At 72.9% G+C, this 228698-nt stretch carries 202 protein-coding genes, 5 tRNA genes and 1 pseudogene (1 of these 208 only partly in view); 116 read left to right on the top strand and 92 right to left on the bottom strand.

Going from position 1 to position 228698, the window contains the following annotated elements:
• Window positions 1–33 precede the first annotated feature (33 nt).
• Entirely contained in the window at window positions 34–1092 is a 1059-nt protein-coding gene (locus R2E43_RS24895; protein ID WP_093456161.1) for a glutamate ABC transporter substrate-binding protein, read from the top strand.
• Between the two features lie 70 nt (window positions 1093–1162).
• A complete protein-coding gene (locus R2E43_RS24890; RefSeq protein ID WP_011028496.1) occupies window positions 1163–2497 on the top strand; it encodes a hypothetical protein in 1335 nt (444 codons plus the stop codon).
• A gap of 122 nt (window positions 2498–2619) precedes the next feature.
• Here the strand turns inward: R2E43_RS24890 and R2E43_RS39125 are convergent, their stop codons facing one another.
• Entirely contained in the window at window positions 2620–2937 is a 318-nt protein-coding gene (locus tag R2E43_RS39125) for a hypothetical protein (protein WP_425304280.1), read from the bottom strand.
• 43 nt (window positions 2938–2980) lie between these two features.
• Between R2E43_RS39125 and R2E43_RS24885 the strand changes: the two genes are divergently transcribed.
• The 4 genes from R2E43_RS24885 (at window position 2981) to R2E43_RS24870 (ending at window position 10040) form a co-directional block, all read left to right on the top strand.
• Entirely contained in the window at window positions 2981–5284 is a 2304-nt protein-coding gene (locus R2E43_RS24885; protein ID WP_425582844.1) for a serine/threonine-protein kinase, read from the top strand.
• A gap of 3 nt (window positions 5285–5287) precedes the next feature.
• Entirely contained in the window at window positions 5288–6700 is a 1413-nt protein-coding gene (locus R2E43_RS24880; RefSeq protein WP_332056584.1) for a PP2C family serine/threonine-protein phosphatase, read from the top strand.
• 114 nt (window positions 6701–6814) lie between these two features.
• Window positions 6815–8197, top strand: coding sequence for a vWA domain-containing protein (locus tag R2E43_RS24875; protein WP_332056583.1), 1383 nt, complete (start codon window positions 6815–6817; stop codon window positions 8195–8197).
• Window positions 8198–8243: 46 nt separating this feature from the next.
• Window positions 8244–10040 carry an FHA domain-containing protein gene (locus R2E43_RS24870; protein WP_332056582.1) on the top strand — a complete coding sequence of 599 codons (1797 nt, stop codon included), beginning with the start codon at window positions 8244–8246 and terminating at the stop codon, window positions 10038–10040.
• A gap of 18 nt (window positions 10041–10058) precedes the next feature.
• Here R2E43_RS24870 and R2E43_RS24865 read toward each other — a convergent pair whose 3' ends face one another.
• Entirely contained in the window at window positions 10059–11033 is a 975-nt protein-coding gene (locus R2E43_RS24865; protein WP_016326242.1) for a methyltransferase domain-containing protein, read from the bottom strand.
• 86 nt (window positions 11034–11119) lie between these two features.
• Here R2E43_RS24865 and R2E43_RS24860 point away from each other — a divergent pair, with 86 nt between their 5' ends.
• The 4 genes from R2E43_RS24860 to R2E43_RS24845 all read left to right on the top strand — a co-directional run bounded on the left by R2E43_RS24860 (window position 11120) and on the right by R2E43_RS24845 (window position 18993).
• On the top strand, window positions 11120–11533 hold the full coding sequence (locus tag R2E43_RS24860; protein ID WP_332056581.1) for a globin: 414 nt from the start codon (window positions 11120–11122) through the stop codon (window positions 11531–11533).
• A gap of 234 nt (window positions 11534–11767) precedes the next feature.
• Entirely contained in the window at window positions 11768–15067 is a 3300-nt protein-coding gene (locus R2E43_RS24855; protein ID WP_332056580.1) for an ABC transporter permease, read from the top strand.
• A gap of 193 nt (window positions 15068–15260) precedes the next feature.
• Entirely contained in the window at window positions 15261–17981 is a 2721-nt protein-coding gene (locus R2E43_RS24850; protein ID WP_332056579.1) for an FtsX-like permease family protein, read from the top strand.
• A 52-nt stretch (window positions 17982–18033) separates the two neighbouring features.
• Window positions 18034–18993 carry an ABC transporter ATP-binding protein gene (locus R2E43_RS24845; RefSeq protein ID WP_003976125.1) on the top strand — a complete coding sequence of 320 codons (960 nt, stop codon included), beginning with the start codon at window positions 18034–18036 and terminating at the stop codon, window positions 18991–18993.
• Between the two features lie 24 nt (window positions 18994–19017).
• Here the strand turns inward: R2E43_RS24845 and R2E43_RS24840 are convergent, their stop codons facing one another.
• From R2E43_RS24840 to ettA, 3 genes are read right to left on the bottom strand one after another with little or no spacing between them, the layout of a single operon-like run.
• Window positions 19018–19740, bottom strand: a complete 723-nt coding sequence (locus R2E43_RS24840) for a hypothetical protein (RefSeq protein ID WP_016326248.1) — start codon at window positions 19738–19740, stop codon at window positions 19018–19020.
• A complete protein-coding gene (locus R2E43_RS24835) occupies window positions 19737–20147 on the bottom strand; it encodes an acyl-CoA thioesterase (RefSeq protein WP_016326249.1) in 411 nt (136 codons plus the stop codon). Before R2E43_RS24835 ends, R2E43_RS24840 begins: the two co-directional genes overlap by 4 nt.
• Window positions 20148–20149: 2 nt before the next feature.
• Window positions 20150–21814 (bottom strand): energy-dependent translational throttle protein EttA, encoded by a 1665-nt coding sequence (gene ettA / locus R2E43_RS24830; protein ID WP_003976122.1) that lies wholly within the window; start codon window positions 21812–21814, stop codon window positions 20150–20152.
• Between the two features lie 240 nt (window positions 21815–22054).
• Between ettA and R2E43_RS24825 the strand changes: the two genes are divergently transcribed.
• The gene (locus R2E43_RS24825; RefSeq protein WP_332056578.1) at window positions 22055–22570 is read left to right on the top strand and encodes an HAD domain-containing protein; all 516 of its coding nucleotides are present in this window, start codon (window positions 22055–22057) and stop codon (window positions 22568–22570) included.
• A 138-nt stretch (window positions 22571–22708) separates the two neighbouring features.
• Here the strand turns inward: R2E43_RS24825 and R2E43_RS24820 are convergent, their stop codons facing one another.
• Entirely contained in the window at window positions 22709–23074 is a 366-nt protein-coding gene (locus R2E43_RS24820) for a hypothetical protein (RefSeq protein WP_319217214.1), read from the bottom strand.
• A 76-nt stretch (window positions 23075–23150) separates the two neighbouring features.
• On the opposite strand from R2E43_RS24820, the gene R2E43_RS24815 reads away from it, so the two are divergent.
• Together R2E43_RS24815 and fxsT are read left to right on the top strand one after the other, a co-directional pair.
• Complete coding sequence (locus R2E43_RS24815) at window positions 23151–23318, top strand: hypothetical protein (RefSeq protein ID WP_016326252.1); 168 nt, start codon at window positions 23151–23153, stop codon at window positions 23316–23318.
• Between the two features lie 124 nt (window positions 23319–23442).
• Window positions 23443–26721, top strand: a complete 3279-nt coding sequence (fxsT, locus tag R2E43_RS24810) for an FxSxx-COOH system tetratricopeptide repeat protein (protein WP_332056577.1) — start codon at window positions 23443–23445, stop codon at window positions 26719–26721.
• Window positions 26722–26785: 64 nt separating this feature from the next.
• On the opposite strand, the gene R2E43_RS24805 is transcribed toward fxsT, so the two are convergent.
• From R2E43_RS24805 to R2E43_RS24790, 4 genes are all read right to left on the bottom strand, one after another.
• Window positions 26786–28198 carry a Cys-Gln thioester bond-forming surface protein gene (locus R2E43_RS24805; protein WP_332056576.1) on the bottom strand — a complete coding sequence of 471 codons (1413 nt, stop codon included), beginning with the start codon at window positions 28196–28198 and terminating at the stop codon, window positions 26786–26788.
• 222 nt (window positions 28199–28420) lie between these two features.
• Window positions 28421–28891: a single-stranded DNA-binding protein gene (locus R2E43_RS24800; RefSeq protein ID WP_003976116.1), complete on the bottom strand. Its 471-nt coding sequence runs from the start codon at window positions 28889–28891 to the stop codon at window positions 28421–28423.
• Between the two features lie 226 nt (window positions 28892–29117).
• Window positions 29118–31676: a GTPase gene (locus R2E43_RS24795; RefSeq protein WP_332056575.1), complete on the bottom strand. Its 2559-nt coding sequence runs from the start codon at window positions 31674–31676 to the stop codon at window positions 29118–29120.
• A gap of 3 nt (window positions 31677–31679) precedes the next feature.
• Window positions 31680–33287, bottom strand: a complete 1608-nt coding sequence (locus tag R2E43_RS24790; RefSeq protein ID WP_003976114.1) for a dynamin family protein — start codon at window positions 33285–33287, stop codon at window positions 31680–31682.
• A gap of 331 nt (window positions 33288–33618) precedes the next feature.
• Between R2E43_RS24790 and R2E43_RS24785 the strand changes: the two genes are divergently transcribed.
• Window positions 33619–33691, top strand: a tRNA-Arg gene (locus R2E43_RS24785).
• Between the two features lie 69 nt (window positions 33692–33760).
• On the opposite strand, the gene R2E43_RS24780 is transcribed toward R2E43_RS24785, so the two are convergent.
• Complete coding sequence (locus R2E43_RS24780; RefSeq protein WP_332056574.1) at window positions 33761–34657, bottom strand: helix-turn-helix domain-containing protein; 897 nt, start codon at window positions 34655–34657, stop codon at window positions 33761–33763.
• 264 nt (window positions 34658–34921) lie between these two features.
• Here R2E43_RS24780 and R2E43_RS24775 point away from each other — a divergent pair, with 264 nt between their 5' ends.
• The 11 genes from R2E43_RS24775 (at window position 34922) to R2E43_RS24725 (ending at window position 46145) form a co-directional block, all read left to right on the top strand.
• Window positions 34922–35083, top strand: coding sequence for a hypothetical protein (locus R2E43_RS24775; RefSeq protein WP_157961262.1), 162 nt, complete (start codon window positions 34922–34924; stop codon window positions 35081–35083).
• Between the two features lie 2 nt (window positions 35084–35085).
• Entirely contained in the window at window positions 35086–35730 is a 645-nt protein-coding gene (locus tag R2E43_RS24770) for a GTP cyclohydrolase II (protein ID WP_011028515.1), read from the top strand.
• A 55-nt stretch (window positions 35731–35785) separates the two neighbouring features.
• The gene (gene ribD, locus R2E43_RS24765; RefSeq protein ID WP_332057132.1) at window positions 35786–36937 is read left to right on the top strand and encodes a bifunctional diaminohydroxyphosphoribosylaminopyrimidine deaminase/5-amino-6-(5-phosphoribosylamino)uracil reductase RibD; all 1152 of its coding nucleotides are present in this window, start codon (window positions 35786–35788) and stop codon (window positions 36935–36937) included.
• Entirely contained in the window at window positions 36934–38061 is a 1128-nt protein-coding gene (locus R2E43_RS24760; RefSeq protein WP_332056573.1) for a glycosyltransferase, read from the top strand. The genes ribD and R2E43_RS24760 overlap by 4 nt, the downstream gene beginning before the upstream one ends.
• Window positions 38058–39422 carry an MDR family MFS transporter gene (locus R2E43_RS24755; RefSeq protein WP_332056572.1) on the top strand — a complete coding sequence of 455 codons (1365 nt, stop codon included), beginning with the start codon at window positions 38058–38060 and terminating at the stop codon, window positions 39420–39422. Before R2E43_RS24760 ends, R2E43_RS24755 begins: the two co-directional genes overlap by 4 nt.
• Window positions 39419–40576: a hypothetical protein gene (locus R2E43_RS24750; protein ID WP_332056571.1), complete on the top strand. Its 1158-nt coding sequence runs from the start codon at window positions 39419–39421 to the stop codon at window positions 40574–40576. The genes R2E43_RS24755 and R2E43_RS24750 overlap by 4 nt, the downstream gene beginning before the upstream one ends.
• Before the next feature lie 179 nt (window positions 40577–40755).
• On the top strand, window positions 40756–42636 hold the full coding sequence (locus R2E43_RS24745; protein ID WP_332056570.1) for a WD40 repeat domain-containing protein: 1881 nt from the start codon (window positions 40756–40758) through the stop codon (window positions 42634–42636).
• A complete protein-coding gene (locus tag R2E43_RS24740) occupies window positions 42633–43634 on the top strand; it encodes a clavaminate synthase family protein (RefSeq protein ID WP_319130127.1) in 1002 nt (333 codons plus the stop codon). Before R2E43_RS24745 ends, R2E43_RS24740 begins: the two co-directional genes overlap by 4 nt.
• A gap of 28 nt (window positions 43635–43662) precedes the next feature.
• A complete protein-coding gene (locus tag R2E43_RS24735; protein WP_003976105.1) occupies window positions 43663–44205 on the top strand; it encodes a hypothetical protein in 543 nt (180 codons plus the stop codon).
• Between the two features lie 120 nt (window positions 44206–44325).
• On the top strand, window positions 44326–45096 hold the full coding sequence (locus R2E43_RS24730) for a formylglycine-generating enzyme family protein (protein ID WP_332056569.1): 771 nt from the start codon (window positions 44326–44328) through the stop codon (window positions 45094–45096).
• Window positions 45097–45152: 56 nt separating this feature from the next.
• Window positions 45153–46145 carry a D-2-hydroxyacid dehydrogenase family protein gene (locus R2E43_RS24725; RefSeq protein ID WP_326652612.1) on the top strand — a complete coding sequence of 331 codons (993 nt, stop codon included), beginning with the start codon at window positions 45153–45155 and terminating at the stop codon, window positions 46143–46145.
• Window positions 46146–46151: 6 nt separating this feature from the next.
• On the opposite strand, the gene R2E43_RS24720 is transcribed toward R2E43_RS24725, so the two are convergent.
• Window positions 46152–46730, bottom strand: a complete 579-nt coding sequence (locus tag R2E43_RS24720) for a DUF2087 domain-containing protein (RefSeq protein ID WP_210983699.1) — start codon at window positions 46728–46730, stop codon at window positions 46152–46154.
• A 305-nt stretch (window positions 46731–47035) separates the two neighbouring features.
• Here R2E43_RS24720 and chpF point away from each other — a divergent pair, with 305 nt between their 5' ends.
• Entirely contained in the window at window positions 47036–47308 is a 273-nt protein-coding gene (gene chpF, locus R2E43_RS24715) for a chaplin ChpF (protein WP_011028524.1), read from the top strand.
• 91 nt (window positions 47309–47399) lie between these two features.
• Here the strand turns inward: chpF and R2E43_RS24710 are convergent, their stop codons facing one another.
• The 6 genes from R2E43_RS24710 to chpG all read right to left on the bottom strand — a co-directional run bounded on the left by R2E43_RS24710 (window position 47400) and on the right by chpG (window position 51289).
• Window positions 47400–48266, bottom strand: coding sequence for a tyrosinase family protein (locus R2E43_RS24710; protein WP_003976100.1), 867 nt, complete (start codon window positions 48264–48266; stop codon window positions 47400–47402).
• Window positions 48250–48819, bottom strand: coding sequence for a tyrosinase family oxidase copper chaperone (locus R2E43_RS24705; RefSeq protein ID WP_136208935.1), 570 nt, complete (start codon window positions 48817–48819; stop codon window positions 48250–48252). The genes R2E43_RS24710 and R2E43_RS24705 overlap by 17 nt, the downstream gene beginning before the upstream one ends.
• Window positions 48820–48938: 119 nt before the next feature.
• A complete protein-coding gene (locus R2E43_RS24700) occupies window positions 48939–49454 on the bottom strand; it encodes a hypothetical protein (RefSeq protein ID WP_003976098.1) in 516 nt (171 codons plus the stop codon).
• 105 nt (window positions 49455–49559) lie between these two features.
• Window positions 49560–49862, bottom strand: a complete 303-nt coding sequence (locus R2E43_RS24695; protein WP_003976097.1) for a hypothetical protein — start codon at window positions 49860–49862, stop codon at window positions 49560–49562.
• Window positions 49863–50039: 177 nt separating this feature from the next.
• Window positions 50040–50774, bottom strand: coding sequence for a hypothetical protein (locus tag R2E43_RS24690; RefSeq protein WP_332056568.1), 735 nt, complete (start codon window positions 50772–50774; stop codon window positions 50040–50042).
• Between the two features lie 275 nt (window positions 50775–51049).
• Window positions 51050–51289: a chaplin ChpG gene (gene chpG / locus R2E43_RS24685; protein WP_007449696.1), complete on the bottom strand. Its 240-nt coding sequence runs from the start codon at window positions 51287–51289 to the stop codon at window positions 51050–51052.
• Window positions 51290–51542: 253 nt separating this feature from the next.
• Here chpG and R2E43_RS24680 point away from each other — a divergent pair, with 253 nt between their 5' ends.
• From R2E43_RS24680 to R2E43_RS24645, 8 genes are all read left to right on the top strand, one after another.
• Window positions 51543–52850, top strand: coding sequence for a glycosyltransferase (locus R2E43_RS24680; protein WP_332056567.1), 1308 nt, complete (start codon window positions 51543–51545; stop codon window positions 52848–52850).
• Entirely contained in the window at window positions 52847–54301 is a 1455-nt protein-coding gene (locus R2E43_RS24675) for an exopolysaccharide biosynthesis polyprenyl glycosylphosphotransferase (RefSeq protein WP_319706851.1), read from the top strand. Before R2E43_RS24680 ends, R2E43_RS24675 begins: the two co-directional genes overlap by 4 nt.
• Window positions 54302–54306: 5 nt before the next feature.
• Window positions 54307–55623, top strand: coding sequence for an O-antigen ligase family protein (locus R2E43_RS24670; protein ID WP_011028529.1), 1317 nt, complete (start codon window positions 54307–54309; stop codon window positions 55621–55623).
• Between the two features lie 143 nt (window positions 55624–55766).
• Window positions 55767–57560 (top strand): murein biosynthesis integral membrane protein MurJ, encoded by a 1794-nt coding sequence (gene murJ / locus R2E43_RS24665; RefSeq protein ID WP_405192658.1) that lies wholly within the window; start codon window positions 55767–55769, stop codon window positions 57558–57560.
• Between the two features lie 43 nt (window positions 57561–57603).
• Complete coding sequence (locus tag R2E43_RS24660; RefSeq protein ID WP_003976090.1) at window positions 57604–58293, top strand: polysaccharide deacetylase family protein; 690 nt, start codon at window positions 57604–57606, stop codon at window positions 58291–58293.
• A 10-nt stretch (window positions 58294–58303) separates the two neighbouring features.
• Window positions 58304–59512 carry a glycosyltransferase gene (locus tag R2E43_RS24655; RefSeq protein WP_332057131.1) on the top strand — a complete coding sequence of 403 codons (1209 nt, stop codon included), beginning with the start codon at window positions 58304–58306 and terminating at the stop codon, window positions 59510–59512.
• Window positions 59509–60228 carry a YveK family protein gene (locus R2E43_RS24650; protein WP_011028532.1) on the top strand — a complete coding sequence of 240 codons (720 nt, stop codon included), beginning with the start codon at window positions 59509–59511 and terminating at the stop codon, window positions 60226–60228. Before R2E43_RS24655 ends, R2E43_RS24650 begins: the two co-directional genes overlap by 4 nt.
• Entirely contained in the window at window positions 60225–61373 is a 1149-nt protein-coding gene (locus tag R2E43_RS24645; RefSeq protein WP_030866251.1) for a GNAT family N-acetyltransferase, read from the top strand. The genes R2E43_RS24650 and R2E43_RS24645 overlap by 4 nt, the downstream gene beginning before the upstream one ends.
• Before the next feature lie 37 nt (window positions 61374–61410).
• Here R2E43_RS24645 and R2E43_RS24640 read toward each other — a convergent pair whose 3' ends face one another.
• Window positions 61411–62598, bottom strand: coding sequence for a glycoside hydrolase family 26 protein (locus R2E43_RS24640; protein WP_319121446.1), 1188 nt, complete (start codon window positions 62596–62598; stop codon window positions 61411–61413).
• Window positions 62599–62742: 144 nt separating this feature from the next.
• Between R2E43_RS24640 and R2E43_RS24635 the strand changes: the two genes are divergently transcribed.
• On the top strand, window positions 62743–64041 hold the full coding sequence (locus tag R2E43_RS24635; protein ID WP_093456177.1) for a carboxylate--amine ligase: 1299 nt from the start codon (window positions 62743–62745) through the stop codon (window positions 64039–64041).
• 89 nt (window positions 64042–64130) lie between these two features.
• Here R2E43_RS24635 and chpA read toward each other — a convergent pair whose 3' ends face one another.
• From chpA to rdlA, 3 genes are all read right to left on the bottom strand, one after another.
• Window positions 64131–64907 (bottom strand): LAXTG-anchored chaplin ChpA, encoded by a 777-nt coding sequence (gene chpA, locus R2E43_RS24630; RefSeq protein ID WP_258876699.1) that lies wholly within the window; start codon window positions 64905–64907, stop codon window positions 64131–64133.
• Window positions 64908–65058: 151 nt separating this feature from the next.
• Window positions 65059–65286 carry a chaplin ChpD gene (gene chpD / locus R2E43_RS24625; protein WP_011028536.1) on the bottom strand — a complete coding sequence of 76 codons (228 nt, stop codon included), beginning with the start codon at window positions 65284–65286 and terminating at the stop codon, window positions 65059–65061.
• 287 nt (window positions 65287–65573) lie between these two features.
• Complete coding sequence (gene rdlA, locus R2E43_RS24620) at window positions 65574–65969, bottom strand: rodlin RdlA (RefSeq protein WP_003976082.1); 396 nt, start codon at window positions 65967–65969, stop codon at window positions 65574–65576.
• 262 nt (window positions 65970–66231) lie between these two features.
• Between rdlA and rdlB the strand changes: the two genes are divergently transcribed.
• A complete protein-coding gene (rdlB, locus tag R2E43_RS24615; protein WP_003976081.1) occupies window positions 66232–66633 on the top strand; it encodes a rodlin RdlB in 402 nt (133 codons plus the stop codon).
• 96 nt (window positions 66634–66729) lie between these two features.
• Here rdlB and R2E43_RS24610 read toward each other — a convergent pair whose 3' ends face one another.
• The 5 genes from R2E43_RS24610 to R2E43_RS24590 form a co-directional block, all read right to left on the bottom strand.
• Window positions 66730–68658 carry an AMP-dependent synthetase/ligase gene (locus R2E43_RS24610; protein WP_093456179.1) on the bottom strand — a complete coding sequence of 643 codons (1929 nt, stop codon included), beginning with the start codon at window positions 68656–68658 and terminating at the stop codon, window positions 66730–66732.
• Between the two features lie 169 nt (window positions 68659–68827).
• Entirely contained in the window at window positions 68828–70426 is a 1599-nt protein-coding gene (locus tag R2E43_RS24605) for a vWA domain-containing protein (protein ID WP_030866238.1), read from the bottom strand.
• A 231-nt stretch (window positions 70427–70657) separates the two neighbouring features.
• Complete coding sequence (locus R2E43_RS24600) at window positions 70658–71557, bottom strand: ABC transporter permease (RefSeq protein ID WP_011028540.1); 900 nt, start codon at window positions 71555–71557, stop codon at window positions 70658–70660.
• Window positions 71554–74205, bottom strand: a complete 2652-nt coding sequence (locus tag R2E43_RS24595; protein ID WP_162495162.1) for a CocE/NonD family hydrolase — start codon at window positions 74203–74205, stop codon at window positions 71554–71556. The genes R2E43_RS24600 and R2E43_RS24595 overlap by 4 nt, the downstream gene beginning before the upstream one ends.
• Window positions 74206–74455: 250 nt before the next feature.
• Window positions 74456–75886 (bottom strand): APC family permease, encoded by a 1431-nt coding sequence (locus R2E43_RS24590; protein WP_332056566.1) that lies wholly within the window; start codon window positions 75884–75886, stop codon window positions 74456–74458.
• A 344-nt stretch (window positions 75887–76230) separates the two neighbouring features.
• Between R2E43_RS24590 and R2E43_RS24585 the strand changes: the two genes are divergently transcribed.
• A complete protein-coding gene (locus R2E43_RS24585) occupies window positions 76231–77088 on the top strand; it encodes a lipoprotein (protein ID WP_011028543.1) in 858 nt (285 codons plus the stop codon).
• A 57-nt stretch (window positions 77089–77145) separates the two neighbouring features.
• Here the strand turns inward: R2E43_RS24585 and mmsA are convergent, their stop codons facing one another.
• Both mmsA and R2E43_RS24575 read right to left on the bottom strand, forming a co-directional pair.
• Window positions 77146–78648: a CoA-acylating methylmalonate-semialdehyde dehydrogenase gene (mmsA, locus tag R2E43_RS24580; RefSeq protein ID WP_011028544.1), complete on the bottom strand. Its 1503-nt coding sequence runs from the start codon at window positions 78646–78648 to the stop codon at window positions 77146–77148.
• A gap of 14 nt (window positions 78649–78662) precedes the next feature.
• Window positions 78663–78785 carry a hypothetical protein gene (locus R2E43_RS24575; protein WP_016326276.1) on the bottom strand — a complete coding sequence of 41 codons (123 nt, stop codon included), beginning with the start codon at window positions 78783–78785 and terminating at the stop codon, window positions 78663–78665.
• 642 nt (window positions 78786–79427) lie between these two features.
• Between R2E43_RS24575 and R2E43_RS24570 the strand changes: the two genes are divergently transcribed.
• The 4 genes from R2E43_RS24570 (at window position 79428) to R2E43_RS24555 (ending at window position 82950) form a co-directional block, all read left to right on the top strand.
• The gene (locus R2E43_RS24570; RefSeq protein WP_016326277.1) at window positions 79428–79619 is read left to right on the top strand and encodes a helix-turn-helix transcriptional regulator; all 192 of its coding nucleotides are present in this window, start codon (window positions 79428–79430) and stop codon (window positions 79617–79619) included.
• 95 nt (window positions 79620–79714) lie between these two features.
• Window positions 79715–80314, top strand: a complete 600-nt coding sequence (locus R2E43_RS24565) for a GNAT family N-acetyltransferase (RefSeq protein WP_173668728.1) — start codon at window positions 79715–79717, stop codon at window positions 80312–80314.
• A gap of 75 nt (window positions 80315–80389) precedes the next feature.
• Window positions 80390–80632, top strand: a complete 243-nt coding sequence (locus R2E43_RS24560; protein ID WP_016326279.1) for a heavy-metal-associated domain-containing protein — start codon at window positions 80390–80392, stop codon at window positions 80630–80632.
• Window positions 80633–80667: 35 nt separating this feature from the next.
• A complete protein-coding gene (locus tag R2E43_RS24555; protein WP_332056565.1) occupies window positions 80668–82950 on the top strand; it encodes a heavy metal translocating P-type ATPase in 2283 nt (760 codons plus the stop codon).
• Window positions 82951–82988: 38 nt separating this feature from the next.
• On the opposite strand, the gene R2E43_RS24550 is transcribed toward R2E43_RS24555, so the two are convergent.
• Window positions 82989–83588 carry an anthrone oxygenase family protein gene (locus R2E43_RS24550; protein WP_265697765.1) on the bottom strand — a complete coding sequence of 200 codons (600 nt, stop codon included), beginning with the start codon at window positions 83586–83588 and terminating at the stop codon, window positions 82989–82991.
• Window positions 83585–84424 (bottom strand): SDR family oxidoreductase, encoded by an 840-nt coding sequence (locus R2E43_RS24545; RefSeq protein ID WP_332056564.1) that lies wholly within the window; start codon window positions 84422–84424, stop codon window positions 83585–83587. The genes R2E43_RS24550 and R2E43_RS24545 overlap by 4 nt, the downstream gene beginning before the upstream one ends.
• A 132-nt stretch (window positions 84425–84556) precedes the next feature.
• Between R2E43_RS24545 and R2E43_RS24540 the strand changes: the two genes are divergently transcribed.
• Both R2E43_RS24540 and R2E43_RS24535 read left to right on the top strand, forming a co-directional pair.
• The gene (locus R2E43_RS24540) at window positions 84557–85594 is read left to right on the top strand and encodes a LysR family transcriptional regulator (protein ID WP_332056563.1); all 1038 of its coding nucleotides are present in this window, start codon (window positions 84557–84559) and stop codon (window positions 85592–85594) included.
• A gap of 51 nt (window positions 85595–85645) precedes the next feature.
• The gene (locus R2E43_RS24535; RefSeq protein WP_003976065.1) at window positions 85646–86128 is read left to right on the top strand and encodes a hypothetical protein; all 483 of its coding nucleotides are present in this window, start codon (window positions 85646–85648) and stop codon (window positions 86126–86128) included.
• Window positions 86129–86770: 642 nt separating this feature from the next.
• On the opposite strand, the gene R2E43_RS24530 is transcribed toward R2E43_RS24535, so the two are convergent.
• Window positions 86771–88060 carry a citrate synthase gene (locus tag R2E43_RS24530; protein ID WP_003976064.1) on the bottom strand — a complete coding sequence of 430 codons (1290 nt, stop codon included), beginning with the start codon at window positions 88058–88060 and terminating at the stop codon, window positions 86771–86773.
• A gap of 237 nt (window positions 88061–88297) precedes the next feature.
• Window positions 88298–90559 carry an SF1B family DNA helicase RecD2 gene (gene recD2, locus R2E43_RS24525; RefSeq protein ID WP_319121426.1) on the bottom strand — a complete coding sequence of 754 codons (2262 nt, stop codon included), beginning with the start codon at window positions 90557–90559 and terminating at the stop codon, window positions 88298–88300.
• Between the two features lie 66 nt (window positions 90560–90625).
• Here recD2 and R2E43_RS24520 point away from each other — a divergent pair, with 66 nt between their 5' ends.
• The gene (locus tag R2E43_RS24520; protein ID WP_136207780.1) at window positions 90626–91198 is read left to right on the top strand and encodes a Uma2 family endonuclease; all 573 of its coding nucleotides are present in this window, start codon (window positions 90626–90628) and stop codon (window positions 91196–91198) included.
• A 31-nt stretch (window positions 91199–91229) separates the two neighbouring features.
• The gene (locus R2E43_RS24515; RefSeq protein ID WP_319216140.1) at window positions 91230–91793 is read left to right on the top strand and encodes a hypothetical protein; all 564 of its coding nucleotides are present in this window, start codon (window positions 91230–91232) and stop codon (window positions 91791–91793) included.
• Here R2E43_RS24515 and R2E43_RS24510 read toward each other — a convergent pair.
• Window positions 91738–91944, bottom strand: a complete 207-nt coding sequence (locus tag R2E43_RS24510; RefSeq protein WP_164271911.1) for a DUF397 domain-containing protein — start codon at window positions 91942–91944, stop codon at window positions 91738–91740. The two genes, R2E43_RS24515 and R2E43_RS24510, sit on opposite strands and share 56 nt — an antisense overlap.
• A gap of 6 nt (window positions 91945–91950) precedes the next feature.
• Window positions 91951–92796, bottom strand: a complete 846-nt coding sequence (locus R2E43_RS24505) for a helix-turn-helix domain-containing protein (protein ID WP_109032828.1) — start codon at window positions 92794–92796, stop codon at window positions 91951–91953.
• A 209-nt stretch (window positions 92797–93005) separates the two neighbouring features.
• Between R2E43_RS24505 and R2E43_RS24500 the strand changes: the two genes are divergently transcribed.
• Together R2E43_RS24500 and R2E43_RS24495 are read left to right on the top strand one after the other, a co-directional pair.
• Window positions 93006–93416, top strand: a complete 411-nt coding sequence (locus R2E43_RS24500) for an ATP-binding protein (RefSeq protein WP_136207783.1) — start codon at window positions 93006–93008, stop codon at window positions 93414–93416.
• A gap of 98 nt (window positions 93417–93514) precedes the next feature.
• Window positions 93515–94024 carry a hypothetical protein gene (locus R2E43_RS24495; protein WP_109032826.1) on the top strand — a complete coding sequence of 170 codons (510 nt, stop codon included), beginning with the start codon at window positions 93515–93517 and terminating at the stop codon, window positions 94022–94024.
• A 63-nt stretch (window positions 94025–94087) separates the two neighbouring features.
• Here the strand turns inward: R2E43_RS24495 and R2E43_RS24490 are convergent, their stop codons facing one another.
• Window positions 94088–95035 (bottom strand): RNA polymerase sigma-70 factor, encoded by a 948-nt coding sequence (locus R2E43_RS24490; protein ID WP_109032825.1) that lies wholly within the window; start codon window positions 95033–95035, stop codon window positions 94088–94090.
• A 130-nt stretch (window positions 95036–95165) separates the two neighbouring features.
• Here R2E43_RS24490 and R2E43_RS24485 point away from each other — a divergent pair, with 130 nt between their 5' ends.
• The 6 genes from R2E43_RS24485 to rbsD all read left to right on the top strand — a co-directional run bounded on the left by R2E43_RS24485 (window position 95166) and on the right by rbsD (window position 101706).
• Window positions 95166–95651, top strand: a complete 486-nt coding sequence (locus tag R2E43_RS24485; RefSeq protein ID WP_109032824.1) for a carboxymuconolactone decarboxylase family protein — start codon at window positions 95166–95168, stop codon at window positions 95649–95651.
• A gap of 162 nt (window positions 95652–95813) precedes the next feature.
• Complete coding sequence (locus R2E43_RS24480; RefSeq protein ID WP_030866188.1) at window positions 95814–96857, top strand: LacI family DNA-binding transcriptional regulator; 1044 nt, start codon at window positions 95814–95816, stop codon at window positions 96855–96857.
• The gene (locus tag R2E43_RS24475) at window positions 96854–98407 is read left to right on the top strand and encodes a sugar ABC transporter ATP-binding protein (RefSeq protein ID WP_332056562.1); all 1554 of its coding nucleotides are present in this window, start codon (window positions 96854–96856) and stop codon (window positions 98405–98407) included. The genes R2E43_RS24480 and R2E43_RS24475 overlap by 4 nt, the downstream gene beginning before the upstream one ends.
• Window positions 98397–100352, top strand: coding sequence for an ABC transporter permease/substrate-binding protein (locus tag R2E43_RS24470; protein ID WP_003976053.1), 1956 nt, complete (start codon window positions 98397–98399; stop codon window positions 100350–100352). The genes R2E43_RS24475 and R2E43_RS24470 overlap by 11 nt, the downstream gene beginning before the upstream one ends.
• 47 nt (window positions 100353–100399) lie before the next feature.
• Entirely contained in the window at window positions 100400–101320 is a 921-nt protein-coding gene (locus tag R2E43_RS24465; RefSeq protein WP_011028558.1) for a ribokinase, read from the top strand.
• Window positions 101317–101706: a D-ribose pyranase gene (gene rbsD / locus R2E43_RS24460; protein WP_011028559.1), complete on the top strand. Its 390-nt coding sequence runs from the start codon at window positions 101317–101319 to the stop codon at window positions 101704–101706. Before R2E43_RS24465 ends, rbsD begins: the two co-directional genes overlap by 4 nt.
• 188 nt (window positions 101707–101894) lie before the next feature.
• Here the strand turns inward: rbsD and R2E43_RS24455 are convergent, their stop codons facing one another.
• The 3 genes from R2E43_RS24455 to R2E43_RS24445 are packed head-to-tail and all read right to left on the bottom strand — an operon-like array spanning window position 101895 to window position 105078.
• The gene (locus tag R2E43_RS24455; protein ID WP_332056561.1) at window positions 101895–102758 is read right to left on the bottom strand and encodes a sugar phosphate isomerase/epimerase family protein; all 864 of its coding nucleotides are present in this window, start codon (window positions 102756–102758) and stop codon (window positions 101895–101897) included.
• Complete coding sequence (locus tag R2E43_RS24450) at window positions 102755–103930, bottom strand: dihydrodipicolinate synthase family protein (protein WP_189283031.1); 1176 nt, start codon at window positions 103928–103930, stop codon at window positions 102755–102757. Before R2E43_RS24450 ends, R2E43_RS24455 begins: the two co-directional genes overlap by 4 nt.
• A complete protein-coding gene (locus R2E43_RS24445; protein WP_332056560.1) occupies window positions 103927–105078 on the bottom strand; it encodes a Gfo/Idh/MocA family protein in 1152 nt (383 codons plus the stop codon). Before R2E43_RS24445 ends, R2E43_RS24450 begins: the two co-directional genes overlap by 4 nt.
• A gap of 215 nt (window positions 105079–105293) precedes the next feature.
• Here R2E43_RS24445 and R2E43_RS24440 point away from each other — a divergent pair, with 215 nt between their 5' ends.
• Together R2E43_RS24440 and R2E43_RS24435 are read left to right on the top strand one after the other, a co-directional pair.
• Window positions 105294–106340 (top strand): LacI family DNA-binding transcriptional regulator, encoded by a 1047-nt coding sequence (locus R2E43_RS24440; protein ID WP_003976047.1) that lies wholly within the window; start codon window positions 105294–105296, stop codon window positions 106338–106340.
• A 205-nt stretch (window positions 106341–106545) separates the two neighbouring features.
• Window positions 106546–107346, top strand: a complete 801-nt coding sequence (locus R2E43_RS24435) for a sugar phosphate isomerase/epimerase family protein (RefSeq protein WP_003976046.1) — start codon at window positions 106546–106548, stop codon at window positions 107344–107346.
• Here the strand turns inward: R2E43_RS24435 and R2E43_RS24430 are convergent.
• A complete protein-coding gene (locus tag R2E43_RS24430) occupies window positions 107330–107992 on the bottom strand; it encodes a GNAT family N-acetyltransferase (protein WP_319121410.1) in 663 nt (220 codons plus the stop codon). The genes R2E43_RS24435 and R2E43_RS24430 overlap by 17 nt on opposite strands.
• A complete protein-coding gene (locus tag R2E43_RS24425; RefSeq protein ID WP_003976044.1) occupies window positions 107989–108924 on the bottom strand; it encodes an EamA family transporter in 936 nt (311 codons plus the stop codon). Before R2E43_RS24425 ends, R2E43_RS24430 begins: the two co-directional genes overlap by 4 nt.
• A 148-nt stretch (window positions 108925–109072) precedes the next feature.
• Here R2E43_RS24425 and R2E43_RS24420 point away from each other — a divergent pair, with 148 nt between their 5' ends.
• From R2E43_RS24420 to R2E43_RS24410, 3 genes are all read left to right on the top strand, one after another.
• Window positions 109073–110014, top strand: a complete 942-nt coding sequence (locus R2E43_RS24420) for a LysR family transcriptional regulator (protein ID WP_011028565.1) — start codon at window positions 109073–109075, stop codon at window positions 110012–110014.
• A gap of 194 nt (window positions 110015–110208) precedes the next feature.
• Window positions 110209–112056 (top strand): glycoside hydrolase family 3 protein, encoded by a 1848-nt coding sequence (locus tag R2E43_RS24415; protein WP_093456197.1) that lies wholly within the window; start codon window positions 110209–110211, stop codon window positions 112054–112056.
• 116 nt (window positions 112057–112172) lie between these two features.
• Window positions 112173–112811, top strand: a complete 639-nt coding sequence (locus R2E43_RS24410; RefSeq protein ID WP_332056559.1) for a hypothetical protein — start codon at window positions 112173–112175, stop codon at window positions 112809–112811.
• A gap of 37 nt (window positions 112812–112848) precedes the next feature.
• On the opposite strand, the gene R2E43_RS24405 is transcribed toward R2E43_RS24410, so the two are convergent.
• From R2E43_RS24405 to R2E43_RS24390, 4 genes are all read right to left on the bottom strand, one after another.
• Window positions 112849–114273, bottom strand: coding sequence for a S28 family serine protease (locus R2E43_RS24405; RefSeq protein WP_011028568.1), 1425 nt, complete (start codon window positions 114271–114273; stop codon window positions 112849–112851).
• Window positions 114274–114336: 63 nt separating this feature from the next.
• Window positions 114337–114729 (bottom strand): hypothetical protein, encoded by a 393-nt coding sequence (locus tag R2E43_RS24400; RefSeq protein WP_003976038.1) that lies wholly within the window; start codon window positions 114727–114729, stop codon window positions 114337–114339.
• Window positions 114730–114838: 109 nt separating this feature from the next.
• Window positions 114839–118570, bottom strand: coding sequence for an ABC transporter ATP-binding protein (locus R2E43_RS24395; RefSeq protein ID WP_189283095.1), 3732 nt, complete (start codon window positions 118568–118570; stop codon window positions 114839–114841).
• A 99-nt stretch (window positions 118571–118669) separates the two neighbouring features.
• On the bottom strand, window positions 118670–119668 hold the full coding sequence (locus R2E43_RS24390) for an esterase-like activity of phytase family protein (RefSeq protein ID WP_332056558.1): 999 nt from the start codon (window positions 119666–119668) through the stop codon (window positions 118670–118672).
• A 90-nt stretch (window positions 119669–119758) separates the two neighbouring features.
• Between R2E43_RS24390 and R2E43_RS24385 the strand changes: the two genes are divergently transcribed.
• Window positions 119759–120130, top strand: coding sequence for a hypothetical protein (locus R2E43_RS24385; RefSeq protein ID WP_011028571.1), 372 nt, complete (start codon window positions 119759–119761; stop codon window positions 120128–120130).
• A 126-nt stretch (window positions 120131–120256) separates the two neighbouring features.
• Window positions 120257–121090, top strand: a complete 834-nt coding sequence (locus R2E43_RS24380) for an endonuclease I family protein (protein ID WP_003976034.1) — start codon at window positions 120257–120259, stop codon at window positions 121088–121090.
• Window positions 121091–121094: 4 nt separating this feature from the next.
• On the opposite strand, the gene R2E43_RS24375 is transcribed toward R2E43_RS24380, so the two are convergent.
• Genes R2E43_RS24375 through speB form a run of 4 tightly spaced genes read right to left on the bottom strand, consistent with a single transcriptional unit; the run spans window position 121095 to window position 126461 of the window.
• Window positions 121095–123326 carry a tetratricopeptide repeat protein gene (locus tag R2E43_RS24375; RefSeq protein WP_332056557.1) on the bottom strand — a complete coding sequence of 744 codons (2232 nt, stop codon included), beginning with the start codon at window positions 123324–123326 and terminating at the stop codon, window positions 121095–121097.
• Window positions 123323–123742, bottom strand: coding sequence for a hypothetical protein (locus R2E43_RS24370; RefSeq protein WP_003976032.1), 420 nt, complete (start codon window positions 123740–123742; stop codon window positions 123323–123325). The genes R2E43_RS24375 and R2E43_RS24370 overlap by 4 nt, the downstream gene beginning before the upstream one ends.
• 59 nt (window positions 123743–123801) lie before the next feature.
• The gene (locus R2E43_RS24365) at window positions 123802–125496 is read right to left on the bottom strand and encodes a thiamine pyrophosphate-binding protein (RefSeq protein ID WP_030866521.1); all 1695 of its coding nucleotides are present in this window, start codon (window positions 125494–125496) and stop codon (window positions 123802–123804) included.
• A complete protein-coding gene (speB, locus tag R2E43_RS24360) occupies window positions 125493–126461 on the bottom strand; it encodes an agmatinase (protein ID WP_003976030.1) in 969 nt (322 codons plus the stop codon). Before speB ends, R2E43_RS24365 begins: the two co-directional genes overlap by 4 nt.
• A 209-nt stretch (window positions 126462–126670) precedes the next feature.
• Here speB and R2E43_RS24355 point away from each other — a divergent pair, with 209 nt between their 5' ends.
• Window positions 126671–127459 carry a phosphatase gene (locus R2E43_RS24355; protein ID WP_003976029.1) on the top strand — a complete coding sequence of 263 codons (789 nt, stop codon included), beginning with the start codon at window positions 126671–126673 and terminating at the stop codon, window positions 127457–127459.
• 9 nt (window positions 127460–127468) lie between these two features.
• On the opposite strand, the gene R2E43_RS24350 is transcribed toward R2E43_RS24355, so the two are convergent.
• The 4 genes from R2E43_RS24350 to R2E43_RS24335 form a co-directional block, all read right to left on the bottom strand.
• Window positions 127469–128449, bottom strand: coding sequence for a cation diffusion facilitator family transporter (locus tag R2E43_RS24350; protein WP_106517215.1), 981 nt, complete (start codon window positions 128447–128449; stop codon window positions 127469–127471).
• Between the two features lie 5 nt (window positions 128450–128454).
• Entirely contained in the window at window positions 128455–129327 is an 873-nt protein-coding gene (locus R2E43_RS24345; RefSeq protein WP_011028576.1) for an acyl-CoA thioesterase, read from the bottom strand.
• A 10-nt stretch (window positions 129328–129337) separates the two neighbouring features.
• Window positions 129338–130495: an acyl-CoA dehydrogenase family protein gene (locus tag R2E43_RS24340; RefSeq protein WP_011028577.1), complete on the bottom strand. Its 1158-nt coding sequence runs from the start codon at window positions 130493–130495 to the stop codon at window positions 129338–129340.
• 129 nt (window positions 130496–130624) lie between these two features.
• Window positions 130625–131251, bottom strand: coding sequence for an SACE_7040 family transcriptional regulator (locus tag R2E43_RS24335; RefSeq protein ID WP_121709926.1), 627 nt, complete (start codon window positions 131249–131251; stop codon window positions 130625–130627).
• A 97-nt stretch (window positions 131252–131348) separates the two neighbouring features.
• On the opposite strand from R2E43_RS24335, the gene R2E43_RS24330 reads away from it, so the two are divergent.
• The 10 genes from R2E43_RS24330 to desD all read left to right on the top strand — a co-directional run bounded on the left by R2E43_RS24330 (window position 131349) and on the right by desD (window position 144516).
• Window positions 131349–132965 carry a carboxyl transferase domain-containing protein gene (locus R2E43_RS24330; RefSeq protein WP_003976024.1) on the top strand — a complete coding sequence of 539 codons (1617 nt, stop codon included), beginning with the start codon at window positions 131349–131351 and terminating at the stop codon, window positions 132963–132965.
• Between the two features lie 38 nt (window positions 132966–133003).
• Window positions 133004–134944: an acetyl/propionyl/methylcrotonyl-CoA carboxylase subunit alpha gene (locus R2E43_RS24325; RefSeq protein ID WP_011028580.1), complete on the top strand. Its 1941-nt coding sequence runs from the start codon at window positions 133004–133006 to the stop codon at window positions 134942–134944.
• A complete protein-coding gene (locus R2E43_RS24320) occupies window positions 134941–135894 on the top strand; it encodes a hydroxymethylglutaryl-CoA lyase (protein ID WP_011028581.1) in 954 nt (317 codons plus the stop codon). The genes R2E43_RS24325 and R2E43_RS24320 overlap by 4 nt, the downstream gene beginning before the upstream one ends.
• Window positions 135895–135899: 5 nt before the next feature.
• Window positions 135900–137060 (top strand): acyl-CoA dehydrogenase family protein, encoded by a 1161-nt coding sequence (locus R2E43_RS24315; protein WP_003976021.1) that lies wholly within the window; start codon window positions 135900–135902, stop codon window positions 137058–137060.
• A gap of 129 nt (window positions 137061–137189) precedes the next feature.
• Window positions 137190–138239 carry a siderophore-binding protein DesE gene (gene desE, locus R2E43_RS24310; RefSeq protein ID WP_003976020.1) on the top strand — a complete coding sequence of 350 codons (1050 nt, stop codon included), beginning with the start codon at window positions 137190–137192 and terminating at the stop codon, window positions 138237–138239.
• Window positions 138240–138265: 26 nt separating this feature from the next.
• Entirely contained in the window at window positions 138266–139312 is a 1047-nt protein-coding gene (locus tag R2E43_RS24305; protein WP_332056556.1) for a siderophore-interacting protein, read from the top strand.
• 165 nt (window positions 139313–139477) lie between these two features.
• Window positions 139478–140920, top strand: coding sequence for a lysine decarboxylase DesA (gene desA / locus R2E43_RS24300; RefSeq protein WP_003976018.1), 1443 nt, complete (start codon window positions 139478–139480; stop codon window positions 140918–140920).
• On the top strand, window positions 140904–142184 hold the full coding sequence (locus tag R2E43_RS24295) for a lysine N(6)-hydroxylase/L-ornithine N(5)-oxygenase family protein (protein ID WP_030866499.1): 1281 nt from the start codon (window positions 140904–140906) through the stop codon (window positions 142182–142184). Before desA ends, R2E43_RS24295 begins: the two co-directional genes overlap by 17 nt.
• Complete coding sequence (locus tag R2E43_RS24290; RefSeq protein ID WP_003976016.1) at window positions 142181–142735, top strand: GNAT family N-acetyltransferase; 555 nt, start codon at window positions 142181–142183, stop codon at window positions 142733–142735. The genes R2E43_RS24295 and R2E43_RS24290 overlap by 4 nt, the downstream gene beginning before the upstream one ends.
• Window positions 142732–144516: a desferrioxamine E synthetase DesD gene (desD, locus tag R2E43_RS24285; protein WP_332056555.1), complete on the top strand. Its 1785-nt coding sequence runs from the start codon at window positions 142732–142734 to the stop codon at window positions 144514–144516. The genes R2E43_RS24290 and desD overlap by 4 nt, the downstream gene beginning before the upstream one ends.
• A gap of 68 nt (window positions 144517–144584) precedes the next feature.
• Here the strand turns inward: desD and R2E43_RS24280 are convergent, their stop codons facing one another.
• Complete coding sequence (locus R2E43_RS24280) at window positions 144585–146192, bottom strand: beta-N-acetylhexosaminidase (protein WP_332056554.1); 1608 nt, start codon at window positions 146190–146192, stop codon at window positions 144585–144587.
• Window positions 146193–146306: 114 nt separating this feature from the next.
• Here R2E43_RS24280 and R2E43_RS24275 point away from each other — a divergent pair, with 114 nt between their 5' ends.
• The 3 genes from R2E43_RS24275 to glmS all read left to right on the top strand — a co-directional run bounded on the left by R2E43_RS24275 (window position 146307) and on the right by glmS (window position 149436).
• Window positions 146307–147203 carry a DUF4429 domain-containing protein gene (locus R2E43_RS24275; RefSeq protein ID WP_189283042.1) on the top strand — a complete coding sequence of 299 codons (897 nt, stop codon included), beginning with the start codon at window positions 146307–146309 and terminating at the stop codon, window positions 147201–147203.
• A gap of 88 nt (window positions 147204–147291) precedes the next feature.
• Window positions 147292–147549 carry a hypothetical protein gene (locus R2E43_RS24270; protein ID WP_003976012.1) on the top strand — a complete coding sequence of 86 codons (258 nt, stop codon included), beginning with the start codon at window positions 147292–147294 and terminating at the stop codon, window positions 147547–147549.
• Window positions 147550–147618: 69 nt separating this feature from the next.
• Complete coding sequence (glmS, locus tag R2E43_RS24265; protein WP_003976011.1) at window positions 147619–149436, top strand: glutamine--fructose-6-phosphate transaminase (isomerizing); 1818 nt, start codon at window positions 147619–147621, stop codon at window positions 149434–149436.
• Window positions 149437–149451: 15 nt separating this feature from the next.
• On the opposite strand, the gene R2E43_RS24260 is transcribed toward glmS, so the two are convergent.
• The gene (locus R2E43_RS24260) at window positions 149452–149979 is read right to left on the bottom strand and encodes a universal stress protein (RefSeq protein ID WP_003976010.1); all 528 of its coding nucleotides are present in this window, start codon (window positions 149977–149979) and stop codon (window positions 149452–149454) included.
• A 302-nt stretch (window positions 149980–150281) separates the two neighbouring features.
• On the opposite strand from R2E43_RS24260, the gene R2E43_RS24255 reads away from it, so the two are divergent.
• The 4 genes from R2E43_RS24255 to R2E43_RS24240 all read left to right on the top strand — a co-directional run bounded on the left by R2E43_RS24255 (window position 150282) and on the right by R2E43_RS24240 (window position 153344).
• Entirely contained in the window at window positions 150282–150581 is a 300-nt protein-coding gene (locus R2E43_RS24255) for a hypothetical protein (protein WP_191849570.1), read from the top strand.
• Between the two features lie 386 nt (window positions 150582–150967).
• Window positions 150968–152164, top strand: coding sequence for a helix-turn-helix domain-containing protein (locus tag R2E43_RS24250; RefSeq protein ID WP_038534819.1), 1197 nt, complete (start codon window positions 150968–150970; stop codon window positions 152162–152164).
• A 383-nt stretch (window positions 152165–152547) separates the two neighbouring features.
• Window positions 152548–153150: an oligoribonuclease gene (gene orn, locus R2E43_RS24245; RefSeq protein ID WP_093456209.1), complete on the top strand. Its 603-nt coding sequence runs from the start codon at window positions 152548–152550 to the stop codon at window positions 153148–153150.
• Window positions 153151–153271: 121 nt separating this feature from the next.
• Window positions 153272–153344, top strand: a tRNA-His gene (locus tag R2E43_RS24240).
• A 370-nt stretch (window positions 153345–153714) separates the two neighbouring features.
• Here R2E43_RS24240 and R2E43_RS24235 read toward each other — a convergent pair.
• A complete protein-coding gene (locus tag R2E43_RS24235) occupies window positions 153715–154770 on the bottom strand; it encodes a LacI family DNA-binding transcriptional regulator (protein ID WP_003976006.1) in 1056 nt (351 codons plus the stop codon).
• A 365-nt stretch (window positions 154771–155135) separates the two neighbouring features.
• Here R2E43_RS24235 and R2E43_RS24230 point away from each other — a divergent pair, with 365 nt between their 5' ends.
• The 4 genes from R2E43_RS24230 (at window position 155136) to R2E43_RS24215 (ending at window position 159988) form a co-directional block, all read left to right on the top strand.
• Complete coding sequence (locus R2E43_RS24230) at window positions 155136–156461, top strand: ABC transporter substrate-binding protein (protein ID WP_011028589.1); 1326 nt, start codon at window positions 155136–155138, stop codon at window positions 156459–156461.
• Between the two features lie 5 nt (window positions 156462–156466).
• The gene (locus R2E43_RS24225) at window positions 156467–157480 is read left to right on the top strand and encodes a carbohydrate ABC transporter permease (protein WP_011028590.1); all 1014 of its coding nucleotides are present in this window, start codon (window positions 156467–156469) and stop codon (window positions 157478–157480) included.
• Between the two features lie 12 nt (window positions 157481–157492).
• The gene (locus R2E43_RS24220) at window positions 157493–158404 is read left to right on the top strand and encodes a carbohydrate ABC transporter permease (protein ID WP_011028591.1); all 912 of its coding nucleotides are present in this window, start codon (window positions 157493–157495) and stop codon (window positions 158402–158404) included.
• A 144-nt stretch (window positions 158405–158548) separates the two neighbouring features.
• Window positions 158549–159988, top strand: a complete 1440-nt coding sequence (locus R2E43_RS24215; protein ID WP_003976002.1) for a GH1 family beta-glucosidase — start codon at window positions 158549–158551, stop codon at window positions 159986–159988.
• Between the two features lie 114 nt (window positions 159989–160102).
• On the opposite strand, the gene R2E43_RS24210 is transcribed toward R2E43_RS24215, so the two are convergent.
• The 3 genes from R2E43_RS24210 to R2E43_RS24200 all read right to left on the bottom strand — a co-directional run bounded on the left by R2E43_RS24210 (window position 160103) and on the right by R2E43_RS24200 (window position 163846).
• Window positions 160103–161572 carry a glycoside hydrolase family 18 protein gene (locus tag R2E43_RS24210; RefSeq protein WP_189283043.1) on the bottom strand — a complete coding sequence of 490 codons (1470 nt, stop codon included), beginning with the start codon at window positions 161570–161572 and terminating at the stop codon, window positions 160103–160105.
• 160 nt (window positions 161573–161732) lie between these two features.
• Window positions 161733–163145, bottom strand: coding sequence for a sensor histidine kinase (locus R2E43_RS24205; protein ID WP_030866476.1), 1413 nt, complete (start codon window positions 163143–163145; stop codon window positions 161733–161735).
• On the bottom strand, window positions 163142–163846 hold the full coding sequence (locus tag R2E43_RS24200) for a response regulator transcription factor (RefSeq protein WP_016326297.1): 705 nt from the start codon (window positions 163844–163846) through the stop codon (window positions 163142–163144). Before R2E43_RS24200 ends, R2E43_RS24205 begins: the two co-directional genes overlap by 4 nt.
• Window positions 163847–163965: 119 nt before the next feature.
• Between R2E43_RS24200 and R2E43_RS24195 the strand changes: the two genes are divergently transcribed.
• Window positions 163966–164538, top strand: a complete 573-nt coding sequence (locus tag R2E43_RS24195) for a hypothetical protein (protein WP_161270050.1) — start codon at window positions 163966–163968, stop codon at window positions 164536–164538.
• 28 nt (window positions 164539–164566) lie between these two features.
• On the opposite strand, the gene R2E43_RS24190 is transcribed toward R2E43_RS24195, so the two are convergent.
• Window positions 164567–165436, bottom strand: a complete 870-nt coding sequence (locus tag R2E43_RS24190; protein ID WP_011028594.1) for a spermidine synthase — start codon at window positions 165434–165436, stop codon at window positions 164567–164569.
• Between the two features lie 48 nt (window positions 165437–165484).
• The gene (locus tag R2E43_RS24185; protein ID WP_046247739.1) at window positions 165485–165865 is read right to left on the bottom strand and encodes a hypothetical protein; all 381 of its coding nucleotides are present in this window, start codon (window positions 165863–165865) and stop codon (window positions 165485–165487) included.
• A 283-nt stretch (window positions 165866–166148) separates the two neighbouring features.
• Here R2E43_RS24185 and R2E43_RS24180 point away from each other — a divergent pair, with 283 nt between their 5' ends.
• Window positions 166149–167588 (top strand): hypothetical protein, encoded by a 1440-nt coding sequence (locus tag R2E43_RS24180; protein ID WP_011028595.1) that lies wholly within the window; start codon window positions 166149–166151, stop codon window positions 167586–167588.
• A 274-nt stretch (window positions 167589–167862) separates the two neighbouring features.
• Here R2E43_RS24180 and R2E43_RS24175 read toward each other — a convergent pair whose 3' ends face one another.
• Window positions 167863–168459 carry a histidine phosphatase family protein gene (locus R2E43_RS24175; protein WP_003975994.1) on the bottom strand — a complete coding sequence of 199 codons (597 nt, stop codon included), beginning with the start codon at window positions 168457–168459 and terminating at the stop codon, window positions 167863–167865.
• 215 nt (window positions 168460–168674) lie between these two features.
• Here R2E43_RS24175 and R2E43_RS24170 point away from each other — a divergent pair, with 215 nt between their 5' ends.
• Genes R2E43_RS24170 through R2E43_RS24155 form a run of 4 tightly spaced genes read left to right on the top strand, consistent with a single transcriptional unit; the run spans window position 168675 to window position 173881 of the window.
• Entirely contained in the window at window positions 168675–169664 is a 990-nt protein-coding gene (locus R2E43_RS24170) for a phosphatase PAP2 family protein (protein WP_011028597.1), read from the top strand.
• Entirely contained in the window at window positions 169561–170799 is a 1239-nt protein-coding gene (locus R2E43_RS24165; protein WP_381789060.1) for a hypothetical protein, read from the top strand. Before R2E43_RS24170 ends, R2E43_RS24165 begins: the two co-directional genes overlap by 104 nt.
• Window positions 170790–172523 carry a hypothetical protein gene (locus R2E43_RS24160; RefSeq protein WP_332056553.1) on the top strand — a complete coding sequence of 578 codons (1734 nt, stop codon included), beginning with the start codon at window positions 170790–170792 and terminating at the stop codon, window positions 172521–172523. Before R2E43_RS24165 ends, R2E43_RS24160 begins: the two co-directional genes overlap by 10 nt.
• Window positions 172520–173881 carry an AAA family ATPase gene (locus tag R2E43_RS24155; RefSeq protein WP_265697690.1) on the top strand — a complete coding sequence of 454 codons (1362 nt, stop codon included), beginning with the start codon at window positions 172520–172522 and terminating at the stop codon, window positions 173879–173881. Before R2E43_RS24160 ends, R2E43_RS24155 begins: the two co-directional genes overlap by 4 nt.
• Window positions 173882–174186: 305 nt before the next feature.
• Here the strand turns inward: R2E43_RS24155 and R2E43_RS24150 are convergent, their stop codons facing one another.
• Window positions 174187–174513 (bottom strand): ArsR/SmtB family transcription factor, encoded by a 327-nt coding sequence (locus R2E43_RS24150; RefSeq protein WP_003975989.1) that lies wholly within the window; start codon window positions 174511–174513, stop codon window positions 174187–174189.
• Window positions 174514–174604: 91 nt separating this feature from the next.
• Here R2E43_RS24150 and R2E43_RS24145 point away from each other — a divergent pair, with 91 nt between their 5' ends.
• Complete coding sequence (locus R2E43_RS24145) at window positions 174605–175855, top strand: MFS transporter (protein WP_003975988.1); 1251 nt, start codon at window positions 174605–174607, stop codon at window positions 175853–175855.
• A 61-nt stretch (window positions 175856–175916) separates the two neighbouring features.
• Window positions 175917–176483, top strand: coding sequence for a dihydrofolate reductase family protein (locus tag R2E43_RS24140; RefSeq protein ID WP_003975987.1), 567 nt, complete (start codon window positions 175917–175919; stop codon window positions 176481–176483).
• Window positions 176484–176645: 162 nt separating this feature from the next.
• Here the strand turns inward: R2E43_RS24140 and R2E43_RS24135 are convergent, their stop codons facing one another.
• Window positions 176646–177503: a class I SAM-dependent methyltransferase gene (locus R2E43_RS24135; RefSeq protein WP_332056552.1), complete on the bottom strand. Its 858-nt coding sequence runs from the start codon at window positions 177501–177503 to the stop codon at window positions 176646–176648.
• A 138-nt stretch (window positions 177504–177641) separates the two neighbouring features.
• On the opposite strand from R2E43_RS24135, the gene R2E43_RS24130 reads away from it, so the two are divergent.
• Window positions 177642–178235, top strand: a complete 594-nt coding sequence (locus R2E43_RS24130; protein WP_016326304.1) for a TetR/AcrR family transcriptional regulator — start codon at window positions 177642–177644, stop codon at window positions 178233–178235.
• Between the two features lie 98 nt (window positions 178236–178333).
• A complete protein-coding gene (locus tag R2E43_RS24125; RefSeq protein WP_011028601.1) occupies window positions 178334–179434 on the top strand; it encodes an LLM class flavin-dependent oxidoreductase in 1101 nt (366 codons plus the stop codon).
• Here the strand turns inward: R2E43_RS24125 and R2E43_RS24120 are convergent.
• On the bottom strand, window positions 179410–181314 hold the full coding sequence (locus R2E43_RS24120; protein ID WP_003975983.1) for a putative bifunctional diguanylate cyclase/phosphodiesterase: 1905 nt from the start codon (window positions 181312–181314) through the stop codon (window positions 179410–179412). The two genes, R2E43_RS24125 and R2E43_RS24120, sit on opposite strands and share 25 nt — an antisense overlap.
• Window positions 181315–181598: 284 nt before the next feature.
• Here R2E43_RS24120 and R2E43_RS24115 point away from each other — a divergent pair, with 284 nt between their 5' ends.
• On the top strand, window positions 181599–182909 hold the full coding sequence (locus tag R2E43_RS24115; RefSeq protein ID WP_011028602.1) for a M6 family metalloprotease domain-containing protein: 1311 nt from the start codon (window positions 181599–181601) through the stop codon (window positions 182907–182909).
• Window positions 182910–183081: 172 nt separating this feature from the next.
• On the opposite strand, the gene R2E43_RS24110 is transcribed toward R2E43_RS24115, so the two are convergent.
• The 6 genes from R2E43_RS24110 to R2E43_RS24085 form a co-directional block, all read right to left on the bottom strand.
• Window positions 183082–183155: transfer RNA gene (locus R2E43_RS24110), tRNA-Lys, on the bottom strand.
• Window positions 183146–183760 carry a bifunctional DNA primase/polymerase gene (locus R2E43_RS24105; protein ID WP_011028603.1) on the bottom strand — a complete coding sequence of 205 codons (615 nt, stop codon included), beginning with the start codon at window positions 183758–183760 and terminating at the stop codon, window positions 183146–183148. Before R2E43_RS24105 ends, R2E43_RS24110 begins: the two co-directional genes overlap by 10 nt.
• Before the next feature lie 141 nt (window positions 183761–183901).
• A complete protein-coding gene (locus tag R2E43_RS24100; RefSeq protein ID WP_003975980.1) occupies window positions 183902–184249 on the bottom strand; it encodes a hypothetical protein in 348 nt (115 codons plus the stop codon).
• A gap of 151 nt (window positions 184250–184400) precedes the next feature.
• Window positions 184401–185966 carry a pectate lyase family protein gene (locus R2E43_RS24095; RefSeq protein WP_003975979.1) on the bottom strand — a complete coding sequence of 522 codons (1566 nt, stop codon included), beginning with the start codon at window positions 185964–185966 and terminating at the stop codon, window positions 184401–184403.
• 420 nt (window positions 185967–186386) lie between these two features.
• The gene (locus R2E43_RS24090) at window positions 186387–187118 is read right to left on the bottom strand and encodes a maleate cis-trans isomerase family protein (protein WP_003975978.1); all 732 of its coding nucleotides are present in this window, start codon (window positions 187116–187118) and stop codon (window positions 186387–186389) included.
• The gene (locus R2E43_RS24085; protein ID WP_003975977.1) at window positions 187115–188017 is read right to left on the bottom strand and encodes a maleate cis-trans isomerase family protein; all 903 of its coding nucleotides are present in this window, start codon (window positions 188015–188017) and stop codon (window positions 187115–187117) included. Before R2E43_RS24085 ends, R2E43_RS24090 begins: the two co-directional genes overlap by 4 nt.
• 187 nt (window positions 188018–188204) lie before the next feature.
• Here R2E43_RS24085 and R2E43_RS24080 point away from each other — a divergent pair, with 187 nt between their 5' ends.
• The 3 genes from R2E43_RS24080 to R2E43_RS24070 are packed head-to-tail and all read left to right on the top strand — an operon-like array spanning window position 188205 to window position 191122.
• Window positions 188205–189188 (top strand): D-2-hydroxyacid dehydrogenase, encoded by a 984-nt coding sequence (locus R2E43_RS24080; protein ID WP_003975976.1) that lies wholly within the window; start codon window positions 188205–188207, stop codon window positions 189186–189188.
• A 36-nt stretch (window positions 189189–189224) separates the two neighbouring features.
• Entirely contained in the window at window positions 189225–190628 is a 1404-nt protein-coding gene (locus R2E43_RS24075; protein ID WP_265697671.1) for an amidase, read from the top strand.
• Entirely contained in the window at window positions 190625–191122 is a 498-nt protein-coding gene (locus tag R2E43_RS24070) for a hypothetical protein (RefSeq protein ID WP_332056551.1), read from the top strand. The genes R2E43_RS24075 and R2E43_RS24070 overlap by 4 nt, the downstream gene beginning before the upstream one ends.
• On the opposite strand, the gene R2E43_RS24065 is transcribed toward R2E43_RS24070, so the two are convergent.
• Complete coding sequence (locus tag R2E43_RS24065) at window positions 191103–191597, bottom strand: DUF3830 family protein (RefSeq protein ID WP_003975973.1); 495 nt, start codon at window positions 191595–191597, stop codon at window positions 191103–191105. The two genes, R2E43_RS24070 and R2E43_RS24065, sit on opposite strands and share 20 nt — an antisense overlap.
• A 107-nt stretch (window positions 191598–191704) precedes the next feature.
• Between R2E43_RS24065 and ehuB the strand changes: the two genes are divergently transcribed.
• The 6 genes from ehuB to R2E43_RS24035 all read left to right on the top strand — a co-directional run bounded on the left by ehuB (window position 191705) and on the right by R2E43_RS24035 (window position 195857).
• A complete protein-coding gene (gene ehuB, locus R2E43_RS24060) occupies window positions 191705–192634 on the top strand; it encodes an ectoine/hydroxyectoine ABC transporter substrate-binding protein EhuB (protein WP_003975972.1) in 930 nt (309 codons plus the stop codon).
• A complete protein-coding gene (ehuC, locus tag R2E43_RS24055; RefSeq protein WP_003975971.1) occupies window positions 192631–193332 on the top strand; it encodes an ectoine/hydroxyectoine ABC transporter permease subunit EhuC in 702 nt (233 codons plus the stop codon). Before ehuB ends, ehuC begins: the two co-directional genes overlap by 4 nt.
• Window positions 193329–193979 (top strand): ectoine/hydroxyectoine ABC transporter permease subunit EhuD, encoded by a 651-nt coding sequence (ehuD, locus tag R2E43_RS24050; RefSeq protein ID WP_003975970.1) that lies wholly within the window; start codon window positions 193329–193331, stop codon window positions 193977–193979. Before ehuC ends, ehuD begins: the two co-directional genes overlap by 4 nt.
• A complete protein-coding gene (gene ehuA, locus R2E43_RS24045) occupies window positions 193969–194754 on the top strand; it encodes an ectoine/hydroxyectoine ABC transporter ATP-binding protein EhuA (protein ID WP_003975969.1) in 786 nt (261 codons plus the stop codon). Before ehuD ends, ehuA begins: the two co-directional genes overlap by 11 nt.
• Window positions 194755–194935: 181 nt before the next feature.
• Window positions 194936–195694, top strand: a complete 759-nt coding sequence (locus R2E43_RS24040; protein ID WP_030866451.1) for an IclR family transcriptional regulator — start codon at window positions 194936–194938, stop codon at window positions 195692–195694.
• An 89-nt stretch (window positions 195695–195783) separates the two neighbouring features.
• A tRNA-Lys gene (locus tag R2E43_RS24035) sits at window positions 195784–195857 on the top strand.
• Between the two features lie 45 nt (window positions 195858–195902).
• On the opposite strand, the gene R2E43_RS24030 is transcribed toward R2E43_RS24035, so the two are convergent.
• The 3 genes from R2E43_RS24030 to R2E43_RS24020 all read right to left on the bottom strand — a co-directional run bounded on the left by R2E43_RS24030 (window position 195903) and on the right by R2E43_RS24020 (window position 198887).
• Window positions 195903–196508: a lytic polysaccharide monooxygenase auxiliary activity family 9 protein gene (locus R2E43_RS24030; RefSeq protein ID WP_189283049.1), complete on the bottom strand. Its 606-nt coding sequence runs from the start codon at window positions 196506–196508 to the stop codon at window positions 195903–195905.
• A gap of 109 nt (window positions 196509–196617) precedes the next feature.
• Entirely contained in the window at window positions 196618–197769 is a 1152-nt protein-coding gene (locus R2E43_RS24025; RefSeq protein ID WP_003975966.1) for an SPFH domain-containing protein, read from the bottom strand.
• A 56-nt stretch (window positions 197770–197825) separates the two neighbouring features.
• Window positions 197826–198887: a peptidoglycan-binding protein gene (locus R2E43_RS24020; RefSeq protein WP_332056550.1), complete on the bottom strand. Its 1062-nt coding sequence runs from the start codon at window positions 198885–198887 to the stop codon at window positions 197826–197828.
• A 197-nt stretch (window positions 198888–199084) separates the two neighbouring features.
• On the opposite strand from R2E43_RS24020, the gene R2E43_RS24015 reads away from it, so the two are divergent.
• The 3 genes from R2E43_RS24015 (at window position 199085) to glxA (ending at window position 203348) form a co-directional block, all read left to right on the top strand.
• Window positions 199085–199158 (top strand) — tRNA-Lys (locus R2E43_RS24015).
• A 294-nt stretch (window positions 199159–199452) separates the two neighbouring features.
• Window positions 199453–201414 carry a glycosyltransferase family 2 protein gene (locus R2E43_RS24010; RefSeq protein ID WP_136209369.1) on the top strand — a complete coding sequence of 654 codons (1962 nt, stop codon included), beginning with the start codon at window positions 199453–199455 and terminating at the stop codon, window positions 201412–201414.
• A complete protein-coding gene (gene glxA, locus R2E43_RS24005; protein WP_011028609.1) occupies window positions 201411–203348 on the top strand; it encodes a radical copper oxidase GlxA in 1938 nt (645 codons plus the stop codon). Before R2E43_RS24010 ends, glxA begins: the two co-directional genes overlap by 4 nt.
• Window positions 203349–203448: 100 nt before the next feature.
• On the opposite strand, the gene R2E43_RS24000 is transcribed toward glxA, so the two are convergent.
• The gene (locus tag R2E43_RS24000; protein ID WP_168715516.1) at window positions 203449–204474 is read right to left on the bottom strand and encodes a glycoside hydrolase family 6 protein; all 1026 of its coding nucleotides are present in this window, start codon (window positions 204472–204474) and stop codon (window positions 203449–203451) included.
• 81 nt (window positions 204475–204555) lie between these two features.
• Entirely contained in the window at window positions 204556–205143 is a 588-nt protein-coding gene (locus tag R2E43_RS23995; RefSeq protein ID WP_332056549.1) for a hypothetical protein, read from the bottom strand.
• A 116-nt stretch (window positions 205144–205259) separates the two neighbouring features.
• On the opposite strand from R2E43_RS23995, the gene R2E43_RS23990 reads away from it, so the two are divergent.
• Entirely contained in the window at window positions 205260–206153 is an 894-nt protein-coding gene (locus R2E43_RS23990) for a LysR family transcriptional regulator (RefSeq protein ID WP_011028612.1), read from the top strand.
• On the opposite strand, the gene R2E43_RS23985 is transcribed toward R2E43_RS23990, so the two are convergent.
• The 5 genes and pseudogenes from R2E43_RS23985 to R2E43_RS23965 form a co-directional block, all read right to left on the bottom strand.
• Window positions 206143–206883 (bottom strand): class F sortase, encoded by a 741-nt coding sequence (locus R2E43_RS23985; protein WP_332056548.1) that lies wholly within the window; start codon window positions 206881–206883, stop codon window positions 206143–206145. The genes R2E43_RS23990 and R2E43_RS23985 overlap by 11 nt on opposite strands.
• 2 nt (window positions 206884–206885) lie before the next feature.
• Window positions 206886–207440: a hypothetical protein gene (locus R2E43_RS23980; RefSeq protein WP_332056547.1), complete on the bottom strand. Its 555-nt coding sequence runs from the start codon at window positions 207438–207440 to the stop codon at window positions 206886–206888.
• A gap of 103 nt (window positions 207441–207543) precedes the next feature.
• Window positions 207544–208323 carry an HAD-IIA family hydrolase gene (locus R2E43_RS23975; RefSeq protein ID WP_061444532.1) on the bottom strand — a complete coding sequence of 260 codons (780 nt, stop codon included), beginning with the start codon at window positions 208321–208323 and terminating at the stop codon, window positions 207544–207546.
• A 215-nt stretch (window positions 208324–208538) separates the two neighbouring features.
• A pseudogene (locus R2E43_RS23970) lies at window positions 208539–208911 on the bottom strand (GntR family transcriptional regulator); the annotation flags it as partial.
• A 56-nt stretch (window positions 208912–208967) separates the two neighbouring features.
• The gene (locus R2E43_RS23965) at window positions 208968–210188 is read right to left on the bottom strand and encodes an ROK family transcriptional regulator (protein ID WP_003975954.1); all 1221 of its coding nucleotides are present in this window, start codon (window positions 210186–210188) and stop codon (window positions 208968–208970) included.
• 56 nt (window positions 210189–210244) lie between these two features.
• Here R2E43_RS23965 and R2E43_RS23960 point away from each other — a divergent pair, with 56 nt between their 5' ends.
• The 3 genes from R2E43_RS23960 to R2E43_RS23950 all read left to right on the top strand — a co-directional run bounded on the left by R2E43_RS23960 (window position 210245) and on the right by R2E43_RS23950 (window position 212780).
• On the top strand, window positions 210245–211327 hold the full coding sequence (locus R2E43_RS23960; protein WP_136209376.1) for a Gfo/Idh/MocA family oxidoreductase: 1083 nt from the start codon (window positions 210245–210247) through the stop codon (window positions 211325–211327).
• Window positions 211324–211800: a heme-degrading domain-containing protein gene (locus tag R2E43_RS23955; RefSeq protein WP_030866426.1), complete on the top strand. Its 477-nt coding sequence runs from the start codon at window positions 211324–211326 to the stop codon at window positions 211798–211800. Before R2E43_RS23960 ends, R2E43_RS23955 begins: the two co-directional genes overlap by 4 nt.
• Before the next feature lie 107 nt (window positions 211801–211907).
• A complete protein-coding gene (locus R2E43_RS23950; protein WP_003975951.1) occupies window positions 211908–212780 on the top strand; it encodes an LLM class F420-dependent oxidoreductase in 873 nt (290 codons plus the stop codon).
• Between the two features lie 256 nt (window positions 212781–213036).
• Here the strand turns inward: R2E43_RS23950 and R2E43_RS23945 are convergent, their stop codons facing one another.
• The 4 genes from R2E43_RS23945 to R2E43_RS23930 form a co-directional block, all read right to left on the bottom strand.
• The gene (locus R2E43_RS23945) at window positions 213037–213894 is read right to left on the bottom strand and encodes a fumarylacetoacetate hydrolase family protein (protein ID WP_003975950.1); all 858 of its coding nucleotides are present in this window, start codon (window positions 213892–213894) and stop codon (window positions 213037–213039) included.
• 167 nt (window positions 213895–214061) lie between these two features.
• Window positions 214062–214775: a YidC/Oxa1 family membrane protein insertase gene (locus R2E43_RS23940; protein ID WP_003975949.1), complete on the bottom strand. Its 714-nt coding sequence runs from the start codon at window positions 214773–214775 to the stop codon at window positions 214062–214064.
• Between the two features lie 113 nt (window positions 214776–214888).
• Window positions 214889–215200, bottom strand: coding sequence for a DUF6412 domain-containing protein (locus tag R2E43_RS23935; protein ID WP_030866423.1), 312 nt, complete (start codon window positions 215198–215200; stop codon window positions 214889–214891).
• Window positions 215201–215281: 81 nt separating this feature from the next.
• On the bottom strand, window positions 215282–215827 hold the full coding sequence (locus R2E43_RS23930; protein WP_161270489.1) for a winged helix-turn-helix transcriptional regulator: 546 nt from the start codon (window positions 215825–215827) through the stop codon (window positions 215282–215284).
• A gap of 112 nt (window positions 215828–215939) precedes the next feature.
• Here R2E43_RS23930 and R2E43_RS23925 point away from each other — a divergent pair, with 112 nt between their 5' ends.
• From R2E43_RS23925 to R2E43_RS23915, 3 genes are all read left to right on the top strand, one after another.
• A complete protein-coding gene (locus R2E43_RS23925) occupies window positions 215940–217373 on the top strand; it encodes an MFS transporter (protein WP_011028622.1) in 1434 nt (477 codons plus the stop codon).
• Window positions 217374–217563: 190 nt separating this feature from the next.
• Window positions 217564–218580, top strand: a complete 1017-nt coding sequence (locus R2E43_RS23920; RefSeq protein WP_016326323.1) for an SEC-C domain-containing protein — start codon at window positions 217564–217566, stop codon at window positions 218578–218580.
• Between the two features lie 105 nt (window positions 218581–218685).
• Window positions 218686–219144: an SRPBCC family protein gene (locus tag R2E43_RS23915; protein ID WP_003975944.1), complete on the top strand. Its 459-nt coding sequence runs from the start codon at window positions 218686–218688 to the stop codon at window positions 219142–219144.
• Between the two features lie 120 nt (window positions 219145–219264).
• Here the strand turns inward: R2E43_RS23915 and R2E43_RS23910 are convergent, their stop codons facing one another.
• The 3 genes from R2E43_RS23910 to arr form a co-directional block, all read right to left on the bottom strand.
• Window positions 219265–219882, bottom strand: coding sequence for an HAAS signaling domain-containing protein (locus R2E43_RS23910; RefSeq protein WP_193484909.1), 618 nt, complete (start codon window positions 219880–219882; stop codon window positions 219265–219267).
• Window positions 219879–220256 (bottom strand): PadR family transcriptional regulator, encoded by a 378-nt coding sequence (locus R2E43_RS23905; protein ID WP_003975942.1) that lies wholly within the window; start codon window positions 220254–220256, stop codon window positions 219879–219881. The genes R2E43_RS23910 and R2E43_RS23905 overlap by 4 nt, the downstream gene beginning before the upstream one ends.
• Before the next feature lie 187 nt (window positions 220257–220443).
• Window positions 220444–220854 carry an NAD(+)--rifampin ADP-ribosyltransferase gene (arr, locus tag R2E43_RS23900; RefSeq protein ID WP_003975941.1) on the bottom strand — a complete coding sequence of 137 codons (411 nt, stop codon included), beginning with the start codon at window positions 220852–220854 and terminating at the stop codon, window positions 220444–220446.
• Window positions 220855–221135: 281 nt separating this feature from the next.
• Between arr and R2E43_RS23895 the strand changes: the two genes are divergently transcribed.
• The 4 genes from R2E43_RS23895 (at window position 221136) to R2E43_RS23880 (ending at window position 224842) form a co-directional block, all read left to right on the top strand.
• Window positions 221136–221804 (top strand): hypothetical protein, encoded by a 669-nt coding sequence (locus R2E43_RS23895; RefSeq protein ID WP_234308241.1) that lies wholly within the window; start codon window positions 221136–221138, stop codon window positions 221802–221804.
• A 280-nt stretch (window positions 221805–222084) separates the two neighbouring features.
• The gene (locus tag R2E43_RS23890; RefSeq protein WP_258876709.1) at window positions 222085–222519 is read left to right on the top strand and encodes a very short patch repair endonuclease; all 435 of its coding nucleotides are present in this window, start codon (window positions 222085–222087) and stop codon (window positions 222517–222519) included.
• A 5-nt stretch (window positions 222520–222524) separates the two neighbouring features.
• Entirely contained in the window at window positions 222525–223520 is a 996-nt protein-coding gene (locus R2E43_RS23885) for a DNA cytosine methyltransferase (RefSeq protein WP_093456228.1), read from the top strand.
• 11 nt (window positions 223521–223531) lie between these two features.
• On the top strand, window positions 223532–224842 hold the full coding sequence (locus tag R2E43_RS23880; RefSeq protein ID WP_093456229.1) for a DNA cytosine methyltransferase: 1311 nt from the start codon (window positions 223532–223534) through the stop codon (window positions 224840–224842).
• Window positions 224843–224856: 14 nt separating this feature from the next.
• Here the strand turns inward: R2E43_RS23880 and R2E43_RS23875 are convergent, their stop codons facing one another.
• The 3 genes in view from R2E43_RS23875 to R2E43_RS23865 are tightly spaced (at most 3 nt apart) and all read right to left on the bottom strand, a layout consistent with a single transcriptional unit that may run on beyond the window.
• Entirely contained in the window at window positions 224857–225720 is an 864-nt protein-coding gene (locus tag R2E43_RS23875; RefSeq protein ID WP_093456230.1) for a DUF6339 family protein, read from the bottom strand.
• Entirely contained in the window at window positions 225717–226712 is a 996-nt protein-coding gene (locus R2E43_RS23870; RefSeq protein ID WP_093456231.1) for a hypothetical protein, read from the bottom strand. Before R2E43_RS23870 ends, R2E43_RS23875 begins: the two co-directional genes overlap by 4 nt.
• 3 nt (window positions 226713–226715) lie before the next feature.
• Window positions 226716–228698, bottom strand: partial view of a helix-turn-helix transcriptional regulator gene (locus tag R2E43_RS23865; RefSeq protein ID WP_093456232.1) — the 3' portion only. The gene runs 165 nt beyond the window's last position; only the last 1983 of its 2148 coding nucleotides appear in the window; its start codon lies off the right edge, out of view; it ends in the stop codon at window positions 226716–226718.

Here is a 228698-nt window from a genome sequence, read left to right as displayed (position 1 = left end):
GAGGAGGCAGGACCCGTGAAAGGGGGCGTGAGGATGCGAGCGGGACGGTTGCGGACCGGCCTGAAGGGCTGGGGCGGAGTGGGGGCGATGGCCTTCGCCTGCGTTCTCGCCGTGCTGGCGGCCCTGCTCCTGCCGGCGGTCCCCTGGCACGGCGGAGGCGGAGGAAGCGGCCGCGACGGTGCGGCGGACGACGGCCACGGCGCCACCCACGGCAGCCAGGCGCGGGCCGCGCAGGAGTGCACCGACCCGGAGAAGCAGACCCTTGCCCCGTCCGGGGACGACGGGCCCACCATCGACCGGATCCGCGCCCGCGAGGGCGAGAAGCGCAAGCTGATCGTCGGCGTCGACCAGAACAGCTTCCGCTGGGGCTACCGCGACCCGAACAGCGGCGGCGACGCCGAACTGGAGGGCTTCGACATCGACCTGGCGCACCGGATAGCGAAGGACGTCCTCGGCGACGAGGACGCCGTGCAGTTCAAGGCGATACCCACCGACCAGCGCGTCCCCGCGATCCAGGACGGCCGGGTCGACATGGTGGTCCGCACGATGACCATCAACTGCGACCGGCTGGAGGACGTCGCGTTCTCCGCCCCCTACTTCAGGACCGGCCAGCAGGTGCTGGCACCCAAGTCCTCGAAGATCACGGGATACGACGGCACGCTGGCCGGCAAGGAGATCTGCACGGCGGCCGGTTCGACGGCGCTGAGCACACTGGAGCAGGACCAGAAGGACGGCAGGCTCGCCGAGGGCGTCGACCTGCGCACCACCGTCCCCAACCAACTCGACTGCCTGGTCCGGCTCCAGCTCGGCGAGGTCGACGCGGTGGTCACCGACGGCGCCCTCGCCGCGAGCCAGGCCGCGCAGGACCCGACGGTGGAGCTGAAGGGCGACGCCTTCACGACCGAGTACTACGGCGTGGCGATGAAGAAGGACGCCGACGATCTGGTACGCCGGGTCAACCGGGTCCTCGAACAGTGGCGCGCGGACCGGGCCGACGGGTGGCAGCACTCGTACGAGGAGTGGCTGTCGGAGACCATGGACGACCCGGCGAAGTCGCTGCCGCCGACCCCGCAGTACCTGCGCGGGAGCTGACCGGCGGCCGCGCAGGCGAAGACGAAGAGACGCAGGGCACACGCAAGTCCGCGACGGCGAGAGGTGATCGATGGGCGACACGGGACCCACCGGGCCGGTGATGGACCGGGACGAGGTGGACCGTGCGCTGGCGCGGCTCGGCGCGGAGCACGAGGCGATCGAGACCTCGCTGCTCGCCCTCCAGGACCACGCGGGCCGCAGACTCCTCGAGGGCGCCGAGCTGACCGGCGTCACCGCCGAGCGCTGGGGGACCGCGGAGGCGTCGATCACGCTGCTGTGGACCTACTTCGACGCGTACACGGCCGCGCTGCGCTCCGCCCGGGAGATCCGTTCCCGGCGCCGCTGGTCCAGCCGCGAGGACCTGGTGGAGCTGACGGAGCTGCTGCGCGGCGAGGCGGTCACGGTGGCCTCGGGCGCCGCCGCCATCGCCAACGCGCCCACCCCGCACGGCGGTCCCGGCCGGCTCAGCGAGCGGTACTCGCTGGTGACGCTGGTGGACCGGATGAACCAGCTCTACGCGACCTCCCTGGACATGGTGGTCGCCGCCGACGCGGTGTGGTCGGCGCTGCCCGCCCGGATCGATCTACTCGCCGCCGAGTTGCAGCGCACCCGCAAGCTGGCGCACTCCGTGGGCGTGCGCCCCGGCGAGCACCCGGCGGGCGACGACCTGGAGCGGATCACCCGCACCCTGACGCGGCTGCGGGAACAGGTGATCTCCGACCCGCTGGCCTTCTGGACGCCCGCCCGGGGCAGTTCGGCACCGGGCGGCGGCCGTCCGGACACCACGGTGTACGACCGGGAGGCGCGCGCCCTGGAGGAGGTGCGCCGTGAGATCGACGCGGTGCTGGCCGTGCGCCAGGACGCCGAGCAGCGGATCGTCCGGCTGCGGGACGTGCTCTCGCGCGCGGACCGCACGCTGGCCGAGGCCCGCACCGCGCGCGGCGAGGTGCTGGCGAAGATCGCCGCGACGGAGGTGCCGGTCGTCGGCGGGCCGCCGATCGTGCTCCAGGAGCAGCTGGCGGCGGCCGCCGAGTACCGCAGGCACGCCCAGTGGCACCGGCTGTCGCCGCTCCTGGAGTCCCTGGAGGAGAAGGCGGAGGACGAACTGCTGCGGGCCCGGGAGTCGTTGACGGCGGTCACCGCGCCGCTCGCGGTCCGTGCCGAGCTGCGCGGCCGACTGGACGCGTACAAGGCGAAGATGGCCCGGCTGGGCCACGCCGAGGACCCCGAGCTGGCGGAGAAGTACGAGAAGGCGCGCCGCATGCTGTGGAGCGCGCCCTGCGACCTGCGCGTCGCCGAGCAGGCCGTGCTGCGCTACCAGCACGCGGCGGCCGAACTGCTCGGCACCGCAAGGCGCGTGCCCGGCCAGGGCGGGCCGGTGGACCGGACGGGGCCCGGCTCATGAGCGAGGACCGGCGCAAGAGCGAGGGCCGGCGCACGGGCGGCAGCCGGCGCACGAGCGGCAAGGGGAGGCAGCGTCATGAGTGAGGCAGGACGGACGTGTCAGCGTCCCGGCTGCGGCGGGACCTACGAGGACATGGGCGGCGGCGAGCTGTACTGCGACACGTGCGGTCTGGCGCCGGTCGTCGCGGCCGGCGGCGCGCTCGGCGCCACGCCGACCGGCGTCACCGGAGGCGGCGGGAGCGGGGGCTCGCGCGGGTCACGCGGTGCGTCGGGCAGCGGCGGTTCCCGCTCCAGCGCCCGCAGTTCGCGCACGTCGTCCCAGTCGTCGCGCTCGTCGAAGTCCCGGCGTTCGGTGTCCGGCCGGCTCTCCCGGGCGGTCTCGGGCCGCTCCACGGGGCGTTCGGTGTCGGTGCGCAGCTCCGGTTCGAGCGCGGGCTCCACCGGGCGCGGGCGCCTCGGCGTCGGTCTCGTCGAGGTACCGGCGGTGCCACGGCCCGACCCGCGCGTGATGGTGATGGACCACCCTGAGGTGCCCGAACGCAAGCGGTTCTGCTCGCGCTCGGACTGCGGGGCGCCGGTCGGGCGCTCGCGCGGCGAGCGGCCGGGCCGCACGGAGGGCTTCTGCACCAAGTGCGGCCACCCGTACTCGTTCGTGCCCAAGCTGAAGGCCGGGGACGTGGTGCACGGCCAGTACGAGGTGGTGGGCTGCCTCGCGCACGGCGGCCTCGGCTGGATCTACCTGGCCGTGGACAAGGCGGTCTCCGACCGCTGGGTGGTCCTCAAGGGCCTGCTGGACACCGGCGACCAGGACGCGATGGCGGCGGCGATCTCCGAGCGCCGCTTCCTCGCCGAGATCGAGCACGCCAACATCGTGCGGATCTACAACTTCGTCGAGCACCTCGACCAGCGCACCGGTTCCCTCGACGGCTACATCGTCATGGAGTACGTCGGCGGCAAGTCGCTCAAGGAGATCGCCAACGCCCGGCGCTCCCCGCAGGGGCGGCGCGATCCGCTGCCGGTCGAGCAGGCCTGCGCGTACGGCATCGAGGCGCTGGAGGCGCTCGGCCACCTGCACAGCCGCAAGCTGCTGTACTGCGACTTCAAGGTCGACAACGCCATCCAGACCGAGGACCAGCTCAAGCTCATAGACATGGGCGCGGTGCGCCGCATGGACGACGACGAGTCGGCGATCTACGGCACGGTGGGCTACCAGGCCCCGGAGGTCGCCGACGTCGGCCCGTCGGTGGCGTCCGACCTGTACACGGTCGGGCGGACCCTCGCCGTGCTGTCGTTCGACTTCCAGGGCTACACCACCGTCTACGCGGACTCCCTGCCGGACCCCGACAGCATCGAGGTCTTCCGGCAGTACGAGTCGTTCTACCGGCTGCTGGTGCGGGCCACCGACCCGGATCCGGCCCGCAGGTTCGCCTCCGCGCAGGAGATGGCGGAGCAGTTGACGGGTGTGCTGCGCGAGGTGGTCTCGCTCCAGACGGGCCGGGCCAGGCCCGCCGTCTCCACGCTGTTCGGGCCCGAGGTACGGGTGACGGACACGGAACTGTTCCCGCGCCTGGACGGCGAGGTGTCGCGGCTGGGCGCCCGGGTGCCCCCGGCGAGAGGACGGCGGGGCGGCTCCGGTGCGGCCCTGCCGGGCGGAGCGGGCGCCGCGCCCGCGCTGCCGGGCGGCTCCGGTCCGGCCGTGGGCGCTCCGGGCGGGACCGTCGCACACGCCCCGCCGGTGGGCGCGGGTACGCCGGTGGCCGCGTCCGGGGGCGCGAGCGCCTCGCTGCCGGGTGCGGTCAGCTCGGCCGGCTCGGCCGGCTGGCTCGGCACCGGGGCCTCCGGCCTGGTCAAGGAGGCCGACGCGCCCACCGCCTCGCTCGCGCTGCCGGTCCCCCGGGTCGACGCCGGCGACCCCAACGCGGGCTTCCTGGCGGGCCTGATGGCGTCCGCGCCGGCGGAGCTGCTGACCGCGCTGGCGGCCGCTCCGGCGCCGTCGACCGAGACGCGGCTGCGGCAGATCCGGGCCCGGCTGGAGAACGGCGACGCGTCCGGCGCCCTGGAGGCGCTGGGGGCCCTGGAGGGTGAGCGCCCCGACGACTGGCGGGTGGTCTGGTACCGCGGGCTGGCCGCGCTGGTGACCGGCGCCCACGAGGACGCGGCGCTGGCCTTCGACGCGATCTACGACGCCTTCCCCGGCGAGATCGCGCCCAAGCTGGCGCTCGGCCTGTGCGCGGAGGTGCTGGGGCAGCTCGACAACGCCGCCGAGTACTACCGGCTGGTGTGGTCCTCCGACCCGAGCCACGTCAGCGCGGCGTTCGGGCTGGCCCGGGTGCAGCTGGCCGCGGGTGACCGGGCGGCCGCCGTACGGACGTTGGAGTCGGTGCCGGAGTCGTCCGTCCACTGCACCGCGGCGCGCGTGGCGGCCGTCCGGGCGCGGCTGCGGCAGCGCACCGCGGCCGCGGGCGACCTGCGGTTCCTGGACGACCTGATCGCCGCCGCGCGGCAGGTCGAGGCGCTGGACGTGTACGGTCTGGATCCGGCGCGGCGCGAGCAGCTGTCGGCCGAGGTCCTCGGTTGTGCGCTGGACTGGGTACTCTCCGGAGGTCGGGGTTCCGTCCCTCCCGCCGCCGGGGGACGGACGCTGCTCGGCAGCGGCCTGGACGAACGCGGCCTGCGTTTCGGCCTGGAGCGTTCGTACCGCACGCTGGCCCGGCTGGCGCGGGGCGGCGAGGAGAGGATCGACCTGGTGGAACGTGCCAATCGTTACCGCCCCCGGACGTGGGTGTAGTTGATGTCGCAGATGCCCCAGCAGGCCGCCGTGCCGAAGTGCCCGAGCTGCGAGGAACCCCTCGAGTCGGGCGACCGGTTCTGCGGTGCGTGCGGATACGACCTGTCCGTCGTGCCCGCGCGGCCCGAGGACAGCCCGACCCTGGCCATCAACGGCGCGGTGCCCGCGCCGGACGGCGTGGACTGGCCCGTGGCCCGGGACTCGGACGGCCACGGCCACCCCGCCCCGGTGCACGCGGCGGCCGAACTGCCGGGCACCGACTCGGGCGGCTCCCCGCTGCCGCCGCCCCCGCCGCCGCCCGCCGCGCCGCCGTCGACACCCGCGGCTGCGGCGGCACCCGCGGCTCCGGCGGGGTCGCCCGCGTCCGGGGTGCGGTTCGACCGGCCGGGGGAGCCCGACGAGTACCCCTTGCAGGCGCCCGACCCGCGGCTGACCGCGGAACAGGCCCCGGCTCCCGAACCGGCCGCGGTTCCCCGCCAGCCCGCCGCTCCGGCCGCGGCCGAGAAGGTGTGCGTGGCCTGCCGCGCGGGCCGGGTCGACGACGACGGCTACTGCGAGAACTGCGGGCACGCCCAGCCCCGCGAACGCGACCACATGGAGCAGGAGTCGGGCCCGATCGCCGCCGTCAGCGACCGCGGCCTGCGCCACCACCGCAACGAGGACGCGTTCTCGGTGGGCTGCACCGCGCTGCCCGACGGCGCCCGCGCCCAGGTGGCGATCGTCTGCGACGGCGTGTCCTCGGCGACCCGACCCGACGACGCCTCGCTCGCCGCGTCCCGGGCGGCCGGTGAGTCGCTGCTCGGCGCCCTGCCGCGCGGCACGCACCCGCAGCAGGCCATGCACGAAGCCATCCTCGCCGCCTCGCACGCCGTCAACGCGCTGGCCGACGAGCCCGCCACCGCCCGCGAACAGGCCCCGCACCAGAACGCGCCGGCCTGCACCCTGGTCGGCGCCGTGGTCACCGCCGGGCTGCTGGTCGTCGGCTGGGTCGGCGACAGCCGCGTCTACTGGGTCCCCGCCGACCGCGCCACGCCGCCCGCCCGGCTCACCGAGGACGACTCGTGGGCCGCGCAGATGGTCGCCGCCGGCCTGATGAACGAGGCCGAGGCCTACGCCGACGAACGCGCCCACGCGATCACCGGCTGGCTGGGCGCCGACGCCTACGAACTGGAGCCGCACACCGCGTCCTTCAAGCCGGACCGCGCCGGTGTGGTCGTGGTCTGCACGGACGGCCTGTGGAACTACGCGGAGTCCGCCGAGGAGATGGCCGAGGCCATGCCCCCGGACGCCGCCGACCGCCCGCTGCACGCCGCCCGCGTTCTGGTCGGTCACGCCCTGGACGGCGGGGGCCACGACAACGTAACAGTGGCCCTCCTGCCGTTCCCGGCCCCGCCGCAGGGGGCAGGATCGGCCTGAGGCCCCCGCACGGCCACGGGTGGAGGGGCGGCCTCGCGGACCGCAGGGGGCGGTCCGCGCCAGCAAGCCAAGACCCCCACCGCTGTGGGGACGTAGAGGGGGATGCGATCCGGCATGGCCAATTTCTCGAAGTCGAACGTGCCGCAGTTCGCGGTGGACGTCTACCAGAACGAGTACCTGCCCGAGGGCGGCCGTGAGGTCAACGCCATCGTCACGGTCACCGCGACCGGCGGCGGCACGGTCGGGAGCGCGGTCGCCGCGCCCCACCTGTACTCGCCCGGCCAAGGGCCCTCCGCAGCCGTGGCGTTGATGGTCGACTGCTCGGGCTCGATGGACTACCCGCCGACCAAGATGCGCAACGCCCGCGACGCCACGTCCGCCGCGATCGACACCCTGCGCGACGGGGTGCACTTCGCCGTGGTCGGCGGCACCCACGTGGCCAAGGAGGTCTACCCGGGCGGCGGCCGGCTCGCGGTCGCGGACGCCACCACCCGGGCGCAGGCCAAGCAGGCGCTGCGCAGCCTCGGCGCGGGCGGCGGCACCGCCATCGGCACCTGGCTGCGGCTGGCCGACCGGCTGCTGGCCACCGCGGACGTCGCCATCCGGCACGGCATCCTGCTCACCGACGGCCGCAACGAGCACGAGTCGCCCGAGGACCTCAGGGCCGCGCTCGACGCCTGCGCCGGACGTTTCACCTGCGATGCCCGGGGCGTGGGCACCGACTGGGAGGTGAAAGAAGTCACAGGGATCGCCTCCGCCCTGCTCGGCACCGCCGACATCGTCGCCGATCCGGCGGGCCTGGCCGCCGACTTCACGCGCATGATGGAGACGGCCATGGGCAAGGAGGTCGCGGACGTCGCGCTGCGGCTGTGGACCCCGCTCGGCACCACGGTGAAGTTCGTCAAGCAGGTCGCCCCGACCGTCGAGGAGCTGACCGCCCGCCGGACCGAGGCGGGACCGCGGGCCGGTGACTACCCCACCGGTTCCTGGGGCGACGAGTCCCGTGACTACCACGTCTGCGTCGAGGTACTGGCCGCGGGCCTCGGCCAGGAGATGCTGGCCGCCCGGGTCTCCCTGGTCATCCCGGAGCGTGGGGGCACCTCCCGCTCGAGCGAAGCCGAGAGTGGGGGAGGCAGCGTCCAGAACCTCGGCGCGCAGGGTCTCGTACGGGCCGTGTGGACCGACGACATGACCGCCTCCACGTCGATCAACCCCCAAGTCGCCCACTACACCGGGCAGGCCGAACTGGCACAAGCCATCCAGCAAGGGCTCGATCTACGCAAAGCGGGAGACATCGACGGAGCAACGGCCAAACTGGGCCGCGCGGTTCAGCTCGCGGGAGTCTCCGGAAACGCGGATACGGCGAAACTGCTTGCGAAGGTGGTGGACGTGGTGGACGCGGCGGCAGGTACTGTGCGACTGAAAGCGAAGGTGGAGGAGGCCGACGAGATGACTCTCGAGACCCGGTCGACCAAGACCGTTCGTGTGAAGAAGTGACGCTCAACAACCGCGCGACACGCCCGCAAGAGAGGGAAGCTCCGACATGCCGACCTGCCCGAACGGACACCAGTCGGGTTCCGACGACTGGTGCGAGGTCTGCGGTCACCGCATGGCCGGTGCCGTGCCGCCCCCTCCGCCGCCACCGCCTCCGGGCGGCGGCTACGGCTTCCCGCCGCCCGCCGGTCCGGGTGGACCCGGCGGGCCGGGCGGTGGTCCCGGCGGCGGCCCGGGCGGTCCCGGCGGCGAGCCGCAGTTGTGTCCGCAGTGCCGCACGCCGCGTGAGGGCGGTGCGCCGTTCTGCGAGGAGTGCCGGTGGAACTTCCTGACCAACACCGCCACCTCGTACACCCCGGCCGCCCCGCGCCCGCCGGCGTCCGGTGGCCCGGCGCCGCACTTCGGGCAGCCGCCCGCTGGTCCGTCGTACGGCGGCGGTGACTCGTACGACTACCAGGGCTCCCGCCCGTCCCAGATGAACCGCCCCGCAGAACCGATCCCCCCGGGCCCGCCGCCCTTCGGCTCCGACCCGTCGGGCCGCGGCGGTCCCGGTGGTCCGGGCGGCCCCGCGGGTGGCCCCGGCGGCCCCTTCGGTCCTGGGGGTTCCGACAGGCCCGGCGGCTCCGGTGGGCCTGGCGCGCCCGGTGGACCCGGTGGGCCTGGTGGACCCGGTGGTTTCGGCAGCCCGGACGGACCCAACCGTCCCGGCGGTTTCGGCGGCCCGGGAAGCCCTGACGGGCCCGGCGGTTCCGGCGGCCCCAACGGTGCCGGCGGTTTCGGCGGTCCGGGCGGACCCGGCGGTCCCAACGGTCCGGGCGGACCCGGTGGCCCCAACGGTGCCGGCGGTTTCGGCGGTCCTGGTGGTCCGGGCGGCTCCGGCGGTTTCGGCGGGCCTGGCGGCCCCGGCGGCCCCAGTGGGCCCAACAGCCCCGGTGGTCCCGGTGGCTACAACGGCCCCGGCGGCCCCGGCGGCCCCAATGGGCCCAACAACCCCGGTGGTCCCGGTGGCTACAACGGCCCCGGCGGCCCCGGCGGTCCCAGTGGGCCCAACGGCCCCTCCGGCCCTCCGGCCCCGCCCGGTTTCGGCAGCGATCCCTCGCGTCCGGTCCCGCCTCCGCCCGGCCCCGTCCCGCCCCCGCCCGGTGGCGCCGGCGGGCCTGGTGGGCCCGGCGGTCCCGGTGGCGCTCCGCAGGGGTACCAGGCCGGTCCGCCGGCCCCGCCCGCCTTCCCGCAGGAGGCCAACCGCCCGCAGCAGGGCGGCCCGTCCGTCGGCGGGGACGACTGGGTGCTCTCCCCGCCGACGTCCGGCGCTCCCGGGGGTCCCGGCCAGGGACCGGGCCAGGCCCAGGGCGGCGGCTACGGCTACCCGCAGCCCGGCGCCACCCAGGCGCCCCCGCCCGGCCAGGGCTTCCCGCAGCAGCCGCAGCGGCCCCAGCAGCCGGCCACCTGGTCGGCGACGATCGGTCCGGACCGCGAGTACTTCATGGCGATGATGCAGCGCTCCGGCCCCGAGGCCGCGGGCCTGAACCTGCCCGCGTACTCGCCCGAGCAGCAGCGCACGCTCACCGGCAACCAGATCACCATCGGCCGCCGCAGGCACTCCACCGGCGACACCCCGGACATCGATCTGGCCGTGCCGCCGGAGGACCCGGGCGTCTCGCACCAGCACGCGGTGCTGGTGCAGCAGCCGGACGGCAGCTGGGCGGTCGTCGACCAGAACTCGACGAACGGCACGACGGTCAACGGCGGCGAGGAGCCGATCCAGCCCTTCGTGCCGGTGCCGCTCCAGGACGGCGACCGGGTGCACGTCGGCGCCTGGACGACGATCACGGTCCGCCGGGGGTAGCGCGGGAGGCGGTCTCCGTCAGGCGAACGGCCAGGCGTACGGCCCCTCGGGGTCGTCCAGCCACGCCCAGGCCCGTTCGCCGCTGACGGTGATGCCGTAGCGCTCGCGGCGCGGGGCGTCCTCGCGGTCCCACAGCGCGTACGCCTCCTGCGGATCGAGCCCGCCCCGGCTCAGCGCCAGCAGGAAGCGGAACAGGTCGTCCTCCCGGGCCCGGCGCGGTACGCCGCCCAGGCCCGGTGTCTCGGGCGCGGCACGGTCCGCGCCGCGCAGCGGCACGAAGTACGCGGGCGTGTGCAGGAAGCGCCCCTCGGCGTGCTCGGCGTCGCGGACGGTGAGCACGACGAGGCCGGTGGCCAGCGGGGTCAGGATCCGGCCGCCGGGGCGGCACTGGGCCGGCCATGCGCGCGGCACCGAGGGCAGCGCGCAGGTGGCGAGGATCCGGTCGTAGGGGGCGCGTTCCGGGACGCCGCGGGCGCCGTCGCCCGTGACGACGGCCGGGTGGTACCCGGCGGCGTCCAGGTGCCGGCGGGCCGACTCGGTGATCTCCGGGTCCAGGTCGACGGTGGTGACCAGGTCGTCCGCGCCGAGCCGGTGGGCGAGCAGGGCCGCGTTGTAGCCGGTGCCGGCGCCGATCTCCAGGACCCGGTCGCCGTCCCGCACGTCCAGCTCGACCAGCATCATCGCCATCAGCGAGGGCTGGCTGCTGGAGGAGAGCAGTTCGCCGTCGCGCATCCGCGTCGCCAGCGGGGCGTCGGCGTACGCGCCGCGCACCCAGCGCTCGCGGGCGCGCGGGTCGGGGTCCTCGCCCCACCGGCGTTCGTAGCCGCCCCGGACGCCGACGTAGTAGTACGGCACGAAGAGGTGGCGCGGGACCTTCCGGAACGCCTCCCGCCACACCGGGTCGGCCGTCCAGGCGCCGCTCAGCTCGATCTCCCGCACCAGCTCCGCACGCGCGGAGGCGGCGAGGCTGTCCAGGTCCTCGTACCCGCCCATGCCTCCACAGTACGGGCCGGGCGGGCCGCGGGCAGGGCCCTGACGGGGTCCTAGGTCTTGAGTCCTATGCCCCCGGGTCTGAGACCATGGACGGCGTGAACGAGATTCGGCGCGGCACGCTTCAGGAGCAGACCTTCTACGAGCAGGTCGGCGGGGAGGAGACCTTCCGCCGGCTCGTCCACCGCTTCTACGAGGGGGTTGCCGAGGACCCGATCCTGCGGCCGATGTATCCCGAGGAGGACCTGGGTCCGGCCGAGGACCGCTTCGCGCTGTTCCTCATGCAGTACTGGGGCGGCCCCACGACGTACAGCGACAACCGCGGCCACCCGCGGCTGCGGATGCGGCACGCCCCCTTCGCCGTCGACCGGGCCGCGCACGACGCCTGGCTGAAGCACATGCGGGTCGCGCTCGACGAGCTGGGCCTGTCCGAGGAGCACGAGCAGACGCTGTGGAAGTACCTGACGTACGCGGCGGCCTCGATGATCAACGCCCCGGGCTGACCCGTCCCGCCGTCCGGACGCGTCGTCCGGTCCCGTCGTCCGATTCCCTCATCCGTTTCCGTCGTCGACTCCCTGATTGACGGGCGCATTCCGGTCAGTCGGCACCGGATTCCGGTCACAATCCGGTCAAGTCCAAGTCCCAAGCGGTTACTTCCGTACCTCCTCCTCTGACAACATCCCGGAGAGGTCTGGACAACAGCGGCGGGGGGCCGGGTGGCGGGGTACGGGGGGCTCATGGGGTTCGTGCTGCTGCGGGCGCGTGCACACCGCCTGCTGCTGGCCGCGGCCCTGCTCACCGTCCTGCTGACCACCACGGTGCTGGCCACCCTGACCGCCTACTCGGGCGCCATCGGCGACGCGGCCCTGCGGCACTCCCTCGCGGAAGCGCGCACCGGGGCCGACGCCGCGCTGATCGTGAAGGCGGACGTACCGGCGGCCCAGCGGTCGGCGGCCGACGCCACCGTGCGCGAGGGCGCCGCGAAGACCTTCGACGGGCTGCCGCGGACGGTGCGGACCCTGGTGCGCTCGGGCCCGTACGCACTGCCCGGCTCCCTGCGGCCCCCGACCGGGAGGTCCGGCGACCCCGATCTGACCTTCTTCGCGGCACTCGACCCGACGCAGGTCCGTGTCGACGAGGGACGGCTGCCCGAGGACGGGGGCAAGGGCGGCGCGGTCGAGGTGGCGGTGCCGGTGGCCGCCGCCGAGCGCATCGGCGTCCGTACCGGCGACCGGCTCACCCTCACCGACCGGCTCGACGGCCCGGCCGTCGACATCGTGGTGAGCGGTCTGTACCGGCCGGTCGACGCCGGGTCGCCGTACTGGCGCCTCGACGACCTGGCCGGGCGCGGCCTCCAGCAGGGCGGTTTCACGACGTACGGGCCGCTGCTCGCCCCGCCCGGCGCGCTGAGCGGCGGCCGGGTCAGCGCGGGGTCGTCCGGCTGGCTGGTGACGGCGGACTACTCGTCCCTGACGACCGGGCGGACGCAGGCCCTCGGGGACGCGGCCCGGGGCGGCCTGGCGTGGCTGCGCGAGCAGCAGGTGCTCAGCGGCACCACCGCGGCGACCACCGAACTGCCCGCGATCCTGGAGCGTCTGGACCGTTCGCTGGAGGTGTCCCGTTCCACCCTCCTGGTCATCGCCTCGCAACTGGTGCTGCTCGCGGGCGGCGCGCTGCTGCTGGTGGCGCGGCTGCTGAGCGTCGAGCGGGCGGGCGAGCTGCGGCTGCTGCGGGCCCGCGGCGCCTCCCGGGGCCGGCTGGCGGCCGGATCGGCGCTGGAGGCGCTGATGCTGGCGGTGCCCGCGCTGGTCTGCGCGCCGCTGCTGGCGGGACCGCTGGTCCGGCTGCTGGTCGGGCAGGGGGCGCCGGCCCGGATCGGGCTCGGCTGGGAGCCGACGGCCGGCGGCAGCGGCACCGTGTGGCTGGTGGCGGCGGTCGCGGCGCTCGGGTGCACGCTGGCCGTGACGCTGCCCGCGCTGACCCTCGCGCCGGAGGCCGGCGGCGGACGGCCCCGGGCACTGCCGGGCTGGCTGCGGGCCGGCGCGGACGTGGGACTGCTGGTGATCGCCGGTATCGCCTACTGGCAGCTGGACCAGCAGACCTCCGCCGCCGGGTCGGGCGACACCGACGCCCCGGGCACCCTGGGGGTCGATCCGCTGTTCGTGGCGACGCCGACGCTGGCGCTGCTGGCCGGGACGGTGCTGGCACTGCGGCTGCTGCCGCTGGTGGCGCGGCTCGCGGAGCGCCGGGCGGCGAGCGGGCGCGGCCTCGCGGCGGCGCTGGCGGGCTGGCAGCTGAGCCGCCGTCCGATGCGCGGGGCGGGTCCGGTGCTGCTGCTGGTGCTCGCCGTGGCGCTGGGCACGGTGGCGATCGGGCAGGGCGCCTCGTGGTCCCGGTCGCAGGACGACCAGGCCGACTTCCGCACCGGGGCACCGGTCCGGGTGCAGGCCGCGGGCACGCCGGGCCCGGGCCGCACCGACCTGGTCGCGGGCGTCCCGGGGGTGGCGGAGGTCGCCCCCGCGGCCCGGTCCGAGGTCTCCCTGTCCGGCGACCGGACGGCGACGGTGCTCGCGCTGGACACCTCGCGCGCGGCGGGCCTGCTGCTGATGCGCCCCGACCTGGCCGACGAGTCGCCGCGCGGGCTGCTGTCCGGCATGGCGCCGAAACAGCCGACGAAGGGCGCGACGATCCCGGCGGGCACGGCCCGGCTCACGCTGGCGGCGACCCTGGCCGTCGCGGGCACCGGCCCGGACGCCGGACCGGACGCCGACCCGGCCCACGTCGGCTCCCGGTCCGCGGACGTGACGGTCACCGTCGAGGACCGCTGGGGCAGCCCGTACCGGCTGGCGGCCGGTTCCCTGCCCGCCGACGGCCGGGAGCACACCCTCGGCATGGACGTCTCCGCGGGACCGCTCACCCTGACCGGCGTCGAGTTCACGGTGGCCCAGCCCGGCGGTGAGAGCGAGGAACACCGCCTGACGGTACGGCGGGTGACGGCCACGTCCGCCGACGGGACCGCCCGGCCGGTGCCGCTGCCGGACGCCTGGACGGCCGGATCGGAGCTGTCGCCCCCGTCGTCCGCGCCGGACGCACCGGGCGCCCCGTCCACCCCGCGCCTGCTGAAGTCGGGTCCGCTCGCCGTCGAGTACTCCACGGGCCGCTCGGAGACCGGCAGCTGGAAGATCACCACGCTGACCGTGCGGCTGCGGGTCGCGCAGCCGAAACCGGCCGAGGTGACCGCCGTGGCCACCGACCGCTTCCTCGACTCCTCGGGCGCGAGCACCGGGCAGCGGGTCACGGTGCTGATCGGCGGCCACGACGTCCCGGTGCGGATCGTGCGCTCCGTGCGCGAGCTGCCGGGCACCGGCCCCGAGACCCCCTCGGCGCAGTTCGGCGGTGCCCTGCTGGTCGACCTGCCCGCGGTCAACCGGCATCTGCAGGGCAAGTACGGCGCCGCCGTCGCGCCCACCGAGTGGTGGCTGCGGACCGGGCCGGGCAGGACCGACGAGGCGGCGGCGGGCCTGCGGGCCTTCCCGGACACCGCACCGGCCCAGGTACTGGTGCGCGACGAGGTCGCCGAGCGGCTGCGCGACGACCCGTTCGGCGCCGGTCCCGGAGCCGCGTTCGCCGCGGCGACCCTGGTGGCGGCGGCGCTCGCGGCGGTCGGCTTCGCGGTGAGCGCGGCCGGGTCGCTGCGCGAGCGGGGCACCGAGTTCTCCGTACTGCGTGCCCTGGGCGCCTCGCGCCGCCGGCTGGCCCGCACGGTCGCCGCCGAGCAGGGCGTGCTGACCGGCCTCGCGCTGCTGACCGGCGCCGCCCTGGGCGCGGTCCTGACCCGGGCGGTGATCCCGCTGACCGTACTGACCCCGCAGGCCACCCGGCCCGTGCCGGACGTGTACGTGGCCCTGCCGGGTGACCGCGTCGCCCTGCTGCTGGCCGGCATGGCCGTCGTCCCGCTCCTGGTCACCGCGGCACTGGCCCTGCGCCGCACGGACACGACGGTGACCCTCAAGGACCACGGAGGTACCGGACGGTGAACCGCGTGACCGCCCCGCCACCGGCCGAGAGGGCCGCCACCGTGCCAGTGACCGCCACCGTGCCGGTCACCGCCACCGTGCCAGTGACCGCCACCGTGCCGGTCACCGCCGCCGTGCCGGTCACCGCCGCAGCACGGGCACCGCGCCGCACCCGCACGACGGCCACCCCCGAAGGTCAGGGAGGTACCGGACGGTGAACCGCGTGACCGCCCCCTGGGTGCGCACCCGGCTGCGGGCCGCCCCCGGCGCCGCCGTCGCGCTGGCGGTGCTGGTGGCGCTGACCGCGTGCCTGGCCGCCGCGTTCCCCCGGGCGCTGGACCGGTACACGGACGCCGGGCTGCGCCAGGCCGTGGAGCGCACCCCGGTCGACGAGAGCAGCATCCTGGTGACCGCGGGTCCCGACCTCGACGGAGGGTTGGCCCACACGGAGGAGAGCGTCCGGCCCGAACGCCTCACCGAGCTGTACAGGTCCACCCTCGACGCGGTCGAACGGCCGCTCGTCATCGACGGGAAGCGGTCCTCCTACGGCGTCCGCAGCACCGACACCCTGCCCTCGCCGGACGAGTGGCTGCCCCGGCCCGACGGCCTCCCCGCGGAGCTGCTCCTCGCCGCCCCGCACGGTCTCGCCGACCACACCCGGCTGCGCTCCGGCCGGCTGCCCGAGGTCCCCGGCGGGGAGGCGGGTATCGAGACCACCGAGGTGCAGGCCGCGGTGACCGAGGAGACGGCCCGCACGCTGCACGTCGAGGTGGGCTCGGTCATCCACCTGTCGGCCCACCGCGACCTCACCGTCCGCGTCACCGGCATCGTCACGCCCGAGGACGCCGACAGCCCCTACTGGTCCGTCGACTCCCTGCTGCGCGCCCCGTCCCTGCGGCGCGTGCCGGGACCGATGGGAGCCTCCAACCCCTCCTACTGGGTCGGCGGTCTGCTGGTCGCCCCCGAGGCGGCGCCCGCGGTGCTGGGCGCGACCCCCACGGTCCGCTACTGGCACCTGACCCCCTCCCCGGACGCCCTGCACAGCCGCGACCTCGACGGGCTCGCCTCCGCCGTGGCCTCCCTGGAGTCCGGACCCGGCCTGGAGCGGCTGCACGCGACGATCAACCCGCTCACCGACGTCACCACGGGACTCGACGCCGCCTTCACCGCGTACGGGGAACTCCGCGGCGACATCGGCCCGCTGGTCGTGGTCGCCGCGTCGGGCGCGGGCACGGTCGCCGCCGTGGTCCTGCTGATGGCGGGCGGCCTGGCCGGCGAGCGGCGCCGCGCCGAGCTGGCCCTGCTGCGGGCCCGCGGCGCCTCCGTACGGGGCATGGTGGGGCGGCTGCTCGCCGAGACGGCCGTCGTGGCCGTGCCCGCGGGTGCCCTCGGGTTCGGCGCGGCCCTGCTGGCGCTGCCCGGCGCCCGGCTGCTCCCCGCGCTCTGGGCCGCCGCCGCGGTCACCGCCGTGGCCGCTCTCGCGCTGCCGCTGCGGGCCGCCGCCGCCCACCACGCCGTACGGATCCACGACGTGGCGTCCGCGCGGGCGTCCCGGCGCCGTACCGTCGCCGAACTGACCGTCGTGGTCCTCGCGCTCGGCGCGGTCGAGATGCTGCGCCGGCGCGGGGCGACGGACGGCGCCGGTGACCTGGTGGCGGTGGCCCCGGTCCTGGTCGGGGTGATCGCCGCGCTGGTGCTGGTGCGCCTGTACCCGCTGCCGCTGCGCGGGCTGGCCCGCCCGGCCAGGCGGCTGCGGGGTGCCGTCGGACCGCTCGCGCTGGCCCGGGCGGGCCGTACCTCCGCCTCCGCCGTGCTGCCCCTCCTCGCGCTGCTGACCGCGTTCACGGTGGCGGCGTTCGGCGGGTCGGTGCTCAACGGCGTGGCCGACGCCCGCGACCGGGCGGCACTGCTCTCGGTCGGCGCCGACGCCCGGGTGGAGGCGGAGGCCGCGCTGCCCGCCGGGCTGGCCGGCCGTCTCGGGCAGGCGCCCGGGGTGCGGGAGGTCACCGAGGTCGGCATCGACTACCAGGCCAAGATCCAGAACGGCCGCCAGTCGCTGCCGCTCGCGACGGTGGACCCGGCCGGCTACGCGGCGCTGGCCGGGCGGACGGGCCTCGGCGCCTTCCCCGCGGGCGAGCTGGGGCGGCCCGACGGCGCCGAGGGCGGCTCCGAGGACGCCGTCCGGCCGGCGCTGGCCTCCCCCGCGGTCGCCGAACGGCTGGGCACCGACACGTTCCACGTGCGGCTGGCCGACGGCACCCTCGCCACCCTGCGGATCGTGCTGGTCCGCGACCGCACTCCGGCCGTGAACGGCGACGACTTCCTCGTCGTGGACCGGGCCCAACTGCCGGCCGCGGCCACCCGGCCGAACGTGGCGCTGCTGACCGGCGGCGACCTGGACGCGGGCGCGGTGCACCGGGCGGCGGACGACGCCGGCACCGTCCACCTGCGGTCCGAGGAGCGCGGCACCTACGTGGACTCCCCGCTGCAGTCCGGCGGGGAGCGCATCTACACGGCCGCCGTGGCCGCCGCCGCCGGCTACGCCGCCCTGGCCCTGCTGCTGTCCCTCGCGAGCGCCGCCCCCGAACGCGCCGCGCTCCTCGCCCGGCTGCGCACCATGGGCCTCACCCGCGCCCAGGGCCGCCGCCTGCTGGTCCTGGAGTCCCTCCCGCAGGCGCTGCCGGCGGCTCTGGGCGGCATCCTGACCGGCTGGGCCGCCGTGCGCCTCCTGTCCCCCGGCATCGACCTGACGACCCTCGCGGTGCCGGCGACGACGTCCCCGGCGGGGCGCGCGGAGCTGAGCGCCGACCCGTGGTCGCTGGCCGTCCCGGCGGTGGCGGTGCTGGTCCTGGCGGTGGGGGTGGCGGCCGTCCAGGCGTGGTGGTCGGGCCGGCGCGGAGCGGTGGCGGAACTCAGGGCGGGTGACGCGCGGTGAGGGCGCGAGCGCAGACACGGCGGACCGCGGACGCGGACACGGAGGAGACCCGATGACGACCGACCCCACCCTCGCGGAGCTGGCCGATCGCGCCACGGCGTCCCGGGACCGGCCCGCCTACGGGCACGACGCCCTGATCACCTGCGACCGCCTGGTCCGGATCTTCAGCGCGGACGGGGTGGAGGTGCAGGCGCTCCAGGGACTCGACCTCCTGGTCCGGGAGGGCGAACTGATGGCCCTGGTGGGCGCCTCGGGCAGCGGCAAGTCCACGCTGATGAACATCCTGGCCGGTCTGGACACGCCCACCGCCGGGGCGGCCCGGGTCGCCGGGCGCGACCTGCTCGCGATGACGGCGAAGGACCGCCTCGCCTACCGCCGTACGGTGGTCGGCTTCGTGTGGCAGCAGACGTCCCGGAACCTGATGCCCTACCTGACGGCCGCGCAGAACGTGACCCTGCCCATGCAGTTGTCCGGCACCGGTGGACGCCGGGCGGCGCGCGCCGAACGCGCGCTGGAGCTCCTGGACCTGATGGGCGTCGCGGACTGCCGCGACCGGCGCCCGCAGCAGATGTCCGGCGGGCAGCAGCAGCGGGTCGCCATCGCCGTGGCCCTCGCCGGCAACCCGTCCGTCCTGCTGGCGGACGAGCCGACGGGCGAGCTGGACTCCCACACCGCGGAACAGATCTTCGCCGCGTTCCGCACGGCCAACGAACACCTGGGCACCACGGTCGTCATCGTCACCCACGACCAGGCGGTGGCCGGCGAGGTCCGCCGCACCGTCGCCATCCGCGACGGCCGCACCTCCACGGAGGTCCTGCGCCGCAGCGAGGTGGACGCCGAGACCGGCCACGAGACGGTGGTGGCCCGCGAGTACGCCATGCTCGACCGCGCCGGACGGCTCCAGCTGCCCGCCGACTACACCGCGGCCCTCGGCATGCGCGACCGCGTCGCCCTGGAACTGGAGAGCGACCACATCGCCGTACGCCCGGACGACAGCGAACCCCCGGACTGAGCGCCGGGGACGGCCCGAGCTGCCTCAGCGCACGCTGATGCCCAGGGCCCCGGTCCCCGCCCGCCGCAGCGCGACGGACCCGAAGGGCGTACGCAGCCGCAGCCACGCGCCGGAGGACAGCAGCTTCGGCGCGTCCTCGCCGAGGCCGGCGCCGGACCCGGCCCCGGCCTCCGAGCCCGGCGGCGTTCGGCGCGTCCGCAGGAACCCGAGCGACTGGGCCGCGTGTACGGCCCGCACCGGCAGCCCGGTCTCCCCGACGGTCCGGGACCAGATCTCCCGCCCGACCCGGTCCAGCTCGGCCCGCGTCCGGTCCTCGGGGGTCAGCTCCTCCATGCGCGTACGGAACTCCGCCACCGCGGCGGCGACCAGCGCGCGCAGGGCGTCCGGGCCGGGCAGCCCCGCCTCGGTCCGCCAGCCCCCGCGCGGGGGCAGCACCCCGGCCCAGGGCGGCCCGGTCACCGGGCCCGGCACGACGGAGGTGGCCGCCTGCTCGTCCACGGACTCGAGCAGTTCACCGGCGGAGACGGTCACGTCGAGCGTGTCGTCGAGCCCGTTCTCGTACGGCTTGGCCAGCCGTACCGCGCGCACCGCCAGCACCTCGAAGGAGGGCGGCCGACCGAAGACGGCCAGCGCCGTGCCGGCCGCCTGGAGGCGCACCGCGGCCGAACGGTCGTAGTGGAGCAGCCGGGAGAGGAAGGCCGCGAGATCCGCGGCCTCCCCCTCGTCGGCGAGGTGGAGCACCGTCATGCGGCGACGGCCTCCTCCTTGGCGTCCGTGTACTCCTGGAGGAACTCCCGCTCCTCGGCGGTGAGCCGCCGGGGCCGCTGTGCCTCGAAGTCGAACGGCACGATCACCGTGGAGGCGTGGACGTAGACCACGTCCCCGTCCTTGACCTCGTAGGTGAGGGTGAAGGAGGCGGCCCTGATCTCCGTGACCCACAGCTCGATGTCGACCGGGTGGTGCCGGTGGACGAGCTGCCGCTTGTAGTCGATCTCATGGCGTGCCACCACGGACCCCTGCTTGAAGTCCTTCTCCGGGCGGAACAGGAAGTCGATACGGGCCTCCTCCAGGTAGCGGAGGAAGACCACGTTGTTGACGTGGCCGTACGCGTCCATGTCCGCCCAGCGCAGTGGGCAGCGGTAGATGTGCCGCAAGATCAGCCCCGGGTCAGCTTCTTGTAGGTGGCGCGGTGCGGACGGGCGGCGTCGGCGCCGAGCCGCTCGACCTTGTTCTTCTCGTACGACTCGAAGTTGCCCTCGAACCAGAACCACTTGGACTCGCCCTCGTAGGCGAGGATGTGCGTGGCCACTCGGTCCAGGAACCACCGGTCGTGGGAGACGACCACGGCGCAGCCGGGGAACTCGAGCAGGGCGTTCTCCAGGCTGCTCAGGGTCTCGACGTCGAGGTCGTTGGTCGGCTCGTCGAGGAGGAGCAGGTTGCCGCCCTGCTTGAGGGTGAGCGCCAGGTTCAGCCGGTTGCGCTCACCGCCGGAGAGGACCCCGGCCGCCTTCTGCTGGTCCGGCCCCTTGAACCCGAAGGCGGAGACGTACGCGCGCGAGGGCATCTCCACCTGACCGACGTTGATGTAGTCCAGCTCGTCGGAGACGACGGCCCACAGCGTCTTCTTCGGGTCGATGTGCTCGCGGCTCTGGTCGACGTAGGAGATCTTGACGGTGTCGCCGACCTTGATCTCGCCGGAGTCCGGCTCCTCGAAGCCCTGGATCATCTTGAACAGCGTGGTCTTGCCCGCGCCGTTGGGGCCGATGACCCCGACGATCCCGTTCCGCGGCAGCGTGAAGGACAGGTCGTCGATCAGCACCTTCTCGCCGAAGGCCTTGCTGAGGTTGTTCACCTCGACGACGACGTTGCCCAGGCGCGGGCCCGGCGGGATCTGGATCTCCTCGAAGTCCAGCTTCCGCATCTTGTCGGCCTCGGCGGCCATCTCCTCGTACCGCGCGAGGCGGGCCTTGGACTTGGCCTGCCGCCCCTTGGCGTTGGAGCGCACCCACTCCAGCTCGTCCTTGAGGCGCTTCTGCCGCTTGGCGTCCTTCTGGCCCTCGACCTTGAGGCGGGTGGCCTTGGTCTCCAGGTACTTGGAGTAGTTGCCCTCGTAGCCGTGCAGGCGGCCGCGGTCGACCTCGCAGATCCAGCCGGCGACGTTGTCCAGGAAGTACCGGTCGTGGGTGACGGCCACGACGGTGCCCTCGTACTTGGCGAGGTGCTGCTCCAGCCAGTTGACGGACTCGGCGTCGAGGTGGTTCGTCGGCTCGTCGAGGAGCAGCAGGTCGGGCGCCTCCAGCAGCAGCTTGCACAGCGCGACGCGCCGCTTCTCACCACCGGAGAGGTTCACGACGGGCCAGTCGCCGGGCGGGCAGCCCAGCGCGTCCATGGCCTGCTCCAGCTGGGCGTCGAGGTCCCAGGCGTTGGCGTGGTCCAGCTCCTCCTGGAGCTTGCCCATCTCCTCGAGCAGCGCGTCCGAGTAGTCGGTCGCCATCTGCTCGGCGATCTCGTTGAACCGGTCGAGCTTGCCCTTGACCTCGGCGACACCCTCCTGGACGTTCTCCAGGACGGTCTTCTCCTCGTTGAGCGGGGGCTCCTGCAGCAGGATCCCGACGGTGTAGCCCGGGGACAGGAAGGCATCCCCGTTCGACGGCTGCTCCAGCCCCGCCATGATCTTCAGAACGGTGGACTTACCGGCACCGTTCGGTCCGACCACACCGATCTTCGCGCCGGGCAGGAAGCTCAGGGTGACGTCATCAAGGATCACCTTGTCGCCGTGCGCCTTGCGCGCCTTGCGCATGGTGTAAATGTACTCAGCCAAGAGAAACCGTCCGGCAGCTTGATCAGGCAGTGGGCAGATACACCCCATCTTGCCGCACCGCCACCCCTGTGAGGAAACGCGTTCCCGGCGGGGCCTCTGACCTGGCCTTTCCTGGACGCCCCCGGAGCCTCACCTGCCACTGCCGGTCGCCGCCGGTCGGCCTCGGGCACCCGCGCACGGCCGAGCGACGGCCCAGTCCGAGGGCGCCGCTCCCCCGCTGCGCGGGGCTACGGTGCTGCCGTGACCAGCTCATCGGAGCGTCCTCTCCTCTTCCTCGACGTGGACGGCCCACTGATCCCCTTCGGGTCGTCGGCCGGCCATTGGGAGATCGCTGCCACCTCCTCGACGACCGCCGACCAGGGAAACCCGTTGCTGGCCCGACTCGACCCCGGGATCGGGGCGCGCCTCACTGCTCTGGGCTGCCGGCTCGTCTGGGCGACGACCTGGATGGAAGAGGCGAACGAAGTAGTCGCCCCGCGCATCGGCCTGCCGAGGCTGCCGGTACTGGAGTGGCCGGACACCGACGCGGGAGGAACCCCACAAGGCCTCCACTGGAAGACTCGCCCCATGGTCGAGTGGGCCGCCGGCCGCCCCTTCATCCGGGTCGACGACGAGATCAGCGCGACAGACCGCCTCTGGGTCGACGCCAGCCACCCCGGGCCTTCACTGCTGCACCGGGTCGAGCCGGCCAAGGGCCTCAGTGGCACCGACTTTGGCGCGCTCGCCGCGTGGCTCGATGCCGTCGCGCCGAGTTGAGCACACCTCAGGCTCGATCTACCGCACCCGCGTGAGGGTCCGACCGGCTGATCGAGCCCTTCGGCATGCAGCTTGTCGAGAGCCGAGTTGTCGACGTCGCCCCGCCACTCATATGCGATCGTCGTGATCCAAACCCAGCTAGCGGGTCAGCGTCTCGAAGCCGACATCGTCGCAGTACTGCACGACGCGCCCCTCCGCCTCGGAGTCACTGTTGTTCATCGCTGCCACCGTCGCCTCCGCCAAGGTGCGGCCTCCGCCAACCGTCTCGTCCCGGAGCGGTCGCATCGCGAGGAAGGCGTCCTGAGCGAGGGCCCCGACCACGTCGTACCCTGACGGCCCCGGCGTGTCCGTGCCCGCCGCGTTCCGCGCCTCCTGCCACGCCCCCAGCTGCGTGCAGTAGTTCTCCCGCTGCGCGGTCAGCCGCTGCTCGTCCCCACCCTCGGACGAGGAACACCCGGCCGTCACCGCCACCAGGGCGAGGGCCGGGACTACCGCCTTAAGCACGCGCACCACGTTGCCCCCGACTGAAACCGCGTCCGCTCGTACCCGTCACCCGCAACTCCCGCAGCAGGATACCCGTGTGGGGCTCGCGACCGCGCTCCGCGAGCACATGGCGGCCTTCCCGCCCGTGGACGTCACCCTGCCCTGGCTGACCCCGACCGGTCCCAAGGCCACGCACCGGCTCCTCTTCACCGGCGGTATCGGCGCAGCCATCTGGAGCCAGGCGTTCAACGGCCAGTCCTGGTGACCGGTGCCGTGGAGCGCCTCCTTTGCTTCGCCGACGTCGCCGATTCGCGCCCTGCGGACACCGCCTGCGGGGAATCATTGGGTGCGACGTCGTGACGGGGTCGCAGCGAGGGGGATGGGGAAGCGTGCCAGCAGCGGTGGAGTCGGTCTTCGTCAGTTATGCCGGGCCGGACCGGGCCTGGGCGGAGTGGGCGGCATGGCACCTGCGGGAGGTCGGCCATGCCGTGGAGCTGGACGTCTGGGACTGGCGGATCGGCGACAACTTCATCGAGCGGATGAACGACGCGATGCGGCGGGCCACGACGGTGGTGGCGCTGTTCTCCAACAACTACTTCGATCCCGCGCGGTGGACGCGGGAGGAGTGGACCTCCGTCGTCGCGCGCCGCGAGCGCATCGTCCCGGTGACCATCGAACCTCTCACGGCATCGGACATCCCTGACATCCTGACCGCCGTCATCCGCAAAGACCTGCACAGCCTGGACGAGCAGGCCGCCATCACGGCACTGCTGGAGGCCGTCAACGGTCCCACCGGCCCGCGCACGGCGCCCAGTTTCCCCGGCACGCCCGCATCGGTGCACGCCGCTCCGGCGGGGGGCGCACAGGGGCAGCGTCCCCGGCTGCCCAGCGGCGCTGGTCTGCCGCGGGTGTGGAACGTGCGGGACCGCAATCCGCACTTCACCGGGCGCGAGGCTCTGATCTCCCGGATCCGTGAGGGCTTGCTCGGCGGCCGGCAGGCCGTGGTCCAGGCCCTGCACGGCCTGGGCGGCATCGGCAAGACGCAGATCGCCCTGGAGTACGCCCACCGCTTCGCCAGCCAGTACGACACCGTCTGGTGGATCGACGCCGCGCAGGCCGACCAGATTCTCGTCCGCTACACCGAACTGGCCGCCCGGCTGGGCATCGCCAAACCGGAGGCCGGCGCCGAACACAACGCCCGCACGCTGCTGGAGCATCTGCACACCCAGGATCGCTGGCTGATCATCCTGGACAACGCCGACGACCCCCACGACTTCGAAGGCCTGATCCCCACCGGACCCGGCCACGTCCTGATCACGTCACGCAACCCGGGCTGGAACGACCGGGTCCACAGCCTGAACCTGGGTGTCTTCGCCCGCAGCGACTCCCTGGCCTACCTCAGCGCCCGCATGCCCGGCATCACGCCCGACCAGGCCGGCGGCCTCGCGGACGACCTCGGCGACCTGCCCCTCGCCCTCGCCCAGGCGGTCGGCGTCATCACCAGCGGCATGACCCTGGACCGCTATCGCCATCTGCTCACCGAGAAGACCGCCAAGCTCATGGCCAACGGCGGTCCGCCCGGCTACCCCGCCCCGTTGGCCGCCGCCGTGGACATCGCCACCAACCGCCTGGCAGGTGACCACCCGGACGCCGCCGACCTGCTCCGCCTCGGTGCCTTCCTCGGCCCCGAACCGATCCCCACCGCCTGGCTGGAAGCCGTCCGCGACCGGCTGAGCACCATCGCCGTCGACCCGGACGACATCATGTGGCCGCAGACCGCCCTCCAGCCCCTGGCCCGTTACGGTCTCGCCCGCGTCGACCACGAGACCTTCCAGATCCACCGGCTCACCCAGGCCATCCTCCGCGACCGTTCCGGTCAGGCCGACACCGTCAGGTCGGAAGACGATGTCGCCACGATCCTGACCACCGTGGACCCGGGCGACCCCGACACGCCCGCCGCCTGGCCCCGGTGGGCCGCCTACACGACCCACCTCGCCGCCCGGAAGGACACCGCGACCAGTCGCCCGGAGCTGCGCCAGGCGCTCGTTCGGGCAGCGCGTTACCTGATCAAGAGCGGGCAGGAACGCACCGCCCGCGACCTCATCTCCGCCCTCCACGAAAGCTGGACCGGCGTCCTCGGCGAGGACCACCCCCACACCCTCGACTCCGCCCACTACCTCGGCCACGTCATCAGCTACTTCGGGCAGTACGGCGAGGCCCGCCGGATGCACGAGGACACCCTCGAACGCCGCCGCCGCACCCTCGGCGAAGACCACCCCGACACCCTCGCCTCCGCCCACGATCGAGCCGCCAGCCTGCACGCTCTAGGGCAGTACGCCGAGGCCCGCCGGATGCACGAGGACACCCTCGACCGCCGCCGCCGCACCCTCGGCGAAGACCACCCCGACACCCTCGACTCCGCCCACAGCCTCGCCGCCACCCTGCACGACCTCGGGCAGTACGCCGAGGCCCACCATATGGACGAGGACACCCTCGAACGCCGTCGCCGCGCCCTCGGCGAAGACCACCCCCACACCCTCGACTCCGCCCACAGCCTCGCCGCCACCCTGCACAACCTGGGGCGGTACGCCGAGGCCCGCATCATGGTCGAGGACACCCTCGAACGCCGTCGCCGCGCCCTCGGCGAAGACCACCCCCACACCCTCGCCTCCGCCCACGATCGAGCCGCCAGCCTGCACGCTCTAGGGCAGTACGCCGAGGCCCGCATCATGGTCGAGGACACCCTCGAACGCCGCCGCCGCACCCTCGGCGAAGACCACCCCCACACCCTCGCCTACACCCACGACCTCGCCGCCACCCTGCACAACCTGGGGCGGTACGCCGAGGCCCGCATCATGGTCGAGGACACCCTCGAACGCCGCCGCCGCCTGCTGGGCGAAGACCACCCCCACACCCTCGCCTCCCTTCACGGCTTGGCGGTGACCCTGCACGCACTTGGACAGTCCACTGATGCCCGCCGGATACAGGAGGACACCCTCGACCACCGCCGCCGCCTGCTCGGCGAAGACCACCCCCACACCCTCGACTCCGCCCACAGCCTGGCGGTCACCCTGCACGCGCTTGAGCACTACGCGGATGCTCTCAGCATGGACCAGGACACCCTCGCCCGCCGCCGCCGCACCCTCGGCGAAGACCACCCCGACACGCTCCAGTCCGCCCACAGCCTGGCGGTGACGCTGGACGCACTTGGACAGCACACGGATGCCCGCCACATGCACGAGGACGCCCTGGAGCGCCGCCGCCGCACCCTCGGCGAGGACCACCCCGACACCCTCGCCTCCGCCCACAGCCTCGCCGCCGCCCTCCACAACCTCGCGCAGTACGCCGAAGCCCGCATCATCGACCAGGACACCCTCGCCCGCCGCCGCCGCACCCTCGGCGAAGACCACCCCGACACGCTCCAGTCCGCCCACAGCCTCGCAGTCACCCTGAGCGCCCTACGGGAGCATGCGACGGCGGTGCACCTGCTCAGGGATACTCGCACTCGGAGCCGCCGAACCCGCGGTGAGGAGCATCAGTTCACCATCGCCGTGACCGAGGCGCTCGCCAACGAACTGACTGCCGTGGGCAAGCGGCACGAGGCGCAGAAACTGCTCTCTGCCCGCAAGGCGGGGGCGCGCCCGGTCACGCGCCGGAAGCGCCGTTAGCCCCGGTCTGCGCCGTCGGCCGGGAGCGGGGCCGGGGACAACCGCTCACCGGCCCGCGCCTCAGTCACTGCTCGTTCCTCCTGCGGACGAACAGCAGGACCGCGCCGCCGAGGACCACGAGGCCGATGGCCGCGCCGCCGATCAGCGGGGTCGCGTCGGAGCTGCCGGTCTCGGCGAGGTTGGGGTCGGGGGACGGGGAGGGCGTGACGACGGTGGCGGGGGCCGGTTCGCTGAGGGTGTGGGTGGTGTCGGACAGGGTGGCGCTCTGGGTGCGGCAGTCGAGGACGCCGGTGAAGCGCTGTTCGAAGCCGGCCGGGCCGCGGATGGTGAAGTCGTAGGCGTGGTCCTCGGGCAGCGGCACCGGTACCGTCCGGGTCTCGCCCGGCGCGATGGTGTACTCGGTGTCCAGCAGCTCGAAGGTGAAGGGCTCGTCGCCCTTGTTGAGCGCGATGATGTCCAGGGTGCCCTCGGCGCAGTTCTTCTCTGCGGACAGGGCGGGTATCGCACCGTCGGCGGCCCAGGTGGCGGTCGCCGTCGCCGCGACCGTCGACTCACTCGATCCGGCCAGGATCTGCGTCTGGCTCCGGCTCTCGGAGGCGAAGGCGCGGCCGACCGGCACGGTCGTCGAGGCCTGGACGGACAGCTGGGCGGTACCGGCCGCCGCGCCCTCGGGCACGTCGAAGAAGATCTGGGCACCGTCGGTGACCTTGGTGACGGGCTCGCCCTTCTTGTCGACGATCCGTACCGCGCCCTCGCTCGTGGCGTCCACCGGTGGCGTCACCGTCGCGCCGCCCGCGTTGGTGTGGACCGTCACCGGGCCGAGCCGTTCGCCGGGGCGGCCCGAGACGGCCGGCGGGTCCAAGGCGAGGGACGCCGCGGGCTCGGCGAGGTCGCGGGCGTTCTTCTCCAGGTAGTCGGCGAGCCGCTCGGCCTGCGGATCGACGGCCTCGACGTCCGTGTCGTCCGAGTAGCGCCAGATGGCGACCTGGGTACCGGCCGCCGCGTCCTCTTCGGTGAGCCCGCCGCGGAGACCCGCCTTCTTCGCGAGCGCCGCGAGATCGTTGACCTGCGGGTAGCTGTTCTGCAGGATCCAGCGGACGCGGCCGGCGTCCTTGTTGGTGCCCAGCGACGTCCCGCTCCAGGGGGTCTCCTGGTACTTGGCGTCCTTCTGCGTCGGGTTCTGGATGTCGACGCAGTACGTCTGCAGCATGCCGCCGCCCTCGACGGACATCTCGAACATGCCGGCCGGTACCTGCTGGTCGCCGTCCTGACCGTGGATCACCGCGGCTCCGTGCGTCTTGAGGCCGCCTATGGTGGCCGTCGCCCCGCCCTGGCCCCGCGCCGCCCCGTCCTGGGCGGCGGCCGGAGCCGCACCGGTCACCACACCGGCGACCGCGAGCGCGGACGCCAGCGCTCCGGCGGCGAGACGCGCCGCCCCTCGACCGGGCAGAGACGGCGCAGCGTGCGAAGAAAACACCAAATTCCCCTTCGAGCAGGACCCGTTGGCGTGGGGGGAACGGTCCCACCAGCAGAATCAGCAGCCTCACAAGGCTCGTTCGGCATCCTAAGGACGTGAGGGACCGGGCTCGCCGGTGATCGTCGTCCGCGCGGTGATCCGAATCGGAATCGTTATCGCCGAGAGCGTTTTCGAACAGGGATTATCGACAAATCCATCCCGTTCGTCCCGCCCGGGTTGGCCTCATCCCACCGGGACGGGGTCCGGCCGCTGTTCGGGGACCGGTTCCCCCGGCGTGCCCCCGGCCGGGACCTCCCAGTTGGGTTCCGGCCGGGGCGGGGAGGTCGACGCCTCCGTCCTGGCGGTGCGCCGGAACGCGGCCGTGCCGCGGGCGAGATCGTGGCCGATCGCCACCGCGTCGATGTCGGCCGAGGTCCGGCTCTGCCCCTCGCGCACATCGGTGCGCACCTTCAGCCTGCCCTGCACGACGACGGGGTCGCCCACCGCCAGTGACCCGGAGGCGTTGGTGGCGAGCTGCCGGTTGGCCCACACCGTGAAGAAGTTGGTGTGCCCGTCCGTCCAGGCGTTCTTCTCGCGGTCCCAGTAGCGCGCGGTGACCGCGAGCCGGAAGCGCACCGACGGTCCGTTCGCCAGGTCGCGGAAGACCGGTGTGGTGGCCACGTTCCCCACCGCGCAGATCATCGTCTCGTTCATCGCGAGTCCTCCCTCCCGCACGGGTGTGTCCCGTACGGCGGCCGGGGCGACCGCGTCCGTCGCGATCGCCGTGGAGGCCAGATTGCCCGCGGCCGGGCCGGTCCGCCGAGGGCTGTGGACCGCCCCGGCGCCTGTGGAGAACTCCGCCACCCGCACGGGTGGCAGCCGTCGACCCACACGGTGGCAGCCGTCGACCCGCACGGGTGGCAGCCGTGGACGCGCGCCGCTACCTCGTCGCCGTCCCCGCCGCTGCCCCTGCCCCTGCCCCTGCCCCTGTCGCCAGGCCCGCCCCCGTGACCCGCGCGTACTGTTCCCGCACCTCGCGGTACCGCAGCAGTTCCGCCGCGAGCGGATCCAGCACCCTGGCCCGGCCGCACCCCGCGGCCGCCTCCCGCAACAGGCGTTCCGCCTCATGGCCGTAGCGCCGGGCGGGGCCGCGGGCCGCCAGGCGGCAGCTCCACTCGATGAGAGGGCCGCCGACGATGCCGGCCACCATCAGCAGCACGGGCACACCCAGGTTCGGCGGCACGACGCCGATGATCTGGCCGAGCAGCCACAGGCCGCCCACCACCTGGAGCAGGGTCATGGTCGCCTGGGCGAGGACCGCCACCGGCCACCATCCGGGCCTCGGCGGACGTCCCGGCGGCAGCCCCGCGCGCACCGCCAGCTCGTCGAGTGCCTCGGGCAGCCCCTGGGCGCCGCGGACGGCCGCCTCGCGCATCGCCAGCGCCCACGGCGCCGGCAGTCCGGCCGACGCCCGGTCCGCGACCATGCGCACCGCCTGCTCGACGCGCTGACGCGCCGTGGCCTCCTCGTCCGTCTGGGCGCGCGTCGACAGCCGTCCCGTGATGGGATCGCGCCGGTCGTGGTACCAGCGCCACAGCCGCAGCCAGGGTGTCCCGCAGGCGCGGTTGGCGTTGCGCAGCCAGGCGCGTTCGGCGGCCTCGCCCGCCGCGGTGGCGCCCACCGCGTCGGCCAGCCGGTCCGCGAACTCCTCGCGCGCCTCCTCGCTGAGCCCGGTGCGCCGCCCCGCGACGTACACGGGGCGCAGGTGCCGGGCGGCGGCGTCCACGTCGGCCGCGATGCGGCGGGCCGGGGCCTGCCGCTCGGCGACGAACTGGCCGAGCGTCTCGCGCAGTTCACCGACGCCCTCCCCGGTGAGCGCGGACAGGGCGAGCACGGCCGCGCCGGGCTCGCCGTACTCGCCCAGCGCGATGCCGTCCTCGTCGAGCAGGCGCCGCAGGTCGTCGAGAACCTGCTCGGCGGCCTCCCCGGGCAGCCGGTCGACCTGGTTGAGGACGACGAGGGTGACCTCCGCGTGGCCGGCCATCGGCCGCAGATAACGCTCGTGGAGTACGGCGTCGGCGTACTTCTCCGGGTCGACGACCCAGATGACGGCGTCGACCAGCGCCAGGATGCGGTCCACCTGTTCGCGGTGCTGCACGGCGGCCGAGTCGTGGTCGGGCAGGTCGATCAGGACCAGTCCGCGCAGCGGTGACTCGGAGTCCGGATGCTGGAGCGGCCGGCGGCGCAGCCGGCCGGGGATGCCGAGCCGGTCGAGGAGGCTGGCCGCGCCGTCGCTCCAACTGCACGCGATGGGTGCGGCGGTGGTCGGCCGGCGGACACCGGTCTCGGAGATCGTCACCCCGGCGAGGGTGTTGAACAGCTGCGACTTGCCGCTGCCGGTCGCGCCGGCGATGGCGACGACGGTGTGCTGCCCGGAGAGCCTGCGCCGCGCGGCGGCCTCGTCCAGGACGCGGCCCGCCTCGGCCAGGGTTGCGCTGTCGAGCCGGGTCCGGGAGAGGCCCACCAGTTCGCGCAGCGCGTCCAGGCGCGACCTCAGGTTCCCGTCGTAGGCGAGCGGCATCAGGGCGGCCGAGGAGGAGGCAGGCCTGCTCGGCAGGACGGCGAACTGCTCGGCCCCGGCGTTCTCGTCCACCCGCCGTGCGATCAGCCCGTCACCCCAGACTTCCTCCCCGCCCCCGCCCCCGCCCCCGTCGCCGGAAGCGGCCGGACCGCCGGCCGGACCGCCGACCGGGGCATCGGCGCGTTCCGCGCGGCGATGCGCACCGGTGAGGTCGTCCGGCACGCGCGCGTGGGAGCCGTCGCCGATGCGCTCGCTCCCGCGTTCACGCTGACGCCTCCCACGCCCGGCATCCCCGGCGTCCGGGACATCCCCGGTGGCGCGCTCCCGGCCGACGCGCTTCCGCCCGGCGCGCTCACGGAGGGCCGCCTTCTCGGCGAGGCCCTCCTCACCCCGACCGTCCCGACCGTCCCGGCTGTCTCCGCGCTCTCGGCGCTCTCGGCGCTCTCGGCGATCCCGGTCATCCCGATCGTCTCGGCGATCCCGACGGTCCCGGTCATCCCGGCCGTCCTGACCGTCCCCGGGGGCCCGGCTGTCCCGGCTGTCTCGGCCGCCCCGGTCATCTCGTGGGCCGCGCTTGTCGCTTCTGCCCTGCGAACCCCGTCCCTCCCGGTCGCCCTGCTCTTCCTGCGCGTCCCACTCTTCCCGGTCATCCCGGCCTCCCCGGCGGTCTCCACGGCCTCGACTGCCCCGACCGTGGCCGTCGTCACGGTCGCCCCGACGGCACCGTTCATCCGGGTCATCCCCGTCGCCCCGGCCGTTCTGTTCAGCCCGGTCGTCCCCGCGGTTTTCGCGGTCCCCGCGGTCCCCGCGGCCCCGGTCGTCCCGGTCGTCCCGGGGGCCCGAATCGCCGGTACGGTCCGGCCGCGCCGCCTCCTTGGTCGTGTGCTCGGTGGGGTCCTGGTCAGTGACGGCGGTCACCGGTCACCTCTCCTTCTGCAGTACGGACAGCGCGGCGATGAGCTCTGCCTGTGGCTCGGGGTGCACTTCGAGACCGTCGAGCGGCGCCAGCCTGCGCTCGCGCTCGACGTGCATGACCCGGTCGACGTGTTCCTCGAGCAGCCGCCCGCCCCGGTCGCGCAGCCGCAGCGCGCCGTGGGCGCCGATCCGCTCGGCGAGCCGTTCCCCGGCGACCCGCCCGCGCCGGCCGCCCAGCAGCACGGTGGCGACCAGGCCGGCCACCACCCCGGGGTCCGGGGCCAGGTTCCGGTCCAGCTCGCGCACCTCGTCCTCGGCGTACTCCTCCAGCTCCCGCCGCCAGCGCCGTACGGCCACCCCGATGCGTTGCTCGGCGCTCTCCGGCGCGGGGACGTGGTCCGCGAGTTCGGGGGCGCCCGCGGCCGGTTCGTGCCGCCAGGCCTCGTCGACGCTTTCGTCGGCGGCCGTGACGGCGCACAGCAGCAGGGCGCTGAGGCTCTCCACCAGCGAGTCGAGGAGCTCTTCCGGGGAGCAGTCGAGGGGGAAGGCCCGCCAGCGCTTCAGCGCGTCCCCGGCGAGCACGGCGCCCGCCTGCAACCGCCCCCGTACGCGCGCGTGCTCATTGTCGTAGGCGCTCTCGACGGCGGCGGTGAGCCGCAGCGCGGCGGCGTACTGTGCGGCCGTGGCCCCGGCCAGCTCGGGCATCCGGGACTTGAGCGAGTCCAGGATGCCGTGCGCCGTGCGGGCCATGGCGTGGTGCCGGGCGTCGAGTTCCTGCGCCCGGTGGACGAGCCAGGACCGCAGCGGTGCCACGGCGCTGGCCGGCAGCAGGCCGCCGCCCCAGGCCGACTCGGGCAGTTCCGGGACCGTGAAGCGGGGGACGTCGCCGAGGCCTGCCTTGGTGAGCAGGGCGCCGTACTGCCGCGACACCTCGGACACCACCTGGTGGGGCACCCGGTCGAGCACGGTGACCAAGGTGGCGTCGTACTCCTTCGCGGTGCGCAGCAGGTGCCAGGGCACCGCATCGGCGTACCGCGCGGCCGTGGTGACCATCACCCAGATGTCGGCGGCGCAGATCAGTTCGGCCGCCAGGACGCGGTTGTCGGCGACGAGGGAGTCGACGTCGGGCGCGTCCAGGAGGGCGATGCCGGGCGGCAGGGTGTCGGCGGTCTCGACCCGCAGCACGCGCGCGGGGTTCTCGCCGGGCAGCAGCAGGTCGTCGTCCGGGTCCCGGTGGGGCACCCACACGCGCGTGAGGTCGGGCAGCACCCGCATGCCGCTGAACCAGTGGTGGTCCTCCGGGTGGCAGACCAGGACCGGCGTACGGGTCGTGGGCCGCAGCACGCCCGCCTCGCTGACCCGGCGTCCCACCAGGGAGTTCACCAGGGTCGACTTTCCGGCGCCGGTGGATCCGCCCACCACGGCCAGCAGCGGCGCTTCCGGCTCCTTCAGGCGGGGCATCAGGTAGTCGTCGAGCTGTGCGAGCAGTTCGTCACGGTTGGCACGCGCGCGTGGGGCCCCCGCCAGGGGCAGCGGGAAGCGTGCGGCCGCGACACGGTCGCGCAGGGCGGAGAGTGCGTCGAGCAGCTGAGGCCGTACGTCCAAGGTCACCACATGTGAAGAATGCCCAATTTTGAGGGAATTCTGAAGCATATGAGCATGATGAGCATGTCTGCGCGCCGACCGGACACTCCGGACGGAAGGGACGACTGGGACGCGAGGACAGTCCAGGCATAACGAGTGGACAACACCCGATGCGCGAGACGCCAAAAGCGATGCACGATTCGTAACTGCCTGCGATTATCGGGATCGCTTCACCGAACCTCCACATCGAGCCACGGAGGGGAAGCGTCCGGGACATGGAGCCGGGAGCCCTATCCTTGTCCCCGGCGAGGTCACGGACCGGCCCACACCCGGGCACGCACGACCGAGGCCACCACACCAGGCCCCCGTAGCTCAGTGGATAGAGCAGGCGCCTTCTAAGCGCTTGGCCGCAGGTTCGAGTCCTGCCGGGGGCGCCGGGACACCCCTCCCTCCAGGAGGGCACCTCCTCCGGCGCGGACTACACCTCGCTCCGTCGGCGCGGGTCAGTCGGCCGCGAGGGCCGACGGGCTGTCATCCGCCCGCACGAGCCCCTCGTCGAGCACGCCGGTCTTGGCGATGAGGAAGGCCAACTGGGCGCGGCTGCGGCTGCCGAAGGCCTCCGACGCCTTGCGCACATGGGTGGCCACGGTCCGCACGCTCATACCGAGCCGCCCGGCGATGGCCTCGTCGGTGTAGCCGTTCACCATCAGCTGCAGGACGGACCGGCGGGTCTCGTCGGCCAGCAGGGGCGGGCGGTGCGCCCCTGGGGAGTACCGGAGCGGGGTGGCCCGCTCCCAGGCATGCTCGAACATGCCGACGAGGTAGCGGATGAGACCCGGATGCTCTATCGCCAGGGCGGTCTGGCTCCGCCGTTCACCGGGGTCGGGGACGAAGGCGATGCGCTGGTCGCAGACGATGATCCGGTCGAAGACCTCGTCCAGCGTACGGACTTCCGCCCCGGCGGCGGAGATCTGCTCGACGTAGAAGAGGGTGGGGTTGTGGGTGCGGATGGTGTGCTGGTAGATCGTGCGCTGCCGCACCCCGCGCCGGAGCGCCGGCAGGTCGCTGGCGAGGGCTTTGGCCAGGAGTTCCTGCGGCCGGCCGCCGCCGGGCTGGGCGGTGAGGAGTTCCTCCTGGCAGGAGTCCACGGCCGAGGCGAGGGTGGTGCTGATGACGTCCGCCCCGCTGATGACCCGCGCGGCCTGCACCCCGTCCTCGCGGTAGCTGTCGCGGTAGACCTGCTCGGCGCGGTGGATCGACGCGTGGACCGCGTCGAGCGCGTGCTGCTGACGGCCGATGGCCGCTTCCAGGGGCCGCACGATGCCGCCGGCGGCCAGCCCCGGCGGAATGGCGACCACCCCGCCGTCGGGCGCCCGCCGCAGAAGACCCAGGCTCGTCAAGCACTCCGGGATTTCCTGATTTATTGAGCGTCCTTTCAAAATTCGTGCATAGAAGTGCAGTCCCTTCTGGCAGATCTCAAGCACCTGAATATTGTTCGGTATGTCCAGTTTCACACACATCTGTACATCCTTCAGATTCCGGCAATGCATGATCATGCCACATTTTCCTCTTGGCACAAGGCCGGAGCGGGACAGAAGATCTTCAGCAGACATCACGGCAACTCGACCCGGCATTGACGGCGGGCGAAAACAGGGGGCAGCTGTATGTTCAAGACCGCGCCTTTACGCACGGCTATCGCCGCGTTCACCCTTTCCGCGTTCCTTTCTCTGGGAGCGTTCGCCGCATTTTCTGAGACAGCGCAGCACGCATCGCAGTTCGAGATCTCTGCCTTCACCGATTCGACGGACGACTCGCAGTGGGGATGACCATGCGCACCGAAGAGAACGAAGACGTGATCGTCGCACCCTCCCCCGCCGTGCAGGTGAGGGCCCGGGTGGAGGTCCCCATCGATGTCCCCGGCCTGGGACCCCGGGCGAGCACCATGGTCAGTTTCGACGGACTGCACGACGGTCGCGAGCACGTCGCGCTCCTTATGCCGGGCTGGGAAAAGAAGAGCGATCCACTGGTGCGGGTGCATTCCGAATGCCTCACCGGTGACGTCTTCGGATCTCAGCGCTGCGACTGCGGTCCCCAACTTCACGAGGCACTCGCCATGTGCTCCCACGAAGGCGGCATCATCCTGTATCTGCGACAGGAGGGGCGCGGTATCGGGCTGTACAACAAGTTCGACGCCTACCTGCTGCAGGACGGGGGCCTGGACACCTTCGAAGCGAATGCAGTGCTCAATTTCAGCCATGATCTGCGGGACTACCGGGTGGCGGCCGAGATGCTGAGCGCTCTGGGCGTGCCCAGAATCCGTCTGCTGTCCAACAACCCGGAGAAGGGAAACCAGCTCCGTTCGCACGGCGTTGTCATATCGGACGTCGTCGCGACGGGGACCTTCGTCAATGAGAACAACCAGGCCTACCTGACGGCCAAGCGCGAACGAGCCGGTCATGCACTCGAGGTCTGAGGGGCCCGGCCGGGGCGAGGAGCCGTCCGCGGTCGCCCCGCGGGAACTGGCCGCCATGCGCCGGGCGCTGGAGCTGGCCCGGGCCGAGGTGGGGTCGACCGGCTCGAATCCCGCGGTCGGCTGCGTGCTGCTCGACGCGGAGGGCACGACGGTCGCGACCGGTGTCCACCGGGGGCCGGGCACCCCGCACGCGGAGGTCGACGCGCTGCGGCGGGCGCGGGGGCGGCACCGCGGGACCACCGCCGTGGTCACCCTCGAACCCTGCGACCACCAGGGCCGCACCGGGCCCTGCTCCAAGGCCTTGATCGAGGCCGGGGTCCGCCGCGTCCTGTACGCGGTGGCGGACCCGAACCGGGTCGCGGCCGGCGGCGCGAGACGGCTGGCCGACGCCGGGGTCGAGGTCGTCGGCGGGGTCCTCGGGGCCGAGGCCGAGGCCGTACTGGAGATGTGGCTCACCGCCGTACGCGCCGGACGGCCCTTCGTCACCTGGAAGTTCGCCGCGACCCTGGACGGCCGCAGCGCCGCCGCCGACGGCTCCGCCCGCTGGATCAGCTCGGCCGAGTCCCGGGCGGACGCCCACGAACTGCGCGCCCGGCACGACGCGGTCCTCGTCGGCTCGGGCACCTGGCGGTCCGACGACCCCCGGCTCGACCTGCGTCACGGCGTCGTGGGGCACCCTCCCCTGCGGATCGCGCTGGACGCCCGCGGTGAGCTGCCGCCGGACTCCCGGTTGCTGGACGGTGCCGCCCCGACGCTCGTGGTGACCGATCCGGCCACCGGAACAGCCGACCACGGCGAGAGCGAAAGCAACAACAACAGCGGCCTCAACACCAGCACCAACACCAGCACCAGCACCAGCAGGGGCGCCAACAGCGGCCCCGACGTACTGCGTCTGAAGACCGACGCGCGCGGGCACTTCCCGCCCCTCGACCTGCTCGCCGCGCTGGACGGCCGGGGGGTGCGGTCCGTGCTGGTCGAAGGGGGTCCCGCACTCGCCGCCTCCTTCGTCCGCGCCGGGCTCGTCGACCGCGTCGTCGCCTATGTCGCGCCCCTCCTCCTGGGCTCCGAGGGAGTCAGCGCCACCGGACCGCTCGGCATCGGGTCGATCCGCGAGGCACACCGGTTCCGCATCACCTCGGTGGACCGGATCGGACCCGACCTGCGGATCGAACTGCGGCCTCCCGCCAGGACCGGAGGGACACAGTGACCGGATTTCTCCTCCCCAACGCCCGTCTCACACCCCAGGAACACCCAGGGGCCGCCACGTCGGCGCTCCCCCCGGTCACGGTCCTCGTCCCCTTCTACCGGGAGACCGCCGCGATCCTGCGGCGCTCCGCCGACATGCTCCGGTCGCTGGACTATCCGCACGACAGGCTGTCCGTGTGCTGGCTCGTCGACGCCCGGTACCCCGAGGACGTGGCGGCCGCCGAGAACGTCGCCGCGTCGGCCCGGGCGGACTTCGGCGGCGGGCTGCGGGTCGTGCCGGTGCCCTCGATGACGCCGAAGGCCAAGGCCCTGAACCACGCGCTGCGTTCGGTCGACGACCCGTTCGTCGCCCTGTACGACGCGGACACCGTCCCGGACCCGCGCCAGCTGCGGCAGGCCGTGGCCGCGCTCGACGCCCGCGGCCTCGACGTCGTCGACGCCATCGAGCTGCCCGAGGCGGGCGGTGACCTGGTCAACCGGATCACGCTCGCGCAGTCGGCGGCGTTCTTCGGCGCCATGGAGTACGTCAATCGCCGCACCGGCATGCACATGCTTCTCGGCAGTTCGATCTACTTCCGCCGCACGGCCCTGAGCAAGATCGGGCCGCTCAGCGAGGACGGTGTGGAGGAGCTGTACGAGTGGGCGGTGCGGGCCGCCGCCGCCGGAGTGCGCATGGGGCGCATCGTCTCCTTCTCGTACGGGACCCGCACCTCGGTGGTCGGGCCCGCGCTGCGGCAGCGCACCCGATGGATCCGCGGCCAACTGGACATCGGCGTCCGCTTCCTCGGCGGGAAGCCACTGCCGGCCCGGCCGCGGACCGCCGTGGCGCTGATGACGCTCAGCCTGCTCGGCCAGCTCGGCGTGCTGCCGGTGACGGCCGCGGCCGTGCGCTACCGCGCGCTGCGCCTGCCCGCCGCCGCACTGCTCCTCGGCGAGGCACTGCGCGTCCGCAGCGTCTCGCGCGACCCGGTGTGGGAGGTGCTGCGGATCGGCTCGGGCTGGGCCCTGCTGCTGCCGTTCGAACTCCTGGAGTCGACGTCGGCCTGGCGCGCGGTCTGGGAGCTGGCGACCGGCCGCGACACCTGGCACAAGGTACGGCCCGAGACCGGGGAGCGCACGACGTGATCAGTCTGGGCCTGCCCCGCATCCCGCAGCGCGGCCGCATCTTCTCCTCCGTGTTCATCGACACCTTCGGCTGGGGCCTGTTCGCCCCGCTGGCGTTCCTCTACTTCTCGTACAACACCGGGCTGTCCTTCTCGGCCATCGGTTCGGCGGTCAGCGCGGGCACACTCGCCGCACTGCCGACGGCCCTGCTGGCCGGCTGGCTGGTCGACCGGTTCTCCCCGAAGGCCATGCTGGTCTCCAGCAACCTGGTCACGGCGCTGGGATACGGCCTCTACCCGTTCGCCTCCGAATGGACGCTGATCGCGGTGGCGACGTTCCTGGTCATGGCCGGTGACCGCCTGTACTGGGCGAGTTGGCCGGTGATCGTGGTGGATCTGGCCTCGGGCCGCAAGCTCGACGCCACCTATGCCGCGGTCGGGACCATCAAGAACTTCACCGTGGCCACCGGCGCCCTGGCCAGCTCGGGACTGACCGTCGTCCTCGGCCACGGGGCGGCGGACCTGGTGCTGGCCCTGAACGTGGTCACGTCACTCGTGGCCGCGGTGCTGCTGGCCGGAGTCCGGATCCCCGCGACCCGACCGGGTCCGGAGCCCGGGGCCACGGAGGAGGAGCAGGAGAACCCCGGCCGGCCGGCCCCCGGCTGGCGGGACGCCTTCACGGATCACGCGTTCACCGGGTTCTGCTTCTTCTTCATGCTCCTCACCTTCGCCTGGGCCCTGCCCTCGACGATCCTGCCCGCCTACGCCGTGGAGATCATGGAGCTGCCCGACTGGACACCGGCCCTCTTCCTCGGGATCAACAGCGTCGCCATCATGCTGGCGCAGATGCCGGTGACGGCGAGGGTGTCCCACGTCCCGCGGCAGCGGCTGATCGTGCGCTCCGGGCTGATCTTCGTCGTGGTCTTCACCGGCCTCTACCTGGTGACCAAGGTGCCGGCCACCACGGCGATCGTGGTGCTCGTCCCCGTGATGCTGACCTTCACGCTGGGCGAGATGATCAGCCTGCCCGCGGCCAACGCCCTGGTGGCGAGCAGCGCTCCGGCGGCGATCCGCGGCCGTTACATGTCGCTCTTCCAGCTCTCCTGGGCGGTCTCCGGCCTCTTCATCCCGCTGCTCGCCGGGTTCGTGCTGGACCGCGGGGCGCTGTGGGTGTGCGCCGCGTTCGGTGGGATCGCCCTGCTCGCGGCGATCGGCATCCAGGCCACCGCGTACCGGATCGCGCCCGCCGACCGGCCCGGCCCCACTCCCCGGGGAGCGAAGACCGGTGCTCCCCGGCCGGACCACCCGAGTGACCAAGCGGCCTCCCTCGACCCGGAGCCGAGCGAGAGCACCCGCCCCGTGTCCACCAAGGATGTGACATGACGCAGATCTCGGCCGGCACCCACGGCCGCTCCCCCGCTCCCGCCCGCACCGCCCCCCGCCTCCCCGGCATCAGGGTTATGGCCCACCCCCGGCGCCGGGACCAGGCGGAGGCCCTGCTCGCCCGGCTGCACGGCGCCGACCGCGCACTCGTCCTCGACCCGGAACCGGAGGGGCCGCCGGGCCCCCTGCGCACCGCGGCCGCCGCGTGGGCCGGCCCGTACGGCGAGGCGCGTCACCGGCTCGTGCTCCAGGACGACGTCGTGCCCGCCGAGAACTTCCTGGACCTGGTCGCGGAGGCCGTCCGCAGCCGCCCGGACGACCCGATCGCCTTCTACAGCAACTGGAACCACTGGAACGGCTCCGCCGTACGGCTCGCCGCGCTCAGTGGCGCCGGCTGGGCCCAAGCCATCCCGGACGAGTACGCGCCCTCGCTGGCCGTGGTCCTCCCCCGCGCCCTGGCCGCCGACTTCGCCGACCACGCACAGCGGCTGCTCGCGCACGGCACGCCCCCGGACGACGAGGCCCTGAGCGCGTTCCTGCGCGAACGTGGCCGAGCACTCTTCATCGCCGTCCCCAACCTGGTGGAGCACCGGGGCGGTGACAGCCTCGTGGGCAACGACGTGCAGGGGCCCAGGTTCTCGCCGTGCTTCGCGGACGACGCGGGCGGGGGCCGCCGGGGCTCGTCCACCCTCCAGGCGCTGGACTTCTACCCCCACTTCTTCAAGGGGCACGTCTACGGAATCGTCCCGACGGGCCCGGGCGGCGGCCACACCAAGGCCTACTGGGACGAGACCGTCCAACGGACCGGCGTCGATCCGGTCCTGGTCCGGGAGGCGGCCCGGCGCGAACCGACGCCGGCGGCGCTGCTGCGCGACCTGGCGGGCGCCGGGCTGCACATCCACCACGCGACCGCGGCGTGGACGGCGGCGGTCCTCTACGGCATCACCCTGGAACGTCTTCCCGCCCCCACGGACGCCGGATCCCGGGTCCCGGACCCCGCGGTCCGCGCGCGGGCCGTCGAGACCATCCCGCTGGGCGGTCTGGCCCAGGTCGTGGGGCTTCCCCTGCTGCACCGGGTCATGGAACCGCTGCGCAGGCTGACCGAGGAGGGCCTGCGCGCGGGAGCCGAGCTGGCCGCTGCCACACGCGGCTGACACGACGTCACGCCCTGCCCGCTCCCCCGCTCGGCCCTCCTCCCCTCCCCCGACCACTCCACATCTCACTCCACTCCTCCCGCTCCTCCCGCCCCCTCTCTCACTCACTGCTCTCTCTGCTCTCTGCTCTCTGCTCTCCCTGTTCCTTCCAACTGCTCTGTCAGGAGTTCGAGAAGACCATGCGGACAGTCGACGTGTTCCACCCGCAGGCCGCGAGCAACAGCGCGGCCGTCCACGCCTCTCCCCAGACCACCGTGGCGTTCAGCCCCGACGGCACCCACTACGCCAGTGCGGGGTACGACGGCCGGGTGGTCCTGTGGGACCGCTCCGGTACGTCCCCCCGCTGGGTCGGCCGTCACTCACGGCTGGTCAACGGGGTGCGGTTCTCCCCCTCGGGCCGGCTCCTCGCCAGCGGGTCGGCCGACAAGACCTGCCGGATCTGGGAGGTGGCCACGGGCCGTCAGGTCCAGCTGCTCGCCCGGCAGCCCGACGACCTGAACGCACTGGCCTGGCTGGACGAGAACCGCCTGGTCACCGTCTCGCAGGACGGTACGGGCCGGATCTGGGACATCCGTACCGGCGTGCTCCAGGAGGGGGTCATCTTCCACGCCGACCACTGCATGTCGGTCGACGCCGCGCCCACCGGTGTCCTGGCCAGCTGCGGCGAGGACGCCACCATCCGCCTCTGGGACACCGACGGCTCCCTGCTGCGCGACCTGCCCCAGGCCGGTCACGCGGAGATGTGCCGCTGGTCCCCCGACGGCACCCTGCTCGCCGCCAGCTGCGACGACGGCTTCGTGCACATCGTGCGCACCGACGGCGAGCTGGTCACCAAGGTCGGCCCGTACACCGCCGCCGTGAAGTCGGTCGCCTGGTCCCAGGACGGCTCGCGGATCGTCATCGGCGCCTACGACAGCACGATCACCCTCTGGGACATCGCCGACTGCCGCCCGCTGGTGCGCTGGTACGGCGCGCACCTGTGGCCCCGCGCGGTGGACTGGTCCGCGGACGGCAGGACCGTGGTCGCGGGCACCTTCTCGGCCCGGCCCGCGGTGATCGACGTGCCCGAGATCCCCGCGGACGCCCTGCCCGACGAGGTGCGGGAGATCACGCTGGAGGCGTCGGTGCCCACGCACGGCGTCAATCACGTCTCGGCCGCCGGCGAGGTGCTGGCGGCGGGCGGCGACAACGGCACGATCCGGGTCTGGAGCCACCGCGGCGCCACCGCGACCGAGGTACCGGTCGGCAACGGCAGCCTGGTCAACACGGTCGCCGTCTCGGCCGAGCTGCCAGGGCTCGTCGCCTACGGGTCGTTCTCGGGGCGGGTGGGCGTGGCCGATGCCGTGACCGGACGCGACGTCGCCGCCGTCCAGCGCGAGCACCCCGTGAACCGGGCCGCCTGGTCGCCGGACGGGAGGCGGCTGGCGGTCGCCGACTACGAGGGCGGGCTCGACCTGTACGCCTGGACCGGGCGCGAACTGGTCCCCGGGGTGCACTACGCGGGCCACGACGGCGCCATCAAGGACGTTTCCTGGGTGGACGCGGACCGGCTGGTCACCTACTCGACCGACCGGAGGGCCCACCTCATCACCACCGAGGGCACGCTGATCCGCTCCTTCGGCGGCCACGGCGAGCTGATCAACGGCGGGTCCGTGACCACCGTGGCGGGCAGGGCGCTGCTCGCCACGGTCTCCCGCGACCGCACCAGCCGCATCTACGACCTGGAGACCGGGGAACTGCTCCAGGTGCTGGTCGGCCACGACGAGTCTGCCAAGTGCGCGGCCTGGCACCCGGGCGGCGAGCCCCTGCTCGTCACGGGCTCCTACGACTTCACCGGCCGGCTGTGGGTCCTCGACCCCAAGACGCTGGCCCCGCTCCACCAGCACGTGCTGGAGGGACACGGCAGCGCGGTGAGCGCGGTGTGCTGGCTCGGGGACGACGCGGTCACCGCCTCCTGGGACAGCAAGGTGCTCACCTGGACGCCGGACGCCGACCCCGCCCGGCCGCCGGCCGCGGCCGAGCCCGCCACGGACTGGCGGGTCCGGGAGGGCTCCCGATGACCTCCCCGAGCCCTTCCCTGAGCCTGCCGGTCGGCACCCCCGCCTCGCTCGCCCTGTTCGAGGCCGAGACTGCGGCGGTACGGCGTGCCGCGGAGCGCGTGTGCCGCGCCGCCGGTGGCGGCCTTGACGACCCGGAGACGACCGCGGCGGCCCGCGAGGGCTGGGAGGAGCTGCCGGTCCGCCTTCGAGTGGCCGTCCGTGCCTTCCGCAGGAACTCGGGCGAGTGCGGGGTGACGCTGGTCACCGGCCTTCCGGTGGACGAGGCGCTGCTTCCGCCCACCCCGACGGCGGACGGCTCCGTCCGCCGGGAGGCGACGGTGCCGGCCGCCACCCTGCTGATGACCGCGGCCGGTGGTCTGGGCGACCCGGCCGCCTACGCCCCGGAGAAGTCCGGCGCGCTGGTACAGGACGTGGTGCCGGTGCCGGGCAAGGAGGACTTCGAGGGCAACGCGGGCTCCACGCTGCTCTCCTTCCACGTGGAGAACGCCTTCCACGTGCACCGCCCGGACTTCGTGATGCTGCTGTGCCTGCGCGCCGACCACGACGGAGCGGCGGGACTGCGCACCGGATCGATACGCCAGGCGCTGCCCGTGCTGTCGGAGCGGACCCGGGAGGCGCTGTTCCGCCCGGAGTTCAGCACCCAGCCGCCGCCCTCCTTCGGGACGGCCGCCGGGACCACGCCGCCACGCCCGGTGCTGACCGGCGACCCGGAGGACCCGGACCTGCGGGTGGACTTCTCCGCCACCACGGCCGTGACGCCCGAGGCGCGCCGGGCGCTGGTCGAGTTGGAGGCGGCCGTCGACGCCGCGTCCCACACGGTGCGTCTGACGCCGGGAGACCTCGCCATCGTGGACAACCGGGTGACCACGCACGGCAGGACGGCCTTCCGGCCACGCTACGACGGGGGCGACCGCTGGCTGCTGCGCACCTTCGCGGTGGCCGACCTGCGACGCTCGCGTGACCATCGCCCCGGCGACGGTCACGTGCTGAGTCACTGAGCACCGCCGCCGACCGGGAGCCGAGGGCATGTCACCACCCTTGATCACGGGGCTGCACATCAACGCCGTAGCTCTCGGGGACTCCTGCCGGATCTGCGCGATCTGGCGAGTGAGCAGGCCGGCCGGCCCACGGCCGGCCTGCGAGCCCGTCTTCGCGCTCCTGCTCCCCCGTCGTGGCACGGAGCAGGACTGGGCCGCCGAGACCGCGCTGCGCGCGCTCGGGGAACAGCGGTTGGGCGACGGCCCGGTCTGCGTCGACCTCGCCACCACGGTGGACGGCATCGCCGTGGACACCCTGCGGCCGGGTCTGTGCGAGCCGGGCCTGCTGGAGGCGTCCCGCGCGGCGCTGGGCGACGGGCACCAGGAGTGGGCCGAGTTGGCGCGCGGAGATCCGTCGGCCTTCCACGCCGCGGCGTCCGACGGCTATGTGCTGCTGCGCCATGCCGCGGTGGTGACCGAATGCGACCCGGCGGGTCCGGGCGGCCGCGTCCCCGTCGTCCACGCGCGGGAGCACCGGGTCCTGCGGGCCTACGGGGCGGCGCTCCTCGCCCACGCGGGGGCGGGGTCCTAGTGCCTAAGTCCCGGTCGGACTCCGTCCACGGCCGGGTACGCCCCCGGCGGACAGGCGCGATCATGGTGGTCGCACTGGACGGTGGGACGGTTGGACGGTTGGACGGGCCGAGGAGGAGCGATGCGGATCGAAGCGGTGGACTGGGTGGAGATCCCGGCGGGGGTGGTGCGCCGGGGCACCCCGGCGGACGACATTCCGCTGGTGGCCGAGCGTTACGCCGACACCGGGGTGCCGGTCGAGTGGTACCTCAAGGAGGCGCCGAGCACGGAGATCCGCCTTCCGGCCTTCCGGCTCGCCCGTACCCCGGTCACGGTCGGCCAGTGGTCCGTCTTCGCCGCGGCCACCGGCCGGCCGGTGCCAACGGCTCCGCACGACCATCCGGTCACCGGCGTGAGCTGGGAGGCGGCGTCGGCCTACTGCCGGTGGCTCGGCGAGCTGAGCGGCGATCCGGGCATCAGGCTCCCCACGGAGGACGAGTGGGAGCGCGCGGCCCGCGGCGACGACGGCCGGGAGTTCCCGTGGGGCGACGAGTACCGCACCGGCCTGGCCAACCTGGTGGACCTCGGTGTCGGCACGACCACCCCGGTCGGCTCGTTCCCGGACGGCGCCGGCCCGTTCGGGGTGCTGGACATGGCGGGCAACGTGGACGAGTGGACCGCCACGCTGTACGCCCCGTACCCCGGCGCCCCCGCCGGCGTACCCCTGGTCGAGGACTGGGCCTTCGACCCCCACATCACCCGCGGTGGCGCCTTCCGGCACGACCGCGACCTGGCCAGGTGCGCCCGCCGCCACAGCGCGTACGAGGAGGATCTGGCGGCGATCGGCGTCGGGCTGCGGCTGGCGGCGCCGGCCGCCGGGACCTCCTCGGCCTCCGCCTCCGCCTCCGCGTGAGGCCTCGGTAGACTCGGCGGCCGCCACTGCCCCTTCGGCGAGAGGGACCACCCACCGTGCGACTGCGCTGCGCCGTACTCGACGACTATCAGGGGGTGGCGACCGAGGCGGCCGACTGGTCGCCGGTCGCCGACCGGGTGGAGGTCGTGTCCCACGGCACCCACTTCCCGGACGAGGACGCCCTCGCCGCGGCGCTCGCGGACGCCGACATCGTGGTCACGCTGCGCGAACGCGTGCCGTTCCCCGGCTCGTTGATCGCCCGGCTGCCGCGGCTGAAGCTGCTGGTCGCCTCCGGCATGCGCAACAGCGTGATCGACTACGCCGCCGCCGACGCGCACGGCGTCACCGTCTGCGGTACGGCCTCCTCCTCGACCCCGCCCGTCGAGCTGACCTGGGCCCTGATCCTCGGCCTCGCCCGCGGCATCGTCCAGGAGGCCAACGGGCTGCGCGAGGGCGGCCCCTGGCAGCAGACGGTGGGCGCCGACCTGCACGGCCGCCGGCTCGGTCTGCTGGGCCTGGGCAAGATCGGCGGGCGGGTGGCCCAGGTCGGCCTGGCCTTCGGCATGCGGGTGGGCGCCTGGAGCCAGAACCTGACCCGGGAACGCACCGACGAGGTCGGTGTGGAACTGGCCTCCTCCAAGGAAGAGCTCCTGCGCACCGCCGACTTCGTCTCCGTGCACCTGGCGCTGGGCGAGCGCACCCGCGGCCTGCTCGGCCCCGCCGAACTGGCCCTGCTCAAGCCGACCGCCTACCTGGTCAACACCTCGCGCGCGGCGATCGTCGACCAGGAGGCGCTGCTCGCCGCGCTGCACGAGGGCCGGATCGCGGGTGCGGGCGTGGACGTCTTCGACACCGAGCCGCTGCCCGCCGGCCACCCGATGCGCACGGCCCCGCGGCTGCTCGCGACACCCCACCTGGGCTATGTCTCGCGCGCCAACTACGCCACGTACTACGGCCAGGCCGTCGAGGCGGTCGGGGCCTACCTCGCGGGCTCCCCCGTACGGCGGCTGCCCGTCGGGTCCCCGCCGTCGGCACCGAGCCGGGCGTAGGCGGACTCAGGCCGTGCCCGTCCGGGCGGAGTCCGCCGGGCGCGCGTAGACGCCGTCGCTCCGACGCAGGTGACCGAAGTCCACCAGGTGGCGCCGGAGCGTCACATGGTCGACCTCGCCGTCCTCGCACCACGCGCGCAGCTTCTCGTCGACGGTGCGCTCCGGGTACTCCACGCCGGGTGCGAAGGTCTGCTCGGCGATGTGCCGCAGCACCACCTTCTTGCGCGTCCAGCGTGCGGGGAGACGCACCAGCCGGCCGTTCCTGACGAAGGTCCGCACGATCATGTCGCCCGGTCCGCCGTCGCCCGCCGCGGCGGCGTCCCGGGGCGCCGCCGACTCCGTACGGCCGACGCGGGCCAGCTCCCGGAAACGGCCGTGGGCGACGACGAGTCCGCCGTCGTCCCCGGACGTCACCACGCCCTGCTCTCGCAGTCGGCGCAGCGCGCCGGCCGTCTCCTTCGCGGAGAGGCCGGCCGCCCCGGCCACCTGCGCGGCGTCGCCCGCGCCCAGCGCCACGGCCGCGAAGGCCCGCACCCGGCTCTCCTCGGCGAACAGAGCGGGCAGTGCCGCCAGCGCGGACGCCATGGACGACGTGGACGAAGACCGCGAGGTTTCGGAGATTTCGGAGGCCCCGGAGGTATCGGAGGCCCCGGAGGTATCGATGGACGAGTCGGCTCGGTCGTTCGGCATGCCGGGAGGCTAGTGGACACACCGGTGCGCACGGGAACGGTTTTCCGCCGGACGCCGCCGTTCCGGTCCACGCGCGGACCTCGCGTTCAAAACGGGTGATCCACGCATTCCCCCCGTGACCCGCTGCGACCGGGTGCGTTGAACCGGCAGTGCGGCGGCGCGTCCTGCCGCCGCGCTCCCCGAGTCAGAAGGAGAACGTGATGTCTCGCATCGCGAAGGCCGCGGGTGTCGCCCTGGGCACCGGAGCCGTGGTGCTCAGCGGCACCGGCATGGCCATGGCGGACGCGGGCGCGGCGGGCGCGGCCGTCGGCTCGCCCGGTGTCCTGTCCGGCAACGTCGTCCAGGTCCCGGTGCACGTGCCGGTCAACCTCTGCGGCAACACCATCGACGTGATCGGCCTGCTGAACCCGGCCTTCGGCAACGCCTGCGAAAACGGCGACGACGACGACAAGAGCGGCGGCTACGGCGGCTGAGTCCGCAGGACGTCCGAGGAGCCCCGGCCTTCCCGGCCGGGGCTCCTCCCGTACCCGGGACCGATGTGCTCGCGGCCCGGGACGGACGCGCTCAGGCGTAGCGGTAGATCCGGCCGACGTCCTCCAGTTCGTCCGGTGTCACGTCCCACGGCGGCAGCTTCTCGTGCCGTGCGACGATCCGTCCGCGCTGTGCGCTGCCCCGGCCGGGCGGCTCGGCGGGCAGGTAGCGGGCGCCGCGGTGGCGGGCCTGCCAGCGGGACCACTGGAGGTCGATGAAGGCGTGGTGCAGCCAGAACACCGGGTCGTTGACGGAGGCGCCGCCGACCATGGCCCCGCCGACCCAGCGGTGGACCCGGTTGTGGTTGCGCCAGGACACGCTGCCGCGGCCCGCCCCCCACCCCTCCAGCTTGTTGCGGAACCCCTTGCGGACCGTGGAGTCGTAGGGCGAGGTGTCGTACTTCGGGTCGTCCAGCGCCCACTCCAGGTCGCTCTTGGTGGGCAGGCCGAGGGGGTCGGCGGCACGTCCGAGGTCCCGGGTGAGGTACTCGGTGTCGGTGACGTTCACCTTGATGGTCCAGTTCCCCCCGGCGTGGGCGAAGGGGCCGGTGGTCACCCGGTGGTCGGACCGTCGCCCGGTGCCGCCGAGGAGGTCTGCGGTCCAGGGCGCCGACTTGGCGCTGCGGTCCTTCGTCCAGTCCCAGTACGGCACCGTGACCGACGGGTCGACCCGGCGCAGCGCCTCCTCCAGGTCCAGCAGGAACCGGCGGTGCCAGGGCAGGAAGGACGGCGCCATGTGCGCCGTACGCAGGCCGTTCTCGCCGTCGGAGACGTAGTACTCGATGTGGGTGCGCACGAACTCGTCGTACTCCCCGCGTCGTTTGATCTCCAGCAGCGCGTTGACGAACCGCCGCTTCTCGGTGCGGGTCAGCGTGCTGACGTCCTTACGCGTGTACGCCATGCCGCCCCCCGGAGTGCCGGCCGTGGTCCGTGGACGGCGTGTCGCGCAGGTGCTCGCCGGGGCCGAGTTCGTCGACGGCGCCGCGGGCCGCGGCGAGCGGGGTGGGGTACGACCGGTAGTGGTCGACCATGCTCAGCCAGCTGCCGTCCGCCCGGCGCATCAGGTGCAGCGGCCGGCCGTCCACGGTGACCTGCCAGGTACCGGCGCCCACCGCCCGCCCCGCGGCCGAGCGGATGCCCCGGATGCGCCGGCCGCGGTAGGTCTCGTCGAAGGCGGCGCCCTCGACCCCCTCGGCTGCCCCTTCAACGGACTCGGCGGACTCGGCGGCGTGCGGCCCGGGATGGGCGGGCAGCGGTCCGGTGGTGGCGGCCTCCGCGGCCCCGGAGGGTCGCGAGGCGGCGATCAGGGGCGCCAGGCCGACGGCGAGGGCCGGGGCGAACAGCCCCCGCATCACCTGCCGTCGGGTGCCGGACGCCGGCCCGCCTCTCGCCGCGTCCTCCGTCGCGTACTCCCGCTCGGCGCCGTTCGCCGTCGCGCCCGCGTTGCCGACCATGGCTCACTCCTCTTCCGGTTCGGTTGGTCCGCACCGCTAACCGAACGGCGGGCCCCGCGGTCACCGCCCGCAGGGCCACTCGGAGCACGACCGCGCCGGGGAGCGAGGTCGCCGGAGGGTTACAGGCCCGGTCCGACGCCCAGGTCGGCCACCGGAACCGTCTGGACCACCGGGGCGAGCACGCCGACCTCGGGAAGCTTGGGCGACGGCAGGCCGAGAGCCTCGGGGTTCGGCGCGGTGAGCGGGGCGTCCAGGGACAGTCCCGGCGCCAGGGTGCGCAGCCCGGCGGCGGGGGCGTCGACACCGGCGTGGTCGAAGTCGTCGCCGAGGACGTGCGGCAGCGGCTGGCGCACGTCGACGCCGGGCAGCCCGGCGCGCACCGGCAGTTGCGGCAGCGTCCGCTCCGGCAGCAGCCGGCCCTCGACGTACCGCGGGCCCTCCGGCGCGCCCGCCGTCGGCACGGGCAGCTCGCCGGCCACCTCGGGCAGCTCCATGCCGAGGGCCGCCTCCGCGCCGCCCAGCGGCACCGGCACGGGAACCGCGCGGGCCGCGGCGGCGGGGGTCGCGGCTACGCCGACGGCGGCGGCCACACCGGTGACCACGGCGGCCAGGGTTCGTCTGGTGGTCGGCTTCATGACAGGCACGGTCCCTTTCGAGAAGGCGGGGGGGTTCGGCTTCGGGAAGGCGGGAGGTACGGCTCCGGAAGGCGGAAGCAGGACGGGGAGCGGGAGCGGGGCGGTTCAGCCGCCCAGCGGAAGGCCGCCCAGCAGGCCCTTCGCGGAGTTCAGCTTCGTGGTGGCGCCCTTCACGGTGTGCAGCACGGAGTCCTTGTTCTCGGTGTCCAGCGCGTCCGACCGCGCTTCCGACTGGTGCTTGATCGGCATGACGTCGATGGGCTCCGCGGTCAGCGCGTTCACGGCGCCGTTGAGGCTGGTGGGCGTGAGCGCGGCGGCGTCGGAGGCGTCGTAGGCGAACGCGGGCACGGCGGAGCCGGCGGCGACCAGGGAACCGGCGACGACGGCGGCGGCCTTGAGGGACTTCATGGTGTTCCTTTCTTCGGCGACCCGTGTCACCGGAGGTGTGCTGACGCCCTCCCTAACGACCTGCGCCGGGCCCGGAAACTCCGCCGTCCGGAAGACATATGAGATCTCCGGGCACGGAAAGGGCCGCCGCACCTCCGAAAGGGGGAGGCGCGACGGCCCGGAACGCCGTGGGGGGCGTCAGGAGGGGTTCGCCGGTGCGGCGGCCTCCGGAGTGGCCGCCTCCGGCGTCGTGGCCTCCGGCGCGGTCGGTACGCCGGGCAGGCCGGCCAGGTCCGCGGCGGGCAGCTCGTTGCCGACCATGGTGGCGGCGACGACGTTGACGATGCCGGTCATCAGGTCCTTGACGGCCGGGGTCACCTGCTCGGCGGTACCGGAGGTGGTGGCCTTGACCAGGGCGTCGATCTGCTTCTGCAGCGCGGCGTTCGCGGCCGCGGTCAGGTCGGACGCCGCCGCCGTGCCGTCGTCGCTCTGCGCCGTGACGGGCGCGGGGAGCGTGACCGGGGTGTCGGTCCCGGCCTCCGGCGCGGTCACGGCCGGCGGCTGGGCCGGAGTGGTCGTGCCGGGGGTGGTCGCCGCGTCGTCGGCGTCCGTGTCCGCCGCGTCCGCCTTGGCGAGGGCGTCCTTGACGGCGGCGGAGAGCTTGTCGGCGTCCGTGGCGGAGAGCTGGCCGTTGTCGGCCTTGAGGACGGCGCCGAGCAGGTCGGTGACGGGCGTGAGCACGTCGCCCATGCCGGCCAGGCTGTCGACCTGGCTCTGCAGTTCCTCGGCGTCGGGGAGGGGTGCGCGGGACGCCGCGTGGGTGCGTTCCCGGACCGAGTCGCCGTCGGCCGCCATCACCGCCGGACCGGAGATACCGATCAGCAGGCCGGCGCAGAGAGCGGAGGTGGCGATTCGCCGTGCGGGCAGACGCATGGGGGTTCCTTTCGGTGGTGCGTCGGATGTTGTGCCCACCGTGGAAGCGGCCTCGGCGCTCTGCAACGCAGGCGGCGGCCCGAGGCGCCCGCCCGCCCCTCCCAGGGGCCGCGTCTTACCTGGTGAGACGCCCTGTCAAGGTCCGTGCGCCGTGTCGCGGCCCGGTCCCCCCATTCGGGGCAGCACACCGCCGTCCGGACGGCAACGCGAACCGGCCGCCCGCTCGCGGAGGAACCGCGGTACGGACGGCCGGTGCGGCAAGTGGTGAGCCGACGTCAGTCGTTCTCGCACTCGTTGCCGAACGCCGGGTTCAGCAGGCCGATGACGTCGATGGTGTTGCCACAGACGTTGACCGGGATGTGGACCGGGACCTGCACCACGTTGCCGGACAGGACGCCCGGGGAGTGGGCGGCGGCGGCCTGCGCGCCGCTGTCGGCGGCGGCGACACCGGCGGTGCCCGCCACCGCGGCGGCGGCGACGGAGGTCAGGGCCAGGCCCTTCGCGATACGCGACATGGAGAAGTGCTCCTTGGGGTTGTACACACATCCGGGCGGCTGCCCGGCGCAGTGTCAACGCGTGGCACGGGCGCGAGTTGTGCCGCCAAAGGGGTGATCTGGCGAAATACCGGCGTTCACAAATCCAACACACTTACCCGATTTCGCCGTATTAGTACGGATAGCAGCTAGAGTCCCACACCATTCGACGCACCCGTTCGACGCACCCGTTCGACCCACCCGTTCGACGCACCCGTATGGCGAGGAAACGCGCATGCACCTGCCACCGACCGGCTTACGGCCACGGGTTCTGCACCTCACCCAACCGGTGGACGGCGGGGTCGCCCGGGTGGTGGCGGACCTGACGCGGGCTCAGCTCGCCGCCGGACTGCGCGTCGCGGTCGCCTGCCCCGCCGGGGGTCTCGCCGACCGGCTGCGTGCGCTGGGCGCCGATGTGCGGCACTGGCCGTCGACCCGCTCGCCCGGCCCGGCGCTGGTGGAGGAGGTACGGCGGCTCGTGCGCGTGGTCGAGGACGTACGGCCCGATCTGGTGCACGCGCACAGCGCCAAGGCCGGTCTGGCCGGACGGCTCGCCGTGCGGGGCCGGATCCCGACCGTGTTCCAGCCGCACGCCTGGTCGTTCGAGGCGGTCGGCGGGGCCGCCGCGCTCCTCGCGCTCGGCTGGGAGCGGTGGGCGGCGCGCTGGACGGCGCGGACGGTGTGCGTGAGCGACGCGGAACGGCTGCGGGGGACCCGGGCCGGGCTGCGCGGGCCCTGGACGGTGATCCCGAACGGCATCGACCTCGCCGGCCCGTCCGCCGACGCCCCCGGCGAGGCCCCCGCCGACACCTCCGACGACGCGGCCGGTGTGCGGCGGCTCCACGGCGTCGGCCCCCACGCGCCGCTGGTGGTCTGCGTGGGCCGGCTGTGCCGGCAGAAGGGCCAGGACGTCCTGCTGAGCGCCTGGGAGTCCGTGCTCGCCCGGGTGCCGGGCGCCCGGCTGGTCCTCGTGGGCGACGGCCCGGACCGCGCCCGGCTGACCGCGCGGGCCCCGGCGTCCGTGCTGTTCACCGGGACCGTCGCCGATGCGGCCCCTTGGTACCGGGCCGCCGACCTGGTCGTCCTGCCGTCGCGCTGGGAGGGCATGGCACTGGCCCCGCTGGAGGCGATGGCCTGCGGGCGGCCCGTGGTGGTGACCGACGTGGACGGTGCCCGCGAGGGCCTGCCGCCCGCTCTCGTACCGCACTGTGTGGTGCCGCCCGAGGACCCGGCGGCGCTGGCCGACGCCGCCGCCGCACTGCTGCTCGACGCGCCGCTGCGGGCGTCGCTCGGCCGCCGGGGGCGGGCGCACGTGCGGTCCGCGCACGACGTACGGCACACGGCCGCCGCGGTGGCGGCCCTGTACGGCGATCTCTTGTACGGCGACGTCCTGGACGGCCTACGTCCCCCACCCCCGGCGCACACCGGCGACGGCGACCGCTTCGGCGACATCGGCGACATCGGCGACATCGGCGACAGGCCCGCGGACGTGCGGCGGCCGGCCGTCGTGCCCATCGAGTGCAGGGAGTCCACCTACCCGTGAGCGCGGAAAGCACCGTCCCCTCCCCCGCCGGCCGGTCGCGCGACCTCGGCTCCTCCCCCGTCTCGGTGCTGCCGCCGCGCGACGGCACCGCGGGCCCGCGGCTGCCCGACCGGCGTCCCGCACCTCGGCGGGACTTCCGGCCGGCGCTGCTCGTCGCGGACGGCACGGCGGCCCTGCCGGGCTCGCTGGTCCTCACCGGCACCCCGCACCAACCTCTGCTCACCGCCCTGCTGGTCGCCGCCTCGCTCCTGCTGAGCCCGCGCCCGGCCCGGCGGACCTCCGGCGCGCTGGACGACCTGCCCGCCCTGTGCGGCCGGATCGCGGTGGTGTGGCTGGTGCTCGCGGCGCTCCTCGCGGCGTACGCCCCCGCGCACGCGCTGTCCGCGCGCATCCTGTGCGCCGGTTTCCTGCTGCACGCGGTGACGGGCTGCGCCGGCCGGGGCGCGGTGCACCGCAGACACCGCGCGGCGCTCCTGAACCGCCCCCGCGCCGCCCTGGTCGTCGGTCCCGCCGCGACGGCGCAGCGCGTGGCCTCGGCGCTGCTGCGCCACCCGCGCTGCGGGCTGCGCCCGGTCGGCATCGTCACCGGCGGCCCGGGCGGCGGCACGGGCCTGCCGGTGCTGTCCACGGACGAGGAGGTGCGGCGGGCGGTCGTACAGAACGGCGTACGGGACGTCCTGGTCGCCGGTTCCCCGGTGAACCCCTCCGCACGGCCCCGGCAGGCGGCGCTGCTGCGGACGCTGGCCGAGTCGGGGTGCACGGTGTGGGAGCTGGACGCCGAGGCGCCCGAACACGCCGACGCCCCGGCCCGCCCGGCCGGGGACCGGATCGCCGGGTTCCCCTGCCGGCGCCTGGAACCGGCGGCCCGGCGCCCCGGCGGCGCGGGCAAGCGGGTCCTCGACGTGACGGTGTCGGGGCTGCTGTTGCTGCTGCTGAGCCCCCTGCTGCTGGCCTGCGCGGCGGTGCTGCGGGTGGTGGGCGGTCCCGGGGTGCTGTTCCGGCAGGAGCGGGTCGGGGAGGGCGGCAGGCCGTTCACGCTGCTGAAGTTCCGCACCCACCGCCCGGCCGACGAGCACGAGTCGGCGACCCGGTGGAGCGTGGCGGACGAACGCCGGATGCCGTGGTTCTGCCGCTTCCTGCGGCGCACTTCGCTGGACGAGCTGCTCCAGCTGTGGAACGTCTTCCGGGGCGACATGAGCCTGGTCGGCCCGCGTCCCGAACGCCCGTACTTCGTTGCCCGGTTCAGCCAGACCCACCCCGGCTACGCGGCCCGCCACCGGGTGCCGGCCGGGATCACGGGCCTGGCCCAGATCAACGGGCTGCGCGGCGACACCTCCATCGAGGACCGGGCCCGCTTCGACAACGCCTACATCGACGACTGGTCGCTGTGGCGGGACGTCTGCATCCTGCTGCGCACGGCGGCCGCGCTCGTGCGTCCCACGGGGAGCTGACCCAGGTGGCCCACGCCCTGCCCCTCCCGCCGACGGCGCGCGTACGGCGACTGCCGCCCGTGCTGGCCGTCGTCGCGGTCGTCGCGCTGCTCGCGCTGCCGCTCGCCCCGGGCGGCGGGGGCGGCGCACACCCGGCCGACGCGGTCTCCGCGCTGGCGGTGCTGTACTGCGCGCTGCGGCTGGTACGGGACCGGCGGCGCCCCCTGTCCCGTACGGCGGCCGTGGTGCTCGGGCTGCCCGTGCTCGGCCTCGCGGTCGCCGCGGCGGGCGCCGTGTCGCCGGGGGCCGGCCTCGCGGGCCTCGGCCGCTACCTCCAGGTCTTCGTCCTGGTCCCGGCCGCCGTCCTGCTGCTCGTCCGTGACCGGGCCGACGTACGGCTGCTGGCCTGGTCGATGGCGGGGCTGGCCCTGTGGCAGGGGGCGGTCGGGGTGCACCAGTACGTGACCGGGACCGGCGCGTCCTACCAGGGCGAGCGGATCCGGGCGGTGGGCACCTTCGGGCCGCAGGACGTGATGGGGATGGCGACCGTGGTCTCCCTGGGGCTGGTCTGCGCGGTGGGGCTGGCGCTGGGCCGGACGCCGGTGCGGCAACGGCTGTTCGCCGCCGGGTGCGCGCTCGTCCTGCTGCTGCCGCTCGCCCTGTCGTTCAGTCGCGGGGCGTGGATCGCGACGGCGGTGACCTGCGCGGTGCAGCTGCTCCTCGCCGGGGTGCGCAGGGCGCTGGCCGTGGGGGCGGCCGCGGTCGCGGCGGCGGTGGTGCTGGTGGGCGGCTTCGGGGTCGGTACGGCGATGCTCCAGGAACGGGTCGGCTCCATCACGCAGGTCGCGGACGCCCCCGACCAGTCGGTGACCGACCGGTACACGATGTGGGCGGCGGCGGCCGGCATGTGGCGGGAGCGGCCGCTGACCGGCGTGGGGCTGAAGGGCTTTCCCGAACACCGGGACGCGCACGCCTCGCTGGCGCTGTCCTCGGGCAGCGAGACGGACGGCGCGGGCGCCGGGTACCGCAGGCAGCCGCTGCTCTCCCCGCACAACATGTATCTGCTGGTGCTGGCCGAGCAGGGGCTGATCGGGCTGCTGGCGCTCGCCGGGAGCTGGCTGGCGCTGCTCGTGCTGGGCCTGCGCCGGCTGCGCGCCGCACGCCGGGCACACGGGGCGGTGCCGGACTGCGCGTTCGTCGCCTGCGGGCTGCTGGTGTGGCAGCTGACCGACTTCGCGTACGCCGACATCGGCGGACCGTCGACCGTGCTGACGGCGGTCTGCTTCGGGCTGGCGGCCTGGTGGGCGCTCGGCTTGAGGGCCCAGGAGGTGGCGGAGCGGTGACGACGCGCGGGGCGGCGCGGACGGGCGGCGCGGACGGTACGGCCGAGGACGCCGTCCCACCGGCCCGCGCCTCCGTGCCGGAGGCGGGCACCGCGGGCGCAGCCGGTACCTCGGGCACCGTCGGCATCGCCGCCACAGCCGCCGTGGACCACTCACCGCGCCTCGGCGCCCGGACCGGTACGCCACCGGCGGTCGCCCGGACCGCCCCGCCCTCGACCGGCACGCGGACCGCCGCCGCCGGCACCGCCACCAGCACAGGCACAGGCACAGGCACAGGCACCGCCACCCCTGTCACCGCACCGGGCCCCGACACCGCGGCCGCCGCCGAGGAGAGGCGGTCCTCAGGGGGATTCCTCGCCCGCGCCGCCCTCGTGACGGCCGTGCTCTCGGTGGCCGGGTCGGTGCTCGGGCTGGTCCGGGACCAGGCGCTGGCCCGGTTGTTCGGGGCCGGCGGCGAGACGGACGCCTTCCTGGTGGCGTGGACGGTGCCGGAGTTCGCGGCGACGCTGCTGATCGAGGACGGACTGGCCTTCGCCCTGGTCCCGATGTTCAGCCTGGCGCTGGCCCGCCGCGCCCGGGGCGCCCCGGGCGACCAGGTCCGCGCGCTGGTCGCCTCGACGCTGCCCCGGCTGCTCCTGGCCTTCGCCGCCGTCGGTGCGCTGGTCGCCGCGGCGGCTCCGGTGCTGGTCAGGGCCCTGGCACCGGGGCTGCCCGACCAGGCTCTCGCGGTGGACTGCACCCGGCTCACCGCCACCTGCGTCGTCAGCTTCGGGCTCGCCGGGTACTGCAGCGCCGCGCTGCGGGCGCACCGCCGGTTCCTGGCACCGGCGGCGATCTACGTCGCCTACAACACCGGCATCATCACGGCGATGTTCGTGCTGGGCGGGCGGTGGGGGGTGCGCTCGGCGGCGGTCGGGGTCGCGGTGGGCGGTGTCCTGATGGTGGTGGCGCAACTGCCGTCGCTGCTCGGGCAACTGCGCCGCCGGGACGGTGGCGGGCGCCCGCCGGGCACCGGGGACGGCGACGCGCGTCCCCTCGCCCTCGCCCTGTTCGCCACCGTCCTGCTGTTCGCCCTGTGCCGCCAGTCCCAGGTGCTCATCGAGCGCTTCCTCGCCTCGGGGCTCCCCTCCGGCGCCATCTCGCACCTGAACTACGCGCAGAAGGTCGCCCAGATCCCGATGACGCTGTCGCTGATGCTGTGCACGGTCACCTTCCCGGTGGTCGCCCGCGCGCTGGCCGACGGCGACACGGAACGGGCCCGCGACCGGGTCGAGCGGGACGTGGCGCTGGCGGCCGCTCTGGTGCTCCTCGGCGCGGCCACCGTCGTGGCCTGTGCGCCGCAGATCGTCCGACTGCTCTTCCAGCGCGGCGCGTTCACGGCGGCGGACACGGCGGCGACCGCGGGCGTCATGCGCGTGTACGCCCTCGGGCTGCTCGGCCAGACCGTGGTGGGCGCGCTGGCCCGGTCGTACTTCTCCGCGGGCCGCGCCTCCTGGTACCCGTTCGGCGCGATGGCTGTCGGAGTCACCGCCACCGCGGCCGTCGGTGCCGCCGCGGTCGGCCCGTGGGGCGTGACCGGCATCGCCGCCGCCAACGCCGCCGGCATCACCGTCACCGCCGCCCTGCTGCTCGCCGGGACGGGCCCGCGCAGCGTGCCGGTGCGGGTCCGGCGGGTCCTGGGCGACCTGGGCCGGCCCTTGCTGGCGGCGGCCGTGGCCACCGGCGCGGGCGCGCTGGCGGCGGACCGGGTCGCCGACGGCGGTGCCGCCCTCTCGCTGGCCGTGGGCGCCGCGACCGTCGGCGGCGTCTTCGTCGCCCTCGGTCTGGCCCTGGGCGTCCGGGGCCTTCTCCCCGTCCGTTTCCTCCACCCCGTCACACGAAGGCTCCCCCATGGCCGTTTCCGCTTCCGGTTCCCCTTCCACGACCACGACCGCTGACGCCCGCCCCGGCCCCGGCCCGGCCCCCGTCCCCTGGATCGCGATGTACCACTCCGTCGGCGACCGCTCGGACGACCCGTACCGCATCACGGTCACGCCCGACCGGCTGGACGCCCAGCTGGGCTGGCTGCGGCGGCGCGGGCTGCGCGGTGTGCCGGTCGGCGAGCTGCTGGCCGCCCGCGCCCGGGGCGGCGGCGGGGACCTGGTGGGGCTGACCTTCGACGACGGGTACGCCGACTTCGTCGAGCACGCGCTGCCGTGCCTGCGGCGCCACGGCTGCGGGGCGACCCTCTTCGTGCTGCCGGGGCGGCTCGGCGGCGTCAACTCCTGGGACCCGCTGGGCCCGCGCAAGCCGCTGCTGACCGCCGACGGCATCCGGCGGGCCGCCGCCGAGGGCGTCGAGATCGGCTCGCACGGCCTCACCCACGTCGACCTGACCACGGCGGACGACACCACGCTGACCGCCGAGACCGCCGAAAGCCGGGCGCTGCTCTCGGAGCTGGCCGGTGCTCCGGTCACCGGCTTCTGCTATCCGTACGGCACGGTCGACGCCCGCGCAGCCGACGCCGTGCGCGCCGCCGGGTACACCTACGCCTGCGCCATCGACCCCGGCCCGCTGACCGGCCCGTACGCCCTGCCGCGCGTGCACGTGGGCCAGAACGACACACCCGTACGGCTGTTGCTGAAGACCCGGCTGCACCGCCTGCGCCGCCGGGCCGCGGCGGGGGTGTGAGGTGACGGACGTGAAGGCCCTGCACATCATCACGGGGCTCGGCGTCGGCGGCGCCGAGCAGCAGTTGCGGCTGCTCCTGCGTCACCTGCCCGTCGACTGCGACGTGGTGACGCTCACCAACCCCGGCCCGGTCGCCGAGGGACTGCTGGCCGACGGCGTGCACGTCGTCCACCTCGGCATGACCGGCAACCGCGACCTGGCCGCGCTGCCCCGCCTGGCCCGCCTGATCCGCACCGGCGGCTACGACCTGGTGCACACCCACCTCTACCGCGCCTGCCTCTACGGCCGGATCGCCGCCCGGCTGGCCGGGGTGCGCGCGGTGGTCGCCACCGAACACTCCCTGGGCGACTCCCAGATGGAGGGCCGCCCGCTCACCCCGGGCGTCCGCGCCCTGTACCTGGCCGGGGAGCGCCTGGGCAGCGCCACGGTCGCCGTCTCCCCCACCGTCGCCGACCGGCTGCAGCGCTGGGGCGTGCCCGCGCCCCGCATCGAGGTGGTGCCCAACGGCATCGACCTGGCCCGCTTCCGCTTCGACCCGGTCCGGCGGCTGCGCACCCGGCGGCGCCTCGGCCTGCCCGAGGGCGCGTACGTCGTCGGCGGCGTCGGCCGGCTGGCGGCGGCCAAACGCTTCGACGTCCTGGTCCGCGCCCTGGCCCTGCTTCCGCCCGACTGCTGGCTGCTGCTGGTCGGCGGCGGTCCCGAGGAGCACCTGCTGCGCCGCACCGCCCGCGAGGCCGGGGTCGCCGACCGGGTCCTGCTCACCGGCGAACGCCCCTGCCTCCCCGACGGCTCCCCCGGCCCCGACCTGCCCGCCCTCGCCGCCGCGATGGACGTCCTCGCGTCGCCGTCGCCGGAGGAGGCCTTCGGCCTGGCCGCCGTGGAGGGGCTCGCGTCGGGGCTGCCGGTGCTGTACGCCTCCTGCCCGGCGATCGAGGACCTGCCCCCCGAGGCGGCGCCCACGGCACGACGGGTCACCGGTGGTGCCGCGGAGTTCGCGCGCGCCCTCGCCGAGACCCGCGCGTCCCACGGCCCGGTCCCCGGCATGCGCACCGCGCCCGAGGCGGCCCGCCACTACTGCGTCACCCGCAGCGCGGCCCGGCTGATGGACGTGTACGCGACCGCGCTCACCCGACCGCTCACCCCGCCCGCGCCCCCGCCCCCGCCCCCGCCCCCGTCACCGTCACCGTCCCCGGCATCCCAGGGAGTCACCCCCGCATGACCGAGCCCCTCACCCAGTCCCCGGCCGCACCCGCGACGGACGACGGGCCCGCACCCCCCGCGCGCCCGCGCCGCGTCCGGGCCGTCCTGCGCCGGGTCCCGCGCCGTCTGCGCTCCCTGCCGCCGTGGTCCCCGCTCGCGGCCGGCGTCCTCGCCGGCGGGCTGCTCGGCGCCGGGTACGGCCTGCTCACCACCCCGCAGTACACGGCGACCGGTTACGTCGTCGCCGTCCCCGCCGACCAGTCCGACCCGGCGTCCGCGCTGGGCTTCGCGCAGGCCTACGGCCGGGTCGCCACGCAGCTCGCGGTGCTCGGGGACGCCCAGATGTGGGCCCACGTGCCGGTGGCGACCCTGGAGCGGAGCGTGCGCACCGCGACCTCGCCGGACGCGCCGATGGTCTCGGTGACGGCCACCTCCGCCGACCCGGAGGAGGCCGCCGACATGGCCAACGCCGTCGCCCGCGCCCTGACCCGGCACGCGGCGGACTCCGCCGACGACACCCACGTGGAGCTGCGGCAGTTCGCCCGGGCCACCGAGCCCACCGAGCCGTCCTCGGCGTCCACCGCCGTGACGGGCCTGGTGGGCGCGAGCGCGGGCGGGCTCCTCGGCGGGCTGGCCCTGCTGGTCCGGCCGCGCCGCGCCGCGCGGGAGCCCGGCCGCGCGGCGGCGCCCGTACCCGGACCGGCACCGGCGGCCGACGTCCGCGGGCAGCTGTGAGGCACCGCAGGCCGCCGCGACCGGGCACGCTCCCGCCCGGTCACACCGTCGAACTGGTCACCGACGAGGGCGCCTTCGCCGAGCTGGCCCCGCAGTGGCGGCGGCTGTACGGCCGGTGCGCCGCCGCGACCCCGTTCCAGAGCCACGCCTGGCTGCTCTCCTGGTGGCGTTCGTACGGTTCGGCCGGGCGGCTGCGACTGGTGCTGGCCCGCGAGGGCGGCGAACTGGTCGGCGCGGCGCCGCTGACGCTCGTACGGCGCCCGGTCCCGGCGCTGGTGCCGCTGGGCGGGGCGATCTCGGACTACGGGGACGTCCTGCTGGACGACGAGCGCGGCCCGGACGCGGTGGCCGCGCTCGCCGCGGGCCTCGCGGCGGTGGCCAGCACCGCGCTGATCGACCTGCGCGAGGTACGGCCGGGCGCCGCCGCCGAACGGCTCTACGCACACTGGCACGGGCCCCGGCACCGGCTCGCGGACTCGCTCTGCCTGGAGCTGCCCGCCCTCCCCATGGACGAGCTGGTCGCCCGGCTGCCCTCGGCCAAGGCCAGGCAGCGGGTCCGCGCCCAGCTGCGCCGGCTGGACGCGCTCGGCGTCAAGGGCCGTCCCGTGCTGCCCGACGAGACGGAGGCGGCGCTGCGCCGGCTCCTCGACCTGCACCGGTTGCAGTGGCGGGGCCGGAAGGTGACCGGCGAGCACCTGCGGACCCGCTTCCGCGAGCACCTGGTGCGGGCGGTGGGGCCGATGGTGCGGTCCGGGGACGCGGTGGTCACCGAGTTCCGGATGGCCGACGAGGTGGTGGCCGTGGACGTGACGCTGCTGGCCCACCGGCTGGCCGGGGGCTACCTGTACGGCGCGCATCCCCGGTTGCGGGAGCGGAAGGCGGACGTGGCGGTGATGCTGCTGGACACGTGCGCCGAGTACGCCCGTGCCCCGGGGCGCGGCGCGCTCAGCCTGCTGCGCGGCAACGAGCCGTACAAGCACCACTGGCGTCCGGAGCCGGTGCCGAACCAGCGGCTGCTGCTGGCCCGCCGCCGCACGGCGCCGCTGCTGGCGGCGACCGTGGCCGACGCCGCCGCACGACGGCGGGGCAAGGAGCTGCTGCGGCGGCGGGCGGAGCGGAAGGGGAGCGCCGGTGGCGGCACCTGACCGGGCCGGCCGCCACCGCGGCACCCTGCGCACGCCGCTACTTGTCCCGCGCGTACCAGTCCAGGCGCATGCACAGCTTCCCGCCGAGCCAGTACTCGACCCAGTCGCCCAGTTCCAGCGGCGAGCAGCCGGCCGGGGGCTCGGGCACGGTGGACGGCACCGGGGGCACGGGCGGCGCGGTGGGTGTGGTGGGCTCTGTGGGTGTCGGGGCCGTCGGCTCGGGCTCGTCGACGCGGCCGAAGAGCACGGACCGGTAGACGGCCGTGGAGCGGGGATTGTCGTCGCACTGCCACACGCCGTGCGGGCAGTAGTCGGTGACCGTGTTGTACACGGGCTTGTGCTCGTCCATCCAGGCGAGCATGCGCCGCATGTAGGCGGCGTTGTCGCCGTTGCGGAACAGTCCCCATTCCGGGTAGGAGACGGGCTTGCCGTGCGCCTTCGCGAAGTCCACGTGCGCCTGGAGCCCGTACGGCTCCTTCACCTGTTCGTCGAAGGACATGCCGCGCGGCTGGTCGTAGGAGTCCATGCCGATGATGTCGACGGTGGCGTCGCCGGGATAGCACTGCGTCCAGGGCACGGCGTCCCGGCCGCGGCTCGGCGCGAAGTCGAACCGGAACTTCTGCCCGGGCACCGCGCGCATGGTGGTGACGATCCGGTTCCAGTACGTCTTCCACGCCTCGGGGTCCGGCCCGCAGCGGTGGGTGTAGGTGGTGCCGTTCATCTCCCAGCCGAGCACCAGGACCGTGTCCGGCACCTTGAGGGCGACCAGGCGTTCGGCGAGGGCGCGGAAGTGGTGGTCGAAGCGTCCGGCGGCGCCCTGGCGCAGCAGGTCGCGCACCTCGTCGTCGTCGACGTGCGCCTCGTTGCGCTCCATCATGGGCACGTTGAGGACGAGCATCCGGTCGGCCTTGCGGGTGCGCCAGTCGGCCCACACGTCGAGGAAGCCGGGGGCGCCCTCGATGTTGCTCCAGCGGTCGCCGGGCAGGTAGGTGTGGCCGACGCGGAGTTCGGCGCCGCCCAGCCAGTGGCTCAGCGCCGCCATCCGGGCCACGCCCCGGGGACCGTAGTCGAGGTACGCGCCGAAGGCGGGGGTGGGGTCGGGCGCGGCCGGTTCGCCGACGGCGACACCGGGGCCCGCGGCGAGGAACGCCGCCGCCGCGATCGCCGCGGCCGCGGCGTGCGCCGGACGCCGCCTGGACCGGGTCCGTGACTGCCGTGCGGCCATGCCGGCCTCCTTTGGTCTTTCGTTCTGTGCCTCGTTACTGACACTCAGTCATATGAAATGCCATCACGCCACCGCCGTTACGGCTTTCGAGTGCGTTGATCGCCCGCACCGGTGAACCACCTCCCGATCCGAAGGAAGTCTCCCGTGTCGCTGTTCGACACCCGTGTCCCCGCCGTTGTGCTGCGGATGGACCGGAATCCCTTTCACCACGGAACGCTGGGTGCCGTGCGCTCGCTCGGCCGCGCGGGGGTGGACGTGCACGTGGTCGCCGACTGCGCGGACAGCCCGGTCCGCGCCTCCCGTTACCTGAGGGGGCTGCACACCCCGCCGCCGCCCGGCGCGCCGCCCGCCGAGATCGCGGCGGTCCTGCGCCGCGTCGCCGCGCGGCTCGCGCGGCCTGCGGTGCTGATTCCGATGGACGACGCGTGCGCCGTGGCGGTGGGCCGGGCGCGGACGGAGCTGGCCCCCTGGTACCTGCTGCCCGACCAGCCGGGTGAGCTGCCCGCGCGCGTGGCCGACAAGGCGGAGCTGGCCGGTGTGTGCGCGTCGCTGGACGTCCCGCACCCCGAGACGCTGGTGCCGGACGGCGCGGCGGAGGCGGCGCGGGCGGCGTGGCGGCTGGGTCTGCCGGTGGTGGCGAAGTGGAGCCGCCCCTGGCTGGTGCCCCCGGGCGGCGGGCTGCGCAGCACGGTGCTGGTGCGCTCGGCGCGGGAGGCCGGGGAGCTGTACCTGCGGGCCGAGGAGGCGGGCAGCCGGCTGCTGCTCCAGGCGTTCCTGCCGCCGGGCGCCGACCGGGACTGGTTCTTCCACGGGTACGCCGACCGCTTCGGCGCGGTCCGGGCGGGCGGTCCCGGCCGCAAGACGCGGGCCAGGCCGCGCGGCGCCGGTCTGACGGCGGTGGGCCGCTGGACACCGAACCCGCAGGTCCAGGCGCTCGCCGAGCGGGTCACCGCGGAGCTGGGCTACCGGGGCGTCTTCGACCTCGACTTCCGCCGCTGCGGCACCACGGGCCGCTATCACCTGCTCGACTTCAACCCGCGCCCCGGCGCCCAGTTCCGGCTGTTCACCGACACCGCCGGACTGGACGTCGTACGGGCCCTGCACCTGGACCTGACCCACCGCCCGCTGCCGCAGGGGGCGCCGCGGCCGGGGCGGGTGTTCGTGGTGGAGAACTACGCGCCGCTGAGCGCGCTGCGTCCGGCCCGCGAGGGGCACGGGGGCCGGGAGCTGGCCTGGCACGCACGGGACGACCGGGCGCCGGGCCGGGCGCTGTGGGCGCTGTGGGGCCGCCATGTGAGCGCCCGGCTGCGGGACCGCGTGCACCGGGGCGGCGCCCGGCCCGGCGCCCCGGCCCCGTCCGGCGCCCGCGTCGTACGCCAGGCCTCCGCCCCACCGGCGGACCACGCCGACCGCCCCGACGAGGACCGGGCGCGCAGCCGCTGAGCCGCGCGCACCGGGGAGGGGGGGAGGCGACGACGACGCCCCCGGCGGTCCGTGCGGACCGGCCGGGGGCGTCGGGGTGGCGGGTGGGGTCAGCGGCCGCTGAGGGCGCGGCCCCTGCGGTACAGGATCGCTCCGCCCGCGATCAGCACGGCACCGGCGGCCGCGGCGCCCAGGGTGCCCTCGCTGCCGGTCTCGGCCAGGGCGGGCGGCTGCTCCGTCTGGGGAGCCGGCGGGGTGTGCTCCTCCTCGGACGGCGGCGGGGGCTCCTCCTCGCCCGAGGGCGGCGGCGGCTCCTCGTGGGTGGGCGGCGGCGGCTCCTCCTCGCCGTAGCCGGGCGGCGTGGTGGGGGGCGGCGGTTCCTCCTCGCCGTAGCCGGGGGGCTCCTCCGCGTCGTTCTCGCACTTGTTGCCGAAGACCGGGTTCAGCGCGGCGATCACGTCGACGGTGTTGCCGCAGAGGTTGACCGGCACGTCGACCGGGACCTGCGCGTTGTTGCCGGAACCGACGCCGGGCGAGCCCTCGGTCGCACCGTCCGCGTGGGAACCGGACGACGAGGCCGAAGTCGAGGACGAGGACGACGCGTCCTCGCCGTACCCGCCGCCGTGGCCGTCGGTCTTCTCGTCCGAGGCGTTCTCGCACTCGTTGCCGAAGGCCGGGTTCAGGGCGGCGATCACGTCGACGGTGTTGCCGCAGGCGTTCACGGGCACGTCGACGGGGACCTGGAGGGCGTTGCCGGACACGGCGCCCGGCGAGTTCGTGGCGGCCCCGTCCGCATGCGAGTCGGCAAGGGCGGGGCTGCCGCACAGGGAAAGGATGCCCGTCGCGGCGGCAGCCGCGACCATCCCCCTGCTCAGGGTCTGTCGCACTCTGGTTGTCTTCCTGCTTGGAGAGATGAGAGATGAGAGACGGCCGGAGAACGCTCCGGGAGGACGGGCTGCAAGAAGGGGAAAAGCCGGCCCCGAACCAAACGAGTTGGCCAAGGCCGGCCATGACGCAGCCGGTCGGTGCGGAACGACGTCAGTCGTTCTCGCACTTGTTGCCGAACGCCGGGTTCAGCAGACCAACGACGTTGATGCTGTTGCCGCACACGTTGACGGGAACGTGCACGGGAACCTGGATGACGTTGCCGGACAGGACGCCCGGGGAGCCTACGGCGGCACCCTCGGCGCCGGCGTCGGCGAAGGCCGGGGCGGCCATGCCGAGGGCCATGATCGCGCCCGCGACGACAGCAGCGCTCTTCTTCATGAACTTTCCCTTCTCTGCGGTCATGCCTGAATGACGGCCGAAACCGCGCGAGCACAGCATTGACGGCTCGCACCATGACCTGCAGCCTGCAAACGAGGAATTGACGGCCGGGGAAACTTACGAACGTGGGACACCCCGAAATTCACTCGGATGCCTCACGATCCGGTCCGGCCGTTCCCCCAGGAGAGCGACGACGTCGTTCCGCTCCCCGGCGAAATCCCGTCCCGTTCACGGCCGGGCGGCCCACGCGGAAGTCAGCGGGCCGCCCGTACCGGGCTGGGCTGGGCTCAGCGGCCCTCGCCGTTCGCCGACAGCACCGACAGGTCCTCCAGGACGTGCGACAGGGCGCCGTCCCGCTTGGCCTGCGTGGAGTTGTCCGCGCACTGCTGGTTCAGGTCGTCCGCCAGGACGTTGATGTCCTGGATCGGCACGAGGTTGATGACGGCGACGTTGACGTCCTCGACACCGAGGCACGGCTTGTTCAGCGTGCCCTCGACCAGCGACAGCTGGGGGCTCATGTCGCCCTTGGTGGCCGAGTTGCCGAACGCCGACTCGGCGCCGTTGCCGTTGGCCACGGCCGGCCCGTTGTCGTCCCCGATGGCCAGGGCCTGGGGAGCGGCGGCAGCCGACATGCCGATCACAGAAGCGGCAGCCGCCGCGGCGACCATTGCCTTCTTGAGCACTTCGCGTTCCTTTCGTCGTAGCGACGCACTGTCCTACGGCCTCATCAACCCGGTGCGCGATGATTGGTTGCGGGCGTTCACCCGGTTGGCCCGCACGGGATCTCAAAAACGCCGCAAAAATCCCCGGAATCCCGGGAGGAAACGCGGACCCGCACACATTTCCCGTTGTCCGCCGACGGAGTGAACGGGAGAAACCCGGCCGGACCCACGGAGTTGACCAGTGAGCTCCGGTGGACGGGGTTTCCTCAGAAAGGACTGGCCAGTGATCAAGAAGGTAGTTGCCTACGCGGCGATCGCCGCCTCCGTCATGGGTGCCTCCGCTGCCGCGGCCCCGCAGGCGATGGCGATCGGCGACGACAGCGGGCCCGTCTCCGCCAACGGGAACGGCGCCTCGCAGTACTTCGGCAACTCGATGACCACGGGCAACATGAGCCCGCAGATGGCGCTCATCCAGGGCTCGTTCAACAAGCCGTGCATCGCGGTCAGCGACATCCCGGTCAGTGTCATCGGTCTGGTGCCGATCCAGGACCTCAACGTCCTGGGCGACGACATGAACCAGCAGTGCGCCGAGAACTCGACGCAGGCCAAGCGCGACGGTGCGCTCGCCCACCTCCTGGAGGACGTCTCGATCCTGTCCTCCAACGGCGAGGGCGGCAAGGGCTGACATCGCCCCGGGGCGGGCCGCCGAGCACTTCGGCGGCCCGCCCTTTCGCATGCCTGCATGCCTGCATGCCCGGACGCCGGGTCGCCGGGTCGCCGATCAGCGGCCCGGCGTCGCGTACAGCGCTTCGATGTCGTCCGCGTACGCCGCGACGGCCGCGTGCCGCTTCACCTTCAGAGACGGGGTCAGCAGGCCGTTCTCCTCGGTGAACTCGCCCTCGACCAGCCGGAAGGCGCGGATCGACTCGGCCCGGGAGACGGCCGCGTTGGCGTGGTCCACGGCCTTCTGGACGTCCGCCCGCATCCTGTCGTCCCGGACGACCTCGGACATCGGCGTCTGCGCGGGCAGCCCGCGCACCGCCAGCCAGTGGGCGACGGCGTCCGGGTCGAGGGTGATCAGAGCGGCGACGAAGGGCCGGTTGTCGCCGACGACCAGGCACTGGGCGACGGGTGGGCGGCTGCGCAGGCGGTCCTCCAGGACGGCCGGGGAGACGTTCTTGCCGCCGGAGGTGACCAGGAGGTCCTTCTTGCGGCCGGTGATGGTGAGGTAGCCGTCGGCGTCGAGGGAGCCGAGGTCGCCGGTGGCGAACCAGCCGTCGGTGAGGGCCGCGTCGGTGGCCTCCGGGTTGCCCCGGTAGGCGCCGAAGACGATGCCGCCCTTGACCAGCACCTCGCCGTCGTCCGCGATGCGCACGGCGGTGCCGGGGACCGGGGGGCCGACGGTGCCGGGGCGGGGGCCGAGCGGCGGGACGATGGTGGCGGCCGCGGTGGTCTCGGTCAGGCCGTAACCCTCGTAGATCATGATTCCGGCGGCGTAGAAGAACAGGGTGAGTTCGCGCTCCAGCGGGGAGCCGCCGCTGATGGCGTAGCGCATCCGGCCGCCGAGTTCCTTGCGCACCCGGCGGTAGACCAGCAGGTCGTACAGCGCCCAGCCGGCCCACAGGCCGGGGGTGGGGCCCTTGCCGCGGCCCAGGAAGCGGTCCAGGTGGGCGGCGCCGAAGCGGACCGCGAGGCGGTGGGCGCGTTCGAAGGAGGCGCCGCGGCCGATCCTCTCGGCGGTCGCCCGGCCGGTGTCGTGGATCTTCTCGAACAGGTACGGGACGCCGACCAGGAAGGTCGGGCGGAACGCCTTGAGCGCGGGGCGCAGTTCGTCGGGCCTGATGCTCGGGAAGTGGCCGATCTCGATGCGGGCCAGCAAGCAGGAGATCTGGATGGTGCGGCCCAGGATGTGGGCCAGCGGCAGGAAGAGGAGGGTCGAGGCGGTCTGGCCGGTGACCTCCTTGAAGATCGGGTGCAGCAGCTCGACCGTGTTGGCGGCCTCGGCGTGCAGGTTGGCGTGGGTGAGGACGCAGCCCTTGGGGCGGCCGGTGGTGCCGGAGGTGTAGCAGACGGTGGCGACCGTGTCCGGGGTGAGGGCGGTGCGGCGCTTGGTGACCTCTTCGTCGCTCACGCCCCGGCCGAGGGCGGTGAGGTCGGCGAGCGCGCCGGCGTCCAGTTCCCACCCGCGCGGGCGCTCGGGGTGGCCGGCGGTGCCGGCCCGGACGGTGGCGCTGTTGGCGGCGGTCTCCGTGACGGCGTACCGGGCGCCGGAGTCGCGGACGATCCACTCGACCTGGTCGGCCGAGGAGGTGGCGTACACCGGGACGGTCTGGCCGCCGGCCGCCCAGATCGCGAAGTCCAGGACCGTCCACTCGTAGCGGGTGCGGGACATGACGGCGACCCGGCCGCCGGGTTCCAGGCCGGCGGCGATCAGCCCCTTGGCCACGGCGGTGACCTCGCGGGCGAACTCCTCGGCGGTGACGGGCCGCCAGACGCCGTCCACCTCGCGGCGCAGGACGACGGCGTCCGGGGCCTCGGCGGCGTTGGTGAACGGGATGTCGGCGGTGCTGCCCGTGGCGGGGCGGGACGCGAGGGCGGCGGTGCGGGCCTCGCGCACGGTGCCGTCCGCGTCCCTGACGGTCTCGGTCCTGGTGCGGGACGCCAGGTCGCCGCTCTCTCTCGCCCGTTTCAGGTCCCTGCGTACGCCCATGACGGCTCCCGGTCGCGGTCGGACTGCTGCGCGCTGTCGCGTGTACTCGGCTGCGAACTCACCTACGAACTTACTTCGGAGTAAACTTACTCGCGCGTAAGGAAACGTCAATGGGCGCACCCGCCCCGCCGGCCCGCCCCGTCGGGCCGGCCGGGTCGGGCCGGCCGGATCAGGCCAGCCGGTTCGCCTCCTCGATCGCCTCGGCCAGTTCACGCAGGTCCGCGTTCTCGGTGCGGTCCGCCAGGCCGTCGGCCCGCTCGGAGAGTTCGGACAGGCCCGGTGCGCCCGGCAGGGAGCCGCCGTCGCCGCCCGGGGACCGGAGCGCGTCGGCGAAGTAGGCCGCGGTCGCCGTGACCCGCAGCCCGCGGCCCGACTCCCAGACGGAGCCGTCGAGGGCGTCGCTCGCCACGTCGCCGGACTCCTCGTGCGGGGTGCGGCTGTCGGGGTCGAGCCAGCGGACGGTGGCCGTGGCGAGGTGACCGTCGGCGCCGGGCCTGGTGCGGACGGCGTACAGGGCGGTGACCGTGTGGCCGGGGCCGACCTCGCCGCCGTCGACGCGGTCGTCGCGGAAGTCCTCGTCGGCGACCTGGCGGTTGTCGTAGCCGACGAGCCGGAACTCGGCGACGGTCTCCGGGTCGAAGGCGACCTGGGCCTTGGCGTCGCGCGCGGTCAGCTCGATGTGGCGCGGGAGCTGCTCGGAGAAGACCTCGCGGGCGTCCTCGGTGGTGGAGACGTAGGTGGTGTGGCCGTCGCCCTTGTCGGCGAGGCGTTCCATCAGGGCGTCGCCGTAGTCGCTGCCGACGCCGACGCCGAAGAGGGTGATGCCGTGTTCGCGGCGCTCGGTGGCGATGCGTTCGAGGATGGTGTCCGCGTCGGTGTCGCCGGTGTTGGCGAGGGCGTCGGAGACGAGGACGACGCGGTTGGTGGCGCCCTCGCGGCGGCCCTCGACGGCGGTCTCGTAGCCGGTCTCCATGCCGGCGCCGAGGTTGGTGGAGTCGGTCGGCTCCAGGCCGTCGATCGCGTCGTGCACGCGGCCGCGGTGGTCGCCGAGCCGGGTCATGGGCAGGACGGTCTCGGCCTCGTCGCTGAAGGTGACGAGCGCGACGGAGTCGTCGTCGCGCAGCCGGTCGGTCATGGTGCCGAGCGCCTCCTGGGCGAGGTCGAGGCGGCCGGGTTCGCCCATGGAGCCGGAGATGTCGATGACGAAGGTCAGGGCGGCCGGCGGGCGTTCGCTCTGCCGCTCGGCGGGGCGGGTGGCCAGGCCGACGCGGACCAGCGACCAGTCCTCGTCGTCGGTGCGGGCGCCGTCCACGGTCACCGAGAAGCCGTCGCCGTCCGGGCGGTCGTAGTCCTGGCGGAAGCTGTTGACGAACTCCTCGGGGCGGACCGTGGCCGGGTCGGGCAGCCGCCCCTCGGACAGGGTGCGGCGGGCGTAGCCGTAGGAGGCGGTGTCGACGTCGAGGGCGAAGGTGGAGAGGTGGTCGGGGTCGGGCGCGATCTCGCGGGAGTCGCCGTTCTTCTCCCCCTCGCCGCTCCCGGGGGCACCCGTGCCGCCGTCGTAGCGCTGCTCGCCCTCGCCGCGCGGGCGGTCGGGAGCGGGCATCGGGGCCGAGCCGCCCCGCGAGTCGGCCGCGGTGTCCTTCGCCCCGTTCGACCCGTCGTCCGTCCCCCCGCAGCCGGTGAGCAGCAGCCCGCCCGCCAGGGTGAGCGCGAGCAGCGCGGTCGCGCCGCGCAGCCCCCACTTCCCGTCGGTCCCGTACCGGTTCATCGTCCGTCCCCCTGTGCTTGTTCGGCGCCGGTGTACGTGACTGTGACGGGGCGGCGGGGCGAAACGTGCGGCACGGGGTGTTACGGCTGCGTCTCGAAGCGGGCACGGGGGCGGGCCGCTGGGTCTGCCCGGCGGATCAGGTCGCAGGAAAGACGCGGTGCCTCATCGACCCCGCGTCTGCGGCATGATCCGCCGGGCAGTCCCTGGACCGGTGGGTGATCCTCCGTTGACCTAGGAGACGACGTCCTTGCGGGCGAAACCCCGGAAGGCCAGGGCGAACAGCACCAGCGCGTACGTTACCGAGACGGCCGTGCCCTGGATCATGCCCGACCACTCGGGGTTCGGCTGGACGGCGTCCGCCCAGGCGAACTGCCAGTGCGCGGGCAGGAAGTCGCGCCAGTGGCCGAGCGCGGTCACCGCGTCCAGGACGTTGCCGACGATGGTGAGGCCGACGGCGCCGCCGACCGCGCCCAGCGGGGCGTCGGTCCGGGTGGACAGCCAGAACGCGAGCCCCGCGGTGACCAGTTGGGACACGAAGATGTACGCCACGACCACCACCAGGCGCTGCGCGGCCGTCCCCGGGGCGAGCGAACCGCCGGTGGGGATGGCCAGCGGCCCCCAGCCGTAGGCGACCGTGCCCACGGCCAGCGCCACCAGCGGCAGCAGCACCATCGCGGCCAGGCTCAGCCCGAGCCCGACGGCCAGCTTGGACGCGAGCAGCCGGGCGCGCGGCACCGGCGCGGCGAGCAGGTAGCGCAGGGAGGACCAGCTCGCCTCGGAGGCCACGGTGTCCCCGCAGAACAGGGCGACCGGGACGACCAGCAGGAAGCCCGCCGACACGAAGAGGTTGACGGCGGCGAAGTTGGCGCCGGAGGCGGTGGCGGTGTCCATCAGGGTGATGCGGTCGCCGGGGCCCTCCGGCTCGCCGCCGATCGCGAAGGCGACGACGAGCACGAACGGCAGCACGGCGAGGATCGCGCCCATGGCCAGGGTGCGGCGCCGCTTGAGCTGGCGCACCAGTTCCACCCGCAGGGGCAGCGTGCGGCCCGCCCGGTAGCCGGACGCGGAGTCGGACGCCGACGCCGGTCCGGGCGCGGGTCCGGTGGTGGCCGGCTTGGTGGGCGTGCTCATGCGGAACCTCCGATCAGGGTGAGGAAGGCGTCCTCCAGGCGGCGGTGCGGGCCGACCGACGCCACGGGGATCTCCAGCCGGACCAGTTCGGCGACCAGGCCGGGCGCCGTGCCGCCGGGGTCGAGGCGGACCAGGAGCCCGTCGTCGGTGTGCACGACCGAGGCGACGCCGGGCAGGGCGGCGACCTTGTCCACGAGCGGTTCGTCCACGGGCAGGCCGGTGCCGACCAGGAGGGTGTCGCCGGAGCCGATGATCTCGGCGACCGGGCCCGCCTGGACCAGCCGGCCCCGGTCCATGACCACGAGGTGGGTGCAGGACTGCTCGACCTCGGCCAGCAGGTGGCTGGAGACGATCACGGTGCGCCCGGCCGCCGCGTAGCGGATCATCACCTCGCGCATCTCGCGGATCTGCGGCGGGTCCAGGCCGTTGGTCGGCTCGTCGAGGATGAGCAGGTCGGGCAGGTTGAGCATGGCCTGGGCGATGGCGAGGCGCTGGCGCATGCCCTGGGAGTAGGTGCGCACCGCGCGGGCGAGCGCGTCGCCGAGACCGGCGATCTCCAGGGCCTCGTCGAGGTGGGCGTCCTCGGGCGGGCGGCCGGTCGCCCGCCAGTACAGCTCCAGGTTCTCCCGGCCGGACAGGTGCGGCAGGAAGCCCGCGCCCTCGACGAAGGCGCCGACCCGGGACAGCACCGGGGCGCCGGGCCGGATGGCGTGGCCGAAGACCCGGATCTCGCCGTCGTCCGGTTTGATCAGGCCCATCAGCATCCGCAGGGTGGTCGTCTTGCCCGCGCCGTTGGGCCCGAGCAGGCCGAGCACCTGCCCCTTCTCCACGCGGAAGGACAGCTCCCGCACCGCGTACCGCTCGGCGGACCCGGCGTAGCGCTTGCTCAGGCCGGTGATCTGCAGGGGTACGTCGGCGAGGGCCGGGTCGGGTGCCGGTGCGGCGGTGCGGCGGCGGCCGGTCCACAGCAGGGCCAGGGCGACGGCGGCACCGGCCAGGGGCAGCCACCAGACCCACGCGGGCAGCGGCGCGGCGGCGGTCGTGACGCCGGGGGCGGTGGGCACCTCCAGGTCGCCCTCGAGGGAGACGGTGTACGTCGCCGGGGCGGCCGGGGAGGCGTAGCCGAGGTCGGTGGAGGCGAGGACCAGGCGGAGGCGGTGGCCCTTCTGCACCTCGTGGTCGATCGCCGGGAGGGTGACCGTGACGTCCTTGCCCGCCTTGGCGTCCTCGACGCGCACGGGGGTCACCAGCTGCGACGGGAGCACGGGCGAGGTGCCGCCGGGGCCGACGTCGTACACCTTGGCGAACAGGACGGCGTCCTCGGTGGTGGAGCGGACGTGGACGGTGGCCGTCGGGGAACCGGTGATCCGCAGGTCGTCCCCGACCGGGGCGGACTCGAACGCGGCGTACTGGCCGGGGAAGTCCAGGGAGATGCCGACGCCCAGGGAGGAGAGTTGGGAGAGCCCTCCGGCGCCGCCGATGCCGGGCAGGGCGGAGACGGCGGGCGGGTTGGCGCCGGCCGGGTTGTCGACGCTCTGCTCGCGGCCGCGCAGGGGCACGGAGCGCTGTCCGTTCGCCAGACCCGGGTAGTGGTCGGCGCTCGCGCCGCGCAACTGGGCCTGTCCGTCGGTGGAGTCGACGCCTCCGGTGCGGGTGACGCGGAAGGCCGGGCCGGTGCCGGCGCCCTCGTCGTCCTTGAGGTAGCGGTCGAACCAGTCGTCGATGCGGGCCTGGACGCGGTCGGTCTCCAGGTCGCCGCCGTCGTGGCCGCCCGCGATCCAGTCGACGTCCACGGGGGCGCCGTTGGCCCGGATCGCCTTCGCCGCGGCGTCGGCCTGACCGAGCGGGAAGAGGGAGTCGGTCTGGCCCTGCATGAGCAGGGTGGGCACCTTGATCCGCTCGCCCACCGCCTGCGGACTGCGCTCCTCGAGGAGCTTCACCGCCTCGGCGTCGGGTGTGCCGGACTCGGCGACCCGCTGGTACATGCGGCACAGGTCCGCCTCGAACCGGTCGCAGCCGCCGCCGGAGTTGACGAAGATGCCGGCCCACAGCTTCTTGAAGACGCCGTTCGGGAACAGCGCGTCCGCCAGGTTCCAGTACGTGATGGCGGGAGCGACGGCGTCCACCCGGGTGTCGTGCCCGGCGGCGAGTAGCGCGACCGCACCGCCGTAGGAGCCGCCCGCGACGCCCACGCGGGGGTCGCCGTCCTTGTCGAGCCGGACCTGGGGCTGCCGGGCGAGCCAGTCGATCAGCCGGGACACGTCGGCGACCTCGCCGTCCGGCGCGTTCAGCCCGATCTTCCCCGTGGACTTCCCGAAGCCGCGCGCCGACCAGGTGAGGACCGCGTACCCGTCCCGGGCGAGGTCCTCGGCCTGCTCCCGCACGTCGTCCTTGCTGCCGCCGAAGCCGTGCGCGAGCAGGACGGCGGGGCGGCGGCCGCCGGAGCCCGCCGTGAAGTACGAGGTGTCCAGGCGTACGCCGTCGCCCACCGCCATGACCCGGTCGGCGCGGCGCACCGGGGCCGGGTCGTCACCGGCGACGGCCGTCCACGTCCCGGCGCCGGCGAGCACGACGACGGCGGCCGCGGCGGAGAGCATCCGCCGCGGCCCCCGTAGCAGCCCTCGCACGCGGGGCAGTCGAAGATCCATGTGTCAACGGTACGGGCCGCCGCCGACGACGGGGGCCGCCCCGGGGCTGAACCGGCGGCCCTCCCACGGAAGTACGCGGCCGCCCGCGCGTACCACGGGCGCGGTAGGCCGGCCGGGGTCCGGCGGGCGGTCCCGCCGTGCGGACCGTCATGCCCCGCGGACCTTCATGCCCTGCGGACCTTCATGCCCTGCGGACCGTCACACCCCCGCGGACCGTCACGCCGCGCGGACGATCACGCCCCGCGGACCGTCACGGCCCGGCGGGCTCGCGGACGTCCTGCGGGACGGTGACCAGCCAGCGGGTGTCGCGGCGCGGGCGCAGGTACAGGGCCCAGTACAGGGTGGCGACGGCCGCGATGGAGCCGGTCAGCAGCAGGTGGCTCGCCTCCTGCTGGGTCAGGACGTAGGCGAGGACCGCGATCAGCAGGACCGGCACCACCGGCCACAGGGGCATGCGCCACGCGTGCGCGTGCCGGTGTGCGCCGCGCCGGGACAGCAGGGCGGCGACCGCGACCAGCAGGTACATGGCGGTCACCGAGACGCCGGTGACGCCGTACAGGGTGTCGAGGTCGACGTAGCACAGCGCCGCGCCCGGCACGCCGACGGCGAGGGTGGCGACCCACGGGGAGCCGAACCGGCCGAGCCTGCCGAGGAGTCCGTTGACCGGCGCGGGCCAGGCCTTGTCGCGGGCGGAGGCGAACAGCACGCGCGAGTTCTGGATGACCATGACGATGCCCGCGTTGACGATGGCGAGCGCCACGCACAGGCTGACGAAGGTGCCGACGGCGGAGTTGGACCAGGCGGTGACCATGGCGCTGATGTCGCCGCCGGTCAGTTCGGCCAGGTCGGAGGCGCCGAAGGTGATGGCGACGACCGGGACCAGGATGATCACCGTGGAGATGGCGAGGGTGGCCAGCACCGTGCGGGCGACGTTGCGGCGCGGGTTCTCCAACTCCTCGGAGAGGTAGACGGCGGTGGAGAAGCCCTGCGTGATGAACAGGACGATGGCGAGCCCGGAGACGACCAGCATCGCCGTCACGGGGTCCGCGCCGCCGCCCGTGCCGCCCACCTCCATCGACACCAGGCTGCCGGGCCCGCGCTCGGCGTGCGCGAAGCCCAGCACCGCGACGACGGCCGCGGCGATGACCTCCAGGACCAGGAAGACGCCGGTGATCCAGGCGTTGGCACGCAGGTCGAGCAGCCCGGCGAGGGTGGCGAGCAGCATGACGCCGGCGCCGGCCAGCGAGGGGTCGAGGTGCAGGACCGGTTCGAGGTAGTCGGCCGTGCCCATGGCGATCACCGGGGGCACGATCATAACGACCAGCAGGGACAGCACGAAGACCAGCCAGCCCGCGAGGCGTCCGGCCATCGTCGACACCATCGCGTACTCGCCGCCCGCGCTGGGGACGAGGGTGCCCAGTTCCGAGTAGCAGAAGGCCACGGCGACACAGAGCAGGGAGCCGACGGCGATGGTCAGGGCGGTGGCGGTGCCGAGCGAGCCGAAGAGGTCCGGGACGACCACGAACAGCGTGGAGGCGGGGGTCACGCACGAGAGCGTCAGGAGCGTGCCGCCGACGACCCCGATGGAACGCTTGAGGGTCCGGGACTCCGAAGGGGCCTGAGGTGCCGGAGTGTCCGGGGGCACGGCGGCGGTCTCGGCGGGGCGGAGCGTGTCGGTCATGGAGCGGTTCCGATCGACTCGTGCGGCGTGGTTCGCGAGGGAGCGCTATCGCCTCCGGCGGCTGGGTCGTACGTGGTTCTGGTCCGCTCCCGACGCCAGATGGAATCCCGACGAAAACCGCTGCGTCAATGGGTGTTTACCTACGGAAACCGTTGATCAAGACCGTCCGTACATCCGGAAACAGCAACATCACCCTTGACGCAACGGGAGTTTGAGCCGTGCGGGAACCGTAGGAGGCGGGCCGAAAAAACCCGTCGCCGTCCGGTATCCGGACGCTGTCGGTGGGGGCCGGTAGAGTCCCTCGCACAGTTGAATCACAGGGACACGGCAACGGGTGGGGACTCATGAAGCTGAAGTACACCGCGGCCTGGGTGGGGCTCACGGCGGCCGCGATGGTGGCGGCGACCGCGTGCGGCTCGGACGGTGCGAAGACGGCGGCCGGGACGGCCGACAAGGCCGTGGACAAGGGGACCGCGGTCATGGCGGCCCTCACCCGGGCCACCGACCGGACCGAGGAGCTGGGCTCCGCCGAGGTCAGGACGACGACCGAGCTGGACGCGACCGGCGGCGAGCCGATCTCCATGGACGGCACCTACTCCTGGGGCGACGGCGCGGCCATGGACGTCGAGATGGACACCGCCGCCGCGCAGATGAGCGCCCTCCAGGACGACCCGACGACGCGGGTCGTCATGGTCGACGGCGCCTACTTCTACGACGTCGATCCCCAGCCGAACGGCCCGCTGGCGGGCAAGGAGTGGATGCGCGTCGACGTCGCCGCCGTGACGGGCGAGGCGGGCGCCGACAACATGGCGGCCAACGCCGACCCGACGGCGACGCTGCGCTACATGACGGCCTCCACGGAGGTGGCGGATCTCGGCGAGGAGACCGTCCTCGGCAGGAAGACCACGCACTACCGGGGCAGCGTCGGCGCGGAGCACGTCGAGAGGTCCAAGCTCACCGAGGCCGAGAAGAAGGCCGCCATCGCCGCCCTGAAGGCCAGCGGCGGGAAGCTGACCTGCGACATCTGGGTCGACGGCAAGGACCTGCCGGTGCGGATCACGCAGACCGGCGCCGGGATGACCGTGAAGATGGACTTCGTGAAGTTCGGGGCCACCAAGGAGATCACGGCTCCGCCCGCCGCCGAGACCGGCGACCTCACCGAGCAGGTCACGAAGCAGCGGGACGCGGCTATCGGCCAGTGACCCGCGACGCCCCCGGTCCGCCGTGCCGCTCGGCGGGCCGGGGGCGTGCGCGCCGCCTCAGTGGTTGCGCGGGAAGCCCAGGTCCACCCCCGCCGGGGCGTCGGCCGGGTCCGGCCAGCGGGTGGTGACGACCTTGCCGCGGGTGTAGAAGTGCGTGCCGTCGTTGCCGTAGATGTGGTGGTCGCCGAAGAGCGAGTCCTTCCAGCCACCGAAGGAGTGGTAGCCCACCGGGACCGGGATCGGCACGTTCACGCCGACCATGCCGGCCTCGATCTCCAGCTGGAAGCGGCGGGCCGCGCCGCCGTCCCGGGTGAAGATCGCGGTGCCGTTGCCGAACGGCGAGGCGTTGATCAGGGCCACGCCCTCCTCGTACGTGTCGGCGCGCAGCACGCACAGGACGGGGCCGAAGATCTCGTCCTGGTACGCCTTCGCGGTGGTCGGCACCCGGTCGAGCAGGGAGATGCCGATCCAGTGCCCGTCCTCGTGGCCGTCGACCGTGTAGCCGGTGCCGTCCAGGACGACCTCGCAGCCCTCGGCCGCCGCGCCCGCGACGTAGGAGGCGACCTTGTCGCGGTGCGCCTTGGTGATCAGCGGGCCCATCTCGGAGGACGGGTCGGTGCCGGGGCCGATCTTGATCTTCTCGGCGCGCTCGCGGATCTTCTCCACCAGTTCGTCGCCGACGGCGCCGACCGCCACGACCGCGGAGATCGCCATGCAGCGCTCGCCGGCCGAGCCGTAGGCCGCGCTGACCGCCGCGTCGGCCGCCGCGTCGAGGTCGGCGTCGGGCAGCACCAGCATGTGGTTCTTGGCGCCGCCGAGCGCCTGCACGCGCTTGCCGTTGGCGGAGGCGGTGGTGTGGATGTAGCGGGCGATCGGGGTCGACCCGACGAAGGAGACCGCCTTGACGTCCGGGTGCTCCAGGAGTCGGTCCACGGCCACCTTGTCGCCGTGCACGACGTTGAAGACGCCGTCCGGCAGACCCGCCTCGGAGAGCAGCTCGGCGACCTTCACGGCGGCCGACGGGTCCTTCTCGCTCGGCTTGAGCACGAAGGTGTTGCCGCAGGCGATGGCGATCGGGAACATCCACAGCGGCACCATCGCCGGGAAGTTGAACGGCGTGATGCCCGCGACGACACCGAGCGGCTGCCGGATCGAGGACACGTCCACGCGGGTCGCGACCTGCGTCGACAGCTCGCCCTTGAGCTGCACGTTGATGCCGCAGGCCAGGTCTACGATCTCCAGGCCGCGCGCGACCTCGCCGAGCGCGTCGGAGTGCACCTTGCCGTGCTCGGCGGTGATCAGCTCGGCGATCTCGTCGCGGTGCGCGTCCAGCAGCGCCCGGAAGCGGAAGAGGATCGAGGTCCGCTGCGCCAGCGAGGACTGCCCCCAGGTCAGGTACGCCTCCCTGGCGGCGGCGACCGCGGCGTCCACCTCGTCGACGGAGGCGAAGGCGACCTTGGTGGTGACCTCGCCGGTCGCCGGGTTCGTCACCGGCCCGTACGTGCCCGAGGCGCCTTCGGCGGTCTTGCCGCCGATCCAGTGGTTGACGATGTTCGTCATGACCGAGAACTCCTTCACAGATGGCGGCGACGGGTCGAGACGTGCCGTAGGTGCAGCTGACGCAGTTCGCGCGGCAGACGCTGTTCGCGCTGCTCACGGGCCGGGACCGGGGACGGTCGGGTCGCGGTCTCGGCCATGACTCCATCCCAGCAGCCGGGCGCCGCGGGCGCGCCCGACACTGTGTCTGCGGTTTGGGTGTCCGCGTAGACACGTGGGGCAGTGTGGGCGGCCCGCGTCGGGACGCGAGGTGGGAACCTCCGGCGCGGAGCCGGTGCGAGCGGGGAGTTGGCGCTCGTGCCTCGCTCCTGCCAGGGCGAGGCCGCCTTCCCGCGCCGGAGGCGTTCGGTGGGGGAACCGGCGCCCCGGCCGTGTGCCGTCGGGTCGTGCGCCATCGCGTTCCCTCCTTGCCCGCGCCCTTGCGTCACCCCGGTTTCTAGCCCCGTGCGTGCGGCCTGTCAATGTTTTGTCCGGACATTCGGACGACGTAGTCCGAGTGGCGGTGGAGGGGCGTACGGCGGAACACCTCCGTCCGCCGCAGTCAACGCGCCGCGCCTGAACGACGGCGTACGCCTGTGTGGCACTCGTGTCACAAAAGCGCCCGCCGCGTCACACATGTCACGCGCACGCGGGTCTTCCGTCACACCCGGGAACGGGCCCTGACCGTCCGTCACCCCGCGTCGTTCACCCGGAACAGGCTTGGTGATCGCCAGCGCAGCGCCCGGCTCCCCCCGGCGGCCGTCCCCGGCCGCCGCCGCGGCGCGCGCAGGGAGGTGCGACTAGTGACCGACCGAAGGCTCTGGTCCTACAAGGACATCGCGGCCCACATCAAGGTCCAGCCGGACACCGTTCGGTCGTACCGCAAGCACGGGCTACTGCCCCCGCCCGACCACGTGGAGGGCGGAAAGCCGTACTGGTACGCGGAGACGGTCCGGGCCTGGGTGGCGTCCCGCCCCCGCAACCGCAACCGGTAGCGACGGGACGACGGAGGGGCGCAGGAGCGGAGGGGCGGAGGGGCGGAGGGAAAACCGTTCAGTGCCCCACCGCCGGGTGGGGCACAGTGCCGTGCATGGACTTCTCCGAGAAACCCGTGCTCACCGGCGACAGGACCGTCCTGCGGCCGTTCACCGCCGAGGACGCCGACACGATGTGGGAGATCGTCAACGACCCCGAGGTGGTCCGCTTCACCTTCGAGCCCTCCACCGAACTCACCCTGGACGGACTGCGCTCCTGGTACGGCGTGCGCACCGCCGATCCCGACCGGCTCGACCTGGCCGTCACCGACCGCGCCACCGGCGAACTCGTCGGCGAGGTCGTCCTGTACGAGTGGGACCCGGCGGCCCGCGGCTGCACCTTCCGGACCCTCGTGGGACCCCGGGGACGCGGCCGCGGGCTGGGCAGCGAGGCGACGCGGCTCATCGTCGGGCACGCCTTCGAACGGGTCGGCCTGCACCGGGTCCAGCTGGAGGTCTACGCCGACAACGCGCGGGCCCGGCGGGTGTACGAGAAGGCCGGTTTCATGGTGGAGGGGGTGCGCCGGGAGGCCGCCCTGCGGGGCGGCGCGTGGGTGGACGGCGTACTGATGGCGGTCCTCGACCACGAGTGGGAGGCGCGGGCACGCACGGACGCGACGCAGGTGACGGGTGAGCCTCGCCTTTATACCCCCTAGGGGTAAGGTGGGGTGAGTGGTCCAGGACCGGACCACGGGTACCCGCCCTGTGCACACCCGACGAGGAGTAACGACATGACCGCCCAGACCGACACCACCCAGGACTCCGTCACCACCGTCTACAAGGTGAGCGGAATGAGCTGCGGCCACTGCGAGGGCGCCGTCTCCGGCGAGATCTCCGAGATCGCGGGCGTCGCCTCCGTACAGGCCGTCGCCTCCACCGGCGAGGTCACCGTCGTCTCCGGGGCACCCCTGGACGACGCCGCCGTGCGCGCCGCCGTCGACGAGGCGGGCTTCGAGCTCGTCGGCCGGGTCTGAGCCCGGCGCACCCATCCCGTTCTGGAGTCCGGACCATGACCAGCACCACCGCGGACACGCGCACCTCCACGACGGCCACCGGGCCCGATCCCGGCGTCGCCGAAGTCGAGCTGCTCATCGGCGGGATGACCTGCGCCTCCTGCGCGGCCCGCGTCGAGAAGAAGCTCAACCGCATGGACGGTGTCACCGCCACGGTGAACTACGCGACCGAGAAGGCCCGGGTCAGCTACCCGGCGACCACCGGGGTCGCCGACCTGATCGCCACCGTCGTGAAGACCGGGTACACGGCCGAGGAGCCCGCGCCGCCACCGGAGCCCGCCGACGAGGCCGGGGCCGGGGAGCGCGGCACCGGGGACGGCGGGAGCGACCCGGAACTGTCGGCCCTGCGTCAGCGCCTGCTGGTCTCCGTCCTCCTCGCCGCCCCCGTCGTGCTGCTCGCGATGGTCCCGGCGCTCCAGTTCGACAACTGGCAGTGGCTCTCGCTCACTCTGGCCGCGCCCGTCGTGGTCTGGGGCGGGCTGCCCTTCCACCGCGCCGCCTGGACCGGCCTGCGGCACGGCGCGGCCACCATGGACACGCTGGTCTCGCTCGGCACGCTGGCGGCGTTCGGCTGGTCCCTGTGGGCGCTGTTCTTCGGGGACGCGGGCATGCCGGGCATGCGGCACGGCTTCGACCTCACCGTCTCCCGCACCGACGGCACCTCCGCGATCTACCTGGAGGCCGCCGCCGGGGTCACCGCCTTCCTGCTCCTGGGCCGCTGGCTGGAGGCCCGCTCCAAGCGCCGCGCGGGGGCCGCCCTGCGGGCGCTGATGGAGCTGGGCGCCAAGGACGTGGCCGTACTGCGGGCCGGGCGCGAGGTGCGGATACCGGTGGCCCGCCTGGCGGTGGGCGACCGGTTCGTCGTACGCCCCGGCGAGAAGATCGCCACCGACGGCACGGTGGCCGAGGGCGCCTCGGCCGTGGACGCCTCGCTGCTGACCGGCGAGTCCGTGCCGGCGGACGTCGCCGTCGGCGACACCGTCACCGGCGCCACGGTCAACGCCGGGGGCCGGCTGGTGGTCGAGGCGACCCGGGTGGGCGCGGACACGCAGCTGGCGCGGATGGCGAAGCTGGTGGAGGACGCGCAGAGCGGCAAGGCGCAGGTGCAGCGGCTCGCCGACCGGATCTCGGGGATCTTCGTCCCCGTCGTGCTGCTGATCGCGTTCGCCACCTTCGGCGGCTGGCTCGGTGCCACCGGTGACACGGTCGCCGCGTTCACCGCGGCCGTCGCCGTCCTGATCATCGCCTGCCCGTGCGCGCTGGGCCTGGCCACCCCGACGGCGCTGCTGGTCGGCACCGGTCGCGGCGCCCAGCTCGGCATCCTCATCAAGGGCCCGGAGGTACTGGAGAACACGCGCCGCGTCGACACGGTCGTCCTGGACAAGACCGGCACCGTCACCACCGGCCGCATGACCCTGCACGAGGTGTACGCCGCCGAGGGCACCGACGAGGAGGAGCTGCTGCGGCTCGCGGGCGCCGTCGAGCACGCCTCCGAGCACCCGGTGGCACGCGCGATCGCCGCCGGCGCCGAGGCACGGCTCGGCACGCTGCCGGGCGCCGAGGACTTCGAGAACGTCCCCGGGCGCGGTGCACGCGCCCGCGTGGCGGGCCGTGAGGTGGCCGTGGGGCGCCTCCACGACACCCTGCCGCCCGAGGTGTCCCGGGCCAGGGACGAGGCCGAGCAGCGGGGCCGTACGGCCGTCGTCGTCGGCTGGGACGGCGCGGCGCGCGGGGTGCTCGCCGTGGCGGACGCGGTCAAGGAGACCAGCGCCGAGGCGGTGGCCGGGCTGCGCCGGCTGGGTCTGACCCCGGTCCTGCTGACCGGCGACAACCGCCGGGTGGCCGAGTCGGTCGCGGCGGCCGTCGGCATCGACGAGGTGATCGCCGAGGTGCTGCCCGAGGACAAGGTCGCGGTGGTGGAGCGGCTGCGGGCCGAGGGCCGTACGGTCGCCATGGTCGGCGACGGCGTCAACGACGCGGCCGCCCTCGCCACCGCCGATCTGGGCCTGGCGATGGGCACGGGGACGGACGCGGCGATCGAGGCGGGCGACCTGACGCTGGTGCGCGGTGACCTGCGGGTGGCGGCGGACGCGATCCGGCTCTCCCGGCGCACCCTGGCCACGATCAAGGGCAATCTCGTGTGGGCCTTCGGCTACAACGTGGCCGCGCTGCCGCTGGCCGCCGCCGGGCTGCTGAACCCGATGATCGCGGGGGCGGCGATGGCCTTCTCCTCGGTCTTCGTGGTCACCAACAGCCTTCGGCTGCGCGCTTTCCGATAGCCCCGCACCGGCCGCCGACCGGGCCGCCGCACCCCTGTTCACGTGCTGCGCGCGCCGGCCGTGAAGGGCCGCTCGTGACCGGCGCCGTACCCGTACGCCGGCGACGTGCCGGAGGTGGACGCTGCTGCCCGGTCGGTGCGGACCCGGTCCGCGCCGTACAGGACCAGGGCCCAGGCCAGGCAGGCGAAGGCCGCCGTGTGCAGCAGCGCGCGCACGATGTTCCAGGCGACCCAGGCCGCCTCGAACCGTTCGCGGACGGCGGCCAGGTCGCCGATGGAGTCCGGTGCGCCGGCCCGCTCCAACTGGTCGTTGAGCGGGACGTTGGCCGCGACGGTCACCGCGAACGCGACCAGGTACAGCACGAGCGCGGCGACGAGCCAGGGCAGCGCCGGCCGCCCGTGGCCGCGCCGGGCGAGGAACACCGCCAGAGCGATCAGCGGGATCGTCCCCACGAAGGGGAGCATGAACACGGGGTTGAGTATCGCCTTGTTGATGCCCTGCATCGTCGCGACGAACGTGTGGTCGGAGGTACCGCGCAGCCCCGGCATCACGGAGTAGGCGAAGGCTGCGAAGAGCCCCGCCATCAGGCCGGAGGCGATGACGGCGGCGAGCAGGGTACCGGTCTGCGTGGTTTTCACGAGGCAGCCCCGGGGGTCCAGACGCCGGTGGCCGCGGCCTCGGCGACGTGGTCGGTGAAGTCGCGGGCCGGCCGGCCGAGGACCTGCCGGACGCCGTCTCCGAGATAGGCGTTGCGGCCGTCGAGGACGCTCGTGAACAGGTAGGTCAGCAGGTCGGTGACGGCGTCCGGGACGCCGTGCGCGGCGAGTTCGGCCGCGTAGGCCTCCGCGGGGACGGTGACGTAGCCGATCTCGCGGCCGGTCGCCGCGCCGATCGCTGCCGTGGCCTGCGCGAAGGTGAGCAGCCGGGGCCCGGTCAGGTCGTAGGTGCGGCCGGTGTGCCCGCCTTCGGCCAGGACGGTGGCGGCGACCTCGGCGATGTCGTCGGCATCGACGAACGGCTCCTGGACGTCCCCGACCGGCAGCGCGAGTTCCCCGTCGAGGACCGGGCCGAGGAAGTCGCCCTCGCTGAAGTTCTGGGCGAAGAACGAGGCACGCAGGACCGTCCATTGCGCACCCGAGGCCGCCAGCGCCTTCTCGCACGCCTCGGCCTCCGGCTCACCGCGCCCGGAGAGCAGCACGAGGCGGCGTGCTCCGGTCCGTACGGCGAGTTCGGCGAAGGCGCCGATCGCCTCGGGGGCGCCGGGCACGGCGAGGTCCGGCTGGTAGGTGACGTAGACGGCGTCCACGCCGGTCAGGGCGGGCTGCCAGGTCGTGGAGTCGTTCCAGTCGAAGGGGATTCCGCCGGTCCGTGAGCCGATCCGGACCACGTGGCCGCGACCGGTCAGCCGGCGCACGACACGGCGTCCGGTCTTTCCGGTTCCGCCCAGGACCAGGGTGAGTGCGGGGGACGTCATGGTGATCGCCTTTCGTGGATGGCGCTTCGGGACCGCGTTCCTGCGGTGTGCTCACAGCCTCGGCCACCCGGGAATCGCCATCAATTGGCAATCGTGCAAGGATCGTTGACCCGTGGGTTGACGGTGGGGGGCGTGGTGGAGCGGCGTGAGATCGAGATCTTCCTGACGGTCGGCGAGGAACTCCACTTCGGGCGCAGTGCCGAGCGGCTGCACGTCTCGGTGGCCATGGTCAGCAAGACGGTCCAGAAGCTGGAGCGGTCGGTCGGCGCGGCCCTCTTCGAGCGGACCAGCCGACGGGTGGCCTTCACCGCGATCGGGCGGCGCCTCTTCGAGGATCTGAAGCCCGCGCACCAGGCGGTCCTGGACGCCTTCGCGCGAGCCGTGGCCGCGGGCCGGGGCGTGGACGGGGTGCTGCGGGTCGGGTTCCTGGGGACGGCCACCGCGGAGTTCGTGGTGCGCGCGGCGGAGCTGCTGCGGACCCGGCATCCGGGATGCGAGGTACGGCTGCACGAGAGCCGCTTCACGGACGGGACGGCGCCACTGCGCGACGACGTGATCGACGTTCTGCTCATCGACAACTTCGCGGCTCCGCTATCGACGCTCGCACCCGAGCACGGCGCGGGCCCGGTGCTGTTCCGGGAGGCGCCGATGCTCGCCGTCTCGGCACGGCATCCCCTGGCCCGGCGGGAGGCGGTGGACGTGGCGGAACTCGCGCGGTACGAGGTGCTGCGGCCGCGGGCGGCTGCGGAACAGGCGGTGCGGGCCTCCACTCCCGGGCAGGCGGCCCGATGGGTCGCTCCGGAGGGCGCGGAGCGGTTGTTCGCCGCAGGGCGGGCGGATGCGCCGTCGTTCCCCCTCGGCGGAGCGCCGGGGGGCCGGGCCGCCGGGAGGAGCACGGAATTCGGCAGTGTCCAGGAGATGTGGGCGCTGGTCGGCGCGGGCCACGGGGTCTTCCCCGTCCCGACCCACGCGAGTGTGTACGACGCCCGCCCCGACGTGGCGTTCGTCCCGGTCGAGGGCGCCCCGGTATACGAGTGGCGCCTGGTCTGGCTCGCCGCGGCGGACAACAACCGCGTCCGCGCCTTCTCCGAAGCGGCCTGCGACTACGTGGCGGCGCACCCCGATCCGCTGACCGCGACCGCGCGGGCGCCGCGGGGCTCCCGAGCATAATGATCAGCGCTGACAGCGCAGCACCAAGCAGTACTACAACGGGGAGTCGACGTGCAGAACACCACCAGCGGGCCTGCCCTCATAGCCGTGGCGGTCGTGGGCCTGGTGGTGCGGCAGCAGCTGCGTACCCGTCCTGTGCGGCGTACCGGCTCACTGATCGCCCCTGTGGTCCTCGGTGTCCTCGGGGTGGCCGGGCTCGCCTTCGGTATCGCCTCGGTCGACGAGCACCACCCCCTGACCGTGCCGGCCGTCGTCCTCCTGGTGGCGAGCCTGGCCGTCGCGGCGTCCTTCGGCGCGGCCAGGGCCCGGACCGTACAGATCTGGCGTGGGCCCGGGAGCGAGGTGCTGCGCAAGGGGACGGCGGCGACGACCGGACTGTGGATCGCCTCGGCCGCCACCCACATCGGGCTGGCGCTGTGGACGGACCGGGCGGCCGGAGCCGGACTGCTGGGGGCCGCGTCGTTGTACGCGTATCTGGCCATCGGCCTGGGGACGCAGAACCTCCTGGTGCGCAGGCGCGCCGCCGCGCTGTGACAGGGGGCGGACGAGCCGCGACGACTGGTCCGCATTTCATGCAGGTCGTGGGGCTGCGCCTCTGGAGTCCGGCACGCGCCTCACATAAGCTCTTCACAAGGCTCGCGCATCTTCCCTACGCTTGAGGCCCGTGCGACGTACGGGGCTCTTGCGCACCTAACGGACATATGCAAGAGACGCAGATCACAGTGATGCGAACGTAACCATCGAAGGGGTTCGAAGGTCTAAGTTGGCGATGTCAGGCAGCGTCTTGGGGGGCGCCACCTGGCATCTGGGGATGTCTTGGGGGACTTTCCCAGAGGTGCGTTGCCGGGACACGTACACCGGGAAGCTTTGAGCGGCCCTCCCGGGCGTGCGCTGTCCCGGCAGACCGCGCGGCAAGCACGACCAGCAGCACCAGCAGCACAGCACGACACAGCGAATTCAGGCGCTGTCCTCACAGACGCCCGGCCGGATCCCGTGGGGGGAATCCGCACCGGGACATGGGAAGGCGCCCTGGATCGTCGGCCCGTGGGGGGACCGGCGCCAGGGCGCCTTCTGCTGTCCGGGTCCGTTCGGGCGACACGCCACGGCACGGAAAAGTCCCGTACCACTCGGGGCGGTACGGGACTCACCAGACGCGCTGCGGGGGTGCCGTGCGGCTCAGCGCTCCTCGACGGGGACGAAGTCGCGCTCGACGACGCCCGTGTAGATCTGGCGCGGGCGGCCGATGCGGGAACCCGGCTCCTTGATCATCTCGTGCCACTGGGCGATCCAGCCCGGCAGCCGGCCGAGGGCGAACAGGACCGTGAACATCTCGGTCGGGAAGCCCATGGCCCGGTAGATCAGACCGGTGTAGAAGTCGACGTTCGGGTAGAGGCTGCGCGAGACGAAGTAGTCGTCGGAGAGCGCGTGCTCCTCCAGCTTCAGCGCGATGTCCAGCAGCTCGTCGGACTTGCCGAGCGCGGAGAGCACGTCGTGCGCGGCGGCCTTGATGATCTTGGCGCGCGGGTCGAAGTTCTTGTAGACCCGGTGGCCGAAGCCCATCAGGCGGACGCCGTCCTCCTTGTTCTTCACCTTGCGGATGAAGGAGTCGACGTCGCCGCCCGCGTCGCGGATGCCTTCCAGCATCTCCAGCACCGACTGGTTGGCGCCGCCGTGCAGCGGGCCCCACAGGGCGTTGATGCCGGCGGAGATCGAGGCGAACATGTTCGCCTGCGAGGAGCCGACCAGGCGGACCGTGGAGGTCGAGCAGTTCTGCTCGTGGTCCGCGTGCAGGATCAGCAGCTTGTCGAGGGCCGCGACGACCGTCGGGTCCAGCTCGTACTCCTGCGCCGGGACCGAGAAGGTCATGCGCAGGAAGTTCTCGACGTAGCCGAGGTTGTTGGCCGGGTAGACGAACGGGTGGCCGATCGACTTCTTGTACGCGTACGCCGCGATCGTCGGAAGCTTCGCGAGCAGCCGGATCGTGGAGAGGTTGCGCTGCCGCTCGTCGAACGGGTTGTGGCTGTCCTGGTAGAAGGTGGACAGCGCCGAGACCACCGACGACAGCATGGCCATCGGGTGGGCGTCGCGCGGGAAGCCCTTGTAGAAGTTCTTGACGTCCTCGTGCAGCAGGGTGTGCTGCGTGATCTCGCCCTTGAACGCGGACAGCTCGTCGACCGTCGGCAGCTCGCCGTTGATCAGCAGGTAGGCCACCTCCACGAAGGAGGAGCGCTCGGCCAGCTGCTCGATGGGGTAGCCGCGGTACCGGAGGATGCCGGCTTCGCCGTCCAGATAGGTAATGGCGGATTTGTAGGCGGCGGTGTTGCCGTAACCGCTGTCCAGCGTCACCAGACCGGTCTGGGCGCGGAGCTTCCCGATGTCGAAGCCCTTGTCACCGACGGTGCTGTCGATCACCGGGTAGGTGTACTCGCCGTCGCCGTACCGCAGTACTACAGAGTTGTCGCTCACGTCTTCCCTCACCGACGTAGTGCCTCATCTTCGAGGTGCCCTGACTGTCTCTACCATCCCCCACTTGGCTCAGGAGAGTGCACTCGGGGTCGACCATCGGGCCTATTGGCGGCACTCAGTGCCGCCAACTTCCTCATCCTGCCCCCTCCGGGGCCCATCCGGAAGTGCTGTGTGACCTTTCCGACTCGTTTGATCGATCATCTTTTTCACACGGTCCGGGAGGTTTACCGGAAGGTTTCAGGTCCGGGGCCCCGCCAACCGGAAGTCGAGCGCCGTGCACCGCCTCCCGGCCGACACCGTCCGCACCGCCTGCCCGATCGCCTTGCGCGACCCGACGAGGACGACCAGCCGTTTCGCCCGGGTGACCGCCGTGTACAGCAGGTTCCGCTGGAGCATCATCCAGGCCCCGGTCGTCACGGGGATCACGACGGCCGGGTACTCGCTCCCCTGGGACCGGTGGATGGTGACCGCGTACGCGTGGGCCAGTTCATCGAGTTCGTCGAAGTCGTACGGCACCTCCTCGTCCTCGTCCGTCAGCACGGTGAGGCGCTGGTCGACCGGGTCGAGCGAGGTGACGACGCCCACGGTGCCGTTGAAGACGCCGTTCTCGCCCTTCTCGTAATTGTTGCGGATCTGGGTGACCTTGTCGCCGACCCGGAAGACCCGTCCGCCGAACCGCTTCTCGGGCACGTCCGGGCGCCCCGGGGTGACGGCCTGCTGGAGCAGCCCGTTCAGCGTCCCGGCACCGGCGGGTCCCCGGTGCATCGGCGCCAGCACCTGCACGTCCCGGCGCGGGTCGAGCCCGAACTTCGCGGGGATGCGCCGCGCGGCGACGTCCACCGTGAGCCGCCCGGCCTCCTCGGTGTCGTCCTCGACGAAGAGGAAGAAGTCCTTCATCCCGTCGGTGAGGGGGTGCTGCCCGGCGTTGATCCGGTGCGCGTTGGTGACGACGCCGGACTGCTGGGCCTGCCGGAAGACGCGGGTGAGACGGACGGCGGGCACGGGGCTGCCCGGGGCCAGCAGGTCCCGGAGCACCTCCCCCGCCCCCACGCTGGGCAACTGGTCGACATCGCCGACGAGCAGCAGGTGGGCGCCGGGCGGGACGGCTTTCGCGAGCTTGTTGGCGAGGAGCAGATCGAGCATCGACGCCTCGTCCACCACCACCAGGTCCGCGTCGAGCGGCCGCTCCCGGTCGTAGGCGGCGTCACCGCCGGGCTTCAGCTCCAGCAGGCGGTGCACGGTGGACGCCTCGGCGCCGGTCAGCTCGGCGAGCCGCTTGGCGGCCCGGCCGGTGGGCGCGGCCAGCACGACCTTCGCCTTCTTGGCCCGCGCCAGCTCCACGATGGACCGCACGGTGAAGGACTTGCCGCAGCCGGGCCCGCCGGTGAGCACGGCGACCTTCTCGCTGAGCGCGAGCTTGACGGCCTCCTCCTGCTCGGGCGCGAGGTCGGCGCCCGTGCGCCGCTTCAGCCACCCGAGCGCGTTGTCCCAGGCCACGTCCCGGAAGCCGGGCATCCGGTCCTCGTCGGTGTGCAGGAGGCGCCGCAACTGCCCCGCCAGGGCCAGCTCGGCCCGGTGGAAGGGGACGAGGTAGACGGCGGTGACGGGCTCGCCGCCCTCGGAATGGGGCACCTTCTCCCGCACGACCCCGGGGTCGCCGTCCGGGTCCTCGGGCTCGTCGGCCAGCTCCCCGAGGCACTCGATGACGAGCCCGGTGTCCACCTGGAGCAGCTTCACCGCGTCGGCGATCAGCTTCTCCTCGGGGAGGTAGCAGTGCCCCTGGTCGGTGGCCTGGGACAGCGCGTACTGCAGGCCGGCCTTCACCCGCTCCGGGCTGTCGTGCGGGATCCCTACGGACTGGGCGATCTTGTCGGCGGTGAGGAAGCCGATGCCCCACACATCGGCGGCGAGCCGGTAGGGCTGGTTCTTCACGACGGAGATCGACGCGTCCCCGTACTTCTTGTAGATCCGCACCGCGATGGAGGTGGACACCTCGACGGTCTGGAGGAAGAGCATGACCTCCTTGATCGCCTTCTGCTCCTCCCAGGCGTCGGCGATCTTCTTGGTCCGCTTGGGCCCGAGGCCGGGCACCTCGATGAGCCGCTTGGGCTCCTCCTCGATGATCGTGAGGGTGTCCAGCCCGAAGTGCTGCGTGATCCGGTCGGCGAAGATCGGCCCGATGCCCTTGACCAGCCCGGACCCCAGATAGCGCCGGATGCCCTGCACGGTGGCCGGGAGCAGCGTCGTGTAGTTCTCCACGTGGAACTGCTTGCCGTACTGGGGGTGCGACCCCCAGCGCCCCTCCATCCGCAGCGACTCCCCCACCTGCGCGCCGAGCAGCGCGCCGACGACGGTCAGCAGATCGCCGGCGCCTCTGCCGGTGTCGACGCGGGCGACGGTGTAGCCGTTCTCCTCGTTGGCGTACGTGACACGCTCCAGGACGCCTTCGAGGGTGGCGAGCCGCCTCTCACCGGGGGCCGCGGGGGGCTGGTTGGGCATGATCCGACGGTACCGGTGGGGACTGACAGGGCGGCCGGAGAGTCTCCATCTCAGTACTCTGGGCTCATGGACTACGCCAAGATGCGCGCCATCGCCGCAGAGCTCGGGGCCTACTCGGAGCAGCTCGAGGGGTCGTGGAGCGTCGAGATCGGACCCTCCGGTCCGATACTGGCGATGATGTGCCCGTCGAAACGACACGAGGGCACGGTCCGCCGCATCTGCAAGCAGTTGGACGCGCAACTGCCCGGCACCCACCCCGGCTACATCTGCGCGAACGGCCCCGAGATCGAGCACCCCGCCATCGGCCGCATGCGCCGCCCGGACGCCGTCGTGATCCCCGAAGCCACCCTCGACGAAGAGGGCCTGGCCGTCGACGCGACGCAGGTGCTGGCTGCCGTCGAGATCGTCTCGCCGTCCAACCCGAGTAACGACTACGACGAGAAGTTGGCCGACTATCCGGCCATGGGCATCCCGCACTACATGATCGTCGACCCGCGCACCGGCACGATCGAGGTGCACTCCGAGCCGTGCAAGGGCCGCTACAGCAGCAAGGAGCCGTACATCTTCGGCGACACGGTGCCGTTCGGTCCGTGGACGGTGGAGACGTCGGCGTTCCGCCGGTACGGCAGGGACGGCTAGCGCCAGTCTTCCGTCGTCCGACGGAGGGAACATGGGGCTGACTTACGGCTACGACGTCTATCTGCGCCCGCGGAACGTCGCCGGAGCGCTGGCCGCCGTGGCCGGGCTGGCACCCCCGTCCCGGGACGTGCCCCCGCTCGACGTCACGCTGCCCGGGGGCGAGCGGATCGTCCTCCCGTTCACGTCCGGCTTCGGCAGCGAGCCGGTCGACTGCTCCGCACGCGACACGCTGGACCTGGACACGTCCCTCATGTTCCCGGTCGACGACGTGGTGCGGGCGTACGGGGAGTCGTACGGTCTGCCGCCCGAGGAGGGCGGACGGGTCCGGATCGGGTACGTCTACCTGACGGTCCGGTTCCGATCGTTCCTGGATCCCGGATACGCCGCCCTGGAGTTCTGGGCGCCGACCTCCGGCATCAGCCGCCTGTTCGAGCGGTCGGCGAGCATCAGGAAGACGTTCACCGACCTCGCCGCCGCCGTCGGTGGCGTGTGCTGCCAGTTCGACCGGGGCGACGGCAGCCCCGGGGAGGTGTGCTGGGTCAGCGGGGAGGCGGGTTTCCCTCCGGCTCCGTCATCACCGACAGGAAGCGGGTGAAGGCGGCGCGGGGGAAGGTGAGGGTGGCCCGGGCGGGCGCCTTGGAGTCGCGGACGGCCACGCGGGTGGCCGAGGTGGCTATCTCCACGCAGTTGTTGCCGTCGCCGCCGCCGGAGTAGGACGACTTGCGCCAGGTGTCAGGGGTGGACACGGAGCCTCACAGTTCCTTGGCCAGTCTGTGGATGAGGTCACGCGACCGGCTTGGGTCGAGCGATGCATCCTTCACTCTACGGAAGACTGTTCGGAAGACGCCGAGTTGGGCCTCGGAATCGATGAAGCCGGTGCCGTGTGGTGCGTCGCGAACGGCCGTGTCCAGTCGGGGCACGCTCCCGCCGGCCAACATCATGGGGCTCCAGGCACCGCCGAAACCGTCCAGATCGAAGGGAATGACACGCACGCTGATGTGATCGGCTTCGGAAAGTTCCAGGACCCGGGCGAGCTGGGTTCGCGCGGTGACGCGATCGCCGACCCTGATACGCAGCGCCGCCTCATGGATGAGGGACTCGTACGGCACCGGGGCTTCGAGAACCACCTTCCGCTGCATCCGATGGCGAACTCGCAGCTCCAGCTCCGCGTGCGGAAGTTCGGGCACCCGGGACGAGAAGGCCGCTCGGGCGTAGTCCTCCGTCTGAAGCAGGCCCGGGATGAACAAGAACTCCACGTCCCGACGGAAGGTGGAGTGGTGTTCCAACTCGGCGATGTCCAGAAAGGGTGTCGGCAGGAGCCCTCGGTACTCCTCCCACCAGCCACGCGTCCGATCCGTCGCCATGACGACGAGGGCGTCGACGAATGCCTCGTCGGTGCAGGAATAGTGCGCCGCGAGACGACGCAGGCGCTCCTCACTCACGCCCGCGAGGCCGGACTCGATGTGACTGATCTGCACGCGGTTCACCCCGAGCAGTGCCGCCGCCTCGACGGCGGAGAGCCCTGCCGCGTCTCGTAGCCTCCGCAACTCGACCGCGAGACGCAACTGACGTGCGGTGCATTCCCGGCGCAGGACCATGCACGGCTCCCTGGGTTCAACGAGCCTCCCTGTGCGACCCGTTCGGGGCCAGATTAGTCGATCGGCTTGCTCCGTATGACATGTTAGCCCTACGGTCAGTGATGCGACGCACACCGTGCGAAACCGGAAGCGCACCGTTCCGTCCCGCCACGACGGCTCCGGCAATGCCACCGGTCCGCCCCCAACTCCCCACACACAAGGGAATCCTCATGCCCGAAAACGAACCCTGGGAGTACTCCCTCTACATCCCCAACGACCTGCGCGCCGTCACCATCAGCCGCCGTACCCTCCGCCTGGTCCTCACCATGCACGGCCTGATCCGCCTCGTCGACGTCGCCGAACTGCTGGCAACGGAGCTGGTCTCCAACGCCGTACGGCACACCAAGGGCCCCGCCGCCCTCCGCATCCGCTGGTCGCCGCCGGGCACACTGCGGATCGGGGCGTGGGACGCGGATCCCGAACCGCCCGAGCCGCCCGCGCGGTTCGAGAGGGTGGCGGAGCTGGAGGAGGGTCGCGGGCTGGCGCTGGTGCGGGCCTGCGCGGACGTCTGGGGGTGGCACCCGCTGGCCAGACACGGCAACCGGGGCAAGTACGTGTGGTGCGAGCTGGCGGCGGCCTGAGACCGGTCCTGTCACCCTGAAAAGTTGCAGGGCCACCCCGCGCAGCAAGCCCTTTAACGTGGGCGCCGTTGGGCCAGGCCGAACAAGAAGGGGCAGCAATGCGCATCAGAAACGTAGCCATCTCGCTGGGAATGGCAGTCGCGTTCACCGGGGCCTCCGTGACCACGGCGGGTGCATACGACAACTCGGATCTGTCGATCCAGAGCTGGGAGTACAACACCGGCGACTGCCCCTGCTCGAACAGCAGCGGCCTCGACTACACCGGCTTCAAGAAGGACGTGGGCGGCGAGGCCCTGAAGCTGGTCGTGAAGAAGAACGGCACCCCCGTGGCGCAGGTCGAGTTCCACCCGTCGGACGAGCTGCTGTACGTCTACGACGGCAAGAACGACGGCGACACGATCTACGTCCGGGCCCAGTGGTGGGAGGGCCTCAAGAAGGAGGCGACCTACTGGGCGCCGGGGACGTCCAAGGAACTCGACATGAACAAGGTCGAGATGGGAGCCGACGACGACCTCGACGAGGGCGAGGCCGTGTACTTCAGGCTCTACGACGACAAGGCCCTGACCGACCCGATCACCGACTGGTACGACTACATCGCGCACGCCTGAGAGGTCTGCCCACCGGCTGCCTGACGGAACAGGCGGCTGGTGGGCCGCGTGTGAGCCGGGCGCTCACCGGCTCAGGGTCGCCTCCTCACGCATGTACGACAGCTTCTCCGGGTTGCGCACCGCGTAGAGCCCGGTGATGCGGCCTTCGTCGAGGCGCACCGCCACCACGGTGTCGAGTTCGCCGTCGAGCCGGATGACCAGCGCGGGGTGCCCGTTGACCTGGGCCGGGTCCATCCTCATCTCCATGTCCAGCTTGACCAGGCCGCCCAGCATGAGGCGGGCCACCTTGTCGGCGCCGACGACGGGCCGCAGGACCGCCTGCTTGATGCCGCCGCCGTCGCCGAGCAGGACGACGTCCGGGGAGAGGATGTCGAGCAGGCCCTGGAGGTCGCCCGTCTCGACCGCGCGCTGGAAGGCCGCGAGCGCCTCCCGGGACTCGGTCGCCGAGACCGCCCCGCGCGGCCGGCGGGCCGCGACGTGCGCGCGGGCCCGGTGCGCGATCTGCCGGACGGCGGCGGGGCTCTTCTCCACCGCCTCGGCGATCTCGTCGTAGCCGAGGTCGAACACCTCGCGCAGCACGAACACCGCCCGCTCGGTCGGCGCGAGTGTCTCCATGACCAGCATCATCGCCATCGACACGCTGTCGGCCAGCTCGACGTCCTCGGCCACGTCGGGCGTGGTGAGCAACGGCTCGGGCAGCCAGGAGCCGACGTAGGACTCCTTGCGGCGGCCCAGCGTACGCAGCCGGTTCAGGGCCTGGCGGGTGGTGATGCGGACCAGGTACGCGCGCCGGTCGCGCACCGTGTCGAGGTCGACTCCCGCCCACTTCAGCCAGGTCTCCTGGAGGACGTCCTCCGCGTCGGCGGCGGAGCCGAGCATCTCGTAGGCGACGGTGAAGAGCAGGTTGCGGTGGGCGACGAAGGCCTCCGTGGCGCCGTCCTGTTCGCGGCCGCTGTTCTCGCTGGTCACCAGCTTCTCCCGTTCGTTCGGTTCCGGCGGTGTCTCGTGCACGGGACACCGGCCGCCGGGGTTCTGTGACACCCGTCGGTGGTGTCCTGGGTCACGTCCGCGCCCTGTCACAGGGTGCGGGGCGGCGGCGTCTTGTGTTCGTCACCGAGGCACCGAGAGCGAGGACGGGATCATGGACACCCGATTCAATCTGTTCGAGAACGAGTTCGCCGGTCGGTTCACGAAGCGGTTCGCCGGCATGGGCGTGCTGATGCACGAGTCGCCGCTGCCGAAGGCCACGCAGGAACTGGTCTCGCTGCGGGCCAGCCAGATCAACGGCTGCGGCCACTGCATCGACATGCACGTCAAGGAGGCCGCGGCCGCCGGGGAGAGCGCGGTCCGGCTGCACCTGGTCGCCGCCTGGCGCGAGTCCACCGTGTTCACCGAGGCCGAGCAGGCGGCGCTGGCCCTCGCCGAGGAAGGCACCCGGCTCGCCGACGCCCACGAGGGCGTGTCCGACGAGACGTGGGCGCTGGTGCGCAAGCACTACGACGACGACCAGGTCGCCGCGCTGATCTGCCTGGTCGCCATGATCAACGCGGCCAACCGGCTCGCCGTGATCACGCACCAGAAGGGCGGCTCGTACGAGGCGGGGATGTTCGCGGCGGCGGTGGGCTGACTGCCGCAGGCGGTCGGGGCGGCACCCGGGGCGACATCGCCGCGGGTGCCGCCCCTTTCTCCGGTCACGATTCCGTCTCGGCCCCACCGGACCCCTTGATTCCACTCGTGTAATCGTTTCCAATCCTCCGTGTAATCGATTCCACGAGGAGGTGGAACGACGATGGCGAGCATCAAGGACGTCGCCGCCGAAGCGGGCGTGTCCGTCGCGACGGTCTCCCGGGCGCTCAACGGCCACCCGTCGGTCAGCGCCGCCGCACGCGCCCGCGTGCTGGCCGCCGTCGAGACGCTGGGCTACCGTCCGAACGCCCTCGCCAGGTCGCTGCGCACCGACCAGACCCGCACCCTCGGCCTGGTCATCAGCGACGTGATGAACCCGTACTTCACCGAGCTGGCCCGTTCCGTCGAGGAGGAGGCCCGCGCGCTCGGCTACAGCGTCATCATCGGCAACGCCGACGAGCGGCCCGACCTCCAGGACCACCACGTCACCACGCTCCTGGACCGGCGGATCGACGGGCTGCTCGTCTCCCCCACCGACGGGGGCTCCCCGCGCATGCTGGACGCCGCGCGGGCCGGGACGCCGATGGTCTTCGTCGACCGGTGGATCCCCGGCGTGGACGTGCCCGTCGTCAGGTCGGACGGGCGGGCGGCCGTACGGGATCTCGTCGCGCATCTGCACGGGCTCGGGCACCGGCGGCTCGCGATCATCGCGGGGCCCGCCGCCACGACCACCGGACGCGAGCGCGTCGACGCCTTCCGGGAGGCGCTCGGCGCGTACGGGCTTCCCCTGCCCGACGCCTACATCGGCCAGGGCGACTTCCAGGCCGGCAGCGGGCGCCGGGTCACCGAGGGCTTCCTCGACCTGCCCGAGCCGCCCGAGGTCGTCTTCGCCGCCGACAACCTGATGGCCCTCGGCGCGCTGGACGCCGTACGGGCGCGCGGGCTGCGGGTCCCCGAGGACGTCGGGCTCGCCGCGTTCGACGACATCCCGTGGTTCGTGCACACCGATCCGCCGGTCACCGCGATCGCCCAGCCCACCCGCGAGCTGGGGCGGGCGGCCGTACGCGCGCTCGTCGAGCGGATCGCGGGGCGGGCCGGCGAGTCGGTGACCCTTCCGGCCCGGCTCGTCGTGCGCCGCTCGTGCGGCGAGCCGCCCTCCGAACCACACCCCCCGTCCCCGTCCCCCGTACGAAGGAGTACGCCGTGAGCAGCCGCAGTCCGGACGAGTTGCTGCGCATCGAGGGCATCCGCAAGACCTTCCCCGGCGTGGTCGCGCTCGACAGCGTCGACTTCGACCTGCGCCAGGGCGAGGTGCACGTGCTCCTCGGTGAGAACGGCGCGGGCAAGAGCACGCTCATCAAGATGCTCTCCGGCGCCTACACGCCCGACGCCGGGCGGATCCTGGCCGGTGGCGAGGAGGTGCGCATCCACGGTGCGCAGGACTCCGAGCGCCTCGGGATCGCCACCATCTACCAGGAGTTCAACCTGGTCCCCGACCTGACGGTGGCCGAGAACATCTTCCTGGGGCGCCAGCCCCGCCGGCTCGGCATGATCGACCGGAAGCGGATGGACGCCGACGCGGAGGTGCTGCTGAAGCGGGTGGGGGTCAACGTGTCTCCCCGTGCGCGGGTGCGTGAACTCGGCATCGCGCGGCTCCAGATGGTCGAGATCGCCAAGGCGCTCAGCCTCGACGCGCGCGTGCTCATCATGGACGAGCCGACCGCCGTACTGACCTCCGAGGAGGTCGACAAGCTGTTCGCCATCGTGCGGCGGCTGCGCGAGGACGGCGTCGGGATCGTCTTCATCACCCACCACCTGGAGGAGATCGCCGCGCTCGGCGACCGGGTCACCGTCATCCGGGACGGCAGGAGCGTCGGGCAGGTGCCCGCCTCCACGCCCGAGGACGAGCTGGTCCGGCTCATGGTGGGGCGGTCGATCGAGCAGCAGTACCCGCGCGAGCGGACCGACGCCGGTGAGGCGCTGCTCAAGGTGGAGGGGCTGACGAGGGACGGTGTCTTCCACGACGTCGGCTTCGAGGTGCGGGCCGGTGAGGTCGTCGGCATCGCGGGGCTGGTCGGGGCCGGGCGGACGGAGGTGGTGCGGGCGGTGTTCGGCGCCGATCCGTACGACGCCGGGACCGTGCACGTCGCCGGTGCGCCGCTGCGGCGGCACGACGTGAACGCCGCCATGGCCGCCGGGATCGGGCTGGTGCCCGAGGACCGCAAGGGGCAGGGGCTCGTCCTCGACGCCTCCGTCGAGGAGAACCTCGGGCTCGTCACGCTCCGGTCCACCGCCCGCGCCGGGCTCGTCGACCTCAAGGGGCAGCACACGGCGGCCGAGCGGATCGCCGGACAGCTCGGCGTGCGGATGGCCGGGCTCGGCCAGCACGTGCGCACGCTGTCCGGCGGCAACCAGCAGAAGGTCGTCATCGGCAAGTGGCTGCTGGCGAACACCAAGGTGCTGATCCTCGACGAGCCGACGCGCGGCATCGACGTCGGCGCCAAGGTCGAGATCTACCAGCTCATCAACGAACTGACGGCCGCCGGTGCCGCCGTGCTCATGATCTCCAGCGATCTGCCGGAGGTGCTCGGCATGAGCGACCGCGTGGTCGTCATGGCGCAGGGGCGCGTCGCGGGTGAACTCACCGCCGAACAGGCCACTCAGGACGCCGTGATGGCGCTCGCCGTCAGTACGCACACCGGCAACTCCCCGCACAGCGGCGGAACGGATGGAACGGAGGCCTCCCGTGGCCACTGACACGCTCAAGAGCAAGCCGGGCGCGCAGGGCGCCACGGGCGGTCTGCGCCGCCTGCTGCTCGACAACGGCGCGCTGACCGCGCTGATCGTCCTCGTCGTCGTCATGTCGGCGCTGTCCGGGGACTTCCTGACCGCCGACAACCTCCTCAACGTCGGCGTCCAGGCCGCCGTCACCGCGATCCTCGCGTTCGGCGTCACCTTCGTCATCGTCTCGGCGGGCATCGACCTGTCGGTCGGCTCGGTCGCCGCGCTGTCGGCCACCGTGCTGGCCTGGAGCGCCACCGAGGCCGGGATGCCGGTCGCGCTCGCGGTGCTGCTGTCCGTCCTGACGGGCATCGCCTGCGGTCTGGTGAACGGTTTCCTCATCTCGTACGGCAAGCTGCCGCCGTTCATCGCGACGCTCGCCATGCTGTCGGTGGGCCGCGGTCTGTCGCTGGTCATCTCGCAGGGCTCGCCGATCGCCTTCCCGGACTCGGTCTCGCACCTCGGTGACACGCTCGGCGGGTGGCTGCCGGTGCCGGTGCTCGTGATGATCGTGATGGGGCTGATCACCGCCTTCGTCCTCGGCCGGACCTACATCGGCCGGTCCATGTACGCCATCGGCGGCAACGAGGAGGCCGCGCGGCTGTCCGGGCTGCGGGTGAAGCGGCAGAAGCTCGCCATCTACGCCTTCTCCGGCCTGTTCGCCGCAGCCGCGGGCATCGTGCTCGCCTCCCGGCTCTCCTCCGCGCAGCCGCAGGCCGCGCAGGGCTACGAGCTGGACGCCATCGCCGCCGTCGTCATCGGCGGCGCCTCGCTGGCGGGCGGCACCGGCAAGGCCTCGGGCACACTGATCGGCGCGCTGATCCTCGCGGTGCTGCGCAACGGCCTCAACCTGCTGTCCGTCTCCGCGTTCTGGCAGCAGGTCGTCATCGGTGTCGTCATCGCGCTCGCGGTGCTCTTCGACACGCTGCGCCGCAAGGCGGGCGCGGTCACTCCGGCGGCCGGGGCGTCGGGGGGCGGCAACCGAGGCAGGCAGGCACTCACGTACGTGATCGCGGCCGTCGTCGCGGTGGCCGTGGTCGGCGCGACCTCGCTGCTGCACAACGGCTCCTCCGGCGGCAAGAGCCAGAAGATAGGGCTGTCGCTGTCCACGCTGAACAACCCGTTCTTCGTGCAGATCAGGAACGGCGCGGAGGAGGAGGCGAAGAAGCTGGGCGTGGACCTGACGGTCACGGACGCCCAGAACGACGCCTCCCAGCAGGCCAACCAGCTCCAGAACTTCGTCAGCGGCAGCCTGTCCGCGGTCATCGTCAACCCGGTGGACTCCGACGCGGCCGGTCCCTCGGTGCGCTCCGCCAACAAGGACGACATCCCGGTCATCGCCGTGGACCGCGGCGTCAACAAGGCGGAGACGTCCGCGCTGGTCGCCTCCGACAACGTCGAGGGCGGTGAGCTGGGCGCCAAGGCGCTCGCCGAGAAGCTCGGCGGCAAGGGCACCATCGTCATCCTCCAGGGCCAGGCCGGCACCTCCGCCAGCCGGGAGCGCGGGGCGGGCTTCGCGGCCGGGCTCAAGGCGTACCCGGGCATCAAGGTCGTCGCCAAGCAGCCCGCGGACTTCGACCGCACCAAGGGCCTGGACGTGATGACGAACCTGCTCCAGGCGCACCCGGACGTCGACGGCGTCTTCGCGGAGAACGACGAGATGGCGCTGGGCGCGATCAAGGCACTGGGTTCCAAGGCCGGCAAGTCGGTCCAGGTCGTCGGCTTCGACGGCACCCCGGACGGGCTGAAGGCGGTCCAGGACGGCACGTTGTACGCGTCGGTGGCGCAGCAGCCGAAGGAACTGGGCAGGATCGCCGTACGGAACGCGCTGCGGGCGGCCGAGGACAAGAAGGTGGAGCAGACGGTGAAGGTGCCCGTGAAGGTCGTCACCCAGCAGAACGTGGCGGGTTTCGAGGGCTGAGACCGGCCCGGCAGCCGGCGGGAACCACGCGAATCGGAGAACGACTGATGTACGACTACGACCTGCTGGTCGTCGGGTCGGCCAACGCCGACCTGGTGATCGGTGTCGAGCGGCGGCCGGCGGCGGGCGAGACGGTGCTCGGCTCCGACCTGGCCGTCCACCCGGGCGGCAAGGGCGGCAACCAGGCCGTCGCCGCCGCCCGGCTCGGCGCCCGTACGGCCCTGCTGGCCCGGGTGGGCGACGACGACTACGGGCGGCTGCTGCTGGACTCGCAGCGGGCGGCCGGTGTCGACACCGTCGGCGTGCTGGTGGGCGGCGCCCCGACCGGCGTCGCGCTGATCACCGTCGACCCGTCCGGGGACAACAGCATCGTGGTCTCGCCGGGCGCCAACGGCCGGCTGGCGCCGGGCGACGTCCGGGCCGCGGCCAGCCTCTTCCACGCCTCCCGGGTGGTCTCCACGCAGTTGGAGATCCCGCTGGAGACGGTCGTGGAGGTGGTCCGCTCGCTCGCGCCGGACAGCCGTTTCGTGCTGAACCCGTCGCCGCCGCGGCCGCTTCCGCAGGAGGTGCTGACCGCCTGCGACCCGCTGATCGTCAACGAGCACGAGGCGAAGGTGATCCTCGGCGACTCCCTGGTCGGCGAGCGCCCCGAGGACTGGGCCCGCGTCCTGCTGGCCAAGGGGCCGCGCTCGGTGGTCGTGACGCTGGGCGCCGAGGGCGCGCTGGTCGCGTCGGCGGCCGGGGGCGTGGTCCGGGTGCCGTCGGTGAAGGTGGACGCCGTGGACACGACGGGCGCCGGTGACGCGTTCACCGCGGCGCTGGCCTGGCGGCTCGGCACCGGCGAGTCGCTCGCCGACGCGGCGGCGTACGCGGCCCGGGTGGGCGCGGCGGCGGTCACGAAGGCGGGGGCGCAGGAGTCGTACCCGACGGCGGCGGAGGCCGAGGACCTGGGGGCCGGGGCACTGTGAAGAAGGCAGGCATACTCAACCGCCACCTCGCGGGGGCGCTCGCCGAGCTGGGCCACGGGGACGGCGTCCTGGTGTGCGACGCGGGGATGCCCGTTCCGGACGGGCCGCGCGTCGTCGACCTGGCCTTCCGGGCCGGGGTGCCGTCGTTCGCGGAGGTGGTGGACGGCCTGCTCGCCGAGCTGGTCGTCGAGGGCGCGACGGCGGCCACGGAGGTCCGGGAGGCGAACGCCGAGTGCGCCGCCCTGCTCGACGGGCTCTTCCCCGCGCTCGCACTCGTCCCGCACGAGCGGCTCAAGGAGCTGTCGGCGGGCGCGCGGCTGATCGTGCGCACCGGGGAGGCGCGGCCGTACGCCAATGTGCTGCTGCGGTGCGGGGTCTTCTTCTGAGGCTCCGCTTCTGCGGGCCGGAGGACCGGTGTGGAGAAGTTTGAGAGGGCCCGGTCGCCGACCGGGCCCTCTCGGGTTTCCCCTCCCCTTCGGAACGCCGTGGAATTTCCCCCCCGGGTACCCCCACGGGAGTTCCGATGCCAGGTACGACCCGCCGGAGTGCGGAAGGGTTGTACGGGTCGCCGGGATTATTTTCCGGGCGAGGTGTCCGCGACGTCTCCCGCGTGCGCGGCGAACCGGGCCGCCGTCTCGGCGAGCACCTCCCGTCCGTCCCGCGCCCACAGCCCCTCGTTGAACAGCTCGACCTCGATGGCGCCGGTGTATCCGGCCGCCTCGACGTACCCCTTCCACTCCCGCATGTCGATCGCGCCGTCCCCGATCTGACCGCGGCCGTTGAGGACGCCCTCGGGCAGCGGGGTCGTCCAGTCGGCGAGCTGGAAGGTGTGGATGCGGCCGCCCGCGCCGGCCCGGGCGATCTGCTCGGGCGCCCGGTCGTCCCACCAGATGTGGTACGTGTCGACGGTGACGCCGACCTGCTGGGCCGGGAAGCGTTCGGCGAGGTCCAGGGCCTGGGCGAGGGTGGAGACCACGCAGCGGTCGGCGGCGTACATGGGGTGGAGCGGTTCGATGGCGAGGCGCACACCGTGCCGTTCGGCGTACGGGCCCAGCTCCGCCAGCGCGTCCGCGATGCGCTCGCGGGCGGCGCGCAGGTCCTTGTCGCCGGCCGGGAGGCCGCCCGAGACCAGGACGAGGGTGTCGGTGCCGAGGGCGGCGGCCTCGTCGATGGCGCGGCGGTTGTCGGCCAGGGCCCTGGCGCGTTCGCCGGGGTCGAGCGCCGTGAGGAAGCCGCCGCGGCACAGGGTGGTGACGGTCAGGCCCGCGTCGCGGACCAGCTTGGCGGCGGCCTCGACGCCGTAGGCCTGCACGGGTTCGCGCCACAGGCCGACGTTGCCGATGCCCAGTTCACGGCAGGCGGCGGTCAGTTCGGGCAGGGAGAGCTGCTTCACCGTCATCTGGTTGATGCTGAAGCGCGTCAGGCCGGTGTCGCTCATGCGTTCACCCCGTACAGGGCGAGCAGGTTCCGCATGCGCTCCTCGGCCGGTTTCGGGTCGGGGAACAGGCCGAGTCCGTCGGCGAGTTCGTAGGCGCGGGCGAGGTGCGGCAGGGAGCGGGCCGACTGGAGGCCGCCGACCATCGTGAAGTGGCTCTGGTGGCCGGCCAGCCAGGCCAGGAAGACCACGCCCGTCTTGTAGTAGCGGGTGGGTGCCCGGAAGAGGTGGCGGGAGAGTTCGACGGTGGGGTCGAGCAGGGCGCGGAAGCCGTCCGTGTCCCCGGTGTCGAGCACCCGGACCGCCTCGGCGGCCAGCGGGCCCAGCGGGTCGAAGATGCCGAGCAGGGCGTGGCTGAAGCCCTGCTCGTCGCCCGCGATCAGCTCCGGGTAGTTGAAGTCGTCGCCGGTGTAGCAGCGCACGCCCCGCGGCAGGCGGCGGCGCAGGTCGATCTCGCGCTGCGCGTCCAGCAGGGAGACCTTGATGCCGTCGACCTTGTCGGGGTGGGCGGCGATGACCTCCAGGAAGGTGTCGGTCGCCGCGTCCAGGTCGGACGAGCCCCAGTAGCCCTCCAGGGCCGGGTCGAACATCGGGCCCAGCCAGTGCAGGATCACGGGTTCGGCGGCCTGGCGGAGCAGGTGGCCGTAGACCTCCAGGTAGTCGTCCGGGCCCTGCGCGGTGGCGGCGAGGGCGCGGGAGGCCATGAGGATGGCCTGGGCGCCCGACTCCTCGACGACGGCGAGCTGTTCCTCGTAGGCCGACCGGACGTCCGCGAGGGTCGCGGCGGTCGCGGCGGTCGCGGTCAGCTGGTCCGTGCCGACGCCGCAGGCGATGCGGCCGCCGGTCGCCCTCGCCTCGGCGGCGGAGCGGCGGATCAGTTCCGCCGCCGTGGGCCAGTCCAGGCCCATGCCGCGCTGGGCGGTGTCCATCGCCTCGGCGACGCCGAGTCCGTGGGACCACAGGTGGCGGCGGAAGGCGAGGGTGGCGTCCCAGTCGACGGCGGCGGGCCCGTCGGGGGTGGTGTCCGCGTACGGGTCGGCGACGACGTGCGCGGCGGAGAAGACCGTACGGGAGGAGAAAGCGCTTCCTGAGGTCGCCCGGAGCGCCGGCAGGGGCTCGGTGCGCGGCTCGTAGGCGCGCAGGGTGCCGTCGGCGCCCGGCAGGTGGAGGGTCACAGCGCGATCTCCGGTACGTCGAGGCGGCGGCCCTCGGCCGAGGACCTCAGGCCCAGCTCGGCGAGCTGCACGCCGCGGGCGCCGGCCAGCAGGTCCCACTGGTAGGGGGCGTCGGCGTAGACGTGCTTGAGGAACAGCTCCCACTGGGCCTTGAAGCCGTTGTCGAACTCGCCGTTGTCCGGGACCTCCTGCCACTGGTCGCGGAAGACCTCGGTGGCGGGGATGTCCGGGTTCCACACCGGCTTGGGGGTGGCGGAGCGGTGCTGGACGCGGCAGCCCCGCAGTCCCGCGACGGCCGAGCCCTCGGTGCCGTCGACCTGGAACTCGACCAGTTCGTCGCGGTTGACGCGGACCGCCCAGGAGGAGTTGATCTGCGCGATCGCGCCGCCGTCCAGCTCGAAGACGCCGTAGGCGGCGTCGTCGGCGGTGGCGTCGTAGGGCTTGCCCTTCTCGTCCCAGCGCTCGGGGATGTGGGTGGCGGTGAGGGCCTGGACGGACCTCACCCGGCCGAACAGCTCGTGCAGGACGTACTCCCAGTGCGGGAACATGTCGACGACGATGCCGCCGCCGTCCTCGCTGCGGTAGTTCCAGGACGGGCGCTGCGCCTCCTGCCAGTCGCCCTCGAAGACCCAGTAGCCGAACTCGCCGCGCACGGACAGGATCCGGCCGAAGAAGCCGCCGTCGATGAGGCGCTTCAGCTTGAGCAGGCCGGGCAGGAACAGCTTGTCCTGGACGACGCCGTGCTTGATGCCCTTGGCACGGGCGAGGCGGGCGAGTTCCAGGGCGCCGTCCAGGCCGGTGGCGGTGGGCTTCTCGGTGTAGATGTGCTTGCCCGCGGCGATCGCCTTCCTGATCGCCTCCTCGCGGGCCGAGGTCACCTGGGCGTCGAAGTAGACGTCGATGCCGTCGTCGGCGAGGACCGCGTCGAGGTCGGTGGAGATGTGGTCGAGTCCGTGGCGATCGGCCAGCGCCCTGAGCGCGTGCTCGCGGCGGCCGACCAGGACCGGCTCCGGCCACAGCACGGTGCCGTCGCCGAGGTCGAGGCCGCCCTGTTCGCGCAGGGCCAGGATGGAGCGGACGAGGTGCTGGCGGTAGCCCATGCGCCCGGTCACACCGTTCATGGCGATACGCACCGTCTTGCGTGTCACGTCATTCCCTTCGTACGAGCCATGCCGCAAGCCGCGGATCGAGCTCGAGCCGTACAGCAAGCGCTTTCTATGTAGAACGAAGCTAGCCTGTGACCGGTGGTCTGGACAAGACCGCGGCCGGGGCGAGTTGTTCGAGGGGGCGAACGTCGGCGGGCGGTGGCCGTAAGGTCACCCGGGACGGCGTTCGGCACACGCGCGATGCGGAGGACGAGGACATGACGGTGACACTGGCGGACGTGGCGGCCCGCGCCCAGGTCTCCCCCGCGACGGTGTCGCGCGTGCTGAACGGCAACTATCCGGTGGCCGCCTCCACCCGGGAGCGGGTGCTCAAGGCCGTCGACGAGCTGGACTACGTGCTCAACGGCCCCGCGAGCGCGCTGGCGGCGGCCACGTCCGACCTGGTGGGCATCCTCGTCAACGACATCGCCGACCCGTTCTTCGGCATCATGGCCGGCGCCGTCCAGTCCGAGATCGGCGGGCCCGGCGGCAGAGCGGGCGGCGAGAGACTCGCCGTGGTCTGCAACACCGGCGGCACCCCGGAGCGCGAGCTGACCTACCTCACGCTGCTGCAGCGCCAGCGGGCGGCGGCGGTCGTGCTGACCGGCGGCGCGATGGAGGACGAGACCCACCAGGCGGCCGTGGCGGCGAAGCTGCGCAGGCTCGTCGAGGCCGGGACGCGGGTGGTGCTGTGCGGACGGCCGCCGGCGCCGGACACCGGGGCGATCGCGCTCACCTTCGACAACCGCGGGGGCGGCCGGGAGCTGACCGAGCACCTGATCGGGCTCGGGCACCGGCGGCTCGGCTACATCGCGGGTCCGGAGGAACGGACCACGACGCGGCACCGGCTGGAGGGGCACCGCACCGCGCTCGCCGCGCACGGCATCGAGGAGGACCCCCGCTGGACCGTCCACGGCCGCTACGACCGGGAGGCCGGTTACGAGGCGACGCTGGAACTGCTGCGCAGGGACCCGACGCTGACCGCGGTCGTCGCCGCGAACGACACCGTCGCGCTGGGCGCCTGCGCGGCGCTGCGCGACTCGGGGCTGCGGATCCCGGACGACGTGTCCGTGGCCGGCTTCGACGACCTGCCGTTCAGCATCGACGCGGTGCCCGCGCTGACGACGGTCCGGCTGCCGCTGGCGGAGGCGGGGGCGCGGGCGGGGCGGGTCGCGATGGGGCGGGAGGACGCGCCGGTGGGCGGGATCGCGACGGTGCGGGGGGAGTTGATGGTGCGGGGGTCCTCCGGAGGGCCGCGGTCCTGAACGGACCGCCGGTCTCGCGGTGGCCCGCGTCGGGGCGGGCGTTGCTGGGGGCTGCCGCCCCCGGACCCCCGCTTCGGCCTGGACGGCCTCGTCCTCAAGCGCCGGACGGGCTGATGGTGGCGGCCGGCGTCCTCATGGGTGCGGGCTGAGAATACCGGCCCGCGTCGACAGGTGAACCGCATGATCGCGGGTACGCTCCGTGGGCATGAAGCTGGCGTTCTCCACTCTCGGTGTTCCCGGACTGCCCCTGACCGACGTGCTGGGGCTCGCGACCACGCACGGCTACCACGGTGTCGAGTTGCGCGCCCACCCGGAGGAACCGGTCCATCCCGGCCTGGGTCCGGACGAACGGGCCGCGGTGGCGGCGGAGTTCAGAGCGGCCGGGGTCGAGCCGCTGGGGCTCGCGGGGTACGCGCGGGTCGCCGCGCCCGGCGATGACGAACCGGTCCTCGCCGAGATCCGCGGCCTGCTGGACCTCGCCCGCGACCTGGGCGCCCCCTACGTCCGGGTCTTCCCCGGCGGCGGCACCGAGCAGAGTGCCGAGGAGGCCGACGCGACGGCCGCCCGGCGGCTGGGCACCGCCGCCGAGTACGCCGCCGAGCGCGGCGTGAGCATCCTGCTGGAGACCCACGACTCGCACCGCACCGGCGCCGACGCGATGCGTGTCCTCGGCCCGGTCGGGCATCTGCGGGCCGGCGCCCTGTGGGACGTGATGCACACCTGGCTGGGCGGCGAGCAGCCCTCCGAGACCTACGCGGCGCTTGCCCCGCACCTCGGCTACGTCCAGGTCAAGGACATCGCCTCCGCCGAGGACACCACGCCGCTGGCGCTGGGCGCGGGGGTGCTGCCGCTCACCGAGGTGGTGGACGTGCTGTCCCGGCACGGCTGGGACGGCTGGCTGTGCTGGGAGTACGAGAAGCGGTGGTACGAGGCGGCCGCCCCCTTGCCCGAGCTGCTGGGCACGGGCCGCGAACACCTCGCCCGGCTGCTCACGGACGCGGCGTGAGCGCGGCCGACGCCGGTGCCGGCCGTGCGACCGCCGATCGCACCCGGTGCTCCAGCCGCTTCGCGCACTCCGGCCACTCCGCCGACGTGATCGAGTAGATCGCGGAGTCGCGCAGCCGTCCCTCCTCGCCCGGCACCGAGGAGCGGGACCAGTTGCGCAGGACGCCCTCGAAGCGGGCGCCGGACTTCTCGATCGCGGCGCGGGAGCGCTGGTTGCGGGCGTCGGTCTTGAGGTCGACGCGGGACACCTCCCAGACCTCGAAGGCGTGGCGGAGCAGCAGCAGCTTGGCCTCGGCGTTCACGCCGGTGCCCTGCGCGGAGCGGGCCAGCCAGGTGAAGCCGACCTCGACGGCGTCGAGCGCGTCGTCGGTGAGCCAGGAACGCGGTTCCCAGTAGGCGGTGGTGCCGACCGCGCGGCCGGTGGCGCGGGAGACCTGCGCGTAGGGCGCCAGCCGTCCGGTGGCCGCCCTGGCCAGCTGGAAGTCGATGTAGGCGCCGACCTCGTCGGGCCCGGGGACCCACGTGAACGCGTAGGTGGCCCGGTCCTCCGCCGCCGCCCTCGCCAGGTCGGCCGCGTGCCGCTGGTCCAGCGGCTCCAGTCGTACCAGCGCGCCTTCGAGGACCGGGGCCTTCAGGGTGAATGTCACCGGCCGGATTCTTCAGCCGGGACGGGGAGCCGTCCAGCGAATTCCGGGGAGGTGCGCACGGTGATCCCCGGCACCCGCCTGCGGGCGGTGAGCGTCGTCAGCGCCACCCCGCCCACCAGCAGGGCCGCCGCGCACCAGCGCAGGGGGGTCACCGACTCGCCGAGGAAGAGGGCGGCCGAGGACATGCCGAAGACCGGGACCAGGAGGGAGAACGGCGCGACCGTCGAGGCGGGGTGACGGCGCAGCAGCCAGCCCCAGGCGCCGAAGCCGAAGACGGTCGAGACCCAGGCGACGAAGAGGATCGTGCCCGCCCCCTGCCAGTCCAGGGCGCGCAGGGCCGCGAGGTCCTCGCCGGGGCCCTCGGTGAGCAGGGAGAGGGCCAGCAGGGGGAGCACGGGGACGGTGGAGACCCACACCATGAAGTTCAGCGCGTCCGGCGGGGACGCCTTGCGGGTCAGGACGTTGGACACGCCCCAGGCCGCCGCCGCGCCGACGACCATCAGGAACGCGCCCAGGGGGCCCGAGGTGCCCTCGTCGACCGCGGCCACGCCGATGCCGCCCAGTGCGACCAGCATGCCCAGGGCCTGGACGCGGGAGGGGCGTTCGCCGAGGACCGCCGCGGCGATCACGGCGGTGAACACGGCCTGGATCTGAAGGACGAGGGACGACAGTCCGGCGGGCATGCCCGCGTCCATGCCCACGAAGACCAGGCCGAACTTGGCCACGCCGAGCACCAGTCCCACCGCCACGATCCACTTCCGGGCGGCCTTGGGACGGCCGACCAGGAAGACGGCGGGCAGCGCGGCCGCCAGGAAGCGCAGGGCGGAGAAGAGGAGCGGCGGGAAGTGGTCGAGGCCGATCTCGATGACCGTGAAGTTCACGCCCCAGACGGCGGCGACGAGCACGGCGAGGAGGAGGTGGGAAGGTCGCATGCGTCGAGGATCGGCCGAAAGGACCGTTCAGCACCAGCGATGATTGATGCATGGTTGGATGAAGCACTGCTAATGCTTCAGCACTGCCCCCGCCCCTGCCCCTGCCTCTGCCTCTGCCCCTGCCCTCGTCTCGCTCTCGGGAGCCGTCATGCTCGACCTCCAGCGCCTGCGCGCCCTGCACGCCGTGTCCGTGCACGGGACGGTGGGAGCGGCCGCCGCCGCGCTCGGGTTCACGCCGTCCGCCGTGTCGCAGCAGATCGCCAAGCTGGAGCGCGAGACCAGGACGGTGCTCCTCGAACGGGAGGGGCGCGGGGTCCGGCTCACCGACGAGGCCTGGCAACTGGTGGAGGCGGCGGCGGAGTTGCTGGCCATCGTGGAGCGGGCGGAGACCCGGCTGGAGGAGCGGCGCGGGGTGCCGTCGGGGCGGCTGACCATCGCCGCGTTCGCGTCGGCGGCGCGCGGGCTGCTGCCGTCCGTGCTCGCCGACCTGGCGGTACGGCATCCCGGGCTGGACGCGCGGCTCACCGAGGTCGACCCGCACCTGTCCGTGGACCTGGTGGCCAAGGGCGCCGTGGATCTGGTGGTGGCCCACGACTGGGACATCGCCCCGCTGCCGGCCCCGGCCGGGGTGGAGCAGGCGCCGGTCGGCGAGGACCTGTGCGACCTGCTGGTGCCCGAGGGCCACCGGTTCGCGGGCCGGACGGCCGTGCGGCGGGACGAGCTGGGCGGGGAGCGGTGGATCTGCCAGCCGCCCGGGCGGGTCTGCCACGACTGGCTGATGCGGACGCTGCGGGGTGCCGGGCACGAGCCGGACATCGTCCACCAGGCCGACGAGAACCCGACCCTCGTCGCGCTGGTCGCGGCCGGCCTCGGCGTCGCCCTCATTCCCCGGCTGGGGCGCGGCCCGCTCCCGGCGGGAGTGGTGGAGGTGCCGCTCGACCCGATGCCGGTACGGCGGCTGTACGCCCTGTGGCGCACGGGCGCGGCCCGCCGCCCGGCCATCGCGGAAACGGTCCGCACACTCCGGGCCCACTGGCCGACGGTCGCGGCCCGCACCGGCCCGCCACGCCAGGCCGCCGCCCACGCCTGACCCCGCACCGGCCGCCCGCCCGGCGGGTCCTCAGAGGGCAGGCGCCTTCCCAGCGCTTGGCCGCACTCACGGCCCCGGCGGGCGCCTCGCCTCGCTTCGGGCGACTCGTGTGCGGTCCCTTGACTGGCAGAAACTTCCCGGATATTGGTGACTCCTTGGCAGTTTCCTTCACCAGCTCTCCGGAAGGAGCGCACGTGCACCACAGCAGCACGGCCGGCACGGGAAGCACCGCACAGCCCTCCAGACGTAGCGTCCTCACCGCCACCGCGGTCGTCACCGCGGCCCTCGCGGCCGGGGGCGGTACGGCCTACGCCGACGCCCGCGGGCCCGACGACGACACGCTCCGCGGCCTGATCTCCCGCATGACGCTGGAGGAGAAGGTCGGGCAGCTCTTCGTCATGCGGGTCTACGGCCACTCCGCCACCGACCCCGACCAGGCCGACATCGACGCCAACCTCGAGGAGATCGGCGTCCGCACCGCCGCCGAGCTGGTCGCCAGGTACCGGGTCGGCGGCATCATCTACTTCGCCTGGGCGCACAACACCCGCGACCCGCACCAGATCGCCGACCTGTCCAACGGCATCCAGAAGGCCTCCCTGGAGCAGCCGCGCGGTCTGCCCGTGCTCATCTCGACCGACCAGGAGCACGGCATAGTGGCCCGCGTGGGCGAGCCCGCCACCCTCTTCCCCGGCGCGATGGCCGTCGGGGCGGGCGGGTCGCGGTCCGACGCCCGTACGCTCGGCCGGATCGCGGGCGCCGAGCTGCACGCCCTGGGCATCCGCCAGGACTACTCCCCCGTCGCCGACGTGAACGTCAACCCGGCCAACCCCGTGATCGGCGTACGGTCCTTCGGCGCCGACCCGGACGCGGTGGCGGAGCTGGTGGCGGCGGAGGTGACGGGGTACCAGCGCTCGGGCGTCGCCGCGTGCGCCAAGCACTTCCCCGGGCACGGCGACACCGCCACCGACAGCCACACCGGTTTCCCGGTCATCACGCACACCCGGGAGCAGTGGGAGGAGCTGGACGCGCCGCCCTTCCGCGCGGCGGTCGAGGCCGGCATCGACGCCATCATGACCGCCCACCTGATGGTCCCGGCGCTCGACGACTCCGGCGACCCGGCCACCCTCTCCCGTCCGATCCTCACCGGCATCCTGCGCGAGGAGCTGGGATACGACGGGGTCGTGGTCACCGACTCCCTCGGCATGGAGGGCGTGCGGACGAAGTACGGCGACGCTCGGGTGCCGGTGCTGGCGCTGAAGGCCGGTGTCGACCAGCTGCTCAACCCGCCGGACCTGCCGCTCGCCTGGAACGCCGTCCTGGCGGCCGTACGGGAGGGCGAACTCACCGAGGCACGGCTGGACGAATCGATCCTGCGGGTGCTGCGGCTGAAGGCCAAGCTGGGGCTGTTCCGGGACGCGTACACCAGCCGCCGGGACGTCGACCGGACCGTCGGCACCCGGGCGCACCTGGCCGCGGCCGACCGGATCGCGGAGCGGACCACGACGCTGCTGGTCAACGAGGAGCGGCTGCTGCCGCTTTCGCGCCGCGCACACCGCAGGCTGCTGGTGGTGGGCGCCGATCCGGCCTCGCCGTCGGGCACGACCGGGCCGCCCACCGGTGTACTCGCGGGCGCGCTGACGGAGCTGGGCTTCACGGCCACCGCCCTGTCCACCGGCACCGCGCCCTCCGCCGCCGTGATCGACCGCGCCGTCGCGGCGGCCGGGGACGCCGACGCGGTGGTCGTCGCCACGTACAACGTGACCGCGGGCAGCAGCCAGCGCACCCTGGTCACGCGGCTGCTGGAGACCGGGAAGCCGGTCGTCGCGGTCGCCGTCCGCAACCCGTACGACGTCGCCCAGCTCCCCGGCGTTCCCGCCTTCCTCGCCGCGTACTCCTGGACCGACGTGGAGGTGCGCGCGGCGGCCCGGGTGATCGCCGGGCGGGTTCGGCCGCGCGGGAAGCTGCCGGTGCCGGTGGTGCGCGCGGACGACCCGGACACGGTGCTCCTCCCGCTCGGACACGGGCTGACCTACCGGTCGTAGCGCGGCCTGCGACACGCGCCGGGGGGCGCCCCCTCACCCGTGCGCAAAGCCTCTTGCGCGTCTGGCGTGCGCCCGCTACCGCGGGCCACGCTGGACCGGGGATCCGGGGGGGGACGATGCGCGAGCGACGGGCTGCCGCAGGCGGGCACGCCCCGCCGCGCGCGGTACTGCGCGCCGTCCTGTGCGCCGCGCTGTGCGTCCTGCCGCTGACGGGCTGCCAGGGCCCGGCGGAGCGGGGCACGGCGGCGGCCGGGGTGCGGCCGTCCGGGTACGGGGCGGTGTTCCTGGCGGCGGGCGAGTGCAGTTCGTTCGGCGCGGTCGCACCCACCGAGGTGCCCTGCGGCAGCGAGCGGGCGGCGGCCCGGGTGGTGGCCCGGGAGGACGGCCGCGCCGGCAACGGACCACCGTGCCCCGCCACCACCGACTTCGTCCTGCACATCAGCGAGCGGCGGCCGTCCGGCGACGAGGACGGCGACGGGGCCGTGTCCCGCGGGTACGCCTGCATGCGCAAGCTGCAGCCGCCACATCCCGGTGATCCGGGCGGCGGAGGAGGTCCGCGCACCGTCGTCGGCGACTGCGTCCACGACATCGGCGGCGGCAAGGTCCGCGAGGCGGCCTGCGCCGGCGGGGGCGCGTACGCACCGCAGTTCAAGGTGGTCGAGGCGGTCGCCACCCGGGCTCAGTGCCCGACCTCGACCGGTCTGTACGTCCGGCTCGGCGGCGAGCGCCCGGTGGGCTGTGCCCGGCCGCTGTGAGCGGCCGGACACAGTCACCGTGCCGGAGGAACAGGCCCTACGGGCGCAGCGCCGGCTCGCGCTCGACGTCCCGCTGGTCCAGCCTGGCGTCGAACGTCGCCAGCGGCCTGGCCGCCGACGGGTTCTCCTGGACCTTGGCCGGGGCGACGCCCGCCCAGTCCAGGATGCGCGCCGTGGCCCGCGCCTTCTGGTCGGGCACCAGACCGGCCACGTTCGCACCGTGGTTCATGCCGGGCGCGGTGAGGACGTAGGAGTCACGCGCGCCGTGGCCGAGGCGGAAGCGCTCGGCGCCCCACGGGTCGTTCTCGCCGTACACGAACAGCATGTGCCGGGCGTTGTGCCGCACCCAGGTGTCGACGTCCCGCATCGCCCACGGCTCGAACTTCATCGGGATCGAGCGGGGCACGAAGTTGCGCGGGGGCTGGTAGCCGTAGCGGATGTACTTCTTCTCGATGTGCGGGAAGTGGATCGTCGGCGCGCCCAGCTGGGTGCCCGCCTGGTAGTAGTACGGCGTGTACGTCTCCAGGCCCTGGTCCGTGTAGGCGGAGAAGCCGGAGATCGCGTCGACGGAGCCCCAGATCGCGTCGTCGGTGGCGTTCTTGGCGTCGGCCGGGATGTCGGCGCAGTCGGCGAGGGTGCTGTACTGCCAGAAGCCCCACACGTAGTCGAGGACGACGGCCTCGTAGGCGCGGTCGAGGCTGCCGATGGTGTCGAAGGTGTAGCCGTTCTCGGCCGCGTACGCCGCGTACTTCTTCTCCAGCGGCGCCCGGCGCACCAGCGCCTCGCGCTGCACGCCGTTGAGCTTGTCGCGGCACTCGTCGGTGCCGACGCGGGCGAAGAAGCGGTCGTAGGCCGAGTCCTCCTTGTTCACCACGTCGTTGGGGGCGACGTAGGCGACGACGCCGTCCATGTCACGCGGGTAGAAGCGCTCGTAGTAGGTGGCGGTCATGCCGCCCTTGGAGCCGCCGGTGGAGATCCAGTTCTTGGAGTAGAGCGGCTTGAGGGCCTTGAAGATGCGGTGCTGGTCGCTGGCGGCCTGCCAGATGTCCAGCTTGGACCAGTCGGCCGGGGCGGGCCGGGACGGCGTGAAGTAGCGGTACTCCATGGAGACCTGGTTGCCGTCCACGATCTGGGTCGGCTCGCGCCGGCTGGGGTTCGTGGAGACGTTGTAGCCGCCGGTGTAGAAGACCGTCGGGCGGTTCACGTCCTTGTGCAGCACGGTGATCCGCTGCTGGAACGTGCCCTTGGACGGGTGCCGGTGGTCCACCGGCTGGGTGTAGTTGAGGACGAAGAAGCGGTAGCCGGTGTACGGCTTCTCCTCGATCAGGCTCATGCCCGGTATGGACAGCAGCCGGTCCTTGATGTCGACGGCCTTCGGCTCGGCGGCGGTGGCCGCCCCCGCCGTGCTGACGGTGCCTATGAGCACCACGAGCGCCAGCAGCCATCTGAGCGCCTTGCGCATGCACCCTCCCTGTGAAACTGATGTCCGCCGGAAGCTATCGGAGCAACTCCCGCGACACCAGAGTCAGCAGAGGATCCAGCCCGAGCCGACCGAGGACTTGGCCACCTTGCCGGTCACCCGCACGCAGCGGTTTCCGGCGTGCACGGTCACCGGTCCGGCGCGGTAGGCGAACCGGCCCGAGTCCACGACCGCCCGGCCGCCCCGGGCCTGCACGCCGACGGACATCTGCCGCTTCGTGCCCGGCTTCTTGGGGAGCGTGACGGCACAGACGTAGCCGCCGCGTTTGTACACGAGGACGGATCCGGTGGCGAAGGACAGGGTGCGCACCTTGCGGCCCGGGCACCCCGTGGCGGCCTGCGCCTCCTGCGGCATCGCGACGGCGAGCAGCGCGGCGGCGCTCAGCACGGCCGTGCCGAGCGCCAGCCGACGGCGAGTTGCGGCACCGGCCCGGCCCACTGCGGTCCTCCTCCGTAGGGCGATCACTGACGACGTACGGATGTACGGACGCGGGACACCTGTCGCACGGTTGCGCGCACCCGTCGGACGCACCCGTCGGACGCGCCCGTCAGTGCAGCGCGCCGACCGGCTCCTCCGGTTCGGCCGCGCCGACGAAGGTCCGCCACAGCCGCGCGTACCGTCCGTCGAGGGCCAGCAGTTCGTCGTGCGTGCCGTCCTCGGCGACCCGGCCGCCGTCCATGACGACGACACGGTCCGCGCGGGCGGCCGTGGTCAGCCGGTGGGCGACGACGAGCGTGGTACGGCGTCCGGCTATGCGGTCGGTGGCCTGGTTGACCTGGGCCTCGGTGGCCAGGTCGAGGGCCGCCGTCGCCTCGTCGAGGAGCAGCACGTCCGGGTCGACCAGTTCGGCGCGGGCCAGCGCGATCAGCTGCCGCTGCCCGGCGGAGAGGTTGCGGCCCCGCTCGGCGACCTCGTGGAGGTAGCCGCCGGTGAGCGTGGCGATCATCTCGTGCGCACCGACCGCCCGCGCCGCCGCCTCCACCTGGGCGTCGGTGGCGTCCGGACGGCCGTAGGCGATGGCGTCGCGGACGGTGCCGGGGAAGAGGTACGCCTCCTGCGGGACGACGCCCAGCCGGTGCCGGTAGGAGGTGAGGTCGAGGTCGCGCAGATCCTGCCCGTCGACGGTGACCCGGCCGTCGGTCGGGTCGTAGAACCGGGCCACCAGCTTCACCAGGGTCGACTTGCCCGCGCCGGTCTCGCCGACGAAGGCGACGGTCTGCCCGGCGGGGATGCGCAGGTCGATGCCGGTGAGGGCCGCTTCGTCGTCGCCGTACCGGAAGCGCACGTCCTCGAAGGCGATCTCGCCGCGCAGCGCGGTGACCTCGGACGGCTTCTCGGCGGCCCGCGTCGAGGTCGGCTCGCGCAGCAGCTCCTGGATGCGGCCCAGCGAGACGGACGCCTGCTGGTAGCCGTCGAAGACCTGGGAGAGCTGCTGGACCGGTGCGAAGAACAGGTCGATGTAGAGCAGGTACGCCACCAGCGCGCCGGTGGTCAGGGTCGCGTCGTCGATCCGCGCGCCGCCCACGACCAGCACCGCCGCGGCCGCGGCCGACGACAACAGCTGCACGAACGGGAAGTAGACCGAGATCAGCCACTGTCCGCGGATGCGGGCCTGCCGGTAGCTGTCGCTGCGCTCGGCGAACCGCCGGCCGCCGTCCCGCTCGCGCCGGAAGGCCTGCACGATCCGCAGGCCCGCGACCGACTCCTGGAGGTCCGCGTTGACCGTGGACACCCGCTCGCGGGCGAGTTCGTAGGCCTTCACGCTGGCCTTGCGGAAGAAGTACGTGGCGATGATCAGCGGCGGCAGGGTCGCGAAGACGATCAGGGCGAGTTCGACGTCGATCACCAGCAGGGCGACCATGATGCCGAAGAAGGTGACGACCGAGACGAAGGCGGTGACGAGTCCGGTCTGCAGGAACGTCGACAGCGCGTCCACGTCCGTCGTCATCCGGGTCATGATCCGGCCGGTCAGCTCGCGCTCGTAGTAGTCGAGGCCGAGCCGCTGGAGCTGGGCGAAGATCTTCAGGCGCAGCGAGTACAGGATCCGCTCGCCGGTCCGCCCGGTCATCCGGATCTCACCGGTCTGCGCCGCCCACTGGGCGAGGACGGCGACCAGGCCGAGCAGCGAGGACGCCCACACCGCGCCGAGGGCGGCCTGGGTGACGCCGTCGTCGATGCCGTTGCGGATCAGCACCGGCAGCAGCAGGCCCATGCCCGCGTCCACCGCCACCAGGGCGAGGCTGATCAGCAGCGGGGCGCGGAAGCCGCGCAGCAGACGCCGCAGGCCGTACGACGACTCGGGGCGCACCGCCTGTGCCTCGTCGATGTCCGGGGTGCCGTCCGCCGGGGGCAGCGCGTCGACCTGGGCGAGCAGCTCCGGGGTGGCCGGGGTGCCGGCCAGCGCGGTGTCCTTGGGGGCGCGGTCACCGGTCCACAGCCGGGGCGTGACCCCGCGCTCGGCGTCGAACTCGGCGTCCAGCTCGTCGCGTACCGAGGTGTCCTCGGTCTTCTCGGCGGGGCGGGTGTGGCCGGGCGAGACGCCGCCCAGCTCGTCGGGGTCGGTGAGCAGCCGCCGGTAGAGGGCGGAGCGCTCCTGAAGCTCCTCGTGGGTGCCGAGGTCGGCGAGGCGGCCGCGGTCGAGGACGGCGATGCGGTCGGCGAGGCCGAGGGTGGAGCGGCGGTGGGCGATGAGGAGCGTGGTGCGGCCCCGCATGACCTGCTTCAGCGCCTCGTGGATCTCGTGCTCGACGCGGGCGTCCACGGCGGACGTGGCGTCGTCGAGGACCAGCAGCCGGGGGTCGGTGAGGATCGCCCGGGCGAGCGCGACGCGCTGGCGCTGGCCGCCGGAGAGGGTCAGCCCGTGCTCGCCGACGGTCGTGCCGTAGCCGTCGGGCAGCTCCGTGATGAACCCGTGGGCCTGGGCGGCCCGCGCGGCGGCCTCGACCTCCTCGTCGGTGGCGTCCGGGCGGCCGTAGGCGATGTTGGCGCGGACGGTGTCGGAGAAGAGGAAGGAGTCCTCGGGCACCAGGCCGACGGCGGCCCGCAGCGAGTCGAGGGTCAGCTCGCGCACGTCGTGGCCGCCGACGAGGACGGCGCCGCGCGTCACGTCGTAGAAGCGCGGCAGGAGCAGCGAGACGGTGGACTTGCCGGAGCCGGAGGAGCCGACGACGGCGAGGGTCTCCCCGGCGCGGATCTCGAAGGAGAGCCCGTCCAGGACGGGCCGCGGCTCCCCGTCGCCCGTGTCGTAGCCGAAGGCCACGTCGTCGAACTCGACGGTGGCGGGCGCGTCGGCCGGCAGGGTCTTGGTGCCGTCCTCGATGGCCGGCTCGGTGTCGATCAGCTCCAGCACGCGCTCGGTGCCGGCCCGGGCCTGCTGGCCGACGGTGAGCACCATGGCGAGCATGCGGACCGGGCCGACCAGCTGGGCGAGGTAGGTGGAGAAGGCGACGAAGGTACCGAGGGTGATGTGCCCGCGGACGGCCAGCCAGCCGCCGAGGGCGAGCATGGCGACCTGGCCGAGCGCGGGTACGGCCTGGAGGGCGGGGGTGTAGGTGGCGTTCAGCCTGATGGTGCGCAGCCGCCCCGCGAAGAGCTTGCGCCCGACCTCTCTGAGCTTCCCGGTCTCCTGCTCCTCCTGCCCGAAGCCCTTCACCACGCGTACGCCGCTCACCGAACCGTCGACCACCCCGGCGACGGCGGCGGCCTGCGCCTGCGCGTACCAGGTGGCGGGGTGCAGCCGGGTGCGGCTGCGGCGGGCGATGAACCACAGGGCGGGCGCGACGGCCAGCGCGACCAGGGTGAGCGGCAGGGACAGCCACGCCATGATCACCAGCGAGATCAGGAAGAGCAGGACGTTCCCGATGGTCATCGGGAGCATGAAGAGCAGGCCCTGGATCAGCTGGAGGTCGCTGGTCGCCCGCCCGACCACCTGCCCCGTGGACAGCTCGTCCTGCCGCCGCCCGTCCAGCCGGGTGATCGTCCCGTACATGTCGGTGCGCAGGTCGTGCTGGACGTCGAGGGCGAGCCGGCCGCCGTAGTAGCGGCGGATGTAGGTCAGGACGTAGACGACGAGCGCGGCGCCGATCAGCAGACCGGCCCAGACGGCCATGTCCCGGGTCTTGTCGCCGATCACGTCGTCGATGATCACCTTGGTGATCAACGGGACGAAGGCCATGACGGCCATGCCGCCCAGCGAGGCACCGAGAGCCAGGACGACGTCCTTGGGGTTGCGCCAGGCGTACCCCGCCAGTCGTCGTACCCATCCCCGTTGCGCGTCCACGCCGTGCCCTCCGGTCGTCGTCCTGCTCACCTGATCTACCGGAAGGCACCAACACGGGCGAGCGGGGATTTCATCCCGCCGCAACGATCGGCCGGGTGATCAGACGCGTACGCGGAGCCTGAGGAAGCGGGTGGTCTGTACGTCGTTCTGGTTGTCGTCGCTGACGACGAGGACGTCCGTACGCCCCCCGGAGCGTCCGGTCACGGCCATCCCCTCGAAGTTGTCGAGGAGGGGACTGGGCTGGGGCTGCTCGGCCGTGGCACCGAGCGCGGGGCAGTCGACGAGGTCGGCGAGGAGCCGCTTGGGCAGTGCGGTGCCGCGGCCGGGCCGGTCGGCCAGGTGGAGGCGGACGGTGTTGCCGACGCCGGCGGTGAAACCGCGCTCCAGGACGAGGAGGCGCCCGTCGGGGGTGGCGGTGACCTCGGAGACGCCGAGACCGGGGTCCGTCCAGTAGGTGTACTGGGCACCGAGCCGGAACTCGCCGTGCCGCGTCCGCTGCCAGGTCTGGAAACGGACCAGGTCGGCGGGGTCGCCGTCGAGCGGGTACTCCATGGAGGCGAGCAGGGTCCGGCCGCCGGGCAGGAGGGTGAGCCCCTCGAAGCTGCCGTTGGCCCTGGCCCGGCCCTCGGGAGCGGTGCGCAGGTCGTCGGGCACGGGCAGACGGCCGAGCAGCTCGCCGGTGTGCGAGTAGCGGCGGACGGACGGCTCGGTCTCGGAGGAGACGAGGTACGTGCCGTCCCGGTCCACGACCAGTCCCTCCGCGTCGAGGGCGGCGCCGTTCTCGTCGGCGAGCGGGATCACGTCCCGCGGCTTCAGGGTGCGCGCGTCCAGCCGGAAGAGGGAGGAGCGGTCGGAAAGAGCCGCCAGGGCGCCGCGCCGGTCGGGGGCCAGGGCGGAGAGGTTTCCGACATACGTGCCGTCGTACGTCGTCTTGTCGAGGGCGTCGGAGTAACCGGTCAGGGAGACGGCGGGTGAGCAGGCGTGCCGGGGCGGCCCGTCGTGCGCGGCGGCGGCCGGTCCGGCGGCGACCAGGCAGCCGGCCGCCGCGAGGCCCGCGGTGAGGGTGGCGAGGGAAGTGCGGAGCATTCTCGGACGCATGGCCGAAACCATAGGCAGGAGGAATGGCCAAGAGTTGGCCGTTTTGCGAAGGTCAGGGTTCGGCGGCGTACCGACGGCAAGTATTGAGCCATGCCGGAGCAGAACGAAAGCGGCCACAAGCTGGCCGGTCGGCTGTACGCGACGATGCGGGTACTGAAGTCCCTCACCGAGCCTTCCGGGCCGAAGCCGGTCGGCGACGAGGAGTTGGCAGGGCAGGACAGTCCGAGGGAACGCGTCCAGGCCCTGAAGCTGGACCTCTTCAACGACCTGGTGGCCACCCTCCAGAAGGGTCGGCACGCGAAGGCGGTCGGCGAGATGTTCCGCGCGATGCCCGCCCTGGTGCCCAGGCAGAGCGCCGCCTTCGACAAGAACCTCGGCAAGCGCGGGCTGGCCGAATTCAACGCCGGCCATCGCGCCCAGCTCGCCGAACTCAAGGAGGCCTACCCCGAACTGATCGGGTGACGGCGGGCCGGTCCCGGCGCGCGACGTCGTCACGCAATCGACACTCTCCGTCCACCCCACCTCCTACATGTCCATGTCACGCTCGATCTACCGCAGGACTCCACACGCGTAGATCGGACACCCCACATGCTCGCGATACGCACCCGCCGCCGGAAGGCAGCGGCCCTCGCCACGGCCGCCGTACTGGCCGCGGTCGCCGCGCCCTCGCTGACCGCTACCCCGGCCACGGCGACCACGACGACCGCATCGACCGCATCGACGACGAACACGGACTACGACTCGACGTACTACAAGGACGCGATCGGCAAGACCGGCGCGAGCCTCAAGTCGTCCCTCCACACCATCATCAGCGACCAGACGAAGCTGTCGTACTCGGCGGTCTGGGACGCGCTCAAGGCCACCGACGAGGACCCGGACAACAGCGGGAACGTGATCCTGCTCTACTCGGGCGTCTCCCGCAGCAAGTCGCTCAACGGGGGCGACACCGGGGACTGGAACCGCGAGCACGTGTGGGCCAAGTCCCACGGCGACTTCGGCACCTCGACCGGACCCGGCACGGACATCCACCACCTGCGCCCCTCGGACGTCCGGGTCAACAGCGTCCGGGGCAACAAGGACTTCGACAACGGCGGCAGCGCGGTCAGCGAGGGCGGCGGCAGCCTCACCGACTCCGACTCCTTCGAGCCCCGCGACGCCGTCAAGGGCGACGTGGCCCGCATGATCTTCTACATGGCGGTCCGCTACGAGGGCGGCGACGGCTTCGCCGACCTGGAGGTCAACGGCCAGGTCGACAACGGCAGCAACCCGTACATCGGCAAGCTCCCGGTGCTGAAGGCGTGGAACGACGAGGACCCGCCGGACGCCTTCGAGGAGCACCGCAACCAGGTGATCTACGACGACTACCAGCACAACCGCAACCCGTTCGTCGACCACCCGGAGTGGGTGGAGTCGATCTGGTAGGCGGTCAGCCCACGAGATCGTCCGGCGCGGGCGGCGTCGCCAGGACCTCGGTGTACCAGGCGCGGGCCGCGACGGTCTCGGGGTGGTCCTCGCCCAGGATCACGGCCCGCCCCTCGGCCACCTCGCGCGCGCTCTCGGCGGCCCGCTCCCGCTTGCCCTGCGCGTACTGGGCGCGGCTGAGCTGGATGAGCACCCCGTAGACCAGGGGATGGTCGTCCCCGTACCCCGCCCGCTGTCCGGCCAGCACCCGGCGGAAGAGCTCCTCGGCCTCGGCGCCCCGGCCGGAGCGCAGGAGCCCTCGCGCCAGCGCGTCGCGCGCCCACACGGTCACCAGGTGCTCGGGGCCGAGACGGCGTTCGCACTCCCCCGCCAGTTCCCCGGCCGCCGTCGTGTAGCCGTCGAACTCGTCCTGTGCGAGACGGAGTTCCAGCAGCTCGCAGCGGGTCTTGAGGGTGGCGACATGGTCCTCGCCGAGCGCCTGGCGGCGGCCGTCCAGGACGGTGTCCAGCAGCGTACGCGCGTGCGCCAGGTCTCCCAGGCGGTGCAGCACCCGCTGCAGTTCGTAGGCCGCGTCCAGGGTGCGCTCGTCGTGCGGGCCGAGCGTGCGCAGCGCTTCCTGGTGGACCGGCCGCAGCAGGCCGGCGGCTTCGGCGTACCGGCCGAGTCGGAACAGGACGGTGCCCTGGCCCGACCGGGCTTCGATGGTGACCGGGTGCTCGGCGCCCAGGTGCTCCGCGGCCGTCTTCGCGGCGGTGGAGGCCAGGGCGAGCGCGGCGGTCCAGTCCCCCGCCTCGTACACCAGCCGCGCGAGACGGACCGCCAGCCGCACGGATTCCGCCGTCACCAGGTCGTGGCGGTGGGAGCGGTGCAGCAGACCGGTCGCGTGCGGCGCCAGGAGCCGGACCTGGGAGCGGGCCCGTGGTGACGCGGCGCCCTCCGGCGGCAGTGCGGCCCGCAGCAACCCGCCCGCGGCAGCCGCCAGGAGTGCGCGCTCCGCGTCGGGCACGCTCCCGGCGACACTGTCCAGCAGGACCCCGTGGGCCTTCACGCAGCGGTGCCCGTCCGTCTCCACCATCTCGATCAGCGAGTGGTCGAGGAGCGCGCGCAGGGCGGGTTCGACCCGGGGCGCGGCCAGCGGCGGATCGAGGTCTTCGAGGCCGACCCCGCCCTGTGCCGCCGGCATGAGCAGGGACAGCGGCACGGGGTCCGCCGCCCAGCAGGACAGCAGCCGCAGCAGGGCCGTGGCCTCCGGCAGGCCGCGCTCCGCCAGGCCGTCCAGCGACAGCTGCCACGTGCGCCCCACGAGGTGGCGGGACTGTCCGCCGCCGGTCGCCGACGCCCCCCGGTCGACCAGGGCCGTGGACTCCTCGGTCAGTTTCCGGTCGTACTCGTCCATGGACCACGACTCCAGCAACTGGTGGGCCAGATGCGCCCCGGCCAGGGTCAACGCCAGCGGCAGACAGCCCAGGCGCCGGGCGACCTTCCGTGCGGACTCACGCGTGCCCGCGTCCGGAGCCAGGTCACGCAGGACCAGGGTCGCGTCCTCCAGGGGCAGCACCCCGAGCCGGTGACTGCTCGTCGCCGGGGCGCGCCACAGCGAGGAGGTCGCGTGCCGGGTGGTCACCAGCACCGTCCCCGAGGGACTCGGACGCAGCCAGGAGCCCTCCTCCAGGACGGCGGGGTCGTCGGCGTTGTCGAGGACCAGCAGCCAGGGTTGCGCCGAGCGGTCCAGGTAGTGCCAGACCAGGTCGGCCGCGGCGCGCCGGCCGCCGGCCGCGGCGGCCAGTTCGCCGGCGGTGGCACCGCGGTCACCGGCGACGGCGAGCATGCCCGCGCGCAGGGACACGCGTTCGGAGGCGTTGACCCACAGGCCGACGCGACCGTGGTCCCGTACGGCCTCGGTGAACAGGGCCTGCGCGACGGCCGTCTTGCCGCAGCCGCCCATGCCGTGCAGGACCTGGATGTCGCTGCCGGGTCCGGCCACGGCGGCCCGCAGACGCTCCATGAGGTCGGTGCGGTCCCGCAGGACACGGGGTGCGCGACCGACCAGGGGCATGCGGACGGAGTCGGGAGCGGCCTCGCGGGGTTCGGCCGGGCCCGTCCACGGGTGTCCGAACAGCGGGGCCGACCCCGGGGCGTGGTGGTGGACGTGTTCCTCGATGTACTGGTCGCCACCGGCCTGGTAGATCCGGGCGCTGCCCGAGGCGCGGCCCTCCATCGGCCTCGGGACGCTCATCGTTCGGTGATGTGCTGGTCGCGCCCGGCCTGGTAGATCCGGGCACTGCCCGACGCGCGGGCCCGCAGGTGGACGTGCCGGGCATCCGGTTCCTCCGGCATCGACGGCGCCAACTCGTCCAGGAGGACGCGCAGTTCGTCGGCGACTTCGGGCCGGGCGAGCAGCAGGCGCCGTACGCGTCCCTGCCATTCGGCGGTCAGCCCGGCCTCGGCCTCGTCGTCACCGGCCTCACGGGCGAGGAGCAGTTCCTCGCGGCCCGCCTCCAGCTCCTCACCGACGCTCTCGGCTCTGGCGGGCTGGAAACGGCGCCACAGGGCGACCATGCCGTCCCTCGCCGATTCCCAGGCGTTCGTGACCATCAGCGTGACGACGGTCGTGCCCGCCGTCCCCGCCAGTGCGGCGATCTCCGGATCCACGGTCCCCCCTACGGCCGACTCCCGATCCTAGGCTCCCGGGCGGGCGGCGGCACAGGGTTTCAGTCCGCGTGCGTCGGCGCGAACATCCTCAGGACGGCGGGGAGCACGACGACCGACGGGCCCGGAGTCGTCAGTGCCTTCGCGAGGTCCCGTGCCAGGGTCTCGGGACTGGTGCGTACGCCGGGGACCCCGAACGACTCCGCCAGGGCGACGAAGTCGGGGCCCGGCAGGTCCGTCGCCGTGGCCGTCGGAGTGCCGAAGGCGTCGGTCATGTACGCGCGCAGGATGCCGTAGCCGCCGTCGTCGACGATGAGCCAGGTGACGTTCAGGCCGTACTGGCGGGCGGTGGCCAGCTCGGCGATCGAGTACAGGGCGCCGCCGTCGCCGGAGACCGCAAGCACCGGGTGGGTGGGGTCGGCCGCCGCGGCGCCCAGGGCCGCCGGGAAGGCGTAGCCGAGGCCGCCGGCGCCCTGGGCGGAGTGCATGGTGTTCGGGGCCCCGGGGTCGAAGGCCGACCACGCCCAGTAGGCCAGGATGGTCATGTCCCAGAAGGAGGGGGCGCGGGACGGGAGGGCCTTGCGGACGGCGGCCAGGACGTCCTGCTCCAGGGTGAGTTCCTGGGCGGCGACGCGTGCGCGGACCTTGTCCAGGACCTCGCGGACGCGTTCCGGGGCGGTCGGGTCCGTGCGCGGCTCCTCCACCGTCTCCAGCAGCGCCTGGAGGGCGAGGCGGGCGTCGGCGTGGATGCCGAGGGCCGGGTGGTTGGACTCCAGCTTGCCGAGGTCGGCCTCGATCTGGATCACCCGGCCGCGGGGGGTGAACGTGTGGTAGTTCGAGGAGAGTTCGCCGAGGCCCGAGCCGATCACGAGGAGGACGTCGGCGTCCTCCAGGAAGTCCGTCGTGTGGCGGTCCTCCAGCCAGGACTGGAGGGAGAGGGGGTGCGTCCAGGGGAAGGCGCCCTTGCCGCCGAAGGTCGTGACGACGGGGGCCTGGAGCCGCTCCGCGAGCTGCCGCAGCTTCTTGGCGGCGTCCGCGCGGACCACTCCCCCGCCCGCGATGATCGCCGGGCGCTCGGCGCGGGTGAGCAGGTCGGCGGCGACGGCCGTCAGTTCGGGGCGCGGGGGCAGTTCCTCGGGGAAGGTGTCGCCGCCGGTCACGACCGGGATGGCCGTCTCGGCCAGGAGGACGTCCTGCGGGATCTCCACCCACACCGGGCCGTGCGGGACGGTCAGTGCCGACGTCCAGGCCTCCGCGATCGCGGACGGGATCTGGGACTGGGTGCGGGCGGTGTGCACGGACTTGACCACGCCGCGGAAGGACGCGGCCTGGTCGGGGAGTTCGTGCAGGTAGCCGTGGCGGCCGCCGCCGAGGCCCGCCGCGGGGACCTGGCTGCTGATCGCCAGGACGGGCGCGGAGGCCGCCCGCGCCTCCTGGAGCGCGGCCAGGGAGGTGAGGGCTCCCGGACCGGTGGACAGCAGCAGCGGGGCCGCTTCGCCGGTGATCCGGCCGTAGGCGTCGGCGGCGAACCCGGCGTTGTTCTCCACCCGCAGGCCGATGTAGCGCAGGTCGGAGCGGCGCAGGGCGTCGAACACGCCGAGGGCGTGCTGGCCGGGCAGGCCGAAGACGGTGGTCGCGCCGAGCGCGGCCAGGGACTCCACGACCAGGTCCCCGCCGGTGCGGCCGGGGGGAGGATTCAGCGCGGCCTCCGTCTGGGCCGGGGTCGGACGGAGCACCAGGTCGTGGTCGTGGGTCACTTCGTACGCGCCTCGGCGATCTGGCGGGACATGATCGTGGTCAGTTCGTAGGCGGTGTGGGACGCGGCCACCGACGTGATCTCCGCGTGGTCGTAGGCGGGAGCCACCTCGACGACGTCGGCGGAGACCAGGTTGCAGGAGGCCAGGCCGCGCAGGATCTCCAGCAGCTCGCGGGAGGTCATGCCGCCGGCCTCGGGGGTGCCGGTGCCGGGGGCGTGGGCGGGGTCGAGGCAGTCGATGTCGATGGAGATGTACAGCGGGCGGTCCCCGATGCGCTGCCTGAGCTGGTCGGCGATCTCGTCGGCGCCGCGGCGGTAGACGTCCGCCGACGTGACGATGCCGAAGCCCATCTTCTCGTCGTCGGTGAGGTCCTTCTTGCCGTACAGGGGACCGCGGGTGCCGACGTGGGAGAGGGCGGAGGTGTCGAGGACGCCCTCCTCCACCGCCCGCCGGAAGGGGGTGCCGTGCGTGTACTCGGCGCCGAAGTAGGTGTCCCAGGTGTCCAGGTGGGCGTCGAAGTGGAGCAGGGCGACGGGGCCGTGCTTCTTGGCGACCGAGCGGAGCAGCGGCAGGGCGATGGTGTGGTCGCCGCCCAGGGTCATCAGGCGGGCGCCGGTGCCGAGGAGGTCGTCGGCGGCGGCCTCGATCGTCTCGACGGCCTCGTGGATGTTGAACGGGTTCACGGCGATGTCGCCGCCGTCCGCGACCTGGGCGAGGGCGAAGGGGGAGGCGTCCTGCGCCGGGTTGTAGGGGCGCAGCAGGCGGGAGGCCTCGCGGATGGCGTTGCCGCCGAAGCGGGCGCCGGGCCGGTAGGAGACGCCCGAGTCGAACGGCACGCCCACGACGGCGACGTCGGCGGCGCCGACCTCGTCCAGGCGCGGGAGCCGGGCGAAGGTCGCGGGCCCGGCGTACCGCGGGATCCGGGAGGAGTCGACGGGACCGCGGGGCGTCTCGTTGCTGCTCATGCACTGCCTTCCTTCTTACGCTTCGTCGCGTATGTACTGCTGCCGTCCGACTGTACTGGTGAGCGGGGCAGCCGGTCGTCGCAGACTAGATGGCCCAATTGCCGCCGCGACATGTACATTCCGTCCATACGCGTGCCGGGGACTGGTGGAATCGGCTATCCCGCCGGGACCGGCTGCTGTCCGGACCGGGGCTGCCTCACAATGGAGCCATGCCGATACCCGGGACACCCAGCCGCGCCGAACTCGCCGAGCACCTCGTCAGAACGCGTATCGCGGGCGACGTCGCCACGCCCCGCGAGAACAACCTCTCCCACTACCGGAAGCTGGCGAACGGCGACCGGGGCTTCTGGCTCGGTCTGGAGCTGGGCGACCGCTGGAGCGACGAGCAGGACGTGCTCGCGGTGATGGCGGAGCGGGTCGGCGTCAACGACGACCCCGAGCACCGGTACGGCCAGGACACCATCGATCCCGAGCTGACCATTTCGGCGCTGGAGCGGATGGCGGGGCGGCTGCGCAAGGCGGCCGACGGCGGGCAGCGGGTGCTGTTCGCCACCGGTCACCCCGGCGGGCTGCTCGACGTGCACCGCGCCACGGCCGCCGCGCTGCGCGACGCGGGCTGCGAGATCGTCGTGATCCCGGAGGGGCTGACCACGGAGGAGGGGTACGTCCAGCAGTTCGCGGACGTCTCGGTGCTGGAGCACGGGGCCTCGCTGTGGCACACCCACTCGGGCGAGCCGATGAAGGCGATCCTGACCGGCCTGGAGCGCGAGGGCCGCCCGCTGCCGGACCTGGTGGTCGCCGACCACGGCTGGGCCGGTTACGCCGCCCAGCACGGCGTGGACTCGGTCGGCTACGCGGACTGCAACGACCCGGCCCTCTTCCTCGCCGAGTCCGAGGGCACCCTCCAGGTGGCGGTGCCGCTGGACGACCACGTGGTCAGCCCGCGCTACTACGACCCGATGACGGCGTACCTGCTGACGGAGGCCGGGCTGAAGTAGCCCGCGCTCCTACGGCCACGGGTTCAGCCCCTCCGTGCGGCGCTGCGCGAAACCCGGCGTCGGGTCCAGATAGACCCGGCGCACGATCGGGAACTCCTCGCGCAGCCGCTGCTCGGCCCGCTCGCACGCCCACTCGATCTGCGCCGCCGTCGACACGTCCCGGAAGTCGACCTTGGCGGCGACCAGCGCCTCCCGCGGCCCCTGCACGAGGGTGGTCAGCTCCAGTACGGCCTCGATGTGCTCGACGGCCACCAGCTCGGCACGGATCCGGTCCCGCACGGAGCGCGACAGGGGGCGGCCGACGAGGAACTCGGCGTTGGAGCGGCCCAGCACCCAGGCGACGTACAGCAGCAGGGCGCCGATGCACAGCGAGGCGACGGCGTCCCAGACGCCGGAGCCGGTGAGCTGTCCGCCGAGCAGTCCGCCCGCGGCGAGCAGCAGGCCGGCCAGCGCGGCGGAGTCCTCCATGACGACGGCCTTCACGGCGGTGTCGGGGGTGCGGCGCAGGTAGCGCCCGAAGGAGACCCGGTGGTGGGCGGCCTCGCCGCGGACCTGCCTGAGGCCGGTGCGCAGCGAGTAGCCCTCCAGGACGAAGGCCACGGCCAGGACGATGTACGACACCAGCGGGTCGCCGAGGTCCTCGCCGTGGGTGAGGGTGTGGATGCCGTCGTAGAGGGAGAAGACGGCGCCGCCGACGAAGGTGGCGACGGCGGCGAGCAGCGCCCAGATGTACCGTTCGGGGCCGTGGCCGAGGGGGTGGTCCTCGTCGGCGGGGCGGACGCTGCGCTTGAGCGAGGTCAGCAGCAGCACCTCGGTGACGGTGTCGGCGACCGAGTGCGCGGCCTCGGACAGCATCGCGCTGGAGCCGCTGATCACGCCGGCCACCGCCTTGGCGACGGCGATGCCCAGATTGGCGAAGGCGGCGACGAGGACCGTGAAGGTGCTGTCGCCGTTCTTCTTCGCTCCGGCCGTGTCCCCTGTGTCCGCCATGCCCCTCAGTGTTCCCGAGGGACGCGGACCACGCCTTCCTGGACGACGGAGACGGCGAGCCGCCCGTCCTGGGTGTGGATGCGGGCCTGGCCGAGGCCCCGGCCGCCGGACGCGGACGGCGACTGCTGGTCGTACAGCAGCCATTCGTCGGCGCGGAAGGGCCGGTGGAACCACATGGCGTGGTCCAGCGAGGCCCCGACGACGTCGCCGACGGCCCAGCCGCCGCGGCCGTGCGCGAGCAGGACCGAGTCGAGCAGGGTCATGTCGGAGACGTAGGTGGCGAGGACGACGTGCAGCAGGGGGTCGTCCGCGAGCTTGCCGTTGGTGCGGAACCACACCTGGGAGTGCGGTTCGCGCGGGGTGCCGAAGTCGCCGAAGGGCGGGTCGTCGACGTAGCGCAGGTCGACGGCGGCGCGGGCCTCCAGGAAGCGCTCCACCGTCTCGGCGGGCAGGTGCGGGTAGCCGCGCAGCCGCTCCTCGCCGGTGGGGAGGGTCGCCGGGTCCGGTGCGGACGGCATCGGGGCCTGGTGGTCCAGGCCCTCCTCGTACGTCTGGAAGGACGCCGACAGGGTGAAGATCGGCTTGCCGTGCTGGACGGCGACGACGCGGCGGGTGGTGAAGGAGCGGCCGTCGCGCAGCCGGTCGACGTTGTAGACGATGGGGGCGCCGGGGTCGCCGGGGCGCAGGAAGTACGCGTGCAGGGAGTGCGCGTGCCGGTCTCCGGGGACGGTGCGGCCGGCGGCGACCATGGCCTGGGCCGCCACCTGTCCGCCGAAGACCCGGGGGACGACGGCGGACCGGGAGCGGCCGCGGTAGATGTCCTCCTCGATCCGCTCGAGGTCGAGCAGGTCGAGGAGGGACTGGAGTGCTTCGCTCATGACCTGTGGTCTACAGGCCCATGTTCTTCGCGATGATCGACTTCATGATCTCGCTGGTGCCGCCGTAGATGCGGTTGACGCGGTTGTCCGCGTACAGGCGGGCGATCGGGTACTCGTTCATGTAGCCGTAGCCGCCGTGCAGCTGGAGGCAGCGGTCGATGACGCGGTGGGCGACCTCGGTGCAGAACAGCTTGGCGCTGGCGGCCTCGGCGGGGGTCAGCTCGCCGGCGTCCAGGGCCTCGGTCGCGCGGTCGACGACGGCCTCGGCGGCGTCCACCTCGGCCTGGCAGGCGGCCAGCTCGAACTTGGTGTTCTGGAAGTGGGCGACCGGCTTGCCGAAGACGGTGCGGTCCTGCACGTACTGCTTGGCGAACCGGACGGCGGCCTTGGCCTGCGCGTAGGCGCCGAAGGCGATGCCCCAGCGCTCGGAGGCCAGGTTGTGGCCGAGGTAGGAGAAGCCCTTGTTCTCCTCGCCGAGCAGGTCCTCGACGGGGACCTTGACGTCGACGAAGGCCAGCTCGGCGGTGTCGGAGGTGCGCAGGCCCAGCTTGTCGAGCTTGCGGCCGACCGAGTAGCCCTCGGACTTGGTGTCCACGGCGAACAGGGAGATGCCGTGGCGGCGGTCCTCGGCCGTGGGCGCGTCGGTGCGGGCGCAGACGATGACGCGGTCGGCGTGCACGCCGCCGGTGATGAAGGTCTTGGCGCCGTTGAGGACGTAGTGGGTGCCGTCCTCGGAGAGTTTGGCGGTGGACTTCATGCCCGCGAGGTCGGAGCCGGTGCCCGGCTCGGTCATCGCGATGGCCCACATCTCCTCGCCGGTGACGAACTTCGGCAGGTAGCGCTTCTTCTGCTCGTCGGTGGCCAGCATGTTGATGTAGGGCAGGGCGAGCAGCACGTGGACGCCGGAGCCGCCGAACTGGACGCCCGCGCGGGCGGTCTCCTCGTAGAGGACGGCCTCGAACTTGTGGCTGTCCATGCCGGCGCCGCCGAACTCCTCGGGCACGTTGATGCCGAAGATGCCCAGCTCGCCGAGCTTGTAGTAGAACTCGCGCGGCGCCTGGCCCGCGGCGAACCAGTCGTCGTAGACGGGGACGACCTCGGCCTCGATGAAGGCGCGGAGGGTCTCCCGGAACGCCTCGTGGTCCTCGTTGAACACCGTACGGCGCACCGCGCCACCTCCAGGGTACGAATATCTAAGCGCTTGCTCAGATATCACCGTACCGGCGGGTAGCCGAAGGCGTCCAGACCGGGACGCGGGTAACCCTCGTCACTCCCCGCCCCCGGGGAGGGGCGCCCGCTACGCCTCCCCCACCGCCGCGAACGCCCCCCGGGCCATCCGGTGCAGCAGGGACGCCGTCACCGCGCGGCCGGGCAGGGAGCCGGGGCGGCCCAGGTGGGGGGTGGAGTTCAGGAGGCCGAAGACCGAATGGACCGCGGAGCGGGCGGCGGGCTCGGCGACCGCCGGGTAGACCTCCCGGAGCACCCCGACCCACAGCTCCACGTACTGCCGCTGCAACTGCCGCACCATCTTGCGGTCGGCGTCCCGGAGGCGGTCCAGCTCGCGGTCGTGCAGGGTGATGAGCGGGCGGTCGTCGAGCGCGAAGTCGATGTGCCCCTCGATGAGCGAGTCGAGGACCGCCCCCGGCCCCGTCGGGCCGGTGCCCGCCCGGGAGCCGGCCGCCCCGTCCGCCTCCGCCAGCCGCCGCTTCGCCCCGGTCAGCAGCGAGTCGCTGATCCCGACCAGCAGCTCGGCGAGCATCGCGTCCTTGCCGGGGAAGTGCCGGTAGAGGCCGGGGCCGCTGATGCCGACCGCGGCGCCTATCTCGTCGACGCCCACCCCGTGGAAGCCGCGCTCGGCGAAGAGCCGGGCGGCCTCCTTGAGGATCTGCTCGCGGCGGGTGGGGGCGTCGGTTCTGGTGGCCATGAAGTCGATTCTAGACAGGCGGGTTAGCGGTCGTTAACCTGAAGGAAATGCGTTAACGCTCATTAACTGGTCGACCACTGGGTGAGGGGACCGCAGGATGCACGAGGCACCGGAGCTGACGACGGCGGCAGATCCCGCGTCGGAGGCCTTTCGGGCCAACGAGGAGGCGCACGCCGCCCTCGTTCAGGAACTGCGCGCCAAGCTCGCGGCGGCCCGGCTGGGCGGCGGCGAGCGGGCACGGGCCCGGCACACCGCGCGGGGCAAGCTGCTGCCGCGCGACCGCGTGGACACGCTGCTCGACCCGGGCTCGCCGTTCCTGGAGCTGGCGCCGCTCGCCGCCGACGGGCTCTACGACGGGGCGGCCCCGGCCGCCGGCGTGATCGCCGGGATCGGCCGGGTCAGCGGCCGGGAGTGCGTGATCGTGGCGAACGACGCCACCGTCAAGGGCGGCACGTACTACCCGATGACCGTGAAGAAGCACCTCAGGGCGCAGGAGGTGGCGCTGGAGAACCGGCTGCCGTGCCTGTACCTGGTGGACTCGGGGGGTGCCTTCCTGCCGATGCAGGACGAGGTCTTCCCCGACCGCGAGCACTTCGGACGGATCTTCTACAACCAGGCCCGGATGTCCGGCGCGGGCATCCCGCAGATCGCGGCCGTCCTCGGCTCCTGCACGGCGGGCGGCGCGTACGTCCCGGCGATGAGCGACGAGGCGGTGATCGTCCGCAATCAGGGCACGATCTTCCTGGGCGGCCCGCCGCTGGTGAAGGCGGCCACCGGCGAGGTGGTCACGGCGGAGGAGCTGGGCGGCGGCGAGGTCCACTCGCGCGTGTCCGGTGTGACCGACCACCTCGCGGAGGACGACCCGCACGCCCTGCGCATCGTGCGGCAGATCGTCTCCACCCTGCCGGAGCGCGGCGCCCTCCCCTGGGGCGTGGAGGCGGCCGCCGAGCCGAAGGCGAACCCGCAGGACCTGTACGGCGTGGTGCCGGTCGACTCCCGCACCCCCTACGACGTCCGCGAGGTCATCGCGCGCGTGGTGGACGGCTCCCGCTTCGCCGAGTTCAAGTCCGAGTACGGGCAGACCCTGGTCACCGGCTTCGCCCGCATCCACGGCCACCCGGTCGGCATCGTCGCCAACAACGGCATCCTGTTCTCCGAGTCGGCCCAGAAGGGCGCCCACTTCATCGAGCTGTGCGACCAGCGCGGCATCCCGCTGGTGTTCCTGCAGAACATCTCCGGGTTCATGGTGGGCCGGGACTACGAGGCCGGTGGCATCGCCAAGCACGGCGCCAAGATGGTGACGGCGGTGGCGTGCACGCGCGTGCCGAAGCTGACGGTGGTCGTCGGCGGCTCGTACGGCGCGGGCAACTACTCGATGTGCGGTCGGGCGTATTCGCCGCGCTTCCTGTGGATGTGGCCCAACGCCAAGATCTCCGTGATGGGCGGCGAGCAGGCCGCGTCCGTGCTGGCCACGGTCAAGCGGGACCAGCTGGAGGGGCGCGGCGAGGAGTGGCCGGCCGAGGAGGAGGAGTCCTTCAAGGCACCGGTGCGCGCCCAGTACGAGCGCCAGGGCAACGCCTACTACGCGACCGCCCGCCTGTGGGACGACGGCGTGATCGAGCCCGCCGACACCCGGCAGGTGCTGGGCCTGGCCCTGACCGCGTGTGCCAACGCGCCGCTGGGCGAGCCCCGGTTCGGCGTCTTCCGGATGTGAGGAGGGGACCCATGGACAACACGAAGGACACGTCGCGCATGTTCGACACCGTGCTCGTCGCCAACCGCGGCGAGATCGCCGTCCGCGTCATCCGGACGCTGCGCTCGATGGGCGTGCGCTCGGTGGCGGTCTTCTCCGACGCCGACGCGGACGCACGGCATGTGCGGGAGGCGGACGACGCGGTACGGATCGGCCCGGCGCCCGCGACGGAGAGCTATCTGTCCGTCGAGCGGCTGCTGGCGGCGGCGGCCCGGACGGGGGCGCAGGCCGTCCACCCGGGATACGGCTTCCTCGCCGAGAACGCGGGTTTCGCGCGGGCCTGCGAGGAGGCGGGGCTGGTCTTCATCGGGCCGTCCGCCGACGCGATCGCCCTGATGGGCGACAAGATCCGCGCCAAGGAGACGGTGCGGGCGGCCGGGGTGCCGGTCGTCCCCGGCTCCAGCGGCAGCGGGCTCACCGACGAGCAGCTCGCCGACGCCGCCCGCGAGATCGGCACCCCGGTGCTGCTCAAGCCGTCGGCGGGCGGTGGCGGCAAGGGCATGCGGCTGGTGCGGGACACGGCGGTGCTGGCCGACGAGATCGCCGCCGCGCGCCGCGAGGCCCGCGCCTCCTTCGGCGACGACACGCTGCTGGTGGAGCGGTGGATCGACCGTCCCCGGCACATCGAGATCCAGGTGCTGGCCGACGGCCACGGGGGCGTGGTGCACCTGGGCGAGCGCGAGTGCTCGCTCCAGCGCCGCCACCAGAAGGTGATCGAGGAGGCGCCCAGCGTCCTGCTGGACGAGGCGACCCGGGCGGCGATGGGCGAGGCGGCCGTGCAGGCGGCCCGGTCCTGCGGCTACCGGGGCGCGGGCACGGTGGAGTTCATCGTGCCCGGGAGCGACCCCTCCCAGTACTACTTCATGGAGATGAACACCCGTCTCCAGGTCGAGCACCCGGTGACCGAGCTGGTGACCGGCCTGGACCTGGTGGAGTGGCAGCTGCGGGTGGCGGCGGGCGAGCCGCTCGGGTTCGGGCAGGAGGACGTACGGCTGACCGGGCACGCGATCGAGGCCCGGCTGTGCGCGGAGGACCCGGCGCGCGGCTTCCTGCCCTCCGGCGGCACGGTGCTGCGGCTGCGCGAGCCCGAGGGCGACGGCGTGCGCACCGACTCGGGGCTCAGTGAGGGCACCGAGGTCGGCAGCCTCTACGACCCGATGCTGTCCAAGGTGATCGCGTACGGCCCCGACCGGGAGACCGCGCTGCGCAGGCTCCGGGCGGCGCTGGCCGGGACGGTCACCCTGGGCGTGCAGACCAACGCCGGGTTCCTGCGGCGGCTGCTCGCGCACCCGGCGGTGGTGGCGGGCGAGCTGGACACGGGGCTGGTGGAGCGCGAGGTCGACGGCCTGGTCGCCACCGACGTACCGGAGGAGGTGTACGAGGCGGCGGCGGCCGTACGGCTGGAGGCGCTGCGCCCGCGCGGGGACGGCTGGACGGACCCGTTCTCGGTGCCGAGCGGCTGGCGGATGGGCGGCGAGCCGAAGGCGGCCGCCTTCCACCTCCGGGTCACCGACCCGGTGGAACACACCCCGCGCGGAACCCACACCGTCACCGGGGACCGGGTCACGGTCACCCTGGACGGCGTCCGGCACACCTTCCACCGCGCCGCCGACTGGCTGGGCCGCGACGGCGACGCCTGGCAGGTGCGCGACCACGACCCGGTGGCCGCCTCCCTCAACCGGTCCGCCCACGCGGGCGCCGACTCGCTGACCGCGCCGATGCCGGGCACGGTGACGGTGGTGAAGGTCGCCGTCGGCGACGAGGTGAGCGCCGGGCAGAGCCTGCTGGTGGTGGAGGCGATGAAGATGGAGCACGTCATCTCCGCCCCGCACGCGGGCACCGTCGCCGAGCTGGACGTGGCGCCGGGCACGACGGTGGCCATGGACCAGGTGCTCGCGGTCATCGCACCCACCGACGACGCGACGGAGGAGACGGCATGAACGCCCCGGAACCGGGCCTCCCGATGGCCGTACCGGCCGAGGGACTGCCCGCCCGCGTCCGCATCCACGAGGTCGGCGCGCGCGACGGACTGCAGAACGAGAAGGCGACCGTGCCGACGGCCGTCAAGGCGGAGTTCATCCGCCGGCTGGCCGGCACGGGCCTGACCACGATCGAGGCGACGAGCTTCGTCCACCCCAAGTGGGTCCCCCAGCTGGCCGACGCCGAGGACCTGTACCCGCGGATCTCCGGCCTGCCGGTGGAGCTGCCGGTGCTGGTGCCGAACGAACGCGGCCTGGACCGGGCCCTCGCGCTCGGCGCGCGCCGGGTCGCGGTGTTCGCCAGCGCGACCGAGTCCTTCGCCAAGGCCAACCTCAACCGCACCGTGGACGAGGCGCTGGCCATGTTCGAGCCCGTGGTGACCCGGGCGAAGGCGCAGGGCGACGACGTCCGTGTACGGGGCTACCTCTCGATGTGCTTCGGCGATCCGTGGGAGGGCCCGGTCGCCGTCCCCCAGGTGGTGCGGGTCTGCCGGGCCCTGCTGGACATGGGCTGCGACGAGCTGAGCCTCGGCGACACCATCGGGGTGGCGACCCCGGGCCATGTGACGGCGCTGCTCACCGCGCTGACCGGGGCGGGCGTGCCGGTCTCCGCGCTGGGCGTGCACTTCCACGACACCTACGGCCAGGCCCTGGCCAACACGCTGGCCGCGCTCCAGCGGGGCGTCACCACCGTCGACGCCTCCGCCGGCGGGCTCGGCGGCTGCCCCTTCGCGAAGTCCGCCACCGGCAACCTCGCCACCGAAGACCTCGTGTGGATGCTGCGGGGCCTCGGCATCGACACCGGGGTCGACCTCGGCCGTCTCGTCGCCACAAGCGTCTGGATGGCCGCGCACCTGGGCCGGCCGAGCCCGTCCCGCACCGTACGAGCCCTCTCCCACCAGGAGTCGTGAACACCATGGACCACAAGCTCTCCCCCGAACTGGAAGAACTGCGCCGTACGGTCGAACAGTTCGCGCACGACGTGGTGGCGCCCAAGATCGGCGACTTCTACGAGCGGCACGAGTTCCCGTACGAGATCGTCCGCGAGATGGGCCGCATGGGCCTGTTCGGGCTGCCGTTCCCGGAGGAGTACGGCGGCATGGGCGGCGACTACTTCGCCCTCGGCGTGGCCCTGGAGGAGCTGGCCCGGGTCGACTCGTCGGTGGCGATCACGCTGGAGGCGGGTGTCTCGCTGGGCGCGATGCCGCTGCACCTGTTCGGCACCGAGGAGCAGAAGCGCGAGTGGCTGCCCCGGCTCTGCTCGGGCGAGATCCTGGGCGCGTTCGGTCTCACCGAGCCGGACGGGGGCAGCGACGCGGGCGCGACCCGTACCACGGCCCGCCTGGACGAGGCCACGAACGAATGGGTCATCAACGGCACCAAGTGCTTCATCACCAACTCCGGCACGGACATCACGGGCCTGGTCACGGTCACGGCGGTGACCGGCCGCAAGCCCGACGGCAGGCCCCTGATCTCGTCGATCATCGTCCCGTCGGGCACCCCGGGCTTCACGGTGGCCGCCCCGTACTCGAAGGTCGGCTGGAACGCCTCGGACACCCGTGAGCTGTCCTTCGCCGACGTCCGGGTCCCGGCGGCGAACCTGCTGGGCGAGCTGGGGCGCGGCTACGCGCAGTTCCTGCGCATCCTGGACGAGGGCCGGGTGGCGATCGCCGCGCTGGGCACGGGGCTGGCGCAGGGCTGTGTGGACGAGTCGGTCGCCTACGCGAAGGAACGTCACGCCTTCGGCAGGCCCATCGGCGCCAACCAGGCCATCCAGTTCAAGATCGCCGACATGGAGATGAAGGCCCACACGGCCCGTCTCGCCTGGCGGGACGCGGCCTCGCGGCTGGTGGCGGGCGAGCCGTTCAAGAAGGAGGCGGCGCTGGCGAAGCTGTACTCGTCGACGGTCGCGGTGGACAACGCCCGGGACGCCACCCAGGTCCACGGCGGCTACGGTTTCATGAACGAGTACCCGGTGGCCCGCATGTGGCGGGACGCGAAGATCCTGGAGATCGGCGAGGGCACCAGCGAGGTCCAGCGGATGCTGATCGCACGGGAGTTGGGGCTGGTGGGCTGAGGCTCCGAGGCACCGGGGGCGGGCGCCGCACCGGCCCCGCCCCTGGACAAGATCTGAGGTTAGGCTAACCTACCTTCGAATTGTCCCGCAGGGCGCGACGCTCCGCACCGTTCGAAGGCAGCCACCACCATGTCCCACGCCAGCGCTACCCACCCGACCCGCCGCGGAATCCTCGCCGCCGGCGGCGCCCTCGGCCTCGGCGCCGTGCTCGCGGCCTGCGGCGACGGCGACGGCAAGAGCGATGGGGCGGGCGACGGGTCGGGCGGCGCCGCCAAGTCCGGCCCCTGGTCCTTCAAGGACGACCGCGGCACGACCGTGAAGCTGGACAAGGTGCCGGCGAACATCGTCGCCTTCACGGGTGTCGCCGCCGCCCTCTTCGACTACGGCGTCGAGGTCAAGGGCGTCTTCGGCCCGACCACCACCAAGGACGGCAAGCCCGACGTGCAGGCCGGCGACCTCGACGTCGACAAGGTCACCGTGCTCGGCAACGAGTGGGGCAAGCTCAACGTCGAGAAGTACGCCTCCCTCGCCCCGGAGGTGCTCATCACCACGACGTTCGACACCGCGGGCACCCTGTGGTCCGTCCCGGAGGAGTCGAAGGACAAGGTCGCCAAGCTCGCCCCGAGCGTCGCGATCTCGGTCTTCGACCGCCAGCTCACCCAGCCGCTCCAGCGCATGTGGGAGCTGGCGGAGTCGCTCGGCGCGGACATGAAGGCCAAGAAGGTCACCGACGCCAAGGCCGCCTTCGACAAGGCCGCCGCCCGGCTGCGCGCCGCCGCCAAGGCCAAGCCGGAGATCCGGGTGCTGGCCGGTTCCGCGAGCCCCGACCTGTTCTACGTCTCCGGCACCAACCTCTCGGTGGACCTGGAGTACTTCAAGGCCCTCGGCGTGAACTTCGTCGAGCCCTCCGAGGACGCCAAGAAGGCGACCGGCGGCTGGTTCGAGTCCCTGAGCTGGGAGAACGTCGACAAGTACCCGGCCGACGTCATCATCATGGACGACCGCGCCTCGACCATCCAGCCCGCCGACATCACCGAGGGCACCTGGAAGCAGCTCCCCGCGGTCAAGGCCGGACAGGTCATCGCCCGCTCCCCCGAGCCGATCCTGTCCTACGACAAGTGCACGCCGCTCCTCGACAACCTGGCCGAGGCGATCGAGAACGCCAAGAAGGTCGGCTGACCCGCCCCCCTCCCCCGGAGCCCCTCATGACGACGGCCGTCGCCGCCCCGTTCCGTTTCTTCGCCCTCCAGGTCGTACGGACGAGGCGGTTGGGGGATGTCGATTGGATCAGGCCGGCTCCGGCCAACGGTGCTTCGCTGCCGACCCGAGCGGGGTCCGGTGCGTGCAGCTGCACGGCGGAGGAGGGCGACAGGGCGGAGCCCTGGCAACCGACGACAACGCCGCAGATGCGCGTGCCAGACCCCGCGCCCCCGGCAGGATCCAAACGACACCCCCCAAGCCCGTCCCTGACCCGGGTCACCTTCGCGGGGCCCGACCTGCGCGCCTTCCGCTCCGACGGCCTCGACCAGTCGCTGTCGCTGTTCCTGCCGCACCCGGGGCAGGCGGAGCCCGCGGTCCCGGTGGAGCTGGGCGAGGGCTGGTGGCAGGGCTGGCGGGAACTGCCGGAGGACGTACGGGCGGTGATGCGCTCGTACACGCTGCGGTCACTGCGCCGCGACACCGACGGGCACACCGCCGAGATCGACGTCGACTTCGTCCTGCACGGCCTCGAACCGGACTCGGGGATCCAGGCCGGTCCCGCCGCCCGCTGGGCCGCCGACGCCGCCCCCGGCGACCGCGTGCTGCTGCTCGGCCCGGCGGTCGCCGACAACCGGGCGATCCGCTTCCGGCCGCCCGAGGACACCGACCTGGTGGTGATCTGGGGCGACGAGACAGCCGTACCCGCCGCCTGCGCCATCGTGGAGGCACTGCCGGCCGGCACCCGCGCGCGGGTCTGGCTTCAGGTGCCGCACGCCGAGGACGTGCGGGACCTCCGGACGGCCGCGGACGCCGAGATCACCTGGCTGGTCGGGGACGCCGCCGACGGGCCCGAGGCGACCCTCGCCACCCTCCGCGCCGCCCAACTGCCGCCCGCCGAACACCCCTACGTCTGGATCGCGGGCGAGTCCGGCTGCGTGAAGCGGCTGCGGCGGCACTTCGTGGGCGAGCGCGGCGTCGACCGACGGCGCGTCACCTTCGTCGGCTACTGGCGCCGGGGCCTGACGGAGGAACAACTCCGCGAGCAGGGCTGAGGACCGCACCCGCCCCACCCGGCCGCACGGAGGGGGCGTGAGTGACAGCGGTCACCCACAGGCACGCGTTTGATCGACTTAACTTAGGTTAGGCTCACCTAAGTCGTAGCGAGGGCTCCGGCCCTCCCCACCCCTCTCGGACCGTCCCCACCGGAGGACCCCCACATGCGCTCGCACCTGCTCAACGACACCACCGCGGAGCAGTACCGCCGCTCCGTGACCGAAGGAGTCGAGCGGGTGGCCGCCAAACTCGCCACCACCGACCGCCCGTTCACCGGCGTCACGGTCGACGCCCTCTCCCCCCGCATCGACGCGATCGACCTCGACGAGCCGCTGCACGACACCGCCGCGGTCCTCGACGAGCTGGAGGACGTCTACCTCCGTGACGCCGTCTACTTCCACCACCCCCGCTACCTCGCCCACCTCAACTGCCCGGTCGTCATACCGGCGCTGCTCGGTGAAGCGGTCCTGTCTGCCGTCAACTCCTCCCTGGACACCTGGGACCAGTCGGCCGGCGGCACGCTCATCGAGCGGAAGCTGATCGACTGGACCTGCGCCCGCATCGGCCTCGGCCCGGCGGCCGACGGCGTGTTCACCTCCGGCGGCACCCAGTCCAACCTCCAGGCGCTGCTCCTCGCCCGCGAGGAGGCGAAGACCGAGGACTTCGCCGACCTGCGGATCTTCGCCTCCGAGGCCAGCCACTTCAGCGTCAGGAAGTCCGCGAAACTGCTCGGCCTCGGCCCCGACGCCGTCGTGTCGATCCCGGTCGACCGCGACAAGCGGATGCAGACCGTCGCCCTCGCCCGCGAGCTGGAGCGCTGCGCGCGGGACGGCCTGGTCCCCATGGCCGTCGTCGCCACCGGCGGCACCACCGACTTCGGCTCGATCGACCCGCTGCCGGAGATCGCCGGGCTGTGCGAGCAGTACGGCGTGTGGATGCACGTCGACGCGGCCTACGGCTGCGGGCTGCTCGCCTCCCTGAAGTACCGGGACCGCATCACCGGCATCGAGCGGGCCGACTCGGTCACCGTGGACTACCACAAGTCCTTCTTCCAGCCGGTGAGTTCGTCGGCCGTGCTGGTCCGGGACGCGGCCACCCTGCGCCACGCCACCTACCACGCGGAGTACCTCAACCCGCGCCGCATGGTGCAGGAACGTATCCCCAACCAGGTGGACAAGTCCCTCCAGACCACCCGCCGCTTCGACGCGCTCAAGCTGTGGATGACGCTGCGCGTGATGGGCGCCGACGGCATCGGCGCCCTCTTCGACGAGGTGTGCGACCTGGCCGCCGAGGGCTGGAAACTGCTCGCCGCCGACCCGCGCTTCGACGTCGTGGTCCAGCCGTCGCTGTCCACGCTGGTCTTCCGCCACATCCCGGCGGACGTCACCGATCCCGCCGAGATCGACCGCGCCAACCTGTACGCCCGCAAGGCCCTGTTCGCGTCCGGCGACGCCGTGGTCGCGGGCACCAAGGTCGCCGGTCGCCACTACCTGAAGTTCACCCTGCTCAACCCCGAGACGACCCCGGCCGACATCGCCGCCGTCCTCGACCTGATCGCCGGCCACGCCGAGCAGTACCTGGGAGACTCCCTTGACCGCGCTTCCTGAAGCCAGCGCCCCGTACGACTTCGTGGGCATCGGCCTCGGCCCCTTCAACCTCGGCCTCGCCTGCCTCACCGAGCCCGTCGCCGAGCTGAACGGCGTCTTCCTGGAGTCCAAGCCGGACTTCGAGTGGCACGCCGGGATGTTCCTGGACGGCGCCCACCTCCAGACCCCGTTCATGTCGGACCTGGTGACGCTCGCCGACCCGACCTCGCCGTACTCCTTCCTCAACTACCTCAAGGAGCAGGGCCGGCTGTACTCCTTCTACATCCGGGAGAACTTCTACCCGCTGCGGGTCGAGTACGACGACTACTGCCGCTGGGCCGCGCACAAGCTGAGCAGCGTCCGCTTCTCCACCACGGTCACCGAGGTCACGTACGACGAGCGCGAGGAGCTGTACGCCGTCGCCACCACGTCCGGCGACACCTACCGCGCCCGCCGCCTCGTCCTCGGCACCGGTACCCCGCCGCACATCCCGGACGCCTGCCGGGGCCTGGCCGGCGACTTCCTCCACAACTCCCGGTACGTGCGGCACCGGGCGGAGCTGGTGAAGAAGAAGTCGATCACGCTGGTCGGCAGCGGTCAGTCCGCCGCCGAGATCTACCAGGACCTGCTGAGCGAGATCGACGTCCACGGCTACCGGCTGAACTGGGTGACCCGCTCCCCGCGGTTCTTCCCGCTCGAATACACCAAGCTCACCCTGGAGATGACGTCCCCGGAGTACGTGGACTACTACCACGCGCTGCCCGAGGACACCCGCTACCGCCTCACGGCCGAGCAGAAGGGCCTGTTCAAGGGCATCGACGGCGACCTGATCAACGAGATCTTCGACCTGCTCTACCAGAAACGGCTCGGCGGCCCCGTCCCCACCCGCCTGCTCACCAACTCGGCGCTGACCAGCGCCCGGTATGCGGACGGCACCTACACGCTCGGGTTCCGCCAGGAGGAGCAGGGCACGGACTTCGAGATCGAGACCGAGGGCCTGGTCCTCGCCACCGGCTACCGGTACACCGAGCCGGAGTTCCTCAAGCCCGTCCGGGACCGGCTGCGCTACGACTCCCGCGGCAACTTCGACATCGGCCGCAACTACGCCGTCGACGTCACGGGAGGCGGCGTGTTCCTCCAGAACGCGGGGGTCCACGCGCACAGCGTCACCAGCCCCGACCTGGGCATGGGCGCCTACCGCAACAGCTGCATCGTCCGGGAGCTGCTCGGACGCGAGTACTACCCGGTCGAGCAGTCGATCGCGTTCCAGGAGTTCGCCGTATGAGCCGCTTGAGCACCACCACCCCCGTCGGGGCACTGACCCTGCGCCCCGTCGACCCGCTGACGGACGCCGTACTGCTGCACGGCTGGCTCACCCACCCCAAGTCCGCGTTCTGGATGATGCAGGACGCCCGGCTGGTGGACGTCGAGCGGGCCTACATGGAGCTGGCCGCCGACGAGCACCAGCAGGCCCACCTCGGCCTGCACGACGGGGTCCCGGCCTTCCTGACGGAGCGCTACGACCCCGCCCACCGCGAACTGGTCGGGCTGTACGAGCCCGAGCCGGGCGACGTCGGCATGCACTTCCTGGTCGCGCCCACCGACCGGCCCGTGCACGGCTTCACCCGCGCCGTGATCACCACCGTGATGACGGAGCTGTTCGCCGACCCGGCGACCCGGCGGGTCGTCGTCGAACCGGACGTCACCAACACCGCCGTGCACGCCCTGAACGCAGCCGTCGGATTCGTGCCCGAGCGCGAGATCCAGAAGCCGGAGAAGAAGGCCTTGCTGAGCTTCTGCACCCGCGAGCAGTTCGCGAAGGCGGTGTCCGCATGAGCCTCGCCGACGCCGTCGCCCACCTGACCCCCGAACGCTGGGAGGAGGCCAACCGCCTCCTGGTCCGCAAGGCGCTGGCCGAGTTCACCCACGAGCGGCTGCTGACCCCCGAGCGGGAGCCGGACGACGGGGGCGGGCGGACGTACGTCGTCCGCAGCGACGACGGCCAGACCGCGTACCGCTTCACCGCCACCGTCCGCGCCCTGGACCACTGGCAGGTGGACGCCGGCTCGATCACCCGCCACCGCGACGGCGCCGAACTGCCGCTCGCCGCGCTGGACTTCTTCATCGAACTGAAGCAGACCCTGGGCCTGAGCGACGAGATCCTCCCGGTCTACCTGGAGGAGATCTCCTCCACCCTCTCCGGCACCTGCTACAAGCTGACCAAGCCGCGGCTCACGTCCGCCGAGCTGGCCCGCAGCGACTTCCAGGCCGTCGAGACCGGCATGACCGAGGGCCACCCCTGCTTCGTCGCCAACAACGGGCGCCTCGGCTTCGGCATCCACGAGTACCTGTCGTACGCCCCCGAGACCGCGAGCCCGGTCCGGCTGGTGTGGCTGGCCGCGCACCGCTCGCGGGCGGCGTTCACGGCGGGCGTGGGCATCGAGTACGAGTCCTTCGTCCGGGACGAGCTGGGCGCGGCCACCGTCGACCGCTTCCACGGCGTGCTGCGCGGGCGCGGCCTGGACCCGGCCGACTACCTGCTCATCCCGGTCCACCCCTGGCAGTGGTGGAACAAGCTCACCGTCACCTTCGCCGCCGAGGTCGCCCGCGGGCACCTGGTGTGCCTGGGCGAGGGCGACGACGAGTACCTGGCCCAGCAGTCCATCCGCACCTTCTTCAACGCCTCGCACCCCGGGAAGCACTACGTGAAGACGGCCTTGTCCGTCCTCAACATGGGCTTCATGCGCGGTCTGTCGGCGGCGTACATGGAGGCCACTCCGGCCATCAACGACTGGCTCGCCCGGCTGATCGAGGGCGACCCGGTGCTGAGGGAGACGGGGCTGAGCATCATCCGGGAGCGGGCGGCCGTCGGCTACCGGCACCTGGAGTACGAGCAGGCCACCGACCGCTACTCGCCCTACCGCAAGATGCTGGCGGCGCTGTGGCGGGAGAGCCCCGTGCCGTCACTCCGGGAGGGTGAGACGCTCGCCACCATGGCCTCCCTGGTCCACGTGGACCACGAGGGCGCCTCCTTCGCGGGCGCGCTGATCGAGCGGTCCGGACTCACGCCCACCGAGTGGCTGCGGCACTACCTGCGGGCCTACTACGTCCCGCTGCTGCACAGCTTCTACGCCTACGACCTGGTGTACATGCCGCACGGCGAGAACGTGATCCTGGTGCTGGCGGACGGGGTGGTGCGGCGGGCGGTCTACAAGGACATCGCCGAGGAGATCGCGGTGATGGACCCGGACGCGGTGCTGCCGCCGGAGGTCTCGCGCATCGCGGTGGACGTGCCGGACGACAAGAAGCTCCTGTCGATCTTCACGGACGTCTTCGACTGCTTCTTCCGCTTCCTGGCCGCGAACCTGGCGGAGGAGGGGATCGTCACGGAGGACGCCTTCTGGCGGACGGTCGCGGAGGTCACCCGGGAGTACCAGGAGTCGGTGCCGGAGCTGGCCGACAAGTTCGAGCGGTACGACATGTTCGCGCCCGAGTTCGCCCTGTCCTGCCTCAACCGGCTCCAGCTGCGCGACAACCGGCAGATGGTGGACCTGGCCGACCCGTCCGGCGCGCTCCAGCTCGTCGGCACCCTGAAGAACCCCCTGGCAGGCCGGTAGCCACCGGCCCCACGCACGGGCGGGCACCCCGGAGACGGTCCTCGGGGGTGCCCGTCGTGCCGTCCGGGTCAGGTCCAGGGCACCTGCGGCGAGCGGTAGTAGTCGATCCCCATCGCCTCCCAGCGCGGTGCCTGTCCGGCGAGCCGCACCTTGTAGGTGTCCCAGTCGTGCGTCGACGCCGGGGACCAGCCCAGCTCGGCGACGCCCGGCAGCCTCGGGAAGGCCATGAAGTCCAGCTGGTCCGGGTCGGACAGGGTCTCCGTCCACAGCGGGGCCTCGACCCCGCGGACCGCCTCGGCCGGGGCGCCCGGCAGATAGGCGGCCGGGTCCCAGTCGTAGGACCGCCGCACCTCGACGTAGCCCGCCCAGGACAGCCCCAGCGGAGTGTCCTTGGTGTACTTCATGTCCAGGTACGTCCGGTCGGCCGGGGAGAGGATCAGCCCGGCGCCGTTCCTGGCGGCCGCGGCGACCTGGGCCTTCTCGGCGTCGCTGGTGCGGTCCAGGCCCCAGTACTGGACGAGCGCACCCTCGACCGGTTCGGCGCCGGCCAGCTGGTGCCAGCCGACGACCGTCTTGCCGTACTTGGCGACGATCGGCTGCACCCGCTTCATGAACGCCACGAAGTCGGCCTGCGGCGTGGAGTGCGCCTCGTCGCCGCCGATGTGCAGGTAGCGGCCGGGGGTGAGCGCGGCGAGTTCGCCGAGGACGTCGTCCACGAAGTCGTACGTGACGTCCTTGTCCACGCACAGCGTGCTGAAGCCGACCTTGGTGCCGGTGTAGAGCGGGGGCGCCACGCCGTCGCAGTTCAGCTCGGCGTAGGAGGCGAGGGCGGCGTTGGTGTGGCCGGGCATGTCGATCTCGGGCACGACCTCCAGGTGGCGGGAGGCCGCGTAGCGGACGATCTCCTTGTAGTCCGCCTTGGTGTAGTAACCGCCGGGTCCGCCGCCGACCTCGGTGGAGCCGCCGTAGGTCGCCAGGCGCGGCCAGGAGTCGATGGCGAGGCGCCAGCCCTGGTCGTCGCTGATGTGCAGGTGGAGCTTGTTGTACTTGTAGAGGGCGACGCGGTCGATGTAGCGCTTGACCTCGTCGACGCTGAAGAAGTGCCGGGAGACGTCGAGCATGGCGCTGCGCCAGGCGTAGCGCGGGGTGTCCTCGATGGTGCCGCCCGCGACCAGCCAGGGTCCGGGCTGCGCGGAGTCCTTCTCGACGGCGGCGGGCAGCAGCTGACGCAGGGTCTGGACGCCGTGGAAGAGCCCGGCGGCCTTGCGGGCGGTGATGGTGACGCCCTCGCGTCCGCTGTCGAGGCGGTAGCCCTCGTCGCCGTACGGGCCCTCGGCCAGGCGCAGTCGTATGCCGCCGTGACCGTGGGAGGTGACGGGGAGCCGGTAGCCGGTGGCGGGCCGCAGGAGGTCCGCGAGGTAGTCGCCGACGCGGCGGGCCTCGCGGGAGTCGTCCACGCGGATGTGGGTGCCTCGGGTGATGCGGTACGGGGCGCCGCCGGGTTCGACCGAGGCCGGGGCCGGGATCACCCGGTCCAGGGGGGTCGGTTCCGCGGCCGCCTTCCGGACCGGGGCGGCGCCGGTGGTCATGGCGCCGACCGCCGCCACCAGCAGCAGCGATCCCAACAGCCGGGTGATGCGGGGAGTCGTTCTGTGGTGCCGTCGATGAGGTCTCACGTGCGCTCCCTTCGCGAGGCGTGCAATCAGAGGTCCTAGGAGGGGGGTTGGGGACGGGTGCGGACCACTCTCCCGCACCATCACCGCCCGCGGCAGCGATGAAACAATCCCCGCATGGCGGAAATCATCCAGAAGGACGGAACGTGGGTCTTCGACGGCGAAGCCCTGCGGCTGACACCGGGGCGGGACAAGAACGTCAGTCTGCTCCGCAGGGAACTGGGTGAACTGCTCGTGCCGCTCGCGGCGTTGGCGGGCATATCGTTCGAGCAGGGGAAGAAGTCCGGGCGGCTCAGGCTGCGGCTGCGGGACGGCGCCGACCCGTTGCTGCACGCGGCGGGCGGCCGGCTGACCGAGCCGCACGACCCGTACCAGCTCCTCGTGGAGTCCGACCGGTACGGGGTGGCCGAGTACTTCGTGGACGAGGTGCGCAACGCGCTGCTCCTCGACCAGGTCCCGTCCGGCCCGGTGGACGCCTATCTGCTGCCGGGGCCCTCGGTGCCGCTGTCGGTGTCGGCCGGGGACGGGGTCGCGAGCTTCGACGGGGAGCGGGTGCGCCTGGAGTGGAAGTGGCAGGCGGAGGACGCCAAGTCGGCCGCGGGTCCGCGCACGCTGCCCCTCGCGGACATCGTCGCGGTGGAATGGCAGCCGACGATCGGCCTGGAGAACGGCCACCTCCGGTTCACCGTGCGGGCGGCGCCGAGCAAGGTGCCGCCGAAGTACGACCCCAACGCGGTGGAGCTGTGGGGCTTCAAGAAGGACCCGCTGATGGCCCTGGTGGCCGCGGCCGTCCAGGCCCGCCTGCCGCACCCGGCCGCCCGCGCGGCCCTGGAGGACGCCCGCGCGGGCGAGGACACCTCCACGCCCGCCACCGCACCACCGGCACCGGCCGCCGAGGACGATCACGACGCGCTGCTGCGCCGGCTGCGGGAGCTGGGCGACCTGCACCGCTCCGGGGTGCTCACGGACGAGGAGTTCGCCCTGGCGAAGCAGGCGGTGCTGAAGCGCATGTAGTCAGCACGACGGACAGCTTCCGCCTACACCTGCCCGATATCGGGCAGGATTCTTGCGCAAGCACCTCTCTTACTCCAGGATCTACCGGGTGCACGACGAACTCGTTGATCATCTGACGCGGTCCACCCCGCTGAGCCGGGGCGAGGCGCTGCGCGTGGTCCAGGACGTGCTCGCCTACTTCGACGAGACGACCGAGGAGTACGTCCGTCGCCGCCACCGCGAGCTGCAGGCCCAGGGCCTGGTGAACGCGACGATCTTCGAGCGGATCGAGGCGGAACTGAAATACCGGGCGGTCGCGCCGCCGGAGCTGTCGCTCCGTCAGCTGCGCCGCATCGTCTACGGCTGAGCGGCCGCCTGCGGCTGGAAGGCCCGCCTACGGCCGAGAGGCCGAAGAGAGACAGAGGTTTACGTATACATGTGCGGAATCGTCGGATACATCGGCAAGCGTGACGTCGCCCCCCTGCTCCTGGAGGGTCTCCAGCGCCTGGAGTACCGCGGGTACGACTCGGCGGGCATCGTGGTGACCTCCCCGAAGGCGGCCGGCCTGAGGATGGTCAAGGCCAAGGGCCGGGTGCGCGACCTGGAGGCCAAGGTCCCGGCGCGCTTCAAGGGCACCACCGGCATCGCCCACACCCGCTGGGCCACCCACGGCGCCCCCTCCGACGTGAACGCCCACCCGCACATGTCGGCCGACAACAAGGTCGCCGTCGTCCACAACGGCATCATCGACAACGCCGCCGACCTGCGCCGCAAGCTGGAGGCGGACGGCGTCGAGTTCCTCTCCGAGACCGACACCGAGGTCCTCGTCCACCTCATCGCCCGCTCCGAGGCGGAGAAGCTGGAGGACAAGGTCCGCGAGACCCTGCGGGTCATCGAGGGCACGTACGGCATCGCCGTGATGCACGCCGACTTCCCCGAGCGCATCGTGGTCGCCCGCAACGGCTCGCCGGTCGTCCTCGGCATCGGCGAGAAGGAGATGTTCGTCGCCTCGGACATCGCCGCGCTGGTCGCCCACACCCGGCAGATAGTCACGCTCGACGACGGCGAGATGGCCACCCTCAAGGCCGACGACTTCCGCACCTACACCACCGAGGGCACCCGCACCACGTCGGAGCCCACCACCGTGGAGTGGGAGGCCGCCTCCTACGACATGGGCGGCCACGACACCTACATGCACAAGGAGATCCACGAGCAGGCCGAGGCCGTGGACCGCGTGCTGCGCGGCCGGATCGACGACCGCTTCTCCACCGTGCACCTCGGCGGCCTCAACCTGGACGCCCGCGACGCGCGCGCCGTGCGCCGCGTGAAGATCCTGGGCTGCGGCACCTCGTACCACGCGGGCCAGATCGGCGCCCAGATGATCGAGGAGCTGGCCCGCATCCCCGCGGACGCCGAGCCGGCCTCCGAGTTCCGCTACCGCAACGCGGTCGTCGACCCCGACACCCTGTACATCGCCGTCTCCCAGTCCGGCGAGACCTACGACGTGCTGGCCGCCGTGCAGGAGCTGAAGCGCAAGGGCGCCCGCGTCCTCGGCATCGTCAACGTCGTGGGCTCGGCGATCGCCCGCGAGGCCGACGGCGGGATGTACGTGCACGCCGGCCCCGAGGTCTGCGTGGTGTCGACCAAGTGCTTCACCAACACCTGCGTCGCCTTCGCGCTGCTCGCCCTGCACCTGGGCCGCACCCGCGACCTCTCCGTCCGCGACGGCAAGCGGATCATCGAGGGGCTGCGCAAGCTGCCCGCGCAGATCGAGGAGATGCTGAAGCAGGAGGAGGACGTCAAGAAGCTGGCCGCGCAGTACGCCGAGGCCCGCTCGATGCTCTTCATCGGCCGGGTGCGGGGCTACCCGGTCGCCCGCGAGGCCTCCCTGAAGCTCAAGGAGGTCTCCTACATCCACGCCGAGGCCTACCCGGCCTCCGAGCTGAAGCACGGCCCGCTCGCCCTGATCGAGCCGGCCCTGCCGACCGTCGCGATCGTGCCGGACGACGACCTGCTGGAGAAGAACCGCGCGGCCCTGGAGGAGATCAAGGCCCGCAGCGGTCAGATCCTCGCCGTGGCCCACCAGGAGCAGGAGAAGGCCGACCACACGATCGTCGTCCCGAAGAACGAGGACGAGCTGGACCCGATCCTCATGGGCATCCCGCTCCAGCTCCTCGCGTACCACACGGCTCTGGCCCTGGGCCGGGACATCGACAAGCCCCGCAACCTCGCCAAGTCCGTGACGGTGGAGTAGCCCCGTCCCGCGGGGTCAGGGGATGACGACCACGGGCCGCTTCGCGCGCTTGGCGAGGCGGCCCGCGACGGAGCCGAAGAGGCGGCCGACCAGTCCGTGGCTGGAGCCGACGACGATGGCGTCGGCCTCGTACTCCCGCCCCACCTCTTCGAGCTCGTGGCAGATGTCGCCGCCCCGCTCGACCAGGATCCAGGACACCTCGGCGAGGTAGTCCGCGCACGCCAGCTCCAGACCGAGCACCTCGGTGCGGTGGTCGGGCACGTCGACGAAGACCGGGGGTTCGCAGCCGGCCCACACGGTGGTGGGCAGCCGGTTGGCGACATGCACGATGACCAGGCCGGAGCCCAACCGCGAGGCCATGCCGATGGCGTAGGCGAGGGCGCGCTCGCTGGACGTGGAGCCGTCGAAGCCGACGACGACACCGTGCTTGAAGGCTGGGTCGCACGACTGGCGTGGCTCTTCGGCCGCCAGGGGCTCGGCCGCCGTAGGTTCGGCGACGGGCCGCTTGCGGTCCGCGGGTTCGAAGAATTCGTGACCGGCCATGGCTGTCTCGGCGTTTTTATCCTCTATGGGGGACAACAGTGTGCGGCGGAGCTGTGTCCGGGAATGGTCTTCCCAACCCCATACCCCCAAGGGTACGGCGGCACGCCTCCTTCGCCCAGATCTCGCAGGGGGTCCCCGCGGGATTCACCGGAGCATGCCCGAGAGGGCGCCCGTAACGCAATGGTTGCTGCTCTGTACAGGCGGTTTGCACAGGATTCAACTGTCCGTGACCGGTCGTGCCCCGTCGTGACCGAGGCGGCTCACGGGCGTTGATCCCCGTGCCGCCACCCCAGGGAGCACCCGTGTCAGGACCGCACCGTCCCGCCGACCCGACGTCCGGCACACCCGACCGGGACGGCGTCACCGATCTCGTCCGGTGGGCGGCGTTCAGCTGCTTCCTCGTCCCGGTGGCGCTCCTCTGGTACGGCGCCTCCTTCGCGGGCGCCGCCGGCACGGCCTTCGGCCTGGCCGCCGTCACCGCCGCGTGCCGTCTGCTGCTGCGGCGTTCCGAGCGGGTCGCGGCCCGGCAGCGGGCGCGCGGACGCGGGCGGCAGGTACGCAGGGGCGGGCGGCACGCTGGGGAAAAAGCACCGGTCGACTGACCGGTTTCCGCGCACAGTTCCGCTTCTTTTCAGCCAACTTCCGCACGTGGCTCATCCATGCCCCTCACCACCCCCAAACCCCCGTTCCACCTGCACGGACAGGGTCTCGGGCCCCCCTCGCACCCTACGGGGATTGGCCACTGACACAAGGCGTACTTCCCAGGGGCGCCCGGGAGTGCAACGCTTCGTGATCGACTGCTTCACGCCAAGTTGCCATGTCGACAATGTCCCAAGTGCCGAACCGGCCACCTCGGCGCGGCGGGACACAGTAGATTCGATCTTGACCGTCTACGGCGGGGGACTCGTGCAGGACCGAGGGGAAACGTGTTGGAGCGACAGACCCGAAGGGTGAAGGGCGCCGCGACCACCGAGGGGGGCTTAGCAGTATGAGCCACGACTCCACCGCCGCGCCGGAAGCCGCGGCCCGGAAGCTGTCCGGGCGACGCCGCAAGGAGATCGTCGCGGTGCTGCTGTTCAGCGGCGGCCCCATCTTCGAGAGTTCCATACCGCTGTCGGTGTTCGGGATCGACCGCCAGGACGCCGGCGTGCCGCGCTACCGGCTGCTGGTGTGCGCCGGCGAGGACGGCCCGCTGCGGACCACGGGGGGCCTGGAACTCACCGCGCCGCAGGGACTGGAGGCGATCTCGCGCGCGGGCACGGTCGTCGTGCCGGCCTGGCGGTCGATCACCTCGCCGCCGCCGGAGGAAGCACTCGACGCACTGCGCAGGGCGCACGAGGAGGGGGCGCGCATAGTCGGACTGTGCACGGGCGCCTTCGTCCTCGCGGCGGCCGGCCTGTTGGACGGCCGCCCCGCCACCACGCACTGGATGTACGCGCCGACGCTGGCCAAGCGCTATCCGTCGGTGCACGTCGACCCGCGCGAACTCTTCGTGGACGACGGCGACGTGCTGACGTCCGCCGGCACCGCGGCCGGGATCGACCTGTGCCTGCACATCGTGCGCACGGACCACGGCAACGAGGCGGCCGGTGCGCTGGCCCGCCGGCTGGTGGTCCCCCCGCGCCGCAGCGGCGGCCAGGAGCGCTACCTCGACAGGTCTTTACCGGAGGAGATCGGCGCCGACCCGCTCGCCGAGGTCGTCGCCTGGGCGCTGGAGCACCTCCACGAGCAGTTCGACGTGGAGACGCTGGCCGCGCGCGCCTACATGAGCCGCCGCACCTTCGACCGCCGGTTCCGCTCGCTGACGGGCAGCGCCCCGCTCCAGTGGCTGATCACCCAGCGGGTGCTCCAGGCGCAGCGCCTGCTGGAGACGTCGGACTACTCGGTGGACGAGGTCGCCGGGCGCTGCGGCTTCCGCTCCCCGGTGGCCCTGCGCGGCCACTTCCGCCGCCAGCTGGGCTCGTCCCCGGCCGCCTACCGGGCGGCCTACCGGGCGCGCCGTCCCCAGGGCGACCGCCAGCCGGACCCGGACACCGCGGCCGCGGGCGCCTCCCGTCCGCTGCCCCCGTCCGACCCGCCGGCCTCCCTCGCCCCGGAGAACGCGGTCCCGTTCCAGACCCGCCGCACCGCCACCCCGATGCCGGCGGGCGCGGCCAGCGTCCCGGGCCAGCGCAGCGCGCCGTGAGGTGAGCAGACGGCTCCCTCGAACGCCGGACGGGCCGAGCGTGCCCGTCCGGCGTTCCCGTCCGATGCCGGGCGGGGCACACTCAGCCCGTCCGGCGTTCCCGTCCGATGCCGGGCGGGGCACACTCAGCCCGTCCGGCGTTCCCGTCCGATGCCGGGCAGGGCACACTCAGCCCCTTCGGCGTTCCCGTTCGATGCCGGGCAGGGCACACTCAGCCCCTTCGGCGTTCCCGTCCGATGCCGGGCAGGGCAATTCAGCCCGTCCGGCGTTTGAGGACGAGGCCCGTTCAGGGCCGAAGCGGGGGTTCGGGGGCGGCAGCCCCCGTGACGCCCGCACCGACGCCGGGGGCCCGATAAACAGGCGCCCACCGTAAAGTGGCCCGCATGAACGATCGCATGGTGTGGATCGACTGCGAGATGACCGGCCTCTCGCTGTCCGACGACGCGCTCATCGAGGTTGCCGCCCTCGTCACCGACTCCGAGCTGAACATCCTCGGCGAAGGCGTCGACATCGTGATCCGCCCGCCGGAGCGGGCCCTGGAGACGATGCCGGAGGTGGTGCGCGAGATGCACACCGCGTCCGGGCTGCTCGCGGAGCTGGACGGCGGCACGACCCTGGCGGACGCCGAGGCCCAGGTCCTGGCCTATGTGCGGGAGCACGTGAAGGAGCCGGGCAAGGCCCCGCTGTGCGGCAACTCGGTCGGCACCGACCGCGGCTTCCTGCTGCGGGACATGGCGACGCTGGAGGGCTACCTCCACTACCGGATCGTCGACGTCTCCTCGATCAAGGAGCTGGCCCGCCGCTGGTACCCGCGGGCGTACTTCAACAGCCCGGAGAAGAACGGCAACCACCGGGCGCTCGCCGACATCCGCGAGTCCATCGCCGAACTCCGCTACTACCGGGAGGCGGTCTTCGTCCCGCAGCCCGGCCCCGACTCCGACAAGGCCCGGGCGATCGCCGCGAAGCACGTCGTATCCGCCGGTTAGGGGCGCGGGCCCGCCGGGCGGCCGCGTCCGGAAAGCCGGGCGCGAGCACCCCTTCGGACCCTGTACACTTTTTCTCAGCCGGTCGGGAAACCCGCCATGCGGGATTCGAGCACCGGCCTTGGTGGGTGTAGCTCAGCTGGTAGAGCACCTGGTTGTGGTCCAGGATGCCGCGGGTTCAAGTCCCGTCACTCACCCTGATACGTCAGCCGGTGACCTTCGCGAAGGTCACCGGCTGACGGCGTTCCACAAGCTTCCGGTGCTCCGGATGCTTCCGGCGTTCCGAGAGCCTCCGGCAGCCGGCCCCCGCCCAGAGCCCGCGCCGCCCCTCCCGTACGAGCAGCACCAGCAGGTACAGGCCCCCCGACACACATCGTGACGGCTCCGTACGGACCCGGCGAGGTCGACGGACGTGCCGTGGCCGTCGATGGTGGCGGCCCGGGCGTCGTCGGCGCCGGCGGTTGCCGGGGGGTGCACCCCGTCGGCGGTTGCCCGGGGGGTGCACCCCCGTCAGCGGTTGCCAAAGGGCGTACCCCGCCGGCGGTTGCCGGGGGGCGCACACCCCCCTTACGACGACCTGCGCTCCACCAGTTCCGTCGCCAGCACCACCTGGTGGCGTTCCAGGCCGCGCGAGGCGGCCGGGCGGCGGTCGGCGATCTCGGTCAGCAGCAGGTCGATCATCGCGCGGCCCATCTCCTCGATGGGCTGGCGCACGCTGGTCAGCGGCGGCTCCATGTGGCGGGCGATGGCCGAGTCGTCGTAGCCGACCAGCGCCACGTCGTCCGGGATGCGCCGGCCCGCCTCGCGCAGGACCTGCCCGGCGCCCGCCGCGGTGACGTCGGAGGCGGCGAAGACCGCGTCCACGTCGGGGTGGCGGCGCAGCAGCTCCGCCATCGCGCGGCGTCCGCCCTCCTCGGTGAAGTCGCCCGGCTCGATCAGTCCCTCGTCCACCTCGTGGCCCGCCTCGCGCAGGGCGTCGCGGTAGCCGTCGACGCGTCGCTGCGCGCCGTAGACGGCGAGGTGACCGGTGATGTGGGCGACGCGGCCGCGCCCTCGGGACAGCAGGTGCTCGACGGCCGAGCGGGCGCCGCCGTAGTTGTCCGAGTCCACCGACGCCAGCGGTTCCGCGGCCGAGCGCGGGCCGCTGATCACCGCGGGGATCTCCAGCTGGGTCAGCAGGTCGGGCAGCGGGTCGTCGGCGTGCACCGAGACCAGCAGGACGCCGTCCACCCGGTGCGCCGCCAGATACTGGGCGAGCCGCTCCCGCTCCCGGTCGCTGCCCGCGAATATCAGCAGCAGCTGCATCTCGGTCTCGGACAGCTCGGAGCCGACGCCCTTCAGCATGTCCGAGAAGTACGGCTCCGCGAAGAACCGCGTCTCCGGCTCCGGCACCACCAGGGCGATCGCGTCCGTGCGGTTGGCCGCCAGCGCTCGGGCCGCCGTGTTCGGGACGTACCCGAGTTCCGCGACCGCCGCCTCGACGGCCGCCCGGGTCGCGTCGCTGACCCGCGGCGAGCCGTTGATCACGCGGGAGACCGTGCCGCGGCCGACGCCCGCGCGTGCCGCCACCTCTTCGAGGGTGGGCCGGCCACCGCTCCGACCACGCACTCCGTGGCTTGCCATCGGCTCCGCCTCCCGTCGTCACCCCCGCACTCTGCGGCTGGCCTGGAATTTAACAGGCCGGTCGGGTGTAATGACCGACTCCGGCCCCTCCCCCGCCGTACGGGAGGTGTCTCAGCGCCGCTCGCAACGTCCAGTTAACAGGCCGATAACTGAACGCAATTCGTCGCGTCCGTTCCCTTGACACCCCCGCCCGGACCGACGACTCTTCAACACATCACTTGTGGGAGCGCTCCCACACTACCTGGCACATACACATCCCGCACGTTCCCCGCCCGAGCCGCAGCAACGAACGAAACACATGAAGCAGCGGGTCCAACCATGTAGTTGGCCGGGGGGTCGGCACGTCAGGGCAACAGGAGGACGCAATGCGAGCAGCACGCAGAGGATCGGCCCGCAGGGTGGTGGTCATGGCGGCCATCGCGTCGCTGGGCGCCGGGCTGCTGGCCGGCTGTGCCGACGACGGGAACGACGAGGACAGCTCGTCGTCGGGCGACAGCAGCGGCAAGACCACGATCACCCTCGGTCTGTTCGGGACGATGGGCTTCAAGGAAGCCGGTCTCTACGACGAGTACGAGAAGCTCAACCCGGACATCAACATCGAGGAGAACGTCACCGAGCGGAACGAGAACTACTACCCCGCCCTGGTGAACCACCTCACCACCAACAGCGGCCTCCAGGACGTGCAGGCGATAGAGGTCGGCAACATCGCCGAGGTCGTCGCCACCCAGGCGGACAAGTTCGAGGACATGTCCAAGGCCGCGGGCGTCCAGAAGGCCAACTGGCTCGACTGGAAGTGGCAGCAGGCCACCACCAAGGACGGCGCCACGATCGGTCTCGGCACCGACATCGGCCCGATGGCCATCTGCTACCGCAAGGACCTGTTCGAGAAGGCCGGCCTGCCGACCGACCGCGAAGAGGTCTCCAAGCTGTGGGCCGGTGACTGGAACAAGTTCATCGAGGCCGGCGAGAAGTACAAGAAGGGTGCCGGCAAGGACACCTACTTCATGGACTCCCCCGGCGGTCTGATCAACGCCATCCTCAGCAGTGAGGACGAGAAGTTCTACGACGCCTCGGGCAAGGTCATCTACAAGACCAACCCGGCCGTCAAGGACGCCTTCGACCTGACCGCCGAGGCGGCCGAGAAGGGTCTGGTCCAGTCGCAGACCCAGTTCCAGCCGGCCTGGGACCAGACCATTTCCAACAGCCTGTTCGCCACCGTCGCCTGCCCGCCGTGGATGCTCGGCACCATCAAGGCCAAGTCCCAGCCGGACTCCGCCGGCAAGTGGGACGTCGCCCAGGCCCCGAAGGCCGGCAACTGGGGCGGCACCTTCCTGGGCGTGCCCAAGAGCGGCAAGCACGTGAAGGAGGCCCAGAAGCTGGTCACCTGGCTGACCGCGCCCGAGCAGCAGGCCAAGCTCTTCTCCAAGATGGGCAGCTTCCCGAGCGCGCCCGCCGCGTACAAGCTCCCCCAGGTGACCGGCGGCAAGAACGACATGACCGGTGACGCGCCGATCGGCGAGCTGTTCGCCAAGGCCGCGGAGCAGATCCCGACCCAGGTGATCGGCCCGAAGGACCAGATCGTCCAGCAGGGTCTGACCGACAACGGCGTCATCCTCGTCACCCAGGGCAAGTCGGCCGAGGACGCGTGGGACAACGCCGTGAAGACCATCGACAACAACCTGGAGAAGTGACCGGAATGACCACCCGGCACGACACCGCCGCGTCCCCCGTCAAGGGGGGCGCGGCCCCGGGCCGCCCGCCCGGCGGCAGGGCGTCCGCGGAGGCGGACCGCAGGAAGCGGGCCAAGCTCTCCCGCCGCTGGCAGCGGGACATGCGCTGGAGCCCGTACGCGTTCGTCTCGCCGTTCTTCCTGCTCTTCCTCGCCTTCGGCCTGTTCCCGCTGATCTACACCGGCTGGGCCTCGCTGCACACGGTGGAGCTGACCGCGCCCACCGACATGCAGTGGACGGGTCTGGACAACTACACCCGGATCTTCGACGACGAGTTCTTCTGGAACGCCGCGAAGAACACACTGTGGATCGGCGTCATCTCGACGGTGCCGCAGCTGCTGATGGCGATGGGCCTCGCGCACATCCTCAACTACAAGCTGCGCGCCTCGACCTTCTACCGGGTCGTGATGCTGGCGCCATACGCGACGTCGATCGCCGCGGCCTCGCTGGTCTTCGTGCTGCTCTTCGGCCGGGACTACGGCATGATCAACTGGGTCCTCGACCTGGTGGGCCTGGACAAGATCGACTGGCAGAACGGCTCGTGGTCGTCCAAGTTCGCCGTGTCCACGATCGTCATCTGGCGCTGGACCGGCTACAACGCGCTGATCTACCTGGCCGCGATGCAGGCGATCCCGCAGGACCTGTACGAGTCGGCGGCGCTGGACGGCGCCAGCCGCTGGCGGCAGTTCATCCACGTGACGCTGCCCTCGCTGCGTCCCACGATCCTGTTCACGGTCGTCGTGTCGACCATCGGCGCCTCGCAGGTCTTCGGCGAGCCGCTGCTCTTCGACGCCAACAAGGGCGCCTCGGGCGGCTCCCAGCACCAGTTCCAGACGCTCGGCCTGTACCTGTACGAGCAGGGCTGGGTCAACCAGCACCTGGGCCGCGCCTCCGCGATCGCCTGGGCGATGTTCCTGATCCTGATCGTGATCGGGGTCCTCAACGCCGTCATCTCGCGCCGGCTGCGCGCCAGTAGTTAAGGAGAACCGGCCGTGACGACGACCATGACGAAACCCCCGGCCGACGCGGCACCCGAGCCGCCCCGGCGGGGCCGACGACGTTCCAAGGCATCCCGGGCCGGCGGCACGCTGCACGCCGGGCCGGTCGCCTACATCATCCTCGCCCTGTTCACCATCGGCTCGCTGTTCCCGCTGGTGTGGACGGCGATCGCCGCCTCGCGCGACAACCAGCGGCTCGCCCAGACGCCGCCGCCCCTCTGGTTCGGCGGCAACCTGTTCGACAAGCTCGAGATCGCCTGGAACGACGCCAACCTCGGCGAGGCGTTCCTCAACACCACCATCGTGGCCGGGATCTCGGCGTGCACCATCGTCTTCCTGTCGACGGTCGCCGGGTTCGCCTTCGCCAAGCTGCGCTTCCGCGGGCGCAACGCGCTGATGCTGATCGTCGTCGGCACGATGATGGTGCCGCCGCAGCTCAGCATCATCCCGCTGTACATGATGGTCGCGAAGCTGGACTGGTCCGACCAGTTGCAGGCGGTGATCCTGCCGTCCCTGGTGAACGCGTTCGGCGTGTTCTTCATGCGGCAGTACCTGCTCCAGGCGCTGCCCGACGAGATCATCGAGGCCGCGCGCGTGGACGGCGCCAGCAGCTGGCGTGTGATGTGGCACGTGGTGTTCCCGGCGGCGCGGCCCGCGATGGCCGTGCTCGGCATGCTGATGTTCGTGCAGTCCTGGAACGACTTCCTGTGGCCGTTCCTGGTGCTGACGCAGAACGGCAGCCCGACCGTGCAGGTCGCACTCGCCGGACTGGGCCGCGGCTACACCCCGGACCAGTCCCTGATCATGGCCGGTGCGCTGCTGGGCACGCTGCCGCTGCTGCTGGTGTTCGCGATCTTCGGCAAGCAGATCGTGGGCGGCATCATGCAGGGCGCCGTCAAGGGCTGACCCCTCACCTTCGGGGCCGGGCCACCGCCCCGGCCCCCCTTTCCCCCCTCGTCCTTCTTACTCGTCGGTCCAGCGCGTCGGTCCTCCGGCCGGTCCCCCCGGGACCCGCCCGGACCCGCCACGACCTGCTATGGGAGCGCTTCCATGCTTGAGTCCGCAACGCCGGTGACCCCGGTGACCTTCCCCCCCGCCTTCCTGTGGGGCGCCGCCACCTCGGCGTACCAGATCGAGGGCGCGGTACGGGAGGACGGCCGCACCCCGTCGATCTGGGACACCTTCAGCCACACCCCCGGGAAGACGGCCGGCGGGGACACCGGTGACGTCGCCGTCGACCACTACCACCGCTACCGCGACGACGTGGCGCTGATGAAGGACCTGGGCCTCGGTGCCTACCGCTTCTCCATCTCCTGGCCCCGGGTGCAGCCGACCGGCCGCGGCCCCGCCGTCCAGCGCGGCCTGGACTTCTACCGCCGTCTGGTGGACGAGCTGCTGGCCGCCGGGATCAAGCCGGCCGTCACCCTCTACCACTGGGACCTGCCGCAGGAGCTGGAGGACGCGGGCGGCTGGCCCGAGCGGGACACGGCGTACCGGTTCGCCGAGTACGCGCAGATCGTGGGCGAGGCGCTCGGCGACCGGGTGGAGCAGTGGATCACGCTCAACGAGCCGTGGTGCGCCGCCTTCCTGGGCTACGCCTCCGGTGTGCACGCCCCCGGCCGCACCGACCCGGCGGCCGCGCTGCGCGCCGCGCACCACCTGAACCTGGCGCACGGCCTCGGCACGGTCGCGCTGCGCTCGGTGATGCCGGCCCGCAACTCGGTGGCGATCAGCCTCAACACGTCCGTCGTACGGCCGCTGTCGCAGAGCCCGGCGGACCTGGCGGCGGCGCGGAAGATCGACGACCTGTCCGGCGGGATCTTCCACGGTCCGATCCTGCACGGCGCCTACCCGCAGACCCTGCTGGAGGCGACGGCACCGCTCACCGACTGGTCGTTCGTCCAGGACGGCGACCTGGGACAGATCCGCCAGCCGATCGACGCGATCTGCCTCAACTACTACACGCCGACGGTGGTGTCGGCGGCCGACGCCGACTCGCGCGCCCCCCGCGCCGACGGCCACGGCGCGAGCGACCACTCGCCCTGGCCCGCCGCGGAGGACGTGGCCTTCCACCAGCCGCCCGGCGAGCGCACCGAGATGGGCTGGACCGTCGACCCGACCGGCCTGCACGAGCTGATCATGCGGTACAACCGCGAGGCTCCCGGCATGCCGCTGTACATCAGCGAGAACGGCGCCGCCTACGACGACAAGCCCGGCGCGGACGGCACGGTGCACGACCCCGACCGGGTCGCCTACCTGAACGGCCACCTCACCGCGGTCCGGCAGGCCATCGCCGACGGAGCGGACGTCCGCGGCTACTACCTGTGGTCCCTGCTGGACAACTTCGAGTGGGCCTACGGCTACGAGAAGCGCTTCGGCGCCGTGTACGTCGACTACGCCTCCCAGCAGCGCACCCCGAAGTCGAGCGCCCTGTGGTACGGGCGGGCGGCCCGCACCGGGACGCTCCCGCCGGTGGACGCCGCCGAGTAGCCCCTCGGGGGGCGGCACACGGGCGGTGGCGGGGCGCGGCATCCCACGGGGGGGATGCCGCGCCCCGCTCGCAGGGCCGGTGTGGGGCCCGGCCCTGCGGGAAGGGGCCCTGCCCTACTTGTAGGCGGCGAGGGCCTTGGCGAAGGCGTTCGGCTCCTGGTCCACGGAGCTGCAGGTGGCGTCGGCGGACGGCTTCGGACCGCCGGCGCAGGCCTTGTCTCGGGTCGCGGACCACATGGACAGCGCGCCCAGGCCCTTGGACTTCGCGAACTTGACGAGCTGGGTGGCGTCCTCCACCTTGAAGACCTCGGAGGCGACGTCGTTGACGCCGATCATCGGCGTGACGGCGACCGTCTTCCAGGCGTCCGCGTCGGACCGGCCGAGGACGCCCTTGATCTGCGCCTGGGTGGCGGTGGCGGCCTGCTCGGCGTAGGTGCCCATGTCGCCGCTGTACGCGGGGCCGTAGTCCATCGCCATGATGTTGACGGCGTCGATGCCCACGCCGTTCTCCTTCGCGTCGGCGAGGAGGTCGACGCCCGCCTGGGTGAGGCCCTCGGGCATCACCGGGAGGGTGAAGGAGACGTCCAGGCCGGGGTGCTGCTTCTGGAGCGCGGCGATCGCCTGGGCACGCCGGGTGTTGGCGGCCGTGTCGGGCAGCGCCCCGCCCTCGACGTCGAAGTCGACCTTGGTGAGCTTGTACGCGTCGACGACCTTGCCGTACGCCGCCGCCAGCGCGTCGGCCGACGTGCAGGTGGTGCCCAGTTCGGAGCCGGAGGCGCCGCCGAAGGAGACGCGGACGTCGCCGCCCTCGGCGCGCAGGGCGCCTATCTGGTTGGCCACCGCGTCGCTGCCGAGGTCGGTGACGCCGCCCCACTTGGGGGTGCAGCCGCCGCCGTCGGTCACGAAGGCGAGGTTGTACTCCTTGACGCCGGTCGCCGCGGAGTGCGCGAGCAGGTCGAAGGCCGGGTAGAGGGAGGTGTCGACGTACGGCGCGAAGCCGGCGCCCGCCGCGGTGCCGTCGCCCGGGGTGCCGGTGGGCGCCGGAGGGGTGGGGGTGCCGGTCGGCGCCGGCTCCGTGCTGTCGGTTGCCGTGGGGGTCGGCGTGGGCGTCGGGGCCGGGGGGTCGGTGGGGCGGCCGCCGGGCTCGGGGGTGGCACCGTCGTCCGTCGAGCACGCGGCGGCGTCGACGAGGCAACCGGTCGGGTCGGCGGTGCCGTTGACGACGAAGCCGACCGTGACCGACTCGCCGGCCTTCAGCCCGTCCGTGTCCCACTTGGGCGGCGTCACGGTGACGTGCTGCCCGTCGGCCTTCGACTCGGCGTTCCACAGCGAGCCGAGCTTCGCACCGGAGGGCAGGTCGAACTCCAGGGTCCAGTCGGCCTTCGTCTGCCCGCTGTTGTTGGTGACGACGTACTGCGCGGTGTAGCCCGTCGACCACTCGCTGGTCTTCGTGTACGCGGCACCGACCGAGGCCGCCTGGGCGGTGCTGGTGAACAGCAGCGCCCCGCCGCCGGCCACGGCCGCCGCGACGAGGGCGCCGATCGCCTTGTTCCTGCCACTGACCTTGCGTCGGTGCGTGCGCATGACGTGCCTGCCTTCGCTGTTCACGGTGCCCCCGGCGGCGGGCCGACGGGGGCGGGGTGGGGGTGCGGCAGCACGCTAGCGACCCGGAATCGGGCAAAGAGGCTGATCCGGGCGGGGGTTGGCGATCTTAGGGTGGGCTTAAGGAAGGCATCGGGACCGATTAATGGTCGCGGCCGGCCGGGGCCGCCGGTGCCGGTGCACGGCTCTGTCTGCGTCGGCGTACGGCACCCCGGTGCCCGCGCCGGGCCGGCGCCGTCCGCCCGTCCAGCTGGATCCAGATCCGCACCTCGGTACCGCCCAGCACGGAGGCGCCGATGCGGACGTCGCCGCCGGTCGACTCCGCCATCCGGCGCACGATGTCCAGGCCGAGCCCGGTCGACCCGTCGGTGCCCGAACCCCGGCCGCGAGCCATCGCCGCCTCGGGGTCCGCGATGCCGGTGCCGGCGTCGGAGACGAGCACGATCACCGCGTCCTCGCCGTTGTGCAGGTCGACGGCGAAGGCGGTGCCCTCGGCGGTGTGCCGGAAGACGTTGCCGAGCAGCGCGTCGAGGGAGGCCGCCAGGTCGGTGCGGGCCACGGGGATGCGCACCGGCCGGTCGGCGCCGGCCACCCGCCACTTGCGGCCCTCGTCCTCGGCCAGTGCCGACCAGAACCCCATCCGCTCCCGGACCACCTCGGCCGCGTCGCACCCGGCGCCGGGCCCGGCGACGGCCGTCTGCGGCTTGGCGTCCCGGGCGGTGCGGATGATCGTGTCGACCTCGCGCTCCAGCTGTTCGACGGCGGCCCGGGTTTGCTCGGCGGCGGGGCCGTCGCCGAGCGAGGCCGCGTTGAGGCGCAGCACGGTCAGCGGGGTGCGCAGGCGGTGGGACAGGTCGGCGGCCAGCTCCCGTTCGTTGGCGAGGAGCTGGACGACCTGGTCGGCCATGGAGTTGAACGCGACCGCGGCGCGCCGCAGTTCGTCCGGCCCCTCCACGGGCACCCGCGCGCCGAGCCTGCCCTCCCCCAGCTCGTGCGCGCCCTCGACCAGGCGCCGGGCCGGCTGCACCATCCGGACGCCCAGCCGGTCGGCGACCGCGACCGAGCCGACGATCAGGGCGGCGCCGACCGCGGCGAGCACCGCCCAGGCCGTGCCGACGCCGTTGGTCACCTCGGACTCGGGCACGTACACCTCGACGACGGCGATCTCGCCGGAGCTGAGCGCGACCGGCTGGAGCAGGGTGGAGCCGCCGCCCACCTCGGTGGTGGAGGCCCGCCCCATCCGCCGTACGGCGGCGATGTCCTCGTCGGTGGCCCGCTGCCGTCCGATGTCGGTGGCGCCCCCGCTCCAGTCACCGGGCGCCGGTATGTGCACGGCCATCCCGGCGTCCGAACCGGCGGAGGCGACGACGCGTTCCAGCTGCTCGCGGTCGGTGGTGATGGACAGGGCCGGGGCGACGGCGGCGGCCTCCCGTTCGGCGTTGGAGAAGGCGCGGTCGCGGGCCATCTCCCGGATGACGAGTCCGAGCGGAACGGCGAAGGCGACCACGACCATCGCGGTGACCGCCAGCGACACCTTGACCAGGGCCCATCTCATCGTGGTGGCTCCAGTCGCGGTGGCTCCAGCTTCACGCCGACGCCGCGCAGGGTGTGCAGATAGCGCGGCCGGGCCGCGGTCTCGCCCAGTTTGCGGCGCAGCCAGGACAGGTGGACGTCGATGGTCTGGTCGTCGCCGTAGGACTGCTGCCAGACCTCGGCGAGCAGTTCCTTGCGGGGCACGACCACCCCGGGCCGGCCGGCCAGGAAGGCGAGCAGGTCGAACTCGCGGCGGGTCAGGTCCAGTGCCGTTCCGTCCAGTTCGGCCTGGCGGCGCAGCGGGTCCACGGTGAGGCCGCCGACCCGCAGGACGGTCGGCGGCGCCGCCTCCGCGGGGCCGCCGCGCGCGCGGCGCAGTACGGCCGCCATCCGGGCGGACAGGTGCTCGACGGAGAACGGCTTGGTGAGGTAGTCGTCCGCGCCCGCGTTCAACAGCCGTACGACCTCCGCCTCGTCGTCCCGGGCGGTGGCGACGATCACCGGGACGTCGGTGATGCCGCGCAGCATCTTGAGTGCCTCGGAGCCGTCCAGGTCGGGCAGTCCGAGGTCCAGGATCACCACGTCGAACCGGAAATGGGCGACCTCGCGCAGCGCCTCCAGCGCCGTGCCCACGCTGCGCACGGTGTGCGAGGCGTCGGTCAGCTGCCGGATGAGCGCCGAGCGTACGAACTGGTCGTCCTCGACCACGAGCACACTTGCCATGGGCGGCACCGTACGCCATGCGGACCAACCCGGTCCGGGCCTGTGGACAACTCCGCCCGGCCCGGCGCCACACCCCGTTCGCGCGACACGCGTGGGGCGGGTGAGGCAGTATGGCCGCGATGCGCAGAGGACTCGTCCACGTGATCGCCTGGCTGCTCGCCACCGGCGCCGCGGTCACCCTGTCGTGGTGGGGCGTCCACACGGTGATGGCGGGCACGGCCTACGACGCGCCCCGGGCACTGCCGATCACGGCGGCCGACGCGAGCGTGCGGGGCGGGGAGGGCGACGGCGGGGAGTCCCTGGCGTCGTCCACCAGCCGGCCCTCGCCCGCCCCCTCGGCGTCGCCGTCGTCGGGCAGCGCGTCGCCGACGCCGAGCGGGACGTCGCGCGAACCCGGCCCCGCCCCGGCGCGCACCACGCCGTCCACCGCGCCGCCCGAGGACCCGGTGAGCCCCGCGCCCGACACGTCCGGTGACGTCAAGAGCTACGACACGGACGGGGGCCGCGCGGTCTTCGACCTCGGGACGTCGTCCGCGTCGCTGGTGTCGGCGACGCCGGGGACGGGCTGGTCGATGCAGGTGTGGAAGACGGAGTCGTGGATCCGGGTGGAGTTCACCTCGGGCGCCGACCGGGTCTCGGTGTTCTGCACCTGGCACGACGGGCCGCCGCGGGTGGAGATCGGCAGCTACTGAACCGCCGCGGTCGGCAGCCGGCGGAGACTCACTTGAACACGGACTCCGGCGGCGCGGGCGAGTCCACCGCCGCCGCGTCCGTCACGGGGTGGGCGCCGCCGGCGAAGTCGGTGAGCGCACGGCCGTGCTCGACGCGCGCGGGGTGCGGGTCGGAGGCGGCACGGCGGGTGAGTTCGGCGACCGGCAGCGGGTGGTCGGCGGCGACCAGGATCGCGTTGCCGAAGCGTCGGCCGCGCAGTACGGCCGGGTCGGCGACGAGGGCGAGTGCGGCGAACCGGGCGGCCGCGGTGGCGATCTGGCCGCGCAGGTGGGCGAGCGGCGGGCCGTCGGCCAGGTTGGCGGCGTAGACCCCGCCGGGCGCGAGCGCGCGCCGCACCTCGTCGAGGAACTCGGTGGAGGTCAGGTGGGCCGGGGTGCGGGCCCCGCCGAAGACGTCCGCGACGACGAGGTCCGCCCAGCCGTCGGGCACCTTGGCCAGCCCGGCGCGGGCGTCGGTGGAGCGCACCCGGATCCGCGCGCCGGGGTCCAGCGGCAGCTCCCGCCGGACCAGTTGGACGAGGGCGGCGTCCCGCTCGACGACCTGCTGGGTGGAGCGGGGGCGGGTGGCGGCGACGTAGCGGGCGAGGGTGAGGGCGCCGCCGCCGAGGTGGACGGCCCGCAGGGGTCTGCCGGGCGGGGCGGTCAGGTCGATGACGTGGCCGATGCGGCGCTGGTACTCGAAGGAGAGGTACGCCGGGTCGTCGAGGTCGACGTGCGACTGCGGGGCACCGTCGATCAGCAGCGTCCAGGCCCGCGGCCGGTCCCGGTCGGGCACCAGCTCGGCGCGGCCTCCGTCGACGTCCTCGACGACGGCTTCGGCGGCAGCGCGCCCGCGGCGGGCGTTCCTGGACTTTCCCATCCGCCCATTATCGGACCGATGCCGGCCCCCGAAGACCGGACGGGGTGCTCAGCGGCAGCTGTCCGCGGCCCTGATCAGCCGGGCCGCCTCGCCCAGCGCGGCCCGCAGCACGGCGGGGTCGGTCGCCAGGTCCGCCTCGCCGGGCGGCAGCAGCCAGGCGGAGCCCTCCACGGGCGGCTCGGGCGCCGGCACGATGCTCAGCCCGCGGCCGTCCGTCTCCGTGCAGGTGCTGCCCGGCACGTCCCAGGCGGCGGCGGTGCCCGGCGGCACCAGGAATCCCAGGGTGTCGCAGCCGCCGTCGTGGAGCACCGGGCCCACCCCGTCACCTGCTCCCCGCCTGAGGATGTCGACCGCTTCCAGACCCTGCCGGGTCGGCACGGTGACGACGTCGCAGGCGTCGCAGGGGGGAACGCTGACGCTGGTGTCCATCCCGGCCTCCACCACGGAACTCCTCCTCGGACGAGCGGTTCGGGAGTCGGGGGCCTCCCGGTCCACCCGGTTCAACGCGGCGGGCCGTCAACAGCTACGGCCGGGGGCCGCCGCAAAGGATGGCACTTCATGGCAGATCGTGGATGAGATATCCGGTTTGTAGCCAAACAGCGCGTGGCCGCTCCGTCACAGCCGGTACGTTCTTGCTCGCCGGAAACAGGGCCGCCAGCCTTACTCGCCCTTCCCCGGCATGGTTCGACGGTTCGCACGAGAGGACCCGGCCATGGCGTCGTCAACGGTGACCTCCGCCCAGCCCGAACGGCCCCCGCGGCCGAACCTCGCCTTCAGGCGGTTGCGCGGCAAGCGCTCCCCGGCGGAGTTCGCGGCGGCGGTCCGCCGGGCCGCGCGCGAGATCGGCGAGCGGGTCAGCTGCGACGCGCGCTATGTCGGCCGGGTCGAGGCGGGCGAGATCCGCTGCCCCAACTACGCGTACGAGCGGGTGTTCCTGCACATGTTCCCCGGCCGCACGCTCACCGACCTGGGGTTCGCGCCCCGTTCGTCGGTACGCGGACGGCAGGCGCGCACCCCGGGTGAGTCACGAGGGGCGGGTGAGCCGTATGAGACGCATGACACGCAAGACGTCCTGGACACGCAAGACGTCCGAGACGCGCAGGACCTGTACGAAACGCACGACAACAACGAGGAGAGCGACGTGCTGCGTCGCGCATTCATGACGAGCGGCGCCACCGTGGCCGCCGCCTCACTCGGCCCCCTGGGGCTCGCCGTCGACGCCGCGGCGGCCGGACGCCCCGCGCGCCGGGCCGGGACGGGCGAGGCCGGCGCCCTCGAAGAAGCCGTCCGCCGGATCCGGCTGCTCGACGACCGGCACGGCGCGGACGGTCTCTACCGGCGCGCGGCGGCCCCGCTGCGCACCGCGTACGCGCTCCTGGACGCCGGCGTGTCCCGGCAGGCGACCGCGGACCGGATCTACACGGGCGCCGGTGAACTGGCGATCTCCGTGGGCTGGCTGGCGCACGACTCGGGGCGCTTCGACGACGCGCGCTCCCACTACGCCGAGGCCCTCGCCACCGCCCGGATGAACGGCGACGCCGGCCTCGAGGCGCACGCCTTCTGCAACATGGCGTTCCTGGCCCGCGACGCCGGCCGCCCGCGCGAGGCGGTGCGGGCGGCCCAGGCCGCGCAGCGCGCCGCCCGCCCGCTGGGCTCGGCCCGGCTGATGTCCCTGCTGGCGCTGCGCGAGGCGGGCGGCTGGGCGGGCCTCGCGGACCGCGTCGGCTGCGAGCAGGCGCTGGTCCGCGCGCAGACCTTCTTCGAACGGGGCCCCTCGGACACCGACCCGGAGTGGATGAGCTTCTACGGCGAGGCCGAGCTGGAGGGGCTCGAGGCGCAGTGCTGGTCGACCCTGGGCGACTGGCCGCGGGCGGCCCGGCACGCGCGGCGGGCGGCGGATCTCCAGGACCCGCACTTCACCCGGAACCTGGCGCTGTACTCGGCGGAGCTGGCGGACGACCTGGCCCGGGGCGGCCGCCCCGACGAGGCGGCGGGGGCGGGCATGCGGGTGCTCGACCTGCTGGGCGAGGTCCAGTCCTCCCGCATCCACACGATGCTGGCCGGAACGGCCCGGGTGCTCCTCCCCCACCGCCGCGCTTCGGGAGTCTCCACCTTCCTGGACCGCCACGCAGCGCTGCCGAGACCGGCATGACCCCGACCCAGCCACACCCCGGCCGCCACTGCGGACCATCGCCAGCCGCCGCAAATGCGGGCAGCCGCACCGCCGCCCCCGCCGCAGCTGCGGGCAGTCGTGCCGCGGGGGCGGCACGGGTGGGCGGTGGGGGTACCTCTCGGGCCGTTCAGGCACTGGGGGAAGCACCCCGCGACGCCGGGACGCGTCCCCACCCCCGCCCCAGCCCCGACGCCGGGCGTCGGGCACCGGGCGCCGGGCGCCGCAAACCAGCGCGGGCACCCGTACCCACCCGTCAGCCCACCAAGTGCCCCAGATCGTTCCAGCTCTCCACCGCCGGCTCCCCGTACGCCCACCCCAGCACCGACAGCGACGTCGGATTGAGCCGTATCCGCGCGCCGAAGGACACCGGCAGCCCCAGCCACCGCGCCCCGATCGCCCGCAGAACGTGCCCGTGGGCGAAGACGAGCACGTCCCGCTCCGCCTCTCGCGCCCACGCCACCACCTCGTCCGCGCGCGCCGTGACGTCTGCCACGCCCTCCCCCTCCGGGGCCCCGTCCCGCCAGATCAGCCAGCCGGGCCGCACGGCCTGGATCTGCTCCGGCGTCATGCCCTCGTACGCCCCGTAGTCCCACTCCATCAGCGTGTCCCACGCGCGTGCGCGCTCGCCGAAACCCGCCAGCTCGCAGGTCTCGCTCGCGCGCACCAGCGGACTGGTCCGCACCTCCACGCCGTCCAGCCCGTCCCACGGCGCCCGGTGCAGCCGCTCGCCGAGCAGCTTCGCGCCGCGCCGGCCCTCCTCCAGGAGCGGCACGTCGGTCCTGCCGGTGTGTCTGCCGGACAGCGACCACTCCGTCTGTCCGTGCCGGGCCAGCAGAATGCGCGGTGCCATGAAGAGGCCTTTCCGGGAGAAATGTCTGAGGGGGACCCCTCCATCATCCCGTACCGTCCGTGCGGGCAACCCGAGGGGCGATGCCCGCGTCTATCCGGTCCGAGGGCGCTTGGCCGAGGGGTCGCGGTGAGGCCGTAGAGTGGCTCGCCCGTGTCCGTCCAGGCGCACGAGTGACCGAGAAGCAGGTAGCGAAGAGAAGGGGGAGGGCGATCGGATTGCCGCACACCGAGACACCGGGCACCGAGGCGGCCCCGCACCCTCGGCTGCGCTGGTGGACCGAGCTGCCGCTCATCGTCCTCGTGTACGCCTGCTACAGCGCGGGACGCCTGCTCGTGCGGGGCGACGTCTCCGACGCCGTCGACCACGGCCTGGCCATCCTGGACATCGAGAAGGCGCTCCACCTCAACGCGGAGCACCCCCTCAACCGCCTCTTCACGCGCGAGCCCTGGATCGGCGTACCGGCGGACTTCTGGTACGCGTCGCTGCACTACGTGGTCACCCCGGCGATCCTCATCTGGCTCTTCCGCTCCCGCGCGGTGCGCTACCGGGCCGCCCGCACCTGGCTGATGACGTCCACGTTCATCGGTCTCATCGGCTTCACCCTGTTGCCGACCTGCCCGCCCCGGCTGCTGGACGCCGGTCACGGGTTCGTCGACACGATGGCCCAGTACAGCTCGTACGGCTGGTGGGGCGGCGAGGCGAGCGCTCCGCGCGGCCTGGGCGGGATGACCAACCAGTACGCGGCGATGCCGAGCCTGCACGTGGGCTGGGCGCTGTGGTGCGGGGTGATGCTGTGGCGCCACGGCGGCACGCGCACGGCCAAGGCGGCGGGTGTCGTCTACCCGCTGGTGACCACGATCGTGGTGATGGGCACCGCGAACCACTACTTCCTCGACGCCGTCGCCGGTGCGGCCGTGATGGCCGCGGGACTGCTGCTGACGCCGTTCGTGCTGCGTGCCGCGGCGCGGGTGCGGACCCGGCTCCCGGCCCGTTTCGCCCCGGCCGCGGCCGGCTCCGCGAACGCCGCCGTGCCCGCCCCGGCCCCCGCCCGGGACGGCGCGGGTTCCGTGAATGTCAGTGGTGGATGCCAGACTTCCGCGGGTGAGCGATTTCCACGGCAGCGCGAGCAGCGGTTCGGAGCCGGACCCGAGCCGGACCCCGCCCCCTCGGACGCGGGGGACGAGACTCCGGCACCGGCTCGCTGAGCTGCGCGGTCCCGACGTACCCGCCAAGGCGCTGGACGCCCGGGCCCTGGCCGCCCTCGCCGCCAACCCGGGGTGCCGTCGGCGCGCGATCCTCGACGGGGCGGGCGTGGACAAGGCGTCCCTGGCCAGTGCGCTGGGCTCACCGTCGGTCTTCGGGCAGTCCCAGTTCGCCTTCACACGGGGCAACGCCTTCGAGGCGAGGGTGAAGGCGGACGGCGGCGCCGAGTTGCTGCGGCTGGTGCACGAGAGGCTGGACCGGGGCGCCGAGCCCCCCGCCGAGGCTCCGGTGCGGGTGCCCGACCTGTCCGCGACCGGCCCTGAGGGGCGCGCGGCGCGGACGGCGCTGGCGTTGCGCGAGGCCACCGGCACACCCGGCGCGTGGACTCTGCTCGACCATCCGATGCTCGCCCTGGAGGTCGCCGGTTCCCCCGCGTTCCTGGAACCGGACGCCGTGGTGGTGCATCCGGACGGCGCTTGGACGGTCGTCGAGATCAAGTCCTTCCCCATGCTGGACGGCTCCGCCGATCCGGCGAAGGTCGGCGCCGCCGCGCGGCAGGCCGCGGTGTACGTGCTGGCCCTGGAGCGGGTCGCCGCCCGCCTCGATCCGGCCCCGCGCGTGCGCCACCGCGTCCTGCTCGTCTGCCCCAGGGACTTCTCCAACCTGCCCACCGCGTCCGCCGTCGACGTGCGCAAGCAGCGCGCCGTCACCGACCGCCAGCTGGCCCGGCTGACCCGCATCGAGGAGATCGCCGACGCGCTCCCGGAGGGCGTCTGCTTCTCCCCCGAGCTGCCGGCCGAGGAGCTGACGGCGGCGGTCGAGGCGGTCCCGGCGACGTACGCGCCCGAGTGCCTGTCCGCGTGCGAGCTGGCCTTCCACTGTCGCGCCCGGTCCCGCGAGGCCGGTGCGGTCACCAGCCTGGGCCGGCCGGTACGGGCCGAGCTGGGCGGTCTTTCCACGGTCGAGGACGTGCTGGCCGCGGCCCGCGGGGAGGCGGGTGACCCGGACGACCCGGCGGTTGCCGCGTTGCGCAGGGCGGCCCGGCTCCGTGCGGAGGCGCTCGCGACGGCCGGGGCGGGCGGCGGCGCGGCGGCGGACGGCGGTATCGGGGCCGGCGGGGTGTCCGCGTGTCACTGATCACCACCCTCGCCCGGCTGGAGGCCGTGCGCACCGGCCGGGCCCAGCCCGCCGCCACCGTCCGGCACCGGCACCTGTCGGACCGTCCGCTCGTCTTCGTGCCGCTGATCACCGCCGGTGAGGCCGGGGCCCCGCTCGGGGCGCTGGTCGGCACCGACCGGGACGCGCCGCACCTGCTGGTCGTGCCGCAGCCCCGCGACCGCGACCTGCGCTTCGCGTTCCTGGCCGAGCTGGCCGGCATCGTGCTGCCCCACGTCGAGGCGTACGCGGAGAGCGTCGAGGCCGCCGAGCGCACCGAGACCGACCCGGAGACGGGCAAGCGGGTCAAGGTCGAGGTCGACCTGTGCGCGGACGCCGCGCAGCTGGTCGTGCCGAGCCGCGCGGGCGTCGACTTCGTACGGCTGCTGGGCCGGTCCATGCGATTTCGGCGTACGGCGGAACAGGACCCGGAGACCCCGCACCCCGCGCCGCCGCGGGTGCCGCTGCTGGGCCGGTGGCTGACCCACTACGGCGAGCGGGCCCGCGTGCCCGGCTCCTCCCTCCTGCTCGCCATGACCGACCTGCTGGGCCGGCACTGGGCGACCGGGCAGTCCACGCTGGAGGACCAGCACCTGGGCGCCCTGCTGGCGTGGATCGCGCCGCAGGACCCGCCGCACCCGCGGGACTCGCATGAGCCGCCCCCGACCGGTGCGGAGGCCGCCCGCCGCGCGGAGCTGGCCCGCGACGCCGACGGCCAGCTGCTGTGCCCGCCCGCGGGCCCGGCGACCGACCCGGCCTTCGACAACAAGCTCCTCGCCCCCGCCATCGAGCGCTACGACCGCGCCCGCACGGCGCTGGCCGCCGCCGAGGACGGTCTGGAGGCCGACGACCGGCTCGGTGCTCTCACGGCCGCGGAGCGGGAGATCCGCGCCCTGGTCGAGAGCCGTACCCGGCCCACCTGGGACGCGGTGTGGCGGGGCCTGGACCTGCTGCGGGCGCTGCCCGAAGGGGCGCACGCCGAGGAGCGCTGGACCCGCGACCGCTGGTCGTTCACCTCCCACCGCGACCGCATCCTGGCCGGCGAGCCCCCGCAGCCGCGCCGCGACGACGCCGTGACGGCGGCGAACAAGCTGGCCACGCGCGAGCGCGAGCAGGCCCGTCTGGAAGCCCAGGAGGCGCTGGACGATCCGCTGGTGATGGCCGGGCGGCGGCTGTCCGGGGAGGCGTTCGCGGGCGAGGTCGTGGACGTGGTGATGGCGTACAGCGAGAGCAAGCGGCCCAGTCCGCGCCCGCTGGTCACCATCCGCACGGACGATCGCCCGTACCTGGGCGAGCGGGTGAAGGTCTACCGCTCGCTGGGCGGCAAGCCGCAGACGGCCGAGTACGTCGGACCGGCGGCCCCGGCCCGCGGCCCCGGCGGTCCCGGCGGCCCGGGCGGTCCCGGCGGCCCGGGCGGTCCCGGCGGCCCGGGCGGTCCCGGCGGTCCCGACGACGGGACCGGCACCGACGACGGCACGGTGGTGCTCAGGATCATGGACAAGATGGGCCGCGGCAAGGAGCCCGAGGCCGGGTCGGTGCCGGAGAAGGGCGACCTGGTCTGCTTCACGCTCTTCGAGCACGAGCAGCGGGGCGGCGCGAAGCTCCCCGACCCGGAGCAGACCCCGTGGACGCACGGCGGCCCGCCCGGTGAGTCGGCCGCGGTGCCGGAGGCCGCCGACGCCCAGACCGAGGAGGACGTGCTGTGACCGTCGAGGCCCTCTCCGCATCCGCCCCCGCGTCCTTCGACCCGGGCGCGGAGGCCGCCCGCGCCACCGCGGCGATCCTCCACGACACCCTGCACGGCACGGAGCGCGGCGTCGTCGTCGACTCCCCGCCCGGCGCCGGGAAGTCCACGCTCGTGGTGCGGGCGGCGCTGGAGCTGGCCGAGGCGGGCCGCCCCCTGATGGTGGTGGCGCAGACCAACGCCCAGGTGGACGACCTGGTGCTGCGCCTGGCAGAGAAGAACCCGGACCTCCCGGTGGGCCGCCTGCACAGCAGTGACGCCGACCCGTACGACAAGGCGCTCGACGCGCTGGCCAACGTCCGCAAGTCGGCGAAGGCCGCCGATCTCGCCGGGCAGGCCGTCGTGCTGTCCACGGCGGCGAAGTGGGCGCACGTGAAGGTGGACGAGCCGTGGCGGCACGCGATCGTCGACGAGGCGTACCAGATGCGCTCGGACTCCCTGCTCGCGGTCGCCGGACTCTTCGAGCGGGCGCTGTTCGTGGGCGACCCCGGTCAGCTGGACCCGTTCGCCACGGTGGGCAGCGAGCAGTGGGCGGGCCTGGCCTACGACCCGTCGTCCTCGGCCGTGACGACCCTCCTCGCCCACAACTCGGGCCTGCCCCAGCACCGTCTCCCGGTCTCCTGGCGGCTCCCGGCGTCGGCGGCCCGCCTGGTCTCGGACGCCTTCTACCCGTACACGCCGTTCCGCAGCGGCACGGGCCACGGCGACCGGAGCCTGGCCTTCGCGGTGCCGTCGGACGGCTCGGGTCCCGACCGGGTGATCGACGAGGCCGCCGCCTCGGGCTGGGGCCTGCTGGAGCTTCCGGCCCGGCACACCCCGCGCACCGACCCGGAGGCGGTGCGGGCGGTGGCGGCGGTGGTCCGGCGCCTCCTCGACCGTGAGGGCCGGGCGACCTCCGAGCGCTCGCCCGACCCCGCTCCCCTCACCGCCGCCCGCATCGCCGTCGGCACCGCGCACCGGGACCAGGCGGCGGCGGTCCGCGCGGAGCTGGCCGGCCTGGGCGTGCACGACGTGACCGTGGACACGGCCAACCGCCTCCAGGGCCGCGAGTACGACGTCACGGTCGTCCTGCACCCGCTCTCCGGCCGCCCCGACGCCACCGCCTTCCACCTGGAGACCGGCCGCCTGTGCGTCCTGACCTCCCGGCACCGGCACGCGTGCATCGTGGTCTGCCGCGAGGGCGTCGGCGATCTGCTGGACGACTACCCGTCCACGGAACCGGTCCAGCTGGGCACGCTGGTGAAGTTCCCGGACGGCTGGGAGGCGAACCACTCGGTGCTGGCCCATCTCGCGGAGCACCGGGCGGCCTGGCGGCCCTGACGGAGGAGTACCGGTGACCGGCGAACGGACGCGGGAGACGTCCGGCGGCACCGGGTCACCCGGGCCGGGTTGGTGAACCGGCCCGGCACCACCGTCGCCGCCGGGTCCCGCGCTCTCGTCGCCGCGTCGACACCGCACGACACGACGGGGCCGTTGCCACCGCCCCGTCGGCGCGGTCGGCACGGCCGCCGGGGCGCGCGCGATCCGCTCGCCGCCGTCGTCGATGGTCCGCGTGCGGTCGACGACGGCGAACAGCTCACTCGCGACGAGCTCGTCGATACACCGGCGACGGCTCCGCGCCGCCTTCAGTCCTGCCGGGCCAGCGCCCCCATCAGCGCGTCCAGCAGACCGGGGGCCGCCTCCTGCAAGGCGTCACGCCGCAAGCGGTGGCCCCGGGAGGGGCCGACCATGACCGGACGGAAGGCGCCCGCCTCCACCAGGATCTTGAAGTGGTGGGTCGCGGTGGACTTGTTCAGGCCCTCGTAGAGGTCGGAGCAGGGCGCTTCACCGGCCGGATCCGCCGCCAGGCGGCGGACCATCTCCAGGCGTACCGGATCCGCGAGTGCGCGCAGCAGTTTCTGGACCGCGGCGACGGGCGGCAACTGGTCGGAAGGGATCTCCCAGGGCGGCATCAGGCACCACCAAGTTTGACGAGCATCATACTTCTCCCTAGCATCCTCGAAGTACGACGCACATCATACTTCTCTTTCCCCTGGAGTCCTCGTGCGGGAACTCTCCCAGGGCCGCCGCCCCCAGTCATGGAGCTATCCGGCCCTCCTCGTCCTCCTCATGCTCGGGCAGGCGACCTCCGCCATCCCCTCACCGCTCTACTCCCTGTACGCCGAGAAGTGGGACTACCCTCCCGTTCTCACCACCGTCGTCTTCGCCGCCTACGGGGCCGTCGCGGTCGTCGCGATCCTCCTGTCCGGCGCCCTCTCCGACCGGTACGGCCGCCGGCCCGTGCTCCTCGTCGCCGTCCTGCTGCTGCTCGCCGGGCTCGCCGTCTTCGTGTTCGCCGCAGGACCCGCGTACCTCGTCGTGGCCCGGATGCTCAACGGCCTGGGCATCGGCGCGATCGTCGTGGTCGGCGGAGCCGCCCTGCTGGACGTGCGCCCCGAGCGGGCGGCACGCAGCGGGACGCTGACCGCCATCGCGTTCAACATCGGTATCGCCGCCGCCGCACTCGGCACCGCGGCCCTCGCCCAGACCGGCTTCCACCCCTTGCTCCTGCCGTACCTCACCGACGCGCTGATCGGCCTCGTCCTGCTGGTCCTCCTCCTGGTGATGCGCGAACCGCACCCGTCCCCCGGTACGGCGACCGTGGGGATCCCACGCCCGCACGTGCCCAAGGAGATGCGCGGACGCTTCACCTTCTCCGTGCTCGGCGCCGGTGCCGCCTGGGCGGTGCTCGGGGTCTGCTTCTCACTGGAGCCGTCGATCGCCGCCGACGCCGCGAACGTGGACGGCCCGTTCTTCGGCGGCGTCGTCATCGCGGCCGTGACCCTCGCCGCCGCCTGCACACAGATCCTCAGCGCCCGCCGTCCGGCACGCACGGTCGCACTCGTCGGCGACACCGCGCTCGCCGTGCTCATGCTGGCCGGAGTGGGTGCCTTCGCCACCGGCAACGCCGTCGTCATCGTCGTCGCCGTCGCCCTCCAGGGCGGCGCCTACGGGCTCGCCTTCGGCGGCTCCCTGCGCCACCTCACCGCCGGCATCCCCGCCGAACGGCGCGGGGCCGTCATGTCGATGTTCTACCTGCTCGCGTACGGCGCCCTCGTCACGCCCACCCTCCTCGTCGGCGTCGGCGCGACCGTCTGGGCCGACACCACGGTCTTCTTCGTCTTCTCCGTGCTCACGGCGCTGCTCTGCTTCTCCGCCGTGGTCGTCGAGCGGGTAAGGGAACGCCGGCGCCGGCCCGCCGAGGCCGTACCGGCGCCGGGAACGGACGTACGGGAGGCGAGCACCGCCGACTGACCGGCGCCCGCCCGTTCGTGGCCGTACTGTCGGAACCGGGCGGCTACCGAGGAGGCTTCCGTTGCGCAGAGTGACCTATTCGATGAACGTGTCCCTCGACGGCTACATCGTCGACCCGCACGGCGCCATCGACTGGGCGGACCCGGCCGAGGAGGTCTTCCGGTTCTGGACCGACGAGATCCGCGAGACCGGCGCCCACCTGCTGGGGCGGCGCCTGTACGAGACGATGCTGTACTGGGAGACCGCCGACCGGGACGAGTCGCTCGACGCCGCGGAGCTGGAGTGGGCCGCGCTGTGGAAGGCGCTCCCGAAGGTGGTGTTCTCCAGGACGCTGACGACGGTGCAGGGCACCAACACGCGCCTGGCCTCCGGCACCCTGGCGGAGGAGATCGAGCGCCTGCGGGCCGAGCCCGGCGACGGCGACATCGCGATCGGCGCCGCGACCCTCGCCGCCGAGGCGGCCGCCTCGGACCTGATCGACGAGTACCGGACCATGGTCCACCCGGTTCTGGTCGGCGGCGGCACCCCCTTCTTCCCCCACCACGGGCGCCGGGTGAACCTCGAACTCGTCGAGAGCCGCACCTTCGGCTCCCACGTCGCCTACCTCCGCCACCGGGTGACCCACTGACCCGCCCCGTCAGTCCACCCCCAACTTGCACCACACGTAATCCTGGTGACCTGCTCCCCGAATCGGGCGAACGCCGAACTGCCCTGTCCGACCGCACGCGATTTCGGTGCAACTCGCACACCGTCGTCGAGCAAGGGCTCAGGCGCCGGCGCGGTCACCCGGTCATGCGGTGGCGGCCGGGCGGGTCGCCGTGGTCAGCCAGGACGTGCTGAGGAGCCGGACCGTGCCGTCAGCCGCCTCGTGCGTGCGCAGATGGTCCGTCAGGATGCCGCGGGCGCGGGCCCGCGCGGTCGGGTCGGCCCGTTCCATGAGGTGGCGGCCGGGGCCCGTGCCCAGGAGGAACTCCGCCGCGTCCTCGGCGTCCCGCCCCCACGTCCCGTGCGCCTGGACTTGGTTGACGTCGATGCCGGCGAAACCCGCCGCGGTGAGGACGTCGCCGATGCGGTCCGGGGCGGCCAGGGAGAGCATGCCGGGCAGCCCGGGCTGTCCGAAGTCGCCCACCGGCAGGACCTCGCGCAGTGACGCCATCGCCGTGACCCAGCCGTTCAGCGCCGCGTCGGCCGGGCAGACGAACGCCAGGCGTCCGCCGGGCCGCAGCGCCCGGCCGACGTTGCCGAAGGCGGCCACGGGGTCGGCGAAGAACATCACCCCGTAGCGGCTGACCGCCGCGTCGAACGCCCCCGCCCCGAAGGGGTGCACCTGCGCGTCGCCCTGCGCGAAGGAGACGTTCGCGACGCCTTCCCGCTCGGCGCGGCTCCTGGCCTCGGCCAGCATCGGGCCGGACAGGTCGAGACCCAGCACGTGTCCTCGGGGCGCCCGCAGCGCGGCGCGCCGCGTGGTCTGGCCCGAGCCGCAGCCGAGGTCGAGGACCCGGTCTTCTCCGGTGATGCCGGCGGCGTCGAGGAGGGGCTCGTCGAAGCCCTCGTTCACGGCGTTCCAGCGGTCCTGGTTGCGCGCCCAGTGGGCTCCCTCAGGTCCGTTCCACGCTTGAGCCTGCTCGGTGTTGACGATGTCCGGCACAGGTGCCTCCCGGGCGAACGACAGAGAATGGGCGTGCGCCCAAATCGTATGGGCAAGTGCCCAAACCCCGCAATCCCCGGTACCATCCACGGGGTCGAGCCCAGCCGGGGCGACCGATCCGGGACGAATGAGAGGCCCATGGCACCGCGCGGAGTGGCGACACCGGACGTACGCGAGCGGCTCTTCGCGGCGGCCGAGCGCATCGTGGAGCGGGACGGCCCCGGCGCACTCACCAGCCGGGCGGTCACCACCGAAGCGGGCTGCGCCAAGGGGCTGCTGCACGCGCACTTCGCCGGGTTCGACGAATTCGTGGCCGAGCTGTGCCTGGACCGGTTCGCGAAGACGGCGACGAAGGCGCGGGCCCTGTCGGGGATCGCCGGGCAGGGCGCGGTGGAGCACAACCTGAACACCGTCGCTCTCGCCCTGTTCGACTCCGGCGGCCTCGCCCTGTCCGGCCTCGCCATGACCCGCCCGGCCGCCGCGCTGGGCATCCGCGAGGCGCTGGAGAAGGGCGCACCGGGCTTCACCGCGATCCAGGACGCGATCGCCGACTACCTGGAGGCCGAGCGGGAGCTGGGCCGCGTGGCGCGGACCGTCGACCCGCCCTCGGTGGCCCTCGCCGTCGTCGGCACCGCCCACCATCTCCTGATGACCGGCCGGCCGGACGCACCCGACCCGCGCCCGCTGGTGACCCGCCTGATCGCCACGCTGGTCAACGCCCCGGCGTCGTGAGCCGCCGGGAATAACCGGAGACCCCCTCCTGTTACCTCGCGAAGCGACCCACGTACGACCGCGTGTACGACCACGTCAAGCACAGGAGGCACCCCACCATGCCCGCAGACGCCGCAGAGGAGATCCGGGGCACCGCCCACGGCACCGCTCCCGTCCCCCTCTCCGTACTGGACCTGGTGACCGTCGGGGCCGGCCGGACCGCCACCGATGCCCTGCGGACCGGCGTGGACATCGTGCGGCTCGCCGAGGCCCGCGGCTTTCAGCGCTACTGGGTCGCCGAGCACCACTCCATGCCCGGCGTCGCCTCGTCCTCCCCCGCGGTCATCCTGGCCCACCTGGCGGCCCACACCGACCGCATCCGGCTCGGGTCCGGCGGCGTCATGCTGCCCAACCACGCGCCGCTCGTCATCGCGGAGCAGTTCGGGACGCTGGAGGCGATGGCGCCGGGGCGCGTCGACCTCGGGCTCGGCCGGGCACCCGGCACCGACGGGGCCACCGCCGCCGCCCTGCGCCGCACCGACCGGCTGAACGAGGGCGCCGACGACTTCCCGCAGCAGCTCGCCGAGCTGATCCGGTTCCTGGACGACGACTTCCCGGACGGGCACCCGTACGCCCGTATCCACGCCGTGCCGGGCCCCGTGCAGGCCACCTCGCCCGGGGGCGTGCAGTCGGCGCACCGGCCGCCGGTGTGGCTGCTCGGGTCCTCCGGGTTCAGCGCGCGGCTGGCCGGCACCCTCGGGCTGCCGTTCGCCTTCGCGCACCACTTCTCGGCGCAGAACACGATCCCGGCGCTCGACCTGTACCGCGAGTCCTTCCGGCCGTCCGCCGTCCTGGACGCGCCGTACGCCCTCATCGGCGTCTCCGCGCTCGCCACCGACGACGAGAAGGAGGCCCGCAGGCAGGTGCTGGCGGCCGCGCTGAACATGGTCCGGCTGCGCACCGGCCGCCCGGGGCTGGTGCCGACGCCGGAGGAGGCCGAGGCGTACGACTTCAGCCCGATGGAGCAGGACTTCATCCAGTCCTGGAACGCCAACGTCATCCACGGCACCGCCGACGAGGTGCGCTCCGGCCTCGACGACCTGCACAAGCGCACCGGCGCCGACGAGCTGATGCTCACCGCCAACGCCCACGGCGGCGACGTACGCCTGCGCTCCTACGAGCTGATCGCCGACGCCTACGGGTTGCCGACGCCCGCCTGAACCCCGGCGGGGCCGCCGGGTCCCGCGTGGCCCAGCAGCGCGGAGATGCGGTCCGGTGCCACCGGCCGGGAGTAGAGCCAGCCCTGGCCTGTGTCGCAGCCGATGCGGCGCAGCCGGGTCGCCTGGGCCGAGGTCTCCACGCACTCGGCGGTGACCGTCAGGCCGAGGCGGTGGGCGAGCTGGACCATCGCCTCGACGATGACCTCGTCGGCCGGGTTGGCGCCCCCGGCACCGCAGGCCGCGGCGTCGGACACGGCGTCGTACTGGAAGCCCCGGACGAACGCGCCGTCCAGCTTCAGCACCGAGACCGGCAGCCGGCTGAGGTAGGCCAGGTTCGAGTAGCCGGTGCCGAAGTCGTCGATGGCGATGTGGACGCCCATGTCGCTGAGCGCCTTGAGGACCTGGAGCGGGCGCCCGGCCGAGCCCATCACCGCCGACTCCGTCAGCTCCAGCTGGAGCAGCTCCGGGGCCAGGCCCGTCTCCTCCAGGGTGCGGGCCACGTCCGCCACCAGGTCGGAGTCCCAGACCTGGCGGACCGCCACGTTGACGCTGACGAAGATCGGCGGCTCGTCCGGGTGGGCCAGCTGCCAGCGGCGGGCCTGGTGGCAGGCGGTGCGCAGGATCCAGCGGCCGAGGGGAACGATCGAGCCATCCTCCTCCGCCAGTGCGATGAACCGATTCGGCGCCAGTACGCCGAACTGAGGATGATTCCAGCGGATGAGCGCCTCGACGCCCCGCACCCGGCCGTCCTCCATGCCGACCAGCGGCTGGTACTCGAGGGCGAACTCGCCGCGTTCGATGGCCGGGCGGAGCGTGGCGGCCAGCGCCTGGCGGGTCATGCGGTTGGCGTTGCGCTCGGGGTCGAACAGGGTCCAGCGGGCCCGGCCGTCCGCCTTGGCCCAGTACAGGGTGGTGTCGGCGGCCTGCATCAGGGCGGTGGGGGTGGTGCCGGCGGTGTGGCGTTCGACGACGCCGACCGAGGCGGTGACCGAAAGGCGCCGGTCGGAGAGTTCGAACGGCGGCTGGAGGGCCGCGAGGACCGCCCCGGCCAGGTCGGCGAGCTGGTCGGTGCCGGTGGAGTCCTCCACCAGGAGGGCGAACTCGTCACCGCCGAGCCGGGCCACCAGCGGGGCGCCGGACCGGGCGTGGGCCGCCTCCTCCGCACACCTGGTGAGCCGTTCGGCCACGGCGGCCAGCAACCGGTCGCCGACGCGGTGGCCGTGGGTGTCGTTGACGGCCTTGAAGCCGTCCAGGTCCAGGTAGCAGACGCCGATCCGGCCGGTGCCGCCATGCTCGTACGACTCGGCCTCCAGCGCGGCGGTCAGTCGTTCGAAGAACAGGGCGCGGTTGGGCAGCCGGGTCACCGGGTCGTGCATCTGGAGGTGGCGCAGCCGGGCCTGGAGTTCGCGCCGGGCGCTCACGTCGGCGACGGAGAGCAGCAGTCCCGGGGCGTCCCCGTCCCCGGAGCCCCCGGAGCCCCCGGGACCGGCCAGCGGCTCGACCGTCACCTGCGCCCACAGGGAGTGTCCGTCGGCCCGCTTCAGCCGTCTGGTGCAGCGCAGCCGGGGCCGGTGGCCGCGCAGCACCTCGCGGTACGCGTGCCAGGTGCCGGCGTCGGAGGCGAGGTCGACGAGGTCGGCCGCCACGGACCCGGCCAGCGCGTCCGGGTCCGTGCCCAGCAGGGTGCCCAGGGTGTCGTTGGCGCTGACGACCAGGCCCTCGGCGTCGACGACGGCCATGGCGAGCGGGGCCGTGGTGAACACCGACCGGTAGGCCGGGGGCTCCGTACGCACGGCACGAGGAGCCAGGCCTTCATCACTCTCTGTAATGGCCGGGCCGAGATCCGCTGCGGGCGCCGGCCCTTCGGAGGTTCCGTTCACCGCTCGCTCCCGCAGTGCCTCGATCTCTGTTCGTGCTCTGTTCGTGCAGGAAAGTGTGCCGATCATAGAGGCTGACACCGGGCCCTTCCAGCCGCCGTTCCGCGCTCCGGGCCGAGCGACCCCTCCGGCAGATCGTTTCTGCTCACACCTGGACGGGTCCGTCACCCCTCCGACCAGTTGTGACGTTCCGTGAGTGTCTTCGAGGCGTCGCCCGGGAGAACACCTGCGAAATCCCGGACGGCTCACCCATCCGGTGCACGCGAACAGGGCGTAATACGACAATCATGCACAAGCTGGGTGCGGTGTCCCGTCAACCGCGTCCGGAGGTCCATGTGCCGCGCCAGCTCCCCCGGACCAGGCTGCGCAGCACCGCCGCGGTGTGCACCACGATGTCGGCGCTCGCCGCGACCTCCCTGATCACCGCGCCGTCGGTCGCCGAGCCCTTCTCCCCGGAGCCCTGCGCGCTCCAGCGCACCGCCGTGCACCACTCCGAGGGCCTGGACACCTGGAACGCCACCTATCCGCGGCCCGCCCGCACCCTGGACGCGGTGATGGTGTTCCTGTCCTTCCCGGACTCCCAGCCGCTGACGGCACCGGCCGAACTCGCCGCCGACCACTTCCCCGCCACCGGCGACTTCTTCCGGCGTGCCTCCTACGGCGCCTTCACGCTCCGCCCGCACCCGCTGCGGGACTGGATCCGGATGCCGAGCCCGTCGACGTCGTACGCCATACGGCGCGACTGGAGCCCGGAGCACCGGGCGGCCTACCTGCGCGACGCGCTGACCGCGGCCGACCGGTACGTCGACTTCTCCCGGTACGACGTCGTCTACTTCGTCGCGGACCCGGACGCGCCCGGGGTGGACTCCGACGCCACGAAGGTCGTCAACCTGGACACCCCGCTGCGGGCGGACGGCACGGACATCCGGCGGGTCGTCACGGTCTTCGAGAACCATCCGCCGGACCGGCTGGTGCTGGCCCACGAGACGGGGCACGTCTTCGACCTGCCGGACCTGTACCACCGGCCGGCGGACGGCGAGGGCGACTGGGACACGCACGTCGGCGACTGGGACCTGATGGGCAGCCAGTTCGGACTCTCCCCGGACCTGTTCGGCTGGCACAAGTGGAAGCTGGGCTGGCTGCGGCCCCGGCAGGTGGCCTGCGTGCGGGGCAGCGAACCGACCCGGCTGACGCTGGAGCCGCTGGGCGCGGGCCCCGGGGTGGTGGTGACCGGCGCCGCGGGCGCGCCGGCCTTCGGCCTCGGGCGGGGCACGAAGCTGGCGGTGGTGCGTACGGGGGCGGGCAGCGCGCTCGCCTTCGAGGTGCGCACGCCGGTCGGCAACGACGCGGCGTCCTGCCGCGCGGGGGTGCTGGTGTACCGGGTGCACAGCGGGGCGGAGTCGGGTGGCGGGCCGATCGAGGTCGTCGACGCCCACCCGGACACCGAGGCCTGCTGGGCCGACTCGGTCTACCCGCCGCTCGCCGACGCCCCCGTATCCCTCGGCGAAAGCTTCACGGTCCCCGGCGACGGCGTACGGGTAGAGGTCGAGGACCGCACGGAATCAGGCACCTGGACCGTACAGATCACCCCCGGGTGACCCGCCCCCGCCCCCCGGCCCACGCAGACTCTTGGGCAAGCCCTCACCCCCGGGCCACCCGGCCGGGGGGTGTGGGTGGCGAAGCCCCCACACCGCGCGGCGAAGCCGCGCAAAAACAACGATGGCGAGGCCGGTTCGCGCTTTCCGCGAACACGCCTCGCCATCGCCAACGTGCGCCGCCAGGGACTCGAACCCCGGACCCGCTGATTAAGAGTCAGCTGCTCTAACCAACTGAGCTAGCGGCGCCTGCTGACGTCGTAGACCTTAGCATCCTGGTCGGCGGGAGGAAAAATCGAAATCCGCACCGCCGCGCGGGCCGCCCGCACGGCCGCCCAGAGCATGATCTCCGGGCCGGGCAGCCACGGCCGGCGGGTGTCCGGCGCCACGAGCCAGCGGGATCCGGAGCGCGGTGGCGCGTCCGCGGGGGCGGCGGGGCCCGCCGGTGCCGGTACGGTCACCGCGTCCCCGGCGCCGTGGCACAGCAGCGGCGGCACCGCTCCCGCACGGCCGCCCTCCCGGCCGCGGGTGCTCCACTCCTCCCAGTCGAGCAGCGACGGCAGCCGCTGGGCGGTGCCCGGGGCGGCGAACAGCAGCATCCGGCCGCGGAACTCCGCCACCGGGCCCGAACCGGGGCCGTCGTCCCACAGCCGGTCCAGCATCCGGCGGCCGAAGATCGCGGGAGCGCTCACCACGTCGAAGGTGGAGCCGCAGGGCAGGACGACCGGGGCCTCGGGCCGCTCCTCCCAGAGCGCGAGCGTGCTGCGCGGGTACGCGCCCGCCGAGGCCAGCCAGGCGGCGCCGTCCGAGGTGACGTCCGAGGCATGGGGCGTGGCGTTGCGTGTGCTGCTCATACCGCAGATGTCTACCCGGCGTGAGGGCCCCGCTCCGCTGGGTTGCGGGAAACCGGGACACGGCGGCCGGGAGGGGAGTATCTTGCCCAGCCTTCTGGCATATGCCCTCCGACTCTCCGGCCCCCCGCCCGCTCCTCGGGCTCACTCGGCCGATTCGCCGCGCATCAGGTCCTGGCCGAACTCCACCATCTTCTTGGCGTAGTCCTCGGTCCACTCCGCGCGTTCGGCGATGTCCGCGGCCGTCAGCCGGTCGAACCGCCTCGGATCGGCCAGCTGCGCCGCCGCGATCGCCTGGAACTCCATCGCCCGGTCCGCCGCCGCGCGGAACGCGTGCGTCAGCTCGGTGGCCCGTTCGAGCAGGGCCCGGGGGTCGTCGATCGACTCGAGGTCGAAGAAGTGCTCGGGATCGGCGGCCGCCTCCGCCGGCTCGAAGAGCAGGGGCGCGGGGCGTAGCCGCGGTTCGTGCCGACGCGGCGTGGGCTCCGCCATGTCTTCTCCTCCTCGTGCGTGACGACGGCCCGTCCCCGGGGTGCGGGGTCACTCCGGTGGAGTGGGCCACCGTCCATTGTCCCGCGCCCGCGCAAGAGGGCGGGGCGTGCCCGGAGCCGCGATCCGGACACGCCCCGCCCGCCCGGCGGGGTCAGCCCGCGTACGTCTCGAACTCGGCGATCTTCGGGGTGCCGGAGGCGCCGGTGATCTCGAAGGTGATCTTCTCCAGCGAGACCGGGGAGAAGCCGATCACGCCCGCCCCGCTGCCGGAGGCCAGGACGGCGCCGGTGTCGTGGTTGACGACGCGGTAGGAGCCGACGGTGCCCTCGGAGCCCGCCGCCTCACGGATGTTGATCTTGCCGACGGTGGTGGCGGAGGACCACTTCACGGAGATGGAGCCGGTCGTGCCGGCCGGGGACCAGTACGTGCCGAGGTCGCCGTCGCGCACGTTGCCGTAGCTGGTGCCGCTCGCCTTGGACGAGCCGTCGGAGCCCGCCCCGACGCTCAGGTTGGTCCCGCTCGGCGGGTCGGTCGGGTCCGGGTCGGTCGGATCCGTCGGGTCCGGGTCGGTCGGGTCCGGGTCGGTGGGGTCGGTCGGGTCCGGGCTCTGCGGGGTGCAGCTGCCGTCCGAGACCTTCAGGCCCTTGTTCGCGCCCGCCGTGCCGCTCACCACGGACGGCACGCAGGAGGCGTCGTCGAGGCCGTAGGAGTACGGGATGGACACCGTGGTGTTGGACTGCGGGTCGGGGCCGGCCGGGTTGTTGTCCCCGCCGGGCTCGGACCAGGTCACGTTGTCGAAGATGTTGCCGCTGACCTGCCAGAAGCCGGCCGCGTCGGTGTAGAAGGTGCCGAGGACGTCCTTGGAGTCCTCGAAGTAGTTGTTGTCGACCTTGGCCTTGGCGCCGGCGCGGGAGTTGATGCCCGACTTGTTCAGGCTCACGTAGTGGTTGTTGTACATGTGGGCCGTGCCGCCGCGCAGCAGGGGTGCGCGGGAGTCGATGTTCTCGTACAGGTTGTGGTGGAAGGTGACGTACCCGTTCGAGGTGTCGCTCTCGCTGGACCCGATCAGCCCGCCCCGGCCGGAGTTGCGCAGGACGCTGTAGGACAGGGTGACGTACTGGGTGTTGTCCTTCATGTCGAAGAGGCCGTCGTAGCCCTCCGACTCCCCGCCGGAGGCCTCCAGGGTGGAGTGGTCGACCCAGACGTTGCGGACGTCGCTCTCCATGCCGATGGCGTCGCCGCCGTTGGACGTGGGCGAGCCGGACTTCTTGACGTTCCGGACGGTCACGTTCTGGATGATGATGTTGCTGGACTCCCGGATGTGGATGCCCAGCTGGTCGAAGACGGCGCCGTTCCCGACCCCGACGATCGTGATGTTGCTGACCTGCTTCAGCTCGATCCTGTCGGCCGCGGTGTTGCAGCTGTCGCCCGACACCTTGCTGGTGTTGCCGTGGTTGATGGTGCCCTCGACCTCGATGGTGATCGGGGTGCTGCTGTCGGCCCGGCCGCACAGGGCCTCGTGGATCGCGGTGCCGGTGGTGGCCCGGACGGTCTGCCCGCCCGCGCCGCCGGTCGTGCCGCCGTTCTGGGTCGCGTAGCCGGTGGCGCCGCCGGCCGCTGCCGCCGCCTCGGGCATCGTCAGCACCACACCGGCCGCGGCCGCGAGGGCCAGTGTGCCCAGTGCCGCTTGGAGTCGCAGCGCGACTGGTCGTCTCATCCTCGGTCTCCCCATTCGCCTTCACATGCCGGAACGGAAGCCATGGCGTGATCATGTCAATCACACGATGGCGGAAAGCGCTTTCTCGGCGTGAGAATAGGGGGAGCTTCGAGTGCTGACAAGGGTTCAGGTGCGTAACTCACGGTTCAGATCTACGACTTCCATCCATCTACCTGAACAAGCGCCGCTCGATGTGCACCCCGGCCCGAGCTGCGGTACGATCATCTTGCCTGATCACGGGGGCCAACTCCCCGCAGCAGGCAGTGCGTTGGTGGTCCAAGGAAAGACGCCCCACTTCCCGTGGGGAAATGCAGGTGCAAGGCCTGCCCAGCGCTCGACGAGAACCCCGGTTCCGCTCACGCGGGACCGGGGTTCTTCCGTGCGGCGGGCCTGCCGTGACCCGCCGCGGACCGCCTCACCTCAGGCCTGCACCACCGGCTCCCGGGTGAACAGCGCGCCCAGTTCCGGCGCGTTGACCCGCCGGTCGGCCAGGCGCAGCCCCTCCCAGATCGTGACCTGGTTGGCGGTGAGGACCGGCTTGCCCAGCTCCTTCTCCAGGGCCGGGATGTGCGCCGCCGTGTGCAGGGCCGTGTCCGGGAGGAGCACCGCCTCCACGTCCGGACGGTCGGCCGCGCGGGCCAGCGCCAGCACCTCCGCCTCGGTCCAGGTGCCGACCTCCGCCGCCGTGATGATGCCCGAGCTGACGACGTCGGCCACCTCGATGCCGGCGGCGCCGAGGAAGTCCCCGAAGAGCCGCGCCACGTCGTCGGGATAGGTCGCGCCGATCGAGACCCGCCGCACCCCCAGCTCCTTCGCCGCGTGCACGAAGGCGAAGGAGGTGGACGAGGCCGGCAGGCCGGCCGCCTGGGCCAGGGCCCGCACCTGTGCGTGGGCGCCGTCCCAGCCGTGCACGAAGCTGCCGCTGGTGCAGGCCCACACCACGGCGTCGGCGCCGGCCAGCCGCAGCTCGGCCACCCCCGCCTCCAGCCGCCGCGGCGAGCCCATCTCGAGGAGCGCGTCCACCCGGTGGGCGTCCTCGCCGATGTCCGTGTGCACCAGGTCCACCCGGATGTCGCTGCCCAGGAGCTGCTCGATGCGTGGGTAGTCGTCCTCGCCGGAGTGGCCCGGGTACAGGAATCCCAGTGCTGTCATGTCCACCCTTCCTGCTGCTGTTCCGTGTCCGGGACGTCACCGACGCCCGGCATGTCCACCGCGGCGGGTCCGACCGGGCCCGCCACCGCGGGGTCGACGGGGCCCGGGGGCCCCACCACCGCGGGACCCACCGCGCCCGTCGCCGCGGGGCCGAGGCGCGCGGCCGGATCGGTCAGCGCCTGGTACGGCCCCACCGCAGGGGTACCCAGTCGGCGCAGCGCCGCCCACATCGTCACTTGGTTGGCCGAGATCACCGGGATCCGCAGCTCCGCCTCCAGCTGGGGGATCACGTCGTAGGTGGGGAGGTTGGTGCAGGAGATGAACAGGGCGTCCGCCGCTCCCGGTGCGGGTACGGCCTGGCGGGCCATGTCGGCCACGTCGCGGTACGGCACCTTCCAGATGTGCCGGGTGAGCCCCATGAAGGCGCAGCCCGTGACGGTGACGCCCGCCTCGGCGACGTACGCCTCCAGCGCCCGGGTCACGGACACGGTGTACGGCGTCACCAGCGCGACCCGGCGCACGCCCAGCTCGGCCAGCGCGTCGAGCAGGGCGCCGGAGGTGGTGACGGACGGGACCGCGCCCGCCCAGGTCATCGCCTCGCACATGGCGCGTTCCCCGGCGATGCCGCCGACGAAGCTGCCCGAGGTGCAGGCGTAGGCGACGACCTCGGGGGCGATGGCGTTGAGGGTGCGCACCGCCTCGCCGAGGGTTTCGTGCTCGCTGACCATCCGGGCGAGGTCCAGACTGACCTCGACGGGCACGAAGGGGGTCCGTGTCATGTGCAGTGACACGTCGTCGGGCACCCATCGCCACAGCTCGCGATCGAGTGCGAAGTCGAAGGGGGCGACCACGCCGACCCCGCGTTGCGGAGCTGGTCCGCCGAGAAAGGAGATGTCCATGGCACGCACCGGCCTCACACGGAGAAAGGGGAGGGCAACGCACCGTTACGCACGGCCGTGTTGACGAAGGTAGGTTCCGGTGCGAGCGTGGTCAATCCGCCCGCATCACTCCCAGGTCAACAGCCGGTTAACTTCCGCGTCAACACCTGAACCGCCCCCGCTTCCACCGACCGGAGACAGGCCGCCGATGACCACGTCCCCGCGCACACCCGCGCCCGCGCCGACTCCCCCGCCGACCCTCCTCGTCCTGGACGCCGAACCGCCGCCCCGGCTGGGCCGGCTGACCGGCCGGGCCCGCATCGAGCACGCCGACGCGGCGACGCTGGCGGAGCGGCTGCCGCACGCCGACGTGCTGCTGGTGTGGGACTTCGCCTCGCACGCGGTGCGCGAGGCGTGGCCGGGCGGCGGTCCGCGACCGCGCTGGGTGCACACGGCGAGCGCCGGCGTGGACCATCTGATGTGCCCGGAGCTGGCCGAGTCGGACACGGTGGTGACCAACGCGCGCGGGGTCTTCGACCGGCCGATCGCCGAGTACGTCGCCGCGCTCGTCCTGGCGATGGCCAAGGACCTGCCCACCACGCTGCGCCTCCAGGGCGAGCGCACCTGGCGGCACCGCGAGTCGACGCGGGTGGCCGGAACGCGCGCCTGCGTGGTGGGCTCCGGCCCGATCGGCCGGGCGATCGCGAGCACGCTGGAGGCGCTCGGCATCACCACCGCGCTGGCCGGCCGCACCGCACGCCCGGGTGTGCACGGCCCGGAGGACCTGGACCGGCTGCTGGCCGGGGCCGACTGGGTGGTGGCGGCGGCGCCGCTCACCGACGACACGCGCGGCATGTTCGACGCCCGGCGGTTCGCTCTGCTGCGCCCCTCCGCCCGGTTCGTGAACGTGGGGCGGGGCCAGCTGGTCGTCGAGGACGACCTGGTCGAGGCGCTGGCCGCGCGCCGGATCGCGGGCGCCGCGCTGGACGTGCTGAGCCACGAGCCGCTGAGCCCGGACAGTGCCCTGTGGGAGGTGCCGGGGCTGATCGTCTCGCCGCACATGAGCGGGGACACGATCGGCTGGCGGGACGAACTGGGTGCGCAGTTCGTGGAGTTGTTCGAGAGCTGGGCGGCGGGCGGACCGCTGGCCAACGTGGTCGACAAGAAGCGTGGATACGTGCCCGGACACTGACGTCGCCGACGTCACCGACCCGCGGGAGGGTGCCGCATGACCGACCTCACCGAGCTGACTGCCGTACAGCTCGTCGACGGCTACCGCAAGGGCGCGTTCAGCCCCGTTGAGGCGACCCGGGCCGTGCTGGAGCGGGCCGAACGGATCCAGCCGGAGGTGAACGCGTTCGTCCGGCTGACCGGCGAGGAGGCGCTGGACCAGGCCCGGCGGGCCGAGGAGCGGTGGCGCCGCGGGGAACCGTGCGGGCGTCTGGACGGGGTGCCGGTCACGGTGAAGGACATCCTGCTGACCCGCGGTCAGCCGACCCTGCGCGGCTCCCGGGCCGTCTCCCCGGACGGCCCCTGGGACGAGGACGCGCCGTCCGTGGCGCGGCTGCGCGAGCACGGCGCGGTGTTCGTCGGCAAGACCACCACGCCCGAGTACGGCTGGAAGGGCGTGACGGACTCGCCCCTGTCCGGCGTGACGCGGAATCCGCACGATCCCTCCCGCACCGCGGGCGGTTCCAGCGGGGGCGCGGCGGCGGCGGTGGCGCTCGGGGCGGGGCCGCTGGCGCTGGGCACGGACGGCGGCGGCAGCGTGCGCATCCCGGCGTCCTTCTGCGGCATCTTCGGCCTGAAACCGACGTACGGCCGGGTGCCGCTGTATCCGGCGAGCGCGTTCGGCACCCTCGCGCACGTCGGTCCGATGACCCGGGACGCGGCGGACGCGGCGCTGATGCTGGACGTCGTCGGCACCCCGGACGCCCGGGACTGGTCGGCGCTGGGCCCGGCGTCCGGGTCGTACACCGAGGTCCTGTCGGGCGGGGTGCGGGGGCTGCGGGTGGCGTACTCGCCCACACTCGGCGGGCAGGTGGCGGTGCGTCCGGCGGTGGCCGGTGCGGTGCGGCGGGCGGTGGAGCGGCTGGCGGAGCTGGGCGCGTACGTGACGGAGGCCGACCCCGACTTCACGGACCCGGTGGACGCCTTCCACACCCTGTGGTTCAGCGGGGCGGCGCGGGTGGTGCAGCACCTGCGGGCGGGGCAGCGGGAGCTGCTGGACCCGGGGCTGCGGGAGATCGTGGGGGCGGGGGCGCGGTACTCGGCGCTGGACTATCTGGCGGCGGTGGACGTGCGGATGGAGCTGGGGCGGCGGATGGGCGTGTTCCACGGGTCGTACGACCTGCTGGTGACGCCGACGTTGCCGGTCACGGCGTTCGAGGCGGGGGTGGAGGTGCCGAAGGGGTCGGGGTACCGGCGGTGGACGGGGTGGACGCCGTTCACGTATCCGTTCAACCTGACGCAGCAGCCGGCCGCGACGGTGCCGGTGGGGACCGACGGCGACGGGCTGCCCGTCGGCCTCCAGATCGTCGCGGCCCGGCACCGCGACGACCTGGTCCTGCGGACCGCGCACGCGCTGTACGGGGCGGAGACCGCCCTCGTGACCGCGCGGAGCGCCGGTTGAGCGCGGAGACGGTCATCGCCGTGGCCGCCACGGTCATCGCGCTCGGATCGCTGTGGGTCAGCTGGGCCCAGACCAGGGCGGCCCGGCTGCACAACCGGCAGTCGGTCAGACCCCTGCTGCGGATCCGGCGGATACGCCAGGACGACGTGGTCGGGCTGAAGCTCGTCAACGCCGGGCTGGGTCCTGCCGTCGTGACGCGCAGCGTGGTGCGCCTGGACGGCGCGGCGGCCGGGGAGTGGAACCGGGAGGTCAAGGGGGCGCTCTTCACCCCCGAACTGTGGCCGAAGACGTACTCCCTGAGGGCGGGCTCCGTCGTGCTCGCCGGGCAGGAGACGTTCCTGGTGCTCCTGGACCGGTCCAGGAGCACCGGTTCCGACCGGCTCCAGGAGTTCTGGGGCCTGATCGACCGGCGGCTCGTCATCGAGGTCGAGTACGAGTCGCTGTACGGCGGCGAAGGGTTCTCCGTGTCGTCGGCTACGCCCGGCGGAAGCTGAGCGTCTCCCCCGCCGCTCCCGTGCGCCACAGGTCGTTGCAGGCCTCGGCCATGGTGTCGAGGCCCTCGGTGATGCGGCCCCAGACGGTGCCGGGGACCCAGCCGACGTCGCCGTTGAGCAGCAGGTTGTTGCGCTCGTAGAAGAGCGCGAGGTCGACGAGGGTGGTGCCGGGGCGGACCTCGCGGTCGTAGCCGTACGCCTTCGTGCCCAGTTCGGCGCCCGCGAAGGCGAAATAGCACAGGTCGCCCGGAATGGGCGTTACCGTCGGATTCTCCAGCGGGGGTTCGGATGTCGCGAAGGGCGGAAACAGGGCGTAGATCTCATTGCGGGCGTATTTGGCGTGGTACACGTCGCCGCCGAGGGGGAGCGCGTCCCAGACGGCCGCGCAGGTGATCGGGGCCCGGTCGTCGAGCAGTTGGGCCGTGCAGGTGATTCCGCGCTTGACCAGCGAGACTTCGATGTAGCGATCAGCCATGCCCTCCATGGCAGTGCCCCGCGGCCTCGCGGTCAAGGGTGCCGGGCCGATGTATCGGACTGAAAAAGATCGGCATAACCTGCCCGCCTTCGGGTAGCTGCGCGCCCATGGCTCCACCACACAGAACCCCTCCATGGGGTATATCCGACCAAAGGCCCAGGACAGCCGGGCCCACTCGCCGGTCGCTGCTCGCGGGGGTCGCGGCGCTCGGCGCGCTGGGGGCGGCCGGCTGCTCGCGGGTGGCCACCGCCTCCGACGTGAAGGGAGGCGACCTGCTCGACCGGCTGCGGGCCCAGGGCGTGGCCCGGCTCGGCATCGCGGGTGAGGTCCCCTTCGGGTACATCGACAAGAACGGCGAGTTGACCGGCGAGGCCCCGGAGCTGGCCAAGGTCATCTTCAAGCGACTCGGAGTGGACCGGGTGCAGCCCGTGCCGACGGAGTTCGGCTCGCTCATCCCGGGCCTGGCGTCCCAGCAGTTCGACGTCGTGGCGGCCGGGATGTACATCAACCCCGACCGCTGCCAGCAGGTCATCTTCTCCGACCCCGACTACCAGATGCTCGACGCGTACATCGTGCGCAAGGGCAATCCGCTCGGGCTGCACAACTACCGGGACGTCGTCAAGAAGAAGGCCAAGTTCGCGACCGGCACCGGCTACGCCGAGATCGCCTACGCGGTGGAGCACGGGTACAAGGAGGACGACATCCTGATCGTCCCCGACCAGGTGGCCGGACTCAACGCCGTCGAGTCCGGGCGCGTGGACGTCTTCGCGGGGACCGCGCTGACCGTCCGTGACGTGGTGAAGAAGTCCAGCAAGGCCGAGGCGACCGAGGCCTTCGCGCCGCTGGTCGACGGCAAGCCCCACGTCGACGGCGGCGGCTTCGCCTTCCGTCCGGACGAGACCAACCTGCGGGACGCCTTCAACGTCGAGCTCCAGAAGCTCAAGAAGAGCGGCGAACTGCTGCGCATCCTCAAGCCCTTCGGTTTCACCCAGAACGAGATGACCGATCTGACCGCGAAGGAGCTCTGCGGCGGATGACCTCGGGACTGTGGGAACTCGTACTCCAGGGCGTCTGGGTCACCGTCCAGCTGCTCTTCTTCAGCTCGTTGCTGGCGACGGCCGTCTCCTTCGTGGTCGGCATCGCGCGCAGCCACCGGCTGTGGATCGTCCGCTTCCTCGCGGGCTTCTACACCGAGGTGTTCCGCGGCACCTCGGCGCTGGTGATGATCTTCTGGGTCTTCTTCGTGCTGCCGCCCGCCTTCGGCTGGCAGCTGGTGCCGATGTGGGCGGGCACGCTGGCGCTCGGCCTGACCTACGGGGCGTACGGCTCCGAGATCGTGCGCGGCTCGCTGGCCGCGGTCGACCCGGCGCAGAAGGAGGGCGGCATCGCGCTCAGCTTCACGCCCTGGCAGCGGATGAAGCTGATCCTGCTGCCGCAGGCGGTGCCGGAGATGATCCCGCCGTTCTCCAACCTGCTGATCGAGCTGCTCAAGGGCACCGCCCTGGTGTCGATCATGGGCATGGGGGACCTGGCCTTCAGCGCCAACCTGGTGCGCCTGGCGTTGCAGGAGAGCGCGGAGATCTACACGTACGTCCTGCTGATCTACTTCGTGATCGCGTTCCTGCTCACGCGGGTGATGCGCGGCCTGGAGAAGAAGCTGAAGGCGGGCGTCGGAAAGGCGCCGAAGAAGAAGACGGCGGCCGTGCGCGTGCCTGAGGGAAGTGGTGTGTCGTGAAATGGGACTGGAGCGCGGTCTCCGACTTCATGCCGCACTTCTGGGACGGGCTGCTGGTCACCCTGCAGATCCTGGTCCTCGGCTCGCTGGTCTCGTTCGGCCTCGGCCTGGTGTGGGCGCTGCTGATGCGGGTGCCGAGCCGCTGGGTGACCTGGCCGGTCGGTGTGGTCACCGAGTTCGTCCGCAACACCCCGCTGCTGGTGCAGCTGTTCTTCCTGTTCTACGTGCTGCCCGAGTGGAACATCACCTTCTCGGCGCTCACCACCGGTGTGGTCGCCATCGGGCTGCACTACTCGACGTACACGATGCAGGTCTACCGGGCCGGTATCGAGGGGGTGCCGGTCGGCCAGTGGGAGGCCGCGACGGCGCTGAACCTGCCGATGCGGCGCACCTGGACGGCGGTCATCCTGCCGCAGGCGATCCGCCGGGTGACCCCCGCCCTCGGCAACTACGTGATCTCCATGCTGAAGGACACGCCGCTGCTGATGGCGATCACGGTGCTGGAGATGCTCGGCGAGGCGCGGCTGTTCTCGCAGCAGAACTTCCAGTTCACCGAGCCCCTGACGGTGATCGGCGTGGCCTTCATCGTCATCTCCTACCTGGCCTCCCTTGCCCTGCGAGCCCTGGAGCGACGCCTTGCCCACTGACACTCTTCCCAACCCCGAGAAAAGCCCCGAGCGCAGCTCCGGCGAGCTGATCCGCCTGGAGCAGGTCACCAAGCGGTTCGGGGACAACACCGTCCTGGACCACCTGGACTTCTCCGTCGACGCCGGCAAGCACGTCACCCTGATCGGCCCGTCCGGTTCGGGCAAGACGACGATCCTCAGGCTGCTGATGACGCTCCTCAAGCCCGACGAGGGCACGATCACCGTGGACGGGCAGAAGCTCTTCCCGGCGACCGAGAAGGAGCGGCGCGAGGTCCGCAAGCAGATCGGGATGGTGTTCCAGCAGTTCAACCTGTTCCCGAACATGAGCGTCCTGCGCAACATCACCGAGGCGCCGGTCACGGTCCTCGGGATGCCCAAGGACGAGGCCGTGGAGCGGGCCAAGGGCCTGCTCGACATGGTGGGCCTGGCCGACAAGTGCGACGCCCGGCCGGCCCAGCTCTCCGGCGGCCAGCAGCAGCGGGTGGCGATCGCCCGGGCGCTGGCGATGCGTCCGAAGGTGCTGCTGCTCGACGAGGTGACCTCGGCGCTCGACCCGGAGCTGGTCGCGGGCGTCCTGGACCTGCTGCGGGACATCGCCCGCAGCACGGACATCACCATGCTGTGCGTGACCCACGAGATGAACTTCGCCCGGGACATCTCGGACCAGGTCCTGATGTTCGACTCGGGCCGGGTCATCGAGGCCGGCGCGCCGGAGAAGATCTTCAGCGAGCCGGAGCACGACCGGACGCGGGAGTTTCTCAGCGCCGTCCTGTAATTGCGCGGCGCGGCCGCCCCAACGTCCGAGGTCGGGACGTTGGGGCAGGCCATCGGCATATGCCAGAGGGCCTGCGCCGCAGATGAGAGCCCCGAAATCCGCCCAACACCCCCTCCCCGGCAGCCTCTTGGCGGCTATCGTGAACGCAGGGATGCACCAGCGAGCGCAGGGGGAGACCACCGTGGCGCTGCAGCACAAGCCGACCGCGCCGCACCACTCGACCGAGGACGCCCTGCGCGTCCTGGAGACGGTGGCGCGGCACACCTCCGGTGTCACCGACACCGAGATCGCCCGCGAGAGCGGCATCGGCACGGAGCGCCTGACCACGCTCCTGCGCATGCTGCGCCGCGAGGCCTACGTCGAGCAGACCGCCGACGGCGCGTACGTCACCGGGGAGGCGCTGGCCCGCCTCGGCTCGGCCCAGGGCCGCGAGCAGGCGCTGCGCGAGAAGCTCCAGCGCACCCTGGAGGGGCTGCGCGACTCGGTGGGCGCCGCCGTCTACATCAGCCGGTACGTCGACGGCGAGGTCAGCGTCACCCAGTACGCCGACAGCCCGGCCGCGCCCAGGGTGAACGAGTGGGTGGACTTCCGCGTCTCGGCGCACGCCACCGCGGTGGGCAAGTCCCTGCTGACCCAGCTGGACCACGCGGGCCGCCGCGACCACCTGGCCCGGCACCGGATGGCCCGCCTGACCTCGCGCACCATCACCAGCGACAAGCTGCTGCTGTCCCGGCTGGAGTCCCAGCCGGCCACCGTGCCCGTCCTCGACCTCCAGGAGTACGCGGTGGGCACGGTCTGCGCGGCCGTGCCGATCACCGCCGGTTCCGCCGTGGGCTGCCTGGCCCTGTCGCTCCCGGTCGAGCACGCGCACCGGCTGCGCCGGGCCGCGGACGAGCTGAACCGGAGCGCGGCACCGGTGCTGCTGTCGCTGGCGATCTAGGACCGCCCGGGCACTGGTCACGAGCACTGCCCGGGACCGGGTAGTATTTTCGTCGTCGCCGACCGCGGGAAGCGGACGGCGGGAGTCATGCGCCGCTAGCTCAGTTGGTTAGAGCAGCTGACTCTTAATCAGCGGGTCCGGGGTTCGAGTCCCTGGCGGCGCACAGAAGGAAGGGCCCCCTCGCACGGCGAGGGGGCCCTTCCGCTGTTCAGAAGGTGACGTCCGAGCAGGCGTAGAACGCGTTGCCCGTGTCGTGGACCGTCCACACCGCGAGGATCACGTGGTGTCCGCTCAGCCCGGACGGCAGGGTGCCGCTGTGGGAGAGCGTGGCCGGGGGCTGCTTGCCGCCGTAGGGCACCGTGAAGAACGGGGTGAGGTTGAGGTCGGACCGGGCGAGGTTGTGGTTCTGGTTCCAGCCCGGCTTGGTGACGTAGTACTTGAAGTCGGTCGTGGCGTGCCGGGCGGTGAACTGCCAGCGGAAGGTGTAGCTCTGCCCGCCGTTCACCCTGGTGGTCGGCCACGCCTGGCCGTTCGGCTGCTTGGGGCTGTCGAGCGCGGCGAACGACCCGTGTCCCGCGGAACAGATCGTGCCGTCGGCCGGCCCGGAGGCCGGGAAGCCCTTGGGCCCCTCCACGCTCTGCGGCTCCCACTGGATGGCGCCGCATCCGCCGACCGTGCCGTTCTGGCACACCTTCTGCCGGCTGACGGGCAGGTCGGTGTAGCCGTGACCGCTGGCGCCGCCGGACGAGAGCACGAGGGCTCCGGTGGTCGCCATGCCCAGCGCGGCCGCGTACATCTTGGTCCTTGTGCGCATACTGCTGCTCCCTGTGACGTGTGGGGAAGTTCAGTGAGCCGTGCAGGTCTAGACCAAGTCTCAGATTATTGCTGACAATTGAACATGTCCATACCAAACGCGGAACGGGTCAGTGCCCCGTGTCCCCCCGCCCCGCGCAGAACGCCACGGTCAGGTCCTTCACGAGCACCTTGCGCTCGTAGTCGTCCAGCTCCACCAGCCCGCGCATGGTCAGCCGGGTCACCGTGTCCTCCACGGAGTCCACCACCGAGGTGAGCACGCTCGCCCGCTGCGCCGCGTCCAGCGCCGCGATCCGGCGCCGGTGCATCGCGGCGGCGACCTCGGGGGCGTACTCCACCCGGACGGGCCGCACCGAGAACACCTCCAGGCCGACCGGCGCCGCGTCCGCCGCCACCAGCCGGGTCAGGGTGTCGCCGGCCACGTCCGCCGAGCTGCGCACCGTGCCGAGCGGCTCCACCGGGACCCGGGCCAGCGCCGCCTCGACGCACTCGCGCAGATACGTCTCGTGGTCCTCGACCCCGAGCGTGGCCTTCGCGGTGTCCCGCACCCGCCACACCACCAGCGTCACCGCCCTGAGCGCCACGCCGTTGCCGTCGGCCGCGGGCATCGGCTCGCTGCGCCAGTGCCGCAGCCGCACGTCCACCCGGCGGCGCAGCAGCAGCGGGTTCACCCACATCAGACCGGTGCGCCGCACCGTCCCCCGGTAGCGGCCGAACAGGCCGAGCACCCAGGCCCGTCCGGTCCGGCCCCGGGCCAGACCTCCGAACCCGAACATCCCCAGCGCCCCCGCGGCCGCGTACGCCGCCCACTGCGCGGGCCCGAGCCCGGCACCCGCGTACGCCGGCAGCCCCAGCGCCTGGGCCGCGAGCGGCGGTACGAGACCCGCCCACCAGGAGGTGGCCGCGCACCCGGCCGCCCCGCACAGACCGGCGGCCACGCCCGCGGCGCCGGGCAGCACCCGGCCCGGACGCTCCGTCAGCTCCGGGTCGACCTGGGGTGCCGGGCGCGGTCGCGCCGCGACGGGGCGCCGCGCGCCCGGCCGTGCCCCGGTACGCTCCCCCGGACCCGGCCGGCGGGCGACGACCGCGGGCCGCAGCGGCACCGGCGCCGGATCGGGGTCGTCGCGGAACAGCAGGTGGACGGGGATCTCGGTGGTGGCCTCGTTGTGGATGAGCCGGGCGGACCGCTGACCGGCCGCCGCCGCGGACTCCTCCGGTGCCGCCGGCGCGGTCTCCGGGTTCGTTGACGATGTCGTACTCATGCGTGCTCCAGCCTCCGCGCCAGACGCGTCATGAACGGATGATCACCCCGGTGCGCTCAGGAGAAGAGCCGCCGCCAGGTCTCCGGGCCCGGGTAGCCGTCCGCCGCTCCGCCGCGCCAGCCCTGGGCGCGCTGGAAGGCCTGGACACCCCGTCGGTCCGCCTCGCCCCAGCGCGGACCCGGCCCCCTCGTGTAGTACGTGCCGAAGCCCTTCCTCACCAGCTGCCTGCCGAGCCTGGTGACGTACGGGTTGTCCGCGCCCGGCCGGAACATCGCCCGGCCGGGGTATCCGGCCACCCCGTGCGAGGCGGGGCCCGCGGCCCCGGGCGGTGCCTCCTCGGTGCCCGCCGCGCCCGCCTTGGCCACGTCGCCCGCCGCGACCCCCTTGTAGCGGTACGGCAGGTACTGGGCGGAGTCGCTCCAGTAGGCGTAGGGCGTGTCGAGCTTCCGGGTGTGCGGCGGGGTCTGCTCGTACGCCGTGTAGGCGGTGCGCGTGCCGTCCGTCCAGCCGCCGAAGATCACCACGTGGGAGCCCTTCTGCGGGTCGGACTCGTTGTGGAAGAGCAGGATGTCGCCGGGCTGGAGCTCCTCCTTGGTGATGCGGTCGGCGACCGTGCCGAGGCTTCCGGTCCACTCGTTGGCGGGCAGCTTCCAGGCCATCGACACGAAGCCCGAGCAGTCCTGCCGGTATCCGTCGGACCAGTAGGCGGTCAGGCTGTACGGGACCTTCGCGGCCACCCAGCTCTTGGCCCGGTCGATGATCTCCGTACGGGTGATGCCGGCCAGTTCCGCACCGGCCGGGGGCGCCGCGGGCCGGCCGACCGGGCCGTGCAGCGGGCCGCGCGGTCCCTGGGGAGTGCCGGGCTCGTCACCCGCGGGAACGCCCGGCCGGTGGGCGGCGTGGGCGGCCGCCGGGAGCGCCGCCGCCCCGCCCGCGCCGAGGACGGACACGGCGGTGGCGGAAGCGGCGGCGGCGGCCGCGACCAGCGTGCGGTACGCCGCCGGATGGGCGAGGGCGCGGCCCGCCGGGGCATGCGGCAGCACCCGCCGCCAGTGGCGGCAGCCGGCGCAGTCGCAGTCGCTCGCGGGCTCGATCTCCTCGAATACGGGAGTCTCCATGCGATTCCCCTCACACTCCCGGTCGGCAGGTCCGCGGCGGTACGGTTCGGTACATCTCGGTCAGTCTGGCAACTGTCGTCAGCACGCGCATGTTGACGGTCCGAATGATGTACCCGGCCGAGGGGGCGGCCCCGCGGGTGCCGCGGGCATGGTCCGGAGCACCGGTCGGCGTCCGGTAGAGTTGTGCAGGTCAGCAGGCGCCGCTAGCTCAGTTGGTTAGAGCAGCTGACTCTTAATCAGCGGGTCCGGGGTTCGAGTCCCTGGCGGCGCACCGACGGTCGAAGGCCCTCCGTATCACACGGGGGGCCTTCGGCGTGTCCGGGACCGGGACGTCTTGCGATCATGACGAACGCCGTAGAACCCTGGTCCGGTTGGGCGGCCGGGTGCCGAGGGGATGCCGAGGGGGGCATCATGCAACCGGGGGTCACCATTCCATGTCTATATAAGGTGTGCATGCCGTGGTGACAGTGACCCACCACTGATACGTCCGTGACGGTCGAGGGGGACCGGTGCAGGCGAAGGAAGCGACGAAACACGCCTGACCCGCGTGTGGGGGGAATGACTCATGACGTCGACGCCGACGGGCGCCGGGCCGGACCACGACCCGTCCCAGACCACCCAGCTCAGGGTGCCCGGGCACCGGAACTGGAACACCGGTTCGTTCCGCCGGATAAAGAAGACGCTCCCGAAGTACGACTACGAGCACTACAGCCGCCTCGCGGGCCCCCTCACCCAGCCCGACCCGAACAAGCCGTACCGGGTGCAGTACCGCTCGCTGATCTCGCAGGAGCCGCACCGCCTCCGGGTCGCCCTGATGCTGGCCGCCGCCCCGCTGCTGTCGGTGGTGCTGCTGGTCTGGCTGCTCCAGCCGGAGCACTGGACGGAGCGCGACTACGTGGCCTTCGACTGGCTGCCCGCGCTCGACATCGTGATGCTGGTCGCGATCGGCCTGATCGAGCTGTTCCGCTGCCTGAACGTGCTGTCGAACGCGCACGCCACCCTGGTCGCCCGCGACCCGGTCCCGGTGGTGCCCGAGACCGGCACCAAGGTCGCCTTCCTCACCTCCTTCGTGCCCGGCAAGGAGCCGCTGGAGATGGTGACGAAGACCCTGGAGGCGGCCGTGAGGATCCGCCACCGCGGCCTGATGCACGTCTGGCTCCTCGACGAGGGCGACGACCCGGAGGTGAAGGAGGTGTGCGCGCGCCTGGGCGTGCACCACTTCTCCCGCAAGGGCGTCGCCAAGTGGAACCGGAAGAAGGGCCCGCACCGCGCCAAGACCAAGCACGGCAACTACAACGCCTGGCTCGACGCGCACGGCGACGACTACGACTTCTTCGCCTCCGTCGACACCGACCACGTGCCGCTGCCCAACTACCTGGAGCGGATGCTCGGCTTCTTCCGCGACCCGGACGTCGGCTTCGTCATCGGCCCGCAGGTCTACGGCAACTACGACAACCCGATCACCAAGGCCGCCGAGTCGCAGCAGTTCCTCTTCCACGCGCTGATCCAGCGCGCCGGCAACCGCTACGGCGGGCCGATGTTCGTGGGCACCTCCAACGCGGTGCGCATCCGGGCGCTCAAGCAGATCGGCGGCCTGTACGACTCGATCACCGAGGACATGGCGACCGGCTTCGAGATGCACCGCCACAAGAATCCGGCCACCGGCCGCAAGTGGCGCTCGGTCTACACCCCGGACGTGCTCGCGGTCGGCGAGGGCCCCAACGCCTGGACGGACTTCTTCACCCAGCAGATGCGCTGGTCGCGGGGGACGTACGAGACGATCCTCAAGCAGTACTGGAAGGGCTGGTACTCGCTGCCGCCGAGCAAGCTCTTCAACTACACGATGATGATCATCTTCTATCCGATGTCGGCCCTGAACTGGATCCTGGCGGCGCTGAGCTGCTGCCTGTTCCTGGGCCTGGGCGCGTCCGGCGTCAACATCGACCCGGCGGTCTGGCTGATGCTCTACGGCAACGCCTCCGCGCTCCAGATCGGCCTGTACGTGTGGAACCGCCGCCACAACGTCTCCCCGCACGAGCCGGAGGGCTCCGGCGGCGTGGCCGGCATGATCATGTCCGCGCTGTCGGCGCCGCTGTACGCCAAGGCGCTCATCGACTCCGTGCTGCGCCGCAAGAGCAAGTTCGTGGTGACCCCGAAGGGCGACTCGGCCAGCCCGGACACCCTGTTCGGCACCTTCCGGTACCACTGGTACTTCATCCTGATCTTCGGTGGCTCGATCGCCGCCGGCTTCGTCTACGGCCACTCGCACCCCGCGATGATCATCTGGGCGACGTTCGCGCTGCTGATCACCGCGTCGCCGATGTTCGCCTGGCGCCACGAGCTGAGGAAGGCGAAGAAGCAACCGCCGGTCGCGGCGGCGGAGCCCGCACCGCGGGTCCCGCCGCAGCAGGCGCCGTACGGACGGCACACGCCGCAGCACAGGCCCGACTGGGCCGCCCCCGCCGACGGGGGAGACGACCAGACCATGCAGATCGCCCTTGGTGGACTTGGGGGACGTAAGGAATGAAAGACCGTGCCGGCCGCCGCCGCGCCCGTCGCTTCGCGATAGGCACGGCGGTGGTAGTCGCGCTGGCCGGGATGAACGGGCCGTGGCTCTACCGCTTCAGCACCGAGAAATACCACCAGTACAAGATCAATCAGCCGGAGTACAAGGCCGCCAACGGCAAGTGGGAGATCATCGAGTTTCCCGAGAAGTACCGGCAGAACACCATCCACGCGGCACTGCTGCGCACCGGCAAGGTGCTGATGGTCGCCGGGTCCGGCAACAACCAGGACAACTCCGACGACAAGCAGTACGACACCCGGATCTGGGACCCCGTCAAGGGCACCATCAAGAAGGTGCCGACGCCGTCCGACCTGTTCTGCACCGGACACACGCAGCTCGCCAACGGCAATCTGCTGATCGCGGGCGGCACCAAGCGGTACGAGAAGCTCAAGGGCGACGTCACCAAGGCCGGCGGCCTGATGGTCGTCCACAACGAGAACCCGGACAAGCCGATCACCCTCCCGGCGGGCACCAAGTTCACCGGCAAGGAGAACGGCAAGACCTTCGTCTCCAAGGACCCGGTCCTGGTGCCGCGTGCCGAGAAGGTCTTCGACCCGGCGACCGGCGCCTTCGTGCGCAACGACCCGGGCCTCGGCCGGATCTACGTCGAGGCGCAGAAGAGCGGCAGCGCGTACGAGACGGGTACGGAGGACAACTACCGCATCCAGGGCCTGTCGGGTGCCGACGCCCGCAACACGTACGGCATCGCACAGAAGCTCGCCCTCGACAAGAAGGACTTCCAGGGCATCCGGGACGCCTTCGAGTTCGACCCGGTCGCCGAGAAGTACATCAAGGTCGACCCGATGCACGAGGCCCGCTGGTACCCGACGCTCACCACCCTGGGCGACGGCAAGATCCTCAGCGTCTCCGGCCTCGACGACATCGGCCAGCTGGTCCCCGGCAAGAACGAGGTCTACGACCCGAAGACCAAGGCGTGGACCTACACCGACAAGGTCCGCCAGTTCCCGACGTACCCGGCGCTGTTCCTGATGCAGAACGGCAAGATCTTCTACTCCGGCGCGAACGCGGGGTACGGGCCCGACGACGTGGGCCGCACCCCGGGCATCTGGGACGTGGAGACCAACAAGTTCACCAAGGTCCCCGGCATGAGCGACGCGGACATGCTGGAGACGGCGAACACGGTGCTGCTGCCCCCGGCGCAGGACGAGAAGTACATGGTCATCGGCGGCGGCGGGGTCGGCGAGTCCAAGCTGTCCAGCGAGAAGACCCGGATCGCCGACCTCAAGGCGGACGCCCCGAAGTTCGTCGACGGACCGTCGCTGGAGAAGGGCACGCGCTACCCGCAGGCCTCGATCCTGCCCGACGACAGCGTGCTGGTCTCCGGCGGCTCGGAAGACTACCGGGGCCGCGGCGACTCCAACATCCTCCAGGCGCGGCTGTACCACCCGGACACGAACGAGTTCGAGCAGGTCGCCGACCCGCTGGTGGGGCGCAACTACCACTCCGGGTCCATCCTGCTGCCCGACGGGCGCCTGATGTTCTTCGGCTCGGACTCGCTCTACGCCGACAAGGCCAACACCAAGCCGGGCAAGTTCGAGCAGCGGATCGAGATCTACACGCCGCCGTACCTGTACCGCGACTCGCGGCCCGACCTGTCCGGCGGCCCGCAGACCATCGCGCGCGGTGGGTCGGGGACGTTCACCTCGCGTGCGGCGTCGACGGTCAAGAAGGTGCGGCTGATCCGGCCGAGCGCGTCGACCCACGTCACGGACGTGGATCAGCGGTCCATCGCGCTGGACTTCACGGCGGACGGGGACAAGCTGACGGTGACGGTGCCCACGGGTAAGAACCTGGTGCAGTCGGGGTGGTACATGATGTTCGTGACGGATGGGGAGGGGACGCCGAGCAAGGCGGAGTGGGTGCGAGTTCCGTAGCGCCCCCGCGGGTTGTGTTTCGGGTGCGGGGAGCGCTGTGGTTGACCGCGCACACGCGGCGGTGGCCGCACATGTCACAGCCCCGCACCCCTGAGGGCGTTTACCCCTGCGCCAGTTTCAAGGCGTACTCGGGGTACCACTCCCCCGCCTTCGGGCCGCCCTTGCACTCGCCGTCCGACTCTCCCGGGCGCTTGACCCAGAGGTAGGCGTCGACCAGCGGGTCGGCCGTCTTCGTCGTCGGGGTCTCGCCGAGGGCCCGGCCCGGAGGGTTGCACCAGCGTTCGTCCGGGGCGCCCTCGGTGTAGGGGCCGTTGCCGTTGCGGCTGGTGTCGATGACGAAGGGCTTGCCGCCCACCTTGGCGGAGAGCTGCTTGCCGTAGGCGATGGAGTCCTCGGTGGTGTAGAAGTTCGACACGTTGACCGCGAAGCCGTCGGCCTGGTCGACGCCGGCCCGCTTCAGGGGGTCGAAGATCTGGTCGGGGTGGCCCCAGCCGGCGTTGCCCGCGTCCAGGTACACCTTGGTGTTCTTCAGCGCGCCGAGCTTGGTGACCGCGCCCTTGAGGAGGTCGTAGCGCTCCTCGTGGAACTCCTGCGGGGTGCAGCCGTCGACGAGGTGGAGCACCGCGTCCGGTTCCAGGACGACGGTGGCGGCACGGTCGCCGATGCCCTTGGCCACGCCGTCGACGAAGGACCGGTAGGCGTCGCCGTCGGCGGCGCCGCCCTCGGAGTACTGGCCGCAGTCGCGGTGCGGGATGTTGTAGAGGACGAGCAGCGCGGTGCGGCCGGCCTCGTCGGCGGCCTCGGTGAAGCCGCGGGCCTGCTCCTCGGGGTTCTCCGGGCTGATCCACTCGCCGGTCGGCTGCTGGGCGATCTTGCGGATCTCTTCGGCCTGGTCCTTCTTGCCCGCATCGGCAAGGGACGCGACCTGCTGGGCCGCGTTGCCGTCCGGGTTGACCCAGAAGGGGTCGGTCTCCTTGGGCTGCTGGGTGATCCCGGCGCCCGCGGCCTTGTCGTCCCCGTCGCCGGACGAGGAGCAGCCCGCGAGCAGCAGGGCCGCCGCTCCGAGTGCCGCCGCCGACGCAGCCCGCCTCCTGGACATGTTTCCGGCCGGCCTGCTGCCGTACATCCAACCCCCCTGGGTGCACTGTTGCGAGGCTCAATCCTGACATACGCCTCGTGCGCCCACGCGGTCATCGGTGGACGGGCGTCAGGAGATGAAATCGGTCAGTGTGCAACCGTCCACGAGGCCCTTCTCCTTCGTGTAGCCGCTGGGGATCTGGGTCTCCGGGTCGCAGACGAGGGCGAGGAGCCCGGACCCCCTGAGGTCGGCCGTCGTCGCGGGGCCACCGGTGACGGCGAAGTCCTCCCCGAGGAGGTACCAGTCGGAGCTCTGCCGCCGCGCCTGGGTCTGGAAGCTCTTCATGTCGTCGACGGACATGAGCGTGACCCCCATGCGCTTCGCGTCCCAGCAGACGGCACGCTCCTTGATGCCCCACAGCTTGCCGGCCGACTCGGCCTCCGGGTCGTCCTCGTGGTCGGAGTCCCTGTCCTCCATGTGCAGATCGGTGCACGTGGTGCGGGCGCTGACGAACGCCTCGATGTCGGCCATGGTGGGGGCGCTCACAGGGCCTTGCGTCCCGGTGTCCATGAGCCGTCCCCCGCTGCCTGCGGACTGCCCGTAGCCTCCGCCGCCGGCCCCCGTGCTCCCGCCGCCGCCCTCGTCGTCGCCGCAGCCGCTGACCGCCGTCAGCGCCAGGACCGCCGCAACCACCGTGACCATGCCCCGCGTCCGCATTTCTTCTCCTTGCCGCCCTGCGTCCGACCAAGGATGCGGGGCGGGGAGGGCGCGAACAATCTCCCGTTGCACATGGTCTGATAACCCAGGAGTTAACGCTGACGGGCCGGGGGCAAGTGGTGGAACTACGGGACATCGAGATCTTCTTGACGCTGGCCGAGGAGCTGCACTTCGGCCGGACCGCGGACCGGCTGCACGTGTCGCCGGCGCGAATCAGCCAGTCGATCGCCAAGCAGGAACGCAGGATCGGGGCGCCCCTCTTCGCCCGGAGCAGCCGCAAGGTCGAGCTGACCGCCATCGGCGCACAACTGCGGCGCGATCTCGGCGCGGGCTACCAGCGGATACTCGACGGCACCCGCGCGGCCACCGCTGCCGCCCGAGGCTCGACGGGCACGCTGACTCTCGGCCTGCACGGTTCCCAGGCACACGACCACGCGCACCTGCTCGACCTGTTCCGCGGCCGGCACCCCGAGGTCGCCCTGCGCATTCAGGAGGTCATCTTCACGGACCCCTTCGGCCCGCTCCGCAACGGCTCGGTGGACGTGGCGACCGCCTGGCTGCCCGTCCGTGAACCGGATCTCACCGTCGGCCCCGTCGTCGTGACCGAACCGCTGCTTCTCATGGTCGCCACCGACCATCCCCTCACCCGCCGCGACGCCGTCAGCATGGAGGACCTGGCCGACTGGCCCCTGCCGCACTCCGCCACCCCCATCCCCGAGTACTGGCAGCAGACGCTCGTGCCCACCCACACCCCCGGCGGCCGGCCCACCCGGCGCGGCCCGAAGGTCGCCTCGTTCCAGGAACTCGCCGCCGTGGTCGCGGCGGGCGGGGCGATCAGCCTCGTCCACGGCGACGCCGCGCGCTATTACCAGTGGCGCGGCCTGCGTTATCTCCGCCCGTACGACGCGCCGACGGCGAGCTGGGCCCTGATCTGGCCGACGGCCGGGGAGACGGCGCTGGTCCGTGCCCTCGCGACGGCGGCCCGGGACACGGGACCGCTCACCGGGTGACGTGGCCGTCGGCGCCGGTTCCCGTCAGGTAGGCGGAGACGACGACGTTGGCCGTGTAGCTGTCGGTGGTCTGGTCGAAGGTGCCGCCGCAGGTGATGAGGCGGAGCTCGGAGCGGCCCGTGTCGCGGGGCCCGTAGGCCTGCTGGGCGTCGAAGCCGTCGCGGGTGAGGACCTGGACGTCGTCGACGGTGAACTCGGCGACCTCGTCGTCGTCGCGGGCCACCCGGATCGTCTGGCCGGGTTCGAGGGTGCTGAGCTGGTAGAACACGGCGGGCCGGGTCTCGGTGTCGACGTGGCCGACCATCAGGGCGGTCCCGACGGCTCCGGGGGTGACCCCGGCCGCGTACCAGCCGACGGTGCCGGGCTGGTCGAAGGGCGGTGGTTCGATGGCGCCCTCGGCGTCGAGGCCGCGGGCCACGACGGGGGCGTCGATGTCGAGTCCGGGGACGTCGAGCCGCTGCGGCCGGGCGTCGTCGAGGGGCGCGTGGGCCGGGGGCAGGGGGACGTCGGGGGGCCGCCCGGCCGCAGCCATGTCTCCGGTGGCCGGCCGGGATATGCCCTCGCGCACGTCGGTGGCCTCGCGGCCCCAGAGCCACAGCCCGAGGAGCAGCACCACCCAGGCGATGCCGGTGACCAGGCGCCCGCCGGGGGCGGCGGGCGGCGGTGTGGGCGCCGGCGTGGACTCCGGCGTGGGCTTCCGTGCGGTGTCCTGCTCGTCCTGTTCGGACATGGTCAGTCCGTCCCGCGGCTCCGGCTGCGGACGCTGCGCAGTGCCACGGCGACGGCGGCGATGCCCGCGAGCACCAGGCCGGTCACGGTGTGCGCCGTGCCGGGGGGATCGACGCGCGCCCCGTCCCCGGCGTCCGAGGCGGCCAGCTCCGCGGTGCCGCCGCCGCCCGCGTCGACGGGGGCGACGGGCGAGGCGGGTGCGGTCGGGCGCCGCTCGTCGCGGACGGTGATGGTGCCCTTGCGCGCCTGCTCGCCGCACTTGACCTGCACGGCGTACGCACCGGCCCGCACGCTGGTGCGGACCTGGCTGGAGCCGACGAGGATGCCGTCCCCCGCGGCCAGGCTGAGCCGTACGTCCGACTCGAAGGCCGCGGACACGGCGACGGCCGTCTTCTCGGTGCAGTCCGGCACGCGGAGCGTGACGTCGGTGCCGGGGGCGGGCGAGGACGGCGACACGGAGACGGCGCCGCCGTCCGCCGCGTAGGTGTAGGCCGCCGGTGCGCACCACGCGGTGACCAGCGCGGCACCCGCACAGAGGGTGACTTTCAGTGAGCCCATCGTGTACCTCCAGTTACCTGGAGGCTCCCCCGCCGGCCCCGGTACCGCATCCTGCGCGGCGCCGGGGCTGCTCCAATCGGGTCATGCGGAGGAAATCCGCGTTTCAGACCCGTTCCACGAGGTCCGCGATGGAGTCGACCACCTGGGACGGGCGGTACGGGAAGTTCTCGACCTGCTCGGGCCGGGTCAGACCGGTCAGCACCAGGAAGGTCTGCATCCCGGCCTCCATGCCGGCCAGCACGTCGGTGTCCATGCGGTCGCCGATCATCGCGCTGGTCTCGGAGTGGGCGCCGATCGCGTTGAGCCCGGTGCGCATCATCAGCGGGTTGGGCTTGCCCGCGAAGTACGGCTGCTTGCCGGTCGCCTTGGTGATCAGGGCGGCCACCGCGCCGGTCGCCGGGAGCGGCCCCTCGGTGGAGGGGCCGGTCTCGTCGGGGTTGGTGCAGATGAAGCGGGCGCCGGCGTTGATCAGCCGTACCGCCTTCGTCATGGCCTCGAAGGAGTAGGTGCGGGTCTCGCCGAGGACCACGTAGTCGGGGTCGTGGTCGGTGAGGATGTAGCCGATGTCGTGCAGGGCCGTGGTCAGTCCCGCCTCGCCGATGACGTACGCCGAGCCGCCGGGCCGCTGGTCCTCCAGGAACTGGGCGGTGGCCAGCGCCGAGGTCCAGATGGACTCGATCGGCACTTCCAGCCCCATGCGGCGCAGCCGGGCGTGCAGGTCGCGCGGGGTGTAGATCGAGTTGTTGGTCAGGACCAGGAAGGGCTTGCCTGACTCGCGGAGCCTCTTGATGAAGGCGTCGGCTCCGGGGATCGGCACGCCTTCGTGGATGAGGACCCCGTCCATGTCGGTGAGCCACGACTCGATGGGCTTGCGGTCTGCCATGTGCGGGTCTCCTGCCTGCGCGGTCCTGCGTGCGCCCCAGCCTAGACAGTGCGGGATCTTGTGGGAACGGCCGTCTCAGCTTCCGGTGGCTTCCTTCCAGGCGCCGATGGAGGAGGTCAGGTTCTCCTCGATGCCGTTCCAGTCGGGCTCGAAGACCTGCACACCGTCCATCAGCTCGGTGAGGGCCGAGGGTGGTGGCCCTGCGCATCTGCACAACAGTGGAAGCGGTCGAGGGTGACGAGCGCACGGCCGAGGGTACGCCCCTGGCGCCGGACGCCCTCGGTGCGGCCGGCCAGGGACAACGGCTGCGCCGGCTTGGGTCCGGCCACGACGGTGCCGCGTTCCCGGCGGCGCAGCCTGCCCTCCGGGAGGAGTTCCCGCAGGGCCTGCCGCACGGTCTCGCGGGCGACCCCGTGGCGCTCGGACAGGTCCCGCTCGGTGGGGATCGCGCTGCCCTCCCCCAGCTCACCGACGAGACGGTCGATCCGCGCCTTGACGGCGTGCTGCTTCGGCACGCGCCCGTGCTCGGGAGTCCCGGAGCGGCCGGGGCCCGGGGCCCCCGGGGGCTTGGTCGTTCGGATAGTCCACGCAGGGATGTCCGCAGACCCGGGTGACGGGCCGGGGCCTGTCGGCGCCGACCGGTCTCAGCCGCCGTCCCCCCGGCCGAAGAGGGGGGCGAGCAGCAGTTGGGCCGCGCCCTCCGCGACGCCGCGCGGCCCGCCCGGCGCGAGCCGCACCGGTACGGCGCCGTCGTGACCGCCCTCGCGCCGGGCGCGGGCGTCGAGGACCGCGCCGACGCCCTGGACGAAGGCCTCGGGCGCGGCGGCGACGGTACGGCCGCCCAGCAGCACCTGGTCGATGTCCAGCAGCCCGGCGAGGTTCGCGGCGCCCGTGCCCAGCACCCTTGCCGCCTCCGCGAGGTCCCCGCGGGCGACGGCGGCCAGGCACAGGGCCTCTATGCAGCCCCGTGCGCCGCAGGTGCAGGGCGGCCCGTCGAGCTGGACGACCTGGTGCCCGAACTCCCCGGCGCCGGTCCGGGCCCCCCGGTGCACGCCGCCGCCGAAGACGAGCCCGGCGCCGAGTCCCGTACCGAGGTGCAGATACGCGAAGGACCCGGCCCCGGCGCCGCCGCCGGACTCCTCGTTCCCCGCGCCGCCGACCGCCAGGCCGAGCGCCGCCGCGTTGGTGTCCTTGTCGACGACGACCGGCACGCCCAGCCGCCGCTCCAGCGCGTCCCGCAGCGGGTAGCCGTCCCACTCCGGGAAGCCGGTGACGCGGTGCAGCACACCGCGGACATGGTCGAGCGGCCCGGGAAGGGCGGCCCCGAGCCCGAGGAGGGTGGGAGCGGCGGCGAGAGCACCGCCCGGCGGCCGAGCGCCCGCATCCTGCGGGACGGCAGGCGCCAGCCCCTCCGCCGCGAGTTCCTCCGCCGCCCGCGCCACCCCTTCCAGCAGGGTCTCCGCGCCCGCGCCCAGGTCCAGCGGGGCGCGCCGCTCCGCCACCACGGTGCCGTCGAGGTCGACCAGCACCGCACGCAGCTCGTCGCGGTCCAGGTGGACGCCGAGGGCGTGGCCCGCCCCGGGCACCAGGCGCAGCACCGTGCGCGGCTTGCCGCCGGTGGACGCGCGGCGTCCGGCCTCGGCGGCCAGGCCCTCGCCCCGGAGCCGGGCGGTGATCTTGCTGACCGCCTGCGGGGTGAGCCCCGTGCGCTCGGCGAGCTCCAGCCGGCTGATCCCCCCGGCACCGGCGCCGCGCAGCAGGTCGAGCACCAGGGCGGTGTTGTGGCTGCGCAGGGCGAGCAGATTGGCGCCGCCCTCGCCGGTCCGCGTGCGCGCCCCCGTGCCTCCGCCGATCGTCCTGTTCACACCCCCATTGTCTCCGGCGCTTGCACTTTGGCAACACCGTTGCGAAAGTAGGACGCATGACTGCTACCCCTCCCGGCACTCCCCCGCTGCGCGTCGGCCTCGTCGGCTACGGGCTCGCGGGCTCCGTCTTCCACGCCCCGCTGATCGCCGCCACCGAGGGCCTGGCCCTGGACACGGTCGTCACCTCGAACCCGGAGCGGCAGCAGCAGGCCCGCGCCGAGTTCCCGGACGTGCGCACCGTCGCCACGCCCGACGAGCTGTTCGACCGTGCCGCCGAGCTGGACCTGGTCGTCGTGGCGTCCCCGAACAAGACGCACGTACCGCTCGCGACCCGGGCCCTGGAGGCCGGTCTGCCGGTGGTGGTGGACAAGCCGGTGGCGGGCACGGCGGCCGAGGCACGTGCGCTGGCCGCCCTGGCCGAGGAGCGCGGCCTGCTGCTCTCCGTCTTCCAGAACCGCCGCTGGGACAACGACTTCCTCACCCTGCGCCAGCTGCTCGCCGAGGACGCGCTGGGCGAGGTGTGGCGCTTCGAGTCCCGCTTCGAGCGCTGGCGGCCGAAGCCGAAGGGCGGCTGGCGCGAGTCCGGCGACCCGTCGGAGATCGGCGGTCTGCTGTACGACCTCGGCAGCCACGTCGTCGACCAGGCCCTGGTCCTCTTCGGCCCGGTCACGCAGGTGTACGCCGAGTCCGTGGTCCGGCGGGCGGGCGCGGAGGCGGACGACGACACGTTCCTCGCGCTCACGCACGCGAACGGCGTCCGCTCCCATCTCTACGTCTCCTCCACCGCCGCCCAGCTCGGCCCCCGTTTCCGGGTGCTCGGCTCGAAGGCGGGCTACGTCAAGCACGGCCTCGACCCGCAGGAGGCGGCGCTGCGCGAGGGCAAGCGGCCGGGTCCCGGCTGGGGCGAGGAGGACGAGTCGCTGTGGGGCCGCGTCGGCGCCGGGGAGTCCCCGCTGACCGGCGGCGGGCAGGTGGCGGCGACCGTCGCGGGCGACTACCCCGCGTACTACGCGGCCGTGGCGAAGGCCCTGCGCGAGGGCGGCCCGAACCCGGTGGACGCGCTGGCGGCGGCCGCCGCCCTGGACGTACTGGAGGCGGCCCGCCGGTCCGCCCGCGACGGAGTGGTGGTGTCCCTGTGAGCACGGCACCGACGGCACCCACCGTGGCGGAGCTGGAGGAGCAGGAACGCCGCCTGGTCTTCCGCCGGTTCACGAACGACGACGCGTGGGCGCTGGGCTCCCTGCTCGTCGAACTGGCCCGGGAGCGCGAGGCCCCGGTCGCCATCGACATCCACCGTGCCGGGCAGCAGCTCTTCCACGCCGCGCTGCCCGGCTCGGCCCCCGACAACGACGCCTGGATCGCCCGCAAGCGCCGCGTCGTGGAGCGGTACGGCTCGGCCTCGTACCTGGTCGGCTCCCGCTTCCGGGCCAAGGGCACGACGTTCGAGGAGTCCTCGCGGCTCGACCCCGACGCGTACGCGGCGCACGGCGGCTCCTTCCCGGTCACCGTCGTCGGCGTCGGCGTCGTCGGCGCGGTGACGGTCTCCGGGCTGCCGCAGGTGGAGGACCACCGGCTGGTGGTCGAGGCGCTGGAGCGTTTTCTCGGCGAGTAGCCCGACCGGCCCCGGGCGGCGTGGCCGGGGAATCAGCGGTGGGTACCCGTGGTTTGGCAGGCAGACACGCAGGTTGATCACGGTGCCCACCGGAGGGATCGCAAGCGATGAACGAGGCGACGGCTTCCCTGAAGGAATCGGTCGGACGGTACGGCGTCTGGAGCGTCCAGCTGCGCGCGGAGGACCCGGAGGGCGCGGCGGAACGCGCCGAGGCCGCCGCCGAGCTGGAGCGGCTCGGCTACGGCGCCCTGTGGCTCGGCGGCAACAGCGCCGCCCGGCACGCCGCCCCGCTGATCCGGGCGACGGAGCGGATCGTGGTCGGCACCAGCATCCAGAGCATCTGGGAGCACAAGCCGTCCGAGGCGGCGGCGGGCTTCGCCGAGCTGGAGGTCTCCCACCCGGGCCGCTTCGTGCTCGGCCTCGGGGTCAGCCACGGCCCGCGCGTGGAGGGGTACCGCCGCCCGTACTCGACGATGGTCGGCTACCTGGACGAGCTGGACCGGGCCGGGATGCGCTCCGGGCACCGGGTGCTGGCGGCGCTCGGCCCGAAGATGCTGGACCTGTCCCGGGACCGGGCGGCGGGCGCGATCCCGTACCTGGTCACCCCGGAGCACACCGCGCAGGCCCGCGAGCGGCTCGGCGAGGGCCCGCTGCTGGCCCCGGAGTTCAAGGTCGTCCTCGACGCGGACCCGTCCCGCGCCCGTGCGACGGCCCGCGCCTACCTCGCCATGTACCTGAAGCTGCCGAACTACACGAAGAACTTCCTGAACCTCGGCTTCACGGACGACGACGTGACCGGCGGCGGCAGCGACCGCCTCATCGACGCCGTGTTCGCCTGGGGCGACGAGGCCACGATCCGCGCCCGCATCGACGCCTTCCACGCCGCGGGCGCCGATCACGTGGCCCTCCAGCTGGTGACGGACGACATGGCCCGCCTCCCGCGGGAGGGCTGGCGCCGGCTCGCCGCGCTCCTGGCGTGACGGCGGGCACGGGGTGAACGCGCCCACGCCGGCCGCGGGGTGAGATCCCCGCGACCGGCGTGGTGTGCGTCCGGGCCGCGCCGCCGCTACTTGGTTCCGTACGGGGAGCCGGAGCCGGTGCGGGACCGGTGCCGTAGTCGTAACCGCCGTCGTGCCCGTCGTCACCCCCGTGATCGCCCTGATCGCCGTCGTCGCCGTGGCTGCCGTGGCCGCCGTCGTCGCACGGGCAGGCCACCCGCGCCGACGGACCCTGCGCTCAGGCCTCCTTGAGTTCCTGCCGCTGCCGCCCCAGTCCCTCGATCTCCAGCTCCACCACGTCCCCCGCCCGCAGGTAGGGCTTCGGCTCGGGCTGCCCCATCGCCACCCCCGCCGGCGTCCCGGTGTTGATGACGTCACCGGGACGCAGCACCATGAACCGGCTCAGGTACCGGACGACCTCCCCCACGGGGAAGATCTGCTCCGCGGTCGTCCCGTCCTGCTTCAGTTCGCCGTTCACCCACAGCCGCAGCGGCAGCCGCTGCGGGTCGGGCACCTCGTCGGCGGTCACCAGCCACGGGCCCAGCGGGTTGAACGTCTCGCAGTTCTTGCCCTTGTCCCAGGTGCCGCCGCGCTCGATCTGGAACTCCCGCTCGGACACGTCGTGCGCGACCGCGTACCCCGCGACACACGCGAGCCCCTCCTCCGCCGACTCCAGGTAGCGGGCCGTACGCCCGATGACGACCGCCAGCTCCACCTCCCAGTCGGTCTTGGTGGACCCGCGCGGCACGAGCACCGTGTCGTGCGGCCCGACCACCGTGTCCGGCGCCTTGAAGAAGACGACCGGTTCGGCGGGCGGCTCGGCGCCGGTCTCGCGGGCGTGGTCGTGGTAGTTCAGCCCGATGCACACGATCTTGCCGATGCGTCCCACCGGCGGCCCGACGCGCAGCCCGGTGCCGTCCAGGACGGGCAGCTCACCGGCCTCGGCGGCGGACCGTATCCGGCCGAGCGCGTCCTCGTCGGCGAGCAGCTCGCCGTCGATGTCCGTCACGACGCCCGACAGGTCTCGCAGGGTCCCGTCGGCGTCGAGCAGCGCGGGCCGCTCCGACCCCGCCGTACCGACTCGCAACAGCTTCATGATCCCCAACTCCTCGCTCGCGGGCAGCCCGCCCGACGCCGCGCGACCTGGGTGCGGCAGCAACGCGACAGCCGTCGGAGGACTGGTCGATCCTCCAAGGCCCCGTTCCACTCCGCAATACCCCGTTCACGTACTGGACCGTAGGCACGCACCGGACCGGCCCGTGTTCAGCGGTACAGCACGGCCCGCTCGACGGCGCTCCACGTCGTGCTGGTGACGACGTAGAGCGCGGCGGCCAGCGGCACCACGGCCACGGTGACCAGCGTGAAGAAGGACATGAACGGCATGACCCGGGTGAGCGCGCCGACCCCCGGCACGGCTCCGGCGTCACCGGCGGGCAGCACCGGCCGGTCGGCCATCGTCCGCCTGGTGAGCCGGTAGCTGAAGGTGGCGACCCCGGCGACGACCGCGAACAGCGCCACGTACACGAGTCCGGCCCCGCCGAGGAGCCCGCCGTCCCCGAACGCGTCGGCCCACCGCCCGCCGAGCGGGGCGGCCAGGAGCTGGTGGGAGAGGAGCCCGTTGGCCTCGCCGCCGATCGTCGAGCTGGAGAAGAGGTGGTAGAGCAAGAAGAAGGCGGGGATCTGGCACAGGCTGGGCAGGCACCCCGACAGCGGGGACACCTTCTCCTCCGCGTGCAGTTCGAGCACGGCCCGCTGGAGCTTCTCGGGGTTCTTCGCGTGCTTGCGGCGCAGTTCGGCGATGCGTGGCTGGAGTCGGGTGCGCGCCTTCTGGCCGCGGGCGGCGGCCCGGGAGAGCGGGTGTACGAGGAGCCGCACGAGGGCGGTGAACAGGATGATGGCGGCGGCCGCGGCGGAGGCGCCGAACAGCGGCTGGAGCAGGTCGGCGAGGTGCTCGACCAGGCTGGCGAAAACGGACATGGGTGGGTGAGCCCTCCGAGGGTCTCGTCGTGCCGGGCAAGGGGATTGCGGCATGACGACACGCCCCGCGCGGGGGTGGCTTCCGGTACTTCGGGTGAAGCGTGAAGCGTGCCCTACGCGGCGGTCGCCGGGAGGGCGTGTCCGGGCGCTCGGGGCCGGCGGCGGCCGGGGGCGTCGGGATCGCGCTGGGGCAGGAAGGCCGTACGCAGGTCCCGGTCCCTGATGGCCGTGCGCACCCGGGTGCGCGGTACGGCGGGCGCGCAGCGTGCGGCGATGACGGCGCACACGGCGAGCGCGGAACCGACCGCGGCGGTCGCGGCGAGGGCGACGGTGGCGGAGAGGCTGCCGACGTCGACGAGCGCGACGGGCAGCAGGACCAGCAGCAGGACGAGGAGGGGGCGCGGAACGGACCGTTCTCGGGTCATCGGCTGCTCCCCCCTCTCGTACACGCGTTTGCCCCAGTTATACAGGACGGCCTGCGCGGGACGGCGTCATGCGGGACGGCGTCATGCGGGACCCCGCTGCTCGGTCTCGATCGGCTGGAGCAGCCGCCGGGGACCGAGCAGTGCCCGGCTGACCGGGTCCGCCGGGTCGGCGGCGAGTCCGGGGCCCGGCCGCATGTCGATGTCGCGCACGGCGACGAGGGTGCCGCAGGTGGCGCAGGTGCCGTGGGGACTGAGCTCGGTGCCGCAGTCGGCGTGCCAGAAGGTGCGCATCGGCTCGCCGCCGAGCTGCTCGCGCCCCCAGATGCCGAGCGCGCGCAGGGCGGGCCACAGGGCGATGCCGCGTTCGGTCAGGACGTACTCGTCCCGGGTCGGCGACTCCTGGTACCTGCGCTTCTCCAGGATTCCCTCGGCGGTGAGCGCCTGGAGGCGGTTGGCCAGGACGGCGCGCGGGATGCCGAGGTGGACGAGGAAGTCGTTGTAGCGCCGGACGCCGTAGAGCGCGTCGCGGATCACCAGCAGCGTCCACCGCTCGCCGACGACCTCCAGTGCGCGGGCGATCGAGCACTCCTGCGTCGCGTAGTCCTTGCCCAGTGCCATGCCGTCCACTGTAGCCACTTTCCGCTCCTCGGTTCATTCACCGAACCAGCGGTGCTAGGTTGGGCCGCCCGACTCAGTTCATTGACCGAACCAACGGACCAAGCCAGAGCGGACGGCAGCCATGACCGAGACCGGCACGGACTCCCCGACGACCCCGACCGCCCCGCCCACCGGGACCCCGGCGACCACGGCCGCCGCCGCTCCCCCGCCGGACCGGGCCTTGCCGCCCCCGCACCCGGGCCGCACCCTCGCGCTGACCAGCGCCGCGACCGCCGTGGCCCTGATGGCGTTCACCGCGCCGATGGTCACGCTCCCCGAGACGGCCGCCGACCTGCACACCTCGCTGTCCGCCCAGGCCTGGCTGCTGAACGGCACCCCGCTGGGCCTCGCCGCCCTGCTCCTGGTGGCCGGCAGCCTGGCCGACGACTACGGGCGCCGCCGGCTCTTCGTCTCCGGCACGCTGGCCCTCGGCGTCACCACCGTCCTGGGCGCCTTCGCGTCCACGACCTGGCTGTTCACGCTGGCCCGCGTCGCCCAGGGCGCGGCGAGCGCGGCCCTGCTGGCCAGCAGCCTCGGCCTGCTCGTCCACGCCTTCCCCACTCCGGCCGGGCGGCTGCGCGCGACCGGCGTGTGGGGTGCCTTCGTGAGCGGCGGGATAGCCGTGGGCCCGGTACTCGTCGGGGCGATCCCCGACTGGCGGGTCGCGCACGGCGTCCTCGGCGCCGCCGCGCTGGTGGTGGCGGGGCTCGGCGCGCGGGCCCTGTCGGAGTCGCGCTCGCCGCGGGAGGGCCGGCCGGACTTCGCCGGGGCGCTGACGTTCGGACCGGCGCTGGTCGCGCTGGTGGCGGCGCTGACGCTGGGCCGGGACGGGTGGCTGCGGGCGCCGGTGGGCCTGCTGCTGGCGGCGGCCGTGCTTCTCGGCGCCCTGTTCGTCGTACTGGAGCGCCGTGCGGCCACCCCCATGATCGACCTGTCGCTGCTGCGCCGCCCGCTCTTCCTGGCGTCCTCCGCGGGCGGACTGTTCACCGGCCTGTCGGTGATCGGCCTCTTCAGTTTCCTGCCGACGGTGCTCCAGCGGGCGCTCGGCCTGTCCCCGCTGGACACGGCCCTGCTCTCGCTGCTCTGGGCCGGTCTCGCCTTCGCGGTGGCGCTCCAGGTCCGCCGCATCGCCCACCGCGTCTCTCCCCGCCACCAACTGGTCGTCGGTTTCGCCCTGCACGCGGTCGGCGTCCTGACCATGCTCGGCGCGGTCGGCGCGGGCTCCTGGGCCCGGCTGCTGCCCGGCCTGGTCGTGGCGGGCGTCGGCAGCGGCCTGCTGAACGCCGCGCTGCCGCTGCTCGCGGTGGAGTCGGTACCGGCGGCCCGCGCGGCGATGGGCTCGGGCGCGCAGCAGACGTTCCGCTACATCGGCTCGTGCGCCGGGGTCGCCCTGACCATCGCGATCGCGACGTCGGCGGGCAGCCCGGGGGCGGGCACGGACGTGGCGCTGTGGGTGTCGGCGGGGTTGGCGGTGGCGGCAGGGGTGCTGGTGGCGACGCTGCGGGAGCGGCACTGACCGGCGACGCGGGCCACGACGCGAGCACCGCGCGAGCACCGGGCCGGCACCAGGTCGGCACCGGCGTCGCCCCGCGGGGCGCCCGGCAGGGCCCGGCGGGCCTCGGCGGGCCTCGGCGGGGCCGTTCCCCCCGTCCTCCGGCCCCCCGCGTGGCTGACCCTGGTCACCTCACGGCAGTACGGTGTCCCCCATGCGCCCCGACACGCCCGCCGAAAACGTCGACCACGCCGCCGAGGCGGCCCGCCTGGAACGCACCGCCGGCCTCTACCCCGAGGACGCCGAGGCCCTGCTCCTGCGCGCCGCCGCCCACCTGGAACTGTCCGGCGACCGCCCCGCCGCGACGAAGCTCTACGACCGCCTGCTGTCCTCCGAGACGTCCGTCCCGCTGGACAACCCGTCCCTGGTCCGCGCCCTGAAGGCGTCGAACCTCTGGGAGTACGACCACGAGGCGGAGGCCCGGGCGATCATCGACGGCGTGCGGGCGGCGTCGCCGCGCGACCCGGCCCCCTGGGTGATCGCGGCCGAGGCCCTGGAGTCCCACGACGAGCTGGAGGCGGCGCACGAGACGTTCACGGAGGGCGCCCGCCTGCTCCTCACCGACGTACCGGAGCCCCCGTACTCCACCCACCCTCTCCTCTACGGCCGCCACCGCGTCCGCCGCATGCTGGGCCTGGCCCACGACGCGTGGGACACCCTGGCCGACACCCTGCACTCGATGCCGGTCTCGCTGGACGAGCTGCACGACCCGAAGCGCGTCTGGTCCCTGGGCTCGGACAATCCGGCGGACCTGGAGGCGGAGATCCTCCGCCTGCGCGCCGAGCTGGGCGCCTACCGCGAGGCCTTGTCCCGCCCCTTCCCGGTGGCCATGCTGCACTGGCCGGCCGCCGAGCTGACGGAACTGATCGAGGCGTATCCGGCCCTCGCCTCCGAGTACCCGTCCTACGAGGAGCACCTGGCGTCGATAGAGGCGGCCCTGCGCGAACTGGCCTCCTCCGGCACCCCGAACCTGGGCGTGGTCCCGGGCACGGTCCCCTCCTACGAGGCCTTCGCGGCGTCGGAGGGCGCGTCCCCGGCCGACCCGGTCCTGCTCCCGCAGTACGCGACGACACTGGCGGCCCGGGGACTCGCGGTGGCGTGGCCGCCGCAGCGCGGGGCGGATTGCTGGTGCGGGTCGGGGCGGGCGTACGGGGAGTGTCACGGCCGGTAGGAAAGCGGCGCGGGGGCCGATGAGTTCCGGCGCCGCCGGTCGTCTACAGGTGCGAGAGCCTCGCCGGCAGCGGGCGAGGCGCCGCCACCGAGGAGACACGACGACATGAGCACCGACCAGACGCCCACCGCGGCGGGCAGCGGCTTCTCCTACACCCTCACCCGCACCCTGGACGCCCCCGCGGCCCGGGTCTGGCAGGCGTGGACCACCCCCGACCAGTACGCCCAGTGGGCCTACGCCGTCCCCGGCTCCGTGGAGATGGACGTCCGCCCCGGCGGCACCTGGAAGGCCACGATGCGCACGCCGGACGGCACGGAGTTCCCCCTGACCGGCTCCTACATCGAGGTCGCCGAGCACCGCGCCCTGACCATCGGCATGGACGTCCCGGGCCGCCCGGACCCGGCGACGATGACCGTGGAACTCGCGGAGGAGGGCCCCCGCAACACCGTGATCACCCTGCGCCAGACCTGCGACACGGCGGAGGAGCGGGACGGCGCGGAGCAGGGCAGCGGGATGCTGCTGGACGGTCTGACGGGGTTTTTGGCAGGTGGAAAGCAGGGCTGAGGCATCTTCTGTCCGCTCGGCCCCCTGCCGGAACGCCCACGTCGCAAGGCGTGAACGTGTACCGGTGATGTGTTCACGCCTCGCTCATCTGCACGGCCCGCACCGCCGCGACGGCCGCGTTCAACCGCGACGGCTGCGCCAGAGCCACGCCGACGTGCCGGCCACGACGGCGAGCACCACCAGGTTGGCCACGAGGGCCGGGGTGTCGCCCGCCGGGGCGACGGTGGTCTCCCGCCAGACGATCCCGGCGACGGCCGGCGCGACGACGCTCAGCACCACGCCGACGATCTTCCGGACCGGCGTCCAGTGCACCGAGGTGCACAGCAGCACTCCACCGGCGATGCGGATCAGGCCGCTGCACAGCGCCAGACCGGGAACGTCGGGGAGGAGAGTCGTGAAGAGGTACGGCACGGACAGCATCAGCAACGGCACCAGCGGATGCACCCTGCCCCGCCGCACGGACACGCCCGCGCCACCGGCTACCGCTGCCCCGGCACCACCACTGCCCGCCTCGGCCAGCGCCGTCGCCGCGATCGTACGGGGGTCCCCCAGCCCGGCCAGGATCTCGCCCGTCGCGACGTCCGGGCGTTCGGCGCGCGTCACGTCGATGTGCTCGGCGAGGTCGGCGAGGAGCTCCTGGCGCCGGTCGGCGGGGAGTGCGGAGGCCTCGCGCTCGACGGCGGCGAGGTAGTCGCGCACCGGGTCGGCGGGGGTCGTGGGGGCCGTGGGGGTCTTCATGCGAGGTCTCCGGCGGAGGGGTGCGGGGTGGTGGCCAGGAACGCGTCGACGGCGTCGCGGAAGCCGGGCCAGACGTGGGTGAACTCGTCCAGCGCGGCCCGGCCGGTGGCGGTGAGCGCGTAGTAGCGGCGGGGCGGGCCGGAGGCGGACTCCTGCCAGGTGGTGGTGACCAGGTCCTCGCGGCGGAGCCGGGAGAGCAGCGGGTAGACGGTGCCCTGACTGGTGGCCAGGGCCCCGGACTCCTCCAGCGCGTGCAGGAGCTCCACGCCGTAACGGGGACGGTCCCGCATCAGGGCGAGCACGCAGTACTCCAGCACGCCCTTGCGCAGCTGGGCGGCTGCGCGGGCCTGCTTGGTCGGATCACCGGGTTCCATGCAAAGCAAGATACCAGGCAGAACAAGCCCTGAAGCTGTGGGGGCCTGGGGACCCGAGAGCTCGGGGACCCGGGGACCCGACGGCCCGAGGGCTCGGGGGCCTGGGGACCCGACGGCCCGACGGCCCGACGGCCCGGCGGCCCGGGGACCCGGGGACTCTGCGCCTGTGAACGCCGGGGTGGCCGGGTCAGTTGATGATCTCGGCGCGCCCCTCCAGACGCATCGCATCCAGCCGCTCCCGCCACGCCTGGAGGGCTTCGGGCGTCTGCCGCGTCCAGTCGACGACTTCGCCGACGACCCGGAGCGGCTCGGTGCTCCGATAGGAGCGGGTGGGATTGCCGGGGAACTTCTTGTCGGTCACGTTCGGGTCGTTCTCGAACTCCCCGGTCGGTTCGACGGCGTACACCCGCGGCTCCCCGTCTCCGGCGGCAAGCTCGGCGGCGAGCCCCGCGCCGTCGCGCAACGCGGTGAAGTAGATGTGGTTCATCAGGATCTCGGGCCGGTAGTTCGAAGGGAAACCGGCGGTGAGGTGGTCCCCGACCCGCAGGTCGGCCTTCGTACCGTGGAAGAACGGCCCCTCGTCCAACACCTCGTCCATTGCGGCAGATTACCAACCCGGACCGTCGTGCCGCCGGGACAGCCCGGACGCAGCGCGCGCATCCCGGTCGTCGGCGCCCGCGAGGCCGCGCGGTGATGCCCGACTTCGCTGTCGGCGAGGGCCTGCAACGGATCACCGTGGTTGCGGCCCTGCGCCAGGAGCACGGTGGAATGCCCTCTTGTCTGCCCCCGCGCATCTTGCGCCACAACGGCGGGGCGGCATGGTGAATGAACTCATGCCCGAGCCGTCCGAGGGGGGACACCTTGCACCAGCACGAGCGCATGGACAGGGAATCGACCGGAGGGACACCCACCCGGCTACCGCGGCCGTCCGCCCCGGCCGGCCCTGCCGGTGACCTGCCGCGGGGAGCGGCCGGTCCCCTGGGCCCGTCGGCGGTGACCGTCCTCCAGCGCGCGGCGGGCAACGCCGCGACAACGCGCGCGGTGGCGGCCGGCTCCGGCCGCAGGCCACCCGGCGCGGACCTGACCGTCCAGCGCGCCGAGAACGACGACGCCGGCGGGGGCGCTTCGGGCGGCACGGCGGAGGCGAAGAGCATCGCCGAGGGAGAAGTCAAAAGCGTCGGCCCGGGCGGCACGATCACCTATCCCTCGGTCACCAGCTGCCTGGCCATCACCGTCTACCTCCGGGACGGCGGAAAGGTCGGCGGTCACGCCAGCCTGTTCAAAGCCTCCGGTGGCATGTACTCGGACCAGATCCTGCCCGAGATAAAGGCACAGGTCGGCAAGAGCAGGGTGGAGAGGATCGACGTCAGCGGCGCCATCTCGTCGTGGAACCCCGCGTACTTGAAGACCGCCATCGAGAATTCCAACCCTGCCCCCGAGCAGAAGAACGACCCGGACGGCATCCGCAACGTCGTGTCCGGCATCCTGGGCCGACAGGCGAAGAAGGTCTCCGTACAGGAAACCCGTGACGGCACGCTGACCAGGTAGAGGGCGAGAGACTGCCGACCTCGGCCCACCGCTGCGCACGGCCTTGGGCATCCTCCGGGTCCTCTGGGCGACCACTCGCCGACTCACCTGCTCGTCGCCCTCGCCCTGGCGGTGGCCGCGCTTGCGGGAGCGTTGACCACACGGTACGGACGGCTGGCTCTGTCGTCTCTACGAGGTGGGGAGAGAGGACGGTCGTCCTTCTGACCGTCCTGGTGCTCCTGTCTACTGCGAGCAATGATCGATGTACTCCTCGTACAAGGATGGCCGGCACAATGGCAGCGTGCCCCAGCCGGTCCCCTCCTCCGCCTCCGTGTCCGCGCGCATGAGCCGTCAGGGTTCCCGCGACACGGCCCCGGAGATCGCGGTGCGGCGGCTGCTCCACGCCTCGGGCCTTCGCTACCGCGTGAACGTGCCGGTACCGGGCATGGCCCGCCGCACGATCGACATCGTCTTCCCCAGGACCAAGGTCGCGATCTTCCTCGACGGCTGCTTCTGGCACGGCTGCCCGCAGCACGCCACGCAGCCGAAGTCGAACGCCGAGTGGTGGCGGGCCAAGCTCGACAAGAACATGTCCCGCGACACCGAGACGACCGGGCACTTGCAGGACCAAGGGTGGACGGTTCTCCGGTTCTGGGAGCACGAGAGTCCGGAAGAGGTGGCCGCCCAGGTGCGGGCGGCCTTGGACCGGCGCCTGGCGGACCAGGCGGGAAGGTGAAAGACGTGGGGGAACTGACCTTCGTGGACGTGTGCTCCGGGGCCGGCGGGCTCGCTCTCGGCCTGGAGCAAGCCGGGTTCGAGCCTCGTCTGCTCCTGGACGACGACGATGACGCCGTCACGACGCTGCGGGCCAACAGGCCACAGTGGAACGTAATCCGTACCGACCTGCTCGACTTCGACCCGGCCGAGCACCCCGAGAGCTACGACGTGGACCTCCTCTCGGCCGGCCTGCCGCGGGTGAAGTCGAGTGCGACTGTCGGGCGGCCCGAATCGGGTTCGGAGGAGCGCCTGTTGGAGGCCACGGTCCTCCTGGCCCACGCCGTGAGGCCACGAGCGGTGATCATCGAGAACGTTCCCGACCTCGCCCACTCGGACAGGTACCAACGCTTCCGTGACTTCGCGCGTGCCGAACTGGCCCACCTGGGCTACGAATTCAGTTGGTTCGTCGTGAACGCCGTCGACTTCGGGGTGCCGCAGAACCGCAAACAGGGTCTCCTCGTGGCCGTCGAACGGCGTTGGGCCGGGAGCTTTCAGCCACCGGCACGTACGGCGTCGGAGCCGTGGACGGTAGGCGCCGCCCTGACGCAGTCGATGGCAGCACGCGGTTGGCCGGACGCCGCCCGGTGGGCCGCACAGGCCGACCAGCCGGCTCCGACGCTGGTTGGAGGCTCGAAGAACCGAGGTGGCGCCGACCTCGGGCCGACCGGAGCCAAACGGAAGTGGGCGACCATGGGCGTCAACGCCCACACGGTTGGCAACGAGGTCCCCGGCCCCGACTTCGTGTGGGACCCACAGCTCGGCAGGGACCACATGGTGAAAATCACAGTGGAGCAGGCGGCACTCCTCCAGGGGTTCCCCGGGTCGTGGGAGGTCACGGGCCTGAAGACCGCCCGCTACCGCCAAATCGGACACGCGACGCCGCCGCCCGTCGGCCGGGCGCTGGGGCGGGCTGTCGCCGAAGCTCTGCACGCGGAGCCGGCGACCCCCGCTGCCGGCTAGACTTCCGCCACATGACCAGCACGTCACCTCACCAGTCCATCCTCGACAAGCCCTTTGTCCTGGACCTCTTCGCAGGGCCAGGTGGGTTGGACGTCGCTGGTCACCGGCTGGGTATCCCGAGTCTCGGGATCGAGTGGGACAAGAGCGCCTGTCTGACGCGCTACGCGGCTGGCCTGGACACCCTCCACGCGGACGTGGGCGCGGTCCGCAGGGAGTCTTTCGAATCCCTCCCGCCGGAGATCAACGTGCTCGCCGGCGGGCCTCCTTGCCAGACTTACTCGGTGGCCGGCAAGGGCGCGGGACGGGAGGCGCTGGACGAGGTCAAGGAGTTCATCGCGCGACTCATGGCGGGCGAGCCCGACGAGGAGATCGACAAGGATCTGGAGAACCTCAGCGACCCGCGCACCGCCTTGGTGCTCGAACCCCTCCGGTACGCGATCCAGGCGACCAGGAGCCCGAACCGGGGACACCGGCCGTACGACGTCATCGTCCTGGAGCAGGTCCCCGCCGTGCGGGCGCTCTGGAACCGTTACGCCGAGGTGCTGCAGGAGATCGGCCTCCCTGACGGCACGAAGTACAAGGTCGTCGTCGACGTCCTGCGCACCGAGACCTACGGCGTGCCGCAGACCCGGTCCCGTGCCGTGCTCATCGCCCGTCGTGAGGGACTCGGTGAGCCTTTCCTTCCCGACGCCACCCACCGCGCCTACGAGGCACGGGCATGGAATCGCAGGAATCTCGGCGCCGCGGCGCCGACGATTCAGCCGACCCTCTACGACCCGGAGGTCCCCGAACCGGGAGAGGGCCCTACGGAGAACGACAGCCTGGAGCACTGGACGTCGATGGGCGACGCCCTCGCCGAGCCGGTCGGCACGCACCCGGGGCGCAGGACGCCCTTCTTGATCCGGTCGAACTACGGCAGTTCCGGCATCCCGGGACGACGCGGAGTACGGACCGACCGACAGCCCGCCACCACGGTCACCGGTCGCATCTCGCGCTTCGTTGTCTTCGAACCCGTCGGCGACCACCACCAACACGTCGTGTGTGAGGGCCCGAGGTTCAGCATGAACGAGGCGGGGATGCTGCAGAGCTTCCCACCGGACTACCCGTGGTCCGGCAAGGCCCAGGCCCAGCAGGTGGGCAACGCCGTACCGCCGCTCTTCGGGGCGCACCTCCTGAGCGCCGCGCTCGGCCTTCCCGCGCCGACTCCGGCGACGATGCGGAAGCCGTGGGTGCCGGCCACCGAGGAGCGGCGGGCCAAGCTGCGGAGCCACGGCTGCGGAACGGCGGACGACTGCACCGCCCGTTGCCCGCGTCCCGAGTAGCTCGGCTCCGCCGGTCAGTCCTCGCTCTTCCGGCCCCTGACCGGGGCGGTCTCGAACAGCTCGGTGAAGTAGTCGGTGAGCGCTGCCACGGAGTCCTCCGGAACCGGATCCTCGTCGGGCCCCTCCGGAAGGACGTGTCGCGAAACCGGTGGAGCTGTCTGCGCTTCCTCGATCCAGTCCCGCAGACGGGCGGGGTCCCGGGGCTCGTCCGGCGCAAGGACGTCGTAGATCAAGGTCGCTCCGGCCGCGTTGATGGCGACGCTGAGGCCGTTGACCTCACGTCCAGTGGTGATCGTTCCGTCCTTCAGGAGACGGACGACGGCCTGGGCCGTGGGGCGGTGGTCGAGCAAGCCCAACCGGAGGACGGTGTGAATGAGGTCCTGGTTGCCACAAGCGACCTCGACCGGCCCGTAGTCCAGCCCGTTGCGGAAGATTTCGGCTGCCCACCACAGCCGCGAGAAGCACTGCCGGTCTGAGGGGCCCTGGAAGCGCTCCGCCGCGACGCGCCCCGTCCGCTCGGAGAAGTGCCGCCACACGACATAGTCAGGGGCGACAGCTAGCGCCAAGTGGTTCCACAGCCGCTTGTCCGCCGCTTCCTGCCGTGTCAGACGCAGCGTCGCGTGGAGCCGTGGCGCGAGCCAGGCGTCGGCCCCGGTGCGCTCCTTTTCGAAGGCGAACATGACGTCGTCCACCAGGCTGCGGATCGGCTCGACCGACCACCTGGCGTCGTCCTCGGGAAGAGGCTCGACGACCTTGGCCAGGTCGATGCCACTGTGAACCTGTTCCCCCATGAGCAGGCCCTCGGTGAGGAAGGGGTCCGCGGCCGAGCCGGAAAGCAGCGCAAGACGCTCCGGTACGTGGTGGGGCTGGGTGATCACGTCTCGCTCTCCCTGTTCGTCCGTTCCAGACTGCGGATCATGTAGCCCACCGCCTTGGCGGCCTCGGCACGCCGGACCGCCGCGTAATGGATGCGTGTCTGCAGCTCGCCCCAACCCGAGTCACCGGTGCGCCGGCGGTGCACCTGACGCAGGGCCTCCTCGACGTGCACGCCGGGGACCACGTCCGGGAGCATCTCCCGCAGCACCTCGCCCTGCCAGTCCGCCGGGAAGACCGGGCCACCACCCGGTTCCACCTCCAGGTCGCCGATGGCCCCATGGAAGACCGCCGTCCACACGTCCGTGGCCATCTGAGCGACGAGGAGGTCCCGCACCTTGCTCTCAACGCCGGATCCATTGCTGTCCAACAGTCCGACGATGCCGTCGATGTCGGTGTTGACGTAGACCGTGGGAACCCGTGCCGTGGTGTCCACGAGCCAGGGAGCATCGGCGTAGGCGCGCAGCCATTCCCTGGAGCTCTTGGTGAACGACGCCTTCCGGACGTCCAGTCGCAGCCCTCTGACCGGTTCGTCGGAGACTGTGTCGACGACCCAGCTCCGGTCGGTCTCGGTGATCGACCTTCCGCCCACTCCGTCGACCGTCCCGACGGCGTACGCACTGAGGTTGGCTCGTCCGACATGGTCGTCGCGAATCAACTCCAGGGTGCCCGACCAGTCGCGGCTGCCCTCCGGGTCCCGCGTGAGGACCGTCGAGGTGCGTACGTTGGTCTTCCCATCGGTCAGCACGGCGAGGACACACAGATCCGACCAGGCCGCGTCCGACGCGTCGGCGCCGGGCGGGAGGGTGGCCGAGACGCCGAGCGTGGCACTCACCCAGTCCGTGTGACCCGCGACGCCGAGGGCGACGGCCTGCTCCTGAACCGAGTACGCGCTGGTGTCGAGCGGATCACGGGTGCCGTCGGACAGCTTGAGGGCGACCGACGTCACCCGGAGCGTGATCGGACGGCTGAGCCGCTTGTACGGGTAGATCTTCACGCGTCACGCCTCCTTGCCGGCACGCAGTTCGACGACGAGGCGGGTGAGCGCGGTCCTCACCGGGTGGCTGGAGGCATCGGTGGCCCCACGGAACTTCGCGCGGCGCGTCCCGGGCGGAAAGCGCAGGGTCCCGTCCTCCACCTCGCACCCCTCCACGGCGACGAGTTCCGCCCAGTCGAGGCGCGGTCGCCCTCCGGAGCGGACGTCCAACTGGGCGACCGGCACCATCGGGACGATCTCGTCACCGCGCGGGATCTTCACCTCGGCCGTGATCAGCCACTCCCCCTGGTCGCCGATCGACGCGTCGAGAGCGTCCAGCACCGGCACCACCGGACCGGAGGGCACCTTGGCCTTGGGGCGGCTCTTGACGGTCAGCGCCTTGCGCAGCGCCTCCCCGCCTTCTCCTCTCCCGCGCTTCGGACGGGCAACGAGGTCCCTGACGGCACTGTTGACCTCGGTGGTCAGGTTCTGGATCCGCCGGTACGCGGAGGGGGACCAGCGCAGGGTCAGCTCCTCCGTCTGCCCCCAGCGGTCGTGCTCGGGCGGTTCCGCCGCACGCAGGAACTCCTCGGCATCCTTCGCGAAGGGTGCCGATGTACCAGCGGCCTCGCCGACCAGGACGACGGCCTGGAAGGGGTTGGTTCCGAGCGGCAGGTTGGGGACCGTGGCCTTCCTGACCGTCATGCGGTTGCCCCGCAGCGAGTGCACCTGGTTGACGGGGGTGTCCCGGTCGCCCGCGGCCTCGGTGACCAGCAGGACCGCTTGGTGAGTGCCGAGCGTCGTCCCTCTGGCACCGCCGGCCAATGGCAGCTTCAGCGGAACGTTTCTGGAGACCACCTGACCCGACTCGGTGAGTCGGTCCACAGTGGTGCCCTCGTAGTGGGCCCGCAGGGCGCGGGTTCGGGAGGGCTGCTCGACGGATGGGTCCACCTTCGTTGCGGCCACGACCTCCTTGCCATTGCGCAGAGCGCGAACCGATGCCTCCAGCAACGGGAGTCGACCGCCTCCACCGACCATGGCCGCCCAGAAGTCACGGCCCAGCGCCTCGACGAGGCGGCGGTGCATCCTCTCGATGCCGCGCGTGTCCTCCGGGCCCTCTTCGTCGCGTGGCCCGCCGTCCTGGTCCGAGGACTCCCCTTCGAGGCTGGCCACGTCGTGCGCGCCCACGATGAGGAAGGAGGTACCGGGTTCGTCGTTCTCTCGGCTCAAATGGAGGCGAGCCACGGTCTCCTCGTCCGCCCACCAGGAACGTGCGACGTCGGCACCCTTCGAGTCGGGGTCGGGGCGCCCGAACCAGGCGGGTCCCGCCCAGGGAAGCCCGTTGACCTCCCGCCAGGGCAGTTCGAGACGGCCGATCACCCGTCGTTCGGTACGCCCCTCGTGCGGCACGGACAGGGTGGAGTTGATGAGTACGAGGCCGAGAGCGCTGGTGGCCCACAGCGTGGCCTTGCCCAGGCCGTACGAACCACCTGCGGCGGGACCGGATTTCAGGCTCTCGAGTTGACGCCGGACGACTGCGGCGAACTTGCCGTCCGCGTAGTCGTCGCCGGTGAGCCCGGAGGCGTTGTAGTCGTCGACCCGGAGCAGGACCAGACGGTCCCTCTCGTACATGTCGCGCACACCGGCATCGACGACCCGTCCGACCTTCTGGTTTCCGGCGACCTCCGAAACGGCGGAGTAGTGAGGAAAGAGGTCGTTCCAAAGGATCGCCTCGCGGAATGCGTCCAGGTGTTCCCCGGTCAGCTCGTGCAGGGTGTAGCGGACTCGGACCGGGCGGCCGTTCTCCGTCAGGCGCTCGTCGAGGCTGTTCTGGCACGTCTCGCGCGCGAGGACCTGCACGTCGGCGTCGAAAGCGAACGCGGCGGCGTTACCCAGGTCACGACCACCGTCGGAATAACCGGGACGGTGGTACCAGGTGAGCGGGAGGCCGGCTTGGGTGTCGGTGGTGCGGGTGTGCACCGTGCCGACGTCCGTACCGAGCGAGTT

The sequence above is a fragment of the Streptomyces violaceoruber genome, assembly GCF_033406955.1.
In the GTDB taxonomy this organism is placed as follows: Bacteria; Actinomycetota; Actinomycetes; order Streptomycetales; family Streptomycetaceae; genus Streptomyces; species Streptomyces violaceoruber.
This window is presented reverse-complemented; position numbering and strand designations above follow the sequence as displayed.

Excerpts from the sequence above, each read along its gene's own strand:
- R2E43_RS24895 (WP_093456161.1), top strand. The coding sequence starts at position 34 with ATGCGAGCGGGACGGTTGCGGACCGGCCTGAAGGGCTGGGGCGGAGTG.
- R2E43_RS24890 (WP_011028496.1), top strand. The coding sequence starts at position 1,163 with ATGGGCGACACGGGACCCACCGGGCCGGTGATGGACCGGGACGAGGTG.
- R2E43_RS24880 (WP_332056584.1), top strand. The coding sequence starts at position 5,288 with ATGTCGCAGATGCCCCAGCAGGCCGCCGTGCCGAAGTGCCCGAGCTGC.
- R2E43_RS24875 (WP_332056583.1), top strand. The coding sequence starts at position 6,815 with ATGGCCAATTTCTCGAAGTCGAACGTGCCGCAGTTCGCGGTGGACGTC.
- R2E43_RS24870 (WP_332056582.1), top strand. The coding sequence starts at position 8,244 with ATGCCGACCTGCCCGAACGGACACCAGTCGGGTTCCGACGACTGGTGC.
- R2E43_RS24865 (WP_016326242.1), bottom strand. The coding sequence starts at position 11,033 with ATGGGCGGGTACGAGGACCTGGACAGCCTCGCCGCCTCCGCGCGTGCG.
- R2E43_RS24860 (WP_332056581.1), top strand. The coding sequence starts at position 11,120 with ATGGACGGCGTGAACGAGATTCGGCGCGGCACGCTTCAGGAGCAGACC.
- R2E43_RS24855 (WP_332056580.1), top strand. The coding sequence starts at position 11,768 with ATGGGGTTCGTGCTGCTGCGGGCGCGTGCACACCGCCTGCTGCTGGCC.
- R2E43_RS24845 (WP_003976125.1), top strand. The coding sequence starts at position 18,034 with ATGACGACCGACCCCACCCTCGCGGAGCTGGCCGATCGCGCCACGGCG.
- R2E43_RS24840 (WP_016326248.1), bottom strand. The coding sequence starts at position 19,740 with ATGACGGTGCTCCACCTCGCCGACGAGGGGGAGGCCGCGGATCTCGCG.
- R2E43_RS24800 (WP_003976116.1), bottom strand. The coding sequence starts at position 28,891 with ATGAACGAGACGATGATCTGCGCGGTGGGGAACGTGGCCACCACACCG.
- R2E43_RS24775 (WP_157961262.1), top strand. The coding sequence starts at position 34,922 with ATGTTCAAGACCGCGCCTTTACGCACGGCTATCGCCGCGTTCACCCTT.
- R2E43_RS24770 (WP_011028515.1), top strand. The coding sequence starts at position 35,086 with ATGCGCACCGAAGAGAACGAAGACGTGATCGTCGCACCCTCCCCCGCC.
- ribD (WP_332057132.1), top strand. The coding sequence starts at position 35,786 with ATGCGCCGGGCGCTGGAGCTGGCCCGGGCCGAGGTGGGGTCGACCGGC.
- R2E43_RS24750 (WP_332056571.1), top strand. The coding sequence starts at position 39,419 with ATGACGCAGATCTCGGCCGGCACCCACGGCCGCTCCCCCGCTCCCGCC.
- R2E43_RS24745 (WP_332056570.1), top strand. The coding sequence starts at position 40,756 with ATGCGGACAGTCGACGTGTTCCACCCGCAGGCCGCGAGCAACAGCGCG.
- R2E43_RS24740 (WP_319130127.1), top strand. The coding sequence starts at position 42,633 with ATGACCTCCCCGAGCCCTTCCCTGAGCCTGCCGGTCGGCACCCCCGCC.
- R2E43_RS24735 (WP_003976105.1), top strand. The coding sequence starts at position 43,663 with ATGTCACCACCCTTGATCACGGGGCTGCACATCAACGCCGTAGCTCTC.
- R2E43_RS24730 (WP_332056569.1), top strand. The coding sequence starts at position 44,326 with ATGCGGATCGAAGCGGTGGACTGGGTGGAGATCCCGGCGGGGGTGGTG.
- R2E43_RS24720 (WP_210983699.1), bottom strand. The coding sequence starts at position 46,730 with ATGGCGTCCGCGCTGGCGGCACTGCCCGCTCTGTTCGCCGAGGAGAGC.
- chpF (WP_011028524.1), top strand. The coding sequence starts at position 47,036 with ATGTCTCGCATCGCGAAGGCCGCGGGTGTCGCCCTGGGCACCGGAGCC.
- R2E43_RS24710 (WP_003976100.1), bottom strand. The coding sequence starts at position 48,266 with ATGGCGTACACGCGTAAGGACGTCAGCACGCTGACCCGCACCGAGAAG.
- R2E43_RS24705 (WP_136208935.1), bottom strand. The coding sequence starts at position 48,819 with ATGGTCGGCAACGCGGGCGCGACGGCGAACGGCGCCGAGCGGGAGTAC.
- R2E43_RS24700 (WP_003976098.1), bottom strand. The coding sequence starts at position 49,454 with ATGAAGCCGACCACCAGACGAACCCTGGCCGCCGTGGTCACCGGTGTG.
- R2E43_RS24695 (WP_003976097.1), bottom strand. The coding sequence starts at position 49,862 with ATGAAGTCCCTCAAGGCCGCCGCCGTCGTCGCCGGTTCCCTGGTCGCC.
- R2E43_RS24690 (WP_332056568.1), bottom strand. The coding sequence starts at position 50,774 with ATGCGTCTGCCCGCACGGCGAATCGCCACCTCCGCTCTCTGCGCCGGC.
- chpG (WP_007449696.1), bottom strand. The coding sequence starts at position 51,289 with ATGTCGCGTATCGCGAAGGGCCTGGCCCTGACCTCCGTCGCCGCCGCC.
- R2E43_RS24680 (WP_332056567.1), top strand. The coding sequence starts at position 51,543 with ATGCACCTGCCACCGACCGGCTTACGGCCACGGGTTCTGCACCTCACC.
- R2E43_RS24660 (WP_003976090.1), top strand. The coding sequence starts at position 57,604 with ATGTACCACTCCGTCGGCGACCGCTCGGACGACCCGTACCGCATCACG.
- R2E43_RS24650 (WP_011028532.1), top strand. The coding sequence starts at position 59,509 with ATGACCGAGCCCCTCACCCAGTCCCCGGCCGCACCCGCGACGGACGAC.
- R2E43_RS24640 (WP_319121446.1), bottom strand. The coding sequence starts at position 62,598 with ATGGCCGCACGGCAGTCACGGACCCGGTCCAGGCGGCGTCCGGCGCAC.
- chpD (WP_011028536.1), bottom strand. The coding sequence starts at position 65,286 with ATGAAGAAGAGCGCTGCTGTCGTCGCGGGCGCGATCATGGCCCTCGGC.
- R2E43_RS24610 (WP_093456179.1), bottom strand. The coding sequence starts at position 68,658 with ATGGGCGTACGCAGGGACCTGAAACGGGCGAGAGAGAGCGGCGACCTG.
- R2E43_RS24605 (WP_030866238.1), bottom strand. The coding sequence starts at position 70,426 with ATGAACCGGTACGGGACCGACGGGAAGTGGGGGCTGCGCGGCGCGACC.
- R2E43_RS24600 (WP_011028540.1), bottom strand. The coding sequence starts at position 71,557 with ATGAGCACGCCCACCAAGCCGGCCACCACCGGACCCGCGCCCGGACCG.
- R2E43_RS24595 (WP_162495162.1), bottom strand. The coding sequence starts at position 74,205 with ATGGATCTTCGACTGCCCCGCGTGCGAGGGCTGCTACGGGGGCCGCGG.
- R2E43_RS24590 (WP_332056566.1), bottom strand. The coding sequence starts at position 75,886 with ATGACCGACACGCTCCGCCCCGCCGAGACCGCCGCCGTGCCCCCGGAC.
- R2E43_RS24585 (WP_011028543.1), top strand. The coding sequence starts at position 76,231 with ATGAAGCTGAAGTACACCGCGGCCTGGGTGGGGCTCACGGCGGCCGCG.
- mmsA (WP_011028544.1), bottom strand. The coding sequence starts at position 78,648 with ATGACGAACATCGTCAACCACTGGATCGGCGGCAAGACCGCCGAAGGC.
- R2E43_RS24575 (WP_016326276.1), bottom strand. The coding sequence starts at position 78,785 with ATGGCCGAGACCGCGACCCGACCGTCCCCGGTCCCGGCCCGTGAGCAG.
- R2E43_RS24565 (WP_173668728.1), top strand. The coding sequence starts at position 79,715 with ATGGACTTCTCCGAGAAACCCGTGCTCACCGGCGACAGGACCGTCCTG.
- R2E43_RS24560 (WP_016326279.1), top strand. The coding sequence starts at position 80,390 with ATGACCGCCCAGACCGACACCACCCAGGACTCCGTCACCACCGTCTAC.
- R2E43_RS24555 (WP_332056565.1), top strand. The coding sequence starts at position 80,668 with ATGACCAGCACCACCGCGGACACGCGCACCTCCACGACGGCCACCGGG.
- R2E43_RS24545 (WP_332056564.1), bottom strand. The coding sequence starts at position 84,424 with ATGACGTCCCCCGCACTCACCCTGGTCCTGGGCGGAACCGGAAAGACC.
- recD2 (WP_319121426.1), bottom strand. The coding sequence starts at position 90,559 with ATGCCCAACCAGCCCCCCGCGGCCCCCGGTGAGAGGCGGCTCGCCACC.
- R2E43_RS24520 (WP_136207780.1), top strand. The coding sequence starts at position 90,626 with ATGGACTACGCCAAGATGCGCGCCATCGCCGCAGAGCTCGGGGCCTAC.
- R2E43_RS24515 (WP_319216140.1), top strand. The coding sequence starts at position 91,230 with ATGGGGCTGACTTACGGCTACGACGTCTATCTGCGCCCGCGGAACGTC.
- R2E43_RS24505 (WP_109032828.1), bottom strand. The coding sequence starts at position 92,796 with ATGGTCCTGCGCCGGGAATGCACCGCACGTCAGTTGCGTCTCGCGGTC.
- R2E43_RS24500 (WP_136207783.1), top strand. The coding sequence starts at position 93,006 with ATGCCCGAAAACGAACCCTGGGAGTACTCCCTCTACATCCCCAACGAC.
- R2E43_RS24495 (WP_109032826.1), top strand. The coding sequence starts at position 93,515 with ATGCGCATCAGAAACGTAGCCATCTCGCTGGGAATGGCAGTCGCGTTC.
- R2E43_RS24485 (WP_109032824.1), top strand. The coding sequence starts at position 95,166 with ATGGACACCCGATTCAATCTGTTCGAGAACGAGTTCGCCGGTCGGTTC.
- R2E43_RS24480 (WP_030866188.1), top strand. The coding sequence starts at position 95,814 with ATGGCGAGCATCAAGGACGTCGCCGCCGAAGCGGGCGTGTCCGTCGCG.
- R2E43_RS24465 (WP_011028558.1), top strand. The coding sequence starts at position 100,400 with ATGTACGACTACGACCTGCTGGTCGTCGGGTCGGCCAACGCCGACCTG.
- R2E43_RS24455 (WP_332056561.1), bottom strand. The coding sequence starts at position 102,758 with ATGAGCGACACCGGCCTGACGCGCTTCAGCATCAACCAGATGACGGTG.
- R2E43_RS24440 (WP_003976047.1), top strand. The coding sequence starts at position 105,294 with ATGACGGTGACACTGGCGGACGTGGCGGCCCGCGCCCAGGTCTCCCCC.
- R2E43_RS24435 (WP_003976046.1), top strand. The coding sequence starts at position 106,546 with ATGAAGCTGGCGTTCTCCACTCTCGGTGTTCCCGGACTGCCCCTGACC.
- R2E43_RS24425 (WP_003976044.1), bottom strand. The coding sequence starts at position 108,924 with ATGCGACCTTCCCACCTCCTCCTCGCCGTGCTCGTCGCCGCCGTCTGG.
- R2E43_RS24420 (WP_011028565.1), top strand. The coding sequence starts at position 109,073 with ATGCTCGACCTCCAGCGCCTGCGCGCCCTGCACGCCGTGTCCGTGCAC.
- R2E43_RS24410 (WP_332056559.1), top strand. The coding sequence starts at position 112,173 with ATGCGCGAGCGACGGGCTGCCGCAGGCGGGCACGCCCCGCCGCGCGCG.
- R2E43_RS24405 (WP_011028568.1), bottom strand. The coding sequence starts at position 114,273 with ATGCGCAAGGCGCTCAGATGGCTGCTGGCGCTCGTGGTGCTCATAGGC.
- R2E43_RS24390 (WP_332056558.1), bottom strand. The coding sequence starts at position 119,668 with ATGCGTCCGAGAATGCTCCGCACTTCCCTCGCCACCCTCACCGCGGGC.
- R2E43_RS24385 (WP_011028571.1), top strand. The coding sequence starts at position 119,759 with ATGCCGGAGCAGAACGAAAGCGGCCACAAGCTGGCCGGTCGGCTGTAC.
- R2E43_RS24380 (WP_003976034.1), top strand. The coding sequence starts at position 120,257 with ATGCTCGCGATACGCACCCGCCGCCGGAAGGCAGCGGCCCTCGCCACG.
- R2E43_RS24375 (WP_332056557.1), bottom strand. The coding sequence starts at position 123,326 with ATGAGCGTCCCGAGGCCGATGGAGGGCCGCGCCTCGGGCAGCGCCCGG.
- speB (WP_003976030.1), bottom strand. The coding sequence starts at position 126,461 with ATGAGCAGCAACGAGACGCCCCGCGGTCCCGTCGACTCCTCCCGGATC.
- R2E43_RS24355 (WP_003976029.1), top strand. The coding sequence starts at position 126,671 with ATGCCGATACCCGGGACACCCAGCCGCGCCGAACTCGCCGAGCACCTC.
- R2E43_RS24350 (WP_106517215.1), bottom strand. The coding sequence starts at position 128,449 with ATGGCGGACACAGGGGACACGGCCGGAGCGAAGAAGAACGGCGACAGC.
- R2E43_RS24345 (WP_011028576.1), bottom strand. The coding sequence starts at position 129,327 with ATGAGCGAAGCACTCCAGTCCCTCCTCGACCTGCTCGACCTCGAGCGG.
- R2E43_RS24335 (WP_121709926.1), bottom strand. The coding sequence starts at position 131,251 with ATGGCCACCAGAACCGACGCCCCCACCCGCCGCGAGCAGATCCTCAAG.
- R2E43_RS24330 (WP_003976024.1), top strand. The coding sequence starts at position 131,349 with ATGCACGAGGCACCGGAGCTGACGACGGCGGCAGATCCCGCGTCGGAG.
- R2E43_RS24325 (WP_011028580.1), top strand. The coding sequence starts at position 133,004 with ATGTTCGACACCGTGCTCGTCGCCAACCGCGGCGAGATCGCCGTCCGC.
- R2E43_RS24320 (WP_011028581.1), top strand. The coding sequence starts at position 134,941 with ATGAACGCCCCGGAACCGGGCCTCCCGATGGCCGTACCGGCCGAGGGA.
- R2E43_RS24315 (WP_003976021.1), top strand. The coding sequence starts at position 135,900 with ATGGACCACAAGCTCTCCCCCGAACTGGAAGAACTGCGCCGTACGGTC.
- desE (WP_003976020.1), top strand. The coding sequence starts at position 137,190 with ATGTCCCACGCCAGCGCTACCCACCCGACCCGCCGCGGAATCCTCGCC.
- R2E43_RS24305 (WP_332056556.1), top strand. The coding sequence starts at position 138,266 with ATGACGACGGCCGTCGCCGCCCCGTTCCGTTTCTTCGCCCTCCAGGTC.
- desA (WP_003976018.1), top strand. The coding sequence starts at position 139,478 with ATGCGCTCGCACCTGCTCAACGACACCACCGCGGAGCAGTACCGCCGC.
- R2E43_RS24290 (WP_003976016.1), top strand. The coding sequence starts at position 142,181 with ATGAGCCGCTTGAGCACCACCACCCCCGTCGGGGCACTGACCCTGCGC.
- desD (WP_332056555.1), top strand. The coding sequence starts at position 142,732 with ATGAGCCTCGCCGACGCCGTCGCCCACCTGACCCCCGAACGCTGGGAG.
- R2E43_RS24275 (WP_189283042.1), top strand. The coding sequence starts at position 146,307 with ATGGCGGAAATCATCCAGAAGGACGGAACGTGGGTCTTCGACGGCGAA.
- glmS (WP_003976011.1), top strand. The coding sequence starts at position 147,619 with ATGTGCGGAATCGTCGGATACATCGGCAAGCGTGACGTCGCCCCCCTG.
- R2E43_RS24260 (WP_003976010.1), bottom strand. The coding sequence starts at position 149,979 with ATGGCCGGTCACGAATTCTTCGAACCCGCGGACCGCAAGCGGCCCGTC.
- R2E43_RS24250 (WP_038534819.1), top strand. The coding sequence starts at position 150,968 with ATGAGCCACGACTCCACCGCCGCGCCGGAAGCCGCGGCCCGGAAGCTG.
- orn (WP_093456209.1), top strand. The coding sequence starts at position 152,548 with ATGAACGATCGCATGGTGTGGATCGACTGCGAGATGACCGGCCTCTCG.
- R2E43_RS24235 (WP_003976006.1), bottom strand. The coding sequence starts at position 154,770 with ATGGCAAGCCACGGAGTGCGTGGTCGGAGCGGTGGCCGGCCCACCCTC.
- R2E43_RS24230 (WP_011028589.1), top strand. The coding sequence starts at position 155,136 with ATGCGAGCAGCACGCAGAGGATCGGCCCGCAGGGTGGTGGTCATGGCG.
- R2E43_RS24225 (WP_011028590.1), top strand. The coding sequence starts at position 156,467 with ATGACCACCCGGCACGACACCGCCGCGTCCCCCGTCAAGGGGGGCGCG.
- R2E43_RS24215 (WP_003976002.1), top strand. The coding sequence starts at position 158,549 with ATGCTTGAGTCCGCAACGCCGGTGACCCCGGTGACCTTCCCCCCCGCC.
- R2E43_RS24210 (WP_189283043.1), bottom strand. The coding sequence starts at position 161,572 with ATGCGCACGCACCGACGCAAGGTCAGTGGCAGGAACAAGGCGATCGGC.
- R2E43_RS24205 (WP_030866476.1), bottom strand. The coding sequence starts at position 163,145 with ATGAGATGGGCCCTGGTCAAGGTGTCGCTGGCGGTCACCGCGATGGTC.
- R2E43_RS24200 (WP_016326297.1), bottom strand. The coding sequence starts at position 163,846 with ATGGCAAGTGTGCTCGTGGTCGAGGACGACCAGTTCGTACGCTCGGCG.
- R2E43_RS24195 (WP_161270050.1), top strand. The coding sequence starts at position 163,966 with ATGCGCAGAGGACTCGTCCACGTGATCGCCTGGCTGCTCGCCACCGGC.
- R2E43_RS24190 (WP_011028594.1), bottom strand. The coding sequence starts at position 165,436 with ATGGGAAAGTCCAGGAACGCCCGCCGCGGGCGCGCTGCCGCCGAAGCC.
- R2E43_RS24185 (WP_046247739.1), bottom strand. The coding sequence starts at position 165,865 with ATGGACACCAGCGTCAGCGTTCCCCCCTGCGACGCCTGCGACGTCGTC.
- R2E43_RS24180 (WP_011028595.1), top strand. The coding sequence starts at position 166,149 with ATGGCGTCGTCAACGGTGACCTCCGCCCAGCCCGAACGGCCCCCGCGG.
- R2E43_RS24175 (WP_003975994.1), bottom strand. The coding sequence starts at position 168,459 with ATGGCACCGCGCATTCTGCTGGCCCGGCACGGACAGACGGAGTGGTCG.
- R2E43_RS24150 (WP_003975989.1), bottom strand. The coding sequence starts at position 174,513 with ATGCCGCCCTGGGAGATCCCTTCCGACCAGTTGCCGCCCGTCGCCGCG.
- R2E43_RS24130 (WP_016326304.1), top strand. The coding sequence starts at position 177,642 with ATGGCACCGCGCGGAGTGGCGACACCGGACGTACGCGAGCGGCTCTTC.
- R2E43_RS24125 (WP_011028601.1), top strand. The coding sequence starts at position 178,334 with ATGCCCGCAGACGCCGCAGAGGAGATCCGGGGCACCGCCCACGGCACC.
- R2E43_RS24115 (WP_011028602.1), top strand. The coding sequence starts at position 181,599 with ATGCACAAGCTGGGTGCGGTGTCCCGTCAACCGCGTCCGGAGGTCCAT.
- R2E43_RS24105 (WP_011028603.1), bottom strand. The coding sequence starts at position 183,760 with ATGAGCAGCACACGCAACGCCACGCCCCATGCCTCGGACGTCACCTCG.
- R2E43_RS24100 (WP_003975980.1), bottom strand. The coding sequence starts at position 184,249 with ATGGCGGAGCCCACGCCGCGTCGGCACGAACCGCGGCTACGCCCCGCG.
- R2E43_RS24095 (WP_003975979.1), bottom strand. The coding sequence starts at position 185,966 with ATGAGACGACCAGTCGCGCTGCGACTCCAAGCGGCACTGGGCACACTG.
- R2E43_RS24090 (WP_003975978.1), bottom strand. The coding sequence starts at position 187,118 with ATGACAGCACTGGGATTCCTGTACCCGGGCCACTCCGGCGAGGACGAC.
- R2E43_RS24085 (WP_003975977.1), bottom strand. The coding sequence starts at position 188,017 with ATGGACATCTCCTTTCTCGGCGGACCAGCTCCGCAACGCGGGGTCGGC.
- R2E43_RS24080 (WP_003975976.1), top strand. The coding sequence starts at position 188,205 with ATGACCACGTCCCCGCGCACACCCGCGCCCGCGCCGACTCCCCCGCCG.
- R2E43_RS24075 (WP_265697671.1), top strand. The coding sequence starts at position 189,225 with ATGACCGACCTCACCGAGCTGACTGCCGTACAGCTCGTCGACGGCTAC.
- R2E43_RS24065 (WP_003975973.1), bottom strand. The coding sequence starts at position 191,597 with ATGGCTGATCGCTACATCGAAGTCTCGCTGGTCAAGCGCGGAATCACC.
- ehuB (WP_003975972.1), top strand. The coding sequence starts at position 191,705 with ATGGCTCCACCACACAGAACCCCTCCATGGGGTATATCCGACCAAAGG.
- ehuC (WP_003975971.1), top strand. The coding sequence starts at position 192,631 with ATGACCTCGGGACTGTGGGAACTCGTACTCCAGGGCGTCTGGGTCACC.
- R2E43_RS24030 (WP_189283049.1), bottom strand. The coding sequence starts at position 196,508 with ATGCGCACAAGGACCAAGATGTACGCGGCCGCGCTGGGCATGGCGACC.
- R2E43_RS24025 (WP_003975966.1), bottom strand. The coding sequence starts at position 197,769 with ATGAGTACGACATCGTCAACGAACCCGGAGACCGCGCCGGCGGCACCG.
- R2E43_RS24020 (WP_332056550.1), bottom strand. The coding sequence starts at position 198,887 with ATGGAGACTCCCGTATTCGAGGAGATCGAGCCCGCGAGCGACTGCGAC.
- R2E43_RS24010 (WP_136209369.1), top strand. The coding sequence starts at position 199,453 with ATGACGTCGACGCCGACGGGCGCCGGGCCGGACCACGACCCGTCCCAG.
- glxA (WP_011028609.1), top strand. The coding sequence starts at position 201,411 with ATGAAAGACCGTGCCGGCCGCCGCCGCGCCCGTCGCTTCGCGATAGGC.
- R2E43_RS24000 (WP_168715516.1), bottom strand. The coding sequence starts at position 204,474 with ATGTACGGCAGCAGGCCGGCCGGAAACATGTCCAGGAGGCGGGCTGCG.
- R2E43_RS23995 (WP_332056549.1), bottom strand. The coding sequence starts at position 205,143 with ATGCGGACGCGGGGCATGGTCACGGTGGTTGCGGCGGTCCTGGCGCTG.
- R2E43_RS23985 (WP_332056548.1), bottom strand. The coding sequence starts at position 206,883 with ATGTCCGAACAGGACGAGCAGGACACCGCACGGAAGCCCACGCCGGAG.
- R2E43_RS23980 (WP_332056547.1), bottom strand. The coding sequence starts at position 207,440 with ATGGGCTCACTGAAAGTCACCCTCTGTGCGGGTGCCGCGCTGGTCACC.
- R2E43_RS23975 (WP_061444532.1), bottom strand. The coding sequence starts at position 208,323 with ATGGCAGACCGCAAGCCCATCGAGTCGTGGCTCACCGACATGGACGGG.
- R2E43_RS23960 (WP_136209376.1), top strand. The coding sequence starts at position 210,245 with ATGACTGCTACCCCTCCCGGCACTCCCCCGCTGCGCGTCGGCCTCGTC.
- R2E43_RS23950 (WP_003975951.1), top strand. The coding sequence starts at position 211,908 with ATGAACGAGGCGACGGCTTCCCTGAAGGAATCGGTCGGACGGTACGGC.
- R2E43_RS23945 (WP_003975950.1), bottom strand. The coding sequence starts at position 213,894 with ATGAAGCTGTTGCGAGTCGGTACGGCGGGGTCGGAGCGGCCCGCGCTG.
- R2E43_RS23940 (WP_003975949.1), bottom strand. The coding sequence starts at position 214,775 with ATGTCCGTTTTCGCCAGCCTGGTCGAGCACCTCGCCGACCTGCTCCAG.
- R2E43_RS23935 (WP_030866423.1), bottom strand. The coding sequence starts at position 215,200 with ATGACCCGAGAACGGTCCGTTCCGCGCCCCCTCCTCGTCCTGCTGCTG.
- R2E43_RS23925 (WP_011028622.1), top strand. The coding sequence starts at position 215,940 with ATGACCGAGACCGGCACGGACTCCCCGACGACCCCGACCGCCCCGCCC.
- R2E43_RS23920 (WP_016326323.1), top strand. The coding sequence starts at position 217,564 with ATGCGCCCCGACACGCCCGCCGAAAACGTCGACCACGCCGCCGAGGCG.
- R2E43_RS23915 (WP_003975944.1), top strand. The coding sequence starts at position 218,686 with ATGAGCACCGACCAGACGCCCACCGCGGCGGGCAGCGGCTTCTCCTAC.
- R2E43_RS23910 (WP_193484909.1), bottom strand. The coding sequence starts at position 219,882 with ATGAAGACCCCCACGGCCCCCACGACCCCCGCCGACCCGGTGCGCGAC.
- R2E43_RS23905 (WP_003975942.1), bottom strand. The coding sequence starts at position 220,256 with ATGGAACCCGGTGATCCGACCAAGCAGGCCCGCGCAGCCGCCCAGCTG.
- arr (WP_003975941.1), bottom strand. The coding sequence starts at position 220,854 with ATGGACGAGGTGTTGGACGAGGGGCCGTTCTTCCACGGTACGAAGGCC.
- R2E43_RS23895 (WP_234308241.1), top strand. The coding sequence starts at position 221,136 with ATGGACAGGGAATCGACCGGAGGGACACCCACCCGGCTACCGCGGCCG.
- R2E43_RS23880 (WP_093456229.1), top strand. The coding sequence starts at position 223,532 with ATGACCAGCACGTCACCTCACCAGTCCATCCTCGACAAGCCCTTTGTC.